A 230,686-nucleotide genomic window follows, 5' to 3' on the forward strand; every position below is an offset into this window, starting at 1 on the left:
CTTCTGCAGGATTCTGAAAAAGTCAATAATTCAAGAACAACTTCAAGATTGCCTGCTGCCGAGGTGGTTGGCTCCATGAATGAGATCAATCTCGATCAGATTGAAGCAAATCCTTACCAGCCGCGTACCAAATTTGACCAGGAAGCCTTGCAGGAACTGGCAGATTCCATTCGCGTTCAGGGTATTATCCAACCCATTACAGTAAGGCAGCTTGCCGAAGATTCATACCAGCTGATTTCGGGAGAGCGCAGGTTGCAGGCTTCCAAGCTGATCGGGCTGGATACCATTCCTGCGTACGTCAGGACTGCCAATGACCAGCAAATGCTGGAAATGGCGCTGATCGAAAACATTCAGCGTGAGAACCTTAACTCCATTGAGATTGCCCTCAGCTACCAGCGCCTGATACTGGAATGTAACCTGAAACAGGAAGAACTCGGTATACGTGTCGGTAAGAACAGGACAACTGTCAATAACTATATCCGTTTGTTGAAATTGCCTCCCGTGATCCAGGCTGCATTGCGTGACAATAAGATCAGTATGGGACATGCCAGGGCCATTATCACCATCAACAGCGACCAGAGCCAGCTTAAAATTTTCAACAAGATCATTGAAGAAGGCTGGTCTGTGCGAAAGGTAGAGGACGAGGTAAGAAAGCTCGGGATGATGAGCAGCAGCTCGCTGACCGACAAGAAGCCGGTGACAATTAATCAGGAAATAAAGTCATTACAATTTCAATTATCTTCATTTTTCGGAGCGAAGGTTTCCGTAAAGAGCAATGAGAACCACAAGGGAGAAATTAAGATCCCATTCACGTCTCAGGATGAATTAAAGAAGATTTTGGAAACATTGAAATTCAAATAGGACTTGAAAAACTGGTTTTTACCGGCGGTAATCCTGCTACTATCCGGGGCTGTATCGGCGCAGAACACGATCCCAAGAGACAGCGTTAAAACACTGAATGTTCCCATTGTGGTGAACGATAGCACTGTTTTGCTACCGGGTGATACGTTAAAAAAGGTTAAAGGTTTCATGCCTGTTCCCAAAACCGCGACCAGAATGGCGCTGATACCCGGACTTGGCCAGATTTACAACCGCGACTACTGGAAGGCGCCTATTGTATATCTTGCATTCGGCGGCGGACTTTACACTTATTACCTGAATTCTTTGAAATACCACGACTATTTGTCGGCTTACAAAGAGTTTTACAATCTCGACAAGAACAGTCCGACTTACGGCCAGCCAAAGCCGGAACTGGTTGATTCCACGGTAACAGTAAGAGTGAGAAGCTTGCTTAATACCAGCAGCACCTACCAGCCTGCCAGCAGGGACCAGGCTTTAAGAGGAAAAAATTACTGGCGACGTAACCGCGGATTTGCATTGATCGTGACCGGCCTGATATACACACTTTCAATTATTGAGGCTAATGTAGCGGCGCATTTGAAGACTTTTGATCTTTCCGATGACCTTACATTGCGAATAGAGCCTAAACTTCAGCAGCCGGCAATGCGGACACCAGCTCCGGGCGTGCGGCTTGTTTTTAATATTAAATAGCTTTTATTGAATCAAATATTGTAGTTAATGAAAATACTGTTACTCGGTTACGGCAAAATGGGGAAAACGATTGAGAAGATTGCAATCGAAAGAGGGCATACGATCGTAGCAAAAATTGACCTGCAAAACCGAGCAGAAATGGAAGAATTAGGCCGGGAAGATGTTGACGTGGCCATTGAATTCAGCGCTCCGGAATCTGCTTTTGAGAATATAACGTATTGTTTAAAAAAGGGCTGGCCGATTGTAAGCGGAACAACGGGCTGGCTTGAACACAGAACAGAGATAGAACAGCTTTGTCTGGATACCAAAGGCGCTTTCTTTTATGCTTCTAATTACAGCATTGGCGTTAACCTGTTTTTCCGGCTAAATAAGCAGCTCGCACGTTTGATGAAGGGACAGGCATACCGCAGCTCGATGACTGAGATACACCATATCCACAAACTGGACGCGCCCAGCGGTACTGCGATCACCCTCGCCGAAGGTATTATGGAAGGCAGCGGCGAGCAGAAAGGATGGAAGCTTGCACCAGAGGATGAGGAAGGTTTTATTCAAATTGAAGCTAAAAGGCTGGGAGAAGTACCGGGTACCCACATTGTCCGTTACGAATCACAGGTTGATACCATTGAAATTACGCATACAGCCCACAATCGCGATGGATTTGCATTAGGCGCAGTGGTTTCGGCCGAGTGGCTGCCTGGCAAAGCAGGTGTGTTCGGGATGAACGATCTGCTTGAAAATCTAGATTAAGTCGCCCCTTCTATCTTATAAAAGCAACAAAAAAGCATGGCTATTAACAGAGAGTTAATTTCAGATAAAGTGAGTACAAAAAAGAAAAAATCGGCAGTACGGGAGTGGTTTGATTCCATTCTATTTGCTGTGGTCGCGGCAACATTGATCCGCTGGCTGTTTTTTGAAGCGTTTACAATTCCTACTCCGTCCATGGAGAATAGTTTGCTGGTGGGGGATTTCCTGTTTGTCAGCAAGCTGCATTACGGTACCCGCACGCCAAAAACCCCATTACAGGTTCCATTGACGCACCAGACGATCTGGGGTACCAATATTCCTTCCTATACCGATGCCATCCAGCTTCCTCAATACAGATTGCCGGGTTTCAGCGAAGTAAAACGCGGCGACGTGGTCGTGTTCAATTATCCGCCTGAAATGCAGCATCCGGTAGATTTGAAGACCAACTATATCAAACGTTGCGTTGGTTTGCCCGGCGACAAGCTCGAAGTGCGCGACTTGCAGGTTTATGCAAATGGTACCGCTGAGCCAAATCCGGCGCGAATGGAGAACGAGTACTTTGTTGCCACTACCACTGCGGTAAATGAAGTAAAAGTGTTCAAGGAAAATGGAATTTCTGAGTACAACGCGTATTCTGAAAGCTATAATGATACAATTCCGGGAAATGATCAGCAGGGTTATCTTGTTTTCACAACCGAAGAAATCGCTGCGAAGCTTAAAACCTACGACTTTGTAAAAGGGATTACACTGGTGAAATCTTCGAAGGACATTAGTGAACCGATGTTGTACCCAAATTCAACATTGTTTAAATGGAACCGCGATAACTACGGACCTGTAACTGTCCCGAAAGAAGGAGTTACTGTACAATTGACACCGGAGAATGTAGCACTTTACGGTACGGTGATCAAAAACTATGAGGAGAATGAGAACGTGGAGCTCGGAGAAAAGTCGGTTAAGATCGCCGGAAAGGAAATTACCAGCTACACGTTCAAGCAGGACTATTATTTCATGATGGGGGATAACCGCCATAACTCAGCGGATTCACGCTATTGGGGGTTTGTTCCGGAAGATCACATTGTAGGAAAGGCAGTATTCGTGTGGATGTCCATTGATCCTAGTCCGACGAGCTTCTTCAATAAAATCCGTTGGAGCCGCATATTCCGTGTGATTAATTAACTAGAATGATTCTTAAGAAAAGAGAGGCTGCGAAGTCTCTCTTTTTTTGTGCACCAATGTATAAGAAAAATTAATATACATATTGATTATTTATATCTGTAATAAGTATCTTGCGCATGCATCTTTGATCCTTTTTTATGCCTGTTCTCGAAATTGCCCCTAAGAACACACAGCAGCCTCACAAGAAAACTCCTTTCCGCGAGTGGTTTGACTCCATCCTATTTGCTGTAATAGCAGCTTCATTGATCCGGTGGCTATTTTTCAGCGCATTTGTAATCCCGACTCCATCGATGGAAAACAGCTTGCTGGTAGGTGACTACCTCTTCGTAAGCAGGCTGCATTACGGTACTACCACGCCGATCACCCCGTTGCAGGTACCGCTTACACACCAGACGATCTGGGGTACGCAGATTCCATCTTACCTCGATTGGATCCAGCTCCCGCAATTCAGACTGCCCGGCTTTACGGATGTGAAAAATGGTGATGTGGTGGTGTTCAACTTACCGGTGGAGCATCCCGACACTTACCAGAAGTACAGCAACGTACTGCCAGACCTGCACCCGCATCCGGTCGATCTTCGGTCCAATTACATTAAAAGGTGCGTAGGAATCCCAGGTGATCAACTGGAAGTAAAGGCGGGGCAGGTTGTGATCAATGGCGTGCCGGCTGCTAATCCGCCGGGAATGCAGCAGGAATATTTCTTGTCAGCTACTACGCAGGTTAATGAAGAAAATGTATTCCGGCGCAACGGGGTAGTGGACTACGCGCCATTTACCGAGAGTTTTGGCGATACCATTGCGTCCAATGATGAATTTGGATACATCATTAAGACGACAGATGAGACTGTCGAGAAGCTAAAAGCTTACGATTTTGTAAAACGCATTCAGCCGATCCTCTTGGATAAAGGTTTGAAGGAGCCTTACCTGTTCCCTAACTCGGATCAACTCGACTGGAACAAGGATAACTACGGCCCCATTTTGGTACCTAAGAAGGGCGCAACGATAACGCTCAATGCTGGTAATGTCGCATTGTATGCCGATGTAATCAAAAGTGACGAAGGGAATGCAGGTATAACCATTGAGAATGGGAAGATATTACAAAATGGAAAGGCGCTTGAACGCTACACGTTTCGTCAGGACTATTATTTCATGATGGGAGATAACCGCCATAATTCCGCTGATTCACGCTATTGGGGGTTCGTTCCCAAAGATCACATTGTTGGTAAAGCAGTTTTTGTATGGATGTCTATTGATCCTGATCCGACCAGCTTTTTTCAAAAAATTCGCTGGGAAAGAGTTTTTCGGATTATCAGGTAATGAAAAAGTCCGGCTCGATATCAAGCCGGACTTTCTTTTTGCTTCTGAATACGTTACTCTTCCTGAGAGAAAATCAGCGCGGTATATGGGGGGATTTGTAAAGATCCGTGGAAAGGATGGTTGTCCATTTCACCCTCGAAAGTTTCAATGTCCTTGATTCCAATGTGAGAAAAGTCTGGATCGTAGTCTTCATTGTCGCTGTTGAACCTCAAATTCCAAGTGCCGCCTCTCGGGAAGCCGATTTTATAATCATCGAAGGTTTCAATTGAGAAATTCAAAACTACGATAACGCTGTCCTTCGGCCCGCCTTCGCTCCAACGGTGCATTGCAATAATCTTCTTCTCATTATCAACACGGATCAACTCAACATTTTGCCCCTGAAGACCTTTTGTTACGCCAAACCAGTTTCTTCTCAAATGGATCAGATCGCGGTGCAGATTTGCGAAACCGCTGAATTTTTCCAATCGCGTCCAGTCGATTGGGTCACTGTCCGAAAACCATTTGTCTTCCAGCAGCGGCTGACCCTGAAATATCATCGGGATACCCGGAGAAGTGAGCACAAGTGCCACACCGAGTGCCGCCCGCTTTTTAGAGTACCAGTTATTTACGTCACCATCTGCAATCTCCTCTGCTACTCTTGCCTGACCATTTGAGACTTCATCGTGCGACTCTGTGTATATAATGCGCTGGAAATAGTCCGAATTGAAACGCGAGCTGATCGCGTCTGCAACTTTTACCATATCACGGTCGCCATCGTGCTGGGTAATGATCGCGTCTCTTACAGTATGCACGAACTCGGCATCCCACTGCGATCCATATCCCAAACCGCCATTTTCAACGGAGTTGGTGATGAAATCCAGGGAATGCATATCCTCTGCAATGGTAATGCAATTGGGGTAATGCTGGCGAATATCGGAATTGATCCATTGCATCAGTGAAATTCCTTCGGGAATATCGTTTCCGGGATTACCGTCTGCTTTTACATTCCTGATATATGGTACCATATCCATTCTCAATCCGTCGACGCGGTAATCTTTCAGCCACATCAATGCATTGTCGCGGATATACTGACGTACTTCGCCGCGCCCGTAATCTGGTCGCGTGCTTCCCCAGGGTGTTTCCGCTTTCCAGTCGTTGTAAAAGTAAATACCGCCCCCGTCGTTTTCCGACCAGCCGTCAAACTGCCACAAATCCAGGTCTGACGGACCAAAGTGATTGTAAACCACATCCAGAATGACAGCTAACCCGGCTTCGTGTGCAGCTTTAACAAAGGCTTTCAGTCCGTCCGGACCACCGTAGTCTGCCTCAATGGAAAACGGGTTTGCAGGATTGTATCCCCACGAACGCGATCCCGGAAACTCGGCACAAGGCATTAGCTCGATTGCATTAAAGCCCATTTCTTTAAGATAGGGCAATTTTTCAATGGCTGTGTAAAAGGTACCAACCTGATCCTTATCCTTTACATTAAATGTGCCGACGTGCAGCTCGTAAATGACGATCTCGTGCCAGCTTGGGATCTGAAAAGTAGTGTCCTGCCAGTCAAAAGAAGCATGGTTATATACAATGCAGTTACCGGCAGAATTCGTCATTTTCAATGCATAAGGGTCATTTCTATGCAAATCACCTGCGGGTGTTTTTAATAAAAATTTATATTCATCTCCTTCTTTGGAGTTCTCAACTAAAAGGCCCCAATAACCATTTTCTTCGGCTTGAAGCATATTTGCAGTCTCATTCCAATCATTAAAGGTGCCGATTACGGAAACACTCTCGGCGTGTGGTGCCCAAACCCGGTAGTATACTCCCTCCGGATAACAGGTTGCTCCCATGCCTTCGTAATGTTCAATCGTTTCGGCGTTATCGGTATTAAAATTTTCCATACTAGCTGTTTGGTAAATGAAGTTGTATTTAGGTGATTCATTGACGTATATTGACAAAATGCATGCCACATTTTTTCTGAGGGCACCGCGACAGTCTTTACACAAAAACACACTTAAATGGAAGGTATTTCAGAGGCAGAAAAGATCTGCATTCTCGCACTTGTACAAACCCCCGGAGTCGGCTCTGTCACGATCAGACAACTGATCAGCTACTGCGGCAGCGCCTCAAAAGTATTTGATGCCGATTACAAGAAATTAATAAAGATCCCGGGAGTAGGGGACAAGGTCGTTAAAGCAGTTCTGGCTAAAAGTGAGCTGGATTGGGCTGAAAAGGAATATATCAGATGTAATAAGGAGCTTATCGATCTCCATTTCTTCACGGATCAAACCTACCCGCTCCGACTGAAACCACTTTACGATGCGCCGATTGTACTTTATTCAAGGGGAGAAATCGATTTCAATGCAAAAAGAGCTGTCGGTGTTGTGGGTACGAGGCAAATCAGTGAATATGGAAAGGCAGTTACCGAAACCATCGTTCGGGATCTGGAACCTTACAACGCGCTCGTCGTGAGCGGGCTGGCTTATGGCGTGGATATTACTGCGCACCGCGCGTGCATCAAGCATAACCTCCCTACCATCGGAGTAATGGCGAGTGGGCTAGATGTGATCTATCCAGCGACGCACAAACGAACTGCCGAAGAAATGCAGATCAATGGAGGAATTGTTACTGAGAATACATTGCAGACAAAACCTGATTTCATGAGATTTCCGGCACGAAACCGAATTATTGCGGGGTTGAGCGATGTTGTGATTGTGGTGGAATCGGGGAAGAAAGGCGGCAGTCTGATCACGGTTGAATTTGCCCAGAATTATCACCGTGATGTATATGCAGTGCCGGGTATGATCGGCAATAATCAGTCAGAAGGTTGTAATATGCTGATCAGAGACCATAAAGCTTCTATTTTCACCTCTGTCGAAGATCTTGCCACAGCCCTTAACTGGACCATGAACAACGATCCGACCTCAGTTATGGAACAAAGGCCGCAACATATCAGTTTTGAAGGTTTCACCCAGGACGAAGGACAAGTGTTATCGATGTTGAAACAGAAAGGGCCGACTCAGATCGATGAGTTGGCCTGGCAATCAGGTCTCCATTTGAATAAATTGGCAACATTATTGCTGAACCTGGAATTTCAGGGAATGATCCGCTCGTTACCTGGTAAGAAATACAGTTTAATTTGATGAATGAGCATAAATACTGACGAGATAATCAAGAAAGGAGAGGGGCTGACTGTTGAGTTCAAGAGTAAGATTGACAGTCCGGCCAAGATAGCGAAGACCATTGTTTCATTCGCCAATACTTCGGGCGGCATATTGCTGGTCGGTGTGGCGGATACGGGTATTGTAACCGGCGTACCTTCCGAGCTGACCGAGTTACAGAAGCTGGAAAAAGCATTGACAGATTACATCGAACCCAATCTATTGGTACAGATCAAATCCCAGACATCAGCGGGCAAAAAGCTGCTCGTTGTGGAAATCAAGGAAAGTGAGGATAAGCCGCATTATGTGTTGAATGAGCGTGGAGCACGTACCATTTATATCAGGGTAAAAGACAAGAGCGTCCCTATTCCCAAGCTGCTGCTTTACAATGATGGCGATGGGCAAACTGAAAAGTTACTGGCAAACCGCCATGTAAAAACATTGGTCTCTTACCTTAAAACGTCCGATTCAGTTTCAGCAAAGTTATTTTCCCGTATGATCAACATCTCAGAAAAGCGGGCTGAACGGATGTTGCAGGACCTGGCTGCCCGGCAGATTTTGTTGAAAATACCGGGAACAAGACCGGAGATATTCAGTTTGAAATGGACTGAATGAAAAAAGGATCAGCACTCGGCTGATCCTTTTTCGTTTCATTTAGTTGATTCCTACCAACTCAAGCTCAAAGATGAGATCCTGTCCCGCCAGCGGGTGATTTGCATCCAGAACTACGGTGTCCTCGGTAACTTCGCGTACAACGACCTGAATAACCTGGCCACCATCCTGATGCATATTCAGGGTGCTGCCGATTTCAAGAGGGATATCAGAAGGAATCTGGCTGCGATCGAAATTGATGATCATATCTTCATTGATCGGGCCGTAAGCTTCTTCGTTGGGAATGTGGATCGTCTTTTTGTCACCAACTTCCATCCCTGTTACACCGTCATCAAATCCTTTGATAACCTGTCCGCTGCCTAATTGGAAATTGAGCGGGTCACGGCCTTCCGATGAGTCGAAAAGCTGTCCGTCCGGTAAAGTGCCTTTGTAATGTACCTGTACATTATCTCCTGCCTGCGCCTGCTTCATTTTGCTTTTTCTTAAATGGTTAAAAATATCCAGCCTTCCGGATGATGTACAACTGGTGATAAAATTAGTATGCCCTTGCAAAAACGACCCTGCCAGTCGAAGGTTTACCTGAGTAAATGCAGGTTCCTGCCTCTTCTTCCTGATCCAGGGGAATGCAGCGGATTGTTGCCTTGGTTTCTTCTTTGATTTTTTCCTCTGTTTCGGAGGTACCATCCCAATGTGCCAGGATGAACCCGCCTTTGGTATCCAGCACTTCGTTAAACTCTTCAAACGTATCCACTTTATGCGTATTCTCTTTGCGGAAAGCGAGCGCTTTGTTGTAAATGGACTCCTGGATATTGTCCAGAAGTGCTCTTACATGCTCAGCAATTCCATCGAGGCTCACTGTTTCCTTGGTTTTGGTATCTCTCCGTGCCACTTCGATGGTGCCATTTTCAAGATCCCGTCCGCCAAGAGCCAGCCTTACAGGAACTCCTTTCAGCTCATATTCCGCGAATTTGTACCCAGGTTTGTACGCGTCGCTTGAATCGTACTTAACAGAAATCCCCATCTTTTTCAGCTGCTTCGTAATCTCTGCAACCTTATCTGAAATCTGCTGCAACTGTTCTTCATTCTTGTAAATAGGAACGATTACAACCTGGATTGGTGCCAGTTTCGGAGGCAGTACCAGGCCGCTGTCGTCAGAATGCGCCATGATCAGTGCGCCCATCAAGCGTGTACTTACGCCCCATGAAGTTCCCCAGACATATTCAAGTTTACCGTCCTTATCCTGGAATTTTACATCAAATGCAGTCGCAAAGTTCTGGCCCAGGAAGTGAGAGGTACCCGCCTGCAATGCTTTTCCGTCCTGCATCAAAGCTTCAATGCAATATGTATTTTCCGCCCCTGCGAAACGCTCGTTGGCTGTTTTAATTCCTTTTACTACGGGTAGCGCCATCCATTCTTCTGCAAATGTGGCGTACACTTCAAGCATTTGCTCGCTTTCAGCAATTGCTTCCTGTGCAGTAGCGTGCGCGGTGTGTCCCTCCTGCCACAAGAATTCAGCTGTTCTTAAAAACAAGCGCGTCCGCATTTCCCAGCGTACCACATTTGCCCATTGATTGATCAGCAAAGGCAGGTCGCGGTATGATTGGATCCAGTTTTTGTACGTGCTCCAGATAACCGTTTCCGAAGTCGGGCGAACAATGAGCTCTTCTTCCAGCTTTGCATCCGGGTCAACGATTACTCCTTTTCCATTCGGGTCATTTTTCAGACGGTAATGCGTTACAACGGCGCATTCCTTCGCAAAGCCTTCCACGTGCGAAGCTTCTTTACTAAGGTAAGATTTAGGGATAAAAAGCGGGAAGTAGGCATTGGTGTGGCCCGTTTCCTTGAACATATCGTCAAGTGCCCGCTGCATCTTCTCCCAGATTGAATAGCCGTAAGGTTTGATCACCATACAACCTCTGACAGCAGAATTTTCAGCCAAATCAGCACGTTTTACCAGCTCATTATACCATTCGGAGTAGTTTTCACTTCGTGTTGGCAGGGATTTACTCATTATTAGGATTATTTTGTAATGAAAATGGAGTATACTGCTATAAATGCTCTTTTTTGCAGCAGTTGCAAAGATAGTTTTTTATGTTAACTTTGGAATTAATGTCATGTAACAGGCGTTTACTTACTAGTTTGGAATAGATTTTATAACTATATTAGCAACAAACATTTAATCCTTTAAAGCCATGAGTACAATCAACAAAGCAAAGCATCTTTCTTTGCTTATTTTGCTGGGAGCTTGGGGATGTACCAATAATCAACAGATATCGCGTTCGGGTGGATACGACGACCTATACGGTGGCGGTCCTGCTTCGGGGGTAGTAACGAGAGACAGAGGTGCAGATCAGGAATTATCCCGCACGGACAACCCGGATTACAGCTATACAGGTGAATACGCTGAGAACGGAACAAGTGATTATTACGACGAATCGTACTTGTCATCGCGAGGTGCCAAACGTGCGATTTCAAGCGATGTAGGTTATAATGCAGGTTTTGTAGACGGTTATAATCAGGCAAGCCGGTTCTCTAATTTCGGAGGAATGGGCTCTTACTGGCCAGGTATGATGAGTGCAGGAATGCGCTTCGGATATGGTAACTCAATGCGTTTCAGCCCTTATATCGGATTTGGAATGGGTTCAATGTTCGGATATTCTCCATTTGGTTACTCTCCCTGGGGTGGTAGTATGATGGGATACGGAATGGGCTACGGAAGTATGATGGCTTACGGTTATGATCCGTTTGGTTATAATAGTCCATGGGGCCTTGGAAGCCCTTACGGATATTATGACGGCTTTTACGGCGGCGGATACGGTTTCGGAGGAGGTTACGGCTACTCGCCGTGGGCTTACAGCCGTCCGGTTATCGTAGTGAACAGTCCTGAAAGAGGCGTTTCCAGGACATATGGCCCGAGAGTTGTTACAAATGGAACCCACGGCGTAAGAAATGCAACATCAGCTCCGTCACGGTCTGCTGGTGGTGTTACAGGTGACAGAGGTGGAAGACGCGCTTCGAATGCGATTTCTGCAAACGATAATTACGTTTCCCCAAGATCGTCAAGATCCTACAACAGAGGTGAAGTTTCAAACCCGGGTGGAAGAACTGCTAATAGTGGTTATTCTTCACGCGGAAGCAGCGAGGGTAACAATGTATATTACTCGCGTCCACGTCAAGCCAATGCAAGCACGTATTCTGAGCCAAATTCAGCAGCAACAGGCAGCTATACGCCAAGGTCGTCAAGAAGCAGCAGTACATATAACTCGCCTTCTTATACACCTTCAAGAAGCCAGTCTGACTACAACAGTCCTGCCAGAACTTATACGCCCTCAAGAAGCGAATCGTACAGTGCGCCGACCCGTACTTACAGTGCACCAAGTTATAGCGCGCCTTCAAGAAGTTACAGCGCACCATCTGGTGGCGGCGGTGGAGGAAGAGTTTCAAGCCCTTCTTCAAGAGGACCAAGATAACTGAAGTAATGTAATTTTATTACATATAGAGACCCTGCAAAATGCCATATTTTTGCAGGGTTTTCGTTTAAATGAGTGTTAAAGTTCTTAAATGCTATTTTTCAACATCGACATGAAAAAACCGTTTAGCGGATCACTACTCGCATTGAGCCTGTTAGTGTCCTCCTCAGCTTTCGCGCAATATGCGACCGACGCGTTCAGATATTCAGAGATAAACCAGACAGGGACAGCCCGTTTTCAGGCAGTTGGCGGAAACCATGCTGCATTAGGCGGTGATCCCAGTGCTATCAGCGGAAACCCCGCAGGGTTAGGCTTTTACAACAGGTCGGAAGTTACATTCAGCCCGGGGCTTAATAGTATCAGTACAGACAGCAAGTACATTGACCGGGTCACCTCCGCGGCAAAAAGCACAGCCAATGTGACCAGCGCGTCGCTGGTAATAACCAGCCAGCCGGGCTTTCAACGCAAATGGAAAAGAACGTCACTCGGGATTTCGTTCTCCCGTCAGCAATCTTTTCAAAACAGGTTTACATATCAGGGACTGAATAACAGAAGCTCTTTCCTGGATCGTGCTGTTGAAGACGCAAATGGCGTTGGCTGGACTGACGAAGATTATAACCGGGAATTGCAGGAAAATCAGGGTACATACCGGTACCTCGACCACGCCTACTATCAATTGCAAACCATTTTTCCAACCAACTTCGTTTCTACTACCGAAGGATACGGACCGCCTTACGGTCGCGATGATGCGCGGAATGCAACATTGCAGCAAGGTGACTTTGATTCAAAAGGAGCAAATACTCAATGGACCATTGCCTACGCAGGTAACTACAATGACAAGCTTTACCTCGGTGGCTCGGTAGGGTTCAGCCGGATCAGGTATGAGTACACGCATATGCTCCACGATTCGATCATTAATGCAACCGTATTCCATTCTACGACGAACACAGAAGACCTTAAAGGTACCGGGAGTGGGCTGAATGCTACATTCGGAGTGATCTACAAATTCTCTCCATTCATCCAGGCGGGGCTGTCGCTCACTTCGCCGACTTTCACGGCTATGCGGGAAACATTCAACAGGAGAGTGGGCGCGAATTATATCCGCGGATCGATCACGAATGATAACGGTCAGGATATCGGGCCGACCCAGAGCAGCGTCTCGCTGGTGCCCAACGATTTTGAATACTCGATCGTAAGTCCATTCCGCGCATCTGCAGGTGCTACGTATTTCATCAGTAGTAATGGTTTCATTACGGGTACGCTTGAATACGTGGGCTATTCTGGAATGCGCCTTCGGACGAATTACCTGACTGACGAGGAGAACAAAAACTTCCGCGACAACAACAATGCGGAAGTGAAGGATGTGTATAAAAACGTAATAAATGCGAGATTGGGAGGAGAGTACCGCTTTGGAATTATGCGCGGCCGGCTTGGATTTGCCTACATTGCCGATCCTTACGCAGAGCGTCTCGATGGAATCAAAAGAGACAAGCTGATGTATTCGGCAGGTTTGGGGGTGCGTGTTGATCGTTTCTTCGCTGATCTTTCCGGGACTTATTCTGTCTTTAAATCTACTTATACGCCTTACACGCTGGAAGATCCTGCCAGATATTTTACAGCGAACATTTCGAACAAACCTGTAAATATGGTCTTAACACTCGGTGTAAATTTCTAAGTTACAATAAAGGGCGAAGTGCATTCAACAGCTGATTCACTTCAATTTCACCGCTCAGACTCAGATGCGCCTGCTGGTAAAACGGCAGGCGCTCTTTTATTTTTTGCTCCAAAGTTTCACGCAGGGAAGTAGCGCCAGAGAGGATCGGGCGATCGTCTTTTCCGTGGCTCTCGATACGTCGCGCAAGGTCAGCTGCGGTTACATCGAGAAAAACACTGATACCCATTGTATTGATCACCTGCATATTGTCGAAAAAGCAGGGAGTGCCGCCACCGGAAGCGAGTACAATGTGCTGCCGCAATGCTATTTCTTTCAGGACGCGGCTTTCAACATCCCGGAAATAAGATTCTCCTTTTTCCGAAAATATCGACGGAATATTCATTTGCTGATCTTTTTCAATCAGCTTATCCAGATCTACAAACTGAAAACCAAGCAATCGCGCTAACTTTTTGCCAAGCGTTGTTTTGCCTGACGACATCATTCCGACCAGAATTACATTCTTCATTTCAATCAGTCGGATTATTTAACAAGGTTCAAGACTTCGTCAGCTCCTGGCGTATCATTATAATGCCATTTTCCTTTCACAGTTCCGTCTTTCAAAAGCCAGAGCCCAGGGTTGGAGCGCATGATCGTTTTTAAAACTGTCGCGTCGACGTAATAAAAAGGTGCATTGAGCTGATGCGCATTCAGGAATGCCACAATTTCTTCGCTGTTACCGGAAGTCAGGATAATGGGCTGTATCCCTTTTCCACGAACCGCATTGATCAGTTTATTAATGTCAGGCAGCGCGGCTGTATTGATATCAGTCAGATTCTTGATAATGAGAAAAAGCTTGTTGCCTTTGAAAGTTTCCTCCGTAAAGTCGCCTTCATCATTCCAGACTTTATAATCTGTGATCTTAGGTTTTGCATCCTCGTTGAGGACAATCATTTCTTTGAAAACAAGTGTCGTGTCGCTTGGATATTGCTCGTACTCCACCGTTTCGCCTTTCTTGTCAAATATATAAAGATACCTGAGAGGCTCGGAGGGTTTAAGCTGCGCAGGAATATTGGCGCCCACACGATACGGGAGCAGGTCCAGGATAGGTAAATGACGCAATGCGTACACCGCAATACCAAGTGAGACCAGGGTTGAAATAACCACGATAATACCCGTAGGAAGTGCACGAAATTTCTTTCGGTAAAAAACGATAATGAGAATTAATGCAAGCAGAAACAGGTCTTTCCCAAACGAAGTCCAGGGCGTAAGCTTAATAGCCGCTCCGAAACAGCCGCAATCGGTCACCTTGTTGAAGTAGGCAGAATAGAATGTGAGGAACGTGAAAAACAGGATGATCAGCAGCAGCAGCCAGGAAATTGTCCTTGGCTTGTAAGCGACCAGCAATGCAATCCCGAGCACGACTTCTGCTGTGCAAAGAAATACGGAGAAGTACAGCGCCAGTGGAACCAGCCCCATGAAAAAATCATGGAATGCGGGAAGATCGGTAGCGAACACTTCGAAGTATTCTTCAAGCTTGTATTGAGTCCCGATCGGATCATTCAGCTTGATGAGTCCTGAAAAAATGAATAGAAGCCCCACGATGACGCGGGAAACCTGAGCAAGAATTTTCATTTGAAAAGCTGTATTAATGAAGCTTCGGTTCAATTGGTATGTAATGCATTGGACTTGATCAGGCAGAACACCGAATAATTAATGATATCCTGGTAGCCTGCTTTTACACCTTCTGAAACGATCGTAAGTCCGTTATTATCTTCTATTTGTTTAATCCGTAACAATTTCATCAGGATAATGTCTGTCATTGAACTCACGCGCATATCCCGCCAGGCTTCGCCATAATCGTGATTCTTGTTGAACAGCAGCTCAGCCACTTCATTCACCTGCTTGTTATACAAGGTGGTCAGGTCTGATTCGTCGATCTGCTGGCCCAAACTGTCTATCTGGATCAGTGCCATTACACAGTAGTTGATGATCCCGATAAACTCTGAAGAGACATTTTCATCCACTTTCTGTACGCCTTTTTCCTGTATAGTGCGGATTCTCTGGGCTTTGATAAAGATCTGATCAGTAATGGACGGGATGCGCAGAATCCGCCAGGAGGTGCCGTAGTCCTTGTTTTTTTTTGTAAAAAGATCTTGGCAATACTGAATGATTTCCTGATATTCCGATTCGGTGGATTTCACTGTTTTGAGTTAGTATTTAAACAAATCTATGCTGCAAGTTAGCAAAAAAACGCTCAACATCCGGGGCAGGATCGTCGATCTGAGCCGGCCTTTGGTGATGGGAATTCTTAATACCACTACAGATTCCTTTTTCGGAGGAAGCCGCGCAAATTCTGAGGATGAAGTAGTTGAGCGCGCAGGCACAATGCTTTCAGAAGGCGCGGACCTGATTGATGTAGGCGGATATTCCACGCGACCGGGAGCAAAAGATATTTCTGTTACAGAAGAATTGGACAGTATTTTAACCGCGCTGAATGCGATTACTAAGTTTTTTCCCGAAACCGTTATATCCGTCGATACTTTTCGTTCTGAAGTTGCAAAAGAGGCAGTAGCCGCCGGGGCAAGCCTGATCAATGATGTTTCGGGCGGAACGTTGGATTCCGGGATGTTCGAAACGGTGGCTGAGCTGCGGGTTCCTTATGTGCTGATGCACATGCGCGGCGAGCCACAAACAATGAACAAACTTACCCATTATGATCACGTGGTACGGGACATTTTGAAGGATTTGCAAACGAAGATCGCCGCATTGCGTGCACTGGGGATTGCAGACATTATTGTAGATCCCGGATTTGGCTTTGCAAAAACAATCGCGCAGAATTTTGAGCTGCTGCGCAATTTGAGTGAGTTTGAACAGTTAGGTTATCCGGTACTGGCTGGTTTGTCCAGAAAATCGACCATTTACAAAACCCTCGGAGTAGCTCCCGAGGATGCATTAAACGGGACCACCGTCCTCAACACACTGGCACTCGAACGCGGCGCTTCCATACTGCGCGTACACGATGTGAAGCAGGCTGTAGAGGCGGTAATACTCTGGTCAATGGCCGGAACAGTTAGAAATTAAGTAGTAATTTAGTCGCTGAAATTTATAGATTGTCTTATGCGTGTGGGTTTTCTAAACATTAACTGGACAGATGTCCTGGATGTTTTTCTGGTTGCGATTTTGCTGTATCAGGTGTATACACTGGTAAGAGGAAGTATCGCAAGCCGCGTGTTTTTAGGATACCTGTTCGTGTACGTTTTTTATCTTGTTGTTAAAGGGCTGGGTTTAGGGCTGCTGACTGCCATTCTGGAATATTTTATGGGGGTCGGGGCAGTCGCATTGATCGTGATTTTTCAGCAGGAGATCCGGCGGTTTTTGCTCATTATCGGTAAATCAACCATTTACACCAATAATGGGTTTTTGAAAAAGATCATCGGCACCTCGGTACTCGACCAGAAAGCGAAGAACCTGAAAGAAATCGTTGACGCAAGTAAAACCATCGCTGCCAACTTCACAGGTGCATTAATTGTAGTTAATAAAAGGGATGATCTCACAAAGTTTATCGAAACAGGCGAGTTGCTCGACGCAAGGGTTTCGAAACCATTGCTGGTGTCGCTTTTCAATCAATATAGTGAGCTGCACGACGGTGCTGTGGTAATTGTAGACGGTGTGCTGAAAGCTGCCAGATGCGTGTTGCCCGTTGCCGACGGAGTGGATGTTCCTTCTTCGCTGGGTTTCCGCCACAGAGCGGGAATGGGCATGAGCGAAGCCACAGATGCAATTGTGATTGTTATCTCAGAGCAGACAGGAAAGATATCCCTGGCAGTGGAAGGTGTACTGCACGGAAACATTCCCTATAATGAACTGGAAGCTCGCATTGAGGAGTACTTATCGTCTGACTTACAACGTATGCCCAAGTAAGTACAGTTAAAATCTAAATTTATTTACAAGGAAGTTTGGCTATTTGTGCTCAAATCTCTATTTTTGCACACCAAAATGAGAAATTGAAAAATATTAATACGAAATGGCAAATCATAAATCAGCATTAAAAAGAATCCGCGCTAACGAAACAAAACGTTTGCGTAACCGTTACCAGCACAAAACCACACGTTCATACATCAAAAAACTACGCGAGACAACTGACAAGACAGTAGCTGTTGAAGTTTACAAAACAGTGTCTTCTATGTTGGACCGTTTGGCTAAGAAAAACATTATCCATAAGAAAAAAGCTTCTAACCAGAAATCGAAATTGGCGAAGCATATTAATTCTTTGGCAGTAGCAGCTTAAATTTCTACTGATGAAATCACCCCGGTAGTTTAACTATCGGGGTTTTTCTGTTATATTGCGAATTAGATAAGAGAAACCTTGCTTGCCGTCCAGCGAAGTAAGGTTTCTTTTGATTTAAAGGAGTTTCATTTTAAAGCCACCTAAAACCTAAGATTCTTTTTATGAAAAAAGTCGCATTATTTGCTGGTTTAGCAGCTTTGGGTAGTATTCCGGCAGTTGCTCAATCGCCCATCACCTTCAATGCCCGTGGATTGGTTGTTGTTTCAGATGCCGATATGTCGGCTTCCGCATTTGTTGATGGTAAGTTATTAAGGGACAACACTTCGAGGGATCAGTTAAGCACCATTAAATTCCCTGTTGAGCGGGGCAGTAAAGGATTAGGTACCGCAATGGTATCCAATTCGGCGCTGGGCTATTCGAAAACACTGGCCGTTCCCGCAAGCGGCGGACTCGCCTACGTGCTGGAAAATCGCGTGAGACCGGAAGACGGTGTAGCCGAATACAAAGATCCTTACAAGGAATTTCCGGTAGGAGAGAAGCTGTTTGTTGTAGATATCACGAACCTGGCAGCTCCGAAAGCGAAATTTGGTTTCCCGGTGGGCAAAAAGCCGACTTCAATCGATATTAATAAGAATGAGTTGATCATCTCCACGAGCGACGCAGGTAAGGAGCTCGTGTTTATAGAAGCTGGTCCCGATGGAAAGCCAGCCCGCTTTCTGAACCTGCCGGCTGCCATTGATTCCTCTAACAAAATTATAGACCTGTCGTGGCACCCTTCCGGTGATTTCATTGCATTCACTTTAGATAACTCCAATGAAGTGGGTCTGTACAAAGTGATCAGAGAGGCTGGAAAGCTCAAAAATGTGGAAATGGTTGGAAAACCTGTGAAGGTTGGTACAGAACCTTCGTTTGGAAAATTCACACCTGACGGAAAGCATTATCTCGTCCTTGATACCAAGGGAGCACAGGGAAAGGCCGCTGGTGACGGTGAGGTTGTCGTAGTTGATTTTTCAATGGATGGTTCAACTGAGCACAAGGTATCCGGTCAGGCTGCTGTTGGTTTGAACACAGGTTCATTTGCAATAAGTCCCGATGGCTCGATGCTTGTTACTGCAACGTCAGGCAAGAGCGGTTCGCCATGGACAGAGGCAGGAGCGGGGACTGGCGCTGCATTAATCTTGTATAAAGTAGCGGCCACCGGTGCATTGACCAAAGTGGCTGATTACCCGTTCCAGGGTATTTATCCGCAGAGCGTCGCATTCGATAAAGACGGCTCGAACGTGGCAGTTACCGTTTTTGAATACCTGCAATATGGTAACAGCAATGGCGGAGTTGAATTCTGGGCAGTAACAAAGGGGGATACACCTGCATTGAAAAAGCAAGGTGCCTCAATCGGAGTTGGAAAAGGTGCGCATACCTTACGCGTCATTCCATAAGTAGCATACAAGATAGTTGACGGGGCAGACTGGTTGATCCGGTCTGCCTCATTTGTTTAGTTAACCCGGACATCCGAAATCAGCGTGATTTTTGTAGTTTTGCGGTCTCATTCATAAATAATCGGTTTTTAAGATGATTACGGTTCAAAACGTATCGTTGAGATACGGTAAAAGGGTATTGTTCGACGAAGTAAATATAAAATTTGTCCCTGGTAACTGTTATGGTGTGATCGGCGCCAATGGAGCAGGGAAATCCACTTTTCTGAAAATTCTTTCGGGAGAAATCGAGCCGCAAACGGGTAATGTAAGTATGAACCCGGGCGAGCGGATGACTTTCCTGAAACAGGATCAATATGAGTTTGACACGTATTCTGTGATGGATACTGTGATTTTGGGACACGAAAGGTTGTACAAAATCATGAAAGAGCGCGAAGCTATCTACGAGAAAGAAGAATTCACTGATGCTGACGGAGAAAAAGCGGCGGAGCTGGAAGCAGAGTTTGCCGATCTGAATGGTTGGGAAGCGGAGACCGAGGCTGCACAGCTGTTGAGTGGTCTGGGTCTGGGCGAAGATCAGCACCAGATGATGATGGCGGATCTGAACTCCAATGACAAAGTAAGAGTACTGCTGGCACAGGCACTTTTTGGAAACCCGGATGTTCTGCTGCTTGATGAGCCAACTAACAACCTTGACGTTGAAACCGTGTTGTGGCTGGAAAACTTCCTCGCAGATTTCAAAAATACAGTTATCGTAGTATCCCACGACAGGCACTTCCTCGATGAAGTTTGTACGCACGTGGTAGACATCGATTTCAGCAAAGTCCAGATGTTCTCTGGTAACTATTCATTCTGGTACCAATCCAGCCAGCTGGCTTTGAAGCAGCGTCAGGATGCTAACCGCAAAGCGGACGACAAACGCAAGGAGCTCGAAGAATTCATTCGCAGGTTCAGTGCAAATGCATCTAAGTCCAAGCAGGCTACTTCCCGTGCGAAGCTTTTGGAAAAGCTGACCATCGATGATATCAAACCTTCTTCAAGGAAATATCCGTACATCGCATTCAAATCGGAGCGGGAAGTGGGTGACCAGCTGCTGCGGGTAGAAGGCTTGTCTAAAACTGCCGAGGATGGTACAAAGCTGTTTGATAACCTGAGTTTCACTGTCAACAAAGGCGATAAGATTGCATTTGTAAGCAAGAATGTAATGGCAATCAGTACGCTTTTCGATATTATCAGTGACGTTCAGAAAGCAGATAAAGGCACATATACCTGGGGAGTAACTATCACAAAATCATATTTCCCGAAAGATCCTGCACAGTTTTTTGACGTTGACCTGAACCTGGTTGACTGGCTGCGTCAGTACTCGGAAGAGAAAGATGAAAGCTTTATCAGAGGGTTTTTGGGAAGAATGCTCTTCTCAGGCGAGGAGTCTCTAAAAAAGGCAAAAGTGCTTTCCGGAGGAGAAAAAGTACGTTGTATGCTGTCGCGTACCATGCTGTCAGGCGCGAATGCATTGGTTCTGGATGATCCTACCAACCACCTCGACCTGGAATCGATTACCGCATTGAACAATGGACTGATTGATTTTACCGGCTGCCTGTTGTTCTACTCTCACGATCACCAGTTCGTTCACACGATTGCCAACCGGATTATCGAAATCGGACCAAAAGGTATCCTTGACAAGCTAATGAGCTACGACGACTTCCTGACGGACGAAACCGTGAAACAGCAGCGTCAGAAATTATATTAACATCACGCTGCATTGCCAAAAAACAAAAGAGCTGATCACATTGATCAGCTCTTTTTGTTTACACTTGGTAATCGTTAATTATCGTAACTTAAACCATATTGTTTCAAAACGTCGGCCGGTATACCTTCCCAAACATTCGGTGTATTGCCCATGTAACCCAGGGCAGCGATACCGATTTTGGATGTGTAATAACCTGAGGCAGTCAGGTTGCGCATTAAGTTGAAGAATGCAACTCCCTGGCTGTAAATTGGCTTCGCCTTTTCAGGGTAAGCAATATCATCAACAATTTGAATCTGCTGCGCCTTTGTTGCAAGAGTGAATATTTTGCCAAAACGTTTGCTTGACTCCCTATCCAGCCACTTCAAGCCTCCGCGTAAAGGTGTCTGGTTTTGCGGCATATCTTTCACGATGAATTCAATGAAATCAGGTACGCCGGCTTGCGTCGCGCTGCCTGATTTATCATCTGCTGGAATAATAATGTCGACCAGCACTTTGATGGTAGCCATTTCGGCCGCAGTAAGGAATTTCTCCTTCATCAGCCTGGCGTCGCGTATTGCTTCGTCTTTTGTTCTTCCACCCGGTATTTTGAGCGGGGTTTCCGGCGGCATTTGTGTTTCCAGCTCTCTCTGCTCTGCAAGTGCAACCTGCGGACTAAGTGCTGTTATCCCCAATGAGCTGAGGGTTAATGCTTTGAGTGAATCTCTGCGTTTCATATATCGTGATTTGAAACTTTGTTCAAACAATTAAATATTTTTCTGTTTTACCTGATTGATGATGTAATCGGAAGCTCTCCACGACAATGCGAGGATCGTCCAGGTTGGATTTTTGTCAGCCTGAGAAACAAATGAACCTCCGTCAACCACGAATACGTTTTTCGCATCGTGCGCTTGCGAAAATTTATTGAGCGCAGATGTTTTCGGATCGTCGCCCATACGCACGGTACCCACTTCGTGAATAATGCGGCCTGGGGCAGCAAGTCCATAGTTGGTATCCGCACCCGGTTTTACACCATTAGCCACACCGCCCAGTGCATGAATAATCTCTTCGAAGGTATCGTGCATGTGTTTGGCCTGCTTGATCTCGTAATCCGACCATTTGTAGTGGAAGCGCAAAACAGGGATACCATATTTGTCAACAACCGTAGGGTCGATCTCGGCGTAGTTATTGAAGTCGGGAACAGCTTCGCCGCGACCTGCCATACCGATATTTGCTCCGTAAAAACGACGGTAATCTTCTTTCAGTGATGAACCATAGCCACCTGCGGGTTTCATCGTGCCGGCTGCGGTTGGATATTTTCCATTCAGGTTTTCAATTCCTGAACCGAAGCCGTAGCTCGGCATTCCCATTCCACCGCCGTATTCAATGTGGTAACCTCTTGGGAAATCCAGTTTTTTGTTGTCCAGCCACCAAGGGGTATAAACGTGCATTCCACCTACGCCATCTTCATTGTAGCGTTTTCTGTCCATTAAATGTGGAAGGAATGCGCCGCGCGATGCGCCTGTTGAATCGTGCAGGTACCGGCCAACTACGCCGCTCGAATTGGCTAGTCCGTTTGGATGGCGCTCCGATTTCGAGTTCAGCAGCAATCTCGCAGATTCAGCTGCGCTGGCAGCAAGTACTACCACTTTTGCTTTAATAGTATGTTCGGTAAGCTTTTCTCTGTCCACATAAGAAACGCCGGTAGCGAGTCCGGTAGTTGGATCAGTAAGTACCTCGCGGCACATTGCATTGTTGATCAACGTCACATTTCCTGTTTTGACCGCAGGGATACAAAGTACGGAAGACGATGAAAAGTCAGCGTAAGCCTGACATGCGCGTGAGCACTGGCTGCAATAAAAACAAACTCCACGCTGGTCATTGATAGGTTTTGTCAGGATCGAAAGGCGCGAAGGTATCACAGGTACGTTTACCTTTTTACCTGCCTGCTTGATAAAAAGCTCGTGCAAACGCGGCTTGGGCGGAGGCAGGAATATGCCGTCCGGCTCGTTATCCATGTTTTCAATTGTTCCGAAAACCCCGATCAGCTTATCTACCTGGTCATAATACGGTTTAACGTCATCGTAGCCGATAGGCCAGTCGTCGCCTAATCCGTCGATGCTTTTTCTTTTAAAATCTTTTGGACCAAAACGCAGTGAAATACGGCCCCAGTGATTGGTACGGCCACCGAGCATGCGTGACCGGAACCAGTCAAATTGCGTTCCGTTTTTGCGGGTATAGGGTTCCCCTTCAATTTCCCAGCCACCCCAGGCTGCGTCAAAATCGCCGAACGGACGGTGATTACTTGCGCCGCGGCGAGGTGATTCGTAAGGCCATTTTAGTTGTGTAATGTATTTAGGATCAGCAGGGTCAAAGTATCCGCCGGCCTCTAAAAGTGCAACCTTTGCGCCCGCTTTTGCAAGTTGATAGGCTGCCATTCCACCTCCTGCTCCGGAGCCCACAATGCATACATCAAAAACGGTAGGTTGTTCTTTGATTTGAAACATAGGTAAAGGGTTATTTAGATAGTATTTTTTGATCAATAAATATAAACACGGTTTAAATAACAGCCGCCGTTGCCTTCAACATTCAAGGTTATTTAAAAAGAATCTAAATGAGATGGTGCCGGAATTAATGGACGGGAAAGTATTTTTGCAACAAAAAACGCGATAATCCATTGGCTGAGATCGGAGAAGACATACTGGTTGCAAAAGAGTTTTTGATAAAAGGAGAACTGGTAGGTATACCGACAGAAACGGTGTATGGACTAGCAGGCAATGCACTTAATGAAAAGGCAGTTCTGTCCATTTTCGAAACCAAGAACCGGCCAGCATTCGATCCCTTGATTATCCATACGGATTCAATTGCCAAAGCGAACAATTTCGTAGCAAATTTTCCACCTGCCGCACAGGCGCTGGCGGAGCAATTCTGGCCAGGTCCGCTGACTTTGCTGCTGCCCAAAAAGAGCAATGTACCTGACCTGGTAACTTCGGGATTGGATACCGTCGCCGTGCGCATTCCGCGTCACCCGGTTTTGCTGGAACTGTTGCGTTTACTGGATTTCCCGCTTGCTGCCCCGAGCGCCAATCCGTTTGGCTATATCAGCCCCACCGCCGCCGCCCATGTTAACGCGCAGCTGGGTGATCAAATACCTTATATTCTTGATGGCGGGACCTGTGAAGTAGGAATAGAGTCGACGATCGTGGGTTTTGAGGATGGGGAAGTGGTTGTTTTCAGGTTGGGTGGGCTTGATGTACGTGAGATTGAAAAGGTAGCAGGGAAGGTGCGGCTTACTGCGGTTTCCTCGTCAAACCCGAAAGCGCCAGGTATGCTCAAAAGCCATTATTCGCCCCGCAAATCGTTGAGAATGCTAACCCGGGAGGAAATGCATTCAGTTAATGCAAGAGAAATGGGCTATCTGCTTTTTGATCGTTACCTGGAAAATGTGGACAGAAAATACCAGTTCGTGCTGAGCGAAACGGGCGACCTGCGGGAAGCTGCACATAACCTTTTTGCCTATCTCCGCGAACTCGATAAGTCCGACGCAACAGCGATCGTTGCAGAGTGGGTACCTATGGCCGGCCTCGGACTCGCCATCAACGACAGGTTAAAGAGAGCCGCGGTGCAGGAATAGGGTAGTATCTATTTAAAAAAATGAGGATGGAAGTTCATCAGGAAAACTTCGTCGGTAGCTCTCGTGATCGCAGTGTACAGCCACCTGATAAACTCTGCATTGATCTGCTCCTGAGGCAAGTAACCCTGGTCGACAAATACAGAACTCCATTGCCCGCCCTGCGCTTTGTGGCAAGTGAGTGCGTAGGCGAACTTTACCTGCAATGCATTTAAAAAAGGATCCTTGCGCAATGCTTCCAGCCTTTCCTTATTGGATTTGATATACAAATAATCCTGCTGCACGCTGTCGTACAGCTTCCGGTTATCCTCCGACGACATCGAAGGGGAAGATGAATGCAGTGTGTCAAGAAAAATCTTCGCGTCAAATTCCGGCTGCTTTTCATAGTCCGTGAGGCGCAGGGTTACGTCTGCAAACCGAAAGCCATGTATTTCCTGCGTTTTCCTGATTTTGAGGAGTTCCACAAAGTCTCCGTTTGCTATGAAACCGGCGGGCGAATCTTCATCGAGGATGTTATAGTTGTTGCGCACCACCATTAGCCGGTCGCCCGCGTCCAGTTCTTCTTCCGAGAAGTTGATCACCCGACGGATAAACTCATTGTACTGCACAGCAGATTTATTGGAGCGCGTCAGGATAATCGCGTTTTCCTGTCCGTACTTGTCGTAGGCATAGCGCAGTCCTTCTTCCAGCCGCTCGCCGGTCATTTTATAAACATCTTGAAAAGAGCGTGTTGTAATTTGTATTTCCGGAGTTTCTGAGGCGAGCTGTTCACGCAGCAAAGTCGCATTGTAGAGAATGCCCGATTGCTCGTCCTGGCGCATTACCTCCTTTAATTCCTCCTGAAAAACAGACATATAAAACGTTTGTTCCAGATATTCCCTGTCTAATGCGGGACTCAGCTCTTTACCCACAGGCGGCAGCTGCGCCACGTCGCCCACCAGCATAAGCTTGTTTCCCGGGTTCTCGAAAACGAAATCGATCAGATCGGCCAGGAGGCTGCGACTGCCGAAGTCGGCTTCATTGGTGATCATGGAGGCTTCATCTACGATAAACAGCGTGTTATCATGGTAATTCTTTTGCCGCTGGAATGTCAGCGTGCCAGAATATGCGTCGGCTGTTTGTTTGTAGATCTTCTTGTGGATCGTCAATGCGATCTTATCTGAGTACCCGGACATTACCTTGGCCGCGCGGCCGGTCGGTGCCAGCAGTACGGATTTGTAGCCGAAGTTTTTGAGTACTTTAATTAAGGTACTGATAATGGTAGTCTTACCAGTTCCTGCATAACCTTTCAGCAAAAAACAATCGCGGTAACGTTCCAATCCTTTTTCCTCAACCAAAAAATCATTGGCTTGTTCAAAGAAACGCAATTGGCCCTCAGTGGGTCTGAAAGGGAATTTTTTTCGCAGCAGCTGGGAAGGCAGCATTTTATCGGTATCCATAGAGACGAATCTAACGGAAGCTTTAACAATATCAAAATGCCTCTGATGTAACAAAAATATACTCAGAATTAGTTGGACTTTAACAGGTCGATTGCCTATATTGAAAATCCTTTTATCTCACAACCCCAAACCTAAACATCTATGCTAGTACAACATGTAATGGGCAACAAGCCTGTCAATGCGATTTGGTCGGTTACGCAGGACAACACAGTGTTTGAGGCTCTTGAACTCATGGCCGCGAAAAACATTGGTGCAGTTTTGGTATTGGAAGATGAAGAATTGATCGGAATTTTTTCCGAAAGGGATTATGCGAGAAAGGTGATCCTGCAAGGCCGCGCGTCGCGAGATACTTTGATCAGGGAAGTAATGACGAGCAAAGTAATCACAGTCGAAACACTTGACAAGATCGAAGAGTGTATGCAGATTATGTCTGACAAACACATCCGCCATTTGCCTGTTAATCAAAATGGTACATTGGTCGGTATTATCTCGATCAACGACATTGTATCAGCCATAATCCACGAGCAGAAAGAGCATATCAGCACGCTTGAAAGCTACATTTCAGGTAGTCCTTACTCCTGAAATTGATCTGAATCTAACTTGCTATTCTTTTCAAGTCAGCACGGGCATTGAGTCCGCAGGGTGAACTATATCTTGCCAAATATGCCGGGATAGTTATATTTGTTCTTCAAAAACAGGCTTTGCAAACGGTCGGGAAAGAAATAGCAGAAGTGTTCGGAGGGCGTGTGCGCGTCCGTGCTTGCGGTATCTGCATACGGAATGAACGCATTCTGATGGTGCGGCACCAGCTTTACGGGGCCGACGAACCTTTCTGGAGTCCGCCGGGAGGCGGTGTTCAGCTTGGCGAGCCGGCGACCTTCGCATTGGTCAGGGAAATAGCCGAAGAAACAGGCCTGAAAGCAGAGGTAGGCAGGTTGCTTTTTGTAAATGAGCACATTCAGCTGCCGCTACACGCGATCGAGTTGTTCTTTGAAATCCTGCAATTTCAGGGAGATATTACCAGGGGAATTGACCCGGAACTTGCCGCGGGTGATCAGATCATTGAAGATGTAGCTTTTTTGACAATTGATGAGATCAAAAGATTGAAACCGACACAGGTTCATAGCTTATTTACTAACCTGAATTCGTTGCAGGACATTTTTGAAATAAACAAATACATTCCCGCCAACTAAAACTGGAATGTTATACAGAGCAATTATCCCCATTTATTGTGGCAAATACTGAAAACCAGGTCATTGAAATCATCCCTACCTTACTGGTAGGAGATCAGACCTTTGACCCGGCCAATATTCCTTCGAGTACGCTATGCATTGAAATCGGTGATCAGCAGATCCGTTTTTGCATTGTCAAGGAAGAAAATATGGAATGCGTCTGGCTGGAAGATTACACGCTGGACCAAACCCTTACTCAGGAGGAACTTTTTGAGAAAGTAAAAAGAGTTTTTACGGGACATTTGCTGTGGTCTTCCAGTGCCTGGAAATCAGTTCGCGTTGCCGTCAATTCCGGACTTTTTAGTCTAGTTCCAAGTCTGCTTTTCGATGAGCAGAATACAACCGGTTACCTTTCGTTCTCGGCCGGAAACGCCCCATCTAAGCAGGATATTGTGTTGCATCACGAGCTGCCGCTCGTTCATGCACATACCATTTTTTCAATGCGGCAAAGCTGGCACGAATGGATATTGAACCATTTCAGATCTTCGCACCTTTCATTTTACCATTTTACCAGTCCGCTCGTAATCGGTGCATTGGTGAGCCACCTCGAACATCAGGAAATCCGGATAGTATCGCTCTACTTTGAGAAAGATCAGTTTACACTCACAGTAACCGAAAGTCAGCAGCTGATCCTATGCAACCGGTTCAGGTTCAAAGAAGTACATGAAATGGCTTACATTGTCCTTTTTACATTGGGACAACTGGGCTACGAGCCCGAGGAAGTAAAAGTGCTTTGCTACGGGGAAATCTCGGCGACTGCGGATGCATACCAGGAACTTTCGCATTTTCTGCCTGGCTTGCAAATAGGATCGCGGCCAACTACATTGAAGTACAACAGCCAGTGCGCCGAAGTACCCGGCCACAGGTATTTTGGTTTATTTAATACCTATCTTGTCTCATCTTAGGCTTATAACTATCACTTATGGAGCGCGTTGCATTGTTTCCCGGTTCTTTTGATCCATTTACGAGAGGACACGAGGATATCGTTCTGAGAGGATTGCGGCTCTTCGATCAGGTCGTGATCGGTATCGGTAATAATGCGACAAAGAAGCGGTACTTCGCGCTTGACGTGATGAAGGAAATGATCGAGAAGACGTTTGCTTCTGAAAAGAATGTAAAGGTGATTACCTATGATGATCTCACCGCGCACACTGCCCGGGAGTTAGGCGCAACATTTCTGCTCCGGGGCCTGCGAAATACCACTGATTTCGAGTATGAAAATGGCATTTCGCAGGTGAACAGGTATTTATATGAAGAAATTGAAACTGTCTTCCTGATCACTTCGCCAGCACTGGCGCCGATCAGTTCCAGTATTATCCGCGACTTGCACCGCTACGGCCAGCAGGTTGATAATTTCTTACCCTACTCACTTTCCGAGCTGAACCAAATCAACTCACAGATTTAGCACTACTTCCCTGATTTTTTTACGCGCATTTTATTGAGACTGTCGAGGACAAAACGGATCGAACTGTAAGAGTTGATCAGAAGCGGCTTTGCATCCTCCGGCGAATACCAGTCGAGCTTTTCGATCTGTTCTTCTGCCTGCGGCGTCATTTTAGAATCGTCGATACTGTCGCAGAGGTACCATTTGGTACGTTTCAGAATGCGGTTGTTATTGAGTGTATAAGTATGCCAGGTAGTGCAGATTTTAGATTTGATAATTGATTTTACGCCTGTTTCTTCTTCTATTTCGCGGATAGCGGCAGTTCTTGAATCTTCGCCTTTATCCAGCTTTCCTTTCGGCAGGTCCCACTTTTTGCGGCGGTACATAAACAGCCATTTCCCGTCTTTCACAACCACGCCGCCTGCGGCTTTGATTACTTTGTACTGCCCTTTGATCTTATCTTCAATGTCGCCTTTCTCTTTTGTCGCCATTGTAATCGAGAGCATTTGCCGCGGGAAGTCTTTTTCCAGCAGCTGTACTACCTGCATGACCGTGGTCGCAGTTGCATTGAGGAACAAAGTATGCCCGGTTAACATGCTCTTCTGCAGTTTTTCAAGTCGTAAATCCACGATCTGATCAAACTGGGATGTTTCCGGGGAGAGCTGATTAGTCCGTACAATTTTGAATGGACGGTCGTCAAAAAAAATGGTCATTTTTCAAATGGTACGTGAATCGGGGTCAAAATTAAGTAAAGTGTTTAGTTTAGACAGTGATTATTATTGATAAATTTGTAACCATATCAAATACACAGTTCTTGGAACTACTGATTATTTTACTACTTGTGCTTCTCAATGGTATCTTCTCCATGTCCGAGATCGCACTCGTGTCTTCCCGAAAATCCCGCTTAGAAGCAGCTGCCAAAGGTGGCGATGCCAGTGCAAAAGCCGCATTAAACCTTGCCAATTCACCCACACGGTTTTTATCAACAGTTCAGATCGGTATTACGTTGATCGGACTTTTAACAGGTATGTACAGCGGGGACAACATTACCGCTGATTTTGAAGGTTTTATCAATACGGTACCTTACCTGCAGCCTTACAGTCACTCACTGGCGGTAGGAAGTGTACTCGTTTTCATTACTTACCTGTCCCTTGTTTTAGGCGAGCTTGTACCGAAACGCATCGGTATGTCGAATCCCGAGGCGATTTCGAAAGTAATGGCCACTCCGATGAACCTGCTTTCAAAGGTTACCGCGCCTTTTATATCCTTGCTCGGTATTTCGAGTGATCTCATTATTAAGGTCTTAAATATCAGACAGAGTGAGAATGCAGTAACAGAAGAGGAGATCAAGAGCCTGATCCAGGAAGGAACTTCGGGCGGTGTTTTCGAGGAAATCGAGCAGGAAATTGTGCACAATGTATTTCAGCTTGGCGACCGCAAGGTTACTTCCCTGATGACCAACAGGCAGGAGATCGTGTGGCTGGATTTGGAAGATACAGTCGAAGAAAACAAGGCCAAGATCTTCGAAAGCCGCCATTCCATTTATCCCGTTTGCCGCGGCACTGTCGATGATGTGGTCGGGTTGGTTTATGTCAAAGATCTGATCGCGACCGACATTGAATCCCAGCTGGCTACATTGAATACCATTGCGCGTGACCCTGTGTACCTGCCGGAGAGTAACCGCGCTTACCAGGCTTTAGAGAAGTTCAAACAGCAGCGCGTGTACTTCGGGATTATCGTCGATGAATACGGTGGAATGCTGGGGATACTGACCATGCACGATATTATGGATGCATTGGTAGGTGACATTTCCGAAGATATCGAGGAAGCCTCAGAGATCGTGAAACGCGAAGACGGAAGCTTTTTGATAGACGCCCAACTTCCATTTGACGATTTTATCCAGTATTTCAGCATCAATCTTCCCGAACCGGATCGCCGGGAGCTTGTTGGTTTCAATACGCTCGGCGGATTTGTGCTGCATATACTTGAAAATATCCCTGCAACCGGCGAGAAATTCAGCTGGCGAAACTTCGAGTTTGAAGTGATTGATATGGATCGCAGCAGGATTGATAAGTTATTAGTTGTAAATCATAATAAGGAAGAAGAATCAGAAGAATAATATGCTAAACGGTTCAGATATCAGTAAAAGAGTAGCAGAACTATTGCTTGAAGCAAAAGCGATCAAGTTGAGCCCTGATAAGCCATTTCAATGGAGTTCAGGCTGGTTATCACCTATTTATTGCGACAACCGCGTTGCATTGTCTTACCCCGACACCCGCACATTCATCAAGAAAACGCTGGCTGATCTCGTGCGGCAGGAGTATCCTGGCGTGCAGGCGGTAGTTGGCGTCGCGACAGGCGGCATCGCACAAGGTGCATTGGTAGCCGACTTACTTGAACTGCCTTTCGCTTATGTACGTCCTGAGCCAAAAAAGCACGGAATGGGCAATCAGATTGAAGGCAGGCTCGAACCTGGTCAATCCGTGATCATTATTGAAGACCTGATCTCGACAGGCGGAAGTTCACTGAAAGTAGTAGACGTGCTCCGGGCTGCCGGGATTGAAGTGGCGGGTATGATCGCGATTTTTACTTACGGATTCGAAGTTGCAGCGAATAACTTCAAAGAGAAAGACGTGAAGCTGAGCACGATCAGCAACTACAATGCATTGATCGAAGCCGCATTGGAACACAATTATGTCTCTGCGTTCCAAGTAGAAAGCCTGAGCGCCTGGCGCGAAGCGCCGGATCAGTGGGGAAGATGAAATTGACTTCGGCTTTCGGCTTTCGGCTTTCGGCAATCGGCTTTTTTGTCTGATAGCCGAAAGCTGACAGCCGAAGTAAGACTAGCTTCTATGATTATCCAACTTCTCAAATAGTCCTCCAAACGCTTCTTCCTTTACACCATCTGATTTCAGGAATTCGTGGGGGAAGCCTAGTTCGATCTTACTTACTGCATTCAGTTTTTGTAATGCAGCTTCGGGTAACGAAAAGTCCAGGCAGCCCAGCGAATCTTTAATCTGTTGTTCTTTGGACGCGCCTATAATCGGGATCATCACCTGATTACGATGCCTGGTCCAGTTGATCGCTACCTGCGCCGGGGTAACCCCCAGTTCGTTGGCGACATCCACCACAGTTTGCGCAATAGTGCTACTATGTTCGCTGCGGCGGGTGCTGTGGTCGGGTACCCTGCCATTTTCTCCCCGCAAATATTTTCCTGTCAATGCGCCACCGCCGATTGCGCCCCAGGGGGTAACCGCCAGATCCAGCGCTTTCGCCATTGGAAGCAGGTCGCGCTCAGGTGTTCTTTGCAGCAGGGAATATTCAAACTGAATGGCCGCAAATGCATTCCAACCTCTGAAATCGGCGATTGTATTTGCCTGAGAAACAATCCAGGCGGGTGTATCGGAGATACCGATATAATGTACCAAACCCCGGGTTACAAGATCATCCAAACCCCGCATTACCTCTTCTGTCGGCGTTGTATTATCCCATAAATGTACCCAAAGCAGGTCAATGTAATCGGTATTGAGCCTTTTCAGACTGGAAGTGACCGAGCGCATCATGTTCTTCCGGTGGTTGCCTGCGAAGTTCAGGTCGTCATTTTTGTCTTTAAGAGTGTATTTGGTAGCCAGTACCCACCTGTCCCGGTCGCTTTCAATGAATTCGCCTACATACTTTTCGGAAGAACCTTCTGTGTATCTGTTTGCTGTATCGATGAAGTTACCTCCTGCGGCAGCAAATGCTTCAAAAATTTTATAACTCTCATGTTTATCTGCCCCCCAGCCCCATTCTTTTCCAAAGGTCATAGTTCCAAGGCAAACCTCTGAAACCCTAAGCCCTGATCGGCCCAATAATTGATAACGCATATGCAACTGAAATTAGATTTTAAGCAAAATATAACAGTGAACGATGATCGTACAGGGTTATATTTTATGGTGCAAAGTTATACCCTTACCACTCAAATGTATTTATATTGTGACCAAATTTGAATCTTTTTCACCCCGCCTAAATGATAGATGTTGCTTATCCCTACTTTGATACCAATCTGAGTTGGCTGTCCAATAACTACCGATTTTTACTGGAAGCGAACGACGAAACAGTGCCGGTGAGGGAGCGGCTCCGCTTTCTTGGAATGTATGCTTATCAGACCAAGGAATTTTACAGGGTCAGGATTCCAAATCTCCTGGCTATGTGCGAAGTCAGCAATGATATCCGTTCAAAATTGTATCTTTTCCCCGAGTCTCTGCTCGAACACGTAAGCGAAACCATTGAGAACCAGCTGCGTGAGTTCAATGAGATTCTGACAGGGAGTATTTTGCCGAGCCTCAAAGAGCAGGGAGTACATTTATATTACCGCGAAGCTTTTGCAACGGAGCACCTGCCGTTTATCAGGAAGTTCTTCATTGACAAGCTTTTCAGGTATTTGCAGCCTGTGTTTTTAGATGCCAAACGATCATCTAAAACGCCGATTTTTGAGTCCAAGCAGCTGTACCTGGTCGTGCGCCTGCAGCATTCGGAAGACTCTGAGGAGGATTGGTATGCAACGGTGAACATACCTTCCGAGCCTTTCGGGCGATTTCTGGAACTGCCTGAATGGGAAGGAAAGAAGCACGTGGCTTTTATGGAAGATATTATCCGTGAAAACCTGCCACTCCTTTTTCCCGGTTTCAGTGTGCTTGAAAGTTACACAGTGCGCGTAGAGCGGGAAACGGAGCTGTCCATTGAAGATGAATACCCGATGCAAATCGCGCAGCGCATTCTCAAACAGCTTGAAAAGCGCAACTTCATTCAGCCGTCGCAATACTTTTATGAATCGGGAATGCCGCTTTATATGCGCGAATACCTCGTGAATAAGGTCGCAATACCAATGAATGAATTCCACGAGCGCGGCGATTATCTCTTTTTACAGGATTTTAGTCGTTTTCCTGCCCTGTCGCGCCGGCTCGACTACCCGCATCAGCGCCCGATCCATAATCCCGGTTTCGAGGAGAATACCTCCATTTTCGAAACCATCCAGAAGGGAGATCAGCTCGTGCACCTGCCTTACCAATCGTATGAGCCGATCGTGCGCTTTTTTAATGAAGCCGCAGTTGATCCGCATGTGCGCGAGATCCATGTTTCATTATACAAGATCAGCCCCAATTCTTTTATCCTGAACTCGCTCATCAGCGCTGCCCGGAATGGAAAGCGCGTAACCACTTATGTGGAGCTGAACAACAAAATGGATATTCAGGAAAACCTGCAATGGTCGAGGAAAATGCGTGATGCAGGCGTGAAGATCATCTTGAGTGTACCGGGGCTGAAAGTGCATGCGAAAATGGCGTTGATCAAGCGCAAGGTGCAGAAAGGGTGGGAGCGCTATGCATTCCTGGGTACCGGCGGTTTTTACAGACTTACCAGCCGGGAGATCGTGGATCATGCTTTACTGACGAACCACCGGGAGCTAACCAACGAACTGGAACTGCTCTTCGGCTATTTGTCCACCCAGGACGAGCCTAAAAAATACAAGTACCTTCCATTCAACTACCTTTTCGTAACGCAGTTTACATTGCAGAAAAAGTTAATGGATCTGATAGACCGCGAGATCGCGAACTGCAATGCAGGCCTCAAATCTTTTATTAGCATTAAAATAAACCAGTTGCAGGATCACATCCTGATCGACAAGCTGTACCAGGCCGGACAAGCCGGAGTACCGGTGCATGTAATGGTGAGTGAAAGCTGTGGTTTGATTTCCGGGTTACCCTCGATCAGCGACAATATCATCGTAAGCCGCCACGTCGACCGCTATCTTGAAAACACGCGGATCTTCCATTTTGCGAATCGCGGCAACGATGAAATTTTCCTGAGCTCCTGCGACTGGACCCACCGGAACCTGCACCGGCGCATTGATATCTGCTTCCCTGTACTCGACGAGCAGCTAAAAAATCAAATGCGCATTGTACTCAGGAACTATGCAAATGATAATCAGAAGTCGGTGCGGCTTGATTTGTACCAGAATAACCTCAGGATTGGAGAAGACGGGCGCGGGAAAGTGAGAGCGCAGGATGCAAACTACCGCCTGGTTGAAAAAATTGAGAAAGGCGGGCCAATCAGGAAACCAGAATAAACGCATTAAATATGGGTAAAAAAAATTTTTCAGCTGTAAAATTTTCTAACCTGCGCCTGGATTTCACGGACGCACTTTGTTGTAAAAAATCATAAAATCGCAATGAATTTTTACAAATTAGCCGGGTCCTTCTCTTGAGCAGTAAGTTGTATATCACTATATTTGAAAGACATCATTCTCACTCAACCCCAAAATACTACCTAAGCATGGGAATAGTAGAACGAAGAGAACGACTCAAAATACAGGTACGTTCGGACATCGTTAAAACAGCAAAAGACATTGCCCGTGAAGACGGATGGACTGCTGTCTCGATTCGCAAAATTGCTGACGTAATTGAATATAGTCCCCCCATTCTGTACGAATATTTTGATAGCAAGGACAAGCTTCTGGAAGCGATCCGTCTGGAAGGGTTCGACCATTTGCAAGCCGAGTTTATCAAGATAAAGGGTCATTTCAGTAATCCTCAAAAGCAGCTTGTGGAAGTAGCCCAGAAGATCTGGAACTTCGCTGTCGAAAATCCGGAGGTATTTCAGGTGATGTTCAACCTGGAAGGAGCTTATTGTGATTCTAAAAAGGCTTTTTCGCAGGCAATGAGCATCAAAGGAAACCCGGTTTGGGAAATGATCGCCGGTCTTCGTCCCAAGTCAGGAGAAGCGGTAACCAAGACTTACTATGAATGGTGGTGCCTGACCTTCGGTTTTATAGGTATTACCATGACAACTCAGCCGAGATATGCATTTTCCCAGGCTGAGCCGATATATATGGAAGGAGTAAGAAGATTTATCCGCAGCATTATGTAGTTGCGGCAGATTGAGGGCGTATCTCTATTTTACTTTGGTGATAAACCTGGGAAAATGGAGGTACGCTTCTTACTAACCAGGCATTTCCGCCAATGATTGAATCGTGCCCGATTACAGTTTCTCCCCCCAGGATCGTGGCATTTGCATAAACAACCACGTTGTCTTCGATAGTAGGATGGCGCTTGCGTGATGCTAGCGACTTGGAAACGTGCGTTGCGCCAAGTGTAACCCCCTGATATAATTTTACATTGTTCCCGATGTGCGTCGTTTCGCCGATCACAACTCCGGTACCGTGGTCTATGAAGAACGAGTGACCTATAACTGCATTGGGATGGATATCAATTCCGGTCTGCCCGTGTGCGAATTCAGTCAGCATTCTGGGCAATAATGGGATACCGCATTGCGCAAAAAGGTGGGCGAAGCGGTAGGTAGCGATCGCCGTGAACCCGGGGTACACCGCAATTACTTCTTCGATACTCACCGAAGCCGGATCATTGTCGGTAATGGATTTGGCGTCTTTCAGGAGCATCTCGTAAATGTCCGGAATGCCTGAAAAGATATCGTCCAGGATCTCGTCCGTGCCTTTGTCCAGCTCAGGCAACAATGGCTGCAGCATATAATCCAGGTCCTTTCTAAGGTCTGCATATTTCATCGCCAGGTCTTTAGATGGACAGCTTGGACAATCCTGACTAATTGGAAACAGGAAATTGATCAGGTTCTGAATGAATTTCCCTGCGTCTTGTCTGGATGGAAGCTTGTAGCGGTATTTTTCATTTTGCTCCGTGAGGCGCTCGAAAAATGTGTTCTGGTGGCTGGCAGTCATTAAGAAAGTAGATTGAGTCGCAAGTCTGAGATAGTAGGACGTTTCGTTTTTCAACAACAAAGAAACGGCGGGAAAAATTTGTTTGTTTTAATTTCTTCAAAAAAAACCAAATAACGGCACGCTTTTTGACCTTTTGATCGTATATTAAGTATCCTGTGGATTGTAAATGCAGTAACAATACCTTGTATGCCTCGTTTTAAATTCCTTCGGACAGTCGCCTTATTGCTATTTATCTCGGCCTCACTCAGCTCCTGTTTTTCGAAATACATTATCTCTGCGAAACAGGTCAGAAAGCATTACGCCCAAAAGAAAGTCAAACCCACAGAGCGTATTATCAGGAATGACACCCTTTCACTCTGCATTGCCAGCGTGGGAGCGGATACCTTACCAATGCTGTTGCTGATCCACGGCGCTCCCGGTTCGCTTTGGGGATATATGAATTTAATGGATGATGAAGATTTACAGAAACGCTTTCACATTGTTTCGGTTGATCGGGTGGGTTACGGGAAATCAAGACTTAAGAAAAGACGGTCTGTAACTTCTATCGCTACTCAGGCAAATGCATTGCTGCCCGTTTTTGAACTGAATAAGAGCAAAGAAAAAGTAACGGTATTAGGTCGTTCTTACGGTGCGCCAATCGCTGCAAAGCTGGTATCTATGGTACCTGACCAGGTGAAAGAGCTTTTCATGGTTTCACCTGTTATCGATCCCGAGAAAGAGAAATTTTACTGGTTTTCTAAATGGGGCCGGAATTCCTTTATTCAGCTGTTTTTGCCGGGTGAGTTCAATACTGCTACTGCAGAGAAATACAGCCATTCAGACGAGTTGAAGAAGCTTTTGCCTGTCTGGAATAACCTGCTTGTTCCTACCACAGTAATTCAGGGCGGAAATGACTGGATCGCTGATCCGGGTAATATTGATTTTGCCAAAAAACACATTAAAAGCAAGAGAGCGCAGTATATTTTCCTCGATAATGCAGGTCACATGATCACCTACACGCATTTGTCGATGATCAAGGAAATGCTCCTGAAAGGTTTGCTTTTCAAAGACCACATTACTTCGGTCGATCTTACGCCCAACTTGCCGGAAGTTTCAGGGAATTAATCAGCGTATTACTTTTTGAGTTGCCGAATGCGTCGCATTGTCTGCACGGATCAGGTAAATTCCATGCGCCATGTTGCGGAGATCGAATCGTTCCTGAACAGAGATAACGGGTGTCTTTGATGATATTTCCCGCAGAATCCTTCCATGCAAATCAACTAGTTGCAGGCGGATCACAGCCCTCGTTTTGCTGTATGCTTTTACCGTAACAAAATCCTCGGTTGGTACAGGAAAAGCTTCAAGCGCCATGGAAATTTCGGGAGATTCTACCTTTGGAACAGATGTCAGCGGGTTACCATATTCTACTGATTCATAAGGCGGGATTTCAACAGGAGGACCCGGCCTGTCTACTACCGCAATGCTGCCCTCGCGATAGCTTTCGGATATAATTACACCTGCTCTCCATTCCGTTACCAGCATCGCAAAAAGGTAGTTTCCAACAAGCTCCGGGGCGGTCCAAATCAGCTTCTTGGAAACAGGATCTATCTTGAATGTACCATTGCTCGTAATTTCATTTGGAAACAAATACCTGTTGTCGACCATGCGCACACCGCAGGTGCCGGGAGAAGCTTTGCTCAGTTTGTGGACTTTTACACTGACACTGTCTGAATCGGCAACAGTCGGGGTCAGGTCTACTGAAAAAACCTGCTTTACGCCGGCATCAAAATTCAGGTATGGTAAAACAGGCGTCGAGTTTGGAGACTGAGTGTCAATGACGGTCCACAGGAATGCGGGTGTCATTTCTGATCTTTCAAGATTTAGAAATCCAGCGGTGCGGTTATCAATGGAAGTAGATATCTGAAAAATTCCTGCCGTGGGGTAGGTATACTGTCCCACAAAGTCTGCAACAAGTACGTTAGCGTTGCTGGGAAGTGGGATCGTCTTTGCTCTGGTCAGGTTTTTCGTAGCCCCGTTGCCAAGGCAAACCGTAACTTGACCCATTGCATCTGTGGCTCCCTGACCTGATTGAATATCGAGATAAACTCTGACCGTAATCTCGTATGTCTGCCCTGAAACATGCTTCGCCATGATCTCGCCGCCCTTAAAATGGGTAGCATAAGCTGCGTTGCAAAACAACGCTATCAGAAAAAGTATTCCGTAGATTGATTTCATAGAGAGAAAAGGCGGCGTTAAGTTACATACTGAATTGACAACGTTTAAAGCTGGCTGTTTTGTATGGTTACTAACGTAAACTAATGCATAAAAATCAGCATTTTTCCCGACTTGGTTTTTAGGCTCGTTTGTAGCCGAAAATCAGTCTTTATAGATCAGTACCTCACTTTTTCCATCGCTTTTTATATACCCCCGGTACATTCCTTCGCTGTTGAAAGGCATGGCAATGTTTCCATTCCTGTCAAGTGAGATAATCCCGCCTTCTCCGCCGCGTTCAACCAGCTTTTTCATCACTACTTCATTCGCTGCACTCTCCAGGGAAAGACCTTTGTATTCCATTAACGCAGAAATATCGTGCGCAACCACCGAGCGGATGAAATATTCGCCGTGTCCCGTTGCTGAAACCGCGCAGGTGGCGTTATTGGCGTAAGTACCGGCGCCGATAATCGGTGCGTCGCCAATGCGACCGTATTTTTTATTTGTCATACCTCCCGTAGAAGTACCTGCTGCCAGGTTACCGTATTTGTCCAGAGCCACACAGCCGACTGTCCCGAACTTCCGGCCTTCTGTGAAAATCAGCTCCTCTTTCAGCAGCCCGCCAGTCTTGGGTGCTTTCCTGATCTGCTTTTCTTCTTTGGCGTCGTGGTCTAGCTCTTGTTTGTCAGTGGCTTTTGCTTTTTCCAGCGCTTTAAAGCGGGCTTCGGTATAGAAGTAGGAGGGGTCAACAATCTCCAATCCCTGTTCTTTCGCAAACTTTTCAGCGCCTGCGCCGGCCATCATCACGTGCTCCGATTTATTCATTACCGCAATTGCCGCGCTGATTGGATTTTTGATATTGGTAACGCCTGCAACTGCACCTGCTTTCAGCGTTTTTCCTTCCATTATGGAGGCATCGAGTTCATTTTTACCATCATTGGTGAACACAGCACCCTTACCTGCATTAAACAGGGGAGAATCTTCCATGACGTGAATTGTAGCTTCCACCGCTTCCACGCTCGTACCCCCTTTTTTCAAAACCGCATAACCCTTTTGCAATGCCTCGTTCAAAGCGGCTTTATAAGCTTTTTCCTTTTCAGGGCTCATGTTGGCGCGCGTAATGGTACCGGCTCCGCCGTGAATAACAATGGTTATTTTATCTGAAAAATCCTGCGCAAAAGCCGGGAGACTGAGCACGGAAAGGAGCATTGCAGAAAGTTGTTTCATGATGTTGTAATTAGAGTGACTTACTCAAATCTAATAAGTAATGTTTGTATTTCCGGCGCAGTCCGTATTTTCATTGTTTCAAAAGCAGGTGTGCCAACGTACTTTCAATTCACAGTAAAGTGCATTGGTGCGACCCTTTTGAGATAACTAGCTTAATTATTTTTCAGTAATCCTTAATTGAATGAAAAAAGTACTCCTTTACCTTGGCGCCCTCTTATTTACGGCTCCGATCCTGCAAGCGCAGAATGCGGCTGAATGGAAGTATAAACAGGGTAAAATCGTCACGCAATGGGCCGACAAAGTGTTGCCTGCAAACGTGCATTCGGAATATCCCCGGCCACAGCTGGTACGCGGCAACTGGCAAAATATCAATGGTTTGTGGGACTATGCTATTGTGCCGCAAGCCAGTGCAGAGACAAAACCAGCTGCATTTGAAGGTAAGATCCTGGTTCCTTTCGCAGTGGAATCTGCATTGTCGGGCGTGGGCCGTACAGTTGGTAAAGACAGTGTGCTGTGGTATCAGCGCACTATTGATTTTTCCCCTAAACTGAAAGACCAGCGGGTGCTGCTGCATTTCGGGGCTGTTGACTGGAAATGTGATGTAATCGTAAATGGAAAATCGGCAGGTACGCACCAGGGCGGTTACGATCCTTTTTCTTTTGACATTACCGATCTTTTGGTTAAAAAGAAGCAGCAGGAAATTACTGTAAAGGTATGGGACCCGAGCAGTGACGGGCCGCAGCCGCGGGGCAAGCAGATCAAAAATCCGCACGGGATCTGGTACACGCCTGTTACGGGTATCTGGCAGACTGTGTGGCTTGAAACTGTGCCTACTACCTATATTGCCGCATTGATGCCGGTACCTGATATCGACAAGCAAATGGTACGCATTACATCCGACATCAAGAATGTAAAAGAGGGTGATAAGCTCAGGTTCACCGCATTCGACGGCAGTAACAAGGTAGCCGAGCTGGAAGTTGCCCCCAATGCCGCTGCCGATCTGAATATCGCAAATCCAAAATTGTGGTCGCCGGATAGTCCGTTTTTATATGACCTGACCGTGGCACTGGTCCGCAAAGGGAAAGTGGTTGACGAGGCGAAAAGCTATTTCGCAATGCGAAAGATCGCCATGCAGGCGGATCAGAATGGGATCCAGCGTATGACTTTGAACAATCAGTTTTTGTTTCAATACGGACCGCTTGACCAGGGCTGGTGGCCGGACGGACTGTATACTGCGCCAAGTGATGAAGCCTTGAAGTTTGATATCGTGAAAACGAAGGAAATGGGCTTTAATATGATCAGGAAACACGTCAAAGTGGAGCCTGCGCGCTGGTACCGCCATTGCGACAAGCTGGGTATGCTGGTTTGGCAGGATATGCCAAGCGGCGATCTGGGAAATGACTGGGGGCAGCACCCGGGCGTTACAGGTAACGAAACCGAACGCAACCGCACCCCGGAATCTGAAAATATCTACAAGACAGAATGGAAGGCTATCATGGATGCTAACCGCTTTTTTCCTTCAATTGTGGTGTGGGTACCTTTCAATGAAGCTTGGGGACAGTTCAAAACAGAGGAAATTACAGAGTGGACGATGAAGTACGATCCGAGCCGCCTGGTAAACAGTGCGAGTGGCGGTAATTTCTTCCCGGTCGGCCACATTATCGACCTGCACAACTACCCTGCGCCGGCCATGCCAAAACCGGAGTTGTTCGGACAGAAGCAGATTATCGTTTTAGGAGAATTCGGAGGACTTGGGCTACCGGTTGACCAGCATACCTGGCAGCAGAAAGACAACTGGGGATACCAAAGCTTTAAGAACCAGGAAGACCTTTACAAACGTTACGAAACGTTCATAGGCAGGTTTGAACCACTTATTAAAAAGGGATTGTCTGCCGCAGTCTACACGCAAACGACCGACGTGGAAGTAGAAACTAATGGGTTGATGACCTACGACAGAAAAGTCATCAAATTCCCGGAAGCGAAACTAATGCAGATCCACAAGGCGTTGTATGATCCGTCTTGGGTGAAGATGGGTAAGTAGAAGGAGGAAAGGGATGAAGGAGGAAGGGGAGGAAGGAGGAATGGGAAAAATATCCATCCTCCCTTTCTTCCTTTTTCTAGCCCTTCATCTGCGCTTCCACGACTGCTATCGCTACCATATTTACGATTTCTCGAACGGAGCTCCCTAGTTGTAGTACGTGAACGGGTTTTTTCATTCCCAGCAGGATAGGTCCGATTGTTTCCAGTTCGGCTGCTTCTTTCAGCAAGTTGTAGGCGATGTTGCTGGCAGACAGGTTCGGGAAGATGAGCGTATTCGCGCCTCCTTCAACCAGGTCGCTGAATGGATGGTTTTCCTTCAACAGTTCTGTATTGAATGCAAGGTGCGCCTGCATTTCACCTTCCACTACCATGGACGGGTTTCTCTTCTTCAAAATCGCAGTTGCTTCGCGCATTTTCTCCGCGTCTTTTCCACCCGCACTTCCGTAGTTGGCATAAGTTACCAATGCAATTCTTGGCTGGATATTGAATCGCTCTACTGCTTTTGCAGTGAGTTCGGTTATTTCAACGATTTCATCAACTGTCGGATCAAGGTTCACGGTTGTATCCGAGAAGAAAAGCGGTCCGCGTGGCGTAAGCAGAATGTACATACCCGCCACCTTGTTCACGCCAGCTCCTTTACCAATTACATGCAGTGCCGGACGGATCGTGTCCGGATAAGTACGCGTAAGTCCTGAAATGAATGCATCGGCTTCGCCATTCTCAACCATCATAGAACCGAAGTAGCTCTTGAAGTAGATCGTCCGGCGGGCTTCTATCGGCGTCAATCCTTTACGCTGTCTTTTTTCGTAAAGTTTGGCTGCGTAGGTATCGATGATATGCTCGTTTTCTTCTGCACGCGGATCTACAATAGATACGTCGCCAAGATCCAGCTTGCTCTCACGGATCAGGTGAAGGATTGTTTCCTTGCTTCCCAACAGGATTGGTATCGCAATTCCCTCGTCACGCACCTGCTGCGCGGCCCTTAAAACCTGGATATTTTCTGCATCCGCAAATACAACACGTTTTGGAGCAAGTTTGGCTTTGTTCAGGATTACCCTTGAAATCTGCTCATTGCGGCCGAGGCGGCTGGATAGTTCCTGTTCGTAAGCATCCCAGTCCGTGATAATCTTCCGGGCTACTCCCGTCTCTATCGCAGCTTTTGCAACAGCGGGTGCCACGGTAGTCAGCAGGCGAGGATCTACCGGTTTAGGGATAATGTAATTTTTGCCAAAAACGATATTTGTTTCATTGTAGGCGAGGTTCACGATATCAGGAACAGGCTTCGTAGCCAGATCCGCCAGCGCGTGTACAGCGGCAAGCTTCATTTCCTCGTTGATCTCAGTAGCTCTTACGTCCAGCGCACCGCGGAAGATGTAAGGGAAACCCAGCACGTTGTTAACCTGGTTAGGATAATCCGAGCGGCCGGTGGCCATGATCACGTCTTCTCTCGCTTCTACCGCGTCAGGGTAAGGTATCTCCGGGTTCGGATTCGCCATTGCAAGTACAATGGGATCTTTCGCCATGGATTTCACCATATCTTTCGAAACGATATCGGCAGTTGACAAGCCAAGGAAAATATCGGCTCCTACCATCGCTGCACCCAGCGAGTCATAAGAAACATCGGTCGCAAACTGCTTCTTCATCTCACTCAGGTCCGTGCGGCCGTTGTGAATATGTCCTTTTGTATCAAACATAGCCACATTCTTGGGATCAACACCTAGTGAAATGTAGAGTTTGGTACAGGAAACTGCCGATGCGCCGGCACCGGAAACGACCACGCGGATTGATGAAATGTCTTTTTTTACGAGCTTCAATGCATTGAGCATAGCAGCGGCGCTGATGATAGCAGTACCGTGCTGATCGTCGTGCATGACGGGGATATTCAGCTCCTTTTTCAGGCGGGCTTCTATTTCGAAGCATTCGGGAGCTTTGATATCTTCAAGATTTACACCTCCGAAAGTAGGTTCAAGGATTTTGACGGTGCGGACAAATTCATCCACGTCTTTGGTATTTAATTCAATGTCAAAAACGTCGATATCAGCATAAATCTTGAAGAGCAAACCCTTTCCTTCCATAACAGGTTTGGAAGCTTCCGGGCCGATGTCGCCCAGACCAAGAACCGCAGTTCCGTTGCTGATTACTGCGACAAGGTTACCCTTTGCAGTGTATAAGTAAGCATTTTCGACATTGTCGGCGATTTCAAGACAGGGCTCTGCAACTCCGGGAGAGTAGGCCAGTGAAAGGTCTCGTTGCGTGCTGGTTTCCTTGGTCGGAATAACCTGGATTTTACCCGGCCGGCCCTTGGAGTGGTAGTACAGCGCGTCTTCTTTTCTGATCTTTTTGTTCATACCTGTGTAGCAATTATTTCGTGCTAAGGTACAAACATTAGGTTCACGCCAATGACTTTTACGCGGCTATTCACAGTAAAATCATCTGTCGCCAGATCAGAAATCGCGAAGTGAATTGTTGGTGGAAGGAAGGTCTTTTTCGTTGAAAGAAGGACTGTTGACCAATTTTTTCTTCTCTTTCACCATTACAGTGCGTTTCTTGAGAATATATGCAAAAAGCATGTACACACCGAACATTCCGATGTAAATGTACATGGAAGCTGTGTTGGTGATGTCGCCGTGAAAAGCGAAGAAAAGCGCAGTGTTAATGATGGTCACCATCCACAATGTAAATGAAGCCCAGAAGTGGTTAAGGCCGTTATCAATCAGAATATGGTGCATGTGGTTACGGTCTGCAACGAAGGGCGAGCCTCCTTTTACAATCCGCACGATGAACACACGCAGGGTATCAAAAATTGGAACGATCAGCAGGACCATCACGATGATAGGTGCATTGAAATATGCATTGGGATCGTGCAGGTAGCCTACATTCAATGACAGGAATTCAACAGAGAAAATAGAAAGCAGGTAACCCACGATCAAGGAGCCGGTATCGCCCATGAAGATCTTGCTGGTCTTCGAGAAGTTAAACCGCAAAAAGCCAAGCAGTGACCCCGACATTGCGAACGCGAGGCAGCCGAATGAAAAGTGGTCATTTAGAATAAACCAGATCCCGAAGCCAAGTCCGGCAATAAGACTGATTCCACCCGCGAGACCATCGATCCCGTCGATCAGGTTAATTGCATTGATAATAGCGATGAAGATGAATACGGTAAGGGGAATGCTGACGAAATCCGAAACAGTATGAATGCCGAATATGCCGTAAAAATTATCAACCTTAAAGTTGCCCATTGCTACAAGAATAAGCGAGGCGAATATCTGAATGATCAGCTTTTTGGTAGGATCTACTGCCAGGATATCATCTTTGATACCAAGAAAAAACAAAATAATAACCCCCGTCATCGCGAGGCTGATCAGGTTGGAATCAAGTATATTTTCAGAATGCGGCCACAGGAAATAGGCGATCAGGGTAGCTGCAAAAATAGCAATCCCGCCGAGGGTCGGTGTTTCTGTCTCGTGAGAGCTCCTGAAACCCGGCTTGGCTGTCAAATGCAGCAGGTTTGACAAATTGATAATGATCGGAATGGAAATGATCGAAAGAAAACAGGCGATCAAAAATGACAGCAGGCATTGATACACATCATGGTGAATGATGTTGCTGAAGTTGCCTTCGCTTAATATCTGAAGAGGTAACTTTAATTCCATAGTGTCTGCCTTATTTATGAAGTGTAAGAACGAGCAAGAGTAAAATCCTGGTCAAAAGACGTAAATTACTTTAATATAAGAAATATACAAATAACCGGAACCTAAATTATTTATTAAGCGGCTTTGTGTCCATTTGTTATTTCACGATAAACTGGAAGATCTTTCTCAGTGGCTTCAACCACAAAGTGTAAAAATGCGGTTTCAAACCGTTTGTCTTCCAGGCTTTAAGATCATTTCTATTCGCGAGTATCCTGTTTTTGAAAGAACTGTTACTGACCCCGCCGCTTCGCATTTTGACGAGTACTTTGGGCAGGTAACCAATTTTGATTTCTGCCTTGTGTACAAATCTGAGCATAAGCTCATAGTCTGCTGCACTCCCCAGGTCAAGCCTGAACTTTCCGTATTTGTCATACATTTCCCTGCGCACAAAGAATGTGGGATGGGGCGGCATCCAGCCATTTAAAAATGAACCTTTCTGGTACAATCCCGAAGTCCATCTCCGCTTGACGATCTCGCCGTTTGTAAAATCAACATACTCCAGATCTCCATAACAAGCGTCGTAGTTTCCTGTTTTGATCAGATTTACAACATCTGAAATCACGGTCGAAACAGCATAGAAATCGTCTGAATTCAAGATACCGATGATATCTCCAGTTGCTAATTGTATGCCTTTGTTCATCGCGTCGTAAATTCCCGCGTCTTTCTCGCTCACGAATTTGCTGACTTTATGTTCAAAGGATCTCACAATATCCTGCGTCCCATCCTTGGAATTACCGTCGACTACAATGTATTCGATATCGGGATAATCCTGGTTGACAATGGATTCAATGCATTGCCGGATGGTTGAAGCTCCGTTATATACGACGGTGAGTATGCTTACTTTCAATGCGTTATAGTTCTTGTTTTAACATACTTTGCCGGATTACCCTGGTAAATTCCGTTTGCTTCCAAATTTGCAGTAGCAACAGAGTTTACTGTTAATACTGCGTGGGAGCCAGCTGTTACGCCTGGACAAACCGTTGCCTTCGCACCGATCCACACTCCTTTCTCAAGCGTAATCGGCTTCACTATGAGGTCAAACTGGCTCTTTGTATAATCGTGATTTCCGGTTAGCAACATGCAACCCTGTGACAGGCAGGCATTTGATTCAATAGTCACCATTGTGAGGTTGTCAATCCACACATTTTCACCGACCCAGGTATTGTCTCCGATCGACAAAAACCAGGGATACTTGATACTCACTTTCGGCTTGATCACAACGCCTTTTCCGATTTTGGCGCCGAATAATTTCAGCAGCCAATTCTTGAATGACGACGGATAAGGCAGGTGTGTGTTCAGGAACAGGCGGCCGGTAAAATACCAAAGGATCTGCTTGACAACATTCCCCGGCTTGTACCAGCTGTTGTCATATTTTGACAGATCGGTTTGGGCTTTTAAGGTCTTTTCCATATTCCGTTCTGAAATGTGTTATAATCTGCTCTTTGTCGCGACCTGCACGGTAGTACACTTCGTATATCTTGGCATCAACCAGGAACCTGTACCAGAATCCCTGTAAAAAGTGCCAGATCAATCCTTTGACGCCATCCAGAAAACCCAGTTTCAGGAAGTACCGGAAACTGAAATAGACGAATGGTCTCGTAAAAAGGGGCATTTTGGCATACTTCACTTTAAGGTAACGCGTGCGCTGCTCCTGGCTTCCCCAAAATTTCGGATCGACAGTTGGTTTGCTGTCAAAATTATATTTAATGTTCAATAAATCAATGACTTCCCGTATTGCATAATTGTTATGCTTTTGGGTCCACCAGGTGAGGTTATTGAGGTTATGATCAACTATATCGTGATTGAGATTGGCAGTAGTTCCGCTGCTGAGCTTGATGTGCTCGTCCATCCACAACTCCTCGCAGGTACCGGTGCCGCGGCGCCAGAGCCTCAGCAGCCAGATCGGATAGTAACCGCCGCGTTTGATCCATTTATCCATGAAAATGACGCGCCTTTTTACATATAACCCGGAGACGGAATCCGCAACCTGCGAGAGTCCCGCATTAAGTTCGGTGGCAAGTTCCGGTGTGATGTACTCGTCTGCATCCATTCGCATCAGCCAGGCTGTGTTGAACGGATTGTTGGCGATGCCGAAATTGAACTGGAAAGAGTAGGATACCCACGTATTCTGAACCACGGTAGCGCCGAGGCTCTCGGCAATCGCAACCGTATCGTCCGTGGAAAAAGAATCGACAATAAAAATCTTGTCTGTTATCTGATGAAGACTTTTAATGCACCGCCCGATGTGTTTCGATTCATTGTGGGTCAAAATTATGACCGATAAGTCAATCATATCCAGGTATAACGTTTCCGGTTTGGTTTTTAGCGGTTACTTAAATGCTCAAAGATAGCTGCTTTTTTTAACTTTCTTGTATTCTTCCAATAACTGATTGGCAACCACTTTGATGTCAAAATTTTCAGTTACCATCTTATAGGCGCGATTTGCCACGTTATCGGCGTAGCTTTTATCTTGTAATATTTTAAGAATGCCCTCAGCTACTCCATCGGCATTCAGCGGTGTCAGAAACGCTGCATCGTACCTTTTAATGTAGTCGCCAAAGCCAACCCTGTCGGACACTACTGCCGGGATTTTGCAGGTCATTGCTTCCAGGACCGCAATCGAAAATCCTTCGGAGTAGGAGGGAAGAACAAACAGTGACGCGTCCGAAAATGCCTCTTTCTTGTCAGTATCCGTCAGCATGCCAACCAGCTTAATGCGTTCAGATAGCTGGTGTTTCTGGATAAATGTTTCACACTCGGCCTGGTAACCATCGTCGGGCCCGGCCAGGATCAGGATCGCGTCCGGTACCTGTTTGAATATTTTATTGAAAGCAGGAAGAAGCAAGTCCAGCCCCTTTTTGATATTCAGCCTTCCCATGAAAAGAACGAGCTGCTTATTATCCGGGATCTGATGTTTGCGGCGGAAAATACCTTTCGCAGGAAGGTTCTGATAATCCGTGAGCTTCATTCCGTTCGGTACGATCACCATGTTTTTGGGCCGGTAACCGAGATAACGTACCACATCTTCTTCCTCGTCGGTATTGTTGATCTGGATCAGGTCTGCTTTGCCGAGCAGGCGTTTTTGGTAAAGTGCGGTAACGATCTGCTTTTTCCACTTGCTGTGTGCCACCGCCCATTTGTCGAGCAAGCCATGAATGGTGATCACTTTCACGGCCTTGTTGGGGATCAGAAAAGGCGCCAGACTGCCGAAATGCCAGATACCGTGCATGTGAACCACGTCGTACTCGTGGATATGCGCTTTCAGATACTGATACATTTCGAGTGAAAACTCGCGATAGATATTGCTCAAAGGCGTCGTTCTCGCACAGGGGATCAGGCGAGCGCCCTCGGGAGCGGGGTACATTTTTTCGCCTGGCGTCATCGGGCTCAGTATATCCACCTGGTGCCCCTGCGCCAGCACTTCCGTAGTGTGGTCGTAAATGATCCGGGCCGGTCCGCCGATTGCCCAGGTATATGCACAAATATTTAAAATCCGCATTCTTTTGGTGAGTGTAAATGGCGTTGCTTCAATCAAGCTTTTGCCAGTATTTTATACGTTTTGACCATTTCTGCGGCTACTTTGCCGGTGGAGAACGGTTTTATCTTTTCGAGTGAAACTGCGCCCATTGCAGCGATCTTTTCAGGATTTTTTACAAAAAACAACATTGCCTGTTCCAGTTCTGTTTGGGCTGTTGGATCGAAGGTAAAGCCGTTTTCTGCATTGCTTACCAGATCCGGCGCACAGCCGCATTTATTGGAAACAATCACGGGCATTCCGCAAACCATCGCCTCATTCACCACCAATCCCCACGGTTCAGACTTGCTTGGCAAAACCAGCACATCACTTTGAGCGAGCCAGCGCGGCACCTCGTACCACGGAAACCCGCCGGCGAAAGTAACCTGCGCGTCCACTCCCAGCTTTTTAGTAAGGATTTCCAAAGAACTCCTGGCCGGACCGTCACCAACCAGCAGCAGTTCCCAGATACTTACCGCATTTCCTGCTTTTTGGATTTCGGCAAAAGCTTGTACCAGCATTTCCAGGTTTTTCTCGGGTGCAAGCCTGCCTACATATATGAATCGCCGGACTTCGTTCCTGGCAGTATCAGCGTTCTTCAATTCTGTTTTTGCCCGCACAAAATTTTCCCTGATTACCTGGTCATCCACCACCGCGGCATTGCGCACGGGAATTTTGCCCGGATTGATACCGAGGTTTTCCAGATAGTCAGCCGAGGTTTTACCAAAACAAAAAAACGCATTGCCTCTGTTAATGATAAAGCTTTTGAATGCCTCCTTCCAGCTGGAACGCTTGTGATCCTGGGCCGATGATTCTGACGAGATCACTACTTTCACACCCTTCCATTTGGCATAAAACATCAGTTCTACCTGCGCCATGTCGCCCCAGCCTGTCACATTGAGTACATCCGGCTTGAATTCTTTGAAAACCTGAAAGAGCGAAGCCCGGCGCTCGGCTTTCGTGATCTGGTCGAGGCTTTTATTGAACAGCAGCTGATAAGGATAGTCGTAAGTGACTTTTTCGTCGTTCTGCATCACAGCGCGGCTGGCTTCGTACAGACCGATCTGCGCAACCAGAAACTGGCTTCCGGGCTCCTGTTTTTTGAATACCTTGAAAATGTCGCTGAAAAGCTTCGACTTATAATGTGCCCAAAGCTGGTTATGTACAATAAGAACACGCATTATCTGGGCAGTTTTAAGTATTCCTGAAACAATGGATATAGGTTATCGGCCATAAAAACCTGTCCCTGCGGATTGTAGTGCACCAGATCCATTTTGCGGTACAATCTGGTAGATACCCCAAGCTGCAACTCATTGATCAACCTGACGTTATTCTCTTTTGCAAATGCCATAATTTCTTTCCCCTGATCATTGAAATGCCCCATTTCAACTTCTGAGATTTCGGGATGCAGGTAGATGAAAAATGGGATCTTGTTGGCTTCGGCAATTTCGAGCAGCTGCCGGTAACCCGGGTTGAAATCAGTGCCCGGCTTTCTGATACCCGCCTGGTTAAGGGTTTCCTGCTTCGCCGAATCCAGCTGCACAGTATCTGCTTTCGCAGGGTCGGGCTTGTTTTCAGCTGTGATAACAGGCTTTTCGGGCTCGGTGGTAAGTAAAACGGTATCCAGATAATAGAAGAAAATCCAGCGGTACCGGTCCCAGAGCTCGTACAATGCAACTTTGTATTGCTTGTCCGGCCAGCCCGGATCGATCCCGACCGGACTTTGGTGTGACATGATATCGTGGGCGTCGTGGCTGCTCGTTACAAGGCACATCAGGTTGGCCTTAAAAACTCCGTACTTTTTGAGGTAAGCGGCCACATTATCAGGTCCCCAGGAGCCGGCAGAGATATTGAGTACCCGCACCCGCGTTTTGAAATCTTGTTGAAATCTTTTTTCGAGGATCGTGGAAGCAATGCTGTCCTGATCAGTAAGGCTGCCTCCATTTACAACAGAGTCGCCGATGAGCAGGATGATGATGGAATCGGAAGGAAGTATCTCTTCATTCCGCATGGAAAACCGGTTTGTGCGGATCACTTGTCCAAACCGTTCCACGTCCTGATTTGGCGCATAGATATATTCGAAATCGGGATCAGAAACATAGAGAGGAGAATTACAGAAACCGTATTTTACCCTCAATACAACCTCTGCTATTCCGGCAAGAATGACAATACCGATCAGCAATCCGTACAGGTACTTTAACATCAAGTGAAGTTCTTATCTACGTCGAATGTGGGGCAAATTTAGGATTACTTTTTCCAAAAGCGATTTTTTGCCCTTTTGTTGCGTAAATAACTTACCCGCCGGCGCCGTCTTTTAGTACAGGCTTTGGATGAAAATTTAGTTGGTTCAGGTACTACTTAGTGGCATTAAAGCCGGTTTAAAACGGATAAGCCAAGAATCCAGGTTAATCAGAGCATTTCAATCAGCTCAATGCGGTTTCCAAACGGATCACGGAACGAAAACCGGTTTCTATCCGGGATCTTGCTTTCGTTTTTCAGCTCTATACCGTGTTCCTGCAACACAGCCCGCGCAGCTTCCAGGTCGTTGACTTCAAAGGCGGGATGTCGCTGAGAAGAACCGTCGTGATTCTTTTCAGCCCGTACGTGCAGCTGAATGTCGCCCATTTGAAACCATATCGCCCCGTTTGGCAGCGGGTATCCCAAGTCTTTCAGTTCTTCCAGGCCCAGCACGTTTGTATAAAAATCCCTGGCCTGCTCCTCGGTGCCTTCGGGAATGCAGAGCATAATGTGATCGAGCCTTTTAAATGCAATCTTCATGGTGTGGGGAGTCTCTTGACGATTAATAAATGTGGTTGTGTCTGTAATCGAGCATTATTTCAGGTCGCAAAGTAACCTTATTTCAGCGGACCTTTGCTCGCCATTTTTCCTTCTTTCCAAACTGCATTGATCTTCCGCGTGTTCCGGATATCCTGAGTCGGGTCGCCGCCAAGGACGATAAGATCCGCCACTTTGCCTGTTTCCAGCGTACCATAATCTTTGTCTATCTGCAATGCACGCGCCGCGTTGCGCGTACCGGCTGTAATTACCTGCATTGGACTCAGTCCCGATTCCACCATCATTTCCATTTCAAGATGCTCTGTAAATCCCTGCGTACGTACAGGAAAAGCGCCGCTGTCGGTACCGAGTGCTACCGTAATGCCCGCATTTGCGATCTTTTGAAGGTTGCGCATTGCTATTTTGTTTGCTTCCATGTTGCGTGCATATTCAGGCGAGTTCCTGATTTTCTCTCCGTAAGCTTTATCGGTGATCATTTCAAACACGCCCGGTTCCAGGGAGTTTTTGAAAAAAGGATCATTAAGCCAGCCCGGAGTGCCTGCGTAGGCAAACTGGTATTCATCGAGCGTTAAAGTGGGGATGTAAATGACATTCTTCTGTTTCATTTTGGTCAAAAGCGGCTGATCAACTTCCTTGTCACGGATGCTATGGGCGATGATGTCAAGACCTGCATCGACCAATGTGCTGGCGTCTTCGGCGTAAAAAAGGTGCGCAGCGACGCGGATGTTCCTTTTGTGGGCTTCGCTGATAATCGCTTTATATATTTCCGGCTTCATTTTCTGCCCGCCACCGTGATCGTCTACCCACATTTTCAGCACGGTTGGTTTCAGGGCTGCCACTTTCTCCACCATGGCAGGTACTTCTTCGGGAGTCGCCGGCCTTTGCAGCAGGTTCATCCACGATCCAGGATTAGGATCGGGTGTATTGAACCCATAACCGGCAGAAAACAACCTGGCACCCGGCAGTTGGCCCGCAACCGTCGAATCCCGCAGCCCATTGAATATCAGCGGCCGGTCGGTTCCCATTACGAGTACCGCGCCTACGCCATAGTCCTGGTACTTTTGTAGTTGGTTCAGAATGTTATCCCTCGTATAATTTTCTGCATTGGATGTTGTCCCTTTCAACGTCCCAATGTGCGCGTGGGCGCAGATGAATGAGGGTACTACGGTTTGTCCGGTCAGCGTAATGGTGGTATCTGCCGCGGCTTTGATGTTCGTGCCGATCATCTTGATCCTTTTTCCCTCAATCAGAATATCCACATTCTTCCTGGGAGCAGCGCCCGTGCCATCGATGAGCGTCACATTTTTCATGAGCTTGGAGCCGCTTTGCGCGAGAGCTGGTACACTTAACAGGACCGGCAATGCCAGTGCCGCGAGCACTATTGTTTTTCTGCAATGCGACAAAAATTGTTGAGCTGTTTGCATGTTGAAATGGTTGTAATAAAGCGGGCAATAACGCATTTAAAGCTTGTCAGATCACTTTTGGCTGGTTCACTGAAATCCAATTTAAAAATACAATCCGGTAAAATGATTCGACAAACACAAAATATTAAAATAGGAAGAAAGAAAAGGTTTTGTCGAAGTAATTCAATCTCACATATAAGTAACCAAAAAACTATATATTGTATGGCTGAAAGTGAGCGACACTCCTTCGCTATCAATTTGGGATGCCATTGAACATGAATAAGATTAAGAAGAAGTTCTTCAGTTTGCTGCAGAGGGATGAACATGTGTTTGACTTTATAGAAGAAGCAGCAATTGACGGAGTTTTGATCTGGGAGCATTCCGATCCGCAAAATGAATGGGCCGATAACAGGCTCCGGAAATTTCTTACCCGTTTTCTGAAACAGGAAAATGAAGATCAGGCAGTTGCCGAGCTGGTTCGAAGTGTACAATTCGATTATTTCCGGGAAAATGCGGGTAAACATTTTTTGCAAAATGATAACGACTACAACAGCGCGATCGTCCTTTTCGGGGCTGAGGGAAATATTTCGCATATACAGGTACGTTCTCTCCCATTTTCCGATCCCGAATCAGATGCCCGCTACATCCTCACCGCTTTTGAAGCAACAGACAGGATCACCGGCGCGCCCGTAAGTGAGGGGCGCCTCTACCATACCTTTCTGAGCAGTCAGACAGTTTACGTGGCAGGAATTGACCTGGCAGGTAACTATATATATGTCAATGATTTTTTCTGCAAATCTTTTCAGCTCGACCGCCGCGACGTGCTCGGCATTTCGTCCATATCGGGCATTGTTCCGGAGGATATTGACAAATGTGTAAGTACCGGCGCGCATTGCCTCACAGTACCCAACGTTCCGCATCCTGTTAAGCTCAGGAAGTTTTGTTCAAATGGCGGGATCAAAACAACTCAATGGGAATTTACGGGAATCACGAATGCAGCCGGCGAAGTGGCAGAGCTTTTCTGTGTGGGCTATGATATTACGCAGCAGGTAAAAGTGGAAGAAGATCTGTCCGTGCTGATATCCAATATGCAGGATGTGCTTTTTACCATCAACAGAAAAGGCGTATTTACATACGTGTCACCCAGCTGGACAGCTACTTACGGATACCCGATTGAAGAAACTGTCGGGCATTCATTTGCCGAGTTTATTCACGCCGACGATTTTGAAGTTTGTTTCAAGGCATTACAGCAAACAATCGAACTGGGTTTGCCGCTGCCGGGGGGAGTAGAGCACAGGATCAGGCATCAGGACGGAACATGGTCATGGAGTAACACCACAGCCAATGTGGACCCAACCAGCCAGGAGATCATCCTCACGAGTCACAATATTACAGAACTGCGCAACTCCCGTGAAAGGTTGAAGGAGCTCGCCATTGTCGCTTCTAACACTACCGATTACATCGTCATCACAGACGGAAAGGGAATTATTACGTGGGTTAACAGGGCCTTCGAAGAGCGCTCGGAATACAGCCGGAAAGAAGCCAAGGGACAAAGGCCGGCTGACCTGATCAAAGGTCCGGAAACGGATCTGGAAACCATTGACCGCATTTACACCCGCAGCAAGGAAAAGCTGGTTGTAGAGGAGGAAATGCTATGCTATTCAAGGTCGGGAGAAAAATACTGGATCGACCTGAAAGTAATTCCGGTATTCAATGAGAATGGGGATTGTACCAATTACATCGCCATTGAAAGGGATATCACCGCGCGAAGGAAGTCCGACGACGAGCTGCGCCGGATCAAGGAAATGCTGGAACAGACCAACCTGGTCGCATTGATCGGCGGCTGGGAGCTTTATCCTAAAACAAATGAACTGTACTGGTCTTCGATGACCAGGCAGCTGCACGAAGTAGACGCCGATTTTGTGCCTGATCTCGCCACCGCTATTTATTTTTATAAAGAAGGTGATAGTAGGAATGCCATTGAGGAAGTGGTAAAGGAAGGCTTGCTCCACGGTACCGGCTGGGATCTGGAACTTCAGATCGTGACGGCGAAGGGTAACGAGGTTTGGATACGCACCATCGGTCAGGCAGAGATGAAGGACGGGATTTGCGTCAGACTTTACGGCGCGTTCCAGGATATTACTACCAAAAAGAAGGCGCAGGTGGAGATCCTGCAGTCGGAAGCGAAATTCAGGAGCTTGTACGATTCTACCAGCGACGCGGTATTGCTTTTCAATAGTCAGGGGTACCTGGATTGTAACGAAGCTGCCCTACGTATGTTCGGGCTGAACTCTGTGGAGACTTTGCGGCAAATGCAGCTGGGTGACTTATCCAGCCGCGAAGATGATGAACAGACTGCCGTGCGGCTGTCGGGAATCCATATAGATTCTGTTTACCGGAAAGGTAGCCACAGCTTTGAATGGGTGTACCGCCGGTTTGGTAATAAAAAGGAAAGCTTTATCGCCGAGGTACTATTAAACCTGATCAATGTGAATGATCAGGACATTATCCAGGCGGTTGTGCGGGATATTACCACCAGGAAGCGGGCTGAAATGGAATTGCTCGAAGCGCGTGAGCATGCGGAGGCAGCCAGCAAGCTGAAATCGGAGTTTCTGGCTAATATGAGCCACGAGATCAGGACACCGCTTAATGGGGTGGTAGGGTTTACCGACCTGCTGATGAAAACCAACCTGGACGAAACGCAGCAACAGTATATGTCCATGGTTTTCCAGTCGGCGAACTCGCTGCTGGACATTATCAACGATATTCTCGACTTTTCAAAAATCGAGGCGGGCAAGCTTGACCTCACGTTTGAAAAAACCGACTTACTGGAAATTTGCGGACAGGTTTCTGACATGGTAACCTATCAGGCGCAGCAGAAGCAACTGGAAATGTTGCTGAACATCCCGCCGGAGGTACCGCATTTCGTCTGGGCCGATCCGCTTCGGCTGCGGCAGATCCTGGTTAACCTGCTCAGCAACGCAGTCAAATTCACGCCCGCCGGCGAGATAGAGTTGAAAATTGAGCTCTTAGATAAGTCAGAACCGGACAATTATACATTCCGCTTTTCGGTCAGGGATACCGGCATTGGTATAGAGCCGCAGAACCAGCGCAGGATTTTCGAAGCATTTTCGCAGGAAGATTCTTCGACAACCAAACGCTTCGGCGGTACCGGCCTGGGACTGACCATTTCCAATCGTCTGCTCGGCCTGATGAAGAGCCACTTACAGCTTGAAAGCATTGTTGACAAAGGCAGTACCTTCTTTTTCGACGTTACTTTCAGCGCAGTGGAAGGTCAGGACCTGTTTGAATGGAAGAATCCCGACGGTGTGAAGAAGATACTGATCGTGGATGACAATGAAAACAATGGGAAAATCCTGCGTGAAATGTTGTCCAACAAAGAGATCGGATCAACGTATGCAAGAAGCGGGCAGGAAGCGCTGGACCTGCTTGCTACCGGCGAAAGTTTTGACGTGATTTTGATGGATTGCAAAATGCCTGATATGGGCGGCATTGAATCGCTGAGAAAAATCAGGGAGTTGCAGGGGCGCGATATGGAGCAGCAACCTGTGTTTCTGTTAAATGATTCTTTTGAGGATGAAATGCTGAATGCACTCCGCGACGAGCTGGGCGTGCAGCATTTTCTTCTAAAACCTGTGAAGATCCAGCAGCTTTTTTCAGCCATTTCCAGCCTGGGAGTAAAGCAGCAGAATACTTTGCAGATCGCTGAGCCACCGGTCGAGGCGCCGCAAAATAACTCGCAGGTAACGGTACTGATTGCCGAAGACCACCAGATTAACATGTTGCTGGTGAAATCAATGCTTCTCAAAATTGTTCCTCATGCACATATTGTAGAGGCAGCTAACGGGAAAGAGGCGATCCACGCATTTCATAAGAGCAACCCGGATATTGTTTTTATGGACATTCAAATGCCCGAGATGAACGGATATGAAGCTGCCCGCGGCATCCGCAACCTGGAACGGAACAAGCGCGTACCGATCATAGCACTAACGGCGGGCACGGTGGTAGGAGAAAGAGAAAAGTGTATAGATGCAGGAATGGACGATTATTTGACAAAACCGGTATTAAAAGATACATTGGAAGAGGCTATTCTCAAATGGCTGATCAAGACGCAATAGCCTCTGATGCAAAGATCTATAATAGCACTTTATCTCGTTTTCTTCCTTTTCGCAGCCAACTATACCGCAGCTGCGGCTGAGCCGATGCTTTCTGTTTCGGGTGAAAAGCTGCGCATTTCGCAGCTCGACCAGCTATATGAAAAGGCAGATAACTTCACAACAGGCTCACCGGACTCGCTGCGACACATTGCTGAGTTGATCAAAAAAGAGGGAATGCGGCTGAACAATGCGCGCGCACTCGTACGTGGTACACGCTACCAGGCACAGGCGCTCTGGCGGCTTGGTAACCACAAGGAGGCGATGAAGTTGGCTATTGTTGCGCTGAAAGATGCGGAGAAGGGGAAGCTGACAGGCGAGCTGCCGGATATCTACGCCGTAATCGGGAATTTGCATAAGGAAAAAGCCAATTACAGCATGGCGCTGGCTGCGGTAGACAAAGGTATGGCCATCGCCAGGAAGAACAGGGATACAGCCTCGGTGATTTATATGGCGCGGCTTGAAGCGATGTTTACGCAGGGGCTCGGCGCGGATAAGGAAGATACCGCTTTGATACACAAATCCTTGAAGATGCACCTCGAAGGTCTTAAACTGGCTGAATCATCGGCACGGTTTGAGAAACAGCGGATTGGTTACTATAACAATATCGCGCAGGCTTGCGTGAAAAGAGGAGAGCTGGACAGAGCGCGATTTTACGTGACCAAAGGCATTGAGCTTGCCAAAAAATACGACCAGCTGCTATCGCTTACCTACTCCTATACCTGGCTTTCACAGGTTTACCTGGGGGAGGGCGACAAACAAAACAGCATTTATTACCTCAAAGAAGCATTGCGCATCACCCGGCAACTGAAAAATCCTTTCCGGGAAATGGAGGTAAACCGCTACCTCTACCGTACACTGAATGAAATGAACAGTTACAAAGATGCATTGCAGGCTTATACACGCTATATCGAGATTCGCGACTCGCTTCGTGTATTGGAGAACGTGCGGCAGATAGGCGAGATGCAGGAGCAATATGAGGCAGGCAAAAAAGACCAGCAGATCAGCACGCTGGCTGAAATTAACAAGGTAAAAACGCGGGAAACAATCTGGGCGCTGGCTGGCCTGGCGGTATTCCTGGTATTGTCGGTGTTCATGCTGTTTCAATACCGGACGATATCCAGGACGAACCAGGAGCTTGCAAGTAATAATGCGAAGATCAACGAGCAGGCCGAGAAGCTGAAAATCCTGATGAAAGAGCTGCACCACCGCGTGAAGAATAATCTGCAGACCGTATCCAGCTTACTCAGTATGCAGTCAAGCCGGCTGACCGACGATGATGCGCGGAACAGTATGCGCGCAGGCCAGCAGCGCATTGAAGCCATGTCTCTGATCCACAAGAGCTTGTATGGTCAGGATGCGGTGAATCTTGTAAATATGAAGGAATATATGAGTAACCTGATCGACAGTGTCATGCAAAGCTTTGGTGTGGAGCCTGGCGACCTGGATCTGCGGCTGAATGTTTCCGTGATGGAAATCGATATCGATGTTGCGATGCCTACCGGGTTGATTGTCAATGAGTGGGTAACCAATTATTTCAAGTACGCCTATAATTCCACAACTGATCCGCGATTATCTGTTATATTGGAAGCCAGGCTGGAAGAAGGAAGGTCGCTGCTGCTCCGGATCATTGACAATGGACCGGGTATGAGCCTTGACAAGTGGAAAAGACCTTCCGGCTCATTCGGAATGAAGCTGGTGCAGGTCCTGGCTAAACAGCTGGACGCGAAATGCAGCGTGGAAGTTTCCGGAGGTACGACATTTATAATGGAAATTCCCGCCGTCTCGATTGCGGGAAACAGGTAAAAGCTGCCTGAGAAAAAGTTGCGCTATGAAAAAAACAATTAAAATTCTGGTCGTCGAGGATGAGGGTATCCAGGCAATGGGACTCGAAGAAACACTTGATCAGGCTGGATACGAAGTAGTTGGTATTGCCGACAACAGTGAAGAAGTACTCGGCTTTGTGAATAGTGAAGAAGTGGACGTGATCATCATGGACATTCACATCAAAGGGGAAGTTGACGGCATCGATACCGCATTGCGTGTCCGGGAGATCAAAGCGGGCATTCCTATCATTTATCTGACTGCGTACATGGACCAGGAAACAGTACGGCGTGCATCCGAAACACACCCCGCCGGCTACATTACCAAGCCTTACCGCCAGGCGCAGCTGCTCAGCAGTATCGAAGCCGCTGTTCAGCAGATATCATAAAAGGGATCCCCGCTAACGGGAATCCCTCCTGATCTTATTGGAGAAAACCTCCTTTTAACCATTTACAACCTGTCCTCCATTGGGGTGCAACACTTGTCCGCTCATATAGGAAGCGTCGTCGCTTGCCAGGAACACGTAGCAGGTGGCTACTTCGCTCGGCTGACCGGGGCGTTTCATCGGTGTGTCTTTTCCAAATTTCTCAACCCGCTCTGAATCAAATGTAGCAGGAATCAATGGTGTCCAGATCGGCCCGGGCGCTACTGCGTTCACGCGGATTCCTTTTTCTGACAAGCTGCCCGCGAGCGACCGGGTATATCCCACAATCGCGCCTTTTGTTGAAGAATAATCAAGCAGGCTCGGGCTGCCATGGTAGGCTGTTACCGAAGTGGTGTTTATAATGCAATCTCCCTCACTCAGGTGTTCAAGCGCCGCCTGCGTGAAATAGAAGAACGAGAAGATATTGGTAGAAAACGTATCTGAGAGCTGCTGGGCAGTAATTTCCCGGATATCGTCTTTGGGATGCTGTTCAGCAGCATTGTTGACGAGGATATTCAATTTTCCAAACTCGCGTACGGTCTGGCTTACTGCATCTTTACAAAAAGCTTCGTCACGAATATTCCCCCGGATCAGCAGACAGGCTTTTCCCTCTGCTTCAACGAGTGACTTGGTCTCGGTGGCGTCCTGGGTTTCATCCAGGTATACAATGGCCACATCAGCACCTTCTCTCGCGAAATGCACGGCCACAGCGCGACCGATCCCACTGTCACCACCCGTAATCAGGGCTGTTTTTCCCTGCAGCTTGCCGCTTCCGCGGTAATTTTCACGAATAATAACCGGTGCCGGGTCCATTTCCTGTTCAATGCCGGGCTGCTTGCTTTGTGTCTGGCCCTTGGTATCAATGTCGTAATTCATGATAAGGTTTTTTATGTTGATAAATGCGAAAGCCACATTTGTCAAAAACGATATGCCAAGTCCCGGAAGCAGCACAAACTGCATTGACCTGGATCAACGTCAGGCAGATATTCCTGTAATGAGTAAAGAATTTCACAGTTCCAGCCCGGTATGCTCCTGCTGTAAGTGTATTTGTAAATACCAATTCATGCCCAAAGACATCCCGGCACAATTATATTGAGCTAGGGGCAAAAGATTTTAAATCGACACATTATGGCTACGAAGAAGGTAGTAATCATAGGCGGAGGCTTCGCAGGCATCAATCTGGCGCAGAAGCTGGCCAAAGACAAAGAGTTTGATATTACATTGGTGGACAAGAATAACTACAATTTCTTCCCTCCGCTGCTGTATCAGGTAGCAACCGGATTTCTGGAAGCTTCCAATATCAGCTATCCTTTCCGGAAATTTTTTCAGGAAAAGCCCAATCTACGGTTTAGCCTGGGTGCATTCAAGGAAGTGTTTCCTGCCGAAAACCGCGTACTTACCGATACCGGAGATTTGTACTATGACTATCTGGTGTTCGCCACGGGTACCGAAACCAACTTCTTCGGAATGGAGAATGTGAAAAAGAATGCGGTACCGATGAAAACCGTCAAGGATGCCTTGGCGCTGCGGAACCACGTACTTGAAAACAAGGAGAGGGCCACGAAGATCACCGATCCGGTGGAGCGGCGAAAGGTACTGTCCATTGTAGTGGCCGGCGCCGGCCCGACAGGCGTGGAGATATCGGGTATGCTGGCCGAAATGCACAAAGGCATTTTCAAGAAAGATTATCCCGAGCTGAACCGCGATGAGGTGGAGATATACTTGGTCGATGCATTGCCGGTCGTGCTCAATCCGATGAGCAAAAAAGCGCAGGAAGAAACTTTGGAGGAGCTGCGCGGGCTGGGTATCAAGGTACTGCTGGACCATGCCGTTAAAGATTACGACAATGGGGTAGTGACTTTCGCGAATGGAAAAAAGATTGAGACTGAAACGCTGATCTGGACTTCGGGCGTGGTTGGCGTGGAGTTGCCGGGCTTACCGAAGGAAGTATTCGGCCGTGGCCGGCGTGTGCTTGTTGACCGGAATAATAAGGTAAAAGGATACAGCAATATATTTGCGCTCGGTGATATCTGTTTAATGGAAGGCGATCCTGAGTTTCCGAACGGTCATCCTCAGCTGGCGCAGGTTGCTATTCAGCAGGGGCGGAACCTTGCCAAAAACCTGCGGTTAATGCAGGAAGGAAAGCCGCTGATCGACTTTTCATATAAGGATAGAGGATCAATGGCCATTATCGGGGTCAACAAGGCTGTGGCCGATTTACCTGGCTTGCATTTCAAAGGTTTTATAGCTTACTTTCTATGGCTGGTCGTGCATTTGTTTTCGCTTATCCGCTACCGTAACCAGGTGAAGACGCTTTACAACTGGATAGTTGCATTTTTCACGCGGGATCAGTCATTGCGCTTTATACTTGATTCCAAGCCAGATAAGTAGACTTCCGAACTTCTGAATAAAATTTAACAGTGTTATATTTCTCAACCAAACCCTATGCTGCAAAGTATTACCGACCATTCAGAGCATCCCTTTGAATGGCTGGATGTGACAGACCCTGATCAGGAAGAGCTTGCCAGTCTTACCAGTGAGTACGCATTGCACGAGTCGTCGATCAAAGACTGGCTCCAAGCTGATCACCTTCCGAAATATGAGCACGTAGGAAGCTATGCATTTATCATTTTCAGGATACACGCGGAAAAGACGGCTGTTGAGGCAGATACCGTGCCTGAGCTGACCGACAAAGTTGCGATTTTCATGTTTGAAGACAGGGTAATTACACTACACAAGCACGAATGGTCAGGTCCTCAGCAGATTAAGGAGAACCGGATCAGCCAGCATGGTTGCGAGAACACCCACCAGTTGGTTAACGAGATCGTTAAAGTTTGTTTAAGTAGCTATGAAGATCCCTCTGCCCGGCTCACGCGTGACATTGAGTATTATGAGGAAAATATGTTCCTGAAAACGCGCAAAGCTTCGCTGTTGAAGGGACTTTATTACCTGAGAAGAAAAGTGGAAGTGACCAGGCGCGTGATCATGCTTTCTCACGATATCATCGACAGGATAGATTCTCCTGAACAATCCAACACCTACACCCGGGATACCCGCGATCTTTACGTGAAGCTTCACAGCATTTACGATACGCTTTTTGAAAATATGAACCAGCTGGTGATGATCTATTTCTCCATCTCATCGCAGCGGACCAATGACATTGTGCGGGTACTTACTGTGTTTTCGGTGTTTTTTATGCCGCTTACCTTCATCGTCGGCATTTACGGAATGAACTTTAAGTTTATGCCCGAGCTGGACTGGAAGTACGGATATCCTGCGGTGATGATTTTTATGGCTGTGATTACAGGCGGCATTTATGTCTGGTTTAAAAAAAGAGGCTGGCTTTAAACCGGCATTCCCCTGCTTTATCGTGTTGTTTTTAGAAGTATGAAAAAGATTGCTTTACCGAGCTTTGTAGCGGCATTCCTGTTTATGTTGACCGGCGTTTTTGTTAAAGTAAATGCATCTGCATTTGCCGTTCCAAAGGCGCCTGCCAATCTGATTGCAACTCCCACATCAGTAAGTCAGATTGCACTCAGCTGGACGGATACTTCAACAGACGAAGTCACGTTCGAGCTTGAAAGTGCTGTTGACGGAATTAAATACACCAAAATTGCTGACCTGAAATCTAACACTGTAAGCTACATTCACGATACGCTTAAAGCCTCAACCAAATACTGGTACCGCATTCGGGCAAAGAATGTGAGTGGCTATTCGGCTTACTCCAATGTTGCCAGTGCCACCACCTTGACACCTGTTATCACGATCCCGAAACCACCTTCCGCGCTCGTCGCTACGCCGGTTTCTGCAAGCCAGATTCACCTCGGGTGGACAGATAATGCAAGTGACGAAACTGCCTTTGAAGTGGAAAGTTCTGTGGACGGAGTCAGGTTTGAGAAGATTGCGGAAGTCGCTGCGAATATGGTAATCTATCAGCATACCGGCTTAAAACCGGCCACAAAATACTGGTACAGAGTACTTGCGAAGAATAGTGCTGGTAAGTCTGCGTACACGAGCATTGTTTCCGCTATTACATTCCAGGTTGCCCCGGCAGCACCGGATAGTCTGGCAGGTATTGTAGTTTCGCAAACCCAGATCAACCTGAGCTGGGTGGATATTTCCGGAAATGAGATGGGCTTTCAGGTGGAACGATCCACGAATGGGACTGCGTTTACCAAAATCGCTGACCTCCCGGCGAATGCGACTTCTTACCAAAATACTGGACTGGCTGCCGGCACACTTTACTATTACCGCATTCGCGCGGTAAATGCAATCGGGGCGTCGCCTTACAGCAGCGTGGTTTCATTGCGGACGCTCAATATCCCCGTTCCGGACCGTCCGGCCGACTTCTCGGCTGTCCCGCTCGCTCCGCAGATCGTGCAGCTCAGGTGGGCTCCTGTTACAGGTAATGCAGTTTCGGTATCAATAGAAAGGGCCAAAGCGGCGGATGAAAAGTATGTGATACTGGCAACGGTACCGGCCACAGTTTTACAGTTTCAGGATACGGCCAAGCTCGAAAAGGTAGATTATTTCTATCGGATCAAGGCAGTGAATGCAGGCGGCAGCTCACCTTACAGCCTGATCGCGATCGTGCGCGCCGGCTCCATTATCACAGGGACGGAAGATCCTCAGACCAAAAACAGCATTTATACCATCGGTCGCACTTTGTTCGTGAACCCCAGGCTGGCAGGAAAATACACGATCTCTATCTACCATATTTCAGGCAAAAAGCAGAAAGAGCTGACCGCGACCAAGCCGGCGGAAATCAACCTGCAAGGTTTAGCTGCGGGCATTTACATCGTGGCGATTGAAACAGGTAAAGAAGTAATCTCGAAGCGGATCGCACTTTATTAACATAAAAATATAATGATGAAAGTCTCTGTCCTCGGAAGGTTAACGGGTCAATGCAGGTATCTGGCTGCTGCGCTTACATTGCCGCTGCTCTTTGTTTCAGCTGGTTCGTTTGCGCAGAACAAAAAGTATATCGTAAATGCCTACGTCGGCGGTTTTCGCGGGCTGGTGAATGCGGCCGAGATCGATGCTGAAAAGCTGACGCACATCAATTATGCATTCGTCGATGTAAAAGACAGCATGGCGGTGCTCACAAATCTTGCCACGGATAGTACCAATTTTAGAAATCTGAATGCATTGAAAACCAAGAATCCAGATCTTAAAATCCTGATCTCAATCGGTGGCTGGGCGTGGAGCGAGAATTTTTCTGACGCGGTACTTACGGAATCTTCGCGGATGAAGTTTGCCAAAACCAGTGTTGATATCATCCGTCAATATAACCTGGATGGAGTCGACATTGATTGGGAATATCCTGCAATGCGGGGCGAGGAAGGTAACATTTACCGCCCCGAAGACAAGCAGAATTTTACATTGATGTTCAAAGCGATACGCGCGGAGCTTGATCTGCTGGAAAAGGAAAAAGGACGGAAGTTTCAGCTTACAACTGCCGTAGGAGCTTCCAAATCGTTTGTAGACAATACCGAAATGGGTCTTGTGCAAGCTTTTACAGATTACATATTTATCATGACTTACGACTACGGCGGTAAGAACGGGACTGTGGGACATCATACCAATTTGTACGATTACGACGCAGAAGGTTCTTCGGCAGACCGGTCCGTCAAAAACTTCATGGCCGCGGGTGTTCCGGCGAGCAAAATTGTGCTTGGCGCCGCATTCTACGGGAAAGGGTGGGAGGCTGCTTCTGCTAAAAACAACGGACTCGGAGAAGCCAGGGTCAAGTCAGTGCAGGGTGGAGGATATACCAAGCTGAAAGACACGTTGATCGATCAGAACGGATATAAAAAGCATTACGATAAAAAGGCAAAAGCGCCTTACCTGTTCAATGATTCCACAAAAGTCCTGATCACCTACGAAGACGAAAAAACGATCAAGCTGAAATGTAAATACATTAAAAAGCACAACCTGGCGGGTATCTTCTTTTGGGAATATTTCAGTGACCCGAAAGAATACCTCCTGAACGAAATCGGCCGGAACCTGGATTGAAAATCAATGCGATACGAGGCTAAGCAGATCGTTTTTAGACAGTGTTTTTAGAACCGAATTGTCCGTTTTGATCAAATCGTTGGCAAGGTCCTTCTTGGTTTTTTGTAGTTCCAGGATCTTTTCTTCAATCGTATCGGGACAAATCAGGCGGACGGCGATCACGTTCTTGTTTTGCCCTATCCGGTAGCTCCTGTCGATCGCCTGATTTTCAACGGCGGGGTTCCACCAGGGATCTACGAGGTACACATAATCCGCTTCTGTCAGGTTCAAGCCCGTTCCGCCCGCTTTGAGGCTGATCAGGAACACACGCACATTGCTGTTGTTTTGAAAGTTCAAGACGCGTGCTTCGCGATCGCGGGTTTGTCCGGTAAGATACTCAAATTCAATGCCCCTGCTGATCAATTCGGCTTTAATGAGGTCGAGCATGGTCACAAATTGCGAGAACACAAGGATCTTGTGCTGCGGCGACTTGCTCTCTATCTGCTCCATCAATGCATCAATCTTCGCTGAGGCAGTTCCATAAAACAGGTCATCATTGAGCAATGCGGGAGAGTTACATATCTGGCGCAGCTTCGTCAGTCCCTGCAAAATGTGAAGTGTTTCCCGAGGTATATCCACTTCGTTGCGGGTATTCAGGAAGGTGAAAAATTCAAGTTCGTAGGCATTGTACACTTTCCTCTGTTCTTCGCCCATTTCGCAGTAAAGCACGATCTCGGTTTTATCAGGGAGTTCCGTGGCGACCTGTTTTTTGGTCCGCCTGAGAATAAATGGATTGATCCGGCGCGCCAGTTCACGCGCGCGCTCGTTGTCTTTAAACCTGTCTACCGGAGCAGAGAAATGGTTTTTAAACTGCGTTTTACTGCCCAGCAACCCCGGACAGGCGAATGAAAGCTGTCCGTACAGATCGAAGGTGTTGTTCTCCACCGGCGTACCCGTAAGCACGAGCTTATTCCGCGATTGCAGCAGCCGGGCAGCCTTATACCTTTGCGATTCGGGGTTTTTGATTGCCTGCGATTCATCAAGAATAATGTAGTTGAACATGAATTTTTTGAGAAAATTCACATCCGAAAGCAGTGTTCCGTAAGAGGTAAGCACAATGTCGAAATGCTCGAAATCATGGATCTCCTTTTGTCTGTCTGCACCGTAAATGGTCAGCATTTTTAAGCCTGGTGCAAACTTTTCCACCTCGGCCTGCCAGTTGAATATCAGGGAGGTAGGTACGATGATCAGGCTTGTACTTTGACCGCGTTTTTCTTTTTGTAATAATAGGAATGCGATGATCTGGACTGTCTTGCCTAAACCCATATCGTCGGCCAGACAGCCGCCAAAGCCGAATTCGTCAAGGAAATTGAGCCAGTTAAGTCCTTCGTGCTGGTACTTACGGAGGCTGGCCCTCAATCCCGCAGGAATGGCAACAGGTTCAATGGTTTCAAAATCGGCGAGATTGGTTTTGAAAAAGGCGATCTGCTCCCGCACTTCCCGCGTCAGTACTTCTGCTTCGTACAGCTCGCTGATCGCCACAAAGCTGCTTTTCGGCATTCGGATCGTCTCTTCTGCAATTTCTCCTACTTCAAAGAACTTGGTGAATTTTGCCAGCCAGTCCTCAGGCAGAATGCCCATGGTACCTTCGCCGAGCTCCACATATCTGGTGCGGTTTTTCACGGCTTTGTGCAGGTGTTTGAGCGTAACCTGCTGTTTGCCAAACTTAATGGAAGCCACGGTGTTAAACCAGTTGATCCCGCTCACCACGCTCACAGATATCTTTGCCTTATTCAGGTTCAGGCGGTTTTTACTCAATGCATTAAACCCGAGAATGCCGATACCCTGGTTCTGCCACTCTTCGAATGCATCGGGAAACCAGTTTTCGTTCAGAAATTGACCGCGGTGTAAATAAAAGAAATCCCTGCCTTGCTGGTCCTCGAAATCGGGGTGTTGGCGGACGATCGCACTGATAAACCTCAGCTCTTCGTCACTATCCCGCGCTACCGTAAATGGGTTACCGTGACTGTCAACAGAGTAAATCTGCTTTTTTGAAAACAATGGAACCTCCGTCTGCCCATATCTTACGACTGGCGTAATCAGTACATAATTTCCGAAATCTTCCAGGTACACGAGCTTTTTGACCTGCTCGTTGAAGCCTGTTTCCTCCCGCTGGCGTGCAGTGGCGGTTTTGAGGTAAGAGTACGTGATTTTGATCTTGTTTTCGAGCTTGTCCAGCAGCCCGAGCCGAAACGCCTCGAACTTGGATTCGTGTATGAAAATCTTCTGGTTATGTTGTCTGAAGAAATGGATCGTTTTCAGGATGTCCTCCCGGTCAATCAGGTACAGCTCGCGGATATGCAATACAAAATAGTCAAACCGCAGCTCAACTTTTTCAAGATCGAGGTATACTCCGTCCAGTATCAGCTCGCCTGAGATCTGGTAAAATGGCTTCTTCTGGTCGATCCTCAATTGCAAATCAACGGGCACCTGCTGTAATTTGACGGGAACAACCGAAGCTGCATTGATATTTTCGGATACCTCGGGATTGTGGTAACAGAAATCTGCCTGAACCGGATTTTTAAGGATCGCCCGCAGGCCGGCAACGTCGCTTGCAAATTGTTTTTTACGAAAGTTGTTCTGAAATCCCGCAATGGCGGTGAAGAACTTAACCGTTTCCGTATCCTCGGTCTTCCATATTTGTTCAAGCGGGCTCAGCGGCGTAATGGGATTTTTGATCTTCCCGTCGCGCGTTGTTGCTGCCTCATACAGTTCCGCGAAGAAGTTTTCGTAATACTTATTGTGACCGATCACGACAAGCTGGCGGGTTTGTGGCCGTTGTTCGATATCCGGCAGCATACTGGCATTGGAAGGCAGCAGGCTTTCTCCGAGCAATGTCACGGAGCGGCTGTCTACCGGAACCAGCTCTTTAAGTTTGGGCCTGATCTGCAACTCGCGGTTGGTGTAGGTCAGCTGAAAGTAGGTATCCGGGTCTGGTTCGTTTTCCAAACCATAATCAACGGCTACTTCACGTATCCGCGCGACTCGCAGTGTTTTATCAAAAAATACGCGTAAGTCTTTGCGTTGTAAAAGGTTATAGAGGATCTGAACCTGGTGTTCACACAGTTTTTTCTTGGGCTGGCCGCAGCCGCAGTAAATCTGAATGAGGCTTGCATTCTGTTTGACAATGACCTTGTTGAGCTCGCCGCTGAGTCCCTGCAGCTTGAAGTTGGCATAATGAATATCGATTTCGGCTGGCTGGATCTCGAAATAGCCTCTTTTGCCAGTGTCTGGCATTGTGGCACAATTCTGCAGAATGTGGCTGACAGAAAAGTTGCCGGTATCAAAATTGGGTAATATAAAATTATGCAGGCTCGGGCGCTCCGTTTCCGACGGCTCATTGTTTATCATGAAGCAAAATAACCAACTAATGTCAAAAGCCGAAAAGAAATCCGGCGCTGGTGATTTTAGCCGGAAATACCGAAATTGAGCCCGGGGCACCTGCCACGCATTTATTACTTAACAATAACCAATATGGAAATCGGAATAGCAGCTGATCACGGAGGGTACGAGTTGAAAGAACATCTAAAATCCTATCTGGCCGGCAAAGGATACACGATTAAAGATTATGGCGCATTTACGCTTGACAATCAGGATGATTATCCCGACTTCGTGGTTCCCCTTGCGCGCGGGATCGTAAGCAATGAGGTAGAGCGGGGCATCGCCGTTTGCGGCAGCGGGGTAGGCGCTTCTGTGGTGGCCAACAAGGTCGCAGGTGTGCGCGCGGCATTGATCCAGGATCATTTTTCGGCGCATCAGGGTGTGGAGGACGATGATCTCAATATGCTTTGTCTGGGCGGCCGCGTCACCGGAGTGAATGCAGCACAGGAGCTGGTCGAAGCTTTTTTGAATGCAGAGTTCACCGGTTTGGAAAGACATAATCGTCGCCTTGCGAAAGTCAAAGACCTTGAAAAAAACGGCTAGGCAGCGCACTGGTGCAGTTTTGGCATTATTATTTTGCGCTGTCGCGGTAATGAAAAATTCGACTCGTCTCCATTTCGCGAAGCTTGCCGCTTTCCTTTTGCTTGTCTTTTCTGCCCCGGCGATTGCGCAGGATTCTACTTCCAAAGCAATCAAGATCCTGCCCGCCGACTCCGTTGCAGGCTCCCGGCCCGATACTTCGCTGCGACCGCGGCAGGTTTTGATTGATACGATCCGGTACCGGTTTGTCGGCGACGGTAACTTTACGAGAGGGAATGTGAACCGCAGCCTGATGGTATTGCGGGCGGAGCTTATTTTCAGCGGACCGGTGATCAATGTCGCGTCCAATCCACGCTTTACATATGGTAAACAAAGCGGCATCCTGGCCGAGCGTGACGGTTATGTGGACGTTTTTGTGGATGTGTTTAAAAAGCGGAAAACTTACGTTTTTGGTTTGGGTGTATTGGAAAACAGCAATTTGCGTCGCATTGATGTCCGGCAAATGGCGGGTGCGGGGATTGGATACCGGCTGGTTAAAACGGCTAAAAACGACCTCAGCCTGACCAATGCCGTTTTATATGAATCGACGAATTTTGTTGAAATACCAACTGTAACAACGATCCGTAATTCTTTCCGCGTGAAAGGGAAGCATTCATTTGCACAGGACAAAGTGCGCATTAACCATATTACTTTCCTGCAACCGGCATTGAACGATCTTTCTAACCTCCGGTGGAATACCATCGTGTCGGTGGAATTGCCGCTCAATAAATGGATCAGTCTGCGTACCAGTTTTGAAAACTCTTATGAAAGTGTAGTTGAAGCAACCAGGAAGCGCAACGATTCACGGATTACGTTCGGTGTTTCGGTGGGTAACAAATAGGCTTACTTGTAGGGGGAAATGCGGAAATATGATGTCGTTGTTGAGAGTACATTATATATGAACAAAATGTGCTTTTATCGTCATCACATCATTCAACCCAAGCATGAAAGATCCACAGGATAACCGCCGCCAGTTCCTCAAAAATTCTGTCAACTCGGCCGCCGGCTTGATGCTGCTTCCGGCATTGACCGATAACCTTATCGCCAAGCCCGTAACGAGGGAGTATGCGCAACCTGAACCTGTTATGATGCCGCCCAGGATTAAATTTTCGGTGATCGGAATGAACCACGGTCACATTTACGGCCAGGTGGAGGCAGTTACCCGCGGTGGTGGCGAGCTGATCTCATTTTATGCCAAAGAAGAAGACCTCGCCGCTGCTTTTGCCAAAAGGTACCCCAATGCCAAACAGGCAAAGAGCGAGGCAGAGATCCTTGATGATAAAAGCATTCAGCTGATACTGAGCTCGGGCATTCCCGACGAACGCGCGCCGCTGGGTATCCGCGTAATGAAAAGCGGAAAGGATTATATGGTTGACAAACCCGGCATCACCAGTCTCGAACAACTTGCACAGGTGCGCAAGGTTCAAAAGGATACCAAGCGGATTTACTCCATTATGTACAGCGAGCGGCTCGAAAACCGCGCTACCATTAAAGCGGGCGAGCTTATAAAAGAAGGTGCGATCGGGAAAGTTGTGCAGACGATCGGACTGGGGCCGCACCGGATGAATGCGAATACGCGGCCTGAATGGTTTTTTGATAAAAAGCGCTTCGGCGGCATTATATGTGATATTGCTTCACACCAGTTTGACCAGTTCCTTTTCTTCACCAATTCAACCAAAGCCGAAGTTGTTGCTTCGCAGGTAGGCAATGTGAATCACCCGCAGTACCCGAAATTCGAGGATTTTGGTGATGCTATGCTGAGAGGGAATGGCGGCGCAGGTTATATCCGGGTTGACTGGTTTACGCCCGACGGGCTGAAATCCTGGGGCGACGGCCGGCTAACAGTGCTGGGAACCGAAGGATTTATAGAGATACGTAAAAACGTAGATATAGGCGGCCGTGACGGTGGTAACCACCTGTTTTTGGTCAATAATAAGGAGACGGTCTATGTGGATTGCAGCAAGACAGAGCTCCCTTACGGCCGGCAGCTGGTAGATGATGTGCTCAACCGGACTGAAACCGCCATGTCGCAGGAGCATTGTTTCCTGGCAACCGAGCTGGCATTGAAAGCCCAAAAGCAGGCGCAGAATGTAGCGACAGTAAGTTGATCGATGATTTTGTGTAAAGAAAAACCCTGGCACGTTGACGAGCCAGGGTTTTTCTTTGAGCTGGAAATGCTATTCTGAAAGCGCTTTGAAATCTTCCTCCGAAAGCTCGATTTCGCTTGCTTTGAGGTTTTCCTGCAAATGCGTCAGTGAGCTTGTTCCGGGGATCAGCAGAATGTTCGGGGCACGCTTCAAGAGCCACGCCAATGCGATCTGCGCAGTGGTAGCGCCGTGTGCAGTTGCAATTTTCTCGATCTTGTTCTTCATCTTATCCGGGCCGGAAGCCAGCGGGAACCACGGAATAAATGCCATTCCGCGTTGTACGGTATAGTCCAGTACGCTTTCCCATTGTCTGTTGCCGAGGTTATAAAGGTTCTGGACCGAAACGATCGGTACCACCTTTTCAGCCTGTTCTATTTGCGCAACATCCACTTCCGAAAGTCCCACAAACCTGATCTTGCCGGCTTTAACCGCATCAACAACAGGTGCGAGTGTTTCTTCAACAGGGAATTTGGAATCAAAACGATGCAGCTGCCACAGATCGATTACGTCAAGTTTCAGCCGTTTCAAGCTTCCGTCGATCGCTTCGCGGATGTGCTTTGGATCGCCATTGACCGGCCATTGGTTCGGGCCTGTTCTTTCCAGTCCGCCTTTGGTGGCAATCAGCAGGTTTTGAGGGTAGGGGTGCAGCGCTTCGGCGATCAGTACCTCGTTGGTATGCGGACCGTAAGAATCTGCTGTATCAATAAAGTTGACGCTGGCTTCTACTGCGGCCTGCAATACTTTCTTGGCATTTTCACGGTCGGGTGCGTCGCCCCATACGCCGCGACCGGTAAGCTGCATTCCGCCGTATCCCAGGCGGTTAATTTCTATTTCTCCACCAATGCGGAACGTAGCCGGATTTTGTGTTGTGGTGCTCATTGACTGATTTATTTAGTGTTTGTTTCACAGGTACCAACAAATCTTACGCCAAAAAGAATCAGCTTGTTTGCGCTCTGTGGCATAGTTTTAATCTTTTAGCCTAAAAAACAACGAGCAATGGACACGGATATCACAATCTACGAAGCACGCGCAAAGGAACTGGTCGGCGAGATCAGGAAGATCATCGAGGTAAAAGCCCTTGATCTGGACCAGGCGCTGGAAGAAGCAGGTATTGCGAAGGAAACGGCAGATAATATTCTGAATAAGGGAGGTATCCCTTCACTCTCCGAATTCCTTGCACTTTGCCAGATTTCCGGAATTACCATCCATATACCTTCGGTCGAGACGCCGAATACGCCGATGTAAGCCGGCTGTTTTCTTCTTTTTCACGGCCGCTACCTGCACAAAAGCAGCTTGAAGTCAGCCGTTTAATCATTTATGAAAAAAATTTTGAAGCTAATTCAAAATTTTTTTTCGTTTAAAGCCTTCATACTTCGGGAATTTGCCTGAAAAAACCGTGTTGATAAAATCCATTCAGAAGAAAATTCGGCGAAAATATCCATATGCCAAATTGTATTCCAATGTGAACGGAAGGTTAACAATCCCTTATCAAAGGTTACTTGCACTGCCAAATCTTATTTGAGCCAAAATCCTTGATAAGATGGATTTTGATGAAAGTCATATTTGAATAATACCATTTTTATGCTTGATTTCTGTGCTTGTGAATGGAGGTAAATTCAGGTTTTGAACAGAATATTGTTTTGTTGATAAATGCATTGAACGCTTGTTTGCGAAATATTGTAGTATATTTGTACTGTCAAATGAGAGACAGATAACAAGAACCAATAAATAATAGCAACAATGAAAAATGCAAAAACAATGATAGCTACTGCCATGATGGTTATGACTATCGCTACTTACGCTAATGCGAATAATTCTACATATATAGCAGAAGAGAAAACCAAAGTAGGCGTATCATCTGCTGCATTGCCAGCTTCGCTTCCTGTTCTGGAAAGCCCGGCTCCGCAGAAGGATAAATTGACAATTGACACCAATAAGCACAATGCTGCACAGAAAGCGGCAATCGTAGGGCTTCAATTAAAAAGCAATTCAGCTAAGTAATTGAACGGGCCTTCACGAGAAGGTCAGCAAGGTTTACGCAAAAAGGGAAGAAAATTTCTTCCCTTTTTTTGTGCCCGAAATGTCGGTTTTGTCAAATTAGATAGCGGCCCGGTCGCTTGAATGCGGTTTTTTCATACCTTGAAAACTGGTTCACACGTTTCATGTACAAATAAAAACCCTGATGAAGCTTTTGCTTATTGAAGACGATCCTGGCGTAATCTCCGTAATTCAGCGTGGACTTTCTGCTTCGGGGCACGAGATTGCGGTTGCAATGGATGGACAGTCGGGTATGCAAATGGCGCTTCAACATGCATTTGATATCGTTATACTGGATCTGATGGTGCCTGTCATTAACGGCATGGAAGTGTGCAGAAGGCTCCGCAGCGCGCAGTTCACCACACCGATTTTGATGCTCACTGCATTGGGAACGACGGAGAATATCGTGTCGGGGCTGGATGCAGGCGCTGATGATTATATGACAAAGCCTTTTAAGCTGGCCGAACTGGAAGCCAGGCTGCGCACTTTGACCCGCCGCGGCCGCGAACCCGAGCGGAATGACGGCATTCTGAGCATTGGCGACCTGGTGCTGGACAAGGTTACCAAAACTGTCAAAAGAGGGTCGGGCACAATCGACCTGACCGCCACCGAATTCCGCCTGCTCGAATACCTGCTTTCCAATACCAACCGTGTATTGAACCGCATTGAAATCCTTGAAAATGTATGGGATATTAATTTCAATCTGGGTACCAATGTAGTAGACGTGTATATCAATTACCTGCGCAAGAAAATTGATAAAAACCACGACGTTAAGCTGATCCACACGGTTTTCGGAATGGGCTACGTGATTCGCCAGTCTTATGAAGATTCAAAATAAGATTGCCATCATCTTTACGGTACTCTCGGCAAGCATTATCCTGGCCCTGAGCGTTTTCGTTTACATTTTCGGCTCGGAGAGTATCGCTGCCAGCTTTTTCCACCGGCTTGAAGTAAGGTCTGATATCATCGGCCATGCTGTGTTGGAAGAAAATGAATCGCGAAAGCCGATCTACTACGATATTAAAGAGCGGCATCTGGGCGACCTGCCTTTCGAAAAACACCGCATTCTGTTGTCACTTAATGATGAAGGCGTGAAGAAGAAGCTGCCATTGCCGCAGGTTTTCTACGACGAGCTCGCCAGAACAAAGGAAGCCCGGTACTTCGAAAAGGATACCACCTATGTAGGCAGGTACATTACGAGTGGTAATAGAAAAGTAATCATGATTTCGTCGGCGGTGGACCTATACGGGCTGGCCGAAATGGATAATCTTAAAAACCTGCTGGTAACCGGCTTCTTTATCTCACTCATTTTTGTTTTCACTTTCGGAAAGCTCTTTTCAACGCAGATCTTCAAGCCGATCCAGCGCATTGTACGCAATGTAAAGGGGATCAATGCGCGCAACCTGCACCAGCGGCTGATCGTAGACGACAGCGGCGACGATATCCAGGATTTGGCGCGCACTTTCAACGATATGCTCGACCGGCTGGAAGTAACATTTGAGATACAGAATAATTTCGTGAGCAATGCCTCGCACGAATTTAAAACCCCGCTGACTGTGATCAGCGCCGAGGCTGAGATCGGACTTTCAACGGCGGGACTTTCGGAAGGTGCGCGGCAGTCTTTCGAGAATATTTACCGGGAATCTGAAAAGCTTGAACACCTGACGAGCAGTATGCTAAGTCTTGCTCAAACCGGTTTTGACGGGAAAAAAGAAGAATGGGGTGCATTGCGCGTCGACGAGCTGATCCTCTCTGTCAAAGAAGCAGCGGACAAAATTATCCCCGACAATAAGGTTTCCATCAACTTTGAGAACCTGCCCGAGGAGGAGCAAAAGCTTGTGATCAATGGAAATAAGGTACTTTTGAAAGCTGCATTCAGCAATATCGTGCTCAATAGCTGCAAGTATTCAGACAACCGGCCGGTCCAGGTTTCGATCAGTCACGACAAAACCTACGTGATCGTGGAAGTAGCCGATCAGGGTATCGGGATACCTGACCGCGAGATCGGGCAGATCTTTGTTCCCTTTTTCCGAGCGTCAAACACGGAACGCTACAAAGGCTACGGGATCGGGCTTCCGCTTGCGCACAACATTATCCGGATGCACCAGGGCAAAGCCGAAGTGTGGAGCAAAGTAGGTGAGGGAACGCGTTTTAAAACCTATCTTCCGTTCTGTTATAAGGGGCTCTAATCCCGTTTTAATATTCTTATTTCCTTCTAATAACTCTCTCACCGTATTATAATGTAGCTCTTAGTACAGCCTAATAACTCTGCCGTAACATTGTATCACTGATTTAGATCAGCAAAATCATTGTTAATCAAACCGATAGAGTTGTATGAAAACTGTAATGATTCCGACGGACTTTACACACGAGGGTATCCAGGTAGCTGAGACAATTGCAAGAGATTTGAATGAAGATGTGAAGCTGGTGTTTACACACTTGTTCCATGTTGCCGACGATATCCAGGACCTGCTGTTCTCAGGTTACCGGGAGAAAGAATATGAATTTGTTTCCGAAGACTTCTGGGCAGACTGTCGTGCATTGAAAGAAGACTATCCCGATAAGCTGCAAAGTGTCAAAATCGATTTTTTCTACGGCAACAAGATCGCCGGATTGAAGAACTTCCTCGAATACCACGAAGTAGACTGCATTGCCTATTCTGCAAAATACGGCTTCCCCAAACTCAACAAGAGCAGTCTTGATGCGCTCCCTGTTTTAAAAAAATGCGGCATTCCAATGGTAAATGCTGATCTGATCAGTGTAGGCTCCTTTGCACACGCAAACAGCATGCAGTGATATTGCTTCCAACAAGAATTTGTGATCATGATAAAGTGACGAAACTATGCTGCTCAAAAAGAATATCCCTATCCGTTATATTTTCGGAAAAATAAAATACGAAATCCTGTTTGTCACAGTGTATGGGGTAGCGATCGAGGTCGTGTACCAGAATTTTCATATCACTAATATTTCCATTCCGATGACGGTACCGACTGTGCTCGGTACAATTATCTCGCTGCTTCTGGCATTCCGTTCCAACCAGGCTTACGACCGCTGGTGGGAAGCCCGGATTATCTGGGGCGCCATTGTCAACGACTCGCGTACATTGGCCCGGCAGATCATTCATTTAATGGAAGAGCCTTACGGAACCGAGAGCATTGACGGTTTTAAACACCGGATGATCAAAAGGCAGATTGCCTGGTGTTATGCGCTGGGGAAGGGGCTGCGGAAAGATGATCCGATGCCATTGATCCGGAAATTTGTGACCGATGAGGAATATGAATTTGTGAAAGACTACGACAACAAACACGTAGGTCTGCTCCAATTGCACGCCCGCGATCTTAAAAATGCATTGAAGCAAGGTTGGGTAAACCCTTATCAGCAGATAGAAATTGATGGTACGCTTACGAAGCTTTGCGACTCAATGGGTAAATGCGAGCGGATCAAAAACACGGTTTTCCCGTCAACTTACAGTCTTTACATTCATCTGGCGCTCCACTTCTTTATTTTGCTGCTGCCATTTGGTCTGGTTCAGTTGTTCGGATTTTTGATGGTACCGGTGCTGATCGTGATTACTGCATGCTTCTTTTTAATTGAGAAAATGGCGATCCATTTACAGGATCCATTTGAAAATAAGCCAACTGACACTCCTGTTTTGACTATTTCAAGAAACATTGAGCGCGATCTGAGACAAATGATGCGCGACGATCAGGTACCTTCGGCTTACGAGCCCGATAAATTCTACATTCTGTAAACCTCCTCCGCAGGGGCGCGTGGCAAGCTGCGCGCCTTCTGATATTGTCACTTGCCGAGACCTTCGTATATATTGAACAGGATGTTGTAATTCTGTTCCACCCAGTTCCCTTTTCCGGAACTTTTGTGGCGGGTGGATTTAAGATATTGCTCAAACATCCGGTAAGCCTTCATCGCTTCATCCTTCGAGTAAAAACCATCAATCCAGGAAGCCGGTACCTTGTCAGGTTTGACAATGCCGATTCCTGGATTGTAAATTCTGATGATACCTTCCGAAAATTCCCAGGATACATTATCCTGTTCCCTGGTCTTGGCTGCTTTCAGGATCAATGCATTATGCAGTAGGTTGTTGCGCAATCTTGCGCGGATCTGTGAATCGTTTTCAGATGCAGCCGGTTTGATCCGCCACTGATTGTTTTCGGGATAAAATGGATCTTCCCGAAAAGGTTTGACATTCTTCGCAAACTCCATCAGCAGCATTCCCTCTGAGGGGTTAAAGCTGAAATTCATTACCCGGACACCGCCCTGCGCCATTTTAAACTGCACGCCCACCTCCTGCGTCATGCGGGCTGAGGTAAGAAACACGGATTGTGAACTGCTGTCGTAAGACCATTTGCCTACATTGTAATCCGCACTTTCACGGATCTGCGTAAAGTTACCGTCGGGGAAAAAAGAGATAAACAGTTCTTTCTCGCTGAATGGCGTGTTCTCCATCGCGTCTTCACCGGGGACGATCACAGAAGGGTCACGCTGGTTCATGCCGTACATGCGCCAGGATCCGTTCATATTCACGCTTTTAGGAAGAATTGACTCTCTTATCGCGGTCAATTCGTCACCTTTCCCGCTTTTTTTGCTGGTCCGGTAGATAATGCCGCGGTACTGCATGATCATGATGAGGACAAACAGGAATATGAGTTTGATAAAAGTCATGCTGATGAACTTGAAAAAAGCAGGAGTAACTTCTGGATATATCCTACTTAAGAATGCACTCGAAGGCTGTTAAAAACCGATCCAGCTGCTTACTAAAATCAGTATTTTTCTATGAATATCATTAACTCTACAACCCTTTTCCTCGTTTTTTTATTTGCAAACCTCCATCATCATTTCAGAAACCCCGAACCCACCGAAAAATTACCTGCAGAAGTGACACTCCGCGCAGTGCAAAGTGCTGACGGTGAAACAATCCAGATTTTTCGGGGCAATGAAAGTAAGCCGGTGGTAACCCAGAATGCCAAGCCGGATTTTCGTCCCTACCTGCATCCCATTGTGGCGCCTGACGGAAAAGGTATCCTCACCGAATACAGCCCCGGGCACCACAAACACCAGACCGGCATCTACTGGGGTTATACCCGCGTAAACGGCCGCGACTATTTTCACCATCCGGCAGACGGTTACTGGAAAAAGGTATCTGCAAAGGTGATTGAAGCAAAAGGTCCGGAAGTAAAATGGCAGACCGTCTATAACCTGCTTGATTCTACCGGAACTGCAGTGCTGACAGAAACACAAAACTGGACTATGCGGCAAAAAAACGGCAAATACCTGCTTGACCTGGAATGGAACGGCGAAGCCCAGACTGACGTGACGATCGGGAAATACGATTACGGCGGGCTGTTTGTGCGTATGCCCTGGAAAGAAGGCATCAAAGGAGAGGTAGTGAATGCAGCAAGGCAGAAGAACGAAAAGGCAGAAGGCCAGGCGGCGCATTGGGTGGACATTGCAATGCAGGTAGAAGGCCGGAGCGACCTGGCGCACATTGCAGTTTTGGATCACAAGCAAAATAAAGGATATCCGACCATCTGGCGGGTAGATAACCAGCTCGGCGCAGGTCCGGCGCGGGCGCGGAAGGGAGATTGGTATATTAAAAAAGGGGAAACCGAGACGATCAAGAACGAGCTGGTGATTTATACCGGTGAGCTCAATGATGTGGAGCTGAATAAAACTTTTGGAGAATTTGTAGGAGATAACGGCCTTTACAATGCAACTGCACTGTGGGCGCTGGCGCAAAAGGAAGGCAGGGAAGCTAAATTTCTCAGTGCACAGGAGGCTGTCGCTGCGATGACGATCAAAGAGGGTTACCAGGTAAATGCCTGGGCCTCCGAACCGATGATGACGCAGCCCATGGCTTTTTGCTGGGACGATAAAGGTAGAATGTGGATCGCTGAAAACAAGGATTACGAATCACGCGGCAAAGGATTTTCAAATGCAGGTACCAGCCGGATTCTCATATTGGAAGATACAGACAAAGATGGGGTAGCAGACTCCCGGAAGGTTTTTGCAGAAGGTATTGCATTCCCTTCTGCATTGGCGGTTGGTTTCGATGGAGTGTTCGTAGGCGCGCCGCCAAACCTGCTTTTTATTCCTGACAAAAACGGCGACGACAAGGCAGATATGGATGACATTGAAGTACGCCTGACCGGCTGGGGTATCCGTGACCGCCACGAAACATTAAACAGTTTCCATTGGGGACCCGATGGCTGGCTGTACGGCTTGCAGGGCTTTGCAACACCTTCAACAGTGGGCAAACCTGTTGGAAAGGGCAAGTTATACAAGCACAAAGACCCATTTCCCGAAAATATCCCGGTTGAAGACGGGCAGGAGATCAATGGCGGCGTGTGGCGTTACCATCCTACAAAGCAGAAGTTTGAGGTAGTTGCGCACGGTTTTTCAAATCCCTGGGGGATCGATCATGATGCAAAAGGGCAGCTTTTTATCACGGCTTGCGTGATCCCGCATTTGTGGCACGTGGTACCGGGCGGCATTTACCACCGTCAGGGCGGGCAGCATTTCAATCCCTATGTGTATAACGATATCAAAACCATCGCCGACCACAGTCACCGTTCGGCGCACGGCGGCGCACGCATTTACCAGTCGGACGCATTCCCCGCATCCGAAAAGGGCAAAATATTCATGGCTAACATTCACGAGCACGGCATTTTGTCCGACGTACTGATACCCAAGGGCTCGGGCTTCAGTGGCAAGCATGGAGATGATTTTATGATGGCCAACAATGCGCAGTGGGTAGGTTTCAGCATGGAAATCGGGCCGGAAGGCGCTATGTATGTGCTCGACTGGCACGATGCCGATATCTGCGGTTCCGACGTTCTGAATTCAGAAACCGGACGTATTTTCAGGATAACCCCGAAAAATTCACTGGCCGAAAACTTCACCGGTCGCTACACCGATCTGACTAAAATGAGTGACCTGGAACTGGCTTCATTGCAGACCAGCAAAAGTGACTGGCACGCGCGACGGGCGAGGGTTATTTTGCAGAACCGGGCTGGCAAAGGCAGCATTGCCCAGCCTGCCCTGGATAAGCTGAATGGAATTTACAAAGACGGTTCTGCCGACGAGAGGCTGCGGGCGATGTGGGCATTGCAGGTAACAAACGCACTTCCCGGAAAGCAGTTGACTGCTGCGCTGGCGGATAAGGATGCGTATGTACGCGCCTGGGCTATCCAGTTTTTGTGTGAAAACGGGCAGCCAGCCGAAGAGGTAAGTACCAGGCTCGCTGAAATGGCGCAGAAAGATCCTTCACCGGTTGTCAGATTGTACCTGGCTTCGGCATTGCAGCGCGTCAATGCGGATTTGAAATGGAAAATAGCGACCGGGCTTGTTGCGCACGGCGAGGATGCGGGAGATCATAATTTACCTAAAATGATCTGGTTTGGTGTAGAGCCGCTTGTAAAGGAAAATCCTGCGAAAGCATTGGAGTTGTCGGCTAAATCGAAGATCCCGATGGTTACTGAGTATATCGCCCGGCGGACTGTAGATGCAGATCAGGTGGAAACGCTGGTGGCCGCGATCGGCAAAGCGCCTGTGAATAGAATGGATCTGTTGAAAGGAATGCAGGATGCGCTGTCTGACCGGACCGATATCAAAACGCCCGCTAACTGGACTGCTGTTCTTGCCAAGTTGAAGCAATCGGATAAAGCAACAGCGGCGCTCGCATTGGAACTCAACCGGCAATTTGGCAACACCGAAGCCGCCAAGACGGACCTGGCTACCTTAAAGAGCAAGAGCGCGCCCATTGAACAAAAACAGAAGGCGCTGCAATCACTCACTGCCCGACAGCGCCCGGAGCTGGCCGCCGAATTACCTGCATTATTGAGCAGCCCGGCATTACGCCTCGACGCGATCCGGAGTGTGGCTGCATTCGAAAGTGAGCCGCTGGCTAAGTCTTTGATCGAAAACTATCCCAAATTCTCTGCCACTGAAAAGTCTGAGGCGATACAAACGCTTGCTTCCAGACCCAAGTCTGGCTGGTTGCTTACCCAGGCGATTGCCAATAAATCAATCCCGAAAAAAGATGTTCCGACTTATGTAGCACGTCAGCTCCGCAGGGTAGTCGGCAGCGGTTTTGTGGAAGTGTGGGGGCCGATTGACCACGTGGCATTTGATGAAAAAGCTTATAAAAAGTACAAAGACCTGCTGACCGATGAATCCGTTTCTGCGGCCAGCAAAACAGAAGGACGGCTTGTTTTTCAGCGCACCTGCGCGCCTTGTCACAAAATGTATGGCGAAGGCGGCGCGATTGGTCCCGAGCTTACCGGCTCCAACCGGGCCAACCTTGATTACCTGCTCGGTAACATTCTCGACCCGAGCGGCGAAATCCAGGATGATTACAAAATGGTAGTAGTAACCATGCGCGACGGCCGTACTTACGTCGGAAATGTTGCCAAGGAAACCGATCGCCAGCTAACCCTGCGCGTTGTGGGGCAGGATGCAGTGGTTGTAAACAAGGCTGATATTCAAACCCGGGAAGTAAACGAGGCTTCCATGATGCCACCGGGATTGCTGGACAACCTGAGTGACAAAGAAGTAACAGAGCTGATCGCATACCTGAAAACAAGTACACAAGTGCCATTATCGAAAAAATAACAGTACAGCGGAGGAGTAGCAGAATGTAAAAACAGAATGGAAAACTGGAAGTCTATCGTCTATTTGCTGGCATTCGGACAAGGAATTGTGCTGAGCTTGTCGCTGATCGTACGAGGTATTACGCAGCAGCGGGCAAACCTGTTTCTAGGTTTGATTCTGTACATCTTCGCATTGGAGATACTCAATGCCTGGGGAATGCAGGTACATTACCATAGCCGGCCTGACAGTTTTCCATTCTGGAATTTACAGAGTTACCTTGTGCTGCCCGTTTCGCTCTGGTTTTTTGTACAATACACAACGGCGCCTGCTTATCGTGCACCCAGGTGGTCGTGGTTACTTTTCACGCCATCGTTGCTTGAAGTAATAGGACTAACCTCGTGGCGGCTTTACTGGCGGCATATTGATCAGCGCGTTCCTTCGCTGCTTGAAAATCCGGCCTGGTTTTTCGTGACCGAGATACTGCCCATTGCCGGGATGTTCGCTGTGCTCTCGTTCTACGGCCTGAAATTATTTCGGTTTCAACAGGAATGGAAGCGGGGCGGGCAAGATTTGAGTATTACCCAGGTAATCGGAATCTACGGCCTGTTTGCTTTTCTAACAACGTTAACCTTGCTCTGGACAGCGGGAGTGGGGTTGAACCTGCGTGTGTTTGCTGCGATCGAGGCTTTGCTTACCGGCTGTCTTTTTGCATTGGGCTATGCAGGTTATGTCAATCCGCATTTCTACCAGCTGCCGGTTTTGGTGAAATTAAAGTCTACTGATAAGTCTGTCTTCGCACATTATAATGACTCACGGGAGCTGGGCCGGCTTGAAGCTGCTTTTCGCGAAGATGCATTGCACATGCAGTCAAAGCTCACGCTGGAAGAGGTGGCCGCAAAGCTGCATTTGCCGCCGCGGTATCTGTCTTATCTGATCAACACACACCACAGTTCCAACTTCAATCACTACGTCAATGCATTTCGTGTAGAAGAGGTGATCCGGAAACTGGCTGACCCGGGAGAGCAGCATAAAACATTGCTTGCGCTGGCTTTGGAAGCGGGTTTCAGTTCCAAATCTACATTTAATCAGGTGTTCCGGCAGCATACTGGCAAGGCGCCGTCGGAGTACCTGCTTGTCAATAAATAAGTCCGGAATCCTGATCCCGGACGTCCGGACTTCTGTTTCAAAGCGCATTGCTTTGTTCCATTGGCTTGTTTTGCTTGCATTACTCACAAGCAATTTATCCCCATGTACAGGCAACTTCTATTTCTGTTAACCCTCAGTTGGGCTCCGTTTGCAGCAGCCCGGAACACTCAGATTCAGGTCAAAATCAACAAGAATGCCGAACTCCTCGGCTTCGTGTATTTTCTGGGCTACGAAGGCGCACATGCCCGCACGAGCAGCGATTATCCTGAGAAACGGCGAATCCGGTATGCATACGGACTGGATCTGTACCGGCAGTACCAAGCGCATGAAAAAAGTCCGCATTTGGCTGTGGCAATCGGTTTTGCGCAGGATATCTGGCTCGATTACTTCATCAATCTGCTGGTCCAGCTGGACGATTTTCCGAATGCAAAGTTGAATGAGGACATCGATTTCAAGTACTATAAAAGGTTTTCCGCGAAAGGAGACAAGGAGGAAGCCAGTAAAAATGCAGCTGCATTCATTGAAGCAATGAACCAGCTTTACAAAGAAGTGGACTTTGATTCTTATCTGACCAAAAACCGGTTAAAATACGATAATGTGCTTGCGCAGGTTCGGAGCGGGCTACCTGATAGCTTGTTTGTTCCCGCTATGGAGAAGTTTTACCAGGGGCACTTCGATAGCTATAACCTCGTACCAAGTTTGACTATCCCCGCAGGAATGGGCTTTGGTGTGAGCTATATCTCGGAAGGTAAGTCGCATGCATTCAATGTATTCGGCTCATTTGCTGCGCCGCGATTTGAAGATGACCAGCAGTTGAATATGGGGTTTGATGATGAGAAACACTTGGAGGAGCTGAGCACCCACGAATTTGCGCATTCATTTGTAAACCCCATTATCGACAAGCTGCCGGGAGAGTTGATTACGGCGGCTGAAAAGCTGTTTGTACCCGTTAAAAGCAGCATGGCCGATCAGGGTTATACCACCTGGAAAGCCTGTTTGTACGAGCATTTCGTGCGGGCGGGTGAAGTCGTAATAGCGAAGAATCTGGGTAAGAAAGCCGATGCTGAGCGGCTGATGCAGCATTATGTGCAAGATCGAAAGTTCATTTATTTGCCGGTGATTTTGCGTGAGCTGGAAGCGTATAATGCGAAGCAGGAGGGATCATATCCCGACGCGGTCAGGCTTGCGATGGAGTGGCTGGTGGAGGAGGCTCGTCGGTAGGTTTTTTGCCACGAATGCACGAATTTGCACGAATGTTAACGCTGTGCATTAGTCTGAAATGGGAGCGGAGGAGTTGATATATTTTGACTGGTAACTACGCGCTTTTATACTGCATTTCAGATATTGATGAAACATACTTTACTTTTCTGCATTCTCCTTTCGCTTATTTTTTCCTGTAAATCTAGAAAGCAGAGTGAGCCGGCCCGGGTTCAGGAGCCTGCGGTTTCCAATAGCTCGGGGAGGGAACTTGCGATCGCGCATTGCAGCCGGTGCCATTTGCTGGTTGGTCCGGAAATGCTGCCCAGGTCGAGCTGGCAGAAAGTGCTTCCTGCGATGGGACAACGCATGGGAATATATGCAGGCGGCGCCAGGCCTGACAGTTTGTTTGATCCAAAAACAGGCGGATCGCTTGTTCGGAGTGCGGGTATCTTTCCTGAAAATCCTGTTCTGGCAAAAGAAGACTGGCAAAAAATCGAAGCTTATTACCTTCAAAATGCGCCGGATACGGTTGCTGTACCTGTCCGCAAAAATCGCCTAAAAATGGGTCTGCGGCATTTCAGGTACCGGAAACCGGCGTTTTCGCATCGCCCTGCATTGACAACCATGGTGAAAATCCTGCCTGATCAGCAGGGGCTGGTATTCAGCGATGCGAAGGGTAGGCGCAAAAAGCTTACTTTTCTGGATAAAGGTCTTGCAGAAAGATATACAGTCGAACTGCCTGTGGCGCCTGTGCATTATCATGAAACGCAGCAGGGTTTGTACCTCACAGCGACTGGAAGCAATATTTTTCCGACAGACGCGGCAAATGGTTCCATTCAGCGCTGGGTCAAAAGTGCGCCGCAACAAAGCTACGCGCCCTCGGACATTCCTATTTCAAATCTGCGACGTCCGGTCCATTCAGCATTTGGTGATTTGAACGGAGATACGCACCAGGACATTGTTGTTTGTGAATTCGGCAACGAAACCGGCCAGCTTGCGTGGTACGCGAATAATGGCAGGGGCGGTTACGAAAGACACATTCTGAACGAGCGGCCCGGCGCGATCAATGCGATCATCAAAGACGCAAATGGCGACGGGCTGCCTGATATTTTCGTGTTAATGGCGCAGGCAGATGAAGGGATTTTCCTTTATGAAAACCAGGGTGGCGGACGGTTTCAGGAAAAGCGCCTGCTTACATTTTCGCCACTTAATGGCTCTCAGTACATGGAGGTAGCCGATTTTAATAAAGATGGTTTCGAAGATATTCTGTACGTCTGCGGCGACAATGCCGACAAAACGCCTATCCTGAAAAGCTACCACGGCGTATACCTGTTCCTGAATGACGGTAAATCGAACTTCAAGCAAAGCTATTTTTATCACCTGAATGGTGCTTACAAAGCGATGGCGCGGGATTACGACCTCGACGGAGACCTGGACATCGCCGCGATCTCATTCTTCCCGGATTATGCGCGATACCCGCAGGAAAGCTTTGTTTATCTTGAAAATAGGGGAAAGCTCGTCTTTGAGGATTCCACCTTCCCGCAGTCGCCCGAAGGTCGCTGGTCCGTGATGGATGCAGGCGACCTTGACGGGGATGGCGATATAGATCTGGTTCTGGGTTCGTTTGTTTACTTCCTGCCAATGGGTGACACAACCGGCCTCGGCAAGAAGTGGCTCGACACCGGCCCTTCGGTGATTGTTTTGGAGAACACGATCAAATAGAAAGGCTACCTTTCACCGAAAACCTCTGCGCCAATCTCCTGATGCGAGGATGCATATTGTAAAACCGATTTTACAAAATCATTCAGCGTAACATTATACTGTGAGGCGAGCAAGGCTATTTTTTTGTGCAGATCTGATGAAACGCGCACATTAAAAACACCTTTGTAAGACTTCTCAGGAGACTTTCCCAGCAGCCTGCACGTTTCAATATAATCGTCAACGGCTTCTTGCATACCTTGTTTCAAGGCTTCAACGGAAGTGCCTTCAAATGTGACAAGGTCATTTACACCAATCAATTTTCCAAAAAATACTTCATCTGCGGGACTGTAATAAATACTAGCAGTGTACCCGTCGTAGAACAGTGAGTTAATCATTTTTGACTTTTCCATTTTCTTCAAGAATCTCAATTACTTGTTCTATCACGTAAAACTTGACGATTTGCCCTGGATGCGGTTTGTGGAGGCTAATGATATGTTTAGCCGCATCAGCAAACTTTCGTCTCGATCCGCCAGTCGCTCCTGTCGGCAATTCGCGATATCCATAGAACTCCAGAACTAATACAAGTTCCTTCCATGTAAGGTCCTTAGGTTTATTGAAAAAGCGCGCTAGCAGCTTTTCTATTTTACTCATGTGTGTATAGAATGTAACTAATTTTTAGTTACAAATATAGAATGTAAATTGAGATTTTCAAGTTCCAGCACTACTCCTTTACAAAGACGCGGCTGTCGCTGCCTTCGCGGAAGATTACTTTTTTGTCGGCAGGTGAAAATTCGAACAGGATCGCCGCGGCGGGGTAGGCGAAGGTGTGCTTGCCGGTCTGGCGTAACTCGGCAGGCGGCCTGCTGTTAGCCTGGACGGTGAGTACTTTATCCTTTTTCGCAAATGTCAGTTTGAATTGCACCTCCGGGTTGCTGTAAGTTCCGGTATAAGGTTCAGGATCGAGGTTGGCGATCTCCTTTGCGAGACTGATAACGCCTGCTATATTGTCGGTCTCCAATATCGCCTCGCTGTATTCAAGTCGCGCCATGATACCCCAGCCGTAGAAATCGTTGGCAACGCCGATCAGCAGGTCGTTTTCTCCCTGGTTGAGGTTTAGTTTCACAGTCGCATTCTGTACCGATATCCTACCGTCGGGATAGCGTTTCATGTTTTGCTGAAAGAGGTTTTTATCCGCAAAAACAATCTGATTGTTTAAAAACACCCATACTTCATCGCTGAAACCCAGTTGTATGCCAGCTTTCACCGCTTCTTTGGCTGTGATTTTGGTTTTCAGCCAGATCGCCTTCCGGCTCTTGTTGCCTCCGTGTCTCCGCGTGAGGTTTACAAGACCGGCGCGTTCGGCCGCAATAGAATCCGTGAACAGCTCCGGTTTCGGTTGATTCTGAAAAGCCAGCTCGCTTCCGACGGGAAGATCAAAAGGAGCGGTGGACGCCCATTTTCTCAGGTAAAGCCCGTCATAGCTGGTCATATCCGGTAGCGCCAGCGGACTCAAACCTTCCGTTTCATTTGGCTTTACCTGAACATTGGCGATATGAGAAGCTCCTTCAAATGCGATGCTTCCTTCCGTCGCGCTGCCTTGAAGCTCCGGTATATCCAATGCAGGCCGCATTGCATTGTTCAGGAAAACTTGCAATCTCTTGCCTGAAACAACCAGTTTTACGTGGTTCCATTCACCAGCTTTTACCATCGCGGGCGCCTGAAAGTCGGGATACATATCCCACATATTGATCCCATCAAAATAGGGCGAGTACTGAATGCCCTGGTTTGCCAGCTTGTTGCCGACACGCGACATGCGCAGGTACACAATCTCCTGTTCTTTCTGGTCTTTTTGATGGAAATAAACCGACTCAGCAAACTCTGCCGCAGAAGGATCAATATCGAACTCAATCGTACCGTCTCTGAACACCACATCTTTTAAAATCACCTGTCCCGAGTTAGGCGCCAGCTTCATTGCCTTTATTCCATGATGCTCCTCAAAGATTACCTTGTCGGCCTGGAACTGCCATTTTTCAGCAGTGAGCGGAATGGTGAAGTCATTCTTTTTAAGTGAGGAGGAGGTACTCTTCTTTTGACCAAAACTTTGAAATGCAAGGAGGATGAACAGTACTTGAACGAGATTTTTCATAGCATTTTTGCTTGTTTGATTTTGGGCAAAAATGTGCTTCAAACCCGCAAAATCCCGTTCAAATGCGAGTCAAGTTCGGTTCAAGTTGCGTTTAAGAGTGATTTCAGGCTTATTCTGCTTTCATGGCGCGGGTCGGGTTCATTAAAGCTGCTTTTACTGCCTGATAGCTTACCGTAAGCAATGCGGTGAAAAGCGAAAGAGCGCCTGCGAGGGCAAATGTCCACCAGCTCAGCTCTACCTGAAATGCGAATCCTTTTAACCATTGATCCATCAGATACCACGAAACGGGCGTCGCAATTACAATGGCAATCAAGACCAGTCTGACAAAATCGATGGAAAGTAAGGTGGTAATGTGCACGACTGTCGCGCCCAGCACTTTTCGGATGCCGACTTCTTTGGTGCGCTGCTCCGTCACGAAAGAAGCCAGGCCAAGCAAGCCCAGGCAGGAAACGAGGATTGCAATGCCGGCAAAAAAGTTGAAAAGCTGTCCCGTCTGCTGCTCCGACTTATAAAGCTGATCGTAAGCTGAATCTAGAAATGTATATTCAAATGGGTACTCGGGCTGGTATTGCTTCCAAAGCTTTTCAGCCGCCGCCAATGCAGTCGGCGCAAGCTTGCCTGTGGTATGCACATTGACGATGTGATTTGACTGCGGAGTACTGTACAGCACAAGCGGCCACATCTGTTCGCGCACGGACATCATATTGAAATCCTTCACAACACCGATGATAATACCCTCGCTACCATCACACTTGAAACGCTTTCCAACAGGATCTTTCAGGCCGGTTTGTTTTACTGCGGTTTCATTTAGAATGAAGTGCGCAGAATCGGACCTGGTACCGAAAAAATTGTCTCCTGCCAGCAGCTTGATGTTAAATCCGGGGATAAAATCTTTATCAACGCCGATCTGCGCGAGTACCAGAGTGCGGTCTTTTGACTTTCCGTCCCAGTCGCAGGAAGCTGTACCTGTCTGCACATTCACCGGGGTGTCAGTTGAAGTACTTACCGCCAAAACGCTTGCCTCTCCTGCCAGTGCCTGCTTGAACTGCTGCGTAAACCGTTTCCCTTCAAATGTGAAAACGTGTTCACGGTTAAAACCCGCGTCGCGCTCACGGATAAACCGGAGCTGATTTCCTATTACAAATGTACCCACGACCAAAACCGTCGCTAATGTAAACTGCAATACTACGAGCGACTTACGCAAGCCAGCGGCTCCGGTTTGTCGGTGGCTGCCCCGCAATGCAGCAACGGGATTGAAGCCCGAAATGAGAACAGCAGGATAAATGGCGGCCATTAAAAAGCAAAAGAACAAAATACCGGAAAGCACCTGCCAGGCAGCCGGATCAGCAAGTGAAAAACGGCCTGATTTGCCCGTTATGTTTGAATAAAAGGGTAGCAACGCCTGTACTAACCCGACTGCGATGATCAGCGAGATGCCCAATGTCAGCAGCGACTCGATGAGTAATTGTCCTGCAAGTTGCGCGGAACCTGCGCCCACCACTTTGCGGACACCTATTTCCTTATGCCGCCTTGTCGCACGCGCAGTTGTCAGGTTGACGTAGTTGATGCAGCCGATACTGAGCAGGAGCACGGCTACCATACCCAGTATCTGAACCTGCTGCTCAGGAGAATCTCCGCCTTCTACGGGATGTAGGTGGGTGTCGGCAAATAACTGCAATCGGTAATCCGATTGCACCTTTTCCTTTACCGAACGCGCGTGAGCCGCGGTAAGCTGTTGATTCAGAAGTTGAATAGCTGCGCCTGGCTTTGTTACAACATAAGTTTCAACCCCGAAATCATCCCAGTTTTCATCCATCAGTTTTTGTCCGCCTCTCTCAGGAGCAATGATCTTGCGGACATCCATATTGACATAAATATCATTTCTGAGTGAAGAATTGTCCGGCGCATTTGCCAGCACCGCGCTGATTACGAGTGTTGTTTTGGTATCAACATTTTCAACGGCTTTCCCGATCACGTCGATGGTCCCGAAATATTTCTTTGCTAATTTTTCCGAGACTACCATTGCATTCCGGGCTGTAAATGGCTTGTCAGGATTACCGGCGATAACTTTAAAACCTTCGAATACTTTGAGAAAATTGGTGTCTGCGAAAGCAATGCCGCTTTTCTCTGTGAAGGAGTGCTTACCTGTGCGGAAAATGCTGCCCGGGAAAGGCGCGGTGCGCGTTACTGCCTCTATCTCGGGGATGTTTGTGGCTGCGATAGCGACAGGAGACGGCGTTGAGGTAAATGTATTCTCATCAGGCCCTTTCCCGAAATGCGCATTAATGAGGTAGGTACGATCGGCATTTGGATGAAATCGGTCGAAAGTCAGCTCATCTTTTACCCACCAGAACAGCAGCAGGCTCACGGCAAGTACCACAGACAGTCCGCCAATATTAAGTACCGAATACCAGCCGCCGCCGCGCAGGCTGCGTAATGCAATTTTAAGGTAGTTGAGGATCATGCAGTCAAGGTCAGGTGTTCATTGGCCAATACGGCAGACGGACAGTTTTTGTGGCACTTAGCCCGCAGCAGTTTCATGCAGTTAGGCTGGGAGCGGATCTTGCCTGACAGTGGAAAGCGACATTTTAGTCACTGGCGAGGCTATTTACCGGGTTCATTCTGGCCGCTTGCATTACCTTCAATCCGATGGTCAGTATAATAATCGGCACAATCAGCAGACTGCCTGCTGCTATGAGCCACCAATGGAGGGCAATGCGATAGGCGAAGTGATTTAGCCACGTACTCATGAGCGTCCAAGCTGCGGGAACAGATAGCAAAAGCGCAATGCCGGTCAGGATCAAAAGCTCCTTTCCGAAAAGGGCTAAAATGCTGTCAACACTGGCTCCAAGCACTTTCCGAATGCCAATCTCCTTTGTTTTTTCAGTAACCATAAACGAGATCATGCCGTACAATCCCAGACAGCATATCACGATTGCAACCCAGGCGAAAAGGCGGATCAGGTTGGTTAGTTGTTCTTCCCTGGCGTAAAAGGAGGCAATTTTCTCTTCGGTGAATTCCCAGTTGAAAACCTCGCCGGGATAATGCGTTTGCCACGCTTTCCGGATATGGGATATGGAGTTGGTGAGAGAAGATAAGTCGAGTCGGATCGCTACTTCGCGGTATTGTTCAGGCTGGGCGTAAATGGCGCAGGGCTCGGTTGCATCGTGCAACGATCGCAGGTGAAAACTTTTGACCACACCCACAATCCGGCCTTTGTAGCCAGAGGTACCGTCTTCCATTGACCTGCCGATCATTTGTTGCGCATCGCGAATCCCCAGCTTTTTCATGAATTCCTCGTTGACGACAAATTCGCGGACTGAGTCACGGTCGGAGAAGCTGCGGCCGGCGAGCAGCGGCATCTGGTATGTTTTGAGATAATCCGCGTCGCCAAACCGTACTTTGATTACGAACTTCTCCCATTCAGTCCGATTATCAAACCGAACAGAGCCGCCGAATCCCATATCGGAAGTAGGCGCGTCGTACTGGTAAGTAACCGACTTTACCTCGGGATATTGGAGTAGCGCATTGCGGAAAGCCTGCCTGTTAACGGTTTCGCCGGTCTGCCTGGGCAGCGTTATCCGGATTACGCCCTTCTGGTCAAAACCCAGGTCTGCATTCCGGAAGAAATCAAGCTGCAGCATCATGACCAGCGTGCCGGTGATCATGATTTGTGCAATTACCAGCTGCACGACCACCAATGAGCGCCGCAGCCCGATGCCGCCAACCTGACGGGAAATGAGCTTGCTTTTCAAAGCAGCGACCGGATTAAAGCCCGAGAGGATCACCGCCGGATAGAAACCGGCAATCAGTACAATCAGCAGTATTGTAACGAGGGCGAAAACCAGCACTTCCATTTGCAGGAGGTTACCTGCCTGAAAAGCCTGCGTGTGCGTCCAGTTATTGAGTGGGGTGAAAAGCGGAATGGTAAAGAGTATGGAGCCAAATGCGGCCAGAAGGGTAATCAGCAGTGTTTCGATATTGAACTGCCAGAAAAGTTGCTGCCTGCTGCTCCCAAGCGCTTTTCGCACGCCGATTTCCTTTGAGCGTTTCACAGCCTGGGCCGTGGCCATATTGATGAAGTTAATGCTTGCAACCAACACCAGAAAGAAGCCGACGCCGGCTAAAATCCAGAGAATGGAGCGCCGGATTTTGCCATCGTAATTTTCATTGAAGTGAATGTCAGCCAGCGGTTGCAAATGGTGCCGGTAGTAAGGCGCATTGTCCACGTAATATTTCTTCCCGTTTTTGGCTATAAGCTGTTCAATGTGCTGGGGCTGTGTATCGGGTGCGAGTCTCGCAAAAGTAAAATTCCGGCTGCTGATCCAGCCGAAATCAGTTTGCCAGTTAGTAGGTTCAATGGTTTTGATGGTGGGGAGTGAAATGTAGGCATCAAAGAAAAAATCACTGGGATACTGCTGATCTCTGATCACGCCGGTAATTTTTAAATCGTGCGCATTGTCGAGCCGCAAAATTTTTCCTGTTACATCTTCCGTTCCAAGATATTTTCGTGCAAGTTTCTGGCTCACAACTACTGTAAAAGGCTCCTGCATGGTAGCTGCCGCATTACCGGAATGCCAGTCCAATGCAAACAGCTGCATATAACCGTAATCTGCATAGGCGACATTTTCCTTTTCCATAAAGCGCCGCGGACCGGCGGTTGTATTGGTTGAAAACGATACCATCGGCATCCGGCGGAGAAATCCCGTTTTTTCAACGCCTGCATAATCTTTTCCCAAAGCAGCTGAAAGCGGGTACGCAGACCCAGGCTCGCGCACAATTCCCTCGTCTAAATGCAGGTCGAGTACGACCCGGTACAGCCTGCTGGCATCCGGCTGGTGCCGGTCAGTGGAGAGGTGATGTGCGAGAAAGAGGAAGATCAGCGTTGCGCCGGACATTCCGAGTGCCAGTCCAAGGATGTTGAGCAGGGTATAAGTGGCATTTACCCGCAGGTTACGGACAGCGACGGTCAAGTAGTTTTGCAGCATATAATCGGACGTGAGTTAGCTGCATAAAGGTAAAAATTAGCAGGTGCGCCCCGGCGATCAAGTCCTCCACAATGAAGTATTTAACATCATTTAACAACCTTCAATCCTTGCGCGGAACGCCTGACCATTTTTGAGTATAACAGATCGCAGGCGATCACGGATTTCCTTCGACTTCTTCATCGTCGACACCCTCGAAATAATTCACGACGGTCATTAATGGCAGGGTGGTAGTGTCGGCTGCATTGGACATCTGTATCACAGCGCGTTCATTATTCTTTTCATCAAAGCCGGAAAAGTAACCTTCGATTACCTCGCCCGGGCGGACTTTGTAGCTGATCGCTTTATCAATGTATCTGGAGGCTCGCTTCTGGAGACCGGTGAGTTCGGGCTGGGGCATTGGAATGTTATTTGATGGTTCTGCTCGTGCTTGTGCAAATATCTTTCCAAAAGTTTAAAGCGTCTTCATACCGGCCCTTCTTTCGGCTACAACAACCGTAGATTCGGCTACGCCCGCTTTTTCGGTGCTGCGCAATTTTGCATAAACAAAAAAAGACAGCAAAATGAAAATCGTTTTAACAGGCTCGCTCGGACACATCAGCAAGCCACTCGCCGGAACATTGATCGGCAACGGGCACGAAGTAACAGTAATCAGCAGTAGCCCTGAGAGGCAGCAGCAAATAGAGGAACTGGGTGCGAAAGCGGCTATCGGTACTTTTGAAGATGTGGAATTTCTTACAAAAACCTTTACCGGCGCCGACGCGGTTTACACCATGGTAGCGGCGCACAGCTACCTGAGCAAAGATTTGGACCTCATCGGATTTTACAAACAGCTGGGACAGAATTACGCCGAAGCTATTCAGCATGCGGGCGTGAAGCGGGTTGTCAATCTCAGTACTTTCGGGGCGCATTTAGCTGAGGGAAATGGCATTCTGGCCGGTGCTTACCATGTAGAACAAACCCTTAATGCATTGCCTGCGGACGTTTCGATCACGCACATGCGACCGGTTTCTTTCTACTACAATCTCTATGGTTATGTGCCTATGATCAAAGCTACAGGCGGTATTTACGTCAATTATGGCGGCGACAGCATGATTCCCTGGGTGTCTCCTTTTGACATTGCCGATGCAGTGGCAGAAGAACTGCAATCCGGCTTTACGGGCAGAAATGTACGTTATGTGGCGAGCGAGGAGCTTACCGGCGATGAAACTGCGCGCATTCTGGCGGCGGCGCTTGGTAAACCAGATCTGAAATGGGTGGTTATTTCGTCTGAGGAGTCGCTCAACAACCTGACTTCTGTGGGCATGAACCCGGCCATTGCAGCGGGGCTGGTAGAAATGTACGGTGCATTGTACAGCGGGTTGCTGGGTGAGGATTATGTCAAAAACCGCCCCGCCAGCATGGGAAAGGTGAAGCTGGCTGATTTTGCGCAGGAGTTTGCAGGTGCATTCAGGGAGAATTGATTAACTTGTAACATGTCCACCATCCAGCCCACCCGATTCAAGACCATCAGCGAATTTCACAGATTCCGTGGCTTGCCTGCGCCCGAGCATCCGCTTGTAAGCGTGATAGATATGTCGCTCGTGCGGCATGTTGCCGGGAATGCCCCTGCTATCGTAAAGGATTTCTATTCCATTGCGCTCAAACGTAATTTTCACATCAAGATGAAGTACGGGCAGCAGGACGTGGATTTTGACAACGGTGTGATGTTTTTTATGGCGCCGGGACAAGTGCTCAGGTTTGGTACCGACATTGATACCGAAGTTCAGCAATCGGGGTGGATGTTAATGCTTCATCCCGACCTGGTCTGGAACACGCCGCTTGCCAAGGGTATCAAGCAGTACGAATACTTCGAGTACAGTGTTACGGAGGCGCTTTTTGTTTCTGAAAAGGAAGAAGCTACGCTGAATACGATCATTGAAAATATCCGGCAGGAGTATCGGGCAAATCTGGATAAGTTCAGTCAGGACTTGATCATTGCGCAGATAGAATTGCTGCTGAAATATTCAGAACGATTTTATCACCGCCAGTTCCTGACCCGCAGGAATGTCAACCACAAGATCCTCGACCGGTTGGAAGAGATCATCAATGCTTATTTTGACAGTCCGGATTTAATGCAAAAAGGGTTGCCTACTGTGCAGCACGTGGCAGAAAATCTTAATATTTCACCCAATTACCTAAGTAATGTGCTCAAAACACTTACCGGACAAACTACCCAGCAGCATATTCATAACAGGCTGATCGAGAAAGCCAAGGAGCGGCTTTCTGTTACAGATTTGTCTGTCAGCGAGATCGCTTACGAACTCGGCTTCGAGCACCCGCAGTCCTTCAGCAAACTCTTCAAAACAAAGACAAGCTACTCGCCCCTTGAATTCAGAGCTTCTTTCAACTAATCTTTTGATCCCCGGGCTTAAGCCCGGGGCAAGGGATTTTTGGGGCTGAAGCCCCTGGTTACCATTTTTCTTCTTGTATTTCGCGGCTTATTCTGGCATTGATATCCACTTTTGCATTCACAAAAAGGAAAATTGTTGCGCCGCGTTCGCGTGAGTAGGGGGTGGTTACCGAGTCGGTGATGGAATAATTGTTGAATAATGGCGCAGTTTCCTTAATCTCCGCTTCACGTTCCCATGCGTTTTTGACGCGCACCACGTGCTTGTATTTTTTACTCAGGTCAAACCAGTTCACGTAATCTGCATTGAATGTAACTGCATTCACGTTTTTCCTGGAATAGTAATTAATGGCACCGGCCTGGCCGTAGTTGTCGCAAAGTACCAGCGTACTCTCCGGATCGGGTGATTGCGCATAAGCGGCGTCCACTTTCCCGGCGAGTTCTTCCCAGCCCAGCATATCAGCAAAATCCTGCGGGATTTCATGATCTTTTCCGTCTTCCCAGCGCAACAGTCCCGCGCGCTTGTATCTTCCTGAACCATCCACAATTTCCTTCGGGGTTTTATTAGGGAATGCAACGCGCGATACCGGGATAAATATGGTAATTGGTATGATAATAAAAGCCGCCCGCAGCCAGACCGACTTCAATCTTTCGGCTACAAACACTGCGCCAAAAGCAATGTAAATCGGATAAATTCCAATCGCGTAGTAACCTTTGGCCCGCAACAGCGTGAATACAACCAGCGTAAAAACAATGGAGAAGAAGAAGAGCTTGTATTTGCCGAAAGGTTTGTAAAACAGCAACGCGTAAAATCCAGGAACAATCACGAGCAATGCGCCTATGAAGTAAATGAACTGTTCCTTAAAAAAGTCGGCGCGGCTCACATTGACGAGCTGTCTTTCACTGAGTTCCTTCATGTGGTGAAATACGGGGAAATCGTTCTGATATTGCCAGATAATGTTGGGTGAAATCAATACAATGGCGAGCAGAAGTGCAAAATACAGGTGACGATTCAGGAAAAGGACCCTGTGTTCTGTTAATAAAATAGCCGGCAAAACTCCGATCACGAGAAATGCGACATTGTATTTGTTCAAAAAACCAAATGCAAATACAACGGCAATGCCGTAAAGCCACTTTGGGCTCCTGGTCTGAATGTATTTGACAAGGAAATAGTAGAGCGTAGTCCAGCATAACACATCAACCGAATTGGGCTGAAACAGCTGGTTCAATCGCAGCAATGCAGAAAACAACGTACAGGTAGCAGCAAGAACACAGGCATACAGGCTGCCACGGAGTGCTTCGACCGTTTTCCAAACTACGAGTATTGTCAGCGCGCCGCAGAGTGCCGGAAAGAACCGCACCCAGAAAACGGAGTTACCAAGTGTTTTGATGATCAGCGCAATCCAGGAAGTAACAGGCGGCACCGACATATAACCCCAGGCGAGATGATCGGCCTGGTCCAGGTGCAGATACTCGTCGCGGTGCAGGTCGTAGGAGGGGAGGATCAATACATATTGTAACAGGAATTTCAACGCAATGAATGCGAGTAAAATGGTAGTTTTTCTGGTCATGGCACTTTCCTGGGATGATTACGGCATTGCTTTCGTCGCACCGGAAAGTTAAGACAGAATCGTTATATCCCAAGTGTTCGGGCTGCCACAATGGAGATCAATGGTTAAAGCAATAGAGGATCTAATTTTAGACAAAACAGAAAAACAACCAGCAACTTGAACCTGGAAAATATTTCATTCAGCAAAATGTGTCTGTCCGATGCAGACGAAATGCTCGCTATCATCAACTATTATGTTGCCAATTCCACCTTCTACTTTGCTGAAATGCCACTGGAAAAGAGCAGTATTACATCAATGTTAGCTGCCAGGAGTGAACTTCCGGGATATGTTGTCAGGAATAGTGAAGAGTTGATCGGTTTTGGATACGCATATCTTTTTCGTCCTGAAAGTACCTTTGCGCAAACCGTAAAGCTGACTTACTGGTTAAAAGAAGGTTTTACAAGAAGAGGGATCGGGTACAAGCTTTACAATATGCTGGAAAGCAGACTCCGTGAATTGAAAATAGTAAACGTATTGGTCAATATATCCTCAGACAATGAAGCAAGCCTGAACTTTCATGCAGCATTGGGTTACGTTGAGTGTGGCCATTTCAAGCAGGTCGGTTTTAAAAACGGAGTATATTTTGACGTGATATGGCTGCAAAAATCGCTTGATTGATCAGGTGAAATGTCAAACAGCCTTCTCGTTTTTTGCTGCTTTTGACACTGTATCCTGAATGCGTTTTTCGCGGGTTTCGGAGCGTTTTGCGGACGAAATCCAGTAGAGGATCAGTTTGCGGGATGAAGGTGAGAACGCCATGAAGTTTTGTTTCGCTTCTTCATTTTGCCCTAATGCACTTTGCAGGTCTGCCGGTATCACCTCGTTATCTATATCATTAAGCCTCTCCCACGAGCCATTTTGTTTGGCCAGGTCTATCATGGCTTGCCCCTGCGGGCGCATTAACCCCAGTTCCGCCATTTTTACAACGCGCTCCTTGTTTGTTTTAGCCCAGTTGCTGACAGGTTTTCGCTTGGTATATGTCTGATAAACACTATGTTCGTCGCGCTTGATTGTCTTGCTGTCAATCCAGCCGAAGCAGAGTGCGTGTTCAACAGACTCCACGTATCCGACACTTTTTACGCCGCTATTCTTATTGTAAATAACCAGATAAACAGAGGTGGCTGAACCAGCATTTTGTTCCAGCCAGTCGCGCCACTCTTTTGCTGAGGCGGCGATTACTACTTCTTTTCCGTCCTTGATTTCCATAGCTACCTGCGTTTTTAAATATGTTGCAGATCCGGGTCGGTACTGAGTCTGCCACTGTTTTGTTTTACCAAAAATACATTGCCGGCGTGACAGCCCTTTGTCAGCAGTGTCCGGCCGAGAGGAAATTTATTTTCAAGGTAAGTTTTAATGGGATTAAAACAGTATTTTGTTGGAACCTTGTCGCTTTTGCATGATATCTCATTTGTGAATTAAAACAGCCGATACTATGCGCCTTATTCGCAAAATATTCATGCTGCTGATGCTGGCTTATACCAGCGTTACAGCCGCCGAACAGCCGGAAACATTGAAGATCGGAGCATCTGCACCCGATTTCAACCTGCTGGGAACAGACGGAAAACGCTATTCTCTGAAAAGTTTTTCCGGGGCCGACGCGCTGGTGATCGTTTTCACGTGTAACCATTGTCCAACCGCACAAGCTTACGAAAATCGGGTGAAAGATCTGGTCAATGATTACAAAGCTAAAAAGGTGGCAGTAGTGGCCATTTCTTCAAACGATCCGAAAGCAATCAGGCTGGATGAGCTGGGTTACACGGACCTGAGCGACACTTATGCCGATATGAAGATCAGGGCAAAAGATATGGCGTATAATTTTCCTTATCTGTACGACGGGGACGATCAGAAAACTGCATTGGCTTACGGACCAGTCGCTACGCCGCATATTTTTATTTTTGATAAAAACCGTAAGCTGCAATATACCGGCAGGATCGACGATGTTGAAAAGCCCACAGGAACGCCCAAGAACCTGGATGCAAGAAATGCGCTGGACGCGATGGTAGCGGGCAAACCTGTGCCTGTACCAACAACAAAAACCTTCGGCTGTTCAATGAAATGGGCTTCCAAGGAGCAGGGTGCACAAAGCGAGCAGGCTGGTTGGGCGAAAGAGGCGGTAAGTCTGGTGAAGATCGATGAGGCGGGTTTGAAAGAACTGATCCAGAACAAATCCGATAAACTCAGGCTGATCAATGTTTGGGCGACCTGGTGCGGTCCGTGCGTTACCGAATTTCCGGATTTTATGGAAATGCACCACATGTACCGCGGACGTGATTTTGAATTTGTATCGATCAGCGCCGACAGTCCGGACAAAGAAGCGAAAGCATTAAAATTCCTGCAAGGCAAATACGCTTCGAATAAAAATTACATTTTTACATCCGACGATAAGTACAAGCTGATTGAGGCAGTAGATCCGAAGTGGCAGGGTGCATTGCCTTACACGATCCTGGTAGAGCCGGGTGGAAAAATCGTGTACGCAAAACAGGGTCCGATTGAGCCGGCGAAGATGAAAAAGATGATCGTAGAGAATAAGTATGTAGGAAGATATTATTGATATTAAAAACTAACTAAATCATGGAAGAACTGGACATTTCAAGAAGGCGCTTTTTAGGAACATCTGCATTGGCAGCCGCGGGTTTTGCGTTGATACGCAACCAGGTGATCGGAGCGCCTGCTTATATCAAAAACCTGGGTAAACCGAACTCGCTGTTCAATGGGGTACAGATCGGCGCGATTACTTACTCGTGGCGGAGCATGCCACAGGACGCCGAAAGCATACTTAAGTACTGTGTGGAATGCAATATCAGCGCCATTGAAATGATGGGCAACACGCCGGAACAATTCGCAGGCGCACCCGAAGCACCGCCACGCCCGAACATGGCGCCCGGCCCTGATGGTAAGCGGCCTGAAATGACCGAGGAACAAAAAGCAGCAATGAAAGAGCACGGTACCAAAATGGCCGAGTGGCGCGCGAAGGTTTCCATGGATAAATTCACACAGCTGCGCAAAATGTACAATGATGCAGGGGTGACGATTTACGCTTACAAGCCGAATGCTTTGGGGGTGAACAATACAGATGCGGAAGTGGATTATGCACTCCGCGCAGCCAGGGCGCTCGGCGCCAACCAGGCAACGGTTGAACTCCCGAATGATCCGGCGCAGACCAAACGCCTGGGTGATATTGCGGCCAAAAACAAAACGTACATTGCTTATCACGGACATACCCAACAAACACCTACCTGGTGGGATACCGCATTAAGCCAGTCTAAATTCAATGCGATGAACCTGGATATGGGGCACTATGTAGCTGCGGGCTTTGAGCCTATCGAACTGATCAATGCAAAGCACGACCATATTTTGAGTATGCACATGAAGGACCGCAAATCCAAAGCAAACGGCGGAGCCAATGTGGTTTGGGGTACCGGCGACACTCCGATCATCCCGGTACTGGAATTAATGCGTACCAAAAAATACAAATTCCCGGCAACGATCGAGCTTGAATACGAAATACCAGCCGGCTCCGACGCCGTAAAGGAAACTGCCAAATGTGTTGAGTACGCAAGGAAGGCGTTGATGGCGTAATTAAACTACTAATGCATTGTAAATGGCGGCTAACTTCAACAGATAGCCGCCATTTCTATATGATTTGATTCCGTTTGACTACCTAAATGGATTGAGGATCCGCAACTTGCCCTCTATTAACATTCCATCCTGCATATCCTCAGAATAGAACACCGGGCAATCCGACTCTAATGCACCGGCAATCAATATGGCGTCGAACAATTGCATTTCGTACCGTTTGACAAGACTGGTTGCTGTACACATTGTTCGCGCTGTTACGTCCGTACATGTGCAATCATTGAGCAGATCAAGCCACAGTTGACATACCTGATCTTTTGAGAAGCCAAGCTTTCTTTTGCAAACATTGGCCACTTCAATCAAACCTGTGGGTTGATAATCGGAAAAGCGGAGAGAAGCTCTTCGGCAACTGCACGTTTGGACGCGTTTGAATCGAAAAGGTACAGAATGATGTTTGAATCCAGAAAATAACTAGCTGTTCTCATTAGCCTCTTCGCGATCGAATTTCAATGAGGTGAGGTCAGCTTTGGGATACTTTGAGTAGGTTTCGGCAATGCGGCTTTGTCTCCTTTCAGGAGAACAATCCAGTGTTTTTTCAACAACAGCAACAATTCTGACGTGTTCCCCAACAAAACTGTCTGGAAGATCAAGTAACAGCGAAGTGCTTTTTGGAATGAAGGTGATGTACATAGCAGTGTGTTTATCAGGTAAATATAAAAAATATTACCTAAACATTTGTTCGTACGAAAAATTTCCTACCTTTGGATCGTCAGAATATAAATTGCGATGGAACCTACAAAATCAGAGCTGGAAATTTTACAGGTGTTATGGGAAAATGGGCCGCAGACGGTGCGGTTTGTCAATGATAAACTGAATGAGGAAAAACGTGCGGTGCAGTATTCTTCTACGTTGAAGCTCATGCAGATCATGTTTGATAAAGGCATTCTGCTTCGGGATGACAGTAGTATGAAGCACATATACCGGCCCGCCGAAGCAGAGGATAAAACGAAAAATGTCTTGCTTAACCGCTTTGTCGATTCGATGTACAAAGGCTCGGCTTCGAGCCTGGTGATGCAGCTTTTTGGTAGTAAGAAAACGTCTGCCGAGGAGCTGAAAGAGATTAAGGATTTCCTGAATAACCTGGATCAACAATAACCAATCAGCCAGCCATGAACTTAGAAATTGTGGATGCACCTTTTTCCAGTGACCTCGTCAGGGCGGTATGCCTGACCTTTCTTCACTCAATCTGGCAGGGACTTATTGCAGCTGTTCTGGCCGGTGGATTTTTGATGCTAAGCAGGAAATCCAGACCCGTGCTCCGGTATCGTGTTCTGGTAACTTTGCTGGGTGCATTGCTGCTGGTGAATGCCGCCACATTCTTTTTTATTTTACCAAAAAATAATTCAAGGATAACCGGAAACGTCTTTATCCCTGCAGCCGGCTCAACCGAGACGAGCTTTACCGGGTTCAGTTCTTCATTCGAGGTAAGCTCGCTGAGTACAAGCATTACAGACTTCTGTAACCAGCACGCTTTCACAATTCTGACGATATGGTTGCTCGTCTTTCTCTGGAAAAGTGTGCGGGCAACTGCCGGTTTAATGCATTTAAGTAAGCTGCGAAAAACAGGTCTTCACGCACCTTCGAATTACTGGAAGGATGTTTTTGGTGACCTGTCGCGCAAATTGAGCATCGGAAGAAAACCGCAGTTCTTCGAATCAGAATGCGTGACAGTCCCAATGGTGATCGGTCACCTGAAGCCGGTCGTACTTGTACCAATGGGAATGCTGGCGGGAATGCCGACTGCGCAGGTGGAGGCCATTTTACTCCATGAACTGGCCCATATCCGCCGGCGTGACTACCTGGTGAACCTGATCCAGATCTTTTGTGAGAATATCTATTGTTTCAACCCGGCGCTTCTCTGGATTTCTTATCTGATCAGGGAAGAACGCGAGCATTGCTGCGACGAAATGGCCATTGAGGTAATGGAAAACAAGACCTCGCTCGTTCATGCGCTGGTTTCGTTTCAGGAATATCATCATTCGGGCAGCCTGGCGCAGGTAGCTTTTGCAGGAAAGAAAAATCACCTGCTCGACCGGATCAAACGCATTATCAATCACAACAATAAATCTCTAGATGCCATGGAAAAAGTGTTTGTTTCATTTAGCCTGGTTGCTGCAATTGCATTGTCAGCAGCCGTTTCACCCAAGTCACCGGATAAAGGTCAGTCTGCCGGAGATCATCAGCGCATTTATTCGGAAGCGGTTTCGGCGCAGCTTCCCGTGAGAAAGCCTGTTGCAACTACTGATACTTTGCCGAAGAAGAAAACGCAGGAGCATATGGAGATACATTCCGCCAACGTATATAGTTCGACGGAGGGTGTTTCGACCTATAATGTGCATGTGGACGGCAAGCAGTATGAGATTGTCAAGAAGAATGGGAAGGTTATTTCACTGGATGTGGACGGAAAGGAAATACCAGCCAGTGAGTACGGAAAGTACGAAAGTGAGATTGCGAAAATAGAGGAGCGGATCCAGGAGGAACATAAGAAGGCCGAGAAAGCCCGTGCAGAAGCAGAAAAAATGCGTGCAGAGGCTGACGTGCGCCGGAAAGAAGCTGAGGAACTTCGCCTAGAAGCCGAAGAACGCCGGGCAGAAGCCGAAACCTATCGCCAGCAGGCGAAAGCGCGCCAGATAGAAGCTGAGCAAAACCGCACTAATGCGGAGCAGATGCGGAAGCAGGCAGAAGCAATGCGGGAGCAGGCTGAACTATTTCGCAAGGAAGCTGAGAAAATGCGCGTACAAGCTGGTAAAAGCCGGGCAGCAGAAGTAATGCGAAGAGAAGCGGAAAAAACACGCGAAGAGTATGAGAAAAAGCAAGCCTCGATGATCGACGATCTGCTGAAAATGGGTGTGATCAAGGATACTAAAAACTTGTCCTTTTTGCTGTCCGACTCGGAATTGATCGTCAACGGAGTGAAGCAGCCTGCTGAAATCCAGAAGAACATCAGCAGTAAGTACCTCAGTGAACCCGGTGCAGAAATGGTCTACAATTATAAAGGTCGGACCGGCTATACATTTTCCGGAACGATACACTCCCGGCAGGGACAGTAAAAACGGGCTATACGATGTATTTTAACGAAGTACATCAAGATAGCTTTGCAATGCACCGCAGGATATTCATCAAAAACACAAGTATCATAGCAGCCGCCGGGATGACAATACCTGACGGTTTTGCTTTAGCTGAAAAGCAACTTGCCAAGAACAAGCTGCCTAAATGGAAAGGCTTCAATCTGCTCGATTTCTTCGGTCCCGAGCCTGACAAGCAGCGCAAACCCACCACTGAGGAGCAGCTGAAATGGATGAGCGACTGGGGCTTTGATTTTGTACGCATTCCCATCGCGTATCCCTACTATCTGAAATTTGACCGAAGCCGGAATATCACGCCGGAGGAGGTATACAGCATTGACGAAAAACAGGTCGAGAAAATAGATCAGCTCGTTGCATTGGGGCACAAATACAACATGCACGTGAGCCTGAACCTGCACCGTGCGCCGGGGTACTGCATTAATGCGGGTTTCCACGAGCCTTATAATTTATGGACTGATCAAAAGGCGCAGGAAGCTTTTTATTTCCACTGGAATATGTGGGCAAAAAAATACAAGGATACTTCCTCCAAAAAGATCAGTTTCGACCTGCTCAACGAACCGAGCATGCGTGAAGATATGAATGACCAGCATTCAAAACGCTCAGCGGTACCAGGCGATGTGTATAGAAAAGTTGCAATAGGTGCGCAGCAGGCAATCAGAAAAGAGAACCCGAACCACCTGATTGTGGCGGATGGAAATAATGGAGGTTCCAATGTCATTCCCGAGCTCGCCGACCTGGACATTGCGCAGAGCTGTCGCGGCTACCACCCGGGCATTATCTCGCATTACAAAGCCCCTTGGGCAATGAAAGATCCCGATAAAGCGCCGGAACCTAAATGGCCCGGGCAGGTAGGGGAGCAATATCTCGGCCGTGAAATGCTTGAAAAGTTCTACCAGCCCTGGATAGATCTCGTCAACAAGGGAGTAGGGGTGCATTGCGGCGAAAGCGGCGCCTGGAAGAAAACGCCGCACGCTGTTTTCCTGGCCTGGTTCGGGGATGTACTGGATATCCTGACGTCGCACGGGATCGGCTATGCGCTGTGGGAGTTTTCAGGCGATTTCGGCCTGCTTAATTCCGGGCGCGAAGATGTGGCGTACGAGGATTGGCACGGACAAAAGCTGGACCGAAAACTGCTGACTTTGCTGATGAAATATTAAGGAGAAAGTAGAGGCTAGCTTTCCAGCTCACCCATTAAACTGCGGATGTTCAGACTTCTGGTAAACATTTCTATCGAACCATCTGGCAGGTAGCTCCATTGCTCCTGTGGACGGTCCCAGTAAAGCTCAACGCCATTCCCGTCGGGATCATTGAGGTACAGTGCCTCCGAAACGCCGTGATCACTCGCGCCGGTGAGCGGGTAATGTGCCTGTTGTAACCTGTTGAAAATCAAAGCAAGGTCCTTGCGGGTTGGATACAGGATCGCCGTGTGAAAAAGTCCGACACCGTGCTGGGAAGCGGGCGCCGCGCCTTTGCTGTACCACGTATTCAGCCCGATGTGATGGTGATAGCCACCTGCGGAAATGAAGACGGCCTGGTCGCCGTAGCGGGTTGTGATCTCAAAGCCCAGCAGGCCGCAATAGAAGTCCAGCGCCCTTTCCAGGTCTGCGACTTTCAAATGTACGTGGCCGATACGGGTCAGTGCCGGCAGGGTGTAGTCTTCCAATTTCATAAGAAAGTCCGTCTTGTTTTGTTGCGCAATTTACATTTAGTTGCGGTAAAAAATTCCCGCAGACACCTTTACCAACTAAACCTGTTTTCCCCAATTCAAGACATTTATGAATCGCCGAGAAGCATTATCTTCTATTGTAGCCGTGAGCGGAACGAGCCTTTTACCTGTTGAAGCTGCTGCTAAGAAGAAGGAGCCGTTTATCTATTCCCTTAATATGAGCACACTGCGCGGGCACAAGCTGGGCTTCCGCAAGGAGCTCGAAGTAGCTGCCCAGGCGGGTTATGGTTCTGTGGAAATCTGGATCAATACCTTGCAGGACTACCTGAAAAGTGGCGGCTCGCTGAAAGAGGCCAGCGCGATTGTCAAGGACCTGGGGTTGAAAGTGGAAGATGCGATTGGCTTTGCACCCTGGATTGTAGACGATAATACCACCCGGGGAAAGGCGCTTGAACAGCTCAAAATGGAAATGGAACAGCTGGCGGCGATCGGTTGTACGCGCGTGGCAGCACCTCCGATGGGCGCCACTACCGGCGACTCGCTGGACCTTAAAAAGGTAGCAGAACGGTACCGCGCCATTCTTGAACTGGGCAAAAAAACAGGTGTTACGCCGCATCTTGAACTCTGGGGTTTCTCCAAAAACCTGAGCAGGGTAGGTGAGCTATTATATGTAGCTGTGGAAGCCGCACACCCTTCGGCACGGGTACTGATGGATGTATATCACCTCCACAAGGGTGGCTCTGGCATGGATAGTGTAAAGGATGTGGGCAAGCCGCTGGTCGAGATTTTCCATATTAACGATTATCCGGCAACACCACCGCGCGAAACGATCACGGATGCAGACCGGATTTATGCCGGTGACGGAGTGGCGCCATTGAAAGACCTGTTGAAAAATCTTAAAAATCCTGAAAAGCCCGTTATTCTGTCTTTCGAAGTTTTTAACCAGGGCTACTACGCGCAGGATGCATTGCTGGTGGCGAAGACTGGTTTGGCTAAAATGAAGAAAGTAGCGGAGGGCGTTTAAAATACAATTATGAGCGAAGTAAATTTGAAACTGGATGCCCGCAAGCGTGGCGCGTTTTATTTGGAGGAAAGTGGCAAACAGGTCGGGGAAATGGTAATCGGTGTGAGCGATACCGTGTTGACAGTATACCATACCGAGGTGGATCCTGAGCTGGAAGGCAAGGGTCTGGCAAAGCAGATGTTTGATGAAATGGTGAGTTATGCCCGGAAAGAAAGCCTGCAAGTCCTGCCGCTTTGCGAGTACGCGCATTTGCAATTTCGCAGGCACCCTGACCAGTTTGAAGATATTTGGAAAAAGTAAGCTGCTGGTTTAAGCAGCTTACTTTTTTGATGATTTTGGTAAAAAAACAATGAATGTAGATCCAGCGCCTACCGTACTTGTTGCGGTAATGTAGCCATGGTGGTTCTGGGCAACCTTTTTACACAAAGCCAGCCCGATCCCTGATCCTGAAAATTCACTTCTGCCGTGGAGGCGCTGGAACATCTGAAAAATGCGGTCTAAATGCGTTTCGTCGAAACCAATTCCGTTGTCGGACACTTCAAGCCTGATATAGCCGTGGTCTTCGAGTAGTTTCGGGATTGTCGAAAGCTCGGCATCGGTTGCATCCCTGTATGACAATTCGATTCTGGAAGGCACGTCGGTTTTTCGGTATTTGATTGCATTGCTTACCAGGTTTTGTAGTAATTGCGTCAGCTGCAATGCATTCCCATGTACTTCGGGCATTTCATTCACGACGATTTCGGTCTCATGCTCCTGAATGGAGATCTCCAGATCTGCCAACACGTTGCTGACGATCCCTTTGAGGTTCACAGCTGTCATTTCGGCATCTCTGGTCGTAAGGCGCGAGTAGGCCAGCAAATCATCGATCATCACCGACATCCTTTTGGAAGCATCCTGGATCCGGTTGAGCATAAACGCACCATTCTCGTCCAGCTCTTTTGCATAGAGCATTTGCAGTCGCGACCCGAAAGACTGGATTTTGCGCAGCGGCTCCTGCATATCGTGACTGGCCGCGTAGGCAAATTGCTGCAAATTGTTATTTGAGTTGATCAGTTCTGCATTGGTCTGGTTCAGTTCTGCGGTGCGTTGCTGCACTCTTCCTTCCAGCTCACTGGCCAGCTGCCGGTATCTTTCCTCACTTTTTTCCAGCGCCTGCCGGGACTTCACCTGCTCGGTTACGTCCACTGCCATATCAAGTATCGCATAAATTTCACCATCTGTATTTCTCAGTGGCTTGTATGTATAGTCGTAGTAAAATGTCTGCAGAATACCGTCCACCACAATCTCGCCGCGTGCACCCTGCTCGGAATGGGCTTCGCCGGTTCTGTAAATTCTTTCGAGGATATCCAGAAAAGGCTGGCCTTTCAGCTCTGGTAATGCTTCACTGAGTGGCTTGCCGATTACGGTATCGCCTTTTCCCCAGAGTTTGAGCATTGCTGCATTGGGTAGGTCAATGATGAATTCGGGACCGACAAACAGCGTGGTAGCCACAGGCGCCTGTGCGATCAGTGTTCGCAGATGTTCCTCGCTTGTCCGAAGCCGCAGTTCCGAATCAATCCGGTCAGAAATATCCATGACGATCCCTGAAAGCGTCGCCGGTTTTCCGTTGCTGTCAAACAGGTACTGCCCGATCACCCGCACCCAGTGAACTGACTTGTCTACCCAGATAAACCGCGCTTCATACCTGAGCTCGCCCGTTTTTGCGGCAACCTCATAGGCTTCTTCACGGATGCGGATATCTTCCGGATGCACGTGATCAATGAAAACACTCCTGGTAATATGCCGGTTTTCATTTCCTGTCAGGATCCGCGCCATGGTGGGCGAGTAAATGATCTCGTCCGTGTCAGGATCAACCAGGAAGGAGCCCGCGCCGGAGCCTTCAATGCTCATCGCAGCTTGTTTGTCAGCCCAGCTGATCTTTTCCTGCCTGATCACTTCTTCGGTAATCTCCCTGGTAATCCCTGCAAAACGGTAAGGTACACCCTCCGGTGTGAAATAAGCCTGCCCCTTGCAATGCAGCCAGCGCAGTACATTGTCTTTTGCGCCAATGGTCCGGTACCGGACTTCATAAGGCGCTCTTACTTGTGGGTCCAATGCGTCGGATACCGCTTCGCTGACCTTTTGTAAATCGTCAGGATGAATGTATTTGATAACCTGGCCAAATTCGAATTCTTCTTCGTCAGGGTTTCCGTACAGCTCTTTACAACGCTCATTTGCAACGATTTTCTGGGTAGCCGGATCGAAGTTCCAGGTACCCAGGTCCGCCGCGTGCAAGGCGAATTTCAGGTTCTCTTCGCTTTCGCGTCTGGCCTCTTCCAGTCTGAGCTGTTCTGTAATGTCCATCATAGATCCCAGCATTCGTACAGGCTTACCATCTTTCTGAATGGTGTAACCGCGATCATGCACGTGGGCGTAGGTACCATCTCCTTTCCGGAACCGGTAATAGTCGGACCACTTGGTGCCGCCGCTGTTAATTATGTCATGTATTTTCTTTACAACTCTGTCCTGGTCTTCCGGATGAATGTTATTGTGCCAGGATTCAGAACCGGGTTCAAGGGTTTGGGGAGTGTGGCCGAAAATCTGGGCCATTCCTTCATTCCACCATACTGTATCATTTTCCAGGTCCCAATCCCAGATTACGTCGTGGGTAGCCTTCGCAACAAGTTCAAAACGTTCAGCAGCAACCAATAAATCGTTTTGTTGGCTGTTCAAGGTGTCAATCATAAGAAATTCAAATGCTAGGGTATGCAGTGTTGCTACTGGTAGCAAACTTACTTTTGGTAAAAATACAAACTGGCTAACTGCAGTCAAGAAGGTCGCGCAGAGAATTTATTAAATGTTGGCACCGAACGCGACCGTACTTCTGCAATATCGTCATAGTATAGCCTAAGTGTACGTGGCTTTTACAAATGTGGATTTCGGGAAACGAAAAAAATTGGAGGTTATGTCAAAAAACGCATTATACCCGCTTGCTGCTGCTGCGCTCCTTTTTGTGGGCTGCATGGTCGCGCCTGCAAAGAAGTCCGTTCCGCTGTTTGACGGCAGGACATTCAATGGATGGGAAGGAGATACGGTAAAAACCTGGAAGATAGAGGATGGCGCCATTGCGGGCGGCTCGCTTACCGAGACGGTGCCGCACAATGAATTTTTATGTACCAGAAAACCATACGCCAACTTTATCCTGAAAGTGAAGTTCAAGCTGACAGGCAATGAAGGTTTTATCAATACAGGTGTACAGTTTCACAGCGTAAGGTCCAAAGATCCTGCGTATGAAATGATCGGCTACCAGGCTGACCTGGGCGACAAGTTTTGGGCCAGCTTATATGATGAATCCCGCCGTAACAAGACATTGATCTCGCCAGACTCAGTGCTCATCGAAAAAATCCTGAAACGGAATGAATGGAACGACTACGAAGTGCACAGCCGCAACGGGCGCATTCAGATTTTCCTGAATGGAACGCAAACGGTTGATTACACAGAGCCGGACAAATCCATTCCGCAAAAGGGACTCATCGCATTGCAGATCCACGGTGGCGGCAAAGCCAAAGTGTACTACAAAGACATTTGGATTGAGGAGCTTTGAAAGCGGTCAATGCCACGCATTCATGATCCTACGCAGCACGACAATTTCGGCAGTATGGTAGGAATTATGATCCGCGATCAGCATTGCCTCCCGCAGAAGGTTCTGGCCGGTACCCCAGGGAAATGTGGCAAAAAGGTCGCGTGTATCGTCTTTCAGTAGCTGGATAAATGTCTGCTGATCCTGTCTGATCTGTTCCAATGCGGTATTCCATTGCTCGTCACTGACAACTTCCAGCGGCTCGGTCCAGTAATCTTTCGGCCATTCAATTTCCTGGTAATCGTCGGAGGCGGAGAAATCGAGAATGTCTTTTTGCGTAATGCGCAGATGCTCCACAAGCTGCCAGATACTGTAAGGCAGATTTTCAGGTGTTACCCCTCGCAATTCAGCAGGCAGGTCGGCCACAGCATTCCAGAGTGTCACGTGCGCATTGCCTTTTTCTATCAGGGTCTGAAGCTCGCTGACGAGCTTTTTTCTTTCGTCTTTTTCCATCGTTCTTCGTTGATTGTATTATGCTGCAAAAAGCATTAATTGTTTATTTTAGCAAAAACATCCTTTCACCTTTTCACTGAACTGAGCATGAATCCTGCCCGCCGGAAGTTCCTCCAAAAAATGTCTGCCGCATCCGTGTTACTGGCCGGAGAGTCGGTTGCTAAGCCATTTAATATTATCAAAGACCTGAAAAAAATCAGTCCCAACGATAAAATCCGGTTTGCTACGATCGGCATGGGTATTCAGGGACATAGTGACACGAAAGCCGCAATGCGCAGTGGAACCGGTGCCGAGTTCGTTGCAGCGGCCGACCTGTACGATGGCCGGTTGACGAGGGTGAAGGAGCTCTATGGAAAAGACATTTTTACCACAAGGGATTACCGGGAAATTCTGGACAAAAAAGACATAGATGCTGTGCTGGTAGTTACTCCTGATCATTGGCATGACCATATCACAAAAGCCTCCCTTGCTGCCGGTAAACATGTTTATTGTGAAAAACCGATGGTACACCATATCAATGAAGGTTTGTCGGTGATTGAAGCCTGGAAAAAATCCGGCAAGACCATGCAGGTGGGAAGCCAGCGGATCAGTTCATCGGCTTTCAAAGAAGCGAAGAGGCTTTTTCAGGCAGGGGAAATAGGGGAGATCAATTATGTAGAATCCAACAATGACCGTTTTAATGCGATTGGTGCGTGGAACTATTCGATACCTACTGATGCGTCGGTGAAAACTGTGGATTGGGACACTTACCTGGGTGATGCACCGAAGGTACCCTTTGATCCGAAGCGGTTTTTCAGATGGAGAAATTACCGTGACTATGGTACCGGCGTGGCGGGTGACCTTTTTGTGCATTTGATTACCGGCGTTCATTTCGTAACAGGCTCAAACGGCCCGGAAAGAATATTTTCGTCCGGCGAGCTGAGTTACTGGAAAGATGGGCGGGACGTACCTGATGTGCTGGTCTCCATTCTGGATTATCCAAAAACGAATATCCATGCTAATTTCCAGATGGTACTGCGCGTCAACTTTGCCAATGCAGGCGCCATTGCCAATAACACGCGCATTATCGGCACGGAGGGACAAATTGAGTTTACAGAAGACAACCTGATCCTGACCAAAAAGAAGCTGCCGAAAGCGCCCGGTTTTGGCGGGTACGACAGCTATAATACCTTTTCGGAAAGCGAGCAGAAGGAGTTTAAAAAGCAATATGACGCGCAATACCCCGAAGAGACCCGCAAGGCAGATCCGGTGAAGGAAGTACGTTTCAATGCGCCGGATAAGGAAGATGCGCATGCGGACCATTTCAAGGACTTTTTCGAGAACATCAAAAAAGGCAGTACAGGCACGATCGAAGATCCGATTTTTGCTTTCCGCGCAGCTGCGCCGGTGCTCGCTTGTAATGAGAGCTATTTCAGCAGGGAGGTCATCAAATGGGATCCCGTTGCGATGAAGCTTAAAAAGAAATAGTTAACCGCCATTTATCCTGAACCCATGAAGTTTTCCCACTTGATTTTTCTTTTATTACTGAGTACAAAGCTGGCTTCGGCGCAGACCAGCAAGGTTTTTGACCAACTGTCACTACCGTCGAAGCTGCTGAAATCCGAGCGCAAGTTCGCAATCTACCTGCCGCCTGATTATGCTACTTCCGAGCGGAGCTATCCCGTGTTATACCTGCTGCACGGAGCGGGCGATGATCAAACCGGCTGGGTACAGTTTGGGATGGTGCAGCACATTGCCGACAAGGCGATTGCCGATGGTACTGCCGCGCCGATGATCATCGTCATGCCGGATGCGAATACAGGCAGGCGAGGTTACTTCAATGATGTAAAAGGGGACTGGCCTTATGAAGATTTCTTTTTCAAGGAGTTGATTCCGTTTATAGAAAAGAAGTACCGTGTAAAAGCAGAGAAGGAATTTCGGGCGGTGGCCGGCTTGTCAATGGGCGGCGGCGGTACATTCATGTATGCGCTGCATCATCCCGAGCTGTTTGCGGCAGCCTGCCCGTTAAGCGCGTCAACCGGTCCGATTACGATGGAGGACGCGAAGAAGAACCTGATCCGAACGAATCCGGACGTAGCTGATTCCACTGTTGCGCGGTATTACGAAAGACACAGTGCATTGGCGCTGATCAATAATATGCCGGATAACCAGAAGAAAGCTGTTAAATGGTACATCGATTGCGGCGACGACGACTTTCTGTACGAAGGCAATGCATTGGTGCACATTGCATTGCGGAAAAAAGAGGTGCCGCACGAATTCCGCGTGAGGGAAGGTGCGCACAACTGGAAATACTGGCGGGAGTCACTGCCTGATGTGCTTGAATTTGTCTCGCAATCCTTTCACCGTTGAGTACGCTGCGTGACATTTTACCGGGGATCAAACAGTTTGATCTGACCGGCAAAACGGCGGTTATCACGGGCGGATCAAAAGGACTGGGCTTTGCGATGGCGGCCGGACTAGCCTCTGCCGGAGCAGACATTGTTTTGGTTAACCGTAATGCCTTAGAAGGCGAGCGGGCTGCGGCTGAACTTTGCATTGCATTCGAGACCCGCGTACTTTCTTTCGCCGGGGATATTACCAGCCAGGCAGATACCGAAGCAATGGCGCAATTTACATTGGACAACTTCGGCAGGATTGACATACTAATCAATAGTGCGGGCATTAACATCCGCGGTCCGATCGACGAGATTTCACCGGCTGACTTTAACCGTGTCATGGAGGTCAACGTCAATGGGACCTGGCTTTCTTCCCGTGCGGTAAGTCCGGTCATGAAGGCACAGAAGAGCGGCAGGATCATTAACCTGGCGAGTACGCTCGGTCTGGTCGGACTGGCAAACCGCACGCCTTACACGGCCAGCAAAGGCGCAGTAGTACAAATGACGCGCGCGCTGGCACTTGAACTTGCACCTTTCGGAATACGCGTTAATGCGATCTGTCCCGGCCCGTTCCTGACTGAAATGAATATTCCCATCGCTGGAAGTGAAGAAGCCAAGGAGATTATCCTTGGCTCAACTGCGCTGCACCGATGGGCGCAGCTGAAAGAAATACAGGGTGCCGCCATTTTCCTTGCCAGCGAAGCATCGAGCTACATGGTAGGATCCGTGCTGACAGTTGATGGCGGCTGGACTGCGCGATAGTGTGTTATTTGCGGTGCCCCGATATTTTCAGATGTACATCCACGACCGGCTTGATCGAACCTTCATCAGGTAAGCCGGGCTCGGTCGCGTAGTTCATTCCCCAGATCGTCCTGTCGAAAGGAGCGAAGGCTTCCAATTTAAATACGTCGCCATTTACTTCGATTTTCGCTGGAAATGAGAATGGGTGTGCATTTCCCAGAATGTTAAGGTTACCGTGAACTTTGTAATTGGCACCAGCAATGATTCCCTCACCTGATCCTGTAAACGGTTCCACACTGGTCAGGTTAAATTTTACCTCGGGGTGCAGCACCATATTGAAGAAATCGGGGCTTTGCAGGTGGTGTACCAGCGCGTGACGCAGCTCTTCGGTGGGCTGGTTGAAGTTCACAATAGAAGAGACCGGGATGACGAAAGATCCGCTTTTCACCTGATTTCCTACCACGGTAAAGCTTTCACTCTGTACCGCAATGGAGCCTTCGTTGAAAAAACCTGTTTTTAGGTACCCTTTCCATTCAGCCGTGGAAGAGCTGTCGAGCGCGAATTCGGAGCGTGTTACCTGGTGATCCGTACAGCTGAAAAGCAAGCCTGCCGCAATAGCGAGTGTGTAGCATTGTTTAATTCTGAAAATAGAAGCGATGGTTTTCATGGCGTATTTTATTTAACATGGCTATTAGATAACTGCGGCAAAAGTAGCTGCCTTAGTGGCCAGAGCGCCAACGCACGACGGAGTAAAACCTACGCGAAGCGGATAAAAAAAGCTTCGGCTCGCTAGTGTACAAACTTGCCAGCCGAAGCTTTTTTTGCGAGAACTTATCGGGTTATTTCTTTGATGCTTTTACTTCGTTGCCGCTGCTTCGCGGCCTCTGTCTTGAATGATATCGTTTAACTTTGCTTCAAGATCATTAATTCGCTCAACCTGCATTTTGAGAGCAACATTCTCGGCTTTCAATTCTTTCAATGCTTCAATTAAATGCGGGATGAGGCCGATGTAGTTGACAGATTTATAACCTGAACCATCTGTTTTGACCAATTCTGGAAAGATCTTTTCGACTTCCTGCGCAATTACCCCGGTTTGCATTGCTTGATCAAGGTGCTCGTCTTTCCAATAAAAATGGTATCCCTTTAAATTGCTTATATTCACAAGGCTGTTACTGAGTCCGGTGAAATTTCTTTTCAGACGCTGATCAGAGCTTTGAAGCACTCCCGAAGCGACCATTGCATTCCCAATGTTGTCTACCCAAAAGCGCCAGGCATTGCCGATATAAAAGCCAACTTCATTGTTGTTTTTCATTCCAACGAAAGCATTTGGCTGATTTTGTGTATTACTGAAGTAAATGCCTGCGGTCTCTCCGTTATGGCGAATGCGTGGTCGACCATCGATGTCGAGTATGAAATCCGGAAGAAGCGCGTTCTTTCCAAGCCCTATGTTTCCGTTCCGAAGCATTGTAAATGCGTTCGATAAATCCGTTGGGCCAGAGCCATTGCCTATTTGAAAAATGCGGTCAAAACTTTTTCTGTCGGAAATCGTTGGGCCGGATGGATTATCCTGCACATTATTGTAAGCACCGAAGGTTGCAGCCGCAAAAGCTTTGGCATAAGTACCTTCACCTGCCGTAAAAGACATGTTTCCCTCTGCGCTGGACAAATATCCTGTCGATAGTGATCCAACACCATGTGCGGTGCTCTGAATTCCGATCGCCGTAGATGCAATTCCTTTGGCGACTGTTTCTCTGCCCAGGCTGGTAGCATAGTTTCCTTGTGCTTTGGTCTCGGAACCGAATGCAGTAGCCGAGTTGGCAGACGCGATGGACCTGTCTCCTCCGGAAAGGGAAGCTTGACCAGAAGCCGTTGTGTAAATGCCAAAAGCAGTTGAGTAATTTCCTTTTGCCACCGAGCTAAGACCGAATGCCGATGAGCCATGACCGATATTTTCCTCACGCCATGTATTGCCGTCGCAAAATCCAGTCATAAAAGCATACTTCCTGGGATACCACACAAGTCTTGGTCCGTCTCCGACAAATGGTAAGATGCTGCCAGCGTTCTCCTGGCCTGATTGTATGACTGGCTCATCGTTGTTCCAGCGGTCGCTTTGTTTGGCATGGAGTGCATAAGGTACGCTCACCAGTTGGGTCGAACCCAGACTGACGTAGTTGTTACCTCCATTCAAATCCATTTCGGTATTTAAAAAGTAGTATCCGGATTCCCATTTGATATTTGAAAAGTTGCCGCTGATGACTGTACCTGCCCCAATAAGTACAGTAAAGACACCTTGTTCGTTTGCCACCGTATGGTGCTCTTCCTGGTAAACATTTGGACTTAGCAATGGGTGGATTCCGAAGCGTACCGAGATATTCCGGTTGCCGGCAACTTTGCCGTCCGGCAGTCTCGCCACTCCCTGAAAGGTGAAGAAGTCACGGGCTGATTGGGCTTGCGTGATAAAAGCTAGGCAGCATGCCAACAGGATAACAAATGCAGATTTCATATTGATTTCTTTTAAGGTGGGGTTCCTGCCGTTTGTATGAGCGGGCAGATGTACGTACATCCATCAAAGTAAATCGGTGACAAGCGCTGGGAGCAAACCCATTACTCAGCGGCAAGCGCGGCTTAACAAGCGGATTTTTCTGATACGCCCAGCATTTATTTCTATCCTCACATTTAAAATTGAAATATCACCAAAGTGTCGCAAGTGTGATTAGTAACTCGTGGTTATTTTCGAAGAAAACATAGTCAGATTGCTGGAATCCTTGTTTATGTGAATAATTTCATATCTTTTTGTACACCTGGTGACATCTTGTACAATCCGTAGAAGAGATAGTTTTATACAGATAATACCCGATACGTTTATTTTTCCCTGCTCTGAGTTCTGAGCTAATAATTCCCGGTATAATTACGTTTTTACCCTAAGTAGGACATTTGTAACTAAAAGTTGAATTATTAATTGTGTAATTTAGACACACAAGCAAAGGAGGTGAGGACAGCACGACGCAAGAATTTCAATGTTTAACTATTTTTTTTCACTATCTACAAATTTATACGTTCGATCTATGAGAATTTCTAAAAGAAGAAGGGACCGGAACCTAACACGGTACTTTTATTCTCTTGTGCTGACTATGCTGGTCAGTGCCGCTGCATTCGCACAGGATGCTGCAGTCAAGGGGAAAGTTAACGATGAGCAAGGACAAGGTTTGCCAGGAGTGAGTGTGGTTGTGAAGGGGACTTCGGTGGGAACCGTCACCGATTTGGAAGGTAATTATACGGTTAATGCACCTGGGACCGCGACGCTGGTCTTTTCATTCATTGGTTACATTACGCAGGAAATTCCGCTGGCTAACAAAACCAGCCTTGACGTTAAAATGCTTGTTGATACCAAGGCGCTGGACGAGGTAGTTGTGGTAGGTTACGGTACAGCAAAAAAAGCTACTTTAACGGGTTCCGTTACAGCAGTAAAAGGTGCGGAACTGCAAAAAGCGCCGGCAACTAACCTTTCTAATACACTCGGTGGCCGTTTGCCTGGTGTTTCTACCGTTCAGGCGAGTGGTGAACCTGGTTACGATGGCTCTGCGATCCGTATCCGTGGTACCAACTCACTGGGTAACAGCAATGCACTGATCGTTGTAGATGGTGTCCCTAACCGTAGTGGCGGTTTGGATCGTTTGAACCCGGCCGATATCGAAAGTATCTCCGTTTTGAAAGATGCGGCTGCGGCTATCTACGGTTCGCGTGCTGGTAACGGGGTTATTCTGATCACAACGAAAAGAGGAAAAACGGGTAAGCCCCAGCTGGCGTACGACCTGAATATGGGTATTGCGCAGCCAACCCGTACGCCTGAAATGTCGAATGCAGCTGAATACGCTACTATCCGTAACGAGCTGCAGATTTATGACAACCTGCCGGTAGGGCAGTGGGGAGGCGCATTGCAAGGCTTCAATTCAAACGGTGCGTATACGCGTACTGACAATGGAAACGTGCTGAGCGCCGTATTTACACCCGCTGATATCGACCGTTTCAGAGACGGTTCAGATCCATTGATCCACCCAAATACAGACTGGTATGATGCGGTAATCCGTAAGTGGTCTCCGCAGCAACGCCACAACTTGCAATTGACAGGTGGTAGCGACAACATCAAGTACCTGGCTTCATTGGGTTACATCAACCAGGAAGGTAACTACGTGAATTCGGCGACAGGCTACAAGCAATACGATATGCGTGTAAACCTCGATACCAAAATCAACAAATATGTAAGTGCCAATCTTGGTGTTGCATTGCGTGAAGAATTCCGTCGCTTCCCGAATGGGGGTGGTGCAGGAGATATCTTCCGGATGTTGATGCGCGGTAAACCAACTGAAATCGCAATTTGGCCGGATGGTCGCCCTGGTCCTGACATTGAAAACGGTCAGAACCCAGCTGTGATCACGACTAATACAACAGGATACAACCACGACAAACGTGACTACATCCAGACCAATGGAACGTTGGAGATCCTTATCCCGGGAGTGGAAGGTCTGAAAGTGACAGGTATGGCTGCATTGGACAAGCAATTGCGCCGCCAGAAGTCTTTCCAGAAACCATGGACACTTTACTATTGGGACAAAAAAACCTACGAAGCTGACGGAACTACGCCATTCCTTACCGGAACAGTACGCTCCACTTTCAGCGATCCCCGTCTGACAGAAAATGCTTCCCAAGAGCTTTCTATCCAGCTTACAGGTCAGGTTTCTTACGAGAAATCGATCAATGATCACAACTTTAATGTAATGGCTGGTATCCAGCGTGAAAAGGTTGATGCTGACGGTTTCTTCGCATATCGCCGCTACTTTATCTCGCCCGTTGTTGACCAGCTTTTTGCAGGTGGTGCAGCAGAGCAGAATATCGATAACTTCGATTTGTTCAGACGTGCACGTTTGAGCTACTTCGGTCGCGCGGGTTACAACTACAAGGAAAAATACCTTGCTGAGTTCCTGTGGCGCGTGGATGGATCCTATGTATTCCCGAAACAAGGCCGCTTCGGTTTCTTCCCAGGGGTATCAGCAGGTTGGAGGATTTCAGAAGAAGATTTCTGGAAAAACAATGTACGTTTCATGAACAACGTGAAAATCCGCGGTTCATGGGGACAAATGGGTGCTGAGCCTTACCTGATCGGTACCGAGACACTTGCTGAGTACCAATACCTGTCTACAATGGGCTTTGGTTCTTACATTATCAATGATCAGGTTGCAAAAACATTGCTGGAAACACGCGTAGCTAACCAGAACTTTACCTGGGAGGTTGCCAACAACTCCAACTTCGGTATCGAAGGTACCCTGTTCCGCGACCGCGTTGCATTTGAATTTGACTACTTCGTAAACAACCGTTCGAACATCCTGATCCCAAAAGCAGGTTCAACTCCTTCTTCTGCCGGTATCGACGGAAAGCTTCCTCCTCAAAACCTGGGTAAGCTGCAAAACAAAGGATGGGAATTTAAAGTGAGCTACGATGGTAATGCAGGCGATTTCACTTACTCAGTAGGTGTGAATGGTGGTTATGCCAAAAACAAGATCAAGTACTGGGATGAAACGCCAGGTGCTCCGACTTACCAGCAAACTACCGGAATGCCTTACAACTCATTCCTTGCCTACCAGTATGACGGCGTGTTCCGTGACCAGTCTGAGATCGACTCAAATCCATTGGATTACAGCGGGATCACAGGTTCAATCCGTCCGGGTGATATGAAGTTCAAGGATATCAACGGCGATGGCAAAATTACTGCTGACGATAAGCTCCGGTCAGAAAAAACAAACCGCCCTCAATTCACAGGTGGTATGAACATCAACCTGGGTTACAAGGCATTTGACCTGTCTCTTTTGTTCCAGGGTACACTGGGCGGATTGCAGTACATCGGCCAGACTGAATCCGGCGACATTGGTAACTACCTGAAATATGCTTACGATCACCGCTGGACGATCGACAATCCAAGTTCAACCGAACCAAGACTTGCCAACAGGAACAATACGTATTACACCAACTTCGATATTGCCGGAGCTAATACTTACTTCCTGAGAAGCAACAACTACCTGCGTCTTAAAAACATCGAGCTGGGCTACAACCTGCCTTCGGAAGTCGGTAGCAAAATCGGTCTGGGTAATTTGAGAATTTATGTAAACGGACTTAACCTGTTCACCATTGACAAGATCAAGATCTGGGATCCTGAGGCGACCTCTTCAAACGGTCAGTATTATCCTCAGTCCCGCGTGCTGAATGCTGGTGTACGTGTAACTTTTTAAGAAACAATCATGAAATTGAGTTATAAAAATTGGATATTCCTTGCAGCACTTGCCACAACCGGGCTCGTATCCTGCGACACTGAATTTTTGGACGTAACGCCTCCAACTGAAATCCCTGCAGAAGAAGTCTGGAAAGAAGGGGCATTGGCAGAAGGATTTGTAACTGGTATCTACCAGGGTTTACAGCAGGGCGGATTCAGCGAACAAATGCTGGCCTCTCTGACTGACGAAGCTGTTTTTACCCATACCGGGAGAAACATCAACACCGTAAACGAAGGTAGCCTCAGCCCGTCTAACCTGGGCTGGGTTGACGATACCTACGGCTGGGGACCAATGTATACCCGCATCCGGGCAACTAACCTCGCGTTGCAGAATTTGCCGACTGCAACTTTCGCAGACCAGACGCTGAAAGCAAGGTTGATGGGAGAAACATATTTCCTTCGCGCCTATTACTATCAGCAATTGCTTCGCTACTATGGTGCGGTACCTATCATCACAAAGGTTTACAACCTGAATGAAGACTATTCCGTGCCACGTAATACGTACGACGAGTGTGTGAAGTTTGTCGTGATGAACTGCGATAGCGCTGCCATGTTGCTGAAAGGCAAAGCAGAAGTAAAAGGCCGCGCAACAGAAGTTGCTGCATTGGCGCTTAAATCACGTGTATTGCTTTATGCAGCGAGTGATCTGCATGATATCCCCACTGCAAAAGCAAAATCATCTGTATTGGCGGCTTATCCCAATCCTGAGTTCCTCGGATATGTTTCCGGAGATCGCAAGGCAAGATGGCAGGCTGCGCAGGCTGCCGCGAAAGCTGCATTAGATGCAAGCTCAGGCGGATATAAACTTAACCTGACTGCTCCGGTAACCGTAGAACAAGGCAAGCAGAACTATGTTTCCATTTCAATGGGCGGTGGTAGTCTTGACAAGTCGGTTGATGCTTCTGGTGCAAGCGAGATCATTTTCGGCCGCTACTTCACACCAAGTCTTGCCGAAGGCGCACGCCAGATGGGCTTGAATAATGGTCCTAACGGATATCACAACTGGGCAGGTAACACTCCAATCGGTTTGCTGGTTGATGATTACCAGATGATGGATGGTACCAATTTCTCATGGACGAATCCGACCCACAAAGCGACTCCTTATGTAAACCGCGACCCACGTTTCTACGCGACTGTGATGTACGATGGCGCAACCTGGAAACCACGTCCGTCTGACGCAAAAGATCCTGCGAACCAGATTCAGACAGGTTCTTATGACCTGCTTGACGAGAAAGGCGCATTGTTTAACCGCAAAGGACTTGATACACGCAGCAGCTCAATCGAAGACTGGAACGGTAGCCGCACAGGATACTACATGCGTAAATTCATCGATCCAAACCCTGCGCTTTACGACAACACCGACAGGCAAAATATCCCATGGCCATTCATTCGCGTAACAGAAGTAGTATTCAACTACATCGAGGCAAGCATCGAACTTGGTCAGGAGGCAGAAGCATTGGCATGGCTCAACAAAATCCGTTTCCGCTCAGGTATGCCTGCGATCAAAGCTTCGGGAACTGCATTGAGAGATGCTTACCGTCATGAGAAGCGCATTGAAATGGCTTACGAGGAGCAGCGTTACCACGATGCACGTCGCTGGATGATCGCGAAGGAAACATTGGGTCGCCCATTGCAGTATATCACGGTAATCGGTAAGTTCAAGCCTGGCAAGAGCATGCGTGAGCCTTACCACTATGATCCGACTGTTTACGACTACACTTACACTCCAGTGGAAGAGAAGTCGCATGAAAACAGAACCTGGGTGGATAAAATGTACTTCCGTCCATTCAGCCGCGACGAGATCAACCGTAACGCGAAACTGGTTCAGAATCCGGGTTACGATAAGTAATTAAATGTTATTGATACTGAAAACCCGCGCCGGCATTCCGGTGCGGGTTTTTTGTTTTTGGTGAAAAAAACAACAGACTGCGGCGCTGATTACCATTGTCGTAATCCTCGTCCATTTTGTAAACAACTGTAAATAATAGAGTTGTGGTTTTTGGCACAATGATGTTTAATAACAGGGCAGAAGTGCGGATGCACGAGAATTAGTATCAATTGTCTAAAAAACATACGATCATGAAAAAGCTAATAGTATCGGCACTTGCCCTGACGCTGATTTCCTTTGCTTCGGCGCAAGCCCAAACAGGCCAGCAGGAAGCGCAACAACAGGAAGTAGCAGCGCAAAAACAGTCTGCCGTTAAGAAAGACAACAAGGAGAACAAAGTTGCCGTGAAACCGGAAGATCTTCCGGAAGGAATTAAGAAGACCATCAAAAGCGATGACTTCGCGGGATGGACAGTTAAAAAGGCCTTCCTGGTAACTGAAAATAACAATTCGCAATACTATGAATTGCAGGTGGCCAAGGGTAATGAAAATGCCCGTGTGAAACTTGATAAAGATGGTAACAATGCCGGATAAGGTTTTTAATCCAGCATACTAGTGAAGCCGGGACTTGTTCCCGGCTTTTTTTATGTTCAGTTTCCGAATTCTTGCCAGATAATAAATGAACTCCGCCACTCTGTAATTTGAAAATTCAAATGTCTTTCCAAGTCCTATTTTGAGTTTCAGAAACTTAAATTAGGAAAGATGGCGAATACAAAAACAATGATCGACCAGTGGGCGGTGCGTGATCTGGAAGATAATACGAGCATTAATGTGGTGGTAGAGGCAGGTACTGAGCTCGGGAATGCAGGCCTGCCCGGAATACAGATCATGAGTATGGGGCAGTTTATCACGTTTGAGCCAAATGCAGTGGAGCGTTGGGCTTACCTGGCTGGCAAGTCAGGTGCGACGGAATATTACATTGAAGATAAATCCTGGGCCAGGAATGAAGACGAGTACATTAAGTACTACCTGCTGACTGGCGGTCCGTTAAAAGCACGTGTTACCGTCAAAACCAGAAGCTCAAAGCCGGTTTCCAGAGAGTATGAACTTCCTTTTGAAGTTTAATGCCAGACTGTCCATGCAGTTCGATTCCTACAAATTGCGCGACTGCCTTACAACCATTTTTTGCATTAACGGTTCTTTTGATTGTCTTTAATTAACATACCATGAAAAAAACAATTCTTATCGCATTGATCTGTGCTTCCACATTAGCATGCACAAAAAATGAAGTAGCCGCTCCGCAGGAAAAAGTGGAAACTACTATTGTACCTTATCGTCAGTTAACCACAGTCCCTACAACAGGCGATGACCTGAAAGTGGATCTCCGCGAAGTTACTGACAGTCGCTGTCCCAAGAACGTGGTGTGCGTTCAGATGGGCGATGCCAAAGTGAAATTCAATGTATCCGATGGAAAAAATGCTACTGACGTGAGTGTGGCATTCAAAGGAGACAAGCGCACCGATTTTCAAACATTTACACTGAGCGGCCAAAGCTATGTGCTTAGTGTGAATGAGGTACTTCCGTATCCGGAAACTACCCAGTCGCCCAAGCTGGAAGACTATAAGGTAAATGTTTCCATTGAGAAAAAGTAAAAGGTAAATTGGTGTAAGGTTTGTAAAGGGAGTCAGCTCGATCTGGCTCCTTTTCTATTTTATAAACTTTTGGGGCGATTCTTCGATTGTTGTGTAAATTGAGCTACCATAACACGATTTAAATGCAATGAAGCCCAATTTTTCAAGAAGGGAAGTATTAAAGGGACTGGGAGCGGTCGGTACAAGTCTGCTGATTGATCCCGTTTCGGTGAAAGCCTTTAAAGCACCAGATATGTTAATGCAGCGTACCATTCCTTCGTCAGGAGAGAAGCTTCCCGTCGTGGGGTTGGGTTCCTGGCAGCAGTTTGATGTCGGCAGCTCTGCCGATGAGCGAAATCCTTTGAGAGACGTTTTAAAAAAAATGAATGAGCTGGGTGGAAAGGTTGTCGACGCCTCACCAATGTATGGCCGGGCTGAACAGGTAATCGGGGATTTGTCGGCAGAAATAAAACTCAATGAACAATTCTTCTTTGCTACAAAAGTATGGACAAGCGGGCGCCAGGAAGGCATTGATCAGATGAATGCCTCATTGAAGAAAATGAAGCGCACCAAGCTGGACCTGATTCAGATTCATAACCTGCTTGACTGGGAGACCCATTTGAAAACTTTGAAAGATTGGAAAGCGCAGGGAAAAACAAGGTACATAGGAATCACACATTACACAGATTCGGCGCATTCCCGGCTTGAACAAATCGTGAAATCCAAATCGGTAGACTTCGTCCAGTTTAACTATTCCATCCGCTCCCGCAACGCTGAAAAAAGTCTGCTAGACGCGGCCCGAGACAATGGAGTAGCTGTTCTGATCAACGAACCCTTTGAGCAGGGCGCATTGTTCAGGACTACCAAAGGCAAGCAGCTTCCGGACTGGGCAGCTGACTATGGCATTAAATCCTGGGCGCAGTTTTTCCTCAAATACATCATCAGCCACGAGGCAGTTACGTGCGTCATTCCCGGTACTTCCGACGTGAAACACCTGGTTGATAACCTTGGTGCAGCAACCGGGAAATTGCCTGACGCAAATGCGCGGAAAATGATGGTGAAGTACATCGAAACGCTGTAAAGCAACTACGCCTGGACTTTCGAAGTAAGATAGTTGAGCAATGCAGTAGCAGCCATCAGTGCCGGGCCAGCCAGTGCGTCGCTGAAAAGCACATCGCAATCCGCCTCGCCGAAATAGAGCCCGTTGGATACCAGGAAGGAAATCCTTGCATTGCCTGTCTTGGGTGGATTAAGCCGCCCATTTGGCCAGATACCTATTTCCTGCACTACCTTCCTGCTTTCTTCAAATAAAGTATCGATAAGTACCTGCGATTGTTCATTGGCAGATTCCCACAAAATGATCTTGCCGGTATGATGCAGGTACCTTGCTGTTCCATCCTGGTAAGCTGCCAGCACGTCCAGGCCGTCCTGCAAGCCTACTTCAACGATGACGCCCAGGAGTTCCTGTTTCAGAACAGGCTGGTTGGCCTGCTGTAATCTTTGATAAGCCAGTAGCTTTATCCGCGTCTCGTTGGTAGCCAGATCGATCAGTTCATACAACTCATCCGGAGTCGCAGCCGGGTTGAAAAGTACCTGCCAGGGGTATACGCGGGTATCTTCCAAAACCTCCTCAAATAGTGACAGCTCATCACAAAAGAGCATTTCATAAAGAAAGCTCAGCTCATTACCTGTTGCATCCACTGCCTTATTGTCATTGAACATAGTCATTTCGGATTGTTGGTTGTTAATTCCAAACATCGCCTTTTGTTTTCGTAGCGCGGCAATGAAATGATTTGGTGGTTCAATTCAGCTTGTAAGCGTAAAGCAACGTGCGGCAGGCACTATCCGGCATGTATGTTTTCGCTCAAAGCTGTGTGGGGGCAGGTAATAGGGTAAATGTGTTATCGTCAAATCAGGGTAATGCAAAAGCTACATATTGATTGCCTTTTTTGGTGCCGAGCTTGGTACCTCCGCAGGCGATCACGACAAACTGCTTTCCATTTGCTTCATAAGTAGCCGGAGTGGCAAATCCCGCAGCAGGAAGCATGGTTTCCCATAAAAGTTTTCCATTGTTTTTATCAAAAACCCTGAATCTTCCATCCTTGGTCGCTGCGATAAAAAGCAGCCCGCTGGCGGTGACCACGGGGCCTCCGTAATTTTCGGTACCGGTGGTTGGAACTCCTTTCGCTTTCAATGCAGCCACTTCGCCGAATGGGACCTTCCAGAGGTATTTGCCCGTATTCAGGTCGATGGCATTCAAAGTACCCCACGGCGGCGCAATGGCAGGCAGCCCATTTGCATCGAGGAATTTGTTGTAACCAGTGCTCTGATATGGTAAAAAGGTCTTTTTCGAGGCAGGAGTTTGCGACACAGCTTCCACTTTTTCGTCACCAAACAGGAAGGAAATCAACGCCTGTTTTTCGCCGGCAGTGAGCATCGGAAAGCCGGGCATCATCCCTTTGCCTGATGTGACAAGCTGGCTGACAAACGCGCGGTCACGGCGGCTGCCGATATCGACAAGCGACGGATACCCGCTTTTTGCATTGCCTTTCCGCTGTGCGCCGTGACAGGTTGCACAATAAGTAGTGTATGTTTTCTCGCCAGGGCTCAGCGCCGATAGCTCCGACTCTTTAGGTGTGTCTTTCATCGTCAGTATCCACGCCATTTCGTTACTGTTTACATACAATATACCCTGATCAGGATCAGCCGCCGCGCCGCCCCATTCAGCTCCGCCATCAAAGCCCGGCAGGATCACGGTACCTTCCTTGCTGGGCGCAGCGAAAAGTGCCTTCTTGTAGGTTTTGAATTTGGCTTTAAGTGAATCCCGGTCTGGTGCATATGGACTGATATCGTTTTCTGTCAGCGTATAGGCTTGTCTTGCAAATGCAGCAGGCCGCGTCGGTACCGGCTGCGTGGGCCAGGGATGCTCGCCGGGCAATGCAGCTTGTGGCGCAGTCACCTCGCGGATCGGGTAAATGGGCTTGCCGGTGACCCGGTCGAAAAGGAAAACGTATCCCTGCTTACTTACCTGCGCCACTGCATCGATCTTCTGTCCGTTCTTAGTGATCGTGACCAAATTCGGCGGCGCAGGCAAATCCCTGTCCCACATATCGTGGTGCATGGTTTGAAAGTGCCAGATCCGCTTTCCGGTACGCGCATCCAGTGCAAGCAAACAATTTGAAAACAGGTTTGCTCCTTTTCGTTTTCCTCCATAAAAATCATAACCCGCTGAGCCGGTAGGTACATATAAGATGCCGCGCGTCCGGTCAATGGCAGTGCCTGCCCAGTTGTTAGCAGCGCCGGTATAGGTGTTTTTATAAGCGTCAGGCGGGAAGGTTTCGTAGCCAAATTCACCGGGATAGGGAATGGTATGGAAAGTCCAGACGAGCTTGCCTGTACGCACATTGAATGCGCGCAGGTCGCCGGGTGCCGCATCAGATTCTTCCGAGAGGCGAAGCGGCATGATGATCAGGTCTTCAAAAATGGTCCCGGGTGTATTTGAAACCATATACTTTTTAGCAGCTATTTCAGGCAGTCCGGTGTGCAGGTCAATGCGTCCATTCTCCCCGAAAGTCTGAATGGGTTTACCCGTTTTTGCATCCAGCGCATACAGGAATTCGCCCATTGCGTGCAGAATCCGCTTGTCGTCTCCATCACTCCAATAGGTAAGTCCGCGGCTTGTGTTGGAACCGTTTTTTGATTTATCGCCAAACACCCAAAGCTGTTTTCCGGTAAATGCGTCCAATGCAAATGCCTGCACGGTGGAAGTTACCCCGTACAAAACACCATCTACCACAATGGGGTTAACCTGCGTCTGGCCGGAATCGGGCATGGAGTACGTCCATGCTACCTGCAACTGGTTCACATTGCCCGGATTGATCTGGGTAAGGGATGAATAATGGTTTCGATCCGGCCCGCCCAGGTATTCCGGCCATTCTTTTTCTTCCCCCGGACTTTCAATAAAAAGAGAACGGGAACTGATAAAAACAGATAACGAAAGAACAGCGACCCATAGAAATTTCTTGGTAATTGATTTTATCATTTTGTCATTGGGTCATTAAGTCATTTATTGTTCACTTTCGATCTCTGATTCCATGGCGGCTCATTCAGTCATTCCCCGTTCCACGGCGGCTCATTCAAACCTCACCCCCACAGTCTGCCCTGTCCAATCGTCACTCCTGAATGCACTCACGGGAAAACCGTCTTTGCTGTACAGATTAGCATCCTCCGGCGCGTCTGACCACGCATATCTTACTGAAACTGGCTTGCTGTTGGTTGGATTTGAAACAATTACCTTATCCCCTTCAATCACCGCCTGCGCGAAATGGAACACCTTATCTTCCCCGGCGATCTCAAAACCTTTCACATAACCGTACTTATCGCGCGTCATCAAACCGTTTTCGGCATTCCTGAAAGTTACCTGCGCAGTTTTGTCATTGAAAACAACCTTGTCGAAAATGGGAGAAGCATACGGAATATTCTGTCCGTAATCAAATTTGAGCGCATTGGTGGCGAGGCGGTGGGCTACGTCCTGTTTGTTTGTCGGGTGAATATCTTTTGGGTTTCCTACGTCGGTCGATACCGCCATTCCCGTTTTCGGCAGGCTCAATGTCATATTCTGCGCCTCACGCAATTCAGCCCAGGAACTTCCCTGGTTGCTGTCGTTTTCACTTCCAAAGCTGGAAAGCTGTACCCAATAGAAAGAAAAATCGTCTTTCCAGCGTCTGCGCCAGTCATTGATCATCAGCGGAAACGACTTTCTGTATTGGTAAGCACGTGGCGCATTCGTTTCGCCCTGATACCACAGGGTACCGCGGATAGCGAACGGGATCAGCGGCACGATCATCGCATTGTAAATGGTAGTGCCTACATTGTTCACCAAATGCGCATATTCATGCTTTTCAGAAAACGAAGGCATAAGATACCAGTCTTTCGCAATGTTTACTTTGCCTGATCCTGCTTCAAGGTACAGGTCATTGGCCGAACCCATAAAACCGGGTCCAAACCAAGATTGTCCGACCATATTCCCCATTCTGATCACGAGCTGGTTTTTTCCCGCTTTCCAAGTATTTGCGGGAATGTTGATCTTCCTGGTCCCCTTCATTTCGCCTTCGTACACCAGCTTTCCATTGATGTAGATCTGGTTCGGACTGTCATTTTCAGGCAGTGAAAGGGTAGTAGGCTGCGCCGTGATCTCAGCTGCGATATCCACTTCTTTCGCCATATAACCTTTGCCGCGAAATCCCTGCGAACCTTTCCAGTCCCATTGTCCCACAGGATCTGCTACTTTCTGCCAGGAACTGAAATCTGCATTACCGGATATATATTTTTTTTCATCATCTGCCGAAGGTGAAACGGAGGCGCTTTTAAACAGCTGCTTGCGAAGCTTTGCGTCCATTACCACGTCCGCCTCTTCCCAGGTTTTCGGCATTGTCGCCACATAAGTTTTCAGCTCTTCATCTTCGAGCATAGCTTCTTTGCTGATCCAGCCTTCGATCTGTGAACCGCCCCAGGATGAATGCAGAATGCCGACCGGTATGTTCAGCTTTTTGTTGATTTCACGTGCAAAGAAAAACCCGATCGCAGAGAATGCGCCGACTGTGCCGGAGCTCGCGAGCTTCCATTCGCCCGCATTCAGGTCTTTTTCGGGTTGCATGGACACCTGGTGATCTACCCGAAAGTGCCGGATCTGAGGATATTCGGCGTCTTTCTTTTCTTCCTCATAATTTTTCGCTGCACTAACCGGCCATTCCATATTAGATTGCCCCGAGCAAAGCCAAACTTCTCCGATGAGAATGTCATTGACCACTACATTGCCCGATTTGGCAGTTACCTGCATGGTGTGCGGACCGCCTGCTTCAATGGGCTTGAAGCTGACCTGCCACTTACCCGACGTATCGGCTTTGCCCTCCGAGGTTTGGCCAGCAAGGGTTACTTTGACCTTTTCTCCCGGCTTCGACCAGCCCCAAACCGGAATGGGTTTCTGACGTTGCAGAACGACGTGATCAGAGAATAAGCGGGCGAGTTTTAATTGACAAAAAGCGTCCTGAGCGGTAAAAAGGAGTACTAGGAAGAGCAAACGTTTCATCTGGATCTATTGAATTGGAATTAGTTTATAAAACATGCGTAGGCGGCGATCTACTTAAAGCGTTAATTTTGGACTTACTTCCAAAACAATCCGCCAGACCAGTAGGCAATGATTTCAATTGTAATATGTTCAGCAAATCCGGAAGATCTCTCCCGGGTGGAGCAAAGTATAGAGAATACCATCGGGGTTCCTTTCGAGGTTCTTGCTTTTGACAATAATGTATTAAAAAAGGGTATTTGCGAGATATACAACATGGGCATCCGCAATGCGCGCTATGACATTGTTTGTTTCATGCATGAAGATATCGAGATGATTACTGCGAACTGGGGACAAAAGCTCGTGGCTATTTTTGATAGTAATGCAAGTCTGGGTTTGCTCGGGGTTGCGGGCGGCGGGTATAAGTCTGTTGTGCCTTCCAGCTGGTACAATGCAGATCTTGAACTGAATGGAGCCTTTTATTGCTGCCTGATGCAGGGTTTTAAATATTCCGGAAAGGAAGAATTCCTGGATTACCGTAATCCGCGCAATGAGAAATTGTCGAAAGTAGCCAGTATCGACGGCTGCTGGATGTGTACCCGGAAATCCATTGCCGAACAATATCCATTTGACGAAAAGCTGCTGACCGGTTTTCATGCATACGATATAGACCTTTCGCTCGCAATAGGTACCAGCTACGAAGTTGCGGTCACCTACGAGATCCTGCTGCGGCACTTTTCCGAAGGCGCTTTTTCAAGAGACTGGGAAGAGGCGATACTGAAAGTGCACGAGAAATGGAGTGCAATTTTACCGGTTAATACCGACGGGCTGAACGAGGCGGAGTTGCTCCGTAATGAGCGGAAAGCATTTAAGGCCTTTCATAACAGGCAGCTGGATCAGGGAAGCACTTACGGGCGGCTTGCCCGCATTATCCGGAAATCCGGTAAGTCGCGGATCTTCGCGGGCGGCAAATGGTATAAGTTGTATGTCGACCTTTGGAGGGTTTGGAAAAAGCGGGCGTGAATTAGTCCAGCTTGTAGCCGAATGCTTCAATATACGGTTTCCAGAAATCCAGATTATGGTCCCAGGAGTGGCAGCCAAACGGGAGCTTTCCTTTGTTGAAACGTACACCGCGTTCGGGGTTATTTTCAATGGAAAACTGATATGCTTTCTTGTATTCCGGAATGCGTAACTGCGGAATCCCGCGGTTTGTTTCAATACTCCAGAACACATCTTCATGAAACTGGTGCTCGGTCCGCTGATGATAAGCTTCAATCTTCTCCCGCATTTCTCCCGCGATGCGATGGAACTTGCGGACGCGGCGCAGCGAAAAGCCGCCATTCCCCACCTGATTGTCAAATTGGCGCGGGTGAGGTAACCCGTCTTCCTGAATGTTGCGCCACTGATGGTAAAAGGTAATAGCCTTGGTTTTAAGCGCTTTGATAATATCCGGCTCTTCCAGGCGCTTGGGCCAGGGCGCACCAATGTAATCGTAGCCGCTCTGGCACCATTTGGTTAGTTCGTCCTGAAAAACGAAAGCGTCAAGCTGGTGTATTAGAATGAACTCGTAGTCAAGAAATTTGGAATAAAACTCCTGGCTCATCATAAGCCGGTTATAACCTTCTATTCCGGAAAAATAAGAAGGGTCAAAGCTGATAGCCTCTTTGAAAACCGCATTGCCGGGCAGGGTATCGAGTTGCAGATTTTCTGGTTTTACAGCAATAACGGGGTAGTTGCCGAGCATGCGGGCGCATTGCTGTAATGAAATTTCTTCATAATGCGTCAGCGTGGTTTTGTAAATAGGCACCACCACTGCCACGTTTCCGGGGCGATTCATTCGTTGAGAACTTTGAGTAGGCGGGTACTTTCCGGGGATTGTACCTAAATTGTTTTTTCCTGCTGCTTAGGATTGTTGAGTGTGCTGACAAGCGATTCCAGGTGTTCCTGAAAAAAGAAATCAAATCCGTCATTTCCCTCAGGCACTACATTGATTACTTCAAATGATGTTTCAAGAATGCGCGGTACTTTCAAACCCTCGGCGATGGAGTAGGGGAAAGACTGGTTTCCGATGAAAAACTTGCAGCCCGCAATAATCTGCGCCATTTGCATAAAATCATCCACCTGCACCCAGCGGATATTCGGTATGGTCTTCTTGATATCCTTGTATTCAGATTCCACGCCGATAAATACGATATCAGCATACTGGTTCATGAACTTGTAGTTGATCGTATAGTTCCGGTACCGCTCGCTTCTTGCCATCACGATGATGTTCTCGTAGCTTCTGTCCGGTTCAACTTCCAGCCAGGGTTTCCAGAGCACAGGATTAACGCCGGTAAGGTAGCTGCACCAGCGTGCGATATTTCCTTTGTCAAGCGGGATACCGCCAGCACGGAAGTAATCCAGGTCTATGTCGATCGTTTGATCCGTATGTATTTCCACATGATCAATATAACGCTGCGGCCGGAGCAATTTGATCAGCATTTCAGCCATTTTCTCATTCAGCATCACGTTACCCAGCGGGTGCGTATTGTAACCGGACAGGATCAGCGGCTGGCCGAGGCGCAGGTAAAGTTCAATGCGTGCACCCGTCAGTTTACGGATCGCTTCAATGGTAGGCAATGCATATATCACGTCACCGGCATTGCCGCTGTGGCTCAGCCGGATCTTCCCGTTCTGTTTTGCGAAGTTGATGATTTTCGCCGGGCTGGTCAGTTTTTCTGCGTCTGTTATGAAGTTGGCAAAAGCCAGTTGCTTCTGGTTCCGCAGCTCCCACTTATACTGTTTATAGCGGATTTTGTCCGTATGTTTCAGCCAAAGCCGGGAAACCAGATTTCTCTTTTTAAACATAATTGGTTACTATTAAACTACTCGTTAAATGTCTGCATGTCAATCAATCGTTTGTAAAGCCCTTCGTGTGCGATGAGCTCCGAGTGATTTCCCTGTTCAACAACTTTCCCCTGATCCAGCACCAAAATCGTATCCGCATTCTGAATCGTGCTCAGCCTGTGTGCGATCACCAGCGAAGTCCGGTTTTTCATCAGGTTGTTCAATGCTTCCTGTACCAGCTTTTCGGATTCGGTATCCAATGCCGAGGTAGCCTCATCCAAAAGCATGATAGGAGGGTTTTTTAATACAGCGCGGGCAATGCAGATCCGCTGTTTCTGTCCGCCTGAGAGTTTCATACCCCTGTCACCGATGTTACTGTAGTATCCGTGCTCCGTATCCATAATGAATTCGTGTGCATTGGCCACGCGCGCGGCGGCTTCCACCTGCTCCATCGTAGCGTCAGGATTCCCAAAAGCGATGTTCTGGAAAATAGTATCATTGAAAAGCATCGACTCCTGGTTAACCAAACCGAAAAGTGCCCAAAGGGATTCCTGCTTGATTTGCCTCACGTCAATGCCGTCGAGCGTAACCCTGCCGGATTGTGCTTCTATAAATCTCGGAAGCAAGTCCATTAAAGTCGATTTGCCACCTCCCGAAGGTCCTACCAGTGCCACTGTTTTCCCTTTCGGGATCGTCACATTAATGGAGCTCAAAACGGGCCGGGCAGGATAAGAGAAGGAAAGGTCTTCGAGTTTGATCGCCTCTTTAAAATCTTTCAGGTCAATCGCATCTGGCGCATCTTTGATTTCGGGTTTTTCATCAATCAATTCCAAAACCCGCTCTCCCGCTGCAATTCCTGCGTGAATGGTACTGAATGAATCCGTAATCGCCTTTGCCGGGCGCATAACCTGGGAGAACAGCGCGATGTATGCGACGAACTTTGAAACGCTCAGATCGGACTGGTTGTCGAGGATCAGGGACCCGCCGTAAAGTACGATAATAGCCACCATACCTACACCCAGGAATTCGGATACCGGCGAACTCAGCTGCTGCCTGCGCGCCATTTTCCTTCCCAGTTCAGAGTAACGGACGTTTTCACTGTGGAATTTGTCTTTGATCTGCTCGGTCGCATTAAAAGCTTTGATGATCTTCACACCGGTAAGCGCTTCGTCCAGATAGCTGATCATCAGACCAAAATAATGCTGCGCCAATGCAGCCTGCTCTTTCAGCCGCTTGACAATTTTTGAAATCAGAAAAGCAGAGACGGGAATTACGAGGATCGCGAACAACGTCAGCTTTACTGAGGTTGCAAACAGCATGAAAATGTAGGCGATTAATTGGAGCGGCTCCTTGAAAACCACCTGCAAAGTACCGGTAACAGAAAATTGAACTACCTGAACGTCAGATGCAATTTTGGAAATAATATCCCCTTTTCGCTGGTTGCTGAAATAGCCTACGTGCAGGTTCATTACATGATCAAAAACCGTCTTGCGCAGGTTCAGCAGCGTATGGATACGCAGGTTCTCCATGATCCGCTGCGAGAAGTATTTGAAGATGTTGGAAAGGAGCACCGAAATAACGATCACACCGCAAACAATGCGAAGTGCGCCGTGTGGGCCGTATTCCAGGTTGGCCTGTTGTGCAAAATAGTTAAGTGCGGTTGGAACGTCAAACCAGCTGTCGGGCCTTGCAATCAGCGCGGTACCTTCATCATTATTGTTGAATAAAGTGCTGAGCAGAGGCGCCAGCAAGGCAAGGTTTAGCGTGTTGAATATGACACCAAGGACTGTACAGATAATGTAAGGAAATGCAAATCTGGCAATTGGCTGTGCAAATGACAGTAATCGGAAGTATGTTTTCATTCTTAAATGGATGGTGTACATTGCGTACACCCGAAAGTAAAATAGCCGGAAACTGAGAAATTTCCGGTTGAGGATGCAAATTAATGCTTATCCTTTTAAAAGTACTAGCCCAGGTTACAATTTAACAACCTGCTTGTATTTAAGCATGTACTGTATGTTCTCGATGACCTCAATAATCCCGATGTTGGATTTGTGAACTTTCATCTGCCTTTTGAATGCACGCTTTCTCATTTTTAGCTCATTCATATTACGCAAGAAATCCAGATAGGCTTCCGCTTTGTAAAACTGAAATGTAAGCAAGCTCGGCAAAACATCGCTGAGGATGACCTGCAAGTGATAAAGGTTTAAATCCAGACCGTGCAGGTGGAGGTGGTGCATATAATAGCGGTTGCGGAAATAAATCCTTTTAACCGAATATGCATCTTTGTGGCCTTTGGTTGTAGCAGATACCTCGTGGCGGCAAACTGCATTGTGTTCGTAGTAGCATTTCCAGCCCAGGCGCCACGCGCGGATGGACATTTCCTGATCTTCTCCGTAATAGGGATTAAACATTTCGTTAAACCCGTTGATCGCCTTCAGTTTGCGGGTATCCATCAATGCAATGGCGCCTGAAAGGTAGAACGTAGGAGTAAGTGTATCGGAATCCTGTAAATAGAAGAAATTGCTTGGCTTAATTTTCCGGCCCAGGATCTTGGGAGAGCGGGCGGCATCGAGGATATTATCATCTTCCATCCCGATAATCCGGCCCATTACCCCGAAGGTATCTTCGAGTTCAAAGTACTTATAAAGCTTTTCAAAATAACCTTCTTCCAGCGTCACGTCGGTGTTCAGAAGGAAGATCAAATCATTATTCGCTTTTCTGATACCCAGATTACAAGTGTTCGCAAAGCCGGAGTTTTTTTCCTTACGGATGATCGTAATATTATCACCGTAGTGTTGTTCCAGGTAGGCAACCGAGTCGTCTGTAGATGCATCGTCGACAACGATGATTTGTACCTCCGGCCCGAGTCCTTTCAGGATTTTATAATTGGTCTCGAAATATTTTTCGAACAAGTGTCTTCCGTTAAAATTCGGAATTACTACGGAGATGCTTCTCATTAATTTACAGTTTTAGTGTAGCGTAATAGTGTTTCCGATAGCGATTTTTTTTAATGTTGATGGATGAATCTGGCGAAGGTTAGGTCCCCGTTGAAACGACCCCTTCTTTATTTCATTGTATTCGACAAGTCACACGCTTGCACTAAATAATTGAACCATTAAACTGTAAATCACGCCAACTCACGAAAACTATATACGCGTTCACTTGATATCGTTGAATATTAAAATAGTAGTCTTAAAAAATGAACTACGAATGCTTACTTAAAAACTTTATACGAGGAGAGATGGACGAAAAGCCTGCAAGATTGTGCGTAAGACTTTTCAAAAGACTGTTTCTGTATTTTTCAATTACAAAATTTAATTTTAACTGCTTTGATTTAAAATACGAGAAAAGAAGGGGGTTTGATGCAGGCAAGTTCGATAATCTAGGACGTTAATCATACTGGTAAAGCAAAATTTAAATTTTCATGGCTAACAGACTGGCTTATATTCCTATGATCCTGTCAAAAGTAAATTGGTTGGAAGCGTGCGTTATAATTTTCGATAAAATATTGATTGTGCGGTATGTTTTGGCGTGAATTACCTCACAGTCAACCATTAAAAACTTCTGATCTGGGGCACTTCTTTTTTATAATGTGTGAAAAAAAATACTCAATGGTTGCATGAACGAACAAAACATTCCTTAATTTTTTTCGTGATCTAACTTTTTCAGGGCAGTCTTTGTTTGTTGTACTAAACCGAGGTTCTCTCCGGAACATTCACTTTTCTCCGACCGTCTAATCGTTTCACAATGCTCAATACCGAATTCACTTTCGACGCAAGCGAGTTATATCCGACGACCACCTATAAAGCTGCCCGTGAGATCGCAGAGCAAGTGGTCAGCCACTTTGAAAAACACCACAGTGCCGTCAGCCGATACTACGAACAGGACCTCGCGCCAAAGCCCGATCGCAAAACCATAGAAGCAATTGTAGACACCACTTTCTGGGCGAGCTTGCGAAAAGAGGAGGGGAGATCACCGAAAGTTTCGATTGCATACCTGCCGCCGCGCGACGCGGAGCACCCGCTTGTTTTCGCGGAAACATTGCCACTTTCGGCCAATACACTTACCAAGCTTGCGCCGGCCGTAGAGCGTTCGGGAATCCATTTGGGAGTCTGGACAGAAGGAGGCGAGCTGCGCATCTGGGGTACGACCCGCGTAATCCCGGGCTTGTGCTTTGTACTCGAAGTGATCGAGCCCGGCATGCTGGTGATCAAGCACCGGCGTGTGGATGGGTTGGGTAAGTTCGTCAATGTGGCTGTGCTCAAAGGAGACCAGGTGAAAATTGTGAATGAGGAAAGCGCCAAAGTAAGAGACTGCCCCTCGGTGGTGAATTCTATGATGGGTTTCCGTTCACCAAACATGTGGAACGACTCGCCTAATCTGCTGGTCCAGCTGGCGGTTTCAATGCGCGCCCATGAACGCGGCGGTATTTTGCTGGTGGTACCTACCGGCACCGAGACGTGGCGGAAGTCCATTATACATCCCATTACCTATCACGTTCAGCCCGCATTCTCTGAGCTGGCAGAGCTGTACAGAGGCTATCTCAAAGAGCCTAACCCTATTTCCTGGCAGACACAATTCAGCCCGGCGATCCATAATATGGCCGGACTTACTGCCGTAGACGGAGCTACAATAATCAATGACAGCTACGAACTGCTCGCATTTGGCGCCAAGATCGGTCGCGCTGCGGATGGTTTCCCGGTAGAAGAGATTATTGTGACCGAACCAATTATCGGCAACGAAGGAATGGTCGTGCATCCTGTGCAAACGGGTGGTACCAGGCATTTATCGGCAGCGCAGTTTGTCCACGATCAGCACGACGCTATTGCGCTCGTCGCTTCGCAAGACGGCAGGTTTACGATATTTTCATGGTCGAGCTGCGAGGAAAAAGTGCAGGCGCACCGTGTGGATGCATTGCTGCTTTAATCACGGGAATAATTCCAGCTGTTCGGGATCACGGGGTTTCCGGCTTCTTACTTCGGGCTCGTGAAAATTAGACAGTGAGATACCCAGCAGCCGCACAGGCTTTTCATTCATATCTACCTTATCGAGCAGCGCCCGGGCGGTTTCTACAATGCTGTCAAAATCTGAGATCGGCTTAGTGAAAGACTGGTTCCTGGTAATTTGTGTAAAGTCGCTGAACTTGATCTTTAAAGTGACAGTGCGTCCCTGCAGCTGGTTTTTCTTCAATCTGTTCACAACCGTTTCACCAATCCGGTCCAGCTCTTTGTACATTTCTTCCGGCGTGGTAAGGTCGTAGGTAAATGTATCTTCCGCGCCCAGCGACTTTGTTTCCCGGTGGGTCTGCACTTCCCGTTCGTCAATTCCTCTCACGATTTTATAAAAGAACTGTCCGCTTTTGCCAAACCTGCGCGTCAGCTCTTCTTCGGTTAATGCTTTGAGATCGCCTCCGGTAAAAAGTCCCATTGCCTTCATTTTGTCCGCAGTAACCTTACCCACGCCATGAAACTTCTCGACTGGCAGCGTATGCATAAAGCTTTCAATTTTGGAAGGACCAATGAAGGTAAGTCCGTCGGGTTTGTTGAGGTCGGAAGCGATTTTCGCCACAAACTTGTTGACCGACACCCCGGCAGAAGCGGTGAGTTGCAGTTCCTCTTTGATCTCCTGTTTGATCCGCTTCGCAATTTCCATAGCCGATCCGATTTGCAGCTTGTCTTCGGTCACATCCAGGTAAGCTTCATCGAGTGAAAGTGGTTCGATCAGATCGGTATAGCGGGAGAAAATCTCACGTATTTTGCGGGAAGCAGCTTTGTACACTTCAAACCGAGGAGACACAAAAATGATCTGCGGACAAAGCTGGATGGCCTGCCGCGACGGCATTGCAGATCGTACGCCAAATTTGCGTGCTTCATAGCTCGCGGTAGCCACTACGCCTCTGCCGGTTGGCGAGCCACCCACAGCCAGTGGTTTTCCCCGGTATTCGGGGAAATCGCGCTGTTCAACGGAAGCGTAAAATGCGTCCATGTCAATGTGAATGATTTTTCTTGGAGCTGCCGGCATCTTCAATGCTGGTATTAGGAAATTGGAATACTTTTAATGTTAAAAACAAATTAAATGTTTTACAATTCGCATCGTTCGCTAAATATTTTTCGTAATCCATTAAGACTTTGTGCCTGAATGCCGGGCCCAACATTCGCCAACGTTCCTCTAACACTCAATGCAATATTTTATACCCCGGATTACGTACCTGTTTTGCCTGCTTTTTTCAATTATCATGGTACCCGTCGCCGGCCAGGAAAGATGCGGGACCATGGAGCTGCTTAACCAGCGTTTTACTGCACAGCCTGCATTGAAGCTGATGTTTGACCAGCGGGAAGCTCGGTTAAAACAAATCATTAGTGCCCGCATTCAATCGGGAAAGTCAATGCGGACAACTTCCGAAGTGACTATACCCGTCGTTTTTCATGTTGTTCTCAGCCGGCAGTCGCAGGTAACCGACGCGCAGATCCAGGCGCAGCTGGACACGATCAATAAAGATTATGCCGGCCTGAATGCGGGAGCAAGCCGCATTCCTGCTCATTTTCGCTCGCTCTTCGGACAATCGGGAATCAAGTTCTGCCTTGCGCAGCGCACGCCCGATAATCTGCCTGCGAATGGAATTGTACGTTATACAACCAACCGGTCCACTTTTGACTATACAACCAATCTTGTCAAACACGCCGAATCGGGTGGGGCGGACGCATGGGACACGGACAAGTACCTTAATATATGGATATGTGATCTGTCCAATTCCACCCTGGGCTATGCTACTTTTCCCGATGACGGAGTTAAAGATGAACAAGGTGTGGTGGTGGATTACGGTTCTTTGCCGGGCGGGGTAACTACCGGGTATAACCAGGGAAAAACACTAACACACGAGCTGGGCCACTATTTCAACCTGTACCACATCTGGGGTGATGATAACGATTCCTGCTCGGGAAGTGATGAGGTAGCCGATACACCAAACCAGTCGGGGAGTACCAATACATGCAGAAGCGGCATTGTGACTGATCAATGCACACCGTCGGCTCCGGGCATTATGTACCAGAATTACATGGATTACACACCGGATGCTTGTTTGCTGATGTTTACCAATCAGCAGGTTGTGAGAATGGAATCGGCTTTTGAAACTTACCGTGCATTGCTGGCCGAATCCAATGGTTGTACGCCGGTTAATCTGAAAGCCAAAGACGCATCCATTCAGTCGATCACACAGCCTGACCAGCGCATTTGTACCAACACATTTACTCCACGCATTATTATTGAAAACAGGGGAAGTGAAACGCTTACGTCGTTAACTATCAGTGCGGTAATCGACAACGGAACCCCGCAGACCTATCGCTGGACAGGCTCACTGGATACCTATGAGCAAGCAACCGTGACGCTTTCAGCACTGACAACCGGCGAAGGTAATCACGTGCTGACCATTTCAACATCGAATCCGAACGGAGCAGAGGATGAAGATACATCCAACGATGCATTGTCGCTCGACTTCATTTACTACGAACCTTTCACTCCTCCGATCAGCGAGAGTTTCGAAAGTCTTTTCCCGCCGCGCGGCTGGGATATCGTGAATGCGGATAATGGATCAACCTGGGAGAAAACAAATGCGGCAGCAAAAACCGGCAGTGCATCGGTTCGTATTTCCAATTTTAACAATGATGCGATAGGACAACGCGACTACCTGCGCCTGGCGACAGTGAACATCTCAGGTACTGACTCTGCGTTCGTTTCCTTCCAGCTGGCCGCGGCAACTTATACGAACCCGTCGGTACAAAGCAACGTATGGGACACTTTGCAGGTACTGGTCAGCACGGATTGCGGCCAAACTTACCGGAGTGTTTACAGGAAGTGGGGATCAAGTCTGGTGACCAGAAATGCAGCTACCCGCATTGCATTTACGCCCGCGGCGAATGAATGGAGGCGGGAAGAAATTGATATCAGCGAATTTATCGGCCAGGGTGAGATACTGATCGCATTTCTGAACAGCAATGGAAATGAAAATGATATTTATCTCGACGATGTCAATGTACGCACAGTGACTATCAACCCGAATCTGAAAGAGGCAGGCTTCCTGGTTTCACCGAACCCTACAACGGGCATTTTCTCCGTTCAGTTTTACCCGCATCCGGTTGGTTTGAAATCAGTCGCCGTGTACAATGCAGCAGGTCAGAAAGTAGCGGAGCGACTGGTTACCGGAGAGGTCGCTACAAATGTGTATGATTTCAATCTGACGAATTATTCCTCAGGGTTGTACATTATCAAAGCTGAATTTGAAGATCGGGTTCTGACCAAAAAGATTGTAAAAGAATAAAAACACGAAAGGCGCGGCAATTGATGCCGCGCCTTTCGTGCATTGTTATCTTCCGAATTAATATATTCTCTTGACGATCACCTTGCTGTTTGTCTGAGAAATCGCAAAATCTCTCGCATTCTCGTTTTCAGGGGCGATAAAGATCTGCTTCTTTTTCTTTCCGTCGGTACTTACCCAGTTGGCCGAGTAAATTTCGGGAAGGGTACCTGTGTAAATGGGGTGATTGTCCGACAGCATGAAGATCTCCTCTTCTTCGTAGGCCACTTCCAGGTCACTTCCTTCAATGATGTCGCAAATGATTTTTAATCCTCCCGAATCATCGTCCACCAGTCCTTTAATTCTGGCTTTCCCGTAGAAAGGGTCTTCTTCAAACTCCCAGCGAACGTAATATTCAATTACATTTCCTATCTGAGAATCAATATAGTCGGCGGTAAGCAGTTGTTCCTGGCGCATTTCGAAGCTGTTTTCTTGAACTCCTTTTACAAAAAAGCAATATAGTCCCAAACGAACCATGGGAGTTTAGCAAATGTAATCGGAAGCTTATTGTTTCCAAAAATTAATGAGTTGGCTTTCGCCATTATTTCCCAATGTACAAAATACATACCGACAGCCTAATGCGACAGTGAGAAAAGGTGTTGCATATAGCAGCAACAGTTAGCAAATGGAAGGTTTTTAAGGATCTTTTTAAAATAGCGCCCAGCTGCCGGGAAATGCATTTTTATAACCGCCGGGAACATAGCGGTACGATTTTTGCCCTCGGCTAGGTAACTCAAACAAAAAGGACAATGTCCTCTCACCTAGCCAAAGATCAATATGCAAAGAACTCGACGATTAAGTGGGCGTAGCTCCGCTATGGGCACGTTCATTTTTCTGAGGATCGGTTTGGTTTGCCTGCTGTTGTTTTTATTCAAGGTCAACAACACTCACGCACAACAGGTTACTCCAGACACAAGCCGAAAAGCAAAGCCGGATTCTACCATCCCGCAACCGGCAGCCAGGCCGGCCGCTGATACCCTCCCAAAACCAAAGATACCCGCTGACTCAGCAAACAAACCGGCGACAGCACCGGCCAAATCTTTACAGAGTTTTGATCCGCTGGTAAAGCCAACAACACCTCCCGATACGACTAAAAAAGCAGCTGCATTGACCGACTCCACTGCCTCACCGGCACGTCCGGATAGCCTCGGAACAAAAAGCCAGCCTGCAACGCAGCCGGCACAACCCGCCGCACAGCCCGGTCAACCTGCGGCACAGCCCGCCGACTCAGCTATCGCCAGCCCTGCCTCCCAGGAACTTGGCCCGGATGCCAGGTCCATTAAAGGGAAGGTAGTAGATGAAAAAGGCTCAGGAATGCCCGGTGTGGCCGTTTTGGTAAAAGGAACACAGATCCAGGCGATCACGGAACCCGATGGGTCATTTCAGATGAAAGTGCCCGCAAACGGTGGTACGCTGGTTTACAGCTTCGTAGGTTTTACCAAGAAAGAAACGCCGATCGGCAACCAGACTACATTCAATGTTCAGCTTCTGCCCGAGGCAAAAGCTTTGAAGGAGGTAGTGGTTGTGGGGTATGGTGCGCAAAGCAAACGCGACCTTGCTAGTTCAACTTCCAGGGTATCGGGTACAGAATATAAGTCGGCTGTGATCAACACGGTGGACCAGGCGATACAGGGACGAGCTACCGGCGTGCAGGTAACCGAAACTTCGGGCGAACCCGGCGCAGCTACGGTTGTGCGGATCAGGGGTAACAACTCACTCAGCGGTAATAATGAGCCGCTTTATGTAATTGACGGTTTTCCTATGCCGCCTTACCGCGAAGCAGGGGCCAATTTCACCGGCGCTACTTCGCAAAACGGCCTTTATGGTATTAACCCCAATGATATCGAAAGCATGGAGATCCTCAAAGATGCCTCTGCAACTGCTATCTACGGTTCGCGGGGCGCAAACGGGGTGGTTTTGATCACTACAAAATCAGGGAGGCGGGGTGAAGGTCGCGTGGAGCTGGTTAATAAAACTTCATTCGGCTCGGTTTCAAACCCGATCAAAATGATGAATTCGAGACAATATGCACAGGTGATCAACGAGAGTTACCTGCTGACAGGCCGCAATGCACCTTTCGCAAATCTCGACAGTGCGATGACGAATACCGACTGGGTTGCCGCCATCACACAACCCAGCTTCCGAGAAGATGTAACACTCAGCTTGTCGGGAGGCAGTCCGAAATCTTCCTACTACATTTCCGGAAATTATTTACAGGAAAAAGGTACGATTATCAATTCTGATAACAACCGGGCAAGTTTGCGCGTCAATCTTAACAATGAAATCAATGACTGGTATACTGTAAAAGGACAGGTTTCATTCAGCCGCCAGAAGACCAATCGCGCGGTTACTGCTTCGCGCGCCTGGCCAAGCTCGGGTGGTTTAATGGACGGACTGCGTGCTGCGCCTACATTGGAGTTGGATTATCTTGGAAATAACAGTATGGGTATTCCCAACTATTCGGGCTACTACTTTTCCAATCCGGTGAATGAGCTTACTGCAAAAACGGACGTGACGCAAAGCGACTACTCGATCCTGAATATCGAGAACTTCTTCAAGCTGACAGACGGGTTCAGCCTGGTCGTGAGCCTCGCCGGAAACCAGAACCTGACGCGCCGGAAGGTGTTTCTTCCTCCAACTACAGCAGAAGGAAACCCGGTAAAAGGAAAGGGAAGCAACAATACTTCGAACACATACAGCTACAACGTAAACGCCTATATGCAGTATGAGAAAACGTTCAAAAAGGATCATTATCTGAATACAACCCTTGGTGTGGAATATAACGACCAAACTGTTGAAATCGTCAACACCAATGCAACAGGCTATGATATACCGTTTTTCGGGATTGATAACATCGGTAGTGCCCAGTCTCAGGCGATCGGATCGTTTAAGGAAAAACGCATTCTCCAATCGGGCTTTTTGCGTGCCAATTACTCTTTCAAGGGCCGGTATGTACTGAATAGTTCGGTGCGGATCGACGGCGCTTCTGCATTTGCGGCGAACAATAAATATGGTGTGTTTCCATCCGTCGCGCTGGCCTGGAACCTCGATCAGGAAGAGTTTATGAAAGGAGTTACTTTCGTGTCCAATACCAAGCTCAGAGGTTCGTGGGGTGAAACAGGAAGTCAGGCGATTGCTCCCTATTCCTCGCTATCGCAATATTCAAGCGGGTTTTACGAAATGGGACCCCAGGGAGATGGGGCCGTCATAGGAACAGGTATTTTCCCGAATACCATTGCAAACCCGAACCTTTCCTGGGAAAGAACGCGCCAGCTTAACCTTGGTTTTGACTTTAACACTGCCAAAGACCGGCTCGTTTTCAGCTTTGATTACTATAACAAGGTTACCTCCGACCTGTTGCAACCCAGAAGGGTACCGACACAGGCGGGCGTGAGTACGATCATCGACAACTACGGTACCATGCGTAACCGGGGTTTTGAGCTGAGTATCACGGGTAATATCATTCAGAAAAAGAATGTAACCTTCTCAACGAGGCTGAACATTTCAAGGAATGTAAATACCCTGGTGGATTTGGGAGAGCGGACCCAGTCTGATTATGTGAGTTTGAATGGAAACTTGCTCGGTGGTGTATCCGGTATCCTCACGCCGGGACAGGAAGTAGGGCGGTTTTTCGGGTATAAAGTCGCCGGCTTGACGCAAACCACCGACTTTGACGCCAGCGGAAATCCTACTTTCGCCACATTCGAAGGCCCGCGGCCTGCTGGAAGCACAGGTACCCCGATATACGGCGCGTGGATTTACGACGACACAAACAAAGACAACATCATTACTGCCGACGATCGCGTGGTGTTAGGTAAGTCCAATCCCGACTTTACTTTCGGCTGGACATACGATCTAACCTGGAAGAACCTGGCAGTAAATGCATTGTTTACGGGTTCTGTTGGTAATGACGTGCTGAACCTCACCAACTTCTACATTATGAATGGGGTAGTGGAGTACAGCGGCGTCGGCTTCAACCAGTCGGAGGATTGGTTTAACAAAAGATACACGGAGGCTAATCCTCACAACGATCCTAAATATCCGGGTATCCAGAGAGGTATTGCGTCGGGCGATATCAATTCCACGATGCTGGAAGACGGAAGTTTTGTGCGGCTTAAAATGCTGAGTCTTTCGTACACATTCCCGCGACTTGGCCCCATTCAGAATCCGCGGCTATTTGTAACAGGTACCAACCTCTGGACTTTAACCAAATACACAGGCTTTGATCCCGAGGTAAGCTCCTACGCACAGTCACTGCTGCAGCAGGGGATTGATTATGGCGCCTATCCGACGCAGCGTTCCTACACCATCGGTATCTCATGCAATTTCTAATCCGACAAAAGCTTATGAAAAGTCATATAAAGATTTCAGTCCTGGCCTTGCTGACGATGCTCGCTTCCTGCAAAGGGAATCTGGAAGAATCTCCATATTCGTCGCTGAGTAAGGAAGTTGTGTTCAAAGATGAAGACGGCCTGAATCAGGCGACAATCGGCATTTACCACGCCTATACCGCCCCCGATTTCGGGGACATCAGCAACCGTTTCAACCTGACCGAATCGGGCCACCGCTATGCTACGGCAGGTATCCTCGGCTCAGGCGCAGACCCTTATTACAGATTCGGGCACAATGCGACTTCACCCGCATTCGAGTCGGTATGGAGCCGTTTTTACAAGATCATTTTCCGCGCTAATACCGTTATTGCGAATGCAAAAATGGCAGTTCCGGGCGAAGAGGAAGAGGCCGATCCGTACATTGCCGAAGCTCGTTTTCTAAGAGCTTACGCGTATTTTCATCTGGTAAGGCTGTTTGGCGGTGTGCCGCTGATTCTGGATGAAATCAAGTCGCTGGAAGATGAAGACCTGATATTTGCGCCCAGGTCAACCGATGTGGCAGTTTATGACGCCATTCTCGCAGATCTCACATTTGCCGAAGCAAACCTACCTGATTCGAGAGGAGGAGCTGAGCTGGGGCGCGTGTCGGCAGGAACAGCCAAAGCAATGCTGGGTAAAGTGTACCTTCAAATGGCAGGCCGCCCATTGAACCGGACAGAAAATTATCAGAAAGCCGTTGATATGCTCAGCCAGCTTGTGGGACCGGAGAATGAGGAAAAATATGATTTTGAGCTGCTACCAGACTTTACGGATGTTTTCTCGCTTGACAATGAGCGCAACCGTGAAATCGTACTTTCCTTCGGCTACTTTATCAATTCTTCACAGCCGAACGGAAGTATCCTCCCTTTCAATCTTTTTCCTTCCGGATTGGTAAATGGAGATGAACAAACCAACTACGGACTGACTTACAGCTTTTATCAATTGTTTGAAAAAACAGATCAGCGACGCGATTTTACGACGGTTCCGAGGTATACATTCCAGGGCACAGCCAGGGCGGGAGCGGAGCCGGGCGACAGCATTATCTATAACCCAACACTTGGTAATTATGTGGTGAAAAGAACCAATGCATCTTTCGCTCACGATGATTTCAAGTATGGAATTGCTTACGGAAAGCTGGCGCGGGTTGCACGTCCTGCCGGCTCTGCCGTGCAGGGGTACAGCACTGATTTGATTGAAATGCGTTTTCCTGATGTACTGCTCATGCTGGCAGAAGCATTGAATGAAACGGGCAAAAGTGCGCAGGCGCTGCCGCTCGTCAACCGTGTCCGTGCCAGGGCCAAAGCTTCTGCATTGCGGGCGGGTACCGTGGCCGAAATGCGGGCTGCGATCCGTCGTGAACGCCGACTGGAACTCAGCGGAGAGTTCAACACGGTGTACGATATCCGCCGCTGGGGAACGTTGAAAGAAGAGATAGCGGCAATGACCGAAGATCAGATCGTCGATAACATTCTGATCCCGTACTCAGAGCGCCTTGAAATTTACCCGATCCCGCAATCCCAAATCGACGCAAACCCAAATTTGCAGCAGAATCAGGGTTGGTAAGGATTGAAATTGCATTGATAACAAGACAAATAGCGGCCGGGCCAGGAAATAGTGTTACAACTATTCGGTCCGGCCGCTATTTGTTTGGACTTTCCGTGCTATTTTTAGGTAACAAATGGTTGTTATGACTCCCTTTATTCAAAAAGGAAAAGGTATTTTTATCCTGCTCCTGACTACGCTTCTCCTCGCTTCCTGCCAGAAGCAGCTTGCTGTTTCCAGCAATGACTACAAACAATACAGCATTGATCAGCAGACCGCCGAGGACTCCTCGATGGTGAAGTACTACCTTCCTTACAAAAAGAAAATGCAGGCTGAAATGAGCCGCGTGATCGGGCAAACGGAGCAGGCACTTACCAAGCCGGGAAACCCGGAAACGCTCCTCGGCAACTTCTTCGCGGACTTTATGCTGACGGAAGGCATGAAGCGCGAGCCTTCGATACAGTTTGCGCTCGCGACAAAAGGCGGCCTGCGGACTACCTGGACAAAAGGCGATATTACCGTTTCCAACGTTTTCGAGTTGATGCCATTTGAAAATGAAATTGTTGTCCTGAAACTGAATGGGGATAATGTGCAGGAGCTGGCTGATTTCGTGGCAAAGAAAAACGGACAACCGGTCTCGGGAATGCGGATGAAGATCCGGAATGGAAAAGCAGTTGATATCGAGATTGCGGGACAGCCTCTGGACAAAAACAAAACCTACGTATTGGTCACTTACGACTACCTGGCCGACGGCGGAGATGAACTGGACTTTCTTAAAAAAGGAGTAGAGCGAAGAGATATCGGGAGGAAAGTCCGCGATGCATTATTGGATTATATCAATGAACTAACCCGGCAGGGAAAGAAAATCAATGCCCAACTCGATGGAAGAATCACGATTGTCAATGAATAGCAGGAGGGAATTTTTGCGTAAAAGTCTGGGTGCGGCTGCATTCATGGGGTTGGGATCTGCGCCCTTAACTGCCTTCGGGAAAGATGCAACGGTCCAGCTTACGATATTGCACACCAACGATGTGCACAGCCAGATTGAACCATTCCCAATGGACGGCTCGCGTAATCAGGGACTCGGCGGCGTGGCCAGACGATCCGCTTTGATCACAAAGATCAGACAGGAACAGCCCAATGTGCTGCTGCTTGACGCAGGCGATATTTTTCAGGGAACACCATATTTCAATTTATACGGAGGTGAGGTGGAGATGGTAGCAATGAGCCGGATGGGCTACGATGCGGCCACCATGGGGAACCACGATTTTGACAACGGGATAGCCGGTTTTGCGAAACAGCTCCCGCATGCCAACTTTCCGTTCCTGGTAAGCAACTACAATTTTGAGAATACCGAGCTGCAAGGTAAAACGCGGCCTTATCAGGTATTTAAAAAACAGGGTGTCAAGGTGGGTGTATTTGGTTTAGGTATTCAGCTGCATGGTTTGGTCAACAAAAAGAATTACCTGGAAACGCAGTACCTGGATCCCATTGCCAAAGCCAATGAAACCGCCAGCTTGCTGAGAAATGAGCTTAAATGCGATCTCGTGGTTTGTTTGTCGCATTTGGGATATAAGTACCGGGATGATAAAGTGTCGGATTTGATCCTGGCCCGGTCGACGAGGAACATTGACCTGATTATTGGTGGCCATACGCACACTTTCATGAAAACACCCGAAGCGGTGATGAACCTCGACGCAAAGCCGACCACCATCAATCAGGTCGGATTTGCAGGAATTAATCTCGGAAGGCTTGACTACTTCTTTGACAGGGAATCGGGGCGACAGAAAATGGTATCTTCCGTTTATCCCATTCACGGTCAGGGCAGGGTATAACAAAGGGCGGCATTATTCCATATGGAGGAATTGCTGCCTTACTTTTTCTTCTTCCAGATCCAGCTGCGCCAGGTGCTGCCTTACCACCTCTTCCTCAAACATCGCCTTCTTATTGAATTTGTGCAGCAGCTCCCTTTTTCTTTCCAGGATTTCTTTGCTGATCGACTGGTATTGCGTCACATAATCGTGGCCGGAATGCTGCGGGTCACTTTCTCTTACGTGATTTAAAAAGCCTATATCGCTTTCGAGTTTGTATTTCAGGCTTTGCAGCAGCTCGTTGTGGGGCACCACGTCTGCATACTGTTCATTGATCAGGCTGAGCGCTTCCTGCGCAAGTTTACGCCGGATCAGCACATCCTGTTCCTGAACGGTAACATCGTAGTCCATTTCTTCGATATTCAGCATTTTGATCACCCACGGCAGCGTTAGTCCCTGAAAAACGAGTGTCACCATGATTACCACGAACGTAATAAAGAGGATCAGGTTGCGTTGCGGGAACGGTTGCCCCCCATTAATCAAATGCGGAATGGACAATGCGGCAGCTAATGAAACTACGCCGCGCATTCCTGTCCACCCGAAAGCAAGCGGCGCCCGCCAGCCGGGACTGCTGTCTGCTGTCCGGATGAATCTGCTGATAAAAACGGTAAACACAGACGCGCCCAACGTGCTGATAATGCGTGTGATGATGACGACAAGGGAAATAATCAATCCGTATTTGATGGCGTCAAAAAGCGAAGTATCTCCCAGCTGTTCTATGATAATCGGCAGTTCGAGTCCGATGAGCATGAATACGATTCCGTTGAGCACAAACCCGACCGTACTCCACACATTAACTCCCTGAATGCGGCTTAGGTGGCTTAAAATGCTGTGACTCCTGTCGGACAGGAACAAGCCGCCGGTTACCACCGCAATCACACCTGAATAGTGAAATTCTTCCGCCACGATGTACATGGTATAGGGAGCCACGAAAGTCAGGATGGTGTCGATACTTGGCGTTGTGGGCATCCACCGATGGATTGCGTAGAACAGCAATGCAATGCCGATACCGATAGCAAAACCCATGATTATGACCAGGAAAAAACTTGTCACAGCTTCTGCCAGGACAAACTGGCCGGTGATGATGGCAGCCAGTGCAAACCGGAATACGATAAGGCTGGACGCATCATTGAGCAGGCTCTCGCCTTCCACGATCGCAATCAGTCGTTTGGATACTTTTACATCTTTAAGAATGGAAGTAGCCGCAACTGCGTCCGGCGGAGAGATAATGCCGCCGAGTAGAAAACCAAGTGCAAGTGTAAAGCCCGGGATAATGGCTTTGGAGACAAATGCGATTACGCAGGAGGTGAAAATGACTATACCGAATGCAAAAGAGCCAATTACGCGCCGCCATTTCCAGAAGTCTTTCCAGGAAGTTTGCCACGCGGCTTCAAAAAGTAGCGGGGGCAAAAAGATCAGGAAGATCAGGTCGGGATTGATGTCAATCTGCGGAATGCCGGGAACAAAGCCGAGCACCAGTCCGCCAAGGACAAGCACGATCGGATAAGATACCTTGATCCGCTGCGCCAGCATTACCAGGAACAAAATGATGACAATGAGCGAAAGGTACAGAATGATATCGTTGTGCATACAGGCGTAGGAGTGAACTTATCTCACGTACAATTTAATACCATTTGTGGATTTAAGAACAATCTGGGGGTGCATTCCGACGGTGTGCGCAGGATCATTTTCAAAAGTAAAACGCTTGACCAGTGAGGCGAGCAGCAACTGCATTTCCATCATCGCAAATTGCTGTCCGATACATATCCGCGGACCTGCTCCAAAAGGCAGATAGTTGAATTTAGGCCGGTTCTTTACATTTTCAGGACTGAAATTACCGGGATTGAAAACAGAGGGGTTCTCCCATAAATGCGGGTTCCGGTGCAGCTCGAAAACGGACAAAAACACGGAGGTGCCTTTGGGAATGTGGTACCCTTCGATATCGCTGTTGATCACCGCCTCCCGTGTCATAGTCCAGGCAGGCGGGTACATCCGGAGCCCTTCTTCGACAACCTGCCGGGTATAAGGCATGCGCATCAGCTGCTCGAAAGTGGGCACATTATCAAAAATCTCAGTTTCTTCCCTGATCCGGCTGGTGATAGCAGGTTGTTTGGATAGCTCCCACAAGAGCCAGCTCAGGCCGGTCGCAGAGGTTTCGTGGCCGGCTGCAAACATGGTGATCGCCTCGTCGCGGATCTGCTGATCGTTCATTTGCTCGCCAGTATCTTCGTCGGTACTGTCCAGCAGGAGTTGAAGTAGATCATTAGGCGCGTCGCCCGACTTTCTTCTTTGCTCTATAAAATTAAAGATCAGCTTATTGAAGTAGCCCAGGTCGGTGCGGAAGTACTTATCTTCTCCGTTGATCGCCATTAATGGCCTGCGGTACGGCCTGCGCACGCGGGTCACCAGGTATTTCTGCGTACGTGTTACCTGCTTGTAAATCTGTGCTTTGTCTTCGCTTGTCATATTCCCAAACAGCGTTTTCAATGCGATATCCGAAGTGATCGCCATCATCTTGGCATCAATATCAATGGCTTCTTTCCCGCGAACCGCTTCCATATCGTCCAGAAAAGCTGCTGTGAGGTCGCCCATCGTGAGGAACAGTTCCTGTAAACGTTCCCGGTGAAAGGCAGGCTGAACCAGTCGCCGCTGCCGCAGCCAGAAATCGCCTTCGCTTGTGACCAGCCCATTGCCAAGCACGGGCTGCAGCATTTTGGAAGAGCTTCCTTTTTTGAAATCTTTATTATGCTGCTGCAGAATGTGTTTGAAAAATCCGGGATCGCGGCTGATCACAAACTCACGAAAGAGCCTGATCCTGAAAGTATCGCCACACTGATCGAAACCTTGCTGCAGAAAGTGCAGCGGGTCCTGTGCAAATTTGACAGCTCCTAACAAGCTGAATCTCCCGATCCGGTGTTGTGGTATAGTGCGCATGGTTTTGATTTTAAAGACGCATACAAGTAAATCATAGAAACGCAAAAAACCACCTGCAAGGCAGATGGTTTTGGTAAAATCGGTGTTGGCCTGACTTTATTTTTTGCCTGCGAAAGAACGCAGCATCCAGGTATTCTTTTCTTTAAACTGCATGAAACGGTTAACCATATCATTGGAACCGTCGTCACCGGCCTGCGAAGTAGCTTCGAGCAGCTCGCGTTCCAGCTCGATCAGCTTCGCCATATCGTCCAGGATCGCGTCCACCATAGCCAGGTCCTGCATTCCGATAGTATTGATCTCCTTGATCTGCGATTCATTGATATAATCCGCAAAACGACTGTGCGGCGCCTTTCCGAGTGTAAGTACACGTTCTGCAATCTCGTCGATCGTCAGCTGTGCATTTGTATAGAGCTCTTCAAATTTTACATGCAGTGTAAAAAAGTTCTGACCCTTTATATTCCAGTGGCATCCACGCAGTTTCTGGTAGTGAATGTGGTAGTTGGCGAGGTAATCATTGAGCAGGTCTACAACAGGTTTTACTTCCTGTTCATTGAGGCTGATTGCTTTGGCATCCATAATAGTAGCGTAAGATTGAAAATGGTGTTTCAGTTTATTTAAATCAACAAAATCGTACCAATATATCATATAACGCATTACTATACGTTAATCCGGTCGAAAATGAATAAAGTATGACAAACAGGACGGCCGCAGCGGCTGGAAATGTGAAAACGCGCATTTACGGCACGATACTTTATAGACAATTACTCACAATCCACTAATTATTTTAACCATGTTCATTGCAGAATTGAAAGGAAGATTGATCGCGATTTTATTGCTGTCAGGTGTTTTTGCAAACACAGTTGTAATGGCGCAGGCCAAAGAAGAAGAAAAGCTGGTTGCTGCTACTGCTGTTTTGGATGATTTTAATGAGATGCAGGAGAACATACCCGCACAGTTGCTGAATATTTCAAAGGGTGTAATCATTATACCTAAGATGATCAATGCAGGATTGATGGTGGGCGGTAAGTACGGCCGCGGCGTGGCGATGGTGAAAAAGGAGAATGGGGAATGGAGCGATCCTGTGTTTATCACCATTACCGGCGGAAGTATCGGTGCGCAGATCGGCGTGCAGGCTGTGGATCTGGTACTCGTATTCAAGAACAGTAAAACATTGCTTGAAATCGGGAAAGGAAGTTTTACACTTGGCGGAGATCTTTCGGTAGCAGCCGGGCCCATGGGGAGAAGCTCCTCTGCGCAGACAGATTACAAGCTGGAAGCGGAAGTGTATTCCTATTCGAGAAGCAAAGGATTGTTTGCCGGAATCACGATCAACGGAGCTGCATTGGCAGTAGATACCAAAGCCAACAATGAATTTTATGACGATTGGAAGGACGCAGGAACGGTCTTCAGAAGCTCGAATGTATCTTCAAAACCGGTAGAAGACCTGCGCGCCAGACTGGACGAATTTAACAAATAATGCAAGATGCCATCCTCGGTCGTTTCATCATACAGCTATGACGGAGATACGGAAACACTCAGGATCACCTACGTTTCCGGGATGGTCTACGACTATAAAAAAGTACCCCTGGAAGTGTATCAAGCCATGAAGGCCACCACATCCAAGGGTACTTTTTTGAATAAATATATCAAAGGTAACTTTGAATTTGAGCGGGTCGAAGGGAGCGTGCGCCATGCCCTTCGACTGCCCGGCGGCCCGGTCCGCTCAGACTGACAAGTAAGGAGCACTTGTCAGTCTGAGCGCAGTCGAAGACTCAGCCTTTCAAATAATGATCCACCGCCCTCGCGGTCAGTGCCATGTAGGTTAGGGAGGGGTTTTGGGTGGAGGTTGAGGTCATGCAGCCGCCGTCGGTGACGATTACGTTTGGACAATGGTGTAGCTGGTTCCATTTGTTGAGCATGGATGTTTTTGGGTCGTTGCCCATTCGGATGCCGCCCATTTCGTGGTTTTCACTGCCCGGGTTTCGTTTTGTATCTGCTGTTTTGATGTTTGTAAATCCTGCTTTAGACAACATTTCACTCAGCTCGGTATAAAAATCCTGAACCATTTTCATGTCGTTCTCATCGAATGCGACTGACATCCGTAGCTGTGGGATACCCCAGGCATCGGTGAGCGTCGGGTGCAGACTGATCATATTGCTTTCTTTCGGCAGCGTTTCTCCCATCATCTGAGTACCGATGCTCCAACCGCTCTCGTCCGGCGCAAAGAGGCTCGCTTTCAGATCTTCACCAATACCATTGTTGGCATTGCCCATTTTCGACGCGCTCATGGAAACTGCATAGCCGCGGAGGAAGTCTGTTTCCTGTTTGAAAACGTTCCTGAATCTTGGGATGTAAGCGCCGTTCGGGCGGCGACCGTCGGTGGTACGATCGTGAAACCCGTCGAACTCGGCACTGACCCGGCCGCGGTAATTGTGAAAACCAATGTATTTACCCAGCGTACCGCTGTCGTTTCCGAGTCCATCGGGAAAGCGGCTCGACCGGGAGTTGAGAAGGATCAGGTTGGAGTTAATGGCAGACGCATTGATGAAAATCACTTTTGCATAGTATTCGCTCATTTCCTTGGTGATCGCATCTACCACCCGCACGCCGGTAGCTCTTTTTTTCTTCTCGTCATAAATAACCGAATGCACCACCGAATGCGGCCGGAGCGTGAGGTTCCCCGTCTTTTCAGCCCAGGGTAAAGTAGAAGAGTTTGTACTGAAATACCCTCCAAACGGGCAGCCGCGCTGACACATGTTCCTGTGCTGGCATTTTGCCCGGCCTTGTTCCAGGTGTACAGGCTGCGGATCAGTGATGTGTGCTGCTCTGCCAATGATAATTGGTCGCGTATTCTTATAGTTTTTGGCAGTTTGATCAGTGAAATGCTTTTCAACGCAGCTCATTTCGTGCGGCGGAAGAAATTCACCATCAGGTAACTGCGGGAGCCCGTCTTTGTTTCCCGAAATACCTGCAAATTTCTCTACGTAGCTGTACCAGGGAGCAATATCCTTGTACCTGATCGGCCAGTCGATCCCAAAACCGTCGCGGGCGGGACCTTCAAAATCGTAATCCGACCAGCGCTGCGTTTGTCTTGCCCACAACAGCGACCGGCCGCCTACCTGGTAGCCGCGCATCCAGTCGAAAGGTTTTTCCTGCACATAAGGGTGGAATGCATCTTTGACAACAAAATGCATGGCGTCCTCTTTGAAAATATAATGTTTGCTGGCAATCGGATTGGCTTCACGTATCGCCAGCGAAGGCTGACCCCGGTGCTCAAATTCCCAGGGAAGCATATTGGTAGTAGGGTAGTCGACAATGTGCTTTACATCCTGCCCTCGTTCCAGCACCAGCGTTTTCAAGCCTTTTTGAGTTAATTCTTTGGCAGCCCAGCCGCCGCTAATGCCCGTTCCAACCACGATTGCATCAAATGTCCGGGCTTTTTCCGCATCAATATTGAAGTATGCCATTTCTGTTTTTACCGTTCAGGGTTTCTTTTTCCATAAATTGGGCAGCAGCTTGTCGTGCAGGAGCATCCGCCAGGTACCCCAGTCGTGCGCGCCTTCGCCGCCAATGAAATACTCGTGTTTTACGCCGATTTTGTCGAGCGCCGCGTGCGTTGCTGCTGATCTTTTCCCAACGAAATCCAGTTCGCCGCTTCCCAGACCCACCAGCAGGTAATCCACTTTGTCTTTGATTTTTGGATCATTGAAAAAGGCCGGATTCAGCTTTTCAGGTTCCAGGTCTCCCGCACTCAGGATACCAAACGAACTAAACAGATCAATCGCATTGAAGCCGACTGCCTGCGTATGCCGGCCGCCCATTGATAGTCCCGAGATAGCACGCGATTTCCTGTCTTTAACCGTACTATAATGCGAATCAACAAATGGTATGATCTGCTTTCTCAATTCATCCTCAAAAAGCTGGTAAGTTTTCTGTAAATGCTGCGGGTCAGAGCGGTGCAACACCTGGTTATTGGGCATTGCGATAATCATCGGCGTGATCTTTCCTGCTGCTAAGAGGTTGTCCGCTATGAAGTTGGCTCGACCGTCGAGCTCCCATCCATTGGCAAGCTCGCCGCTTCCGCCGAGCAGGTACAATACCGGGTACTTCTTCTTCGGATCGTAGCCCGGCGGAGTATACACGAACATTTCACGCTCGCCATTCAGCACATCCGAATGGTAAATGTGGCGGGTTACACTTCCGTGCGGCACTTTTTGTGCATCGTAATAGGCAGGTTTGCTGTCGTGCACTACCACATTGCTGTACCCCGGCTGGTTTGCGCTGCCGGTCAGTGTATTATTGGGATCAACAACCGGCACTCCGTCGAGCAAGATCCGGTATACATAAATATTCGGCGTCACCGGGCCTACTGTGAGCGACCAGTTGCCTTCATTGTCTTTGGTAAAAGGGATCGGGCCCTTCGATTTCAGGGCCAGCAAAATCGGTCCGCCGGTAAGTGCGACCTTCTGTGCATCCGGTGCTTTGAGCCGGAACGTGATCTTGTGATCATCGTGCACCTCGGGCGAAATCACGCTACCTCCGTAAGGCACCAGGTTTTGTGTGTTTTTTTGCGGATTAAAATCCAGGTTTACATTGGCTTGCTGCGCGTAAACAGCCTGGGCAGCGACCAGGGTTGCGGAAACAAGCAGCGCATGTCTGAGTATTTTCTTCAAAGTCGGGATGTATAAAGTAGCGGCGCGAGCCTAATATATGGATAAGACGAAAAATCGGCCGGAATACCTGTCACGCAAGGATCGCTTTTACCAGATTTCCGTGCACGTCGGTCAGCCGGAAGCGGCGGCCCTGAAATTTATAGGTAAGCCGCTCGTGGTCTACGCCCATCAAATGCATTAAAGTGGCGTGAAAATCGTGTACATGCACCGGATCTTTCACGATGTTGTAGCTGAAATCGTCCGTTTCTCCATAGCTCAGCCCAGCCTTCACGCCCGCGCCCGCCATCCACATGGTAAAGCACCTGGGGTGATGGTCGCGGCCGTAATCATCTGCGGTCAGTTTGCCCTGCGAGTATACTGTCCGCCCGAATTCTCCTCCCCAGATCACCAGTGTATCATCCAGCAAGCCACGTCTTTTCAGGTCGATAATCAATGCGGCGGTGGCCTGGTCGGTGTCTTTGCATTGCTTCGCTATCCCTTTTGGTAAGCCGCCATGCTGGTCCCAGCCCTGGTGATAAAGCTGTACAAACTTTACATCCTTTTCCAGCAGCTTTCTTGCCAGAATGCAATTGGCCGCATAAGTGCCCGCGTCGCGGCTGTCAGGACCATAGAGCTCGAACACTTCGTCGGGCTCCTGGCTGGTATCCATCACCTCCGGCACCGAAGTCTGCATTCTGAACGCCATTTCGTATTGGGCAATGCGGTTCGCGATCTCAGGATCACCGTAGGAATCGTTTTGGAGTTGATTGAGTTGGGTTAAATATTGCAACATTTCTGCGCGGTCTGCACCGTCGTAACCCTCGGGATTGTTCAAAAACAAAACCGGATCCTTACCTGACCTGAACTGGACTCCCTGGTGCCTGGATTCCAGGAATCCATTGCCCCAGAGCCGGGCATAGAGCGGCTGGTCTTTGGGCGCGTTTTTGGAGACGAGGACAATGAATGTAGGTAAATTGTGATTGTCTGAACCCAACCCGTAGCTTACCCACGAGCCGATAGACGGTCGGCCGGGAAACTGGTTTCCTGTTTGAAAAAATGTAATCGCCGGATCATGGTTGATCGCCTCGGAATAAATCGATTTTACAATGCAAAGATCATCGACAACCTGCGCGGTGTAGGGCAGCAGCTCACTTACCCAGGTATTGTTTTTTCCGTGCTGATTGAATTGATAGATCGAAGGTACCATCGGCAATGCACTCTGGCTGGCGCTCATGCCCGTAAGCCGCTGGCCTTTTCTGACGGAATCAGGCAGATCCTGACCGGCCAGGTTCACCAGTTTCGGTTTATAATCAAATGTTTCGAACTGCGACGGGCCGCCGCTCATAAAAAGGTAAACGACGCGTTTGGCTTTTGGGGCAATGTGCGGCAAAGCTTTGAGAATGTCCGCTTCCAGATCGGTCCCGCCTGTCGCATTCCGACTTCCTGAGCCAGTTACTTTACCCAATCCCAAGAGTGAGCCCATTGCCAACGCACCTAATCCCAGGGAGGTCTTGGTTAAAAACCGCCTGCGATCCAGCTTGTGGTGCAAGGCATCAAAGTCTGGTGAATGCAGTCGGAATTCGTCTTTGTGGTGGTGTGACATCGCTTATCTTTTGGTTAAACTGGCGTCAGAATTGAGAATTGTACTTGCTACCACGCTGTTGGCTGCCACCATCGCCGGCTCCACCTTCATCGTAACCCTGTATTGACCGCTTCCAAGCCAGCCTTGTGCCTTTTCAGGGTATTTGTCAAATTTTTCTCTTTGCAATTTTTGGAGTGCGATCAGCAAGTCCAGTTCCTTTGGCGGAGGCATTTTGCCGGTGAGCTTGCGGTATGCAATGGTTATGGCAGCTTTTGGGTCGGCTATTCTGGTCATTTGTTCGCCCAAAACCTTGCATGCTTCCACAAACGTGGGGTCGTTCAATGTGACCAGTGCCTGCAATGGCGTGTTGGTTTTCTGTCTTCTGACCACACAAAAGCTGCGCGAAGTGGCGTCGAAAGTGGAGAGTGTCGGGTGAGGTACCGAGCGTTTCACAATCACATACAAGCTCCGGCGGTAAACTGCATCGCCGGAATCGGGTACATAATTGCTGCTGTTGATGGACCACAAACCTTCTGGCTGATAGGGTTTAATGCTTTGACCGCCAATTTTCCTGTTTAATAATCCGCTTGCAAGCAGCGCATTGTCGCGGATCATTTCTGCCGACATTCTGTTGGAAGGCCCCCGGGCAAGCAGCCGGTTGTCGGGATCCCGCTCTTTTACCTCGCGGCTCACGCGCGAATCCTGGCGGTAAGTAGCCGACATGGCGATCAGCTTGTTCAGCTTTTTCATATCCCAGCCGGATTCCCGGAAAGTCACTGCCAGCCAGTCGAGCAGCTCGGGGTGGCTGGGCATTTCTCCCTGGTTGCCGAAATCTTCGGTGGTTTTCACCAGGCCGGTACCAAAGAAGTTTTGCCAGAGCCTGTTTACTGCCACGCGGGCGGTAAGCGGGTGTTCCGGCGCTACCAGCCACTGCGCGAGTCCGTACCGGTTTTTGGGTAAATGTTTGGGGAATGCAAGAATGGAGGCAGGAGTAGCAGGGTACACTTTTTCGCCGGGCGCATCGTAATTTCCCCTGAGCAGCACCCGCGCCTGCTTAGGTTTCGGCATTTCCTCCATTACCATCAGCTCAGGGACATTTTCGAGTGAATCGGACAGTAAGGTGCGGTTTCGCTGCAATGAGGCGCGCATTGCGGCAGCTTCCTTGCTTTCTGCCGCCAGGTAATAGTTTTTCAGGATCTGCTTTTCGTCGGCTGATAGCTGTGCGGGCAACCTGGACGCGAGCTCTTTCCAGGATACTTTTTGGGCAAGAACAGGGATCTCAAAGGGAGTTAATGCGCGATTGTAAACCGTAATGTCGTCAACCTGTCCGCCTGTCAATCCAAAGCCGCGCCACCAGGCACCGATCTGCAAACCCGGCTGAACCGCTGATTTGAACAAAATATCTTTTGTAAGCTGGTCCATTGTTGTTTCCATTGCCAGCTCTGCTCCGTCCTGGAAAAGCCTGAAACCCGCTGCCTGCGACGAACCGTCGTATTGCATTGTTAAATGGATCCATTTGTTTCGGGTGACCGGCTGCTTTGAAATCCGGGTAATCGCGTCGGAAGGAGCAGTGTGCGCCATGTTAATTTCCAATCGGTCATTTTTGAGGTATAAATGGTAGCCACGGAAGTTATAGAGCCGCTCCGCCTGACTTTTATGGAATATGACGCCCTCTTTCAGATCTCCCGGAATGAATACGCGGATACCAATGCTGAAAGGTTCTGATTTCCTGAAAACACCAGCCTGTCCCAGGTCCAGGTACACATCCCCATTCAAATGCAGGGCTTTGCCGCCGGGCGTATCTGTAAACTCAGGTTCTCCCGCCGGGCTACCTGATTCGCGTTTCATGGTACCTGCATTTTTCGGGTTAATGGCATCTTTCAGCGTGCCATTGTCAAACGAGAACTGAGCTTGCAGACCACTTTGAGGGATAGTTTGTTTAGAAAGTTTGCGGTATGCGCCCTTTGCTATCCATTGATCAAAATCAACATCAGCCTTCGCTTCTGTTTGTTTGAGGCTGTCTTCCGATTGTTTGATCCGGGTTTTGATAAATTCCAGCACTTTTTCCTGCTGTGGACTAGGCAGCAGCAGAGTAGGAGTGGGCAGGGCGTCGTCCCAGGAAATTTGTCCTGCCTCTTTTACATTATTGAAGAAGCTGAAAAGTTCGTAGTAGTTTTTCTGCGAAACGGGATCGTATTTGTGATCGTGGCACTTGGCGCAGCTCACCGAAAGCCCGAGGAATGCATCTCCGAAAGTGTTGGTACGATCAACCACATACTCCGTCTGAAATTCTTCTTCAATGATCCCGCCTTCCATATTCTGCTGGTGGTTCCGATTGAATGCGGTCGCAATCCGCATATCTTTTGTTGGATTCGGCATTAAGTCACCGGCGAGCTGCCAGGCGATAAACTGATCATAATGCATGTTCCTGTTGAATGCGCCGATCACCCAGTCACGGTACGGCGACATATCCCGCATCCTGTCCACCGTATACCCGTGCGAGTCTGCAAAACGTGCGAGGTCGAGCCAGTCTACGGCCATTTTTTCACCATAATGGGGAGACGCAATCAGCCTGTCGACCTGTTTCTCATATGCATTGGCGGTATTATCTTTCAAAAAACGATCCATTTCTTCCAAAGTCGGCGGCAGGCCGGTCAGGTCAAGGGATACTCTCCTCAGCAGCAGCTCCTTACCTGCCTGTGCGGAAGGTTGCAGCTTTTCTTCTTCCAGTTTTTGAAAAATAAAATGATCGATCGGGTTAACGGCAAGATTTGTCCATTGGGTAGCAGGTACCTCCTGTTTTTCGGGCTTCACAAACGCCCAATGCGGCTGGTATACGGCACCTTCCCTGATCCACTTGATCAGTACTGCTTTCTCATTCGCCGAAAGCGAAAGGTGCGACTCCGGAGTGGGCATTACATACTCAGGATCAGCGGAGATAATGCGGTGAAAGAATTCACTATCAGCGAGATCGCCCGGCTCAATCGCTGCCCGGCCGGATGTTTTGGAGATTTTTTCGTAGGCGGACCCGGGAAGGTCCAGCCGCAAACCGCCTTTTTGCTTGGCCTTGTCAGGCCCGTGGCAGGCAAAGCATTTATCTGAAAGAACCGGTTTTACATGGCGGTTGTAATCCAGTTTATCCGGCAACTCCGCCATTGCCACTTCCACTTCGTCGGGAAGCTGCGGTGAGCAAGTGGTGAAACCATAGCAGGCAAAACAACAGATTAAATAAACGATCGCCTTTTTCATCTGAGGTAAAAGCGGTTCTTTATCTAAATATAATTTAAGATTTACTATAATGGCATATTATTAGCATGTCTTCTAAAAACCTTACACTAATCTAAACTTTACACAAAATGCGTTGGCAGGATTTAGGAAGAAGTAGCAATGTTGAAGACCGCCGCGGTATGTCAGGAGGCGGCAAAGTAGCTATCGGCGGCATCGGCGCCATTATTGTGCTCGCAATCGGCCTTTTGACCGGTCAGGATCCCAGCGTGATCCTCGGTAACCTTCAAGGTAACGAGAGTGCAGAGCAGGTACAAACCCGCCCGCCAGGCCCGCGTCCTGACGACCGTACCGCCGATATGGTTTCGGCCGTATTAAAAAGTACCGAAGATGTGTGGAGCAATATATATGCTGAAAACGACGGTCAGTATGAAAAGCCGCGTCTACAGATCTTTGAAAATGCAACGCAAAGCGGCTGCGGCAGCGCGTCGTCTGCAATGGGGCCGTTTTACTGTCCTGCCGACCACAAAGTGTACATCGATCTGTCCTTTTGCGACGAGCTGAGAACGCGCTTTAAAGCACCGGGAGATTTTGCAGTAGCCTATGTAGTCGCGCATGAAGTGGGGCATCACGTGCAGAATTTAATGGGAATATCTGAGCAGCTGCAACAGCAGCGAGGCCGGATCAGCGAAGCCGAGTACAACAAACTTTCAGTTAAGCTCGAATTACAGGCGGACTTTCTTGCAGGTGTCTGGGCCAATCACGCGCAGGAAATGAGCAATATCCTCGAACCTGGTGATCTTGAATCGGCATTGAAAGCGGCAAATGCGATTGGTGACGATAAGCTGCAAAAGGAATCGCAGGGTTATGTGGTGCCCGATGCATTTACCCACGGTACCTCTGAGCAGCGGATGTACTGGTTCAAGAAAGGTTTTGAGACGGGCGACCTGAACCAGGGAAAGTACGAGAACATCAGATAAGAGCAGCTTCATTTTTCCGGATAAATCGGGTGCAAGATTTGCAGGAACCTGCTTTTGCCCATTGCATTCATTTTCAATATTGTTAATTTGCATTCAGATTTATCCGGCCCCTTTTAAATGCTCTATCAAAACATTCTTCTGATCGATGATGATGAAGATGATCAGGAAATATTCCTGAGTGCACTCGAAAATGCCGCAGACTCGGTAAAGTGTGTGGCATTCAGTAATGCTGTTCAGGCATTTGAAAAGCTGCAAAAAAACGAGCTGGACACGGATATCATCTTTCTTGACCTCAATATGCCGTTGATGAACGGGCAGGAGTTTCTTACACAGCTCAAAAAGCAGCAGGATCTAAAAGATATCCCCGTCATTATTCTGTCAACTTCTTCCAATCAAAACACGATCCAGCAGGCCAAGAAACTGGGTGCAGTTGATTTTATCACCAAGCCGCACAGCTTTGACGACCTTGTGCAGATTCTACGGAGAGTTTTGGTTTAGTAAAAAACCTGTCGCTGGCTGCATTATACCACGATAAGCTGCGCAACTCCATTTGCTTTAAGCGCTTTCTTAGTTTGTTCTTCAATCCCGCCGTCAGTAATCAGGCACGAAATGGCGGATAGCTTTGCGAATTTAATGTAGCTATCCCGACCGATTTTGGATGAATCACATAGCAAAATAGCCTGCGATGCATTTTGCAGGTAAGCTGAGGTGACGCCTGATTCGTGCTCGCTGTGGGCGGTCAGGCCATTTTCAGCAGAGATACCGTCTACACCGATGAAGCATTTGGCAGCATGGTAACCGTGTATATGCTCGATTGCCTTTTGCCCGTGTACTGCTCTGCGCTTTTTATCCAGTTCGCCACCGATCAGGTTAATGCGGATAGATGGTACGTCGATCAGCTCGGCAAGTACCGGCAGTGAATTGGTAATTACGTGAATGTTGGCTTTCTTTTTCAAATGCGTGCACATCTGGAACACTGTACTGCCGCAATCCATGAATATGGTGTCCCCGTCATTGACCAGTGTAGCTGCTTCCTGTGCAATGCGCTCTTTATCTTCATGCCGCTGTACTTTCTTGTCGGAAAAACCCGTGATCACTGCATTGTCGGGCTTCATCGCCCCACCGTGCGTCCTCACCAGCAAACCCTGTTCGGTGATTTCGTGTAAGTCGCGCCGGATGGTAGCCGGCGAAGCGGCCATTTTATCGGCCAGTTCAAACACCGACAAGCTGCCGGCTTCATACACCTCCGCCAGGATTTTCTTTTTTCTTTCCTGAATTGTCATTTGATCAAATTTTGATCAAAAGTAATCAAATGAACAGATATGTAATGATGAAATCGGCCCCTGGCTCAGGCTGTGTGAGGAGTTGTGACAGCGATTCCATTGGCTAACGGGATACTGATAAAGAAACAGGTACCTGCGCCGGGCTCGCTTTCAAACCAGATTTGTCCCTGCTGTGCCTTGATGAAATCTACACAAAGCAGCAGTCCAAGTCCCACGCCCTTTTCGTTTTTGGTGCCGTAAGTGGATTGTACATTCAGTGAAAATATGCTTTCGCTCTTTTCAGCAGACATCCCTATTCCATCGTCCTGGACCTTGATAATGCAATTGTCCTCCCTCACTTCGGAGCTGATGGTAATGGTGCCGCCGGTTTGGGTGAATTTGATCGCGTTGCCGGTGATATTGCGCACAATGATCTGCATCATATCACCGTCTGCGCAAACGATGGTTTTGGGATCAATGTAGTAGTCGAGCGTGATCCCTTTTGTAGCAGCTATATCTTTTTCGAGGCGGAGGGTTGGTTCCAGTAATGTGGCCAACTTAATTTTTTCCAACCTTGCAGAAACGCCGTAGAGCTGCGATTTCGACCAGTCCAGCAGTTTGCTCAGCATAGCGAGGGTGTTTTTGGTCGCATTAAGCAGGTCATTCTCAATTGCCAGCTTTTGACTTTCTTCCAGTTCATGCTGGGTGAGCAGTTCGAGGAAGTTCTGAATGCTGCCCAGCGGTGAGCGAAGATCGTGCGCCACGATCGACATCAGTTTGTTCTTTTCGGCATTGATCCGTTCCAGCTCCTGGTTCTGTGCGGTAATCTGCTCGTTTTGGGCCTCAATTGCTTTTGATTTTTCAACAGTGACGAGCTTTTCCCGCTCATAGCTCCGGCGGATATAGTGAATGCAGAAATAGGCGATCGCTGCTACAACCACGTAGGCCGACATATGATCGACAAACTTGGCAAACCTGCTATCGTAAGTATCAGGAACAGATCGCGGAACAGAATATTCAAAAATGCATAGCAATACGAAAACGCCTACATTGACAGGTATCCAGAACTTGTACTCGCTGCGCGGACTGATCGCAATGCTGAGCAAAAGGAAAAGCAGAAAAAAAAGGTCAGTAGGCCCATTAATACCTGCATTCAGGAAGTAATTGATTGTAAACAGGATCAGCCCGATCACGTTTGTGGCAAGGATGGTAGCAGGTGCCTGGTTTTTGAACCGCGAGAGGTAGTAAAGGCCAAAAGCCAGCAAAAGCACCACGAGGCTTGTGAGCGCCACTTCCGGCAGGCCGATAAAATAGTTAAATGGAATGTTGTAAGTAAGAGCGAAGATCGAAATCAGGCATACGGAATGGAATATGCGTGCATTCAGAGGGAATTTACTTGGCTCTCCGGAAAGTCTGGCCCAGAGTTGATACAGGTAAAGCTTAGGAGGCAAGGCGTCTTTCTTTTCGTTCTTACAAATATAAGTGAGCATAGTTGTAATACCACGTAGAACTAGTTTAAAATAATTAGCTATACGTCACACCGCGGTTATGAAATATCAGGGCTTTTTTTAGATTTCATGAAGGGTTTCAACTTATTCGTTAACCTACCCGAAAAGGATTATTATATTTGGCAGACGTTTGCATAACGATAAGCCCGTGTTGCTCTTTCTCCTGATTGCAAAATATAAATAGTTAAATATTTCCTGAACGCTTACCGGATTATAATGAAAAGAAGAGATGCTCTTAAAGATTTGTCGATGCTGCCACTTGCGGGCGGCGTAATGCTGCCTTCCCGACAGGAGCAGCCGGCAGCAAATGCCCTCAACGACGCTGCTGCCGGCAAACAGATTTACCAGTCCATCGGTGTGGAGCCGATTATAAATTGCCGCGGAACATTCACCATCATAGGCGGCTCAGTGGAGCGGCCGGAAGTGCGGGCTGCAATGGACGCAGCTGCGCAGGTTTTTGTGCAGTACGATGAACTGGCATTTGCCGCAGGAAAGCGACTCTCTGAACTGACCGGCGCAGAATGGGGGCTTGTATCCTCGGGTTGTGCAGCCGGGCTTAAACACGTAACGGTAGCCTGCGTGACAGGAGGTAACCCTGAAAAGCTGGTGAGGATACCCGACTTATCGGGTTTTGAAAAAACAGAAGTGATCGTTCCGAGATATTCGCGGAACGTTTACGACCATGCATTGCGCAATGTGGGTGTGCAGCTGGTTACTATCGACACGATCGAGGAGCTTTCGAATGCGATCAATCCCCGGACTGCGTTGATTTATTTAATGGCTTGCCCGGAATCAATGAGCGGGCCGGTTTCTCTGGAAGCGATCTCCAAAATTGCCAAACCCAAGAACATTCCGATACTGATTGATGCAGCTGCTGAGGATCTTACTATCCCAAATGTGCATTTGAAGATGGGCGCCGATGTGGTGGTTTACAGTGGTGGAAAAGCTTTGTGCGGCCCGCAGTGCGCCGGACTTGTATTAGGAAGAAAAGATTTACTGATGTCGGCCTGGCAGGCGAGCGCCCCGCACCACGGTCCGGGAAGGGATAACAAAGTGGGTCGCGAAGAAACAATGGGAATGATTGCCGCCGTGGAAGCCTGGACCAAAAGGGACCATGCAGGTGAATGGAAGCGGTGGCTGTCGTGGCTGGATAGCATTTCAAAGAAGGTATCCGCAGTCGATTCAGTGAAAACAACTGTGATTGAGCCGAAAGATCTTTCGAACAGAACACCTGTGCTTCGGGTCACCTGGGATGCTGCGAAGTTGAAGATCACGGGAGAGGAAGTTGCAGAGCTTTTCGGTCGCACCAAGCCGAGGATAGCGCTGGGCGGCGGTACCAGGAATGATGAGACTTATGTAACCATTACAACCGGCCAAATGCAGCCGGGAGATGAAAAGGTAGTAGCAGACCGTCTTGTAGAGGTTTTATCTCAAAAACGCTCTGCACCTAAAACGGAAATGGCAGCAGCCTCCGTTTCGCTCAAAGGCCACTGGGACGCAGAAATTGAATTCTTTTCAAGCAAAAGCAAGCATTCGCTGATCATTGAACAGGATGGTAACTGGCTCAATGGTTCGCACAAAGGCGAGTTCAGCGTGCGTGAGCTGCAGGGGACGGTTGAAGGAAATGAATTTAAAATGCGCAGTACCGACAGGCAGCCTGCCGATGCGATCACGTTTTTGTTTTCGGGCACTGTGAAAGACGATGTGATGACCGGCTCCATTTATATGGGTGAGTACATGACTGCTAAATTCACTGCTAAAAAGTACAAGTTTAAGTACAAGCGGGAAAAGGTGTTTATTCCGTCGGGACCACCGCTGGCTACCTGATTTTTACCGCATACAAAAAGAGCAGCACGAAGCTGCTCTTTTGCGTTTGTTATAGATGAAGTGTTAGGAAATACGTTTGACAGCCAGGTGTTTGCCTGGTTGTTATCTTAATGCCAACAAGCCCGTGAGCGGAAAATCAGGAGCGGGTTCTGCGACGGGCTGTGTGCCCGTCAGATTTTTTACAAAATCCATTGCGTCCCTGGCAAGCAGTTCTTTGATATGCTTGCCGCCCAGCTGGTCATAATACCAAAGCCAGACCATCTCCTCTGATACAATCAGGTAATGCAGCTTTTTTTCCATGTTCGTTGACGTAAATAACACTTCAAATTTATGGAATAAATCCATTGAAATGGAAATAATCCATCTAAAATTTTCAAAAAAATGGAAGTGAGTTTTTGAAATGCTCACTTCCAGCTTATTAACTTATATGTGCAAGTGTATCGCGTAGCGAAACTGCTTCATGAGACGCATCGTAAATGCATTCTCCATTTTTAACGACAAGGATCTGCGGCGATTGGTGCTGAACGCGGAAACTGTCGGCAATAGCCATCGATTCCTTCCGGTTGCTGATCACGTCCACGATATAGATAGGAGTGGAAATCTCAGGGGAAGCGCTGACATCCATTTTCAGCTGGCGATACGCCATCAGGCTTGTCATGCATCTGGGGCTGTGCTTGTAAATAATGGAATATTCGCCTGACTGGTGTATTTTCTGAACTTCTTCTTCACTATTGATTGCAATCCAATTCATAACTGATCGGTAACGTTGTTGTTGGTGACTTGCAACTTCAACACAACAAACAACCCTTTTCATTCCCGGTTACCTTAAAAAATGCATTAACAAGCTGTTTATGAATGTTTTGCCCGGATGTGAATAGTTGCTTTTTTTCATTGTAAGCCAGCTTCCTGCTGTATCTCTTGTTTTTATTTCCTTTCAGCCTGTTACCAATTTCCGGAGCCAACGTCTAAACAATAGAAAGTTAATTCATTTAAAAAATAAACTTAAAGGTTGATTTTATGCTGCTTGGATAGATGTATCTTTTAAGATCAGTCTGGCGATTTTGCGTACGTTGAGAGCGCGCAAAATGAGCCAGAAGGATCTTGCAAAAGAAATGCAATGCTCGCCGCAGTATGTGAACAAGCTGGTTCGCGGATCTGAAAATATGACGCTTGATACCATCTGTAAGCTTGAAAAGATCCTCGGTATCAAATTGATCGAGTTACCTTTTCAAGATACAGTGCAGGCAGGTTAGGCCTTCTTCTCAGTGGGGACGATGATAAAGTGGAGCAGTTCTGTGTGTCGCAGAACAGAAATGTTGGTTACATTCAAAATGTCACGATGCGTCAGCGCCCTGAAAAGTTCATTTGAATTATTTACAGGCTTGTCATTGAAAGAAACAATAATGTCACCTTCCAGAAGTTGGGAACGGGAGGCCGGGGTATTTTCTTCAATGCGGGTGACGAAAATGCCGCTCTTATTGGGAAGCTTGTAGTGCTGCCTGATTTTCTCATTCACAGGCACATCCTGTAATTGTAACCCCAGATATGCCTTGAATACCTTTCCGTCGCGGATAAGCTGGCGTGCAATTTCCTTTGCCGTATTAATGTCAACAGAAAAGCTTAGTCCCTGAGCACCCTGGATTACGGCAGTGTTTACACCTACAACTTCACCGTCTGTGTTGATCATCGGTCCACCCGAGTTACCCGGATTCAATGCGGCGTCGGATTGGATCACATTGTCAACCATCCTGCCCGATTGTGTCTGCAAAGTACGTCCCAATGCGCTGACCACGCCTGTGGTAACGGTATGCTGGTAACCATAGGGATTTCCGATCGCAATCACGAACTGGCCGATCTGTAACTGGCTTGCATCACCCAGTTTTGCTACCGAGTAACCTTCCGTGTAAATTTTCAGTATAGCCAGATCCGTGTCCGGGTCTTTCCCGATGAGCGTAGCCTCGATTTCGTTCTCATTCAGAAGACTTACCATGATCTTCTCCGCGCCTTCAACCACGTGGCTGTTGGTAAAAATAAAACCGTCGGAAGAAAATATGAAGCCAGAACCCGAGCCCGCGGCCCGCAGCTTACCATTAGTTGTTTTATAGGTATCTATTTTGACAACGGCGTTCTTGATCTGATCCACCGCGCTGATAATCATAGTTGAAAAAGTGTCCATAGCTGCTGAGTTTAGCTTTTTCTCAACACGGTCAAAAAAATGGCCAGCAGCTGAAATGTGCCAATGTGGCGGATTGCTGCTAAACAATCCGCCAAAAGGGCGCGAAAGTCTACCTTACCAGCTTAATGCTTTTTGATCCCACGACAAGGGTATAAATGCCGCGCGGCATTTTCCGCATATCCACTTCCAGGCTCCTGCTGTTTGTCACAGATTTGTAAACGGACCTTCCATTCGCATCAATCAGCTCCACATTGCCTAGTACAAGCTGAGACTTGACATTGAGCTGATCAGCAACAGGATTGGGGAATGCACTGACTGTTTCTGACCCGTCGATATGAACAGGAACTACGCGGGTATGCGCAAAATCGCCGTTTTCATCCACTTGTTTCACCCTGTAATAGTAAATGCCGGGCAGCAGAAATTCATCTTCAAACTGATACGCTGTTGTGTTCCGGGTATTACCTGCGGCGGCTACGGATTTGATGACCTCAAAAGAAGCAGCATTCGTGCTCCGTTCCACTTCAAAATGCGATGCACTAACCTCTGCCGAAGTAGCCCATTCAACCATTACCCGTCCGTTTTTGTTTGATTTTGCGGTGAAGCTCTTCCAGGTAACGGGCAGTGAGGAACCCATAACGGAAAGCTCCGGAGACAAGATTGTATTCCGGTTGCTATCGACAATTTTCAGGCGGTAAATTCCCGCTCCGACTGTCCATTGCTGGGTGGTATTTTCAATCTGATTGCAGGTGCTGAACCACTGATATTGCGAGCCTGCCTGAATAGCTGGCCCGGTGAATGTGATCTGAGAGCTCCCGAATGCGTAAGCAGCTGCTACCGCAGGGGGCGGCAAAGCAGTATAGGGTTCTGACTGATTCAGAAATTCCGGGGTTATCTTGTCAGACCAGAATCCTGCGAGATGGATCAGCCCGGAGTATACTTGTCCGTCGGGTGACATGGTTACGCCATCGCCCCTGAAATGGATCTGGTCGCCGCGGTAGTTGATATCATAATAGGGGTCTGTTTCTGGTCCGGGATACACGTGCGGGTAAGTTCCATTGTTATTGATCAGTTCATTTTGTGCATTGATCACATTCGTAGAAACCCTGCTGGCGCCTTCCACAGTAAACCTTGAAGCGCGCGCAACGATCCATGCCAGATTGTTTTTACCTGTCAGCGAGCGGCTGGCGCTGATTACCTCCCAGAGATTCGAGATGTAGCGGCTGTAAGTATTGTCACCGGGCTGTTCGAGGTAATTGTCTGTTTCGCCCTGATGCCAGAGTACCGCACGTACGCCCAGCTGCGCGATGTAGTAGTTCAATGCAATGCGCAGGTGACCGAAAGGCATACCAGCCGGAAAGGTATAGCCGAATGCGCTGACCGGCTCAGTATTCGCATTAATGGATTGCTTCCAGTTTTCTACGCCGGTACTGGACCAGCCTCCATTGAAGATCATCACAGGTACCCTGAATTTCTCGTAGATCTTATCTCCAAAGGAACCCCAGCACCAGGCATAGTTACCGAACGGGGCCGTTTTTACATTGGCGCCCAGCTGTACAAACTCGGGACAAGGCAGTTCCAGCGAGGGGTAGGGCGTAATGGTTCCTCCATTCACATTCTGATAATCCACGCTATTGACCTGATCGTGCGCAGCGCCCGGCCCGTTTGGATTGGAGTCGCCACCGGTGGCATTGGATTGTCCGGCAACAACGAACACTTCACCAACTCCCACGTGCTGCACGGTAGTTATTACAGGCTCAATGCCTGCTTTTACAGCGCGCACTTCAAGGCGGTACCAGCCGCCTTTCACAGTCATCGAACCGTAAAAGTGACCTGCTTCGATGGTATTATCAATCAATGTCCACCCGCCACCCGCAGGGGCCGCCTCGCCTTCACCGGCGATCCAGGGAATGAACCGCGCTTCAATCTGCTGAAAAGGTTTTGTAAGATACCCTCCGATATATACGCTGGCTTCATTTGCATTGCTCCTCTGGAAGACAGCCCGGTCGGCGGGAAAACTTACTACAACCTGTGCAAGGCTTGTTGTAGCGCCATGTAGAATGATAATTGATGTAACTAGTTGTAAAATTTTCTTCATAGACGAATGATTTAGTAAGGTGATTGATTGAAAACCGAATAAAATCCACACTTAAATCCCCGCACAAGACACAGCATGCCTGAATGCCGGAAACAGCATGAAGACAAGCGTAATCTGACCTGGATTGAGCGTGAACCTTGACTAATATATCAAAGTTGGAATGGAGAAATCAGCAGGTGCGACCTTAATTATTAAGCGGGGGAAATGGCTGAAATAGCGGAAATGAATTAGTTTTCAGCGTGTTATAAATAGTTTATGATTTTGTTCGAAAAATGTAGAATTGTTTTTCTTGTCCTAGTTCAATGTTTTGACCTGCCTCCATACGGTAGCTTTGTATCATCAAAATCAAAAACGGATTTAAACAACGAAGCAAATGGAAAATACAATCAACGGGATACATCACATTACGGCCATTGCAAGTGATGCTAAAAAGAACTACGATTTTTACACCCGTATACTGGGATTGAGAATGGTTAAAAAAACGGTCAATTTCGATGATCCTAATACTTACCACTTTTACTATGGCGACGAGAATGGTACGCCCGGAACAATCCTGACATTTTTCCCCTGGGGAAGTCAGATCCCTGCCGGAAGAAGAGGTACGCGGCAGGTGACTGAAATCGGATATGCTGTTCCCGAAGGGAGCCTCGATTTCTGGTTGAAAAGGTTTGAAGCGAATGGGGTTACTTACAACAAGGTTTCGGAGAAATTCGGCGAGCAGTATCTTACCTTCCTCGATCCTGACGGTTTGAAATTTGAACTGACAGTTCCTGCGAAAGCGGATCTTAGAAAACCTTGGGAAACCAATGAGGTAACTGGCGAGCATGCAACCCGCGGTTTTCACCATATCACGATTACGAGCAATAAAATTGAAGAAACGGCCAAAATCCTGACTGACATTTTCGGGTACCGTTTGCTTGAACAAAGTGTAAACAGATACCGGTTTATCACCGATGCGGTTGAGAATGCGGCGCTTGTTGACCTGGTAGAAGTGCCCGGCGAAAGAGCGGGGCACGTGGCCGGAGGATCGGTGCACCACGTTGCGTTCAGGGTTGCAAACGATGATATCTTAATGGAGTTCCGGAAAAAAGTAATGGAAGCCGGTCATCAGATCACGGATAAGATCGACAGAAATTACTTCTATTCACTTTACTTCCGTGAGCCGGGTGGGGTATTATTCGAGATCGCAAGTGACAATCCGGGATTTGCAACCGACGAAACCGTTGCAGAACTAGGCACAGGCTTAATGCTTCCGCCACAATATGAACCAAGAAGAGCTAAAATTGAAGCTGTTCTTCCAAAACTTAACTGATATGTACACGCATCAAATGGACGTCGTGACGGACGGGGTGCCCGTTTCAGAAGCGAAAAAAGCAATTATCATGCTGCACGGCCGGGGCGGCTCAGCCGAGAACATTATCTCGCTCAGGCGCCAGCTGAAACTGGACGATATGGCGATTTTCGCACCGCAGGCTACTAATAACAGCTGGTATCCTTACAGTTTTATGGCGCCTGTATCGCAAAACCAGCCTGCACTGGATTCTGCTTTGGAAACAATTGCGGGTGTAGTGGCTATGATCGAGAGCAATGGGATCAGTCCGGAAAACATTTACTTCGCCGGCTTTTCACAGGGTGCTTGTCTGAGTCTGGAATATGTGGCGCGGAATGCAAAAAGGTACGGCGGTGTCATCGCGCTGACTGGCGGACTGGTAGGAGAGGAGCTCATGGAAGACAATTATCAGGGTGATTTTGCAGGTACTCCCGTCTTCATTTCCACCGGCGACCCCGATCCCCACGTTCCTGTTTCGAGGGTAAAAGAGAGTATCGCAGTGTTGGAGAGGCTCAATGCGTTCGTGACTTTCATGGTTTATCCCGGCAGACCGCACACGATCCTGGCTGGGGAATTCAAGCTGGCCAACGAACATGTTTTATCCTGAGTAATATTCTTATTTTATAACTGAAAACCCGGCTTTTGATGTAAAAGCCGGGTTTTTCGTATTTAAAGGGCATAATATAATATCTTGCCGCCAAATGGATCATCAGAAATATGTTTGAACAAATCAACCAATATGCATTACGGTGCATGCAGTTTTCACCCGGAGATCTTGAACTGTTTGACTCACTTCTTCAACATAAGAAATTCGCGAAGAAAACTTTTCTGTTGCTGGAAGGTGAAGTTTGCCAGTTTGAAGCATTTATCCTGAAAGGCTGCATCCGGACTTACTACATAGACAGTACCGGCGCGGAAGTAACGCTGCAATTTGCGATTGAAGACTGGTGGGTAAGTGATATTACCAGCTTCCAGAACCAGACGCCCAGCCACATGTATATAGAAACGCTGGAAGATTGTGAGGTGCTGCTTTTAACCCCTGAGAACAAGGAAAAGCTGCTGGCCAGCGTGCCAGGCTTCGAACGAATGTTCAGATTGATGGTACAGCGCAACCTGGCGCAAACGCAGGAGCGGCTTTTCAGGACCATATCCACCAGCGCGGTAGAAAAGTACCTGGATTTCCTTAACCGTTACCCCACCATTCCCCAACGTGTTGCCCAGCATTATATCGCCTCTTACCTGGGCTTTTCACCGGAATTCCTGAGTAAAGTACGCCGTAAGCTGAGTGCTCAATAAATGCCTGTACAAATTGGTAACACCCTTTGCATATATACGGCGCAAAAAGCTCCACAAACAAGCTTTGAAATGTTCTTTTGAGCAGCTTTATGGCTATGGAATGATTGTTTCGCCTCCTATAAGCACAACTAAACATGAAAATTGTCATGGCACAAAATTCAGAAATTGTAGAGGTACTAAACGACTTGATTCTGATCAACAACGATCGCATTGAAGGATATAAAAAGGCATCAGACGAAACAAATGCTTCTGATGCAGATCTGAAAACATTATTCAGCAATCTGGCAGAGCATAGCAGACAGCACGTTGCAGAACTTACAACCGAAGTGAATTCACTTGGTGGAGAACCTGCAACCGGTACCATGCTTTCAGGAAAGATATATAGGGCGTGGATGGATGTCAAAGCAGTGTTCAGCAGCAAAGACAGACAAACCGCACTTGAAAATTCAGAATTTGGCGAAGATGCTGCGCAAAAAGCTTATGAGGCAGCATTGAAATCAGACACACTCACACCAGAATTACACGCTATCGTTACAAGACAAAAATCAACTTTGAAAAGCGGTCACGATACAGTGAAAAGACTGCGTGACGCCGAGAAGGTGCTTCATTGACATTATACTTCATCAACAAATAGGAACGAGAAAAGCCGGCATTTAGCCGGCTTTCTTGCTTTTTAGCTGGTAACCAAATTTCAACTCGCCATTTAAGCTTTACCCTTGTTATCCCAGTGATCCTTGGTAAGCTTACCTGACTGATCTTTCACCATCACTCTGGAAAACCTGTCGCCTTTAATGCGGCCTTCCGCGTCAAGACTTCCGATAAACAGCATCACAGGATTGCCGTAATCGTCGGTCTTAAAAGCGATATCGTACCGGCCGAACTTTTGGTTAACCATAGTCGCAGGCGGATACTTCTTGTTCAGCTGCTTCAATAATTTATCGCCGATCTTCATGGTCAATGCGTTTAGGCCGCTTTCTCTTCGGGTTGTGAACGTGGTATTTCCTGCAGGATCAATTTGGCTACCATATCAATGCATTGCAGCATAATCTCTTCCGGGCTTCCCTTAAAAACTTCCCTTGCAGCTACCGACTTATCTTTGAAATAGGCGTGGACAAACATGGTACCAACCGGTTTTTCGGGCGTTTCGCTTCCTCCTGGACATGTTAATCCTGTGACACCAATGTGAATGTCAGCAGGAATAAACGATTGCAGCCGATTTGCGAGTTCCTTGGTCACTTCCGCACTTTCCGGCGTGAACTTTTGGATCATATCAGCGGGAACATGCAGGATGGTCTGTTTCAAAAGTGCATCGTAACATACAAGTCCACCTTTTAATATGGTACCCGACTCGGCGCACAGGGAGAACTCTGCGGCTAACCTCCCCGCGGTTGCACTTTCGGCGAAAGCCACTGACAGGTTCTGAGCTGCCAGTGCTTTGCCACATTCATTAACTATTTGTGAAGGCATATATTTAAAAAGATATAATTTGAAAATCAAGACAGCCTGATCAGCAGACCTTCGTCACCGGCGAGGGTGATGATATCTTCCACCTGCATTCCCACACGCTCGGTTTCAGTTCCAAGTACGATCGTACCCTTATAGCTGGTATTGTTGCGCGGCTTGAAGTAGCAAGGCCGGTGGCTGAGGTTAAGAATGATCAGGAATTTCTCGTCCCCAAACTCCCTGGTGTAGGAAACCAGCTGCTGGTCAGAATAAACCGGACTATAAGCACCGATATTCAATGCAGCGGATTCTTTTCGCAGCGCGATCAGCTTTCTGTAAAAAGCCAGCATGGAATATGGGTTGCTCTTTTGAGTTTCCACATTCACCCTTCCTGAGTTGTAGGGCAGTCTGAGCCAGGGTTTGTTTTGTGAAAAACCGCTGTTGATCTCGCTGCTCCATTGCATTGGCGTACGGGATGGATCGCGGCTTACATTGAGGTCCGGCATGTTCAGTCCCTGCGGGTCTACAATCTCGTTGATAGGAATCGCCACGTCGCGCATTCCGATCTCATCTCCATAATAAATAGTAGGAGTACCGCGCAAGGTCAGCAGCATTAATGCAGCAATTTTAGCTTGCGACCGGCCAATGCGGCTTGAAATCCGTGGCTTGTCGTGATTACTCAAAACCCAGTTTGGCCAGCCCTGAACCGGTAATGCACCTTCATATTCGTCAATAGCAGCGGCAATCCTGGCTGAATCCCACGGCAAGGTCAGAAGCTGAAAGTTGAAAGGCAGATGTGCGCCTTTGTTGTCCAAACCATAATAGGTAACCAGTTTCTGGATTGGCAGATATATTTCCCCGATCAGAACACGGTCGTCATACTGGTCGGTCAGCTCGCGCATCATTCTTACAATATCGTGTACCTCCGGTTGGTCAGTTGAGTATACCGGATTGTAATGGTCATAAATCAGATCATCTGCATTATAGATGGAATCGGGCGAAGGCGGATTGTCCCGCAGCTGTTCGTCCTTGATCATATGCCACATAACATCCACACGGAAACCGTCGATTCCTTTGTCCAGCCAGAATCGCATCACGTCCAGCATCGCCTGTTGTACTTCCGGATTTCGCCAGTTCAAATCAGGCTGTTCTTTCAGAAATGCGTGGTAATAGTATTGTTGGGTTTGTTCGTCCCATTCCCAGGCATGACCTCCGAAAACGCTCAGCCAGTTATTAGGCAATGCGCCGTTTTCGCCTCCGTCGTGCCAGATATACCAGTCGCGCTTCGGGTTATCTTTTGAAGAGCGGCTTTCCAGGAACCAGGGGTGTTGGTCAGAAGTATGGTTTGGGACCAGGTCAAGCAGCAGTTTCATGCCACGGCTGTGTGTCTCGTGCAGCAGCTCGTCGAAATCCTCCATGGTACCGAAAAGCGGGTGAATGCCGCGGTAATCAGAAATGTCATAACCGAAGTCGGCCATTGGTGAAGGATATATCGGTGAGAGCCAGATACAGTCCACGCCCAGCCATTGCAGGTAATCGAGCCGGCTTGTAATTCCTTTTAAATCACCTACACCGTCGCCATTAGAGTCCTGAAAAGAACGCGGATAGATTTGATAGATAACCCCGTGCTGCCACCACAGGTATTTGGTTTGATTCAATGTCTCGGTTCTTGTTTGCTCCGTAATCATATGTAGTGGTGTTTATCAATGTTTTGATTTCCCGCGAGCACTCAAAAATCGCGCCTGCCTGGTTTTGGTGCCGCTTTGCATTAGTATGTGCATTAGGGTTACACATATTTACTACAATTCGGATGGCACAATTTTTAAGCAATCCGGACTTACTTTATTACAAAATCAATCGAAAAAATCACCTTATATATGAAAAGAGCCGGCGCTTGGTACACAGAAACCGGAGTTCAATTCAGAGTATGGGCGCCAGAAAGAAAGCGGATGCGCCTGCAACTTTTTGGCTCAAATGAAGAATTCCATGATATGCAGCCGGTGGGTGAGGGGTATTACGAATTGCATCTGAACAGGGTTCCAAACGGAACTAAATACAAGTTTCTACCGGAAGGCGAGACCGCTTTCCCTGATCCTGCGTCCCAGTTCCAGCCGGAGGGCGTGCATGGTCCGTCGGCCATTGTCGATCATCAATATTTTCAATGGAGTGACCTTTCCTGGAAGGGTCGGGCATTTGATGAGCTGATTATCTACGAGCTTCATATCGGAACATTCACCGCCGAGGGGACATTTGAAGCCGCTGCTGAAAAGCTCCGGGAACTTGCGGCAAGCGGCATTAATGCGATTGAGCTAATGCCTGTTTCGGAGTTTCCGGGAAATCGTAACTGGGGTTATGATGGCACTTACCCATACGCGGTACACAGCGGCTACGGCGGTCCCGACGGATTGAAGCACTTCGTCAATGCGGCACACGAGAATGGGATTGCCGTGATCCTCGACGTCGTTTTTAACCACCTCGGCCCGGAAGGTAACTATCTGCACGAGTTCGGTCCCTATTTCACCGAATGCTATGTGACACCCTGGGGAAAGGCTATCAATATGGACGGAGAGTGGTCGGATGGAGTACGGAATTACTTTTCTGATCTGGTTCCATTCTGGTATGAAGAATATCACCTCGATGGTCTCCGCCTTGATGCGATACATACTATCTACGATAAAGGCGCGGTACATTTCTGGGAGCTGGTGGAGCAGAAACTAAAACAGGCCAGGCAGCGCAATGGGCGCACTTTTCATATGATCGCTGAAAGTGATCTGAACAGTCCGAAAGTGGTAAAAAGCGCCGAGTATGGGGGATATGGGTTCGATGCCCAGTGGCTCGATGATTTTCACCACGCATTTTACGTCATGCTGGACCCGGCAGGGGCTGATCGTTATACAGACTTTGGAAAAGTAGAACAGGTAGCAAAAGCATTCACGGATGGATTTGTGCATAGCGGCGAGTATGTAAAATTCCGCAAGCGTAGGCACGGCGCTTCTTCGGTGGGACTTCCCGGTGACAGTTTTGTCGTATTCAACCTCAATCACGATCAGGTGGGAAACCGCGTTGGAGGGGAGCGGCTTAGTGTACTGGTGGATTTCGAGAGACAAAAGCTCGCGGCTGCCGCCATTATGCTTTCGCCTTACGTGCCCATGTTGTTCATGGGTGAAGAGTATGGAGAAGACACCCCATTTTTCTATTTTGTGAGCCACACCGAAGAGGATTTGATCGAGAAAGTTGTGGAAGGCAGGGCCAGCGAATTTGCTGAATTTGGCTGGGACCAGCAGCCGCCTAATCCGCAGGAAGAGGATACTTTTAAAAGGTCCAAGATTCAGTGGGAGAAGCGAAACACGGGCAAGTACCGGGTATTGCGCGACTGGCATTCCACTTTGATCAAACTCCGGCAAACGCACCCTGCAATAAGAAACTTCAACAAAAATGATGTGCGTGTTCACCTGCTTGGCCCGCAGGCATTTGTGCTCATTCGTTTGAGCGCCGACCAGCAGGTGCAGCTCGCGTGTATATTCAACCTGTCTGATAATACCGTCACCTGGACATTCCCCGAGGATAAGCCACAATGGACCATTCTGCTCGATTCAGCCGAAATGCAGTGGGCAGAGGACGCAGATGCGGCATTGATGCATGATCGGCACGAACGTACACATCTATCGTATAAGGCTTCCGTTGTTGGCGCGGGCGTGAAGGTACTGGAAGCCGCAGGTCCTGTTCAGGCATGATTTTAAATGTAGGAAGGCAAATTTTGGACTTAACTCTGCTTGATATGGAACAAAATGAGATTCAAAAAGATAAATCATACTTCCAGGTAGCGGAAGGGGTTTGGGGACTCACGGATATTTTTACCAATGTATATGTGATCAGAAATGATGCAGATAATTCATGGGTACTGATTGATGCGGGCTTAAAGACAGGTTATGGGAAGATCAAAAAAATGGTCGGCGACCTGTTCGGCGAAAATGCGCGGCCGAGTGCTATTTTGCTCACGCACGGACATTTCGATCATACCGGGTCGTTGAAGAAACTGGCCGAGGAATGGGACGTGCCTGTTTACGCGCATTATCTCGAACTCCCTTATTTGCAGGGTAAATCAGCATACCCGCCACCAGATCCTTCTGTCGGCGGCGGACTGATGTCATACTTTTCAGAGTTTTACCCAAAGCATTCTGCCGATGTGATCGACAGAGTGGAAGCATTTCCGGGAATAGGCCACGATGTGCCAGGGTTGCCGGAATGGAAATACATGCATACACCGGGCCATTCGCCGGGTCACGTCAGCTTCTGGCGTGAAAAAGACAAAGTGCTCATTGCCGGCGACGCATTTGTTACCACCGCCGCAGAGTCGGCCTTCTCGGTAATGACACAAAGCAAAATCATTTCTGGTCCGCCCAAGTATTTCACCTGTAACTGGCTGGAAGCCGAGAGCTCTGTGGAGATGCTCGCCTCCCTGTTACCAGAAGTAGTTGCAACCGGGCACGGAAAACCGATGAACGGGAAGGAAATGCAGCAGGAGTTGCTGGAACTTGCTTACTATTTTCAGGAGCAAGCCGTGCCGAAGAAAGGACGATACGTGATGTCGCCTGCCATTACCGATAGTCAGGGAGTTGTTTCCCTGCCGAAGGAAGGCTCTAACCCCGTTGAAGTATTTCTGACGATCAGCGCAGCAGCTGCTGTAACAGCTATTGGAATTGCACTGTATGCCAGATTTAAGAACGAGCGAAGCTACCGTTTGTAGTTCCTGATTCAAATGGACCCGCACCTGAAAAGCGTGCGGGTTTTTTGTTGACCAATGTCACCGGTTTCCCGCATTCCCCATGTTACAAAACCGGCGATTCAGGTACTTCGTACACAGTTGTACCGGTAGCTCAATTTAGTATGTGCCTGGTACAATTTTTGCACTCTACACGGTGCTAATTCATCAGAGCAGTAAAACCTGAACCAGATTTATGGAGAAAAAAGAAGTCTATCTAGTTGACGATTCAGCCGATCATCGCTTATTGGTACGCACTATTTTTAAGGAATTTCTGCCAAACTATCACGTAAGATTTTTTCAGGGTGCGAATGAGCTTTATCAGTTTATGATATTGCAGTCGTCTCCGGAATATGCAGGAAGGCGGCCTGGCCTGATCATCCTTGATTTAAAAATGCCCAATATCGACGGCTATGATCTATTGAGATTGCTGAGAAAAACGCCGGATAATCATGTAACCCGCTGGTCTACAATCCCGGTAATAATCCTGACCCATAGTTCCTCGGATGTAGATATCCAGAAGTGCTATGAAGCGGGGGCGAGTTCTTTTATGATCAAACCGGTGGAGTTTGAAGAATTGCGCTTCCTGATCGAAACCATTTGCCACTATTGGCTGGACTACAATTTACTTCCGCCGGCGAAAACTTCCGAGAACCGCCTGAAAGAGTCTGAAAACGAAAATTCGTGATCGTGCTTAGCTGGTCAAAATGCCGCAATTGCTCCTCAATATCTCAAAAAAGATGTGGGGAGCAAATGTTTTTGGCGGCGTATTGTGACCACTCGCTAACAACATTAGCCGTTCACTAAATGAAATGTTTCAATCGTGTGAGTTCACCCTTTAATTTGGTCCCAACTAATAAAAAAAGCAGCTGTGGAAATCACTAACAGAGAATTCGGAGCAACAATTATACTGATTTGCATGATCGCTTACTGGGGCTATTCATCGATCAGAAAGCGGATCAGAGAGGAGAGAAAGAGGAGGATATTGAAAGAAGGAGTAGAGGCAAATGCAACCGTACTCAACATTACCCCGACGGGTGAGTACCTGAATAACCAGCCCGAGTTTCAGGTGAAAGTTAAAATCAAACCGGAACAAGGGGAAGATTTCGTCGCAGAGATGACGGAAGTGCTGTGCTATTCCAAATACGATAAGATCAGACGGGGAGGACAGGTGCTGGTTAAGTATGACCCGGAATATTATGAGCGGGTGATATTCCTGCAAGCTGCTGAATCGCTCGCCTGATCACTTCTTCTATTTTAAAATTGTAAGGATCAGGCGTAAATGGAATGATGGATTGGAGGAGTGGGAGAGTAAAAGTAAGTGTGTGTATAGGTTTAAATCATAGTGTGTGTGTTACCCACTTCATTAAGCTGTCACAAACAAAATAGTTGAGACACTTCTTTACAAAGTTTGTTGAGTAACAGGCAAGATCCAGTTAACCATCGGTTTTGGCAAGGCAAAATTCATTGCACAGTTCCCGCTAACTAAGCTCACCAGCCGTTTCTATCTTCGAGATTACTGCTTCCAGGTCTATCCCTTTTCCTAAAACAGGCTTGAACAAATCACCTTCGCTGCGGGCTCTTTCCACTGCATTCTTAATTGTAAAATCACGCAGTTGCAATCCTTCCTTTACCTCATCCCAATGCAACGGCATAGATACCGTCGCACCTGGCTTCGGCCTCACTGAGTACGGCGCCGCCAATGTAGCCTTCGGCCTGTTTTGCAGGTAATCAATGTACAATTTGCCTTTCCTGTTTTTCGTCATCCGCTCAATGCTCGTGAATTTCGGCAGTTCCTGCTGAACCTGGCTCGCTACCCATTGTGCAAACATCTGGCATTGATCGTAGTTGTATTTTGCGGCCAGGGGAATGTAAATGTGCAGTCCGGTGGAGCCGGAAGTCTTGCAATAGCTCTCGACCTGAATGGAATCAAGCAGCTGTTTGATGGTTTGGGCAGTCAGAATAACCTGTTCAAAAGTGTTGGTAGTATCAGGGTCGAGATCGAGCAGGCACCAGTCGGGGTTATCAGGTGCTGCGGTGGTACTGTTCCAGGGATTCACATCAATGCACCCCAGATTAACTGTATAAAGCAAAGCAGCCTCATTGTTACACAGCATAAAATTCTTCTTTTCACCCTCTGATTCGTAGGGGAAAGTCTCGATCCATTCAGGTACTTTGCCGGTCACATCTTTCTGGTAAAAGCTTTTCCCATTGATCCCGTTCGGAAAGCGGTTCAGCGAAAGCGGGCGGTTTTCAAGGTATGGGATGATGAATGGCGCAATCTGGTAGTAGTAATTGATCAGGTCGCGTTTTGTAAACTTTTCCTCAGGCCAGAAAACCTTGCCCAAGTTCGAGAACTTGATCTCCTGCCCGTTGACCTTCCTTACCTGTGTTTCATCCTTCGGGTTTAAAAGTGATTTTCGTTCCGCTTTTGCAGGCGCTTTGATCACCTCAGGCGCCTCTGGCTCTTTCTGTTCGGGTTTCTCCTTTTCTGCAACAATTGCCTCGGTAGGTTGCTGCACTTCTCTCACCACATCTTTGGCGGCTTTGTCTTCCCGCATTCCCTCAAAAGAAGGATGTCTGAACACGCCGTCAGAAGTGATTTCCGCAAAGCTCACTTCACAAACAAGCTCCGGTTTAAGCCAGGTTGCATCTGCTTTCGGCGGGTTAGGACGGAAACGCGATGGTTTGTTATAGTCCGGTGTTTGTTCAAAAGGGCTTTCTTTGATGATCAGCGGTTTGAACATCGCGAGCATTTCACGCTGCTGCTTGTCTTTAAAGCCGGTCCCCACTTTGCCCACATATTGCAAAACGCCATTCTCGTAAGCTCCCAGCAGCAGCGAGCTGAAAGGTTTGGATGTACCCGCGTTTTGCGTATACCCCGCCACGATTACTTCCTGCCGCTTGTTGATCTTTATTTTTAGCCAATCCTTCGTTCTCACTCCCGGAATGTAGGTGCTGTCCGATCTTTTGGCAATAATACCTTCCAATCCCATTCCTTTGGCTGCCTCGAAGAATGCAGCTCCCTCAGCTGCAATGCTGTAACCCAGCTTGGCAGGACTATCGTCGTCTATTATGTTTTGTAAAATGGCTTTTCTATCCGAAAGCGGCAGTCCGGTAAGATCCTTGCCGTCCAGCCAGAGAATATCAAAAACATAGTATACCAACTGCCCGTCGGCTTCGCTGCGCCAGTTTTGCAGCGCATTGAAATCCGACTGCCCATTTTCTTTGATCACCACAATTTCCCCATCAAGTACCGCATTCAGCTTCCACGATTTGAGTGCATCGTAAACAGGATAGAATTTCTCATTGAAGGACTTTTTATTCCTCGATTTGATCTCGACTTCTCCTTTATTAAGGTAAGCCACTGCGCGGTATCCGTCCCATTTAACTTCGTATTCCCAGCCGGGATCGTCAAAAGGCTCGTCCACAAGTGTCGCGAGCATGGGGATCAGTGTTTCAGGAAATGGCGCTTTTGGGGCTTTTTTTAAGATGTCCGCTGTTTTTTTTTTAGCCTCAGTTTTAGAAGGTCCGTCTGCCTGCTCTTCAAGCACCTCATTGGCACCGGCCGTGCTTTTAGCCGGCTTGGCGCTCTTTTTCTTTTTGTCTTCCTCAGGCTCTCCGTACACTTCGTGATCCGGATTTTCTTCTATTCCTTTCAGTGTTTTTCGTGAAATCACTGAGCGGTCTTTTTTTGTTATATCTTCTTCACTGGCAAATTTGTCGCGGTGCTTGATCAGCAGCCACGAATTCTCTTCCATGTGGGTTTTGACCAATGCAAATTCACCATTCAGCTTTTTGCCCTTTAACCTGATTTTCAAAGAGCCAGAGTTCAGTTCTTTCAGGAGCATTTTCTCCATGTCTTTTTTAGACTCCGCTTTTTCAAGAGGCTCATACGTACCAAAGTCCCAGACCATCACGGTACCTGCACCGTAATTTCCTTCCGGGATAATCCCTTCAAAGTCCTTGTAATCGTAAGGGTGATCCTCAACCATCATTGCCAGCCGCTTTACCGAGGGATCAGTGGAGGGCCCCTTTGGTACCGCCCAGCTTTTCAAAACCCCGTCCATTTCGAGTCTGAAATCGTAATGCAGGCGGGAAGCGTCATGTTTCTGGATCACAAAAATGAGTTCGTCCGACTTCGCCTTGCCGCCTTTTGGTTCGGGCGTTTCGTCAAACTTCCTTTTCTCATTGTACTTTGATAAGCTCATGATTATTCAGGTTTTTAGGTTAAAGCATTCAGGAAAGTTCATTCACACAGCTTTGAAGCATTGCGGCATTTCTCAGCGCGTGACCATTGACATCATTGTTGAAAAATGCCCAAATATTGTGCCCCTTATTTTTCCATTCCACCAGCTTTTCTGCATAGTCACGGATCATCTGCTCAGGGTAGGAGGAGCTGTATAGTTGGCGCGGACCGTGAAAGCGGATGAAAACATCTTTGGCGGTCAGCTCTTCATAATAAGGGTACCTGTCGGATTGCGCGATAACAAGGGTGATCTTGTGCCGGCGCATCAGACGTATACTTTCCTCCGAAAACCAGGATTCGTGCCGCACTTCCATCGCAAACCGATAGTCGCTGTATTCTTGCGAAAGTAGTTCGTACAAATGGGTAACTACCTCTTCATCAAACCTGACGGCAGCAGGAAGCTGGATCAGGATTGGTCCGAGATGTGTTTTGAATGGTTCGAAAATCTGGAAAAAGCGCTGCAAAGGCTCCTCGGGATCATGCAGCTTTTTAAGGTGACTGAGGTACCTGCTCATTTTCGGGCAAAACAGAAAACCTTCCGGAACGGTATCGATCCACTTCTTAACCGTGCTTTTCAGGGGTAGTCTGTAAAAGCTGCTGTTCAGCTCGGAAACACGAAAATGTGTGGCATAAAAGGAGAGGTAATCTCCCGGTTTTACTTCCGGGGGATAAAAGATGTTCGCCCAGTGCTTATAGCTCCAACCGGACGTGCCAATGTGAATGTTAGTTTCGTACTGCATCTTTCTCACGTTCAACACCGCAGCTATTTCAATAATCATACCGCTGTCTCACACATAGCAGGAATAATTTTTGCGTTTGATCGCTCTAAGGTGTACTTATAAAAACTGAATTATGAGCGTGATAGACATTCTTGGAGAACAGGAAGAAACATTGGGGACTGCTGACGATTTGAGAGAAGAGATTGTCCTGGAATCGTTACAACCCGAACTTTCCGGCAGTCTGGTGAAGATCGAGTTTGAAACTTCCATTGGTTTATGCAGGGGCTACTATCATGTGAGCGAGCTGGGCCACGAGGAGATCAACCTTGAAGAAGAATCACTTGGCCTGCTACAAAAGCTGTTTCCTGGCTGTAATGGCGCATTTGTACATCAGAATAACCGCGACTGGGTGGAGCTGAGCATTGTTGAAGTCATGCAGGGAATTCCGGAATATAAAATATATAACCGCATTGTAACGCCAGGTGCAGCCTGACGCAGGGCCGACTGATTTTACCGGCCTTTTCAGCAGGTTCAACCTGATATTTTCGTGTCAAATCCTGATTAATATCGTAATTAGGGTCTGATAAATACCACAACGCTTCCCATTTATGAAAAATATCAGTGTTCAGGACTTGAAGGCTATCCCTGTCTTCGCAGATGTTCCTGAGGATCAGCTGCAATGGATGATTGATAAGAGCAATCACTACGAGTTGCAGGAGGGTGAATTTCTTGGTAAACCGGAGGAGCCGCTCAATGGTACGCACATTCTCTTTTCGGGCCGGGTTGAACTTTACCGCATTCAAAACAACTCCAAGCATACAATTTCAGAATTGCTCCCAGGTACTGTCACGGGCATTCTGCCGTTTTCCCGCGGCAAGGTAGGTGTTGCATTTGCACAATGCCTTGAAGCGACCCAAATCATGACCTTCCCGAAGGAGCTGCTGCACGAGCTTATTGTCAATAATTATGAGCTTACCCAGGCGCTGGTAGTGGTTATGACTTCCCGCGTTCGCGAGTTTACAGAGCTTGAACAGCAGAATGAAAAAATGATGGCTTTGGGGAAATTGTCGGCAGGACTGGCGCACGAACTGAACAATCCTGCGGCGGCTATTGTGAGAGGATCGGTCTCATTGAAGAAACATTTGCTGATGCAGCCCGGCGATTTCAAAAAACTGATCTCCATTCATTTGTCTCCCGAGGAAGTGGATGTGATCAATAATAAAATGACCGCCATTCTGGGGAATACCAACCGGCCTGTACTCAGTATGATGAAAAGGTCGGAAAAGGAAGATGAAATACTTGACTGGCTCGATGACAATAACATTGCCGGCTGCGAGGATATTGCTGATAACCTGGTGGAGTTTGGAATCAGTGAAGAAGATCTGGAAGATTTGAAAAGCAAGATCAACAAAGACGATCTTTCGCCGATTTTGCTTTGGATCAACAACAGTCTGACCACAGAAAGAATGGTAGCTGATATCCAGGAAGCCTCCAAGCGCATTGCTGATCTGGTAGGATCAGTGAAAACCTTCACACACATGGACAGGGGTGGAGAGCGTGAGATTGTGGACATTCATACCGGTATCCGGAATACGATCACAATGCTCAACTACAAGCTGAAAAAAGGCAATATCAAGGTAATTGAAGACTTCAACACTGATTTGCCGAAGATTAAAGCAATGGTGGGCGAGCTAAACCAGGTATGGACCAACCTCATTGACAATGCAATTGACGCACTGGAAGGGCAGCCTGAGCCTGAGCTGCGCATTGTAACCACACTGGATAAGGAGTTTGTGAAAGTGGGTATCTGCGATAATGGACCGGGAATATCCAAAGAGATCCGTTCCAAGATATTCGACCCGTTTTTCACTACCAAGTCCGTTGGAAAAGGAACAGGGCTGGGATTGGACGTGGTCATGCGCATTGTGAAGCAGCATCACGGGTCAGTAACCTTGCATTCGGAGCCAGGGAAAACCGAGTTTCTGGTTTGTTTCCCGATTAATGGATAAATTAGTTTCTGCATTCATAAACAACATTTCACTATGGGTTTGCCCATTATATTTTCAATTGACGACGATCCTCAGGTTTTAAGGGCTATCAGCCGCGATCTCAAATCCCATTACCGGGATAAATACAAGGTACTCAGCACTACATCGGTGGCCGAAGCAATGGAAAGCTTGCTCGAACTGCAGAACAAGGGAGAAGAAATCGCGATCTTTATTTCGGACCAGCGTATGCCCGAAATGCAGGGGGTCGACTTTCTTGAAAAAGCCAAAGTACTTTTTCCATTTGCCAAAAAAGTATTGTTGACTGCTTATTCCGATACCGAAGCCGCGATTAAGGCGATTAATGATGTGCAGCTGGATTATTACCTGATGAAACCCTGGGATCCGCCAGAGGAAAAGCTTTATCCGGCATTGGACGAGCTGCTGAGAGACTGGCAGGCCAACTACCGTCCCGATTTCAAAGGCATTAAAGTGTTAGGTTACCAATTCTCACCTAAATCTCACGAGCTCAAAGACTTCCTGGCCGGAAACCTGGTGCCTTATACCTGGCTTGATGCTGAGTCCAACGAACTTGGAAAGCAGATCAGGACCACCAACAACCTTTGTCCAGTTGATTTTCCGGCTATCATATTTGAAGACGGGAGTCTTCTGAAAACACCGTCGCTCATTGAAGTAGCCGAGCGGATCGGTTTGAATGCAAAAACCAAGCAGCAGATTTACGATGTGATCATCATTGGTGCAGGTCCTGCGGGTCTTGCCGCTTCGGTGTATGGAGCGTCGGAAGGTTTAAGTACTTTATTGATCGAGCGAAAAGCACCTGGCGGACAGGCAGGTACAAGTTCACGTATTGAAAATTACCTGGGCTTTCCGATGGGTCTCAGCGGAGCGGAACTTACCCGCCGCGCGGTGACACAAGCGACACGTTTTGGTACCGAAATGCTTTCTCCGCAATCAGTAAAGGAGATTAAGCTGAAAGATAAATACAAGACGATTGTACTTGGCGACGACAGCGAGATCAATGCGAAGGCGGTTGTCATTACAACTGGTGTGGACTACAGAAAGCTGGAAACCCAGGGAATTGAGGAGTTTACAGGAAAAGGGATTTACTACGGAGCGGCGAGTACAGAGGCTACTTCCTGCGGCAATAAGGATGTATATGTACTGGGTGGCGGCAATTCTGCGGGCCAGGCGGCGATGTATTTATCCAAATTTGCGAGAAATGTCTTCATTATTGTCCGCAAAAATGATCTTACCTCTTCCATGTCTTCCTACCTGATCGACCAGATCAGGGGGACGGAAAACATCAGTGTACTGGGCTGTACGGAAATTGTCGAAGCTGCGGGAAGTGACCGGCTTGAATCACTGAAACTGGTAGATCTGAACTCAAATGAGCAGCGGACGGTACCTGCGGATGCACTTTTTATCTTCATTGGTGCGCGGCCGTACACGGATTGGGTAGGTCTTGAAATTATTAAAAACAGCAAAGGCTTCATTGAAACAGGCCGGGAAATGAAGGGATATAGCAATTTCAAGCAGATATGGAAGGCAGACCGTGACCCTTACCTGCTCGAAACCAGCTCACCGGGAATATTTGCAGCAGGCGACGTACGTGCCGGCGCGATGAACCGGGTTACCTCGGCAGTAGGTGAAGGATCAATGTCAATCAGTTTTGTTCATCAATATTTAAGTGAGGTATAATGGACCAGGTTTGTAAGCATATCAGTGAAATAACGGAGTTGAAAACGCCGCGTGAGCACGTTTGTGAAGAGTGCGTGAAAGTGGATGGGCGGTGGTTGCATTTGCGCACCTGCCAGACCTGTGGCGTGACGCTTTGCTGCGACAGCTCACCCGCTACGCACATGACAAAGCACTTCAATGAGACGGGTCACCCGGTAGTGATCTCCGCTGAGCCGGGCGAAAACTGGCTGTGGTGTTACGAAGACGAAGCATTTGTAAGATATACCTGAGATCAGGAAGAGATTTGATTTTCGTAAGTTTGCGGCATGCAGAAAGCAACAACGCTCGAAGTATTCTACAATGAAACTTCGCAACTTATTCCGACGCAGATTCAGAAAGAGATCGGGCACTTCAATGTGTTCCGGACGGAAGACTTATACCGTGGGGGAAAGCACCAGCAAATGCCTTACAACCGGCGTGCTTACTATAAAATCAGTTTGATCCTCGGCAAGAACCGGGCGGAGTACGCGGACAAGGTAATTGATATTGAGAGTAATGCATTACTGTTTGCTACACCTCAGATACCCTATAACTACATCCCGCTTGACGACCAGCAAGCGGGTATGTTTTGCATTTTTTCCGAGGATTTTCTGACGCAGGATAATAGCGGAATCAGATTAAAAGAACTTCCTGTTTTTAAACCTGGTGGCAACCCGATCTTTTTTCTCACCGAGCCTCAGATTGAGGAAGTAAACCTGATCTTCTCCAAGATATTCCGGGAGATGAATTCGGATTATACCTATAAATACGATTTGCTGCGAAACTATGTAATCGAGCTGATTCATTTTGGTCAGAAGTTACAGCCTGCTTCCACGCTTTTTACTGAAACCAATGCCTACAAGCGGGTTTCCTCCTTGTTTATGGAGTTGTTGGAAAGGCAATTTCCCATTGAGCCGCCCCATCAGAAACTCACATTCCGCTCGGCGAAAGACTTCGCTGATCAGCTGTCGATCCACGTTAATTATCTCAATAAGGTCTTAAAAGAGATTACCGGAAAAACGACCACCGAGCTGATCACGGAGCGCATCATCAGGGAATCCAAGATATTGTTAAAACACACGGACTGGAATGTGTCTGAAATCGCATACAGTCTAGGTTTCGAGGAGACTTCGCATTTCAACAACCTTTTCAAGAAACATACAACCCTGAACCCGCGTGCATTCCGGAGCAGCATTTGAATTTCGTAAGTTTTGATTTGATCGCGGCAAATTTCCTGTCTGGTACACTTTTACTTTTGTTCATCAATTAAAACAAAACAAAAGATGAAATCAGATAGCAAAATAGCACTTGTCACCGGCGCCGGCCGTGGTCTTGGAAAAAACATGGCATTATCACTTGCGGCAAAAGGAAATGATGTGATCGTTATTTACAACAGTAGCGAAAAGGAGGCACTGGATGTAGTTTCGGAAATCGAAGGATTGGGTCAACAGGCAGTAGCACTGCAATTGAATACTGCAGATACCCAAACTTTCGACGGGTTTTTCGAAAACTTATCACGCGTATTAAATGAGAAATGGGGACGCAGTACTTTCGATTTCCTGATCAATAATGCAGGTATCGACAGGTATTCTCCATTTGCGAAGACCTCTGAGCAGGACTTTGACGATTTGATGAATGTTCATTTCAAAGGGGTTTACTTCCTGACACAAAAGGCGCTCCCATTTATTGCAGATCAGGGGCGCATCGTCAATCTATCCACGGGACTGGCCCGCTTTACCAATCCAGGCTACGCCGCTTACGCATCTATGAAGGGCGCTGTGGAAGTGTTGACGAGGTATCTAGCGAAAGAACTCGGCGCACGCGGCATTACGGCCAATACAGTAGCTCCGGGCATCATTCACACCGATTTTACGAAACGCGCCTTTGAGTCGCACCCGGGCCTGGAGGATCACATGAACAGTATCACTGCGCTTGGCAGGGTTGGTCAGCCTGATGATATCGGTGGGGTAGTAGCCTTCCTTTGTTCGGACGAGTCGCGCTGGGTAAATGGACAACGTATAGAAGTATCTGGCGGAATGAACTTGTAAGGTTCGCTAAGTTCTTTCCGTTTTCAATAGTTACATTTCGATCGTGCTACAAACTACTACCAGGCCTCGATCCGGTGAATAACCAGGTTGAGGCCGTTTGTACGTTGCTAAAATCAAAGTGTTGGAAGCGGGGGTATTATGGCTGAGTTTTTCAGCTTAATATATCCCCATCTATGAACAGAATTTTACGATTCCCTCCCTGGCAGGCGTGCGCTGTGCCGGTTACCCTAATCCGGCTTTTCTTGTTTTTGGTGCTCTCAATTTCGGGAATAAGCACGGTCTATGCGCAGGACGAATCGGTCAAGCCGCCTTCTTACCCGAAAGTGAACTATGACCCATTGCAGCCACCACCACCGAACAAATTTGGGGTGCTTTATAATTCAACGAACTACTGGGTGCAAGTACCTACCCAGTACTATGGCATGCAGGGTGTCTGGCTGACAGCCTATTTGCCGTACATTGAAAACGAATATGATCCCACTCAGCCTGCAGTACCCTTTGGTAATTACTACACTACCGGCCTGGCTCTTCGTTCACCACGGGATCCGGCAAAGGAACTCTGGGCACCCATTGAAATCACAGGTATTGAAGATGGCGATACAGAAACTGCCATTGAGTACCCTTTTGCTTCCATTTTGAATTCCGGCGCGCCACCAGCGGTTTATAATGGATCGTTCGGTTTGTTATCGAATCTCAATGAGGAAGGTAATCCGATAACGCCCAACCCCATTCTGTCCACTTACGGAACCAGCGCATTGCATATTGCACAGCGTTTTACAAAATTCACGCACACCTTCCTGGGGCATGATGGGATTGATAAAGAGGGCTATTGGCCTATTGAGATCGTACTTCGAAAGAGCTCCTTACCGGATATTATTGGTGAGAGAGTCACTTTTAATACTGAAACTCTGAATGGCATATCGCTGGTATCGAGGTCTGATCTGGCATATTTGTTGTCAAACGAGCTTGCTATTGCGCATTTACCTGGTGAATTGAATAAGGCTAGCGAAGCATTCTATCTCACGGGTGTGTTAAGTCAGGTGCTGAGTCTGGCATTTGTTAACTGGGAAGACCCCCAAAGGAAATTTACGAATCCCAACTGGGCACCGGACAAGGAAGATGTATTTCCCGCAGGCTACCCGGTGTCCGTGCCTTTTGATAATCCGAAGCAACATGATCTACCCAGTACTTATAAAGGAACATTCTGGGTAGATGGTCTTGACCCAATGGGTCGCAACTCTGCCGTGGGCAAGTACCTTTTTTATTTGCTCAACACTGCTAGAACCGGGTATCCTGATGATGATATTTCCAAGGGCTTGTTCGTCACAGAGCCCCTCATTCCCGGAGACAAACACGCAACTTACGAGCTGGCACTGAAACTCTTCTATGATGCGCTGGTTCCTGGATTGAATGCAAATACCACTTATTCAGACTTCAGGGTATTACTACTTAAAGCCGCAGTATTGAACGGGCATCCGGTAGGCTCGCCGGTTTACAAGAGGATCATGACAGCATGTTACGCGGTTGGGATAGGCAAGAGGCCTTACACCAGCAATGCGGATTGCGCGGTTACCAAAGAGGCTGAAAGCTGGTTTAATGGCCCGGTAACATTCAGTGCAAAAGAGGTAACATTAACAGAAGATCCAAATAGCGCACGCGCGGTTTTGTTGGTTGATTGTTCCACCGGCGGCCTTATTGAAACGGTCGAATACGACCCGCTAGCTCCTGATGGTCAGTCCTCTTTCATAAACTTAAATCCGCAGCAAAGTCAGCTTTACGGCAAGGATCAAAATCTGTTGAAATCGAAGGTAGGCGTGAGTGTTCATGCTTATTCAAGTAAAGCAAAAAGTTGGTTCATGACTAAATTCCAGCACTTAGGAATGGACGGAACTGGGAAGGTTGGTTTGACTAATACAGTTGGTGACCCTTCGGGCGACATCTCGGAATTATGGCATTATGGGAATTATGCTTATCTGTTTTATCCATATAAACCTTCGTCGGCGTGTAGAGACGAAATATTCAGGACTTATGCTCTCTCATTACAGTTATGCAGAGACTTTCCGGTTGCAATGGATGTAGAGAGGGATTTGGATGCGAGAACAATCATGTCAGGCCTTGCTAATATTTTCGCTTTGGAAATCAAGAAAGATGAGGAGCGCGAAAAGCAAAATCCTGATGCCGAAAGTATATGGACGCTCTTTGAGGAAATATCACCTTCTACGCCCATGACCGACTTTTCTCAGCCAAAGCTTTACGATCAGCCGACTGTTTATCATGGAGCGAACTGGAGTAATACCAGCCCCAAACATAATGCAGGCTTTCTTCAATTCTTCTACTACTTACTTGTGCACGGAACAGAAGGCCCTACTGGATACACAAATGACGAGCCCGGTAGTTTAACCTACTTCGTTAATAAAATGCCCAGAGAACTTGCATTGCGTGTGCTCTGGGCTGCATCACGGGCTGTTTCGTACAATGCAGGCGTCGAAGAGTTCCGCCAGGCAACTATGACTGCATTGCACGCCTATCCTCAATACGGTCCCAAATCAAAGGAGCACATTACGCTCTTTGATGCTTGGGCAACGGTTCTGGAATTGCCGGATTATGCGTCAACCTTGGCACATTCGCCGGAAGATGATGCAGTGGCATACCCTTGGCCGGTAAAAGTTGGTGTTGAATCAGAGTATCCGTTGTACGAGAGCTACCGGCTTTTTGAGGTAAGCGAAAGTGCCACGTTTAGTGAGAGTGAAGCACCTGTCTACAGATTTGTGAGCAACCAGGCGCCCGAGTTAATGACCAGTATGACTTACGGGTTAATTAATTTGGAGCCAGGGCACAGATACTTCGTTCGTTCACATTTGGCCGACGGACCGGGAGCGCGGGGACACTGTGCTGGAACAAATGATCCAAAGTTTTGTGAGTCACTGCTCAACAAGAAAAAATGGACTTTAACTTATCCTTTTGCCACAGACCATATCCCGGCAGTTACAGTATCGCAGCCATTACAGGCAGCCATCGTCCCAGCATGGAGTACGCTGTTCACCTTTGGAAGTACGCCTGGGCTGCTGGTTATGACATCCATGTGCTGGATGATATAAGTCCCGTCTCCGGGCATCTCATTCCCGTAGATGAACCTTACGATGAAGACAAGCTTGTTATAAATACGGAACTCGCACTTTCGAAACAGAAAAGTTATACTTATAAAGTAGCTGCGAAACAAAAGCTTGGCTCCGAATGGGCAGTTCACGTTTTACCAAATGGAATGATTGTCAATTTTACAGATGAGGAGAAGAATAACTTCCCGACAATTTATGGAGAATGGAGTAATTCGATTTGGTTTAAGACAGATCTGCCGACAATCCCGTTGTATTCCCCAGCTAACTATGCCGAAGTTCCGCTATTTGGTGAGGATATCCGTTTGATGGCTGGTAAACTCAGTCCTAACAGTGCGGACTACTATCAATTGTATGTAAAAGATCCGCTATACCAATCTCTTGCACAGGACACGTCAGCCACCTTCACTGATTTTACGCTTCACATCCCAGACTTATTGGAGCTCAATAATGACAAAGAGTATAAATGGGCCATTATCCCAAAGAAGAATCCAATCGCTCCTTTTATTTTATATGAGGAAGAGGGGGCAGTATCCGAGTGGTTCCACTTTACTACCAAGGCCGAACTTGCGCCCAAGCCGGATCTTGATCCGCTTACGTGTGTAAATGCAGGACAGGGGTACAGATATCCTGGAAGCCAATTGCGGGCGTAAAAGCTTACCAGTATAGCATTTTCGATCCATTATTTCAGAAATTTATTGTTATGGATAGAGTTGAGGGAGATACAAAATCTCCTGTGATAAGCAATGCTTCAGTTTATCCAGGCCCATACCTTCGCAGTGTCCGCGGAGCTATCAAGAATTCCGATGGTGTATGGTTGCTTGGACCTGCAGCATCAGCGTTTTACTTTATTCTTCCACCCAGCCCGTCAAACCTTATTCCTAACAATGTCAATGGAGTGCAGCTGGGAGCCAATAACTCTGTTCAACTTACGTGGACAATGCCGCCAGGGGTTACTAATGTGCGTTTATTTGCAAAAGTAGAGGGTGGCTCAACACTGGTTGACACCGAAGTATCTGGAAGCACTTTTACCCTAGAAAACTTACCTTTTGATAAGGATATAAGTTGGTTCGTTTCTTCGATAGGTTCAGATAAATCATGCGAGACGAAAGAGGTTAGCGCAGTGTTTCATACCGAAGGAGAACCAATTGTCCCCGAGCTCAACTTCAATTTCAGTCTTTTGTGTTTCGATAGCTTCGGCTTACCAGGACCTGTCGCCGATTACAACCTGGTAATCCGCGATCCGAATGGAGATGTAGTATTCAGTAAAATGGGCTTAAAGTCGCACTTTTCTAATCCGAAAGGAGTACTCCCCCTGGCAAATGGTATTTATAATGTAGACGCAGTAATTACCAAAGCTGATCCGATTTATCTAAAAACGTCCGAAATGGAGGGGGCTGTCGCCCTTCAAACACAGCTATGGGATAAAGGTGCTGCTAATCAGGAGTTGGACTCAGATGCGCAAGGTCATTTTTTTGAGCCAGTCACAAACCTCCAATTTCACTTTTTATTTGAAGTCGATCTGACGGATCATACCGTTCATCATCGTGCAGGTGCGGGGCAGACAACCAAAAAAGCTTTGCGGGTATATGGTTTTGAGGTGAAATACCCGGAGCTTGAAATGACGGTCTTCCCTAACCCAGCCAGCAATGATGTGGAGCTTATGCCTGGGGTTTACAAGAATGGGCAGCAACACCCACTGCACATATACGACCAGCACGGCAGGGCTGTCCTTGACGTCAATTGGGAGGGAGAGAAGCTTGATATCTCCAAGCTAATTGATGGTACATATGTTGTTAGGGTAAGACGCGGTGAGTTAATGTTCACCCAAAAGCTTATCATCAAAAAATAGCTAATGCTGAATTTTAGCTTTTCTTAAGAAAACCAAGCTGCTCTCTTATAAGCAGCTTGGTTTCTAAAAGCATTGCGTGGTGGAAATGTCGGATTGGTATTGGATTGAATAATTGCGATATTTGCCGACATCAATAGCCTTAAAATATCCGGCATGTCAGTAAGAGGACCGATCATTTCTATCGAAGACGACGTTGACGATCAGTTTCTGATCCAAAGCGTAATCGAAGAATTGAACCTTCCCAATAAGCTTATTTTTTTTGGGAATGGGCTGGAAGCGCTTCTATATCTTGAAACAACCCAAGAACAACCATTCATCATCATTTGCGATATCAACATGCCGGTAATGAACGGACTTGAACTAAGAAATCGCATTGATGAAAATGAATTTTTGCGAAGAAAGTCAATTCCATTCGTTTTCCTTAGTACTGCCGACAATCCCCTGGTGATTGAAGCAGCCTACGATTCCACCATACAAGGCTTCTTCAAAAAAGAGGATAGTTTCACAGATCTTAAAAACCGCCTCAAGATCATTTACGATTACTGGCAGTGCTGCCTTCACCCTAACAAACACGCCTGAGTAAGTCCGCTAAGCTCTGTTTAACATGAAGAAAATACTCATCATTGATGATGAAGAAAAGTTAAGAGGGCTGATCGCACGGATCGTCACATTTGAAGGATTCGAAGTTTTAGAAGCAGGTGATCTGAAGTCAGGATTGAAGCGGCTCGATCAGTCCGACATTGATATCTTACTTTGCGACGTAAAGCTGCCGGACGGGAATGGTGTGGATTTTATAACAACTGTCAAGGATAAATATCCACTCATCGAGGTAATCCTGTTGACGGCATACGGAAATATTCCAGATGGTGTGCAGGCTATTAAGAATGGTGCATTCGATTACATAACCAAAGGTGACGACAACAACAAGATTATTCCTCTTGTTCACCGTGCTATTGAAAAGGCAGAGCTGAACAGGCGGGTGTATCAGCTGGAAAAGCAGGTAGGCGAGAAATACTCGTTCGACTCTATCATAGGGAAGTCTGAAAACCTGCTGCAAAGTATCGCCTTGGCCAGAAAAGTAGCTCCGACTGATACGACTGTCTTGCTATTAGGAGAAACGGGTACGGGTAAGGAGGTTTTTGCGCAATCTATTCACCAGGCAAGCAGTCGGTCTAAAAAACCTTTTGTGGCTGTCAATTGTTCCGCTTTTGGAAAAGAACTCCTCGAAAGCGAAATGTTTGGCTATAAGGCTGGTGCTTTTACAAGTGCGGTACGTGATAAGAAAGGGCTATTTGAAGAAGCACATAACGGTACTATTTTCCTTGATGAAATCGGTGAGCTTGCGTTGGAACTGCAAGCGAAACTGCTCCGCGTACTTGAATCTCATGAATTTATCAAGATAGGAGACACGCAGCCGACCAAAGTAAATGTGCGCGTAATCGCGGCAACCAACCGCGACCTCACTAAGGAGATTGAATCGGGTAATTTCAGGAGTGATTTATACTACAGATTGTCCGTTTTTCAGGTCAACATTCCAGCGCTGAGAGATCGAAAAGGTGACATAGAAGCGTTGGCGAAGGGTTTTGCAAGTATTTATGCGTTGAAAGCAAATAAGAAAATAACTTCTCTCTCTGCGGATTTTATAGCTGCCCTGCAAAGAAACCGCTGGACAGGCAATATCCGTGAGCTGAAAAATATCATCGAACGCAGCGTCATTCTCACAGATGAACCAGTTTTGGGAACAGAAACACTTCCAGCGGATTTGCTGCAAGAACGTACCAGTAGCTCCAAAAATCTCTCTGCCTTTTCACTTGCAAGCGCGGAGAAGCTACATGTGCAAAAAGTCCTGAATTATACAAAAGGCAACAAAGCAGAAGCTGCGCGCCTTTTAGAAATCGGCATTGCGACCTTGTACCGGAAGATTGAAGAGTATAAACTCTAACTTCCTAAAAAGGATTGATAATGGTCAGTTTGTTTTCAATTACCAGGCCGTTCTGCATATCTTCTGAATAGAGTATGGTACAATCTGCTTCCAATGCTGAGGCAATGATCTTGGCGTCAAAAGGTTGCAGCATGTATCTGTCAAAAAGATATAATGCGAGGCTGACCACATGATCGGTTTCAGATTGCATAAAAGTACTTGAAACAAGCTCATTCACGAACCTGAAAGATTTTTCCCGATCTAATCTGAGTTTCCGGAGACAGACATTAAAGCATTCAAAAACCACTTGCGGACTGATAAACGGCAATTCGAAGATAATCGAGGAGGCAATCTGTTTTTTAGGGCTATCGGGCAAGTCTAGCAGATATAAGGCAATGTTGCTGTCAATAAAGATTTTATCTCTCATTGGCTTCATCCCTGTTAAATCTATAATGGCTCAGATCCACCTGAATGCTATCAAAAAATCGAATTGCTTTTCGCGCGGCGGCCTTTTTAGCAGCATAAAGCTCATCTGTATTGCTGTCGAGCTCAAAGGCAATTACTTCAATGCCTTTATGCAAATATTCATCTGGCAGCCTTACCATGAGGTCTTCTGAATGCTCGGCTACAAATACTTTCCTATACATAATGTCAGCGTAGATTCTAGTTTAAATATAACAATAACAATCATCAAACACACATTCTTCCAACGTCTGGTCGACAATCGTGACGTGGGACTCGCCTAGGAATCTAGGAAACCCATTCCCAGCAAAAACGATTTCAACCATCACTCCAAAACCCGCACACCGACGTACGAAGAGCTGCTTCCAGAAAGATAAATCCGGTGATTCGCTTTCTTGAAATCTTTCTCGGAAGCTTTGTAAATGTTGACGAACTGCTGCGGATTGCGGTCGACGAGCGGAAACCAGGAGCTCTGCACCTGTACCATTATTTTGTGCCCCTTCTTGAAGCAATGTGCCGCGTCCTGCATGTCGAATTTCACATGTTCGATTTTGCCCGGAACCAGCGGCTCCGGCTTGGAAAAGCTGTTCCTGAACTTGGAGCGCATTACTTCACCCCGAACCAGCAGCTGAAATCCGCCCATTTTCATGTTCGGATTGATCGGACTGTCATTGGGTGCATCGCCCGGGTACACATCGATCAGCTTAACCACGAAATCGGCATCAGTACCTGTGGATGAAATAAAAAGATCCGCAAAAACATTACCAGAGATCGTTACATCCTGTTCCAGCGGAGCGGATTCGTACACCAGCACGTCGGGCCGGGTAGCAGCAAAACGCTGGTCTTCATACATGTAATCGGAGCCGCGGATAATGCGTATTTCGGAAGTGTAAGGAACGGGTTTGGCTGGGTCGCTGGTGTATTCGTGAAAAGCAGGTTTCGCGCCGACTTGCATAGTTGTCATTGTGGGTGTAAACGATAAAGTGCCATCCGGATGGAAATACAGTTTTTTGTCAACAGTGTTTTTCGGCGGCCATTGATCGTATTTCTTCCATTGGTTTGAACCCGTTTCGAAAATGTGTGCTTTCGGCAATGCAGGATCAGGCTGGTCTTTTAAGAAGTGATTGAAGTACGGCAGCTCGATTTCCTTCTGGTAGAATTCACTGGTATGGGCACCAAAACGAATATTTCCGAGCGACTCGCCCGTACCCCGCGCCCAGCCACCATGAATCCAGGGTCCCATTACGAGCAGGGTCGGCGACTTGGGTTTGTTATTTTCAATTCCCTGGTAAGTTTTCAAAGGTCCGTAAAGATCTTCCTGATCAAACCAGCCGCCTACAACCATCACCGCAGGTTTTATATTCTTTAAATGCGGCACCGGCGTGCGCGCTTTCCAGAAATCATTGTAGGTTTCATTTTCCATCATCTGATTCCAAATGCGGTTCTGGTTTTTGAAGATCTTTTCGTTCACATTTTTCAGCGGACCCAGTTTCTTGTAGAACTCGTAAGAATCCGGTGTTCCATAAGCACTGAAAGCAGGAGTGCCTTTCGGAGTGGGGGCCGGCCGCGGCGCTCCATAGGAAGAAAGGAATGCAAATGTGCCCATCAGGAAAAAAGCGCCGTTGTGATGGCGGTCGTCACCCATAAACCAATCGGTCACGGGGGCTTGTGGCGATGCTACTTTCAATGCAGGATGTGCGTCGACGGCGGTCATCGTCGCGTAATACCCCGGCGCCGAGATACCCCAGCTGCCCACTTTTCCATTATGATGTTCGATATTCTTGGTCAGCCAGTCGATCGTATCGAAAGTGTCGGAGCTTTCGTCAATGTCAGTTTTTGATTTTTTGTTTGGTATAAATGGGCGGTAGGCTTCAAAGTCACCTTCCGACATATACTTGCCACGTACGTCCTGGTAGACGATAATATATCCGTCGCGCGCAAAATGCATGCTCGGGCCGATCGCCAGCTTGTAAAGTTCTTCACCATAAGGCGCCACGCTGTAAGGGGTGCGATTAAGCAGGATCGGATATTTTTTCTCGGCAGAAATGTCTTTCGGGACGTAAATCGAAGTAAATAGGCTGACACCGTCCCGCATTGGTACCATCCGCTCCATTTTCGTATAATGTTCGCGGATATAAAGTGAATCCTGCGACACCGAACTCTGGCCAGAAACTGTCTGTGCTGCGATGCTAAGAACAAAAACGATAAAGCAGGTGAGACGGTGGTGGGTCAAGCCCGGTAACCAGTTCAATAGGGTAGAAGCATTTTTCAAAATCAGGAGTGTAAAGGTTGGTTAGCCAATTTAGCAATATTTGGCAAAACAGTGCAGCGATCCGGTTTTTGCTTGAAGAAAGAAGTAGCGCAAGCGTCTCAAATACTTTATGTTCTGATTTGATAATTCGCTTATTCCGTGATAATAACGTCAACGCGCTCCTTTGTTCGCCGGCACAGCCAGACTATCCTCTACGGTATTGTACTTGCTCTGCTGCTTTTCCTGTTGAAGTGGCTGGAACTGCGGTTTTTAATCATTCATCACCTTATTGAAATTTACATAGGGGGAGTTGCGCTCCTTTTTACCGGACTAGGGATCTGGCTGGCGATTAAACTCACGAACCCGAAAGTGCGTACCGTTGTCATTGAAAAGGAAGTTTTTGTAAAACCGACCGAAACCTTCGCGCTCAATGAAGCGGAGGCGCTTCGCCTTGGGCTTAGCAAGCGGGAGTTAGAAGTGTTGGCAAAAATCGCCGAAGGTTCAAGCAACCAGCAGATCGCCGATCAGCTTTTTGTTTCAGTCAACACAATCAAAACGCATTCATCCAGCCTTTTTGACAAACTCGAAGTAAGGAGCCGCATTCAGGCTGTGGAAAAGGCCAGGAGACTAAGATTGATTCAATAATATTGGCTAGTACTTTGGGATGATATGACTTGCGTTTTGTATCAAATCACCCGAAAGTATGAGAGGGAAATGCGTTGATTAGCACACTTTTGCAGCATCACCAGTTCTTAATTTTTTTGATATGAAAAGAATTATCCTCATCTGTGGCCTGATCTCCGGCGCAATCGTCTCCACCTTTATGGTCGCCAGCACGGCGGCTTGTTATGAAAACGGGAACTTCGAAGGCAGTATCCTTATCGGCTATGCTTCCATGCTCCTGGCATTTTCACTCATTTTTGTAGGTGTGAAAAATTACCGTGACAAGTACAACAATGGTACAGTCACATTTGGTAAAGCATTTAAAATCGGGCTGTTGATTACAATGGTTGCCTCGACTGTATATGCATTGGTTTGGCTGGTGGATTACTATTATTTCGTCCCCGACTTTATGGATAAGTACGCGGACTTCACAATACAGCAGAGCGAGCGCGAAGGTGCAACTGCGGCTGAACTCCAGGAGGAAGTAGCAAAAATGAACGAGTACAAGGAGATGTATAAAAATCCTTTCGTAATCCTTCTGATGACCTACGCCGAAATCCTGCCCGTCGGACTGATCGTGTCATTGCTCTGCGCATTGATCTTAAAAAGAAAAGGTCACGCAACCGAAGCTGCCTGACCTTTGTATCTGCTGCAATCTGAATTTAGACGGAGCTACATTTTTACAATTTGCTGGGTTCTGATTCCACCATCCTGTCGGGTAACTTTAATGTAATAAGTCCCGACAGGGTATTTTCTAAAATCATATTCACGCGAACCGGGATCGCTTCCGGCTTTGCTGTTATTCATTGGAATGACATTTCCCTGTTTGGTAACTAACTCCACGGATTTAACTTCGTTCCAGTTATCAGCCTGAATGAGTAGCTTTTCGGTGAGCGGATTGGGATAGAAACTAACAGCCATATCACTTTCAAAATCGAGTACCACAATTTTGCTATGCGTGTAAGTTCCGTCAAAATCCACCATTTTAAGTCGGTACAGGTTTTGTCTGTTAGCTGGGGAGTTGTCCGTGAAGGTGTAGGTACGTTCCGCTTTACTGTCACCGGCAGCCTGCACCTTCCCTATCGCATTCCAAACTTTACCTTCTACGCTCCTTTGCACTTCGAAGTAGTCGCTGTTGATTTCGTCTGATGTGCTCCACGCGAGCTGCGCTTGTCCGCCTTCTTTCAATGCCTTAAAGCTGACAAGTGTAACTGGCAAAACGCTATTTGCATTAGTTGCAGTAATGCGTAAGAAGCTGTTGTTTAAACCCGTGAAGTTGCGTGACACCATGTGTATCGCCTTGTCGACCGTGCTTCCGGTTGTAGTAACATACTTCTCATCAGGGTTAAAATAGGCAATCTGCAGATCATCTTCTGTATTCCCGTTCAGGTTGCCAGTCAGGTAAGTCAACCCGACTAAACCGGAAAAGCCGGTAGGTTCATTGAATGTATGAACCTGCAGAATACTCGCAGTAGGATCACCAACGATTGCGTCCGTAGATCTCGTAAGTACTTTATTGCTCCACACCGTATTATTAAACGTCGGCCGTAATACAAGACCATGAATGGAAACAGTAGTATTCGCTCCGATGAAGAATTGATTGCCGGAGGAGAACTGGGCGTGAAGACTTGTGCTGGTCAATATTGATAAGGCGAGAATCTTTGCAATAGCTTTCATATAAATAAGAAAGTTGTATGTGAATATCAAGGAATTTGACAATAGCCTTTTCAAGGCTGCACAACCTGTATCGTCTTGTTCCCCGCCACAGATTCAATGTTGAGCAGGAAAGAGCCGGTGCCGGGTAGCAGCAGCTGCTCTTGCGTTTGGGGCTGTGTGATTTGCTTTACTTGCCTGCCTGTCTTGTCAAATAGCGTAAGTTTGAAGCTGCGCTCGGGGATGGTGGCGGTTACTTTTCCGTCTTTTACCGGGTTGGGGTATACTGTAAAGCGGTCGAGACTTTCATTGTGCGGGATTACTCGGATGATCTTGCTGAAACTGAATTTTTCATCAAAGTCAACCTGTTTCAAGCGGTAATAGCTTGTAGTTGCCAGCTCGCTATCAACAAATTGATATATGTTCCTGGTCTTCGCATCACCAGCCCCATCGACCCAGCCGATGTTTTCAAAATGTACTGCGTCTGTGGCTTTTTGAATTTCAAAACCCTTGTTGCCATATTCTTCCGCAGTTTCCCATTCCAGTTTTGCCGAACCTTCGGCCGTGAGCGTACCTTCAAAGCGGATCAACTTGACCGGAAGTGGCGAAAGGCTGGAAAAAGAATTGATGCTTCCCAGTACCCATTCCAGACTGACGCCGCCTGACTGGTTGTAATTAGCAGCCGCATAAATGCCAGCAGGCGAAATGGACTGCGCCTGTGCAGTCAGGCCAATAAGCAATGAGCTAACGGTGAGGTATATGTTTTTCATTTTTAATAATTATTTAATTAGATGCGCATTGAAATAGGCTGTCCTGCTTTGGGTAAATAAATCGAGATAGCCTTGACCAAAGTAGAAGATGTTTACAAAGAGCTGGTCATTCTTAAGAAGCTTAAAATCTCTTGAAATTAGAATTTCATTATTTGAATCATTGCCACTGGCAGTTGAGATGTTCGTTTCTACTCCATTTCGCAGAAGCATAAGGCGGATTTCACAATCGCCAGCGTCCTGCGGTGAAATAAATGCATCGAGGTGGTACAATCCTTCTATGGGCACAGTAAATGTACTCGCAGGAGATTCGTTGTGCAGTGTGAAAGAATTGCTCAAATCGTAATCTTCGCTCGCGAAAGGAATTCGATATATTTCTTGTGACGGAACTACCTGCCCGCCTTCGCCCTTAATTCCAGAGGCTGAGAATGCAACCGGTCCCTGCCAAGTGGCTTCACCAGTCGCGTCACTTGTCAAAACTTTACCAGCACCAGGCACTTGGCCGGCTCCGAATATCTTCATGAAACCTTTAACTTGAAGCGCATAACCATTATCGCTCTCGGCAAATATTCCCGTCCCAACACCAGAAGAATAACCTTTAATTGCTGTTGCGCCACTGCTACCCTGATAATTTTGAATATTGAATGCAGTGTTTGTTGAAACTCCATGTGAGTAAGGGAGTTTCAATCTTGACAAGATCTCCCAGTTAGGTGAAACGTGAGTTCCTGTGTTCTGGTAAAATCCGACACCACTTAAAACATTGCCGTTCTTATTGTAAACAAGCAGACCAGTGGCCGGGTTGACTATCGTTGCGTTATCAATCGAACTTTGCAATTCAACCTGCGGGATGAGAATACCTTTATTGGTACTCTGGATATCCAACGCAGCACTGTTGTGAGGTGTTGTAGTGTTGATCCCCACTCCCTGTGCATTCGCTTGTTCGTAGCCAGTGCTTAAAAGAAGCGCTGCAACATAGTATTTGATGTATCCGATTTCTCGGATTTGCTGTGGACGAACGCATGCTAAGCGCTTCCATAAAAAAGTAAGTAGAGATAGATCGTTCATAGTAGTTTTAGATATAAGATTTGGCTAATAGATGCTGTGAGTAAATATGCAATTGCTATCGTTCGCTGAGAAGGCGTATTGATCCTGAGGTAGCTTTGAAGAATCTATCGGTGAGCATATATGGAAGACTGCGTTTGAAACCCCGATTCTCCCTAAATTGCTGCATTTACAAACCCCAGCATTTTGGCATTGTCACGCTCCACTTTCCCCCGTCTCGACATCGGCCCGCTTTCGGAGTACCGGGCGGAGGATTTTATGATCAGCCGGTTTTCTGAATACCTCGAAGAACATCAGAACCTGGTGTTCCCGCACCGGCATAGCTTTTACCACCTGGTACTTTTTACCAGTGGCGCAGGTGAGCATATCATCGATTTCAACCACTTTCAGGTCGCAGCCGGACAGATTTATTTTATGGTGCCCGGTCAGGTGCACGACTGGCGTTTCGAAGGTGAGCCGGAGGGTTATGTGGTCAATTTTTCAGAATCGTTCTTCCAGTCTTTCCTGTTGCAGCCCGATTACCTCGATTTCTTCAATTTTCTGAACAGCAGCGACAGCCGGAACAATGTCTTACAGCTCGATAAATCCGTTTTCGGGAAAGTGACAGGTGTCTTTGAAGAGTTGTTGGAACAGCAGCAGGGAGCGGCTTTGTTCCGTAAAGATATGACGCGCGTTTTGCTGTTACAGCTATTTTTCCTTGTAGCAAGGAATGAGCCTGCGGGGCTAACCAGTGGAAAACCAGTACCTCGCAACCCGGTGATCCGGGATTTTCAAAAGCTCGTCGACAGGCATTTCAGTACCATCAAGCAGCCGGGCGCTTACGCCAAACTCCTCAACATTACACCCAACCATTTGAATGCATTGTGCAAAGAACACCTGGGTGTACAAGCAGGCGAAATCATCCGCGCGCGCATTGTGCTGGAAGCAAAAAGGCTGCTGATCAACCTCAACCTCAGCATTTCACAAGTAGCCGACCAGCTCCATTTCAGCGACAATTCCTATTTTACCAAATTCTTCAAAAAAGAAACCGGGCAAACGCCGGAGGGGTTTCGGGGAGGAATTTAAGGGAAGGGATGGATGGAGGAAACTTGCTTTGTCACCCTGAGCGGAGTCGAAGGGAATGCGACAACGCCCTTCCCTTCGACTCCGCTCAGGGTGACAAAAAAAGGCGACATCGCTCATCCTTCGACCGCCCGGCAGCCCGGTCCGCTCAGGGTGACAAAGCTGTTTTCATTTTCGCACTTCATTCATTCACTCATTCAAACCTCCGCAGCTGGCTTGATAAACAGTGCCAGCCAGGAGCGGCGGGCAAGGCGGTAGAACCAAGGGGTTAGGATGACCAGGATGGGAATGATTGCGAATAGGAAATAATCGAGGTATTGTTCGAAAAAGTTGACGCAGATGAGGAATGCGATCACCATGAAGGCGACGTAAAATGCATAGCTCATGTACAACGCACCCTGGTAAAAGCCCGGTTCGGGAACCAGGTTTTCGCCGCAGTGCGGACAATGCTTGTGCATCTTTTCAAAGTTTTTGAGATCGTAGGCGCTTTTGCTTACGAAAAAATCACCCACGCCGCAACGGGGACATTTATTGAAAAAAACGCTATATAGTCTGTTATGCCTGGCCATGATCGTGCTGTTTATCAGGTGAAGGGGGTACCAATTGTTTACCCTACAAATTTCCTCAGAAAACCCTTTTGAAAAAATGACAGAAGTTACCTTTTATGGTAAAAATCAACGATTGTAAAAACTCATTCCAGGCCGTTGATGAAACCTGCGAGTCCGGCAATGTCAAGTGTGTAGTCGACGGTACCGGCGGTGATAGCGTGCTGCGGCATGAAAGGCATTTGTGCGGTATCAGGTTGCTGGGCTACGGTCCGGCCGCCTGCGCGTTTTATGGAAACCAAGCCGTTCGTACCGTCTTCATTGGCGCCTGACAAGATAATACCGGTAGTTGCTGCACCAAAAACATCAGCTGCTGATTCAAATGTCACATCGATGCTAGGTCGGCTGAAATTGATTTTCTCGGAGTAGTCCAGCGAGAACGTGTGGTCATTTTCAATGAGTAAGTGGTAGTTGGCAGGAGCGAGGTAAATGCAGCCGGGCACGATCGGGTCTTTGTCTTCTACTTCGACAGTTTTGTTTAAAGTCTTGCTTCCGAGCAGTTCCGTCAGCGACGAATCGCCCGAGTTGCGGCGGTGGAGTACAAGTACAACAGGGAAGGGGAGATCGGCTTTGAGCCTGGGAAGAAGCTTGAAAAGCACTTCCAGACTTCCCGCAGAACCTCCGATCAGGAGCAGCCCGCAATGTCGTGCTACATGATTTTCTTCCATATCTTCTCGCGGTTCAGCTGTTTGAACTTGTTTTGTACCACAGAAAATTTCAGTGTTTCCTTTGTTCCGAGCGCCAGGTAGCTCAGCGGAGCAAGACTGGCATCGAACAGTTTGAGCACCCTGTCCTGCAACTCTTTATCGAAATAGATCAGGACATTGCGGCAAAGTATCAGGTCAAATTCATTAAATGAGCTGTCTGATACCAGATTATGGGTCGAGATAATGATCTTCTCCGCAAGCTCCTTGTCAAACTTGGCCTGTCCGTAATTGGCTGTATAATAACCCGAAAAATCCCTGGTGCCGCCTGATGCAATGTAGCTTTCCGAATATTGTTTCATTTGCGAAAGCGGAAAAATGCCCTTCCTTACTTTTTCCAGCACGGTAGGGTTCAGGTCAGTTGCATACAGCAGCGACTTACGGAGCAGTCCCGCTTCTTTCAGCAGGATCGCCATTGAAAAAACCTCCTCACCCGTAGAACAGCCTGCATGCCAGATCCTTATAAAAGGCTTGGTGCCCAGCACCGGCAGTATATCCTCCCTCAATGCTTTATAAAAAGTAGGATCGCGGAACATTTCCGTCACATTCACGGTGATCTCTTCAACAAACCTTTTCAGGTAATCGGGATCGTTTTTGACGCGGTAACGTAGTTCGGCAAAACTTGGGAATTTATCGAGCAGGCAAAGCCGCTCAATGCGCCTTTTCAGAGAGGCGCGGGAGTAGCTGGTGAAATCATATCCGTACAGATCGAATAGGTCCGTCAGCAGCAAGTCGATATTTTCATCATCAATCATTTTCCACACTTATATATCTTCCAGCAGCACCAGCAATTTGTCAACATCAATCGGTTTTGAAATATAAGCGTCGGCCCCGGCTTCCAGGCATTTCTCCCGGTCGCCTACCATAGCCTGCGCAGTCACCGCAATCACGGGCGTTCCCTTCCGTTGCTCAATGCGCTTGATCAGCGGAATCGCCTCGTATCCGTCCATTTCGGGCATCATCATGTCAATCAGTACTGCATTCACAACCTCGTCGGTTTTCAGCAGTTCCAAAGCTTCCGGCGCCCCGGTACTCGACACACAGTCAAATCCTTTCGCTTTTAAAGTAGCCTTTAAAGCAAAAATATTCCGCGCGTCATCATCAATTATCAAAACCCTTTTTTTCATTGTGGAGGTAAGAAACGTTCGCTCATTCAAAATTTCTCATAAAGCCAAACCCGCAGCAGCGACATCAGCTGGTCGATATCCACTGGCTTGGTAATGTAATCCGACGCGCCTGCATTGATACACTTTTCGCGGTCGCCGGTCATTGCTTTTGCCGTCACAGCGATTACAGGCAGGTTACGCCATTTCGGGTTTTCGCGAATGCGACGCGCTGTTTCGTAACCGTCCATTTGCGGCATCATCATATCCAGCAGCACTACGTCGATTTCGGGATTGTCGTCCAGCTTCGCCAGCGCTTCTTTGCCGTCGAGGGCGGTTACTACATTCATTTTGTAGTTTTCAAGCGATTTTGACAGCGAGAAGATGTTGCGCACATCGTCGTCGGCGATCAGTACCGTTTTGTTGCTCAGGATCTCACTCAATCCACCCAGCTTTTTCTGGTCGGACGAGCGTTGCGTCGACTTCTTGTTCTCTTCCACCACGTGCAGGAACAATGAAACCTCATCGAGCATACGTTGGTAAGAATGTGCCGTTTTCACGATAATGGAGTCCGCGTACTGTTTGATACGCAGCTCTTCGGACATGGACAGGCTCTTTCCGGTGAAGATGATAATGGGGATATTTTCAAGTCCCGGGTTTTTCTTGGCTTCTTCTAGGGCGTCGTAAGCCTTTTTATCGGGAATGCCCATATCAAGGATCACGCAATCGGCTTCATTGTTTTTTAATGCAGAGATACCTTCCGACAAGTCGCTTTTCAGTTCCGAGTTAATATCAAATGTGCCAAGGAAATAAGCCAGCGCCTTGGCGTGCATGGAGTTATCTTCCAGGATCAGCACTTTTTTAGATTTTTTGCTGATCACATATTCTATCTTTTTGAACACCTCCTGCAACTTGTCGATCGCCATTGGTTTGTCAATGAAATCGATCGCACCCTTCATCAGGCTCTCGTTTTTCATTCTGTGCGACGACATGATGTGCACCGGAATGTGCCGCGTTTCAGGGTCGCTTTTCAGCTGGTCCATTACATCCCAGCCGCTGATTATCGGCAGCTGAATATCCAGCAGGATACCGATCGGCTTGAAGGTTTTGGCAAGTTGCAAGCCTTCGTCACCTCTCACTGAAACAATCCCTTTATAACCATGGCGACGGGTATAGTCGAGCAGCGATTTGGCAAAGAATGTATCGTCTTCAACGATCAGGATCGTTTTATCGCCGGATTGGACCGTATTCCGGTCATCGGAAATGCTTTCGGGAATGATCGTGCTCACAAACCGGTGGTCTGTTTCAGGTACAGCCTTTACAGGAAGCGTCTCTTCTTTCACGGTTTTGAAGAAATCATCTTCTTTCTCCTGAACGGCATAAACGGCAGCTATCGGGATAATGACCGTAAACTCGCTTCCCTGATTTTCAATGCTGGTAAGCGCAATCTCGCCGCCGAGCAGTTTCACCAGCTCGCGGCTGATCGAAAGTCCGAGTCCGGTACCTCCGTATTTCCGTTTGGTTGAACCGTCAGCTTGCTGAAATGCTTCAAAAATGTGCTTCTGCTTCTCAGGCGCAACCCCGATACCGGTATCTTTTACCTTAAAGCTCAACATATTGTCATTGCCTTCATGCAGCCTGATCTGAACTTCGACGTAGCCTTTTGCAGTAAATTTCAGCGCATTGGAGATCAGGTTTTTCAGGATCTGTTCCAATCGCATCTTATCCGTTTCAATCACCACCGGAACTCCCTGGCCAATGTTAACGGTAAAGTCAAGTCCCTTTTCGCGAGCCACGGGAGCGAACATACCTTTCAGGTCATCGGAGATTTCCTTGATAGACACATTCACATAATCCAGCTCCATTTTGCCGGCTTCAATTTTAGAAAGGTCCAGGATCTCATCGATCAGCCCCAGCAATCCATTGCCCGAAGACTGGATCACGGTAGCATACTCGATCTGCTCGTCGGTCAGGTTCTTATCGTCGTTTTCAGATAACAGCCTGCTCAGTAGCAGGATGGAGTTGAGTGGCGTGCGCAGTTCGTGCGACATATTCGCCAAAAACTCTGATTTATACCTTGTTGTCAGTTCAAGCTCTTCCGCTTTTTTGACGATCTCTATATTTTTCTCTTCCAGCAATCCGCTCCGCTCTTCCAGTTCCTCATTGGTCTGCTGCAATTCTTCCTGCTGCACGCGGAGTTCCTCTTCCGAAGCCTGCAATTTCTGCGACTGTGCTTCCAGTTCTGCGTTCAGGTTTTCCAGTTCATTGTGCTGCGTTTGCAGTTCTTCCGCCTGCGCCTGGGTCTCTTCAAGGAAGTTCTGCAGTTTCAGGTAATCCAAAGCAGAATTCACGCTCGTGCCAATCGCTTCCAGGTTGTTTTCCAGGAACTGTATCTGCAGCTCATCCGGATTTTTCAGGAATGCGAGCTCGATCACGCCAATGCATTCATACGCATAGGAAAGCGGCAGGATGACAACAGCCGCAGGACTCACATCGCCGAGGGAAGATGTAACGCGCAGGTAGTTGGCGGGCACGTCGTTGACGAACATCGGCTTTTTACTTTCAATCACCTGTCCGGCCAACCCTTCGCCCGGAGTAACCATTTCCGGCGCGCTTTTCACAGCATAGGTGCCTGTCAACCGGTAATTCCAGTCATTGTCGATAATGTAAATGGTACCCAAACTAGCCCCCGAATAGTCTGCAAGGGTGTTCAGCAAATTGGCGGTCAACTTTTTAAGGATCCGCTCGCCCCGTATCGCATCGCTGATCTTTACAGATCCCGTTTGCAGCCAGTTTCTGCTGTTCAGGTCATTAAATGTTTGTTCCAGAGAACTGGTCATATTATTGAGCGCCACAGAGATGCGGCCAATCTCGTCTTCGGATTCGTCGGTGCTGCGCACAGTGTAGTCACCGTCTGAAACCTGCTGGGTAACCTCCTCAATGTACCTGATCCGCCTCTCCGTCTCCGCGTATTTCCTGTTTTCAAGCTCCTGCAGGGCAATGCGTTTGTCCATATCATTTTTGATACGGAAGTATGCAAATACCGTGATCATAATAGAAATGAGCGCGGCAATGATCAGCAGGATAGGAGTGTACTTAATGTAAATCTGTTGTTGTTCGAGGCGGTCGGTCAGTATCGCTTTTTCTTCGTCTTTGATATGCTCGGTTGCAAATCTCAGATCGTCCATTACTTTCTTGCCCCGCAGCATTTCACGCAGCCGCGCCTCGGTATCCACGGCAAAACCGGGATTCTTGCGCGTCATATCTATGATATTCTGCATTTGCCCGAATTTCGCTTCATAAAGCGCCTTTACTTCACGCAGGTATTTTTGCTGGGCAGGATTGTCAAGGGTGAGTTCCGACAGGCGGTTGTAGCTGCGGGTGGTTTTTTCATAAGCCCCGTTGTAAGGTTCCAGGAAAGTCGGGTCAAGTGTCACCAGGAAACCGCGCTGCCCTGTTTCCGCATCCTTCATGTGCGAAATGATCGCCTCCGCTTCCAGCAGTACTTCATTGGTGTGATTAACCAGCTCTGAATTGTTGATCAGCTTCTGGGTACTGTAATACGACGCCAGCAAACTGAAAATCAGCAGCAGGGTTGAAAATGAAAATACGATCTGAAGCTGCTGGATAATAGAGTTAGAAGTTTTTCTCATAAATGCGTTTACTTGTTTTCAAGGGTTGTTTCCTGTGATGTTTGCTGGACAGCGGGCAATACCAGAATAAACCTGGCACCTTCGTTTTGTGTGCTCTGGGCGGATATCAGCCCATTGTGTTTGTCCATGATCTTTTTGGCAATAGCGAGCCCTATACCCGTGCCTTCGTAGCTGTTGAGGTTATTGAGCCGCTGAAAAATGACAAAAATCCGGTCAAGGAATTTCTCGTCAAATCCTATTCCATTGTCGGCGATCACGATCCTGCAAAAACCACCGACCGGAGAGGGTTCGGAATGCACATCTTTATGTTCAATGAGCTCGGCGGTGATGGTAATGCGCGGCGGCACGTCGGGTTTGGAGAATTTCAATGCATTACTGATCAGGTTCTGGAATACCTGCCTGATCTGGCTTGGAATAGTATCAATCAGCGGCAGCTTGCCAATGGAGATCTCTGCATTCTTTTGCAAAATAATTTCGTCAAAGTCCGACAGCAGATCACTGATGAGCATATTCAGGTCGGTAAGTTGGAAATTTGCTTTGACAGAAAGCCTGGAATAATCGAGCAAGTCGCTGATCAGGCGCGACATTCTTGCCGAAGAGTTGATCGACCGGTTGAGGTAAGAGGTCGCCTCTGCATTGTCGTTCAGGTATTTATCTTTAATCAGATGACTGAATGTCTGTATCTTCCTGAGTGGCTCCTTCAAATCGTGGGATACTACCCAGGCAAACTGCTGCAATTCGTGGTTAGTGGTTTCCAGCTCTGTGTTCTTGTCCATCAGTTCCTTCGTCCTCAGCTCAACCTTATGTTCCAGCAGCTCGTTGGCCATTTTTTGCTGGTGGATATCTGTAAATGAACCAACCCAGCGCACGATGCCGGTACCCTGGTAAACCGGGATGATCTTTAAAAGAAAATATCTGTAGTCGGTAGTCCCAAGCTGTTTAAGCCGCGCTTCTGTTGAAAATTCCTGTCCGTTGCGGAAGCATTCTTCCCATCTCTCCCAAAACTCATCTTCCGGATGCGTTTCGGGGAACACCGCTGCATCTCCCGAATACTGAAACCAGTGTTCGTTCACATACTCGATTTTCCCATCCGTTTTGACAGTAAATGCAATCTGCGGTAATGATTCGAGGATAAAACGCAGCTCCTGCATGCGGGAAGCGAGCTCATCCTGGGCGTTTTTACGAATGTCAATTTCCTGCCTCAGCGATTCCTGAATCGCTTTCAGCTCCTGCTGCTGCTCATAAAGCCGCACAAACGTTTTTACTTTCAGCAAAAGAATGTCAGGATCGACAGGCTTTGTGAGATAATCGATCCCGCCCGACGCATAGCCCCGTGTGATAAAACGCTTTTCGGTATTTACGGCAGAGAGGAAAATAATGGGGGTGTCTTTGGCCCGGCCAAAACCGGAAATAGCCTCGGCGACTTCAAATCCGTCCATGCCGGGCATTTGAACATCCATGATAATCACGGAATAATTGTTGTTGAGCACCTTCTTCAAAGCCTCCTCACCAGACTCAGCCGAGTCTGTTTTAAAATCATGTAATTCCAGGATTTTCTTTAGAGGTAGAATGTTTTCCGGCCTGTCGTCGACAATCAGGATCATAGTAAAGGGTAAAGGAACAAAAAGGAGCGCGCGTGTGACTTTTGGTATACAAAAATCATACCTAAATGCCCTATCTGCGCAAATAAGCCATTTTTGACAACATTATGAAGCGGTTTCCTCCCGAAGTGTTTGCGCAACCAGCAATTTCAACTCTTCCACCCATTTTTGCACCGTAATCATCGGGTGAACGTACGGTGTTTCAAAATCCTCAACAATAGACGTTTTGCCTTTTTCCTTCACAAGCCTGATCAGCTCTTCCACCAGATAATCCTGTGAAGAATCAAATTCCGTATCTTCATTAGTCTCTGCTGTTTGTTCCAGGAATGCGGCCAGTCTCAGAAGTTCTTCTTGTGTCATAGCAATTCAGTTTGGCGTGTAGGGTATGATGCTGGGGAAAAATCTCCCGGGCTCCACGGTTCTCGCGTGGCATAATTTTATAGCAAATTGCGTACTAACAGCTCAGTCGGGCAACAAAATGCTGTTTTCCACAGCTAAAAGGCACATTAAGCTGCCAATCCTCAAATCATCGCAGAAAAAAAATCAGCATATATGAAAAAAATTGCCAACAAGAAAGTTGTAGATCAATCGAAGTTAGACAATATAGTAGTATACCCCGGAGAACCTTATCCGCTCGGGGCTACGTGGGACGGAAAAGGGGTGAACTTTGCGCTTTACTCAGAGCATGCGACAGGCGTGGAGCTTTGTCTGTTTGATAGTGAAGAGAGTATTACCGAGAATGTCAAAATCCAGATCAGGGAAGTTTCACATTACGTGTGGCACGTATACGTTCCAGGCCTTAAACCCGGACAGCTTTACGGCTACCGGGTACACGGACCATATGAGCCAACGGTAGGTTTGCGCTTCAATCCCAATAAGTTACTGATCGATCCTTACGCAAAATCCATTTCCGGCACGATCCAGTGGCACGATTCACTTTTCGGTTACGAGATCGGTCACCCTGATGAAGATCTGAGTTTTAGTGATTCGGACAGCGCGCCTTATGTGCCTAAGTCGGTGGTTGTAGATCATCTGTTTGACTGGGAAAATGTAAAAGCACCCGAGATCCCTTATCACGATACCATTATATATGAAGCCCACGTAAAAGGCTTCACCAATCTTCACCCGGACATTCCGGAAGAGATCAGGGGTACATACGCAGGACTCGCACATCACGCATCGATCAGCTATCTGAAAAAGCTGGGCGTTACTGCCATAGAGCTGATGCCCGTGCACCATTTTATATCTGACCGCCATTTAAAAGAACGCGGGCTGACCAATTACTGGGGCTACAATTCTATCGGCTTTTTTGCTCCGGATGTGCGTTACAGCAGCTCAGGTACGCACGGTCAGCAGGTAATTGAGTTTAAAAACATGGTGAAGGAAATGCACAAAGCCGGCATTGAGGTTATCCTTGATGTGGTATATAACCATACCGGCGAAGGAAACCAGATGGGGCCAACCATTTCTTTCCGCGGCATTGATAATATGGCGTATTACCGTTTAATGGACGGCCGCTATTATATGGATTATACCGGTACAGGCAATACGCTGAATGCCAGGCTGCCAAATGTACTCAGACTGATCATGGATAGTTTGCGCTACTGGATCACGGAGATGCACGTCGACGGGTTCCGCTTTGACCTGGCTTCAACGCTCGCCAGGGAGCTCCATGAGGTAGACAGGCTGAGTGCATTCTTTGATATCATTCACCAGGACCCTATTATTTCACAGGTGAAACTGATCGCCGAACCCTGGGATATCGGCCACGACGGCTACCAGGTAGGTAAGTTTCCGATCGGCTGGGCTGAATGGAACGGGCGGTACCGCGATTGTATGCGCGATTACTGGCGCGGGGCGGATAGTATGCTGGCTGAGTTCGCGGAGCGGTTTACCGGAAGTTCGGATTTGTATAAAGGAGAAGACCGGCATCCTACTGCTAGCATCAACTTCATCACCGCACACGACGGTTTTACGCTGAATGATCTTGTCTCGTATAATGACAAGCGTAATGATGAAAACGGCGAAAATAACAATGATGGAGAAAGTCATAACCGCTCGTGGAATTGCGGTGAAGAAGGGCCGACGGAAAACGATGAGGTAGTAAAGCTCCGGAACAAGCAAAAACGCAATTTCCTGACTACACTTTTCCTTTCGCAGGGCGTACCTATGCTGGTAGCGGGCGATGAATGGGGCAGAACGCAGTTGGGAAACAACAATGCATACTGTCAGGATAATGAAATATCGTGGCTGAACTGGGACCAGGCGGATCAGCAACTACTTGGGTTTACTCAAAAGCTGATCAAATTCTGTAAAGCCCACGCCACATTCCGCCGCCGTCACTGGTTCCGCGGAATGCCGATCAAAGGGATAGGTCTGGAAGATATTGCGTGGTTTTTGCCTGACGGGCAAGAGATGCCGGATGAAAACTGGAATCATGATTATGCAAAATCACTGGGCGTGTTCTTGAATGGAAAAGGGATTCGCCATATGAACCCGAAAGGCGAGCCGATCTACGACGATAGCTTTTATATGATCTTCAATGCGCATTATGAGCCTGTGGAATACAAGTTACCTCCCGAAAAATACGGAACGGAATGGAGGAAAGTAATCGATACAAGCGAATGCTGCGTAACGGAAGACGGGCAGATCATTGCGCCGGACACCACCATTACAGTTGACAGCAGATCGATAGTTGTTTTTAAACACGCATTGGAAGAGCAAAAACTATGAGCTTTAGTGAGACATTGCCCGCAGTACCGGGCATAAGATTTAATGAATTTGGAGAAGCGGAAGTGCTCATCTGGGCGCCGCTCGCGGAGGAAGCTGGTATTCTGCTGGTCGATCAGAACAAAACATTGCCGCTTGAAAAAGCTGAATATGGTTACTGGACCCTCAAAACGGAGGACATCAAACCCGATGATCTGTATCAGATTGTGTTGGGAGATGAAGAGCCTCTTCCTGATCCTGCGTCAGTGTACCAGCCTAAGGGTGTTCATGGGCCGTCTCAGGCGGTTGATATCAAGAGTTTTCAGTGGACAGATCAGCAATGGGCTAATCCTGCGCTTTCAGACTATATTATTTACGAAGTCCATATCGGTACATTCACGCCGGAAGGTACCTTGCAGGCAATAGAAAGCAAGCTAGATCACCTGGTGGAACTGGGCGTTAATGCGATTGAAATTATGCCGGTATCTCAGTTTGCCGGCGGTCGGAACTGGGGTTATGATGGTGTGTTCCCTTATTCGGTACAGGATTCTTACGGCGGCCCGCGGGCGATGCAGGAGTTTGTCAATGCGTGCCACGCTAAAGGAATAGCTGTGGTGTTGGATATGGTTTATAACCACCTGGGCCCGGAAGGGAATGTATTTGGCAAGTTCGGCCATTATTTTACAGACAAGTACCACACGCCCTGGGGCGACGCGGTCAATGTAGATGATGCATGGAGCGATGCCGTGCGGCAGTATTTTATCGAGAATGCATTGATGTGGTTCCACGACTTCCATATCGACGCATTGCGGCTGGATGCTGTGCATGCGATCAGGGATTTTGGTCCATTGCATTTACTGAAAGAAATGAAGATGCGGGTCAACGAGCTTTCGCAGGTCACCAACAAACAGCATTACCTGATGGTGGAAATGGACCTGAACGATACGCGCTTTATAAAGCCTGTCGAAGAAGGTGGCTACGGAATGGATGCGCAATGGATAGACGAATTTCATCACGCATTGCGGGTTTCTTCCGGTCAGCAGAAGAGTGGGTACTACTCAGATTTTGAGCCGATTGTGTCACTTGCCAAGTCTTATAAAGATGCTTACGTGTACGACGGTGTCTACTCGGATCACCGGAAGCGGAAGTTTGGTGTAAAAGCCGACGGACATCCCGGCGAGCAGTTCATCGTATTTTCTCAAAACCACGACCATGTAGGTAACCGTATGCTCGGGGAGCGTACAAGCCAGCTGGTTAGTTTTGAAATGCAGAAATTACTTGCCGGTGCCGTGCTGATCAGTCCCTATTTGCCGCTGTTGTTTATGGGAGAAGAATGGAGTGAAACAAATCCATTTCAATATTTTGTCAGCCACACTGATCCTGAACTAGCCGAGGCTGTGCGAAAAGGCCGAAAAAGCGAGTTCGCGGCGTTCCATATAGAAGGCGACGCGCCTGATCCGGTGAGTGAAGAGATATTTCAAAAGTCGAAAGTGCAATGGGAGCTGTTGGACAAAGAACCGCACCGCACGATGCTGAACTACTATAAAACCTTTATATCACTACGGAAACAGGAACCCGCATTGCGCAAAACCGATCGGGAAGGAGTTGTGGTAGAAGGATTTGAAGACCGTGAGCTGATCATTTTACAGCGGATTTCACCGGAACAGCATCTGACTGCCGTGCTGAATTTTTCAAAGAATGCCCAGGAGGTATCTTTACCCGGCGAGGCAAACTGGCAGAAGCTCATGGTTTCTTCTGACGCGAAATGGGGAGGGGAAAAGGATCTTCCGGAAACAGCAGAAGGCGGCGTAATCAGGGTGCAGCCGGAATCAATTTCCGTATACACGAGCCGGTTATAAATTCCTGATCTTGATACTTATATCCTGAGGAGCAGCTTCGTCTCCTCCGAAATAGGGGAGCAGCTTATACGCGATGCCGACGCCACCATCACAGTGGCGCGGCATTGTTGTTTCTACGCCACGAAAAGTGAAAATGTAAGATTTGTCCCCGGCCGCCAGTCTGAAACTGGTCAGTTCGTTAAGCTCGGCAGTTCCGAGTTCTTTTTCCTGGCGCACGCCATTTACATATACATAAGCGTAAATCCGGAGCGCGCCTTCACGCCAGTTCCAGCCGAACCTGGCACTGTTGTTCTGGTGACCGGAGCTGCAATCCGAGAATCCGTAGAGCTTATTGATATCGTTCTGATTTTCCGGAACTGCATTCTGATACACGCAGCTGCTGTCAAAAATCGCCTGAAAATGCATGGAAGAAGAGGTAAAAGGCGTATTCAGATTGTTGTCTACCTCGTGGTTTCCCTTGCGGATCGTGTAAGTGATAAAGTCGTCGCCGAAACTTGGCGAATTGCCGATCCAGTCACACGATGAAACGATCAATAGCAGTAGCAGAACGGGAATGTATTTCATTCAGCAGGATATTTGAAACAATTCTATCAACGACCGCTTCTCAGGAAAATTGAATTGGTACCTGCGTTTTGACGCATTTACATGCATTATCCCTCCCGGTAAGAAGTGGGCGGTACCGTCATTTTCTTCTTGAATATTCGCGAAAAATAAAATTCTGACTCAAAGCCCGTCTTGTACGCGATCTCGGAAACTGACAATGAAGTTTCCCGAAGCATCTCACAGGCTTTCTCGATTTTAAGGTTCAGATGGTACTGCCCGGGCGAGGTACCGATCACCTCTTTAAATGCTTTCCTGAACCAGCCGTAACTTACCCCGTGCTGCCGCGCGAGTTTTTCCATATCCAGGTTCACTGTGCTGCTTTCGTGAATCTGGTACCGCATCCGGTGTACGAGTTTTTCCTTGTAAGATCGCGCATGATCGGTCATCAATGCAGATGCGTAAATGAGGCCCAGCAGCTGGATAACGAGGCAGGAAGAAATTTGCTTGTAAGCTATTCCCTCGAATTTCAATGTTTGTACAAGGCGGATAAAGACATTCAGAAGCTCGGAATTAAAACCAATGTGAATTAGCGGATTCTCGGCATTGAAGCAGTCCTGCCGCATCAGGTATTCTGAATAATGGCCGCCAAATCCTACCCAGAACTCTTCCCAACCTGTTTCCTGCGAAGGTTTGTAGCGGTGCCACACGTTAGGAAAAAGCAGGAATGCAGTACCGGCTTCCACGATCGTCGGCGGAATGGTTTCGGTCTCAAACACGCCGCTTCCCGTGGAGATATAAACCAGCTGAAATTCATTGAGCACGCGTCCTTTTTCCCAATCGAAGTAGTAGCTGTCGGGATGATTCTGATCCGGATAAATCTTGCCGGACGGATGCAGGTTGTGGCCGACATTCAGGATCGATACGCCCCAGTTGGGTTCAGATCCTGCGAGTGCTTCAAGTTGTTCTTGACTGAAATATTTACGGTATAGTTCCATATCATTTCGTGCAAATATTGAATCACATTATTCATTGGATGTGATCTGTATTGTGTCCTATTTTTGCAAACCAAAGTTTAATTTAACCCAGTTTTAACTACTTCTCAACGAAAAAATAATTCTCTCCACCATTTTGCCAGAGCTAGCGTTGGAGAAGGATTTGTATTTTTTGATATGACTAAATTGTACACTCATCAACTAAAAATCGGTCTGTTCGGTATCGGGCTACAGGCTTATTGGGAACAATTTGAAGGGCTGGAAGAAAGATTGAAAGGCTACCTCGAAGTAGTTGATACAAAGCTGACCAACTGCGGTGCCGAGATCGTCAATCTTGGTCTGATCGACAGTCCCGAAAAAGCTATGGAAGCAGGGCACGCATTCAGGAAAGCAGATGTAGACCTGCTTTTTTTGTACGTAACAACCTACGCGCTTTCAGCTACGGTTTTGCCGGTGGTCAGGCGGGCCAATGTGCCCGTCATTGTGCTTAACCTCGTTCCCGAAGCTGCTATCGACTACAATGCATTTAACAAAATCGGTGACCGTACCCGGATGACAGGGGAGTGGCTGGCGTATTGTTCAGCCTGCCCGGTACCCGAGCTGGCGAATGTTTTCAAACGTTCGCGCGTGCCATTTTACCAGGTTACCGGCATGCTGCACAACGATCCGGAAGCTTGGGACGAAGTACAGGAGTGGATCCAAGCTGCGCAGGTCGCCAGCGTCATGGCGCATAACCGCCTGGGATTAATGGGCGGGTACTATGGTGGTATGCTCGACATTTACTCGAATCTCACACTGCAATGCGCCACCTTCGGCGGACATATTGAAATGATCGAAGTCGATGAGCTTTCAGCGATCCGGCAAGAAGTGTCCGATGAAGAAATAGAGGATATACTGCAAGTTTTTGCAAGTGAATTTGAAATCCAGCCCGATTGTCCGGAAGCCGAACTGCGCCGGGCCGCGAGCACCGCAGTTGCGCTCGACAAGCTGGTTGCCCGACACGGACTGGGTTCGATGGCTTATTACCACAAAGGAACAGGGAATGTACCCAATGCGGACACAATGAGTTCGGTGATTCTCGGTAACTCCCTGCTGACTGCCCGGGGCATTCCGGTTGCAGGAGAGTACGAGGTGAAAAACGTGCAGGCGATGAAGATCATGGATGCATTTGGCGCCGGCGGCTCTTTCACCGAGTATTATGCCATGGATTATACTGACGACGTGGTTCTCATGGGGCACGACGGTCCGGGCCACATTGCTATCGCCGAAGGCAAAACCAAAGTGCGCCCATTGTATGTATATCATGGTAAAACAGGCAACGGGCTTTCTGTTGAAATGAGCGTAAAGCACGGCCCTGTTACGCTGCTTTCAGTAGTTGAAACAGTGGACGGGAAAGTGGTATTGCTGGTGGCAGAAGGGGAATCCGTGGCGGGACCGGTTCTGGAAATTGGGAATACAAACAGCCGGTACCGGTTTCCATTGGGTGCACGCAGGTTTGTCGAATGCTGGAACAGCTACGGTCCAGCACATCATTGCGCCGTAGGTGTCGGACATATCAGTTCAAAAATAGACAAGCTAGCCAGACTGCTGGGCATTGAAGCGCATATTGTTTGTCGCTGGGAAGATCGGCATTCAACCATCAGGAGCGGCTATTAAGGCACAAAAAAGCCGGATCCAGAAAATTCTGAACCCGGCTTGACTCTAATCACAATAAACACAGAGAAAAGCTACTTCTGTTTGTTGAGGCTATGATGTTCTTTCCGATTATTGGTCAGGTCATTGCCTTTTACCATTTCCTCTTCTCTGCGCCTGCTGTCCAAATTGTCCTTGTTTTCAGGCCTTGCCCGGGAACTCTGATTTTGCTGCATCATTCCCGAATTTTGTGACTGTCTCATGACAAATTGTGTTTGATTATGCCTGATGTACTTTAAATATCGTGCCAGTAAAACATGGAATAACGATACGTTGTATCGGAATAAACCTAAAAAGTGCGCTTTGTGCCCTCATACAGCTCGTATTCCAGCAATCTGCAATCGATTTTACCGGAATAAAACTCAATGCGGCGGCGTGGTTTCAAGCCGATTTTCTTGGCCAGATCCAGGTTACCTGTAAACACATAGCCTGAATATCCTCTACACTTTTGTTTCATAAAGTCACCAATGCGGGCATAGGTTTCTTCAAGTTCACTGATTTCGCCCAGCCGCTCGCCGTATTCTGGATTCACAAAGAATACCCCTTTGTTTTCATCCGGTATTTCTGTTTCCGTAAAATCACAAACCTGAAACCCGATCATATTGGCTACTCCGGCAGCAACCGCATTCTTTCTCGCATTTTCAATGGCTGCTTCGCTGTGGTCGGTTGCGATAATGCGTAGATCAGGCGCATCGATGATCTGTGCTTCCAGCTTGTCCTGTTCCGCATAGTAAACCTCCTCGTCATAGCCGAGCAAATGCATGAAAGAATAATTATTACGAAAAAGGCCGGGCTTGCTGTTGGTAGCAATGAGGGCAGCTTCAATGGCGAGCGTGCCTGAGCCACACATCGGGTTCAGGAACGCAGAGCGCCTGTCCCACGTGCTGGCAAGTATCGTTGCCGAGGCGAGCGATTCCAGCATGGGCGCTGCCCCCGGGATTTTACGGTAACCGTGCCGGGCAATCGTTTCGCCCGAGGTATCTATAAAAATCTCAGCCTGCTCTTCTTTCCAGAACAAATGCACGACAGCCTGCTTCATATCCGAGCCCGACGAAGGCCGCACGCCCTTTTTACCCCTGATCCTGTCGACAATTGCATCCTTAACCCGCACATTCACATACATGGAATTGTTCACGCTTTCCGTATGCACATTGCTGGTTACCGAAAAGTAACCCTCAGCTGGCAGAATGTCTTCCCAGGCTATTTGCGATAAAAACCGGTATACATCGTCGGCATGTTTTGCACGAAAGGTGCCCAGGCTGTACAAAACCTGGCTTGCACAATACAGGTTCAGGTTCAGACGGATACAATCGGTCATGGTACCTGATGTGCGAATGCCCGTGGGGAAAGTTTCAGCGACATCAAATCCAAGTGCTTTTACCTCCGGTTCAAGGAATGGCGACAGGCGGCGGTAGCACGTGATGATGATGTTTGCTGGATTTTGAAAAACTGACATTGTAAGCTGTTAATGCGGGTGAATGCGTGCAAACATACTAAGAATATTGCTCGCTAATCAACTCGTGACACAAGCGCGCGCCCGCAAAGCTGCCCGCTGCAACTGCATTCGCGACAGAACGAGCCGGTGAGGTATTGTCGCCCGCTGCATAAATCCCCGGTACATTCGTCTTTTGAGCGGCATCCAGCGCAATATGGCCCTGCGCCGTAAGCTGGACGCCCAGCATTTCAGGCAGCTTGCAATGTTGTTCAAAAGGCGGTCGGTGGTACAATGCTTTGAGCGCAGCGGTACTTCCATCCTGAAATGCGATGTGCGTGAGGTAGCCGTTTTCATGTACTATTCTTTCAACCGGCTGCTCGTTGAGCGATACGCCCATTTGTTCCAGCTGCGTTTTTGTATTTATGTCAAAATCGGCTGCACCGTTTGTGAAAATAGTCAGGTCGGGTGTCCAGTTACGGATCAGTCTGGCGAAATCCAGTGTGGTTTCTCCATTCACCAGAATGCCCGTTTTCTGATCGCTGTACTCGTATCCGTGGCAAAAAGGGCAATGGATTACGCTGATCCCCCAGCACGCTGCCAGTCCGGGCGTGGCGGGCAGCAGGTCTTTGATACCAGTCGCGAAAAGGATCTTTTTTGTAGCGAAATGCTTCCCGGATCCCGTCTGGACAATAAAGTTGTAATTCTCTCCGGATGCATTCACAGCCACATCTTCAATCCATTCAACTGTCGGGTAGGAGAGTACCTGCTCCCTGGCGACCGCACCTATGGCTGCCGGAGTAGCGCCATCCTGGGTAAGGAAGTTGTGCGAATGCGGCGTTTGTGCATTGCAGGGTTTTCCGCTATCGATAATCGCCACCTTCCATTTGGCGCGCCCTAGTGACATAGCGGCCGACAAGCCGGCGTAGCTTCCGCCAATTATTATTACATCAAAGTCAGTTTTCAAATGCATATTAATCATGGTTTTGTCTCACATTTGAGACATATATGGATAAAAATTTTTACAGACCTATTCCCCGGCTGAACGAAAACCAGCCAAGCTTTTTTACATCACTGAGTTGCATAGCTGCATTGTTGCGCGAAGTAACAGAAGCAGCCACAATTCCCTGAAACAGCTGGTGAACCCAGTCAATGGTGACCATCGGGCTGATCAATCCCTGCTTCTGAAGAAATTTCAGGTGTGTTTTCCAAATGGAAAAGGTATCATCATAGTCAGAGCATTCCTGATCGTGTGACTGATGCTCGTGATCGTGCAATGTGTGCAGTTTGTGCAAAAAAGTATCTTTGGTCCCGCATTCAACGCCCGCGTAAAACATGCGCTCCAATCTCTGGATCGGGTCTTCCGTACTATTGTAAGCGTTTTGCATTGCAATGTGGCAGGCTTTGCGGATCTCGTTCTTGCAGCTTTTCATCAGCTCGTTCCGGTCTTTGAAGTACCGGTGTAAAGTTCGCCGCGTGACCTGCGCCTGCCCCGCCACCTTTTCGAGCGGAGCCGAAAGATCCTCATTGAAAATCAGGATAGCGGCTTCAATAATGCTTTGCTCAGTATCTTTCATATTCATCAGAACAAAAAAAGAATGTCCCATTGCTGAGACATTCTTTTCATTTCTTTCGTTCCGTTAAACCGCCTTTTTGTTAGCAGTTTTTATATTCCGTTCAACTCTGCTTCTGTAAATGCCTTTTCACGACCTGTGAGTTTCTGGCGTACTTTGCTTACCTCCTCCGTGCTGACCACATCCGCATTGTTGCGCCACGATTTGCGTATGTAGCTGAGCAACTGGGCAATGTCCTCATTTGGCATATCTCTATCATAGCCTATACCCGGCATATCTCCGCTCACTTCCGGCGTCTGGTACACGTGACCATTCACTTTAACGGGGCCAGTCAATCCGAAAAGGACGATCGAGATCAGTTTGTCTTTACTTCCGGTTACCCATTCCGATTGGTTCAATGGAGGTGCAAGCGACTTCACACCGCCGCCATCAGGACCGTGACAAGTCTGGCACACCGACGTAAACAATGCTTCGCCTTTTGGAAACTGCCGTTTCAGCATTTCAGGATTCCGGTTACCCTGGGCGCTGCGCACCGCTGTGATTACCTTTTGAAGCTGCTTGTTTACCAATAGGTTCTGGTCGCTCAATGAAGCTGTCAGCTCGGTCTGGAAAGCTTCCTCTTTGCCTTGCAAATTGCTGATCACCGCGTCGGCTACATACCGGTTGTTCGGGTATTTGGTAGCAAGTTTGGTCAGCAGGCTTTTGGACGCAACCGTGTCAAATTTGGCGATGCTTTTTGCCATAAATCCAACATAGGGAGCAGCCAGCGTATCATTCTGATCAACCATCTGATCAAACAAAGTGGCAAATTGCCTGTACGAAGTAGGTGTGATAATGGATGGTGTAACCGCAAATGCCTGCATTTTATACTGCATGTCAGTGCTTCTTAGCCAGCTTACTACTTCCTCTGTTTTCAGGGAATTCAAGCCTTCCAAAGTCCACAATGCGTGGATCGCAAGAAGCGGAGTAGCTGTTTGTTTCACGGCTTCACGCAATGCAGGTACCGTTTGGTTGTATTTTCCGTCAATCAACTTTTGCTGCGCGCGGTCGCGAACCCACCCATTTGGGTGGCCGAGTAGCTTCACCAGCGCCGATGCATCAGAAGGAATTGTGACTGGTTTTGCATTGGTATTTTTTGGAACAATCTTGTAAATGCGCCCGCTCGAAAGTGGCTGCGTCAGCTCGCGTTTCCCGATCTGCTCTTTCAGGTAAGGTGTGAGATAAGTTTTGTGCTGGATAATCCCGCGGTACATATCGAGTACGTACATCGCGCCGTCGGGTGCATTGTATAAGCTCACCGGCCTGAAACGCTCGTCGGTACTGGCCAGGAACTCGCGCCCTTTGTAAGCCTGCTCACCTTTTACAACAAATCCCTTCTGTGCAAGTATGTTCCGCTTGATCAGGTTAGCCGATGGTTCGGGAACAAATGCATTGAAGTCATAACCCTGGCCGAACAAATCGCCGCGGTAAATAACAGGTCCGGCCGCTGCTGTAAAGTCATTGAGGCGCAGACTGTCATCAAGGATATTTTTCATATAACCCCTGTTTACGCCGGGGGTAGGGTGCAGCGGATATACCTTATTGTTGGCAACGGATTTTTCATTGTAACCTGCAACTCCGCGCTGATTGGTATTCCAGGCTCCTACACCGGCCGGGAAATAGTCTCCAAGCAGGTTTTGTGAATTGTTGTTATAATAAAGCCTGCCATAATTATCCTGGCAAATACCCCATTGACCCCGAAAATGCGTGTGCTCAATGAGCCACTTCGCACCTACTTTCCGATAACGCTTGTCAGATTTTGCATTGTAAATCCAGTTGTCCATTGCACGCAACAGTCCGTTTGGCTGGTGCTCTACATTGCCGCCTTCTGTGTACTTAGGATCAACGAGCGTGCGTTTTCCGGCTTTGTCGTTTTTAATTTCGTAAAACCAAAGGTTTGTTGGCTCTGCAACGAGGATACCATTTTCAATCAGGCAAATAGCTCTTGGCAAAACCAGTGAATCAATGATCACCTGCCGGTCGTCGTAAACACCGTCGCGGTTTTTGTCTTCAAGGATTACGATGTTTCCGTTAGGGATATCCTCGCCGGTGCCGATCGTGTCGGGCATATACCCGGTCATTTCAACGACCCACATCCGGCCTTTGTCGTCGAATTGCATGGCCACCGGCGAGCTTACCAGCGGTTCAGATGCGACGAGCTTCACTTCAAAGCCGTTTTCCACCTGCATTAATGCAATGGTATTTTCGGGCGAGATAAAGGGGGATCGACCAGGCTTGCTGGCAGTGGGTTCTTCCTTTTGCGCCGTAGCGACGGTCGCCGTGGTAGCAGTTGTCGCAGGTTGCTTGTTTGTTTTACAATAAACAAGTGAAAACGAGACTGCCAGAAAAAGGAATGGATAGCGGTACTTTTTCATCTGAAGAAATATTCCTCTAAGTTCGATGGTTATGAATTGCTGAACAATGTTAATCTTTTAACGCTTCTTCAACCGGTTTCATGTTTTTTGTTAAAAAATGTATGATTACCCACGCTATGATATAGGCGAGTCCGCATATGATAAACAGGATATTGTAACCCGCGCCGATGTTGCCGGCGGCTTTGTAATAGTCCAGCAGCGCACCCACTACCAGCGGGAAAAATGTGGATCCAAGGGATCCCGCCATTCCGCCGATACCTACCACCGAGCTCACTGCCCGTTTTGGAAAAATATCGGAAACGATCGTGAAAATATTCGCACTCCACGCCTGGTGAGCCGCAGTAGCAATACTGATGATCCCGACTACGATCCAGACATTGCTGGCAAATTGCGCAAGTATGATAGGCAACACTGCAAATGCTACCACAAGCAATGTGATTTTCCGGGCACGTAGCGGAGCCCAGCCTTTTTTGATCAGATAAGAAGACAGATAACCGCCGCCTATGCTACCAAATGTAGTCGCAGTGTAAACGATCGCGAGGTGCAGGCTCGGCTTTTTAAGGTCGAGCGCGAATGTGGTTGCAAAGTAGGAGGGAAGCCAGAAAAGGAAGAACCACCAGATCGGATCGGTCAGGAATTTACCTACAATGAAAACCCACGATTGGCGTAATTGCAGCAATTTGGTCCAGTGGATCGGCTTTTTTCCTTCGCCGTCACCAGCTTCGTTGTCGCTGTGAATGAATGCGTATTCTTCCGGCGTGATCTTCTTGTGCCTTGAAGGAATTTCGTAGAAAAGCCACCAGAATATAAGCCAGATGAAACCCAGCGCACCGGTGATCAAAAATGCCTCCTGCCAGCCGTAAGCTCCTAAAAGCCAGGGTACCAGAATGGGAGCAGCTACCGCGCCAATACTTGTTCCGGAGTTGAAAATGCCGGTCGCAAGCGCTCGTTCTCGTTTCGGGAACCACTCAGCTGTCGCTTTAACAGCAGCCGGAAAGTTACCCGACTCACCCAGTCCAAGCAATGCACGAACTGCGCCAAAACCGAAAGTACTTCTTACAAAAGCGTGTGCAATCGCCGCAATGCTCCATATCACGATCGAAACTGCGTAGCCAAGCTTGGAGCCGATCTTATCGATAATATTCCCGAAAACAATGTAGCCCAGTGCATAACAGCCCGCGAAGACCATTACGATATTGGCATAATCACTTTCAGTCCAGTTAAACTCAGTTTCAAGCGTTGGTTTTAATAGTCCGAGAATCTGTCTGTCTATATAATTGATTGTGGTTGCAAAGAAGAGGAGCGCACATATAACCCAGCGGTAATTGCCAATTTTAGGTTGTTCCATAATAGGTACAGATTCTTGGATTCAGGGATGGTTAAAAATACAACTGTTTCGGATAAGACTGTATTTTGGCCATTCTACCCCTTACGACTATGGTAAAGAGTTCAAAAAAAGAGTCCCGCCGAATGGGCGGGACCGGGTCATTATTCAATTAAATCCAGGTTAAATATATCAGGTAATCGGATAAGCAAGCTGTGCTTTGATGAGCTCTGCTTCGTTGGTAAGGTCAAGGCGGAGGGGAGTAATGGATACGAATCCATTTTCAACTGCCCACCTGTCTGTCCCTTCCTCAGCGGCTTCAAGCGGCACTACCGTAAACCAGTAATGCTTCCGCCCCATCGGATCGAGGGCCGGGACAATGTTGTTATCATATAGCCGCACCGACTGTCTCGTCCACCTTACCCCCTTTGGCTGAGGAGGGAAGTTTACATTCACGAGGTTTAAATGCGGATTCTTGAAAAGCAGGTCCAGCGCCTTCTCTACGAACGGATCAAGCGCGTCAAAATCGGGCTCTACTTCGGTAGGTGTGCTCAGCGCAATTCCCTTGATACCGAACAATACCGCCTGTTTGGCAGCAGCGAGTGTACCTGAATGCCACATTGCATTACCCAGGTTGGGGCCGAGGTTAATGCCTGAAAGAACTACATCGGGTTTGTCCCACAAATGCTGGCCCAAAGCCACGCAGTCGGCTGGGGTTCCATTCACGCGGTATGCGTCAATGCCACCGAAGTCTATCGGGGATTTCTTATAGGAAAGTGGCCGTGAAGCAGTTATCGCGTGGCCCATTGAAGATTGTTCCACATCGGGTGCCACGATTTTGACTTCCCCAAACCTCGCCGCGATTTTTGCCAGTGAAGCAATGCCGGGGCTGTATATTCCATCGTCGTTTGTTACCAGAATTTTCATATACAATCTCGTTTTTGGTTGTACATCAATAAAATTATGCCTGGTATGTTTTTTATGAAATAGCATTATCACTACATACTGCTTATGAAAAAAGCCCACCTTTTGCACAACCCGACCGCCGGGGATAGTGATTTTAGCAAAGAAGAGTTAACAAAACTGATCAAAAAGGAGGGGTTTGATTGTGCTTATTCTTCTGTCAAAGAGAATGGCTGGGAGGCGTTTGATGAGGATTCCGATTTTCTGATTATAGCTGGCGGTGATGGCACTGTCCGCAGGATTGCCAAAGTATTAATGAAGCGCACGCTGCTCGACAGGCATTATCCCATTGCGCTGCTTCCGCACGGAACCGCTAACAATGTGGCTTGTGCGCTGGGTATTGATGGCAAAGCAAAGGATATTATTAAGAAATGGCACCATTATCACCTCAAACCTTTCGATATCGGGAGGGTTGTAGGGCTTGATGCCGACAAATTCTTTCTGGAAGCCTTTGGGGTCGGGATCTTTCCGCGCCTGATGAAAATCATGGACAAGCTTGAAGACGAAATTGGCGAGACTGCCGAGGACAAGCTGAATGCGGCCCGTCGGGTTTTGTTGGAAATTGTTCAGACCTACGAAGCCAAAAGCTGCCAGATTTTTGCGGATGGAAAAGAGTACTCCGGCGATTATATCATGGTAGAGGTAATGAATATCAGGTCCATCGGTCCGAACCTGGTTCTTGCGCCTGAGGCCGATCCTGGCGACGGAATACTGGAAGTGGTGCTGATCTCCGCGTCAAACCGGCGCAAGTTCGAGAATTTCCTGCGGCACCAGATTGACGGTATTGAGCAGGATTTTACTTTCAAAACCATCCGGGCGAAGCAAGTCAGGATTGTGTGTGAATGCAAAGACCTGCACATTGACGATGAACGGATCAAGGTTGAAAATCCATCCGATATTGAAATCGGCATCAATCCTGCGAGACTTGAATTTATTATCACAGACGAAGAGTAGGCGTCAGAACCTGGATTTTACATTCCGCATCACTTCATCTACCCACATCTGGTACATCTTGCCCGAAAAGTGCAGCTGATCACGGGCAATCATAGTCGGATCCTGCAATGCGCGTCGTGAAAGGGGAGTTATATCGATAAACAGCACCTGCTCTTTATCGCATTCTTCTTTTGCGACTGCGTTAAATTCATCGATCTCCCGGGCGATCTCGTCCCGCCTTCCCTCCCCATAACGCGTTACTCCCCAGTCCGGGGTCGAGAGTACAAATACGTTGCCTGTCTCGCCGTTGGCATAGTCGATACTGCGGAGCAGCAGGGTGCGGAACTGTTGGCGATATTCTTCCAGACTTCTGCCCTGGTACTGATTATTGACGCCAATCAAAAGTGAAACAAGGTCGTACTTCTCGGCTGGATTGTAGTTCTGTAAACCCAGCAGCAGGTCTCCGGTTGTCCAACCCGTTTGCGCAATGATATAAGGTGCTTGCACTTGCTTCCCGGCCGTTCGCATTGCTTTCGCAAACAATACAGGCCACCGCTCACTTTCATCCACGCTTTCTCCGATCGTGTAAGAATCCCCTAATGCGAGGTAGCGCATGCCCGTTTTATCCGCAGCAGACAGGTTGTTTTTCTCACGACATCCTGCAAATAGCAGCAGCGCAGTAGATATGATTGTCAAAAGTTTCATGATCAATATACTGGCTGAATGTCATTTTGGATCAATTAGGCTGATTCTAACAGCGTTAAATTTCCTGCC

At 47.7% G+C, this 230,686-nt stretch carries 197 protein-coding genes (1 of these 197 only partly in view); 104 read left to right on the forward strand and 93 right to left on the reverse strand.

Annotated elements, in window-relative coordinates:
- The 5 genes from AC1XTG_RS08430 to lepB (AC1XTG_RS08450) all read left to right on the forward strand — a co-directional run.
- On the forward strand, nt 1–861 hold the 3' portion of the coding sequence (locus AC1XTG_RS08430) for a ParB/RepB/Spo0J family partition protein (RefSeq protein WP_056289877.1). It extends 57 nt beyond the left edge of the window; only the last 861 of its 918 coding nucleotides appear in the window; its start codon lies off the left edge, out of view; the stop codon is at nt 859–861.
- 3 nt (nt 862–864) lie between these two features.
- The gene (locus tag AC1XTG_RS08435) at nt 865–1,551 is read left to right on the forward strand and encodes a DUF5683 domain-containing protein (RefSeq protein ID WP_484841650.1); all 687 of its coding nucleotides are present in this window, start codon (nt 865–867) and stop codon (nt 1,549–1,551) included.
- A 27-nt stretch (nt 1,552–1,578) separates the two neighbouring features.
- Nucleotides 1,579–2,298 carry a 4-hydroxy-tetrahydrodipicolinate reductase gene (gene dapB / locus AC1XTG_RS08440; protein ID WP_056289872.1) on the forward strand — a complete coding sequence of 240 codons (720 nt, stop codon included), beginning with the start codon at nt 1,579–1,581 and terminating at the stop codon, nt 2,296–2,298.
- A gap of 36 nt (nt 2,299–2,334) precedes the next feature.
- Nucleotides 2,335–3,471, forward strand: a complete 1,137-nt coding sequence (lepB, locus tag AC1XTG_RS08445) for a signal peptidase I (RefSeq protein WP_484841651.1) — start codon at nt 2,335–2,337, stop codon at nt 3,469–3,471.
- Between the two features lie 137 nt (nt 3,472–3,608).
- Nucleotides 3,609–4,787 carry a signal peptidase I gene (gene lepB, locus AC1XTG_RS08450; RefSeq protein ID WP_484841652.1) on the forward strand — a complete coding sequence of 393 codons (1,179 nt, stop codon included), beginning with the start codon at nt 3,609–3,611 and terminating at the stop codon, nt 4,785–4,787.
- 53 nt (nt 4,788–4,840) lie between these two features.
- On the opposite strand, the gene AC1XTG_RS08455 is transcribed toward lepB (AC1XTG_RS08450), so the two are convergent.
- A complete protein-coding gene (locus AC1XTG_RS08455; RefSeq protein ID WP_056289863.1) occupies nt 4,841–6,664 on the reverse strand; it encodes an alpha-amylase family glycosyl hydrolase in 1,824 nt (607 codons plus the stop codon).
- Between the two features lie 117 nt (nt 6,665–6,781).
- Between AC1XTG_RS08455 and dprA the strand changes: the two genes are divergently transcribed.
- Nucleotides 6,782–7,906, forward strand: coding sequence for a DNA-processing protein DprA (dprA, locus tag AC1XTG_RS08460; protein WP_484841653.1), 1,125 nt, complete (start codon nt 6,782–6,784; stop codon nt 7,904–7,906).
- A gap of 3 nt (nt 7,907–7,909) precedes the next feature.
- Nucleotides 7,910–8,539, forward strand: coding sequence for an AlbA family DNA-binding domain-containing protein (locus AC1XTG_RS08465; RefSeq protein ID WP_484841654.1), 630 nt, complete (start codon nt 7,910–7,912; stop codon nt 8,537–8,539).
- 39 nt (nt 8,540–8,578) lie between these two features.
- Here AC1XTG_RS08465 and AC1XTG_RS08470 read toward each other — a convergent pair whose 3' ends face one another.
- Nucleotides 8,579–9,007, reverse strand: a complete 429-nt coding sequence (locus AC1XTG_RS08470) for an FKBP-type peptidyl-prolyl cis-trans isomerase (protein ID WP_056289853.1) — start codon at nt 9,005–9,007, stop codon at nt 8,579–8,581.
- A 64-nt stretch (nt 9,008–9,071) separates the two neighbouring features.
- Nucleotides 9,072–10,547, reverse strand: coding sequence for a proline--tRNA ligase (gene proS, locus AC1XTG_RS08475; protein ID WP_484841655.1), 1,476 nt, complete (start codon nt 10,545–10,547; stop codon nt 9,072–9,074).
- Between the two features lie 181 nt (nt 10,548–10,728).
- Between proS and AC1XTG_RS08480 the strand changes: the two genes are divergently transcribed.
- Both AC1XTG_RS08480 and AC1XTG_RS08485 read left to right on the forward strand, forming a co-directional pair.
- Nucleotides 10,729–12,006 (forward strand): hypothetical protein, encoded by a 1,278-nt coding sequence (locus AC1XTG_RS08480; RefSeq protein WP_056289846.1) that lies wholly within the window; start codon nt 10,729–10,731, stop codon nt 12,004–12,006.
- Between the two features lie 112 nt (nt 12,007–12,118).
- The gene (locus AC1XTG_RS08485) at nt 12,119–13,681 is read left to right on the forward strand and encodes an OmpP1/FadL family transporter (protein ID WP_484841656.1); all 1,563 of its coding nucleotides are present in this window, start codon (nt 12,119–12,121) and stop codon (nt 13,679–13,681) included.
- Between the two features lies 1 nt (nt 13,682).
- Here AC1XTG_RS08485 and AC1XTG_RS08490 read toward each other — a convergent pair whose 3' ends face one another.
- From AC1XTG_RS08490 to AC1XTG_RS08500, 3 genes are read right to left on the reverse strand one after another with little or no spacing between them, the layout of a single operon-like run.
- Nucleotides 13,683–14,186, reverse strand: coding sequence for a shikimate kinase (locus AC1XTG_RS08490; protein WP_484841657.1), 504 nt, complete (start codon nt 14,184–14,186; stop codon nt 13,683–13,685).
- A gap of 14 nt (nt 14,187–14,200) precedes the next feature.
- Nucleotides 14,201–15,292, reverse strand: coding sequence for a BT_3928 family protein (locus AC1XTG_RS08495; protein WP_484841658.1), 1,092 nt, complete (start codon nt 15,290–15,292; stop codon nt 14,201–14,203).
- 29 nt (nt 15,293–15,321) lie between these two features.
- Nucleotides 15,322–15,861 (reverse strand): DUF1599 domain-containing protein, encoded by a 540-nt coding sequence (locus AC1XTG_RS08500; protein ID WP_484841659.1) that lies wholly within the window; start codon nt 15,859–15,861, stop codon nt 15,322–15,324.
- A 28-nt stretch (nt 15,862–15,889) separates the two neighbouring features.
- Between AC1XTG_RS08500 and folP the strand changes: the two genes are divergently transcribed.
- The 5 genes from folP to AC1XTG_RS08525 all read left to right on the forward strand — a co-directional run bounded on the left by folP (nt 15,890) and on the right by AC1XTG_RS08525 (nt 21,131).
- Nucleotides 15,890–16,741: a dihydropteroate synthase gene (gene folP, locus AC1XTG_RS08505; RefSeq protein WP_484841660.1), complete on the forward strand. Its 852-nt coding sequence runs from the start codon at nt 15,890–15,892 to the stop codon at nt 16,739–16,741.
- Nucleotides 16,742–16,777: 36 nt separating this feature from the next.
- On the forward strand, nt 16,778–17,581 hold the full coding sequence (cdaA, locus tag AC1XTG_RS08510; RefSeq protein ID WP_031527290.1) for a diadenylate cyclase CdaA: 804 nt from the start codon (nt 16,778–16,780) through the stop codon (nt 17,579–17,581).
- A gap of 103 nt (nt 17,582–17,684) precedes the next feature.
- Nucleotides 17,685–17,948, forward strand: coding sequence for a 30S ribosomal protein S20 (gene rpsT / locus AC1XTG_RS08515; protein WP_056289828.1), 264 nt, complete (start codon nt 17,685–17,687; stop codon nt 17,946–17,948).
- A gap of 161 nt (nt 17,949–18,109) precedes the next feature.
- Nucleotides 18,110–19,384 carry a lactonase family protein gene (locus AC1XTG_RS08520; protein ID WP_484841661.1) on the forward strand — a complete coding sequence of 425 codons (1,275 nt, stop codon included), beginning with the start codon at nt 18,110–18,112 and terminating at the stop codon, nt 19,382–19,384.
- A gap of 133 nt (nt 19,385–19,517) precedes the next feature.
- Nucleotides 19,518–21,131, forward strand: coding sequence for an ABC-F family ATP-binding cassette domain-containing protein (locus AC1XTG_RS08525; protein WP_056289821.1), 1,614 nt, complete (start codon nt 19,518–19,520; stop codon nt 21,129–21,131).
- Nucleotides 21,132–21,205: 74 nt separating this feature from the next.
- Here the strand turns inward: AC1XTG_RS08525 and AC1XTG_RS08530 are convergent, their stop codons facing one another.
- Nucleotides 21,206–21,844 (reverse strand): gluconate 2-dehydrogenase subunit 3 family protein, encoded by a 639-nt coding sequence (locus AC1XTG_RS08530; RefSeq protein ID WP_484841662.1) that lies wholly within the window; start codon nt 21,842–21,844, stop codon nt 21,206–21,208.
- A 30-nt stretch (nt 21,845–21,874) separates the two neighbouring features.
- A complete protein-coding gene (locus AC1XTG_RS08535; protein ID WP_056289816.1) occupies nt 21,875–23,614 on the reverse strand; it encodes a GMC family oxidoreductase in 1,740 nt (579 codons plus the stop codon).
- A gap of 170 nt (nt 23,615–23,784) precedes the next feature.
- Between AC1XTG_RS08535 and AC1XTG_RS08540 the strand changes: the two genes are divergently transcribed.
- The gene (locus AC1XTG_RS08540; RefSeq protein WP_484841663.1) at nt 23,785–24,741 is read left to right on the forward strand and encodes an L-threonylcarbamoyladenylate synthase; all 957 of its coding nucleotides are present in this window, start codon (nt 23,785–23,787) and stop codon (nt 24,739–24,741) included.
- Nucleotides 24,742–24,749: 8 nt separating this feature from the next.
- On the opposite strand, the gene AC1XTG_RS08545 is transcribed toward AC1XTG_RS08540, so the two are convergent.
- Entirely contained in the window at nt 24,750–26,177 is a 1,428-nt protein-coding gene (locus tag AC1XTG_RS08545) for an ATP-dependent DNA helicase (protein ID WP_056289809.1), read from the reverse strand.
- A 141-nt stretch (nt 26,178–26,318) separates the two neighbouring features.
- Between AC1XTG_RS08545 and AC1XTG_RS08550 the strand changes: the two genes are divergently transcribed.
- Genes AC1XTG_RS08550 through coaD form a run of 4 tightly spaced genes read left to right on the forward strand, consistent with a single transcriptional unit; the run spans nt 26,319 to nt 28,814 of the window.
- Nucleotides 26,319–26,759, forward strand: a complete 441-nt coding sequence (locus tag AC1XTG_RS08550) for a CBS domain-containing protein (protein ID WP_031527281.1) — start codon at nt 26,319–26,321, stop codon at nt 26,757–26,759.
- 47 nt (nt 26,760–26,806) lie between these two features.
- A complete protein-coding gene (locus AC1XTG_RS08555) occupies nt 26,807–27,370 on the forward strand; it encodes an NUDIX domain-containing protein (RefSeq protein WP_484841664.1) in 564 nt (187 codons plus the stop codon).
- Between the two features lie 38 nt (nt 27,371–27,408).
- Complete coding sequence (locus AC1XTG_RS08560; protein ID WP_484841665.1) at nt 27,409–28,314, forward strand: DUF3822 family protein; 906 nt, start codon at nt 27,409–27,411, stop codon at nt 28,312–28,314.
- 17 nt (nt 28,315–28,331) lie between these two features.
- Nucleotides 28,332–28,814, forward strand: a complete 483-nt coding sequence (gene coaD / locus AC1XTG_RS08565) for a pantetheine-phosphate adenylyltransferase (RefSeq protein ID WP_484841666.1) — start codon at nt 28,332–28,334, stop codon at nt 28,812–28,814.
- A gap of 2 nt (nt 28,815–28,816) precedes the next feature.
- Here the strand turns inward: coaD and AC1XTG_RS08570 are convergent, their stop codons facing one another.
- On the reverse strand, nt 28,817–29,506 hold the full coding sequence (locus tag AC1XTG_RS08570; RefSeq protein ID WP_056289803.1) for an NUDIX hydrolase: 690 nt from the start codon (nt 29,504–29,506) through the stop codon (nt 28,817–28,819).
- Between the two features lie 101 nt (nt 29,507–29,607).
- On the opposite strand from AC1XTG_RS08570, the gene AC1XTG_RS08575 reads away from it, so the two are divergent.
- Together AC1XTG_RS08575 and pyrE are read left to right on the forward strand one after the other, a co-directional pair.
- Nucleotides 29,608–30,912 (forward strand): hemolysin family protein, encoded by a 1,305-nt coding sequence (locus AC1XTG_RS08575; protein WP_082489363.1) that lies wholly within the window; start codon nt 29,608–29,610, stop codon nt 30,910–30,912.
- 1 nt (nt 30,913) lies between these two features.
- On the forward strand, nt 30,914–31,555 hold the full coding sequence (pyrE, locus tag AC1XTG_RS08580) for an orotate phosphoribosyltransferase (RefSeq protein WP_484841667.1): 642 nt from the start codon (nt 30,914–30,916) through the stop codon (nt 31,553–31,555).
- A gap of 81 nt (nt 31,556–31,636) precedes the next feature.
- Here pyrE and AC1XTG_RS08585 read toward each other — a convergent pair whose 3' ends face one another.
- A complete protein-coding gene (locus AC1XTG_RS08585) occupies nt 31,637–32,659 on the reverse strand; it encodes an aldo/keto reductase (RefSeq protein ID WP_484841668.1) in 1,023 nt (340 codons plus the stop codon).
- Nucleotides 32,660–32,802: 143 nt separating this feature from the next.
- Here AC1XTG_RS08585 and ppk1 point away from each other — a divergent pair, with 143 nt between their 5' ends.
- Nucleotides 32,803–34,899: a polyphosphate kinase 1 gene (gene ppk1, locus AC1XTG_RS08590; RefSeq protein WP_484841669.1), complete on the forward strand. Its 2,097-nt coding sequence runs from the start codon at nt 32,803–32,805 to the stop codon at nt 34,897–34,899.
- Nucleotides 34,900–35,105: 206 nt separating this feature from the next.
- Nucleotides 35,106–35,699, forward strand: coding sequence for a TetR/AcrR family transcriptional regulator (locus tag AC1XTG_RS08595; RefSeq protein ID WP_031527272.1), 594 nt, complete (start codon nt 35,106–35,108; stop codon nt 35,697–35,699).
- Here AC1XTG_RS08595 and epsC read toward each other — a convergent pair.
- Entirely contained in the window at nt 35,692–36,522 is an 831-nt protein-coding gene (gene epsC / locus AC1XTG_RS08600; RefSeq protein WP_484841961.1) for a serine O-acetyltransferase EpsC, read from the reverse strand. The two genes, AC1XTG_RS08595 and epsC, sit on opposite strands and share 8 nt — an antisense overlap.
- Nucleotides 36,523–36,708: 186 nt before the next feature.
- Here epsC and AC1XTG_RS08605 point away from each other — a divergent pair, with 186 nt between their 5' ends.
- On the forward strand, nt 36,709–37,626 hold the full coding sequence (locus AC1XTG_RS08605) for an alpha/beta fold hydrolase (protein ID WP_056289783.1): 918 nt from the start codon (nt 36,709–36,711) through the stop codon (nt 37,624–37,626).
- Here AC1XTG_RS08605 and AC1XTG_RS08610 read toward each other — a convergent pair whose 3' ends face one another.
- Both AC1XTG_RS08610 and AC1XTG_RS08615 read right to left on the reverse strand, forming a co-directional pair.
- Nucleotides 37,627–38,736 carry a T9SS type A sorting domain-containing protein gene (locus AC1XTG_RS08610; protein ID WP_056289781.1) on the reverse strand — a complete coding sequence of 370 codons (1,110 nt, stop codon included), beginning with the start codon at nt 38,734–38,736 and terminating at the stop codon, nt 37,627–37,629.
- Between the two features lie 141 nt (nt 38,737–38,877).
- On the reverse strand, nt 38,878–39,939 hold the full coding sequence (locus AC1XTG_RS08615; protein ID WP_484841670.1) for an isoaspartyl peptidase/L-asparaginase family protein: 1,062 nt from the start codon (nt 39,937–39,939) through the stop codon (nt 38,878–38,880).
- Nucleotides 39,940–40,120: 181 nt separating this feature from the next.
- Between AC1XTG_RS08615 and AC1XTG_RS08620 the strand changes: the two genes are divergently transcribed.
- Nucleotides 40,121–41,980 carry a glycoside hydrolase family 2 protein gene (locus AC1XTG_RS08620; protein ID WP_484841671.1) on the forward strand — a complete coding sequence of 620 codons (1,860 nt, stop codon included), beginning with the start codon at nt 40,121–40,123 and terminating at the stop codon, nt 41,978–41,980.
- 76 nt (nt 41,981–42,056) lie between these two features.
- Here the strand turns inward: AC1XTG_RS08620 and AC1XTG_RS08625 are convergent, their stop codons facing one another.
- From AC1XTG_RS08625 to AC1XTG_RS08670, 10 genes are all read right to left on the reverse strand, one after another.
- Nucleotides 42,057–44,327: an NADP-dependent malic enzyme gene (locus AC1XTG_RS08625; RefSeq protein WP_484841672.1), complete on the reverse strand. Its 2,271-nt coding sequence runs from the start codon at nt 44,325–44,327 to the stop codon at nt 42,057–42,059.
- A gap of 96 nt (nt 44,328–44,423) precedes the next feature.
- Nucleotides 44,424–45,632 (reverse strand): MraY family glycosyltransferase, encoded by a 1,209-nt coding sequence (locus tag AC1XTG_RS08630; protein WP_056289768.1) that lies wholly within the window; start codon nt 45,630–45,632, stop codon nt 44,424–44,426.
- A gap of 136 nt (nt 45,633–45,768) precedes the next feature.
- Complete coding sequence (locus tag AC1XTG_RS08635; protein ID WP_484841673.1) at nt 45,769–46,518, reverse strand: glycosyltransferase family 2 protein; 750 nt, start codon at nt 46,516–46,518, stop codon at nt 45,769–45,771.
- Entirely contained in the window at nt 46,515–47,081 is a 567-nt protein-coding gene (locus AC1XTG_RS08640) for a putative colanic acid biosynthesis acetyltransferase (RefSeq protein ID WP_056289762.1), read from the reverse strand. Before AC1XTG_RS08640 ends, AC1XTG_RS08635 begins: the two co-directional genes overlap by 4 nt.
- A complete protein-coding gene (locus AC1XTG_RS08645; protein WP_484841674.1) occupies nt 47,038–47,964 on the reverse strand; it encodes a glycosyltransferase family 2 protein in 927 nt (308 codons plus the stop codon). The genes AC1XTG_RS08640 and AC1XTG_RS08645 overlap by 44 nt, the downstream gene beginning before the upstream one ends.
- A 48-nt stretch (nt 47,965–48,012) precedes the next feature.
- On the reverse strand, nt 48,013–49,170 hold the full coding sequence (locus tag AC1XTG_RS08650; protein WP_484841962.1) for a glycosyltransferase: 1,158 nt from the start codon (nt 49,168–49,170) through the stop codon (nt 48,013–48,015).
- A 32-nt stretch (nt 49,171–49,202) separates the two neighbouring features.
- Complete coding sequence (locus AC1XTG_RS08655; protein WP_484841675.1) at nt 49,203–50,366, reverse strand: glycosyltransferase family 4 protein; 1,164 nt, start codon at nt 50,364–50,366, stop codon at nt 49,203–49,205.
- Complete coding sequence (locus AC1XTG_RS08660; RefSeq protein WP_056289750.1) at nt 50,366–51,388, reverse strand: hypothetical protein; 1,023 nt, start codon at nt 51,386–51,388, stop codon at nt 50,366–50,368. The genes AC1XTG_RS08655 and AC1XTG_RS08660 overlap by 1 nt, the downstream gene beginning before the upstream one ends.
- Nucleotides 51,389–51,594: 206 nt before the next feature.
- Nucleotides 51,595–51,963 carry a VOC family protein gene (locus tag AC1XTG_RS08665; protein ID WP_056289747.1) on the reverse strand — a complete coding sequence of 123 codons (369 nt, stop codon included), beginning with the start codon at nt 51,961–51,963 and terminating at the stop codon, nt 51,595–51,597.
- 77 nt (nt 51,964–52,040) lie between these two features.
- The gene (locus AC1XTG_RS08670) at nt 52,041–53,405 is read right to left on the reverse strand and encodes an amidohydrolase family protein (RefSeq protein ID WP_082489340.1); all 1,365 of its coding nucleotides are present in this window, start codon (nt 53,403–53,405) and stop codon (nt 52,041–52,043) included.
- A 254-nt stretch (nt 53,406–53,659) separates the two neighbouring features.
- On the opposite strand from AC1XTG_RS08670, the gene AC1XTG_RS08675 reads away from it, so the two are divergent.
- Genes AC1XTG_RS08675 through AC1XTG_RS08685 form a run of 3 tightly spaced genes read left to right on the forward strand, consistent with a single transcriptional unit; the run spans nt 53,660 to nt 59,771 of the window.
- Complete coding sequence (locus AC1XTG_RS08675; RefSeq protein WP_484841676.1) at nt 53,660–57,523, forward strand: PAS domain-containing hybrid sensor histidine kinase/response regulator; 3,864 nt, start codon at nt 53,660–53,662, stop codon at nt 57,521–57,523.
- Nucleotides 57,524–57,529: 6 nt separating this feature from the next.
- Nucleotides 57,530–59,365: a tetratricopeptide repeat-containing sensor histidine kinase gene (locus tag AC1XTG_RS08680; protein WP_484841677.1), complete on the forward strand. Its 1,836-nt coding sequence runs from the start codon at nt 57,530–57,532 to the stop codon at nt 59,363–59,365.
- Between the two features lie 25 nt (nt 59,366–59,390).
- On the forward strand, nt 59,391–59,771 hold the full coding sequence (locus tag AC1XTG_RS08685; RefSeq protein ID WP_056290564.1) for a response regulator: 381 nt from the start codon (nt 59,391–59,393) through the stop codon (nt 59,769–59,771).
- 54 nt (nt 59,772–59,825) lie between these two features.
- On the opposite strand, the gene AC1XTG_RS08690 is transcribed toward AC1XTG_RS08685, so the two are convergent.
- Entirely contained in the window at nt 59,826–60,683 is an 858-nt protein-coding gene (locus AC1XTG_RS08690) for an SDR family oxidoreductase (protein WP_484841678.1), read from the reverse strand.
- A 252-nt stretch (nt 60,684–60,935) separates the two neighbouring features.
- Here AC1XTG_RS08690 and AC1XTG_RS08695 point away from each other — a divergent pair, with 252 nt between their 5' ends.
- Genes AC1XTG_RS08695 through AC1XTG_RS08710 form a run of 4 tightly spaced genes read left to right on the forward strand, consistent with a single transcriptional unit; the run spans nt 60,936 to nt 65,822 of the window.
- Entirely contained in the window at nt 60,936–62,198 is a 1,263-nt protein-coding gene (locus AC1XTG_RS08695; RefSeq protein WP_484841679.1) for an NAD(P)/FAD-dependent oxidoreductase, read from the forward strand.
- Nucleotides 62,199–62,252: 54 nt separating this feature from the next.
- The gene (locus AC1XTG_RS08700; protein ID WP_484841680.1) at nt 62,253–63,155 is read left to right on the forward strand and encodes a magnesium transporter CorA family protein; all 903 of its coding nucleotides are present in this window, start codon (nt 62,253–62,255) and stop codon (nt 63,153–63,155) included.
- A 39-nt stretch (nt 63,156–63,194) separates the two neighbouring features.
- The gene (locus AC1XTG_RS08705) at nt 63,195–64,661 is read left to right on the forward strand and encodes a fibronectin type III domain-containing protein (RefSeq protein WP_484841681.1); all 1,467 of its coding nucleotides are present in this window, start codon (nt 63,195–63,197) and stop codon (nt 64,659–64,661) included.
- 12 nt (nt 64,662–64,673) lie between these two features.
- Complete coding sequence (locus AC1XTG_RS08710) at nt 64,674–65,822, forward strand: glycoside hydrolase family 18 protein (protein ID WP_484841682.1); 1,149 nt, start codon at nt 64,674–64,676, stop codon at nt 65,820–65,822.
- A gap of 3 nt (nt 65,823–65,825) precedes the next feature.
- Here the strand turns inward: AC1XTG_RS08710 and AC1XTG_RS08715 are convergent, their stop codons facing one another.
- Nucleotides 65,826–69,098: a DEAD/DEAH box helicase gene (locus AC1XTG_RS08715; RefSeq protein ID WP_484841683.1), complete on the reverse strand. Its 3,273-nt coding sequence runs from the start codon at nt 69,096–69,098 to the stop codon at nt 65,826–65,828.
- 237 nt (nt 69,099–69,335) lie between these two features.
- Between AC1XTG_RS08715 and AC1XTG_RS08720 the strand changes: the two genes are divergently transcribed.
- The 3 genes from AC1XTG_RS08720 to AC1XTG_RS08730 all read left to right on the forward strand — a co-directional run bounded on the left by AC1XTG_RS08720 (nt 69,336) and on the right by AC1XTG_RS08730 (nt 71,929).
- Nucleotides 69,336–69,785: an RpiB/LacA/LacB family sugar-phosphate isomerase gene (locus AC1XTG_RS08720; protein WP_056289730.1), complete on the forward strand. Its 450-nt coding sequence runs from the start codon at nt 69,336–69,338 to the stop codon at nt 69,783–69,785.
- A gap of 49 nt (nt 69,786–69,834) precedes the next feature.
- Nucleotides 69,835–70,662 carry a DUF481 domain-containing protein gene (locus tag AC1XTG_RS08725; protein ID WP_484841684.1) on the forward strand — a complete coding sequence of 276 codons (828 nt, stop codon included), beginning with the start codon at nt 69,835–69,837 and terminating at the stop codon, nt 70,660–70,662.
- A gap of 103 nt (nt 70,663–70,765) precedes the next feature.
- Nucleotides 70,766–71,929 (forward strand): Gfo/Idh/MocA family protein, encoded by a 1,164-nt coding sequence (locus AC1XTG_RS08730; RefSeq protein WP_484841685.1) that lies wholly within the window; start codon nt 70,766–70,768, stop codon nt 71,927–71,929.
- A gap of 69 nt (nt 71,930–71,998) precedes the next feature.
- Here AC1XTG_RS08730 and AC1XTG_RS08735 read toward each other — a convergent pair whose 3' ends face one another.
- The gene (locus AC1XTG_RS08735; RefSeq protein WP_484841686.1) at nt 71,999–72,847 is read right to left on the reverse strand and encodes an aldo/keto reductase; all 849 of its coding nucleotides are present in this window, start codon (nt 72,845–72,847) and stop codon (nt 71,999–72,001) included.
- Nucleotides 72,848–72,964: 117 nt separating this feature from the next.
- Here AC1XTG_RS08735 and AC1XTG_RS08740 point away from each other — a divergent pair, with 117 nt between their 5' ends.
- The 6 genes from AC1XTG_RS08740 (at nt 72,965) to AC1XTG_RS08765 (ending at nt 77,756) form a co-directional block, all read left to right on the forward strand.
- Complete coding sequence (locus tag AC1XTG_RS08740) at nt 72,965–73,213, forward strand: transcriptional regulator (protein ID WP_484841687.1); 249 nt, start codon at nt 72,965–72,967, stop codon at nt 73,211–73,213.
- Nucleotides 73,214–73,708: 495 nt separating this feature from the next.
- Complete coding sequence (locus tag AC1XTG_RS08745; RefSeq protein WP_056289713.1) at nt 73,709–73,969, forward strand: hypothetical protein; 261 nt, start codon at nt 73,709–73,711, stop codon at nt 73,967–73,969.
- 181 nt (nt 73,970–74,150) lie between these two features.
- The gene (locus tag AC1XTG_RS08750; protein ID WP_056289710.1) at nt 74,151–74,843 is read left to right on the forward strand and encodes a response regulator transcription factor; all 693 of its coding nucleotides are present in this window, start codon (nt 74,151–74,153) and stop codon (nt 74,841–74,843) included.
- Nucleotides 74,827–76,194 carry a sensor histidine kinase gene (locus tag AC1XTG_RS08755; RefSeq protein ID WP_056289707.1) on the forward strand — a complete coding sequence of 456 codons (1,368 nt, stop codon included), beginning with the start codon at nt 74,827–74,829 and terminating at the stop codon, nt 76,192–76,194. Before AC1XTG_RS08750 ends, AC1XTG_RS08755 begins: the two co-directional genes overlap by 17 nt.
- A 145-nt stretch (nt 76,195–76,339) precedes the next feature.
- Nucleotides 76,340–76,801: a hypothetical protein gene (locus AC1XTG_RS08760; RefSeq protein ID WP_056289705.1), complete on the forward strand. Its 462-nt coding sequence runs from the start codon at nt 76,340–76,342 to the stop codon at nt 76,799–76,801.
- Nucleotides 76,802–76,847: 46 nt separating this feature from the next.
- Nucleotides 76,848–77,756, forward strand: a complete 909-nt coding sequence (locus AC1XTG_RS08765; RefSeq protein ID WP_056289703.1) for a bestrophin family protein — start codon at nt 76,848–76,850, stop codon at nt 77,754–77,756.
- A 47-nt stretch (nt 77,757–77,803) separates the two neighbouring features.
- Here the strand turns inward: AC1XTG_RS08765 and AC1XTG_RS08770 are convergent, their stop codons facing one another.
- Complete coding sequence (locus tag AC1XTG_RS08770) at nt 77,804–78,685, reverse strand: hypothetical protein (protein WP_484841688.1); 882 nt, start codon at nt 78,683–78,685, stop codon at nt 77,804–77,806.
- 111 nt (nt 78,686–78,796) lie between these two features.
- Between AC1XTG_RS08770 and AC1XTG_RS08775 the strand changes: the two genes are divergently transcribed.
- The 4 genes from AC1XTG_RS08775 to AC1XTG_RS08790 all read left to right on the forward strand — a co-directional run bounded on the left by AC1XTG_RS08775 (nt 78,797) and on the right by AC1XTG_RS08790 (nt 86,680).
- Nucleotides 78,797–82,633, forward strand: coding sequence for a PVC-type heme-binding CxxCH protein (locus AC1XTG_RS08775; RefSeq protein ID WP_484841689.1), 3,837 nt, complete (start codon nt 78,797–78,799; stop codon nt 82,631–82,633).
- A gap of 36 nt (nt 82,634–82,669) precedes the next feature.
- Entirely contained in the window at nt 82,670–83,758 is a 1,089-nt protein-coding gene (locus AC1XTG_RS08780) for a helix-turn-helix domain-containing protein (protein ID WP_484841690.1), read from the forward strand.
- A gap of 102 nt (nt 83,759–83,860) precedes the next feature.
- Nucleotides 83,861–84,979: a DUF4932 domain-containing protein gene (locus AC1XTG_RS08785; protein WP_484841691.1), complete on the forward strand. Its 1,119-nt coding sequence runs from the start codon at nt 83,861–83,863 to the stop codon at nt 84,977–84,979.
- Between the two features lie 126 nt (nt 84,980–85,105).
- The gene (locus AC1XTG_RS08790; RefSeq protein WP_484841692.1) at nt 85,106–86,680 is read left to right on the forward strand and encodes an FG-GAP repeat domain-containing protein; all 1,575 of its coding nucleotides are present in this window, start codon (nt 85,106–85,108) and stop codon (nt 86,678–86,680) included.
- Between the two features lie 5 nt (nt 86,681–86,685).
- Here AC1XTG_RS08790 and AC1XTG_RS08795 read toward each other — a convergent pair whose 3' ends face one another.
- From AC1XTG_RS08795 to AC1XTG_RS08820, 6 genes are all read right to left on the reverse strand, one after another.
- Entirely contained in the window at nt 86,686–87,054 is a 369-nt protein-coding gene (locus AC1XTG_RS08795; RefSeq protein WP_056289688.1) for a type II toxin-antitoxin system HicB family antitoxin, read from the reverse strand.
- Entirely contained in the window at nt 87,047–87,310 is a 264-nt protein-coding gene (locus tag AC1XTG_RS08800; RefSeq protein WP_056289686.1) for a type II toxin-antitoxin system HicA family toxin, read from the reverse strand. The genes AC1XTG_RS08795 and AC1XTG_RS08800 overlap by 8 nt, the downstream gene beginning before the upstream one ends.
- Before the next feature lie 70 nt (nt 87,311–87,380).
- Nucleotides 87,381–88,805 (reverse strand): 3-keto-alpha-glucoside-1,2-lyase-like domain-containing protein, encoded by a 1,425-nt coding sequence (locus AC1XTG_RS08805; protein ID WP_484841693.1) that lies wholly within the window; start codon nt 88,803–88,805, stop codon nt 87,381–87,383.
- Nucleotides 88,806–88,914: 109 nt separating this feature from the next.
- Nucleotides 88,915–91,269 (reverse strand): ABC transporter permease, encoded by a 2,355-nt coding sequence (locus AC1XTG_RS08810; RefSeq protein WP_484841694.1) that lies wholly within the window; start codon nt 91,267–91,269, stop codon nt 88,915–88,917.
- Between the two features lie 124 nt (nt 91,270–91,393).
- Nucleotides 91,394–93,793 carry an FtsX-like permease family protein gene (locus AC1XTG_RS08815; protein ID WP_484841695.1) on the reverse strand — a complete coding sequence of 800 codons (2,400 nt, stop codon included), beginning with the start codon at nt 93,791–93,793 and terminating at the stop codon, nt 91,394–91,396.
- A 154-nt stretch (nt 93,794–93,947) separates the two neighbouring features.
- Nucleotides 93,948–94,190: a hypothetical protein gene (locus AC1XTG_RS08820; RefSeq protein ID WP_056289676.1), complete on the reverse strand. Its 243-nt coding sequence runs from the start codon at nt 94,188–94,190 to the stop codon at nt 93,948–93,950.
- Nucleotides 94,191–94,353: 163 nt separating this feature from the next.
- Between AC1XTG_RS08820 and AC1XTG_RS08825 the strand changes: the two genes are divergently transcribed.
- A complete protein-coding gene (locus AC1XTG_RS08825) occupies nt 94,354–95,253 on the forward strand; it encodes an NAD(P)H-binding protein (protein WP_484841696.1) in 900 nt (299 codons plus the stop codon).
- A 12-nt stretch (nt 95,254–95,265) separates the two neighbouring features.
- Entirely contained in the window at nt 95,266–96,183 is a 918-nt protein-coding gene (locus AC1XTG_RS08830) for a helix-turn-helix domain-containing protein (RefSeq protein WP_484841697.1), read from the forward strand.
- A 58-nt stretch (nt 96,184–96,241) separates the two neighbouring features.
- On the opposite strand, the gene AC1XTG_RS08835 is transcribed toward AC1XTG_RS08830, so the two are convergent.
- Nucleotides 96,242–97,750 carry a glycosyltransferase family 39 protein gene (locus AC1XTG_RS08835; RefSeq protein ID WP_056289668.1) on the reverse strand — a complete coding sequence of 503 codons (1,509 nt, stop codon included), beginning with the start codon at nt 97,748–97,750 and terminating at the stop codon, nt 96,242–96,244.
- 156 nt (nt 97,751–97,906) lie between these two features.
- Between AC1XTG_RS08835 and AC1XTG_RS08840 the strand changes: the two genes are divergently transcribed.
- Nucleotides 97,907–98,407, forward strand: coding sequence for a GNAT family N-acetyltransferase (locus AC1XTG_RS08840; RefSeq protein WP_484841698.1), 501 nt, complete (start codon nt 97,907–97,909; stop codon nt 98,405–98,407).
- 12 nt (nt 98,408–98,419) lie between these two features.
- Here AC1XTG_RS08840 and AC1XTG_RS08845 read toward each other — a convergent pair whose 3' ends face one another.
- On the reverse strand, nt 98,420–98,995 hold the full coding sequence (locus AC1XTG_RS08845; protein WP_484841699.1) for a YdeI/OmpD-associated family protein: 576 nt from the start codon (nt 98,993–98,995) through the stop codon (nt 98,420–98,422).
- 226 nt (nt 98,996–99,221) lie between these two features.
- On the opposite strand from AC1XTG_RS08845, the gene AC1XTG_RS08850 reads away from it, so the two are divergent.
- Nucleotides 99,222–100,340 (forward strand): redoxin domain-containing protein, encoded by a 1,119-nt coding sequence (locus AC1XTG_RS08850; RefSeq protein ID WP_484841700.1) that lies wholly within the window; start codon nt 99,222–99,224, stop codon nt 100,338–100,340.
- A 20-nt stretch (nt 100,341–100,360) separates the two neighbouring features.
- Complete coding sequence (locus AC1XTG_RS08855) at nt 100,361–101,368, forward strand: sugar phosphate isomerase/epimerase family protein (protein ID WP_484841701.1); 1,008 nt, start codon at nt 100,361–100,363, stop codon at nt 101,366–101,368.
- 78 nt (nt 101,369–101,446) lie between these two features.
- Here the strand turns inward: AC1XTG_RS08855 and AC1XTG_RS08860 are convergent, their stop codons facing one another.
- Both AC1XTG_RS08860 and AC1XTG_RS08865 read right to left on the reverse strand, forming a co-directional pair.
- Nucleotides 101,447–101,611, reverse strand: a complete 165-nt coding sequence (locus AC1XTG_RS08860; RefSeq protein WP_484841702.1) for a hypothetical protein — start codon at nt 101,609–101,611, stop codon at nt 101,447–101,449.
- A 225-nt stretch (nt 101,612–101,836) separates the two neighbouring features.
- Entirely contained in the window at nt 101,837–102,055 is a 219-nt protein-coding gene (locus AC1XTG_RS08865; protein WP_484841703.1) for a hypothetical protein, read from the reverse strand.
- Nucleotides 102,056–102,151: 96 nt separating this feature from the next.
- Between AC1XTG_RS08865 and AC1XTG_RS08870 the strand changes: the two genes are divergently transcribed.
- From AC1XTG_RS08870 to AC1XTG_RS08880, 3 genes are read left to right on the forward strand one after another with little or no spacing between them, the layout of a single operon-like run.
- Nucleotides 102,152–102,520 carry a BlaI/MecI/CopY family transcriptional regulator gene (locus tag AC1XTG_RS08870; protein ID WP_056289649.1) on the forward strand — a complete coding sequence of 123 codons (369 nt, stop codon included), beginning with the start codon at nt 102,152–102,154 and terminating at the stop codon, nt 102,518–102,520.
- A gap of 14 nt (nt 102,521–102,534) precedes the next feature.
- The gene (locus AC1XTG_RS08875; RefSeq protein ID WP_484841704.1) at nt 102,535–104,475 is read left to right on the forward strand and encodes a M56 family metallopeptidase; all 1,941 of its coding nucleotides are present in this window, start codon (nt 102,535–102,537) and stop codon (nt 104,473–104,475) included.
- A gap of 50 nt (nt 104,476–104,525) precedes the next feature.
- Complete coding sequence (locus AC1XTG_RS08880) at nt 104,526–105,668, forward strand: glycoside hydrolase family 5 protein (protein WP_484841705.1); 1,143 nt, start codon at nt 104,526–104,528, stop codon at nt 105,666–105,668.
- A 14-nt stretch (nt 105,669–105,682) separates the two neighbouring features.
- Here the strand turns inward: AC1XTG_RS08880 and AC1XTG_RS08885 are convergent, their stop codons facing one another.
- Nucleotides 105,683–106,180 carry a VOC family protein gene (locus AC1XTG_RS08885; protein WP_484841706.1) on the reverse strand — a complete coding sequence of 166 codons (498 nt, stop codon included), beginning with the start codon at nt 106,178–106,180 and terminating at the stop codon, nt 105,683–105,685.
- 106 nt (nt 106,181–106,286) lie between these two features.
- Here AC1XTG_RS08885 and AC1XTG_RS08890 point away from each other — a divergent pair, with 106 nt between their 5' ends.
- Both AC1XTG_RS08890 and AC1XTG_RS08895 read left to right on the forward strand, forming a co-directional pair.
- Nucleotides 106,287–107,201: a sugar phosphate isomerase/epimerase family protein gene (locus AC1XTG_RS08890; protein ID WP_484841707.1), complete on the forward strand. Its 915-nt coding sequence runs from the start codon at nt 106,287–106,289 to the stop codon at nt 107,199–107,201.
- Between the two features lie 9 nt (nt 107,202–107,210).
- Nucleotides 107,211–107,501, forward strand: a complete 291-nt coding sequence (locus tag AC1XTG_RS08895; RefSeq protein WP_484841708.1) for a GNAT family N-acetyltransferase — start codon at nt 107,211–107,213, stop codon at nt 107,499–107,501.
- A gap of 18 nt (nt 107,502–107,519) precedes the next feature.
- On the opposite strand, the gene AC1XTG_RS08900 is transcribed toward AC1XTG_RS08895, so the two are convergent.
- Nucleotides 107,520–109,925 (reverse strand): PAS domain-containing sensor histidine kinase, encoded by a 2,406-nt coding sequence (locus tag AC1XTG_RS08900; protein WP_484841709.1) that lies wholly within the window; start codon nt 109,923–109,925, stop codon nt 107,520–107,522.
- A 220-nt stretch (nt 109,926–110,145) separates the two neighbouring features.
- Between AC1XTG_RS08900 and AC1XTG_RS08905 the strand changes: the two genes are divergently transcribed.
- Complete coding sequence (locus tag AC1XTG_RS08905; protein ID WP_484841710.1) at nt 110,146–110,784, forward strand: 3-keto-disaccharide hydrolase; 639 nt, start codon at nt 110,146–110,148, stop codon at nt 110,782–110,784.
- Nucleotides 110,785–110,790: 6 nt separating this feature from the next.
- Here AC1XTG_RS08905 and AC1XTG_RS08910 read toward each other — a convergent pair whose 3' ends face one another.
- The gene (locus AC1XTG_RS08910) at nt 110,791–111,273 is read right to left on the reverse strand and encodes a DinB family protein (protein ID WP_484841711.1); all 483 of its coding nucleotides are present in this window, start codon (nt 111,271–111,273) and stop codon (nt 110,791–110,793) included.
- A gap of 87 nt (nt 111,274–111,360) precedes the next feature.
- On the opposite strand from AC1XTG_RS08910, the gene AC1XTG_RS08915 reads away from it, so the two are divergent.
- Genes AC1XTG_RS08915 through AC1XTG_RS08925 form a run of 3 tightly spaced genes read left to right on the forward strand, consistent with a single transcriptional unit; the run spans nt 111,361 to nt 114,410 of the window.
- Complete coding sequence (locus AC1XTG_RS08915; protein WP_484841712.1) at nt 111,361–112,740, forward strand: Gfo/Idh/MocA family protein; 1,380 nt, start codon at nt 111,361–111,363, stop codon at nt 112,738–112,740.
- A 24-nt stretch (nt 112,741–112,764) separates the two neighbouring features.
- A complete protein-coding gene (locus AC1XTG_RS08920; RefSeq protein WP_484841713.1) occupies nt 112,765–113,622 on the forward strand; it encodes an alpha/beta hydrolase in 858 nt (285 codons plus the stop codon).
- On the forward strand, nt 113,619–114,410 hold the full coding sequence (locus AC1XTG_RS08925; protein ID WP_484841714.1) for an SDR family NAD(P)-dependent oxidoreductase: 792 nt from the start codon (nt 113,619–113,621) through the stop codon (nt 114,408–114,410). Before AC1XTG_RS08920 ends, AC1XTG_RS08925 begins: the two co-directional genes overlap by 4 nt.
- A gap of 4 nt (nt 114,411–114,414) precedes the next feature.
- On the opposite strand, the gene AC1XTG_RS08930 is transcribed toward AC1XTG_RS08925, so the two are convergent.
- Nucleotides 114,415–115,056, reverse strand: coding sequence for a YceI family protein (locus AC1XTG_RS08930; protein WP_484841715.1), 642 nt, complete (start codon nt 115,054–115,056; stop codon nt 114,415–114,417).
- A 189-nt stretch (nt 115,057–115,245) separates the two neighbouring features.
- On the reverse strand, nt 115,246–116,892 hold the full coding sequence (locus AC1XTG_RS08935; protein WP_484841716.1) for a tail fiber domain-containing protein: 1,647 nt from the start codon (nt 116,890–116,892) through the stop codon (nt 115,246–115,248).
- Nucleotides 116,893–117,454: 562 nt separating this feature from the next.
- Between AC1XTG_RS08935 and AC1XTG_RS08940 the strand changes: the two genes are divergently transcribed.
- From AC1XTG_RS08940 to AC1XTG_RS08965, 6 genes are all read left to right on the forward strand, one after another.
- The gene (locus tag AC1XTG_RS08940; protein ID WP_484841717.1) at nt 117,455–120,670 is read left to right on the forward strand and encodes a SusC/RagA family TonB-linked outer membrane protein; all 3,216 of its coding nucleotides are present in this window, start codon (nt 117,455–117,457) and stop codon (nt 120,668–120,670) included.
- A gap of 9 nt (nt 120,671–120,679) precedes the next feature.
- Complete coding sequence (locus AC1XTG_RS08945) at nt 120,680–122,560, forward strand: RagB/SusD family nutrient uptake outer membrane protein (protein ID WP_484841718.1); 1,881 nt, start codon at nt 120,680–120,682, stop codon at nt 122,558–122,560.
- A 230-nt stretch (nt 122,561–122,790) separates the two neighbouring features.
- Nucleotides 122,791–123,132, forward strand: coding sequence for a hypothetical protein (locus AC1XTG_RS08950; RefSeq protein ID WP_056289598.1), 342 nt, complete (start codon nt 122,791–122,793; stop codon nt 123,130–123,132).
- Nucleotides 123,133–123,300: 168 nt separating this feature from the next.
- Nucleotides 123,301–123,663 (forward strand): hypothetical protein, encoded by a 363-nt coding sequence (locus AC1XTG_RS08955; RefSeq protein WP_056289596.1) that lies wholly within the window; start codon nt 123,301–123,303, stop codon nt 123,661–123,663.
- A 101-nt stretch (nt 123,664–123,764) separates the two neighbouring features.
- Nucleotides 123,765–124,190, forward strand: coding sequence for a hypothetical protein (locus AC1XTG_RS08960; RefSeq protein ID WP_056289594.1), 426 nt, complete (start codon nt 123,765–123,767; stop codon nt 124,188–124,190).
- 127 nt (nt 124,191–124,317) lie between these two features.
- Entirely contained in the window at nt 124,318–125,250 is a 933-nt protein-coding gene (locus tag AC1XTG_RS08965) for an aldo/keto reductase (RefSeq protein WP_484841719.1), read from the forward strand.
- A gap of 5 nt (nt 125,251–125,255) precedes the next feature.
- Here AC1XTG_RS08965 and AC1XTG_RS08970 read toward each other — a convergent pair whose 3' ends face one another.
- The 3 genes from AC1XTG_RS08970 to AC1XTG_RS08980 form a co-directional block, all read right to left on the reverse strand.
- Entirely contained in the window at nt 125,256–125,897 is a 642-nt protein-coding gene (locus AC1XTG_RS08970; RefSeq protein WP_157474869.1) for a hypothetical protein, read from the reverse strand.
- Between the two features lie 184 nt (nt 125,898–126,081).
- Entirely contained in the window at nt 126,082–128,211 is a 2,130-nt protein-coding gene (locus tag AC1XTG_RS08975; protein WP_484841720.1) for an outer membrane protein assembly factor BamB family protein, read from the reverse strand.
- Nucleotides 128,212–128,301: 90 nt separating this feature from the next.
- The gene (locus AC1XTG_RS08980) at nt 128,302–130,257 is read right to left on the reverse strand and encodes a sialate O-acetylesterase (RefSeq protein WP_484841721.1); all 1,956 of its coding nucleotides are present in this window, start codon (nt 130,255–130,257) and stop codon (nt 128,302–128,304) included.
- Nucleotides 130,258–130,365: 108 nt separating this feature from the next.
- Between AC1XTG_RS08980 and AC1XTG_RS08985 the strand changes: the two genes are divergently transcribed.
- Nucleotides 130,366–131,256 (forward strand): glycosyltransferase, encoded by an 891-nt coding sequence (locus tag AC1XTG_RS08985; protein ID WP_484841722.1) that lies wholly within the window; start codon nt 130,366–130,368, stop codon nt 131,254–131,256.
- A 1-nt stretch (nt 131,257) separates the two neighbouring features.
- Here AC1XTG_RS08985 and AC1XTG_RS08990 read toward each other — a convergent pair whose 3' ends face one another.
- The 4 genes from AC1XTG_RS08990 to AC1XTG_RS09005 form a co-directional block, all read right to left on the reverse strand.
- A complete protein-coding gene (locus tag AC1XTG_RS08990; RefSeq protein WP_484841723.1) occupies nt 131,258–132,070 on the reverse strand; it encodes a DUF5672 family protein in 813 nt (270 codons plus the stop codon).
- A 44-nt stretch (nt 132,071–132,114) separates the two neighbouring features.
- Entirely contained in the window at nt 132,115–133,080 is a 966-nt protein-coding gene (locus AC1XTG_RS08995; protein ID WP_056289572.1) for a hypothetical protein, read from the reverse strand.
- A 17-nt stretch (nt 133,081–133,097) separates the two neighbouring features.
- On the reverse strand, nt 133,098–134,921 hold the full coding sequence (locus AC1XTG_RS09000; RefSeq protein WP_484841724.1) for an ABC transporter ATP-binding protein: 1,824 nt from the start codon (nt 134,919–134,921) through the stop codon (nt 133,098–133,100).
- 114 nt (nt 134,922–135,035) lie between these two features.
- Entirely contained in the window at nt 135,036–136,019 is a 984-nt protein-coding gene (locus tag AC1XTG_RS09005) for a glycosyltransferase family 2 protein (protein ID WP_056289566.1), read from the reverse strand.
- Between the two features lie 790 nt (nt 136,020–136,809).
- Between AC1XTG_RS09005 and AC1XTG_RS09010 the strand changes: the two genes are divergently transcribed.
- Complete coding sequence (locus AC1XTG_RS09010; protein WP_056289562.1) at nt 136,810–137,988, forward strand: putative sensor domain DACNV-containing protein; 1,179 nt, start codon at nt 136,810–136,812, stop codon at nt 137,986–137,988.
- Here the strand turns inward: AC1XTG_RS09010 and dinB are convergent, their stop codons facing one another.
- A complete protein-coding gene (gene dinB / locus AC1XTG_RS09015) occupies nt 137,989–139,083 on the reverse strand; it encodes a DNA polymerase IV (RefSeq protein WP_056289560.1) in 1,095 nt (364 codons plus the stop codon).
- Between the two features lie 157 nt (nt 139,084–139,240).
- Between dinB and AC1XTG_RS09020 the strand changes: the two genes are divergently transcribed.
- The gene (locus AC1XTG_RS09020) at nt 139,241–141,376 is read left to right on the forward strand and encodes a M43 family zinc metalloprotease (protein ID WP_484841725.1); all 2,136 of its coding nucleotides are present in this window, start codon (nt 139,241–139,243) and stop codon (nt 141,374–141,376) included.
- 57 nt (nt 141,377–141,433) lie between these two features.
- Here AC1XTG_RS09020 and AC1XTG_RS09025 read toward each other — a convergent pair whose 3' ends face one another.
- The gene (locus AC1XTG_RS09025) at nt 141,434–141,829 is read right to left on the reverse strand and encodes a hypothetical protein (RefSeq protein WP_056289558.1); all 396 of its coding nucleotides are present in this window, start codon (nt 141,827–141,829) and stop codon (nt 141,434–141,436) included.
- A 399-nt stretch (nt 141,830–142,228) separates the two neighbouring features.
- Here AC1XTG_RS09025 and AC1XTG_RS09030 point away from each other — a divergent pair, with 399 nt between their 5' ends.
- The 4 genes from AC1XTG_RS09030 to AC1XTG_RS09045 all read left to right on the forward strand — a co-directional run bounded on the left by AC1XTG_RS09030 (nt 142,229) and on the right by AC1XTG_RS09045 (nt 149,159).
- Complete coding sequence (locus AC1XTG_RS09030; RefSeq protein WP_484841726.1) at nt 142,229–145,744, forward strand: SusC/RagA family TonB-linked outer membrane protein; 3,516 nt, start codon at nt 142,229–142,231, stop codon at nt 145,742–145,744.
- A gap of 14 nt (nt 145,745–145,758) precedes the next feature.
- Nucleotides 145,759–147,345: a RagB/SusD family nutrient uptake outer membrane protein gene (locus AC1XTG_RS09035; RefSeq protein WP_484841727.1), complete on the forward strand. Its 1,587-nt coding sequence runs from the start codon at nt 145,759–145,761 to the stop codon at nt 147,343–147,345.
- A gap of 124 nt (nt 147,346–147,469) precedes the next feature.
- Entirely contained in the window at nt 147,470–148,234 is a 765-nt protein-coding gene (locus AC1XTG_RS09040) for a 5'-nucleotidase C-terminal domain-containing protein (RefSeq protein WP_484841728.1), read from the forward strand.
- On the forward strand, nt 148,206–149,159 hold the full coding sequence (locus AC1XTG_RS09045; protein WP_484841729.1) for a bifunctional metallophosphatase/5'-nucleotidase: 954 nt from the start codon (nt 148,206–148,208) through the stop codon (nt 149,157–149,159). The genes AC1XTG_RS09040 and AC1XTG_RS09045 overlap by 29 nt, the downstream gene beginning before the upstream one ends.
- A gap of 12 nt (nt 149,160–149,171) precedes the next feature.
- Here AC1XTG_RS09045 and AC1XTG_RS09050 read toward each other — a convergent pair whose 3' ends face one another.
- From AC1XTG_RS09050 to AC1XTG_RS09060, 3 genes are all read right to left on the reverse strand, one after another.
- The gene (locus AC1XTG_RS09050) at nt 149,172–150,785 is read right to left on the reverse strand and encodes a Na+/H+ antiporter (RefSeq protein WP_056289548.1); all 1,614 of its coding nucleotides are present in this window, start codon (nt 150,783–150,785) and stop codon (nt 149,172–149,174) included.
- An 18-nt stretch (nt 150,786–150,803) separates the two neighbouring features.
- Nucleotides 150,804–152,129 carry a cytochrome P450 gene (locus tag AC1XTG_RS09055; RefSeq protein WP_484841730.1) on the reverse strand — a complete coding sequence of 442 codons (1,326 nt, stop codon included), beginning with the start codon at nt 152,127–152,129 and terminating at the stop codon, nt 150,804–150,806.
- Nucleotides 152,130–152,225: 96 nt separating this feature from the next.
- Complete coding sequence (locus AC1XTG_RS09060) at nt 152,226–152,705, reverse strand: Dps family protein (protein ID WP_056290541.1); 480 nt, start codon at nt 152,703–152,705, stop codon at nt 152,226–152,228.
- Nucleotides 152,706–152,919: 214 nt separating this feature from the next.
- Between AC1XTG_RS09060 and AC1XTG_RS09065 the strand changes: the two genes are divergently transcribed.
- On the forward strand, nt 152,920–153,606 hold the full coding sequence (locus AC1XTG_RS09065; RefSeq protein ID WP_056289539.1) for a lipid-binding SYLF domain-containing protein: 687 nt from the start codon (nt 152,920–152,922) through the stop codon (nt 153,604–153,606).
- A 6-nt stretch (nt 153,607–153,612) separates the two neighbouring features.
- Nucleotides 153,613–153,861 (forward strand): KTSC domain-containing protein, encoded by a 249-nt coding sequence (locus tag AC1XTG_RS09070; RefSeq protein ID WP_484841731.1) that lies wholly within the window; start codon nt 153,613–153,615, stop codon nt 153,859–153,861.
- Nucleotides 153,862–153,901: 40 nt separating this feature from the next.
- On the opposite strand, the gene AC1XTG_RS09075 is transcribed toward AC1XTG_RS09070, so the two are convergent.
- The 4 genes from AC1XTG_RS09075 to AC1XTG_RS09090 all read right to left on the reverse strand — a co-directional run bounded on the left by AC1XTG_RS09075 (nt 153,902) and on the right by AC1XTG_RS09090 (nt 161,612).
- Nucleotides 153,902–155,596, reverse strand: coding sequence for a GMC oxidoreductase (locus tag AC1XTG_RS09075; RefSeq protein WP_056289526.1), 1,695 nt, complete (start codon nt 155,594–155,596; stop codon nt 153,902–153,904).
- Nucleotides 155,597–155,611: 15 nt separating this feature from the next.
- Nucleotides 155,612–156,802: an alpha/beta hydrolase-fold protein gene (locus AC1XTG_RS09080; RefSeq protein ID WP_484841732.1), complete on the reverse strand. Its 1,191-nt coding sequence runs from the start codon at nt 156,800–156,802 to the stop codon at nt 155,612–155,614.
- Between the two features lie 70 nt (nt 156,803–156,872).
- Nucleotides 156,873–158,384 (reverse strand): DUF1501 domain-containing protein, encoded by a 1,512-nt coding sequence (locus AC1XTG_RS09085; protein ID WP_484841733.1) that lies wholly within the window; start codon nt 158,382–158,384, stop codon nt 156,873–156,875.
- 3 nt (nt 158,385–158,387) lie between these two features.
- Nucleotides 158,388–161,612 carry a DUF1553 domain-containing protein gene (locus AC1XTG_RS09090; protein ID WP_484841734.1) on the reverse strand — a complete coding sequence of 1,075 codons (3,225 nt, stop codon included), beginning with the start codon at nt 161,610–161,612 and terminating at the stop codon, nt 158,388–158,390.
- A gap of 107 nt (nt 161,613–161,719) precedes the next feature.
- Between AC1XTG_RS09090 and ypfJ the strand changes: the two genes are divergently transcribed.
- Both ypfJ and AC1XTG_RS09100 read left to right on the forward strand, forming a co-directional pair.
- Nucleotides 161,720–162,568, forward strand: a complete 849-nt coding sequence (ypfJ, locus tag AC1XTG_RS09095; RefSeq protein WP_056289514.1) for a KPN_02809 family neutral zinc metallopeptidase — start codon at nt 161,720–161,722, stop codon at nt 162,566–162,568.
- A 117-nt stretch (nt 162,569–162,685) separates the two neighbouring features.
- Nucleotides 162,686–163,066, forward strand: a complete 381-nt coding sequence (locus tag AC1XTG_RS09100; RefSeq protein WP_056289511.1) for a response regulator — start codon at nt 162,686–162,688, stop codon at nt 163,064–163,066.
- Between the two features lie 23 nt (nt 163,067–163,089).
- On the opposite strand, the gene AC1XTG_RS09105 is transcribed toward AC1XTG_RS09100, so the two are convergent.
- Both AC1XTG_RS09105 and AC1XTG_RS09110 read right to left on the reverse strand, forming a co-directional pair.
- On the reverse strand, nt 163,090–163,851 hold the full coding sequence (locus AC1XTG_RS09105; protein WP_484841735.1) for a DeoR/GlpR family DNA-binding transcription regulator: 762 nt from the start codon (nt 163,849–163,851) through the stop codon (nt 163,090–163,092).
- 65 nt (nt 163,852–163,916) lie between these two features.
- Nucleotides 163,917–165,320: a sensor histidine kinase gene (locus AC1XTG_RS09110; RefSeq protein ID WP_484841736.1), complete on the reverse strand. Its 1,404-nt coding sequence runs from the start codon at nt 165,318–165,320 to the stop codon at nt 163,917–163,919.
- Nucleotides 165,321–165,554: 234 nt separating this feature from the next.
- Between AC1XTG_RS09110 and AC1XTG_RS09115 the strand changes: the two genes are divergently transcribed.
- Nucleotides 165,555–167,165 carry an aminotransferase class V-fold PLP-dependent enzyme gene (locus AC1XTG_RS09115; protein ID WP_484841737.1) on the forward strand — a complete coding sequence of 537 codons (1,611 nt, stop codon included), beginning with the start codon at nt 165,555–165,557 and terminating at the stop codon, nt 167,163–167,165.
- A 102-nt stretch (nt 167,166–167,267) separates the two neighbouring features.
- Here AC1XTG_RS09115 and AC1XTG_RS09120 read toward each other — a convergent pair whose 3' ends face one another.
- Both AC1XTG_RS09120 and ytxJ read right to left on the reverse strand, forming a co-directional pair.
- The gene (locus tag AC1XTG_RS09120) at nt 167,268–167,465 is read right to left on the reverse strand and encodes a hypothetical protein (RefSeq protein WP_484841738.1); all 198 of its coding nucleotides are present in this window, start codon (nt 167,463–167,465) and stop codon (nt 167,268–167,270) included.
- 118 nt (nt 167,466–167,583) lie between these two features.
- Nucleotides 167,584–167,916 carry a bacillithiol system redox-active protein YtxJ gene (ytxJ, locus tag AC1XTG_RS09125; RefSeq protein ID WP_056289495.1) on the reverse strand — a complete coding sequence of 111 codons (333 nt, stop codon included), beginning with the start codon at nt 167,914–167,916 and terminating at the stop codon, nt 167,584–167,586.
- Nucleotides 167,917–168,235: 319 nt separating this feature from the next.
- Here ytxJ and AC1XTG_RS09130 point away from each other — a divergent pair, with 319 nt between their 5' ends.
- Complete coding sequence (locus tag AC1XTG_RS09130) at nt 168,236–168,418, forward strand: helix-turn-helix transcriptional regulator (protein ID WP_484841963.1); 183 nt, start codon at nt 168,236–168,238, stop codon at nt 168,416–168,418.
- Here AC1XTG_RS09130 and AC1XTG_RS09135 read toward each other — a convergent pair.
- Together AC1XTG_RS09135 and AC1XTG_RS09140 are read right to left on the reverse strand one after the other, a co-directional pair.
- Complete coding sequence (locus AC1XTG_RS09135; RefSeq protein WP_056289478.1) at nt 168,415–169,341, reverse strand: S1C family serine protease; 927 nt, start codon at nt 169,339–169,341, stop codon at nt 168,415–168,417. The genes AC1XTG_RS09130 and AC1XTG_RS09135 overlap by 4 nt on opposite strands.
- Before the next feature lie 109 nt (nt 169,342–169,450).
- The gene (locus tag AC1XTG_RS09140; RefSeq protein ID WP_484841739.1) at nt 169,451–171,436 is read right to left on the reverse strand and encodes a T9SS type A sorting domain-containing protein; all 1,986 of its coding nucleotides are present in this window, start codon (nt 171,434–171,436) and stop codon (nt 169,451–169,453) included.
- A 373-nt stretch (nt 171,437–171,809) separates the two neighbouring features.
- Between AC1XTG_RS09140 and AC1XTG_RS09145 the strand changes: the two genes are divergently transcribed.
- From AC1XTG_RS09145 to AC1XTG_RS09160, 4 genes are all read left to right on the forward strand, one after another.
- Nucleotides 171,810–172,748, forward strand: coding sequence for a ring-cleaving dioxygenase (locus AC1XTG_RS09145; RefSeq protein WP_056289474.1), 939 nt, complete (start codon nt 171,810–171,812; stop codon nt 172,746–172,748).
- 1 nt (nt 172,749) lies between these two features.
- A complete protein-coding gene (locus AC1XTG_RS09150) occupies nt 172,750–173,373 on the forward strand; it encodes an alpha/beta hydrolase (RefSeq protein WP_056289471.1) in 624 nt (207 codons plus the stop codon).
- Nucleotides 173,374–173,483: 110 nt separating this feature from the next.
- On the forward strand, nt 173,484–174,062 hold the full coding sequence (locus AC1XTG_RS09155) for a Crp/Fnr family transcriptional regulator (RefSeq protein ID WP_056289469.1): 579 nt from the start codon (nt 173,484–173,486) through the stop codon (nt 174,060–174,062).
- A 146-nt stretch (nt 174,063–174,208) separates the two neighbouring features.
- Entirely contained in the window at nt 174,209–174,673 is a 465-nt protein-coding gene (locus AC1XTG_RS09160; protein ID WP_484841740.1) for a ferritin-like domain-containing protein, read from the forward strand.
- A gap of 92 nt (nt 174,674–174,765) precedes the next feature.
- Here the strand turns inward: AC1XTG_RS09160 and AC1XTG_RS09165 are convergent, their stop codons facing one another.
- Genes AC1XTG_RS09165 through AC1XTG_RS09175 form a run of 3 tightly spaced genes read right to left on the reverse strand, consistent with a single transcriptional unit; the run spans nt 174,766 to nt 177,193 of the window.
- Nucleotides 174,766–175,014: a hypothetical protein gene (locus AC1XTG_RS09165; RefSeq protein WP_484841741.1), complete on the reverse strand. Its 249-nt coding sequence runs from the start codon at nt 175,012–175,014 to the stop codon at nt 174,766–174,768.
- Between the two features lie 11 nt (nt 175,015–175,025).
- A complete protein-coding gene (locus tag AC1XTG_RS09170; protein ID WP_484841742.1) occupies nt 175,026–175,529 on the reverse strand; it encodes a CinA family protein in 504 nt (167 codons plus the stop codon).
- A 26-nt stretch (nt 175,530–175,555) separates the two neighbouring features.
- Nucleotides 175,556–177,193 carry an alpha-amylase family glycosyl hydrolase gene (locus AC1XTG_RS09175; protein WP_056289461.1) on the reverse strand — a complete coding sequence of 546 codons (1,638 nt, stop codon included), beginning with the start codon at nt 177,191–177,193 and terminating at the stop codon, nt 175,556–175,558.
- Nucleotides 177,194–177,382: 189 nt separating this feature from the next.
- Here AC1XTG_RS09175 and treZ (AC1XTG_RS09180) point away from each other — a divergent pair, with 189 nt between their 5' ends.
- The 4 genes from treZ (AC1XTG_RS09180) (at nt 177,383) to AC1XTG_RS09195 (ending at nt 181,510) form a co-directional block, all read left to right on the forward strand.
- A complete protein-coding gene (gene treZ / locus AC1XTG_RS09180) occupies nt 177,383–179,239 on the forward strand; it encodes a malto-oligosyltrehalose trehalohydrolase (RefSeq protein WP_484841743.1) in 1,857 nt (618 codons plus the stop codon).
- A 44-nt stretch (nt 179,240–179,283) separates the two neighbouring features.
- The gene (locus tag AC1XTG_RS09185) at nt 179,284–180,252 is read left to right on the forward strand and encodes an MBL fold metallo-hydrolase (protein WP_484841744.1); all 969 of its coding nucleotides are present in this window, start codon (nt 179,284–179,286) and stop codon (nt 180,250–180,252) included.
- Between the two features lie 211 nt (nt 180,253–180,463).
- Entirely contained in the window at nt 180,464–180,955 is a 492-nt protein-coding gene (locus tag AC1XTG_RS09190; RefSeq protein ID WP_484841745.1) for a response regulator, read from the forward strand.
- A gap of 183 nt (nt 180,956–181,138) precedes the next feature.
- On the forward strand, nt 181,139–181,510 hold the full coding sequence (locus AC1XTG_RS09195; protein ID WP_484841746.1) for a hypothetical protein: 372 nt from the start codon (nt 181,139–181,141) through the stop codon (nt 181,508–181,510).
- Nucleotides 181,511–181,748: 238 nt separating this feature from the next.
- On the opposite strand, the gene ligD is transcribed toward AC1XTG_RS09195, so the two are convergent.
- Together ligD and AC1XTG_RS09205 are read right to left on the reverse strand one after the other, a co-directional pair.
- A complete protein-coding gene (gene ligD / locus AC1XTG_RS09200) occupies nt 181,749–184,478 on the reverse strand; it encodes a DNA ligase D (RefSeq protein WP_484841747.1) in 2,730 nt (909 codons plus the stop codon).
- Between the two features lie 28 nt (nt 184,479–184,506).
- Nucleotides 184,507–185,256, reverse strand: coding sequence for a DUF72 domain-containing protein (locus AC1XTG_RS09205; RefSeq protein ID WP_056290529.1), 750 nt, complete (start codon nt 185,254–185,256; stop codon nt 184,507–184,509).
- Nucleotides 185,257–185,368: 112 nt separating this feature from the next.
- On the opposite strand from AC1XTG_RS09205, the gene AC1XTG_RS09210 reads away from it, so the two are divergent.
- The 11 genes from AC1XTG_RS09210 (at nt 185,369) to AC1XTG_RS09260 (ending at nt 197,912) form a co-directional block, all read left to right on the forward strand.
- On the forward strand, nt 185,369–185,728 hold the full coding sequence (locus tag AC1XTG_RS09210) for a hypothetical protein (RefSeq protein ID WP_484841748.1): 360 nt from the start codon (nt 185,369–185,371) through the stop codon (nt 185,726–185,728).
- 115 nt (nt 185,729–185,843) lie between these two features.
- Nucleotides 185,844–187,244: an ATP-binding protein gene (locus tag AC1XTG_RS09215; protein WP_056289438.1), complete on the forward strand. Its 1,401-nt coding sequence runs from the start codon at nt 185,844–185,846 to the stop codon at nt 187,242–187,244.
- Nucleotides 187,245–187,277: 33 nt separating this feature from the next.
- Nucleotides 187,278–188,939: an NAD(P)/FAD-dependent oxidoreductase gene (locus tag AC1XTG_RS09220; protein ID WP_056289435.1), complete on the forward strand. Its 1,662-nt coding sequence runs from the start codon at nt 187,278–187,280 to the stop codon at nt 188,937–188,939.
- Entirely contained in the window at nt 188,939–189,208 is a 270-nt protein-coding gene (locus AC1XTG_RS09225) for a UBP-type zinc finger domain-containing protein (protein WP_056289432.1), read from the forward strand. Before AC1XTG_RS09220 ends, AC1XTG_RS09225 begins: the two co-directional genes overlap by 1 nt.
- Before the next feature lie 36 nt (nt 189,209–189,244).
- Nucleotides 189,245–190,156 carry a helix-turn-helix domain-containing protein gene (locus tag AC1XTG_RS09230; protein WP_484841749.1) on the forward strand — a complete coding sequence of 304 codons (912 nt, stop codon included), beginning with the start codon at nt 189,245–189,247 and terminating at the stop codon, nt 190,154–190,156.
- 84 nt (nt 190,157–190,240) lie between these two features.
- Nucleotides 190,241–191,005, forward strand: a complete 765-nt coding sequence (locus tag AC1XTG_RS09235; protein ID WP_056289426.1) for an SDR family NAD(P)-dependent oxidoreductase — start codon at nt 190,241–190,243, stop codon at nt 191,003–191,005.
- Nucleotides 191,006–191,178: 173 nt separating this feature from the next.
- Entirely contained in the window at nt 191,179–194,103 is a 2,925-nt protein-coding gene (locus AC1XTG_RS09240) for a gluzincin family metallopeptidase (RefSeq protein WP_484841750.1), read from the forward strand.
- Entirely contained in the window at nt 194,031–194,771 is a 741-nt protein-coding gene (locus AC1XTG_RS09245; RefSeq protein ID WP_484841751.1) for a hypothetical protein, read from the forward strand. The genes AC1XTG_RS09240 and AC1XTG_RS09245 overlap by 73 nt, the downstream gene beginning before the upstream one ends.
- A gap of 50 nt (nt 194,772–194,821) precedes the next feature.
- On the forward strand, nt 194,822–195,970 hold the full coding sequence (locus AC1XTG_RS09250; RefSeq protein WP_484841752.1) for a T9SS type A sorting domain-containing protein: 1,149 nt from the start codon (nt 194,822–194,824) through the stop codon (nt 195,968–195,970).
- A 153-nt stretch (nt 195,971–196,123) separates the two neighbouring features.
- A complete protein-coding gene (locus AC1XTG_RS09255) occupies nt 196,124–196,549 on the forward strand; it encodes a response regulator (protein WP_056289418.1) in 426 nt (141 codons plus the stop codon).
- A 25-nt stretch (nt 196,550–196,574) separates the two neighbouring features.
- A complete protein-coding gene (locus AC1XTG_RS09260) occupies nt 196,575–197,912 on the forward strand; it encodes a sigma-54-dependent transcriptional regulator (protein ID WP_484841753.1) in 1,338 nt (445 codons plus the stop codon).
- 4 nt (nt 197,913–197,916) lie between these two features.
- On the opposite strand, the gene AC1XTG_RS09265 is transcribed toward AC1XTG_RS09260, so the two are convergent.
- From AC1XTG_RS09265 to AC1XTG_RS09275, 3 genes are all read right to left on the reverse strand, one after another.
- A complete protein-coding gene (locus AC1XTG_RS09265; RefSeq protein ID WP_484841754.1) occupies nt 197,917–198,318 on the reverse strand; it encodes a PIN domain-containing protein in 402 nt (133 codons plus the stop codon).
- Nucleotides 198,308–198,538, reverse strand: coding sequence for a hypothetical protein (locus AC1XTG_RS09270; RefSeq protein WP_484841755.1), 231 nt, complete (start codon nt 198,536–198,538; stop codon nt 198,308–198,310). The genes AC1XTG_RS09265 and AC1XTG_RS09270 overlap by 11 nt, the downstream gene beginning before the upstream one ends.
- A gap of 140 nt (nt 198,539–198,678) precedes the next feature.
- Complete coding sequence (locus AC1XTG_RS09275) at nt 198,679–200,586, reverse strand: CocE/NonD family hydrolase (RefSeq protein ID WP_484841756.1); 1,908 nt, start codon at nt 200,584–200,586, stop codon at nt 198,679–198,681.
- 177 nt (nt 200,587–200,763) lie between these two features.
- On the opposite strand from AC1XTG_RS09275, the gene AC1XTG_RS09280 reads away from it, so the two are divergent.
- A complete protein-coding gene (locus tag AC1XTG_RS09280) occupies nt 200,764–201,249 on the forward strand; it encodes a response regulator transcription factor (protein WP_484841757.1) in 486 nt (161 codons plus the stop codon).
- A gap of 121 nt (nt 201,250–201,370) precedes the next feature.
- Nucleotides 201,371–201,904 carry a DUF4199 domain-containing protein gene (locus AC1XTG_RS09285; RefSeq protein WP_484841758.1) on the forward strand — a complete coding sequence of 178 codons (534 nt, stop codon included), beginning with the start codon at nt 201,371–201,373 and terminating at the stop codon, nt 201,902–201,904.
- Between the two features lie 35 nt (nt 201,905–201,939).
- Here the strand turns inward: AC1XTG_RS09285 and AC1XTG_RS09290 are convergent, their stop codons facing one another.
- The 3 genes from AC1XTG_RS09290 to AC1XTG_RS09300 are packed head-to-tail and all read right to left on the reverse strand — an operon-like array spanning nt 201,940 to nt 204,752.
- Nucleotides 201,940–202,944: a T9SS type A sorting domain-containing protein gene (locus AC1XTG_RS09290; protein ID WP_484841759.1), complete on the reverse strand. Its 1,005-nt coding sequence runs from the start codon at nt 202,942–202,944 to the stop codon at nt 201,940–201,942.
- Nucleotides 202,945–202,994: 50 nt separating this feature from the next.
- Nucleotides 202,995–203,690, reverse strand: coding sequence for a T9SS type A sorting domain-containing protein (locus AC1XTG_RS09295; protein ID WP_484841760.1), 696 nt, complete (start codon nt 203,688–203,690; stop codon nt 202,995–202,997).
- A 9-nt stretch (nt 203,691–203,699) separates the two neighbouring features.
- Nucleotides 203,700–204,752 carry a hypothetical protein gene (locus AC1XTG_RS09300; RefSeq protein WP_484841761.1) on the reverse strand — a complete coding sequence of 351 codons (1,053 nt, stop codon included), beginning with the start codon at nt 204,750–204,752 and terminating at the stop codon, nt 203,700–203,702.
- Between the two features lie 183 nt (nt 204,753–204,935).
- Here AC1XTG_RS09300 and AC1XTG_RS09305 point away from each other — a divergent pair, with 183 nt between their 5' ends.
- On the forward strand, nt 204,936–205,814 hold the full coding sequence (locus AC1XTG_RS09305; RefSeq protein ID WP_484841762.1) for an AraC family transcriptional regulator: 879 nt from the start codon (nt 204,936–204,938) through the stop codon (nt 205,812–205,814).
- Between the two features lie 194 nt (nt 205,815–206,008).
- Here the strand turns inward: AC1XTG_RS09305 and AC1XTG_RS09310 are convergent, their stop codons facing one another.
- The 7 genes from AC1XTG_RS09310 to AC1XTG_RS09340 all read right to left on the reverse strand — a co-directional run bounded on the left by AC1XTG_RS09310 (nt 206,009) and on the right by AC1XTG_RS09340 (nt 213,837).
- Nucleotides 206,009–206,380, reverse strand: a complete 372-nt coding sequence (locus AC1XTG_RS09310) for a DUF983 domain-containing protein (protein ID WP_439559724.1) — start codon at nt 206,378–206,380, stop codon at nt 206,009–206,011.
- A 122-nt stretch (nt 206,381–206,502) separates the two neighbouring features.
- A complete protein-coding gene (locus tag AC1XTG_RS09315) occupies nt 206,503–207,084 on the reverse strand; it encodes a chemotaxis protein CheB (protein ID WP_484841763.1) in 582 nt (193 codons plus the stop codon).
- A complete protein-coding gene (locus tag AC1XTG_RS09320; RefSeq protein ID WP_484841764.1) occupies nt 207,066–207,875 on the reverse strand; it encodes a CheR family methyltransferase in 810 nt (269 codons plus the stop codon). The genes AC1XTG_RS09315 and AC1XTG_RS09320 overlap by 19 nt, the downstream gene beginning before the upstream one ends.
- 9 nt (nt 207,876–207,884) lie before the next feature.
- The gene (locus AC1XTG_RS09325; protein ID WP_484841765.1) at nt 207,885–208,247 is read right to left on the reverse strand and encodes a response regulator; all 363 of its coding nucleotides are present in this window, start codon (nt 208,245–208,247) and stop codon (nt 207,885–207,887) included.
- A gap of 26 nt (nt 208,248–208,273) precedes the next feature.
- Nucleotides 208,274–211,876 (reverse strand): response regulator, encoded by a 3,603-nt coding sequence (locus AC1XTG_RS09330; protein WP_484841766.1) that lies wholly within the window; start codon nt 211,874–211,876, stop codon nt 208,274–208,276.
- 8 nt (nt 211,877–211,884) lie between these two features.
- Nucleotides 211,885–213,480 (reverse strand): response regulator, encoded by a 1,596-nt coding sequence (locus tag AC1XTG_RS09335; RefSeq protein ID WP_484841767.1) that lies wholly within the window; start codon nt 213,478–213,480, stop codon nt 211,885–211,887.
- Between the two features lie 102 nt (nt 213,481–213,582).
- Nucleotides 213,583–213,837 carry a hypothetical protein gene (locus AC1XTG_RS09340; protein ID WP_484841768.1) on the reverse strand — a complete coding sequence of 85 codons (255 nt, stop codon included), beginning with the start codon at nt 213,835–213,837 and terminating at the stop codon, nt 213,583–213,585.
- Between the two features lie 192 nt (nt 213,838–214,029).
- Between AC1XTG_RS09340 and glgX the strand changes: the two genes are divergently transcribed.
- Both glgX and treZ (AC1XTG_RS09350) read left to right on the forward strand, forming a co-directional pair.
- A complete protein-coding gene (gene glgX / locus AC1XTG_RS09345; protein WP_484841769.1) occupies nt 214,030–216,210 on the forward strand; it encodes a glycogen debranching protein GlgX in 2,181 nt (726 codons plus the stop codon).
- Nucleotides 216,207–218,045, forward strand: coding sequence for a malto-oligosyltrehalose trehalohydrolase (treZ, locus tag AC1XTG_RS09350; protein ID WP_484841770.1), 1,839 nt, complete (start codon nt 216,207–216,209; stop codon nt 218,043–218,045). Before glgX ends, treZ (AC1XTG_RS09350) begins: the two co-directional genes overlap by 4 nt.
- On the opposite strand, the gene AC1XTG_RS09355 is transcribed toward treZ (AC1XTG_RS09350), so the two are convergent.
- Both AC1XTG_RS09355 and AC1XTG_RS09360 read right to left on the reverse strand, forming a co-directional pair.
- Nucleotides 218,040–218,609, reverse strand: a complete 570-nt coding sequence (locus AC1XTG_RS09355; protein WP_056289364.1) for a hypothetical protein — start codon at nt 218,607–218,609, stop codon at nt 218,040–218,042. The genes treZ (AC1XTG_RS09350) and AC1XTG_RS09355 overlap by 6 nt on opposite strands.
- A gap of 86 nt (nt 218,610–218,695) precedes the next feature.
- Nucleotides 218,696–219,583, reverse strand: a complete 888-nt coding sequence (locus tag AC1XTG_RS09360) for an AraC family transcriptional regulator (RefSeq protein WP_484841771.1) — start codon at nt 219,581–219,583, stop codon at nt 218,696–218,698.
- Nucleotides 219,584–219,766: 183 nt separating this feature from the next.
- Between AC1XTG_RS09360 and AC1XTG_RS09365 the strand changes: the two genes are divergently transcribed.
- Nucleotides 219,767–221,236 (forward strand): arabinose isomerase, encoded by a 1,470-nt coding sequence (locus AC1XTG_RS09365; protein WP_484841772.1) that lies wholly within the window; start codon nt 219,767–219,769, stop codon nt 221,234–221,236.
- Nucleotides 221,237–221,307: 71 nt separating this feature from the next.
- On the opposite strand, the gene AC1XTG_RS09370 is transcribed toward AC1XTG_RS09365, so the two are convergent.
- The 7 genes from AC1XTG_RS09370 to surE form a co-directional block, all read right to left on the reverse strand.
- On the reverse strand, nt 221,308–221,475 hold the full coding sequence (locus AC1XTG_RS09370; RefSeq protein WP_157474861.1) for a hypothetical protein: 168 nt from the start codon (nt 221,473–221,475) through the stop codon (nt 221,308–221,310).
- Between the two features lie 86 nt (nt 221,476–221,561).
- On the reverse strand, nt 221,562–222,728 hold the full coding sequence (locus tag AC1XTG_RS09375; protein ID WP_484841773.1) for a THUMP domain-containing class I SAM-dependent RNA methyltransferase: 1,167 nt from the start codon (nt 222,726–222,728) through the stop codon (nt 221,562–221,564).
- 37 nt (nt 222,729–222,765) lie between these two features.
- On the reverse strand, nt 222,766–223,677 hold the full coding sequence (locus AC1XTG_RS09380) for an NAD(P)/FAD-dependent oxidoreductase (RefSeq protein ID WP_484841774.1): 912 nt from the start codon (nt 223,675–223,677) through the stop codon (nt 222,766–222,768).
- A gap of 49 nt (nt 223,678–223,726) precedes the next feature.
- Nucleotides 223,727–224,311, reverse strand: a complete 585-nt coding sequence (locus tag AC1XTG_RS09385) for a TetR/AcrR family transcriptional regulator (protein WP_484841775.1) — start codon at nt 224,309–224,311, stop codon at nt 223,727–223,729.
- Nucleotides 224,312–224,370: 59 nt separating this feature from the next.
- The gene (locus tag AC1XTG_RS09390; RefSeq protein ID WP_484841776.1) at nt 224,371–226,692 is read right to left on the reverse strand and encodes a DUF7133 domain-containing protein; all 2,322 of its coding nucleotides are present in this window, start codon (nt 226,690–226,692) and stop codon (nt 224,371–224,373) included.
- 49 nt (nt 226,693–226,741) lie between these two features.
- The gene (locus tag AC1XTG_RS09395) at nt 226,742–228,040 is read right to left on the reverse strand and encodes an MFS transporter (RefSeq protein WP_056289346.1); all 1,299 of its coding nucleotides are present in this window, start codon (nt 228,038–228,040) and stop codon (nt 226,742–226,744) included.
- Between the two features lie 168 nt (nt 228,041–228,208).
- Entirely contained in the window at nt 228,209–228,943 is a 735-nt protein-coding gene (gene surE / locus AC1XTG_RS09400) for a 5'/3'-nucleotidase SurE (RefSeq protein ID WP_056289344.1), read from the reverse strand.
- 84 nt (nt 228,944–229,027) lie between these two features.
- Between surE and AC1XTG_RS09405 the strand changes: the two genes are divergently transcribed.
- Nucleotides 229,028–229,933 (forward strand): diacylglycerol/lipid kinase family protein, encoded by a 906-nt coding sequence (locus AC1XTG_RS09405; RefSeq protein WP_484841777.1) that lies wholly within the window; start codon nt 229,028–229,030, stop codon nt 229,931–229,933.
- 3 nt (nt 229,934–229,936) lie between these two features.
- Here the strand turns inward: AC1XTG_RS09405 and AC1XTG_RS09410 are convergent, their stop codons facing one another.
- A complete protein-coding gene (locus tag AC1XTG_RS09410) occupies nt 229,937–230,617 on the reverse strand; it encodes an SGNH/GDSL hydrolase family protein (RefSeq protein ID WP_484841778.1) in 681 nt (226 codons plus the stop codon).
- Nucleotides 230,618–230,686 lie beyond the last annotated feature (69 nt).

This window comes from Dyadobacter sp. HNCC25DJ183 (assembly GCF_056895175.1).

Coding starts and splice junctions, on each gene's coding strand:
- dapB (WP_056289872.1), top strand. CDS start 1,579: ATGAAAATACTGTTACTCGGTTACGGCAAAATGGGGAAAACGATTGAG.
- lepB (WP_484841651.1), top strand. CDS start 2,335: ATGGCTATTAACAGAGAGTTAATTTCAGATAAAGTGAGTACAAAAAAG.
- lepB (WP_484841652.1), top strand. CDS start 3,609: ATGCCTGTTCTCGAAATTGCCCCTAAGAACACACAGCAGCCTCACAAG.
- AC1XTG_RS08455 (WP_056289863.1), bottom strand. CDS start 6,664: ATGGAAAATTTTAATACCGATAACGCCGAAACGATTGAACATTACGAA.
- dprA (WP_484841653.1), top strand. CDS start 6,782: ATGGAAGGTATTTCAGAGGCAGAAAAGATCTGCATTCTCGCACTTGTA.
- AC1XTG_RS08465 (WP_484841654.1), top strand. CDS start 7,910: ATGAGCATAAATACTGACGAGATAATCAAGAAAGGAGAGGGGCTGACT.
- AC1XTG_RS08470 (WP_056289853.1), bottom strand. CDS start 9,007: ATGAAGCAGGCGCAGGCAGGAGATAATGTACAGGTACATTACAAAGGC.
- proS (WP_484841655.1), bottom strand. CDS start 10,547: ATGAGTAAATCCCTGCCAACACGAAGTGAAAACTACTCCGAATGGTAT.
- AC1XTG_RS08480 (WP_056289846.1), top strand. CDS start 10,729: ATGAGTACAATCAACAAAGCAAAGCATCTTTCTTTGCTTATTTTGCTG.
- AC1XTG_RS08485 (WP_484841656.1), top strand. CDS start 12,119: ATGAAAAAACCGTTTAGCGGATCACTACTCGCATTGAGCCTGTTAGTG.
- AC1XTG_RS08490 (WP_484841657.1), bottom strand. CDS start 14,186: ATGAAGAATGTAATTCTGGTCGGAATGATGTCGTCAGGCAAAACAACG.
- AC1XTG_RS08495 (WP_484841658.1), bottom strand. CDS start 15,292: ATGAAAATTCTTGCTCAGGTTTCCCGCGTCATCGTGGGGCTTCTATTC.
- folP (WP_484841660.1), top strand. CDS start 15,890: ATGCTGCAAGTTAGCAAAAAAACGCTCAACATCCGGGGCAGGATCGTC.
- cdaA (WP_031527290.1), top strand. CDS start 16,778: ATGCGTGTGGGTTTTCTAAACATTAACTGGACAGATGTCCTGGATGTT.
- rpsT (WP_056289828.1), top strand. CDS start 17,685: ATGGCAAATCATAAATCAGCATTAAAAAGAATCCGCGCTAACGAAACA.
- AC1XTG_RS08520 (WP_484841661.1), top strand. CDS start 18,110: ATGAAAAAAGTCGCATTATTTGCTGGTTTAGCAGCTTTGGGTAGTATT.
- AC1XTG_RS08525 (WP_056289821.1), top strand. CDS start 19,518: ATGATTACGGTTCAAAACGTATCGTTGAGATACGGTAAAAGGGTATTG.
- AC1XTG_RS08530 (WP_484841662.1), bottom strand. CDS start 21,844: ATGAAACGCAGAGATTCACTCAAAGCATTAACCCTCAGCTCATTGGGG.
- AC1XTG_RS08535 (WP_056289816.1), bottom strand. CDS start 23,614: ATGTTTCAAATCAAAGAACAACCTACCGTTTTTGATGTATGCATTGTG.
- AC1XTG_RS08545 (WP_056289809.1), bottom strand. CDS start 26,177: ATGGATACCGATAAAATGCTGCCTTCCCAGCTGCTGCGAAAAAAATTC.
- AC1XTG_RS08550 (WP_031527281.1), top strand. CDS start 26,319: ATGCTAGTACAACATGTAATGGGCAACAAGCCTGTCAATGCGATTTGG.
- coaD (WP_484841666.1), top strand. CDS start 28,332: ATGGAGCGCGTTGCATTGTTTCCCGGTTCTTTTGATCCATTTACGAGA.
- AC1XTG_RS08570 (WP_056289803.1), bottom strand. CDS start 29,506: ATGACCATTTTTTTTGACGACCGTCCATTCAAAATTGTACGGACTAAT.
- pyrE (WP_484841667.1), top strand. CDS start 30,914: ATGCTAAACGGTTCAGATATCAGTAAAAGAGTAGCAGAACTATTGCTT.
- AC1XTG_RS08585 (WP_484841668.1), bottom strand. CDS start 32,659: ATGCGTTATCAATTATTGGGCCGATCAGGGCTTAGGGTTTCAGAGGTT.
- ppk1 (WP_484841669.1), top strand. CDS start 32,803: ATGATAGATGTTGCTTATCCCTACTTTGATACCAATCTGAGTTGGCTG.
- AC1XTG_RS08595 (WP_031527272.1), top strand. CDS start 35,106: ATGGGAATAGTAGAACGAAGAGAACGACTCAAAATACAGGTACGTTCG.
- epsC (WP_484841961.1), bottom strand. CDS start 36,522: ATGACTGCCAGCCACCAGAACACATTTTTCGAGCGCCTCACGGAGCAA.
- AC1XTG_RS08605 (WP_056289783.1), top strand. CDS start 36,709: ATGCCTCGTTTTAAATTCCTTCGGACAGTCGCCTTATTGCTATTTATC.
- AC1XTG_RS08610 (WP_056289781.1), bottom strand. CDS start 38,736: ATGAAATCAATCTACGGAATACTTTTTCTGATAGCGTTGTTTTGCAAC.
- AC1XTG_RS08615 (WP_484841670.1), bottom strand. CDS start 39,939: ATGAAACAACTTTCTGCAATGCTCCTTTCCGTGCTCAGTCTCCCGGCT.
- AC1XTG_RS08620 (WP_484841671.1), top strand. CDS start 40,121: ATGAAAAAAGTACTCCTTTACCTTGGCGCCCTCTTATTTACGGCTCCG.
- AC1XTG_RS08625 (WP_484841672.1), bottom strand. CDS start 44,327: ATGAACAAAAAGATCAGAAAAGAAGACGCGCTGTACTACCACTCCAAG.
- AC1XTG_RS08630 (WP_056289768.1), bottom strand. CDS start 45,632: ATGGAATTAAAGTTACCTCTTCAGATATTAAGCGAAGGCAACTTCAGC.
- AC1XTG_RS08640 (WP_056289762.1), bottom strand. CDS start 47,081: ATGGAAAAGACCTTAAAAGCCCAAACCGATCTGTCAAAATATGACAAC.
- AC1XTG_RS08645 (WP_484841674.1), bottom strand. CDS start 47,964: ATGATTGACTTATCGGTCATAATTTTGACCCACAATGAATCGAAACAC.
- AC1XTG_RS08650 (WP_484841962.1), bottom strand. CDS start 49,170: ATGCGGATTTTAAATATTTGTGCATATACCTGGGCAATCGGCGGACCG.
- AC1XTG_RS08655 (WP_484841675.1), bottom strand. CDS start 50,366: ATGCGTGTTCTTATTGTACATAACCAGCTTTGGGCACATTATAAGTCG.
- AC1XTG_RS08660 (WP_056289750.1), bottom strand. CDS start 51,388: ATGTTAAAGTACCTGTACGGATTGCTGATCGGTATTGTCATTCTTGCC.
- AC1XTG_RS08665 (WP_056289747.1), bottom strand. CDS start 51,963: ATGAAGATTGCATTTAAAAGGCTCGATCACATTATGCTCTGCATTCCC.
- AC1XTG_RS08670 (WP_082489340.1), bottom strand. CDS start 53,405: ATGCAAACAGCTCAACAATTTTTGTCGCATTGCAGAAAAACAATAGTG.
- AC1XTG_RS08675 (WP_484841676.1), top strand. CDS start 53,660: ATGAATAAGATTAAGAAGAAGTTCTTCAGTTTGCTGCAGAGGGATGAA.
- AC1XTG_RS08680 (WP_484841677.1), top strand. CDS start 57,530: ATGCAAAGATCTATAATAGCACTTTATCTCGTTTTCTTCCTTTTCGCA.
- AC1XTG_RS08685 (WP_056290564.1), top strand. CDS start 59,391: ATGAAAAAAACAATTAAAATTCTGGTCGTCGAGGATGAGGGTATCCAG.
- AC1XTG_RS08690 (WP_484841678.1), bottom strand. CDS start 60,683: ATGAATTACGACATTGATACCAAGGGCCAGACACAAAGCAAGCAGCCC.
- AC1XTG_RS08695 (WP_484841679.1), top strand. CDS start 60,936: ATGGCTACGAAGAAGGTAGTAATCATAGGCGGAGGCTTCGCAGGCATC.
- AC1XTG_RS08700 (WP_484841680.1), top strand. CDS start 62,253: ATGCTGCAAAGTATTACCGACCATTCAGAGCATCCCTTTGAATGGCTG.
- AC1XTG_RS08705 (WP_484841681.1), top strand. CDS start 63,195: ATGAAAAAGATTGCTTTACCGAGCTTTGTAGCGGCATTCCTGTTTATG.
- AC1XTG_RS08710 (WP_484841682.1), top strand. CDS start 64,674: ATGATGAAAGTCTCTGTCCTCGGAAGGTTAACGGGTCAATGCAGGTAT.
- AC1XTG_RS08715 (WP_484841683.1), bottom strand. CDS start 69,098: ATGCCAGACACTGGCAAAAGAGGCTATTTCGAGATCCAGCCAGCCGAA.
- AC1XTG_RS08720 (WP_056289730.1), top strand. CDS start 69,336: ATGGAAATCGGAATAGCAGCTGATCACGGAGGGTACGAGTTGAAAGAA.
- AC1XTG_RS08725 (WP_484841684.1), top strand. CDS start 69,835: ATGAAAAATTCGACTCGTCTCCATTTCGCGAAGCTTGCCGCTTTCCTT.
- AC1XTG_RS08730 (WP_484841685.1), top strand. CDS start 70,766: ATGAAAGATCCACAGGATAACCGCCGCCAGTTCCTCAAAAATTCTGTC.
- AC1XTG_RS08735 (WP_484841686.1), bottom strand. CDS start 72,847: ATGAGCACCACAACACAAAATCCGGCTACGTTCCGCATTGGTGGAGAA.
- AC1XTG_RS08740 (WP_484841687.1), top strand. CDS start 72,965: ATGGACACGGATATCACAATCTACGAAGCACGCGCAAAGGAACTGGTC.
- AC1XTG_RS08745 (WP_056289713.1), top strand. CDS start 73,709: ATGAAAAATGCAAAAACAATGATAGCTACTGCCATGATGGTTATGACT.
- AC1XTG_RS08750 (WP_056289710.1), top strand. CDS start 74,151: ATGAAGCTTTTGCTTATTGAAGACGATCCTGGCGTAATCTCCGTAATT.
- AC1XTG_RS08755 (WP_056289707.1), top strand. CDS start 74,827: ATGAAGATTCAAAATAAGATTGCCATCATCTTTACGGTACTCTCGGCA.
- AC1XTG_RS08760 (WP_056289705.1), top strand. CDS start 76,340: ATGAAAACTGTAATGATTCCGACGGACTTTACACACGAGGGTATCCAG.
- AC1XTG_RS08765 (WP_056289703.1), top strand. CDS start 76,848: ATGCTGCTCAAAAAGAATATCCCTATCCGTTATATTTTCGGAAAAATA.
- AC1XTG_RS08770 (WP_484841688.1), bottom strand. CDS start 78,685: ATGACTTTTATCAAACTCATATTCCTGTTTGTCCTCATCATGATCATG.
- AC1XTG_RS08775 (WP_484841689.1), top strand. CDS start 78,797: ATGAATATCATTAACTCTACAACCCTTTTCCTCGTTTTTTTATTTGCA.
- AC1XTG_RS08780 (WP_484841690.1), top strand. CDS start 82,670: ATGGAAAACTGGAAGTCTATCGTCTATTTGCTGGCATTCGGACAAGGA.
- AC1XTG_RS08785 (WP_484841691.1), top strand. CDS start 83,861: ATGTACAGGCAACTTCTATTTCTGTTAACCCTCAGTTGGGCTCCGTTT.
- AC1XTG_RS08790 (WP_484841692.1), top strand. CDS start 85,106: ATGAAACATACTTTACTTTTCTGCATTCTCCTTTCGCTTATTTTTTCC.
- AC1XTG_RS08795 (WP_056289688.1), bottom strand. CDS start 87,054: ATGATTAACTCACTGTTCTACGACGGGTACACTGCTAGTATTTATTAC.
- AC1XTG_RS08800 (WP_056289686.1), bottom strand. CDS start 87,310: ATGAGTAAAATAGAAAAGCTGCTAGCGCGCTTTTTCAATAAACCTAAG.
- AC1XTG_RS08805 (WP_484841693.1), bottom strand. CDS start 88,805: ATGAAAAATCTCGTTCAAGTACTGTTCATCCTCCTTGCATTTCAAAGT.
- AC1XTG_RS08810 (WP_484841694.1), bottom strand. CDS start 91,269: ATGATCCTCAACTACCTTAAAATTGCATTACGCAGCCTGCGCGGCGGC.
- AC1XTG_RS08815 (WP_484841695.1), bottom strand. CDS start 93,793: ATGCTGCAAAACTACTTGACCGTCGCTGTCCGTAACCTGCGGGTAAAT.
- AC1XTG_RS08820 (WP_056289676.1), bottom strand. CDS start 94,190: ATGCCCCAGCCCGAACTCACCGGTCTCCAGAAGCGAGCCTCCAGATAC.
- AC1XTG_RS08825 (WP_484841696.1), top strand. CDS start 94,354: ATGAAAATCGTTTTAACAGGCTCGCTCGGACACATCAGCAAGCCACTC.
- AC1XTG_RS08830 (WP_484841697.1), top strand. CDS start 95,266: ATGTCCACCATCCAGCCCACCCGATTCAAGACCATCAGCGAATTTCAC.
- AC1XTG_RS08835 (WP_056289668.1), bottom strand. CDS start 97,750: ATGACCAGAAAAACTACCATTTTACTCGCATTCATTGCGTTGAAATTC.
- AC1XTG_RS08845 (WP_484841699.1), bottom strand. CDS start 98,995: ATGGAAATCAAGGACGGAAAAGAAGTAGTAATCGCCGCCTCAGCAAAA.
- AC1XTG_RS08850 (WP_484841700.1), top strand. CDS start 99,222: ATGCGCCTTATTCGCAAAATATTCATGCTGCTGATGCTGGCTTATACC.
- AC1XTG_RS08855 (WP_484841701.1), top strand. CDS start 100,361: ATGGAAGAACTGGACATTTCAAGAAGGCGCTTTTTAGGAACATCTGCA.
- AC1XTG_RS08860 (WP_484841702.1), bottom strand. CDS start 101,611: ATGTGTACAGCAACCAGTCTTGTCAAACGGTACGAAATGCAATTGTTC.
- AC1XTG_RS08865 (WP_484841703.1), bottom strand. CDS start 102,055: ATGTACATCACCTTCATTCCAAAAAGCACTTCGCTGTTACTTGATCTT.
- AC1XTG_RS08870 (WP_056289649.1), top strand. CDS start 102,152: ATGGAACCTACAAAATCAGAGCTGGAAATTTTACAGGTGTTATGGGAA.
- AC1XTG_RS08875 (WP_484841704.1), top strand. CDS start 102,535: ATGAACTTAGAAATTGTGGATGCACCTTTTTCCAGTGACCTCGTCAGG.
- AC1XTG_RS08880 (WP_484841705.1), top strand. CDS start 104,526: ATGCACCGCAGGATATTCATCAAAAACACAAGTATCATAGCAGCCGCC.
- AC1XTG_RS08885 (WP_484841706.1), bottom strand. CDS start 106,180: ATGAAATTGGAAGACTACACCCTGCCGGCACTGACCCGTATCGGCCAC.
- AC1XTG_RS08890 (WP_484841707.1), top strand. CDS start 106,287: ATGAATCGCCGAGAAGCATTATCTTCTATTGTAGCCGTGAGCGGAACG.
- AC1XTG_RS08895 (WP_484841708.1), top strand. CDS start 107,211: ATGAGCGAAGTAAATTTGAAACTGGATGCCCGCAAGCGTGGCGCGTTT.
- AC1XTG_RS08900 (WP_484841709.1), bottom strand. CDS start 109,925: ATGATTGACACCTTGAACAGCCAACAAAACGATTTATTGGTTGCTGCT.
- AC1XTG_RS08905 (WP_484841710.1), top strand. CDS start 110,146: ATGTCAAAAAACGCATTATACCCGCTTGCTGCTGCTGCGCTCCTTTTT.
- AC1XTG_RS08910 (WP_484841711.1), bottom strand. CDS start 111,273: ATGGAAAAAGACGAAAGAAAAAAGCTCGTCAGCGAGCTTCAGACCCTG.
- AC1XTG_RS08915 (WP_484841712.1), top strand. CDS start 111,361: ATGAATCCTGCCCGCCGGAAGTTCCTCCAAAAAATGTCTGCCGCATCC.
- AC1XTG_RS08920 (WP_484841713.1), top strand. CDS start 112,765: ATGAAGTTTTCCCACTTGATTTTTCTTTTATTACTGAGTACAAAGCTG.
- AC1XTG_RS08930 (WP_484841715.1), bottom strand. CDS start 115,056: ATGAAAACCATCGCTTCTATTTTCAGAATTAAACAATGCTACACACTC.
- AC1XTG_RS08935 (WP_484841716.1), bottom strand. CDS start 116,892: ATGAAATCTGCATTTGTTATCCTGTTGGCATGCTGCCTAGCTTTTATC.
- AC1XTG_RS08940 (WP_484841717.1), top strand. CDS start 117,455: ATGAGAATTTCTAAAAGAAGAAGGGACCGGAACCTAACACGGTACTTT.
- AC1XTG_RS08945 (WP_484841718.1), top strand. CDS start 120,680: ATGAAATTGAGTTATAAAAATTGGATATTCCTTGCAGCACTTGCCACA.
- AC1XTG_RS08950 (WP_056289598.1), top strand. CDS start 122,791: ATGAAAAAGCTAATAGTATCGGCACTTGCCCTGACGCTGATTTCCTTT.
- AC1XTG_RS08955 (WP_056289596.1), top strand. CDS start 123,301: ATGGCGAATACAAAAACAATGATCGACCAGTGGGCGGTGCGTGATCTG.
- AC1XTG_RS08960 (WP_056289594.1), top strand. CDS start 123,765: ATGAAAAAAACAATTCTTATCGCATTGATCTGTGCTTCCACATTAGCA.
- AC1XTG_RS08965 (WP_484841719.1), top strand. CDS start 124,318: ATGAAGCCCAATTTTTCAAGAAGGGAAGTATTAAAGGGACTGGGAGCG.
- AC1XTG_RS08970 (WP_157474869.1), bottom strand. CDS start 125,897: ATGACTATGTTCAATGACAATAAGGCAGTGGATGCAACAGGTAATGAG.
- AC1XTG_RS08975 (WP_484841720.1), bottom strand. CDS start 128,211: ATGATAAAATCAATTACCAAGAAATTTCTATGGGTCGCTGTTCTTTCG.
- AC1XTG_RS08980 (WP_484841721.1), bottom strand. CDS start 130,257: ATGAAACGTTTGCTCTTCCTAGTACTCCTTTTTACCGCTCAGGACGCT.
- AC1XTG_RS08985 (WP_484841722.1), top strand. CDS start 130,366: ATGATTTCAATTGTAATATGTTCAGCAAATCCGGAAGATCTCTCCCGG.
- AC1XTG_RS08990 (WP_484841723.1), bottom strand. CDS start 132,070: ATGAATCGCCCCGGAAACGTGGCAGTGGTGGTGCCTATTTACAAAACC.
- AC1XTG_RS08995 (WP_056289572.1), bottom strand. CDS start 133,080: ATGTTTAAAAAGAGAAATCTGGTTTCCCGGCTTTGGCTGAAACATACG.
- AC1XTG_RS09000 (WP_484841724.1), bottom strand. CDS start 134,921: ATGAAAACATACTTCCGATTACTGTCATTTGCACAGCCAATTGCCAGA.
- AC1XTG_RS09005 (WP_056289566.1), bottom strand. CDS start 136,019: ATGAGAAGCATCTCCGTAGTAATTCCGAATTTTAACGGAAGACACTTG.
- AC1XTG_RS09010 (WP_056289562.1), top strand. CDS start 136,810: ATGCTCAATACCGAATTCACTTTCGACGCAAGCGAGTTATATCCGACG.
- dinB (WP_056289560.1), bottom strand. CDS start 139,083: ATGCCGGCAGCTCCAAGAAAAATCATTCACATTGACATGGACGCATTT.
- AC1XTG_RS09020 (WP_484841725.1), top strand. CDS start 139,241: ATGCAATATTTTATACCCCGGATTACGTACCTGTTTTGCCTGCTTTTT.
- AC1XTG_RS09025 (WP_056289558.1), bottom strand. CDS start 141,829: ATGCGCCAGGAACAACTGCTTACCGCCGACTATATTGATTCTCAGATA.
- AC1XTG_RS09030 (WP_484841726.1), top strand. CDS start 142,229: ATGGGCACGTTCATTTTTCTGAGGATCGGTTTGGTTTGCCTGCTGTTG.
- AC1XTG_RS09035 (WP_484841727.1), top strand. CDS start 145,759: ATGAAAAGTCATATAAAGATTTCAGTCCTGGCCTTGCTGACGATGCTC.
- AC1XTG_RS09040 (WP_484841728.1), top strand. CDS start 147,470: ATGACTCCCTTTATTCAAAAAGGAAAAGGTATTTTTATCCTGCTCCTG.
- AC1XTG_RS09045 (WP_484841729.1), top strand. CDS start 148,206: ATGGAAGAATCACGATTGTCAATGAATAGCAGGAGGGAATTTTTGCGT.
- AC1XTG_RS09050 (WP_056289548.1), bottom strand. CDS start 150,785: ATGCACAACGATATCATTCTGTACCTTTCGCTCATTGTCATCATTTTG.
- AC1XTG_RS09055 (WP_484841730.1), bottom strand. CDS start 152,129: ATGCGCACTATACCACAACACCGGATCGGGAGATTCAGCTTGTTAGGA.
- AC1XTG_RS09060 (WP_056290541.1), bottom strand. CDS start 152,705: ATGGATGCCAAAGCAATCAGCCTCAATGAACAGGAAGTAAAACCTGTT.
- AC1XTG_RS09065 (WP_056289539.1), top strand. CDS start 152,920: ATGTTCATTGCAGAATTGAAAGGAAGATTGATCGCGATTTTATTGCTG.
- AC1XTG_RS09070 (WP_484841731.1), top strand. CDS start 153,613: ATGCCATCCTCGGTCGTTTCATCATACAGCTATGACGGAGATACGGAA.
- AC1XTG_RS09075 (WP_056289526.1), bottom strand. CDS start 155,596: ATGGCATACTTCAATATTGATGCGGAAAAAGCCCGGACATTTGATGCA.
- AC1XTG_RS09085 (WP_484841733.1), bottom strand. CDS start 158,384: ATGTCACACCACCACAAAGACGAATTCCGACTGCATTCACCAGACTTT.
- AC1XTG_RS09090 (WP_484841734.1), bottom strand. CDS start 161,612: ATGAAAAAGGCGATCGTTTATTTAATCTGTTGTTTTGCCTGCTATGGT.
- ypfJ (WP_056289514.1), top strand. CDS start 161,720: ATGCGTTGGCAGGATTTAGGAAGAAGTAGCAATGTTGAAGACCGCCGC.
- AC1XTG_RS09100 (WP_056289511.1), top strand. CDS start 162,686: ATGCTCTATCAAAACATTCTTCTGATCGATGATGATGAAGATGATCAG.
- AC1XTG_RS09105 (WP_484841735.1), bottom strand. CDS start 163,851: ATGACAATTCAGGAAAGAAAAAAGAAAATCCTGGCGGAGGTGTATGAA.
- AC1XTG_RS09110 (WP_484841736.1), bottom strand. CDS start 165,320: ATGCTCACTTATATTTGTAAGAACGAAAAGAAAGACGCCTTGCCTCCT.
- AC1XTG_RS09115 (WP_484841737.1), top strand. CDS start 165,555: ATGAAAAGAAGAGATGCTCTTAAAGATTTGTCGATGCTGCCACTTGCG.
- AC1XTG_RS09120 (WP_484841738.1), bottom strand. CDS start 167,465: ATGGAAAAAAAGCTGCATTACCTGATTGTATCAGAGGAGATGGTCTGG.
- ytxJ (WP_056289495.1), bottom strand. CDS start 167,916: ATGAATTGGATTGCAATCAATAGTGAAGAAGAAGTTCAGAAAATACAC.
- AC1XTG_RS09135 (WP_056289478.1), bottom strand. CDS start 169,341: ATGGACACTTTTTCAACTATGATTATCAGCGCGGTGGATCAGATCAAG.
- AC1XTG_RS09140 (WP_484841739.1), bottom strand. CDS start 171,436: ATGAAGAAAATTTTACAACTAGTTACATCAATTATCATTCTACATGGC.
- AC1XTG_RS09145 (WP_056289474.1), top strand. CDS start 171,810: ATGGAAAATACAATCAACGGGATACATCACATTACGGCCATTGCAAGT.
- AC1XTG_RS09150 (WP_056289471.1), top strand. CDS start 172,750: ATGTACACGCATCAAATGGACGTCGTGACGGACGGGGTGCCCGTTTCA.
- AC1XTG_RS09155 (WP_056289469.1), top strand. CDS start 173,484: ATGTTTGAACAAATCAACCAATATGCATTACGGTGCATGCAGTTTTCA.
- AC1XTG_RS09160 (WP_484841740.1), top strand. CDS start 174,209: ATGGCACAAAATTCAGAAATTGTAGAGGTACTAAACGACTTGATTCTG.
- AC1XTG_RS09165 (WP_484841741.1), bottom strand. CDS start 175,014: ATGAAGATCGGCGATAAATTATTGAAGCAGCTGAACAAGAAGTATCCG.
- AC1XTG_RS09170 (WP_484841742.1), bottom strand. CDS start 175,529: ATGCCTTCACAAATAGTTAATGAATGTGGCAAAGCACTGGCAGCTCAG.
- AC1XTG_RS09175 (WP_056289461.1), bottom strand. CDS start 177,193: ATGATTACGGAGCAAACAAGAACCGAGACATTGAATCAAACCAAATAC.
- treZ (WP_484841743.1), top strand. CDS start 177,383: ATGAAAAGAGCCGGCGCTTGGTACACAGAAACCGGAGTTCAATTCAGA.
- AC1XTG_RS09185 (WP_484841744.1), top strand. CDS start 179,284: ATGGAACAAAATGAGATTCAAAAAGATAAATCATACTTCCAGGTAGCG.
- AC1XTG_RS09190 (WP_484841745.1), top strand. CDS start 180,464: ATGGAGAAAAAAGAAGTCTATCTAGTTGACGATTCAGCCGATCATCGC.
- ligD (WP_484841747.1), bottom strand. CDS start 184,478: ATGAGCTTATCAAAGTACAATGAGAAAAGGAAGTTTGACGAAACGCCC.
- AC1XTG_RS09205 (WP_056290529.1), bottom strand. CDS start 185,256: ATGCAGTACGAAACTAACATTCACATTGGCACGTCCGGTTGGAGCTAT.
- AC1XTG_RS09210 (WP_484841748.1), top strand. CDS start 185,369: ATGAGCGTGATAGACATTCTTGGAGAACAGGAAGAAACATTGGGGACT.
- AC1XTG_RS09215 (WP_056289438.1), top strand. CDS start 185,844: ATGAAAAATATCAGTGTTCAGGACTTGAAGGCTATCCCTGTCTTCGCA.
- AC1XTG_RS09220 (WP_056289435.1), top strand. CDS start 187,278: ATGGGTTTGCCCATTATATTTTCAATTGACGACGATCCTCAGGTTTTA.
- AC1XTG_RS09225 (WP_056289432.1), top strand. CDS start 188,939: ATGGACCAGGTTTGTAAGCATATCAGTGAAATAACGGAGTTGAAAACG.
- AC1XTG_RS09230 (WP_484841749.1), top strand. CDS start 189,245: ATGCAGAAAGCAACAACGCTCGAAGTATTCTACAATGAAACTTCGCAA.
- AC1XTG_RS09235 (WP_056289426.1), top strand. CDS start 190,241: ATGAAATCAGATAGCAAAATAGCACTTGTCACCGGCGCCGGCCGTGGT.
- AC1XTG_RS09240 (WP_484841750.1), top strand. CDS start 191,179: ATGAACAGAATTTTACGATTCCCTCCCTGGCAGGCGTGCGCTGTGCCG.
- AC1XTG_RS09245 (WP_484841751.1), top strand. CDS start 194,031: ATGGAGTACGCTGTTCACCTTTGGAAGTACGCCTGGGCTGCTGGTTAT.
- AC1XTG_RS09250 (WP_484841752.1), top strand. CDS start 194,822: ATGGATAGAGTTGAGGGAGATACAAAATCTCCTGTGATAAGCAATGCT.
- AC1XTG_RS09255 (WP_056289418.1), top strand. CDS start 196,124: ATGTCAGTAAGAGGACCGATCATTTCTATCGAAGACGACGTTGACGAT.
- AC1XTG_RS09260 (WP_484841753.1), top strand. CDS start 196,575: ATGAAGAAAATACTCATCATTGATGATGAAGAAAAGTTAAGAGGGCTG.
- AC1XTG_RS09265 (WP_484841754.1), bottom strand. CDS start 198,318: ATGAGAGATAAAATCTTTATTGACAGCAACATTGCCTTATATCTGCTA.
- AC1XTG_RS09270 (WP_484841755.1), bottom strand. CDS start 198,538: ATGTATAGGAAAGTATTTGTAGCCGAGCATTCAGAAGACCTCATGGTA.
- AC1XTG_RS09285 (WP_484841758.1), top strand. CDS start 201,371: ATGAAAAGAATTATCCTCATCTGTGGCCTGATCTCCGGCGCAATCGTC.
- AC1XTG_RS09290 (WP_484841759.1), bottom strand. CDS start 202,944: ATGAAAGCTATTGCAAAGATTCTCGCCTTATCAATATTGACCAGCACA.
- AC1XTG_RS09295 (WP_484841760.1), bottom strand. CDS start 203,690: ATGAAAAACATATACCTCACCGTTAGCTCATTGCTTATTGGCCTGACT.
- AC1XTG_RS09300 (WP_484841761.1), bottom strand. CDS start 204,752: ATGAACGATCTATCTCTACTTACTTTTTTATGGAAGCGCTTAGCATGC.
- AC1XTG_RS09310 (WP_439559724.1), bottom strand. CDS start 206,380: ATGGCCAGGCATAACAGACTATATAGCGTTTTTTTCAATAAATGTCCC.
- AC1XTG_RS09315 (WP_484841763.1), bottom strand. CDS start 207,084: ATGGAAGAAAATCATGTAGCACGACATTGCGGGCTGCTCCTGATCGGA.
- AC1XTG_RS09320 (WP_484841764.1), bottom strand. CDS start 207,875: ATGATTGATGATGAAAATATCGACTTGCTGCTGACGGACCTATTCGAT.
- AC1XTG_RS09325 (WP_484841765.1), bottom strand. CDS start 208,247: ATGAAAAAAAGGGTTTTGATAATTGATGATGACGCGCGGAATATTTTT.
- AC1XTG_RS09330 (WP_484841766.1), bottom strand. CDS start 211,876: ATGAGAAAAACTTCTAACTCTATTATCCAGCAGCTTCAGATCGTATTT.
- AC1XTG_RS09335 (WP_484841767.1), bottom strand. CDS start 213,480: ATGATCCTGATTGTCGACGACAGGCCGGAAAACATTCTACCTCTAAAG.
- AC1XTG_RS09340 (WP_484841768.1), bottom strand. CDS start 213,837: ATGACACAAGAAGAACTTCTGAGACTGGCCGCATTCCTGGAACAAACA.
- glgX (WP_484841769.1), top strand. CDS start 214,030: ATGAAAAAAATTGCCAACAAGAAAGTTGTAGATCAATCGAAGTTAGAC.
- treZ (WP_484841770.1), top strand. CDS start 216,207: ATGAGCTTTAGTGAGACATTGCCCGCAGTACCGGGCATAAGATTTAAT.
- AC1XTG_RS09355 (WP_056289364.1), bottom strand. CDS start 218,609: ATGAAATACATTCCCGTTCTGCTACTGCTATTGATCGTTTCATCGTGT.
- AC1XTG_RS09360 (WP_484841771.1), bottom strand. CDS start 219,583: ATGGAACTATACCGTAAATATTTCAGTCAAGAACAACTTGAAGCACTC.
- AC1XTG_RS09370 (WP_157474861.1), bottom strand. CDS start 221,475: ATGAGACAGTCACAAAATTCGGGAATGATGCAGCAAAATCAGAGTTCC.
- AC1XTG_RS09375 (WP_484841773.1), bottom strand. CDS start 222,728: ATGTCAGTTTTTCAAAATCCAGCAAACATCATCATCACGTGCTACCGC.
- AC1XTG_RS09380 (WP_484841774.1), bottom strand. CDS start 223,677: ATGCATTTGAAAACTGACTTTGATGTAATAATAATTGGCGGAAGCTAC.
- AC1XTG_RS09385 (WP_484841775.1), bottom strand. CDS start 224,311: ATGGGACATTCTTTTTTTGTTCTGATGAATATGAAAGATACTGAGCAA.
- AC1XTG_RS09390 (WP_484841776.1), bottom strand. CDS start 226,692: ATGAAAAAGTACCGCTATCCATTCCTTTTTCTGGCAGTCTCGTTTTCA.
- AC1XTG_RS09395 (WP_056289346.1), bottom strand. CDS start 228,040: ATGGAACAACCTAAAATTGGCAATTACCGCTGGGTTATATGTGCGCTC.
- surE (WP_056289344.1), bottom strand. CDS start 228,943: ATGAAAATTCTGGTAACAAACGACGATGGAATATACAGCCCCGGCATT.
- AC1XTG_RS09405 (WP_484841777.1), top strand. CDS start 229,028: ATGAAAAAAGCCCACCTTTTGCACAACCCGACCGCCGGGGATAGTGAT.
- AC1XTG_RS09410 (WP_484841778.1), bottom strand. CDS start 230,617: ATGAAACTTTTGACAATCATATCTACTGCGCTGCTGCTATTTGCAGGA.